Consider the following 230686-nt stretch of genomic DNA (forward strand, 5'->3'; position numbering starts at 1 on the left):
ATGGTAAACGGCCAGGAGCAAACCGCTTTGATGAAATTCACGAAAATGAAGATTATTCAATGATGAATGTAGCTACTTCTGGTGGTGGTAAAATTCGAGATTATAGAGAATTTTATGATACAACTAATGGTCATGTTCGAGGTGGACCACTTGATGACATTATAGAAGAATCAAAAATGATTCTTTCTGGAGAACTTGGAATTGATAAGGATGGAGCAGAATTTTCTAGTTTGTTTCCATTTATTTGTCGCTTGGATAACGACAATGAAGTTGATGATCCTGACATGTGGGAAAAAGCTTGTCCAACTATTAATTACAATGCAGATCTAAAACGGAAAATGTTTCAAGAATACTCTCAAATGCAACGTAATGCTGGTTTAAGACTTACGTTCATGACGAAACGAATGAACAGACCAATGGAAGACACACGCTTTGCTGTAGCTTCATATGATGATGTTCTTCATACGAAAGAAAAAGAATTTCCTGAAAAAATGGATGAAGTGATAGGAACAGTCGATTTTGCTGATAGACGAGATTTTGCCAGCGTTGGGTTGCTAGGAAAATATGATAAAGATGTGTATTTTACACAACATACTTTTATCCACGAATCAGCTCTTCGATTACAGAACATAAAACGAGAGATTATAGATATTTCTATAGATCAAGGTAAATCACAGATCGTTCATGGGAAAAATATAGAAGCTGATTATATCGTAGGTTGGTTTCTTGAAATGAGTAATAAATATTACATTAAAAAAATCTCTATGGATATGTACCGTGCAAAAATATTGAAGCCCGCTTTAGAAGAAGCAGGTTTTACTGTAGAAATTGTTCGAAGCGGATCTGTTACACATGGTATGTTAAAAGATCTGGTTGATGACCTTTTTATTAATCAACGTTTATATTTTGGTGATGATGCAATTATGCGTTGGTATTGCATGAATGTATATGAAGAGCATATTTCTAATGGGAATATACGCTATGAAAAAATAGAACCTGAAACTAGAAAAACGGATGGCTTTTTTTCATTCCTTCATGGTTTGAATTTTTTAGATGATATTTATGATTCTGCTCCTGTAACAGTCACAAATAGCTCAGTAGAAAATACAGGAACTGGATTTACTCCTCTAGTATTCTAACTTGAAAGGAGGTGAGAAAGTGGGGATTTTTCAAAAGGCGGTAGGATACTTCACAAAAAAAGCAACGGTTCCTTTAGAAGAATACTTTTGTAAATTGCAAGTTGATTTTGTGTATCGAAAATTTGCGATTGAAACTTGTATTGATTTGATTGCAAATGCGATGAGTAAAGCAGAATTCAAGTCATATGAAGATGGAAAAAATAAAAAGAATGATCTGTACTATAGGCTGAATGTAGCTCCTAATAAGAAAAATAATGCAACAGAATTTAGAAAAAAACTGATCAGGAGATTAATATTCTACAATGAAGTATTGATCGTTTCTCCATCTAATAATTCTAGCGAAATATTTATTGCGGATAGTTGGGATGTCACAGAATATGCATTGAAAGATGATGTGTTTTCTCAAGTGCAAATTAACAATATAGTCCTTGATAGAGAATTTCTAGAAAGTGATGTTATCTATATAAAATACGCAGATCAACAAATTAGGCAACTAGTTGATGCGTATTATCAAGCGTATGGGAAACTCATTTCTAGTGCTATGAATGTTTACAAGCGTTCTAACGCTCGTAGATACGTACTGAAAGGTAATTTATTCCGTTCGCAAGACAATACAACACAAGATCAAATCAATAAAATGATGACATCACAATTTAAGGCTTTTATGGAAGCCGATAATGCAGGTGCGGTATTTCAATTACAAAATGAGTACACATTAGAAGATTTCAGCGGAAACTTTCAAAGCAATTCAAGAGATATAAAAAACTTAATAGATGACATCTTTGAGATGACAGCAGCAGCGTTTCACGTTCCGAAAAACCTACTAAAGGGAGACATGAGTGGGTTATCGGATCAAGTGGACGCTTTTTTAATGTTCGAAATCATACCGATTGCTGAACTTATTCAGGATGCGTTTAACGCTAGTCTCTATGAAGCAGAAGAATACTTGTCAGGGAATTTTGTACGTGTGGATACAACTATGATCAAGATTACTAGCTTCAAAGATTTGGTTGATGCTATTGATGTCGGCATTAGAAATGGGGTATTTACAATCAACGAAGGAAGAGAACGCGTTGGAAATGATCGCTCTGATAAGGCGATGGCAGATGAAATATTTATAACTAAAAACAACCAACAAGTATCGAAAGGAGGTGAGGCGAATGACGACAATGAAAACATTTCTAGCAGTAAAGAATGAAGGCACAGTACCGCAAATTTTTATTCAGGGATTTATTGGTTCTAGTTGGTTCTTTGAAGGGAATACTGACAAGGGAATCAAAAATATTTTGGATAGTCTAGGTGATCAAGAAGAAATTGAAGTAGTAATTAATTCAAACGGCGGAGACGTATTTCAAGGGATTGCTATTGGGAACTTACTTAAGTCAAATAAAGCAAAAGTTAACGTTGTGATTAACGGCTTAGCCGCTAGTGCTGCTTCAATTATCGCAATGGCTGGCGATACTATAAAAATCTACAACAATGCACAATTGATGATTCACCGCGCTTCCACATACGGAGAAGGAAATGTCGATGATTTCCGCACGATTGCTGATCAATTGGAATCAATTGATAAATCGGTAAAGGCTTCATATAAAACAAGATTCAACGGCACAGATGAAGCATTGCAAGAACTTCTTGAAAAAGAATCGTTTATGGATGCAGAAACAGCTTTGAGTTACGGATTGGTCGATGAAATTATCGATGCAGAAAATAGCGCAGGTACTGAAACTAAGAAAGAACAAAGCGTTGAAGAAATTTTGAATGACGTTGAAGAAAAAAGAGCAGAAAAAATCGCTGCATTTACAGCAGCATTAAATAAAACATTTGGACAAGGAGATGCAAAATAATGACAGTTAAAAATTTAAAAGGTGTAACAGCTGCAAGCGACCAATTGATGAAAGCTTTTAAAGATGGTAACGAAGAATCTTTTAGCGCAGCTATGGTAAGTTTATCTAAGGAAATTCAGGATAAAATTTTAGAAGAAGCAACAGCAAAAAATCAAGATCAATTAGTATTAATGAACCGTGGTCAGCGTGTACTAACTACACAAGAAACAAAATTCTATAACGAAGTAGTGAATAACGAAGGTTTTGCAGGGGTTGAAGAATTAGTACCAGCTACTGTATTTGAACGCGTATTTGAAGATTTAGAACAATCTCATCCACTATTGCAAAAAATTACTTTTGTTAACACAACTGGTGTAACAGAATGGATCGTGTCACGTGGAGTCAATCCAGCATGGTGGGGTAAACTTTGCGAAGCTGTTAAAAAAGTTTTAGATAATGGCTTTGACGTAATTAACATGAAGCAGTTCAAGCTATCAGGTTATATTCCTGTATGTAAGGCAATGCTTGACTTAGGTCCAGTATGGTTAGATCGTTATGTCCGTACTGTTTTAGTAGAATCATTGAGAATTGCATTAGAACAAGCAATTGTTGATGGTACTGGTAAAGATATGCCAGTCGGAATGATGCGTGACATGAGCAAACAAACTAGTGGAGAATATGCTGAAAAAACAGCAGAACCTATTACAGCTTTAGATGCTGCAACTATGGGCGGTTTGATGGCACGACTATCAAAATTCAATATCGAAGGCGTAGATGATCCGATTTATCGTAATGTAAATCCTTCTGATGTGGTCCTAATTGTGAATCCAACAGATTACTGGTCTAAAGTTTTCCCAGCTAAAACCGTACTAACTGCTAATGGAGAATATGTACAAGTATTGCCAGTACCAGTTTCAGACTTGCAGTCAACAGCTGTGCCAGAAGGAAAAGCAGTTATTGGGGTAGCTTCAGATTACTTCATGGGTGTAGGATCTACGCTAAAAATCGAAGCTTCAGATGAATACCATTTTGTTGAAGACGAACGCATTTATCTAGCTAAACAATACGCAAATGGACAACCTAAACGTAACGATAGTTTCATTGTATTAGATATTAGCGCTTTGGGAACTACTACTACAACTACAAAACCAACAACCACAACAACTACAACACAAGCGTAGGTGATCAGAATGAAGTATATTCTTTGTCAGCCGGCAATCAATCGGTTTAAATGGGAGCTTGAAGTTTGTTTAACTAATCTGAAGAAACTAGGAATCAAAGATATCGTATTGCTTTTCAGCAGACACGATGATCAGATTCCTATTTTTTTTGAGAAGGAATATGGCGTTGAAGTTCATGTGTACGATGATCTGCGGGACGACAAAGAGTATATTCCTTCGATTAAACCATATTTATGGTGGAAATATTTAGAAGAAGATCATTCGCGTGAGGACGACCGATATTTCTATATCGATTCGGATGTCATTTTCAATAAAAGAATTAATTTGCGCAAATTGCCTTCTAAAGATGATGTTTGGTATTGTAGCGACTGCTGTAGTTATTTAAGTCTTGATTATATTAGAAGCTGTGAAAACGGAGAAAATATTCTAAAAGATATGGCAAACATTGTAAATGTTACAGTAGAATCTTTGGAAACTATAAACACTAATTCAGGAGGCGCACAGTGGGTTATTAACCGTCCTAAAGCGAATTATTGGAAAAAGGTTTATCTAGATTCTAATCGGCTATATCGCTACCTTAGAGGGCAAAAAACAAATTTACAGATTTGGACAGCCGAGATGTGGGCACAGCTTTGGAACATGATGTATTTCAATATTGGTCCTAAAGTTCACGAGGAATTAGACTTTTGTTTTGCTACCGATCCAATAGAAAAAGTTAAAGAAGTAAAAATCTTACACAATGCTGGAGTAACAACAAACGATGAAGATTTATTTTTCAAAGGGAGATACGTGACTTCTACGCCTTTTGATGAAGATTTATCATTTGTAAACAAGAAAAAATGCTCTTACGCATATGTTAAAGCAATTAAGGCGGTGGTTAGATGACGCCTGAACAAGTGACTGAAGAATTGCTAATAGCTGTGAAGGATAATATTTACGTTACCTGGAACGAAGAAGATGAGTCAATTAAAAAGATGATAGCTAAAAATGCCGTTTATCTTCAAAGTAAAGTGAGTACAACACTTTCTTTTTCTCCTGAAAGCTTAGAATACGGATTGCTAATCGAAAGATGTAGATACGACTGGAATCGTGCTTTAGATGAGTTTGAACAAAATTTCGCTAGTGAGTTATTAGGTTTCATTCAACATTATGCGCTACAAGAATATATTGCAGGTGATGGGAATGGCGAATAATCGTAGACTCGAAGAAACATTCAACGATGGTTGGTTAAAGATTTTGACGCAAACTACCAAAAGAAATGAACTAGGAAAAAAGATTGGTGTAGAAGATACAGAAATCACTTCTTTAAAATTTAGAAATCTTTCCATGAGAGATAGTGATATAACAGCTATGGATGCGATGGGATCGAAATTAACTAAGAAAGTAAAGACTCCATTTCATCCAATCGCCAAGAAATTTAATAAAGATCAATATTTTATCGTAATCGATAGTATGCGTTACAACGTTATCTATGCCGATTACGATAATTTTTATATCTATTTTTATCTTGAAAGTGTGGGTGAATATGGTGATTGATAATTCTAAAGAAAAAGAACGTTTAAATAAGCAAATTTCTGCTATCAAAACTTCCTTAGAAGAACATTTTGGCCTCAAACTCTTTCAAGACTCCGTAGGCGAGGATGAGCTACCTGATGATTTTAATTACTTCATTCTCGAAACAGGAGAAATAGAAATGATCACTGAACCAAAATATAGCGTGGGTCAAAATCTATATCTAACTTTCTATTCAGAAAATAGAGAAGATTTAACAGGAGATTCACTAGATATTATTTCATTGATTCAAAATCGTTCGATTCGTTTTCAGAGAATGGATCCCAATCATTTAAAACTAGAGAACCAAGATCGTTATATCGATCAATTGGTATTTACATTTAGACGATTATTGAAGAGTGATTGTCATGGCTAAAAATAGTTGGGAGCTAAAAATAAATGGACATGATGAACTTCTTGGGCGGATGGAACGCTATTCAAGCGAGAGTGAACGACTGATCAATGAAGCATTGAAATCGAAGGGTTCGGCTATTGCAGTGGATAGGATTACAGAAAAAATTCCTGTTTCTGAAGCAGATTTAAGAAGAGGACACCAACACGCAAAAAATAGTCGTCCACTTAAGACTCAATATATTAATTTGGGTTTCATCATTAGACCTACAAGAAAATTTGAGTATTTAAAATATCCTGATTTGGGGATAGGTACTTCTAAAAGAAATCAGCCAGACGAATTCATGAGAAGAGGATTAGGTCTTGCACTTGATCCAATTACAGAACTTCTGATTCGTCAATTCGATAAATTAAATAAATAGGAGGAACAACAATGGCTAAAACAACAACTGTAGTAACAACGTTCGATAACGTGAGTATCAAACGAATTGCTTTTAATTTTAAGAACGCAGAAAATGCAATCGCAACAGATTGTAACGGACAATTAGATGGCGAAACAGAAATGCAAACGGTGGTTAAAAAATGTGGAGCGACAGAAGTAAAATCAAAATCTAAACCAATCAATATGACGGTAACAATTACTGCACATGTACCGATGGAAGTTTATCGACGTTTCAATGGATTGAAACAAGATGAACGTATTAAACCAGGCATTTACTCTTACGGTCCTGATTCCGTAGGCGAAGATTTCTCACTTGCTGCAGAGATCGTGGATGACTTCGAAGAAAATAGCAAGTTAGTTGGTATGTTAGCATGCACTTCAAATACAGGATTAACATTCTCTATTGAAAATGGCGCGGATGAAGTAGCTGCGTTAGAACTAGAAACAAAAGTTATGCAAGATGAATTTGGTAAATTCTATCATGAAGCAATTGTTGCAGAACTTGAAGAAGACTTAACAGATCAATGGATGACAAATCTATCTGCTGATGTGATTAAAAAGAGTTCAACAACCACTACTACAACGACTCAAGCTTAAACATAAAACGGAGGTAGCAAAATGAACGAAGATTACTCAAAAATTGAACTAAACGATGGAACAATTTTGAATTTAGAACCTAAACTGAATATCAAGAAATTATTGATGATCAATAGAGATTTTAACACAGACGAGTTTGCAAAAATGACTGTGGGAAAAGGATCCATGGATATTTCTGTTATTCAAGGTGCAAAGGCTGTGTATATTGCTTACCGACAAGCGAACATGACTGATTATATTTCATTCGATGAATTTATCGATAAATGGGATTTTGATATGGCTACTGCCAGCTATATTTATCAATTGATGATGTTCAAACAAGCACGAGATGCCTATCAAAAAGAATTCGAAAAAGCAAATAAGGAAAAAAAGATTCAAAAGTAAAAATGCCAAAGCTCTTAGTTGAAACGTGGGTCGATGTCTATTCGATGTTGACCGACGTTTTTTCTATGCCTTCAGATTTGGTTTTAAGCGATATCTGTTTAGATGACATTTTGCAAATGGCTTACAACAAGAGTGCTTATGAAGGATGGAAAAACTATGCAATAAACCAATCCCAGAAAAACTAAAGAAAGGAGGTAAAAAATGGCTAAAAAGAGAACAGAAGCAGAAGTAACTTTCATAGCTAACGATGACGGATTGAAATCTACGTTAAAAGAAATCAGTGCTGAATTAACTAAAAATAGAGCAGAATTAAAACTAGAACAAGCTCAATTACAACAGACTGGTTCTGAATCAGACAAGTTAGGAAGTAAATTATCTTCTTTAGAAAAGCAGTATGAATTACAAAGTCAAAAAGTTGAAGTAACTAGTCAACGTTTAGCTAATGCCAAAAAATATTATGGAGAAAATTCCACCGAAGTTCAGAAACTTGAAAGAGAACTGATTAATCAACAAACAGCACAACAACGTTTGTCAAACGAAATTGATAAAACGAGTAATGCACTAGCTCAAGCAAAAGGCGAAATACAGACGTACGAGTCTACAATGCAACAGTTGGACAGTGAACAGAAAAATGTTCAAGCTAGTGCTTCTCTGATTGAATCCGAATACAAAAAATGGCAAGCAACTGCTGGTCAATCAGCTTCTGAATCCGAGAAATTAGCGAAAGCCCAAGAATATGTTTCTCAACAATCTGAAAATGCAGAGAAAACGATAGATATCCTGAGACGACAGTTAGAAGCTACACAGTCTGAGTTTGGCGCTACATCCACAGAAGCAATGCAGATGGAGGCGAAGCTTAATGATGCTGAACGTGAATTTGAAGAGTTAGGACAAGCTGCTAAAAATGTAGATACAACTAACTTGGACGATATCGGAAGCAAAATAGATATGAATAATCTAATGGAAGCTTCTGACGTTTTAAGCGACATTGGCGATAAGCTTACAGAATTAGGGAAACAAGCAGTGGACTCTGCTAATAGTGTAGGTAGTTCCCAGAGTAAAATACAAGCTAATTTTGGTTTGACTAAACAAGAGGCTGAAGAATTAACGAATGTAGCCAGAGACATTTATTATAAAGGTTTTGGAGAATCGTTAGATCAGTCCACAGATGCATTGATTTTGGTAAAGCGTAATTTAGGCGATTTAAATAATCAAGATTTACAAAATATCACGGAACAAGCTATGGTCCTAGAAAACACCATGGGCGCTGACATGGATGAAACGTTACGTGGTGTAAATGGATTAATGGTCAATTTCGGCTTGAGCGCTCAAGATGCAATGGATTTAATGGTTTCGGGTACTCAAAACGGTTTAGATAAAACGCACGAATTAGGCGACAATATGGCAGAATATAGCCAATTATGGAGTCAAATGGGATATTCAGCTGATGAAACGTTCGGAATGCTTCAAAATGGTTTAGATGCGGGTGCTTATAACCTTGATAAAGTCAATGACTTAGTTAAGGAAATGGGAATATCGTTAACAGATGGTCGATTTGAGCAAAACATGGATATGTTTAGTGAAAGTACTAGAAAAGCTTTTGAAGAGTGGAAAAATGGAGGAGGAACACAAAAAGACGTTATTAATTCCATGATTCAAGATTTTAGCAATATGGATGGTCAATACGACCAATTAAATAAAGCTTCTACAATTTGGTCTGCACTTGGCGAAGATAACGCGATGAAAGTTGTACAATCTTTGACTGATGTTAACCATACATTTGATGATGTTAGTGGATCTGCACAAAAAATGAATGAAGATTCTACTACTCCGTTACAAGAATTAAACGGAAAAATAGCTGAATTAAAGGATTCATTAGCTCCTATAGGCAACACAATCATAGATGCACTCGAACCAGTAATTGATTTTCTAGGAAAGATGGCTGATGCGTTTAATAATCTTCCACAACCAGTACAGGATTATGCCGTAGCGATTGGCGGATTGACTGCTGCATTTACTTTATTAATGCCAATAATAGTTGGCTTCATGGCTCTAGGTGGTCCTACTACATTAATAATAGGAGCAGTTATTACTGCTATTGCTGGAGTTATAGCAATTATAAAAAATTGGGGCGCAATTACTGACTGGTTTAAGGGAATATGGAGTAAATTCACTGATTGGTTGGGTGGTACTTGGGAAAGTATAAAAGAAGGTGCCTCATCAGTTTGGGATGGAGTTAAAGAAACCTGGTCTGGATTTGTAGATTGGGTTCAAGATATTTGGCAAGGAGTTTCTGATTGGTTTGGAGAGCTATGGAGCGGATTAGTTGAAGGAGCTTCCAACATCTGGCAAGGAGTCCAAGAAACTTGGCAAACATTCGTTGATTGGGTTTCAAATATTTGGAACGGAGTCAAAGAAGTATGGTCGATTATTTGGGCAGACATTGTAGGAATTGTTCAAATACCATGGACATTAATAACGTCATTGATTCAAGCTGGTATTAATATTATCGTGGGTATTTTTGATGTAGCTGGACAGTTATTAGGCGCAGCTTGGCAAGCTGTTTGGACACCTATTTCTGATTTCCTTAAAAATACTTGGGATACTATGACACAATGGATAAGTATCGCTTGGAATGGGATTGTAACTACATTCCATACTATATTTGATCCAGTAGTGGCATGGTGGAATGGTATATGGACAGCTATTAGTACTACGGCTTCAAATATTTGGAATTCAATTAGTGCAACAGCTTCTAGTATTTGGAACAGTATCAAGAATACAATCACTAGCTTGGTACAAGCAGCTGCTACAGTAATTCAAAATATTTGGTCAACTGTATCTAGTTGGTTAGGTGGAATTTGGAATTCAATCAGCTCTACAGCATCAAATATCTGGAATAGTGTGACTAGTAGTATAAGCAATGCTATAAACGCAGCTAAAAATGCCATCCAAAGTGTTTGGAATAGTATATCTTCGTGGATCAGCGGAATTTGGAACGGTATCAAAAATACTGCTTTGAATCTTTGGAATGGAATTACAAGCACTATTAGCTCTAAAGTAAACGATGGAAAAAATGCAATTTCAAGCGGTTGGTCCAATCTAACAGGTATTGTTTCCGACATATTCAATAATGTTAAAAGTACGATTGCTAACATTTGGGAAGGTATTAAAAAAACTGTTAGCGCTCCGATTGATTGGATTAGAGATAAAATCAGTGGCATCTTTGATAATTTGAATATTTCGATACCACATATTCCGTTACCACATTTTAAATTGAGTGGGGAATTCAATCCATTGAAGGGAAAAATCCCAACGTTGGGTGTTGATTGGTATGCGAAAGGTAGTGTGTTTAATTCTCCGAATATTATCGGTGTCGGTGAAGCAGGACCTGAAGCAGTCTTACCTTTGAAAAGATCTGTTCTGCAAGAAATTGGTGATCGTATCTTGAGTAGCACCTCAGTTTCATCTAGGGCACAGACGGTTCAACCTGTGAACAATTACGAATTCAATTTCACAATTGATGGTAACGCAGATGAGGTTACTATGAAGCAGACAACTCAACAAATCATTGATAGCATTACAAAAGTTCAAAATGATAATGCTTCGGCATGGCGTTAAACAGGAGAGTATTTCTCCTGTTTTTTTAGTATTAAAAAGGATGTGAAAAAATGACTGATTGTATACATTCTATAATCGATGGATTTCCTGATTATTTGCATAAATTGGCTTTAGCTGAAAGACCAACTATACCTTCTCCAAAAAGACAGAGAGTTGAAACTTCTGTTTTAGGAAGGTTAGGTGGCTTAGTACAAGATTACTCGTTCGAAGATATGTCGTTTACTTTGCACTATAACTATTTAGAGGATGTGGAAGACCATCAAGCGTTCAAGCAATCGTTTTATATCATGCGTCATTGGTTAAACTATGCAAAGAAATTAGAATTTTCTGATGATCCCAACGTCTATTACGTTATCCAGACTATCGATATTGGGGATGCAGAAAACGATATTGTTGAATGGGGAGAGTTCGATGTAAATATTACTGTGAAACCATTCGCAAGAGTTCAAGAAGATATGCCTATAACCGTAGATAAGCCACAGTCATTTAACTTGTTGAATAATAGTTTAGAAGAAAGTTTTCCAAAGATTATCATCACTCCTTCAGCTACTTCATGCCAATTCATCTTAAATGATTATGTGTTTAGTTTTGAAGGCTTAGTAGTGGGAACTGACATAGTCATTGATAGTGATTTGATGCTTTGCTACGAAGAGCAATCGGACGGAGATATTTTAGATCGGTCCAACAAAATGAAGACCATGCAATATCCGACATTGCAAGTGGATATTAATCATTTTAATTGTACTGGTTTGAGCAAAATACAAGTTTATCGTAATGGGTTAAGGTAGGTGAAATAGATGATCGATAATTTAATAACTATTTACGATAAAAACGACGCGAATAATTTAGCTGAACATTTATATGATACGCAAGGTTTAGGCGCTTTGTCAGACTGGTTAACAGCCACTGTTAGCAATAAACTAAACGGAGCCGAGATATTTCAGGGTACTTATCCAATAAGCGGAACTAATGCAGACTTGATTATAGAAGGACGTATTATTCAGTGCTATGTAGATGAAAATCGAGCAAAGCAACGTTTACGGATTTATTATGCAAAGACTTCTGTAATAGGAAATACGATAGAAGTAAAAGCTGAACCTATTTTCAATGATATAAGAAAATCGGTGTTGAATAAATATGACAGTGGAACAGAAAAGATCACTGCTACTCAGGCATGGCAAAACGCAAAAGCTTTAGCGAAACCAGCTATCCCTTCGCAGTTTTCTTTCTCGTCATTAGTAGATACGCTTGCTAATGTGAAGATAGAAAAGGCGAATTTTTTAGAATTCTTTGGTGGAAAAGAGGGATCTATTCTAGATCGATTCCATGGTGAATTTCTAAAAGATAATAATACATTACGTCATGAAACAAGGCTAGGCACGGATCATAAAATCAAAGCGATTTATACTAAAAACTTAACTGGTCTTGACTTAGAGATAGATGCTCAAAGCGTTTTAGTTGGAGTTTATCCACTCATTAGCAGTTCTTCAGAAGGAGAAGACGAGATCACTCTACCAGAAGAAGTCATTTTCACGGATTACGTGGAAGATTATCCTGCTGGATATGTTTCTTTTGTTGATTTTAAAGACAAAGCGACTGATGTAGCCTCATTAAGGGAAGCTGCTAAAGACTGGTTGAAAACAAACATAGATAAACAAAAACCACAAGTGAGTGGTTCGATTGAATTGGTACCATTGAGGCATCAAAGAGGTTATGAAAAATTTGTTGATCTAGAAAAAGTTTCGATGGGTGATGGAGTAGATGTGTATCATCCACAGTTAAAAGTGAATATGTCAGCAAGAATTGTGGAATATACGTTTAATGTTTTAACTAACTCATACGATAAATTAGTTGTAGGAAACGTCAAAACAAACTTCTTAGAAAATACAGAGAATAATATAAGTAATTTGATTAATGATGCCATTGATCAATTGAAAAATGGCGGCGAAATCAGCGATTTAATCAATGATATTGTAGATCATCAAACTGATATGATTACTGGTCAAAATGGTGGTTATGTTTTATTAGATCCTAAAGAAGCGCCTAGTCGTATTTTGATTATGGACACGCCAGATAAGAATACCGCACGGAATGTTTTGCAAATCAACAACGCTGGTATTGGTTTTTCTAAAACTGGTATTAACGGAACATATGAAACAGCATGGACGTTAGACGGCGTGTTTAACGCTAGTTTTATTACGTCTGGTGTATTAAAGGCTATTAATATTGAAGGGGTAACGATTAAAGGTTCTACAATTACAGGGGGTACAATAACCAGTCAAGGTACAGATTTTACTACAGAAATCAAAAATGGGGATATTTCTTGGAAAAGAAACAGTGATGGGGTTGTATATTTTAAACAAAAGCCAGAAAACTTTACCAGCGGAAGTACAACAACGTCAAATATCAGATTCCAATTATTAGATAAAGCACAAGGGTTTACCGTTAGTAAGGGTGATGCAAGATTTCCAGCGTATTTACTTAGTTTTAATGATGGTACATTTGGTGTTAATACGTCTACATCATTTGATTTGATGGCAGGTAGCAGAAATGATGGTACTGGTGTACCATCGAACATGGCAAATGTTAATGGTTACCATAGTATTGGGGTAGAGTTATCTCACAAGTATAATGGTAAGTTAACGATAGCTAACGTTCGATCTACTGGTTTTAGTGTTACTGGTGGTACTAAAAATGCCAGTGTCTCTACAGAACATTATGGTCAAAGACTATTAAATGCCTATGAAACACCAGAAAATTATTTTGCCGATTATGGGGAAGCTTTAGTAGGAAAAGATTGCATTGTTAATGTGCCAATTGACCCTATTTATGCAGAAACAGTTACGCTTTGTTTGTATCATGTATTCTTAACACCTAATAAATTATGTCAATTCGCGGTAACAGAAACTACACCAGAGTATTTTGTAATTGAAACTGATACACCTAATGTATTATTTTCTTGGAATTTAGTAGCACACAGAAAAGGTTTTGAGCATCAACGTCTAGAACTTGATGACCATGATTATAATGTGCACGAATATGACCAAAATGAATTTTAGCAAGGAGGTATATAAATGGCTAGCAGTTTATATAATTTGGCTTTAGATTTCAGCAAAGAATTAAACTACACCAAAGCTATTATGGCTCGTCAAGGTGATAAAGGGATTACGGTGACTGTTAAACCATTTTTAAATGGCTTGCAGATGGATACGAGTGGCGGAACATTTACTTTAAAAGGAACAACACCATCTAACCGTTATGTAGATAGTGTTGCAACTAGCGTAACTAGTGAAGAAGTCACATTTTCTCTTGATGGCACATTTATGAGTGAAGCAGGATATTATAAACACTGCTATGTAGAATATAGAAAAGACGATCAAATTTTAACGACGCAAGACATCATTTTTTTCTCACTAGGAGTGTCTGACATTTCGCAAGGCCAAGCCGATGAATACGTTTCGCAATTGGAAGAGTTGATTCGAAAGTATAACGAAACTTTTGATGCTTTTATGGCTGAAATTAAAGGTAGAGTGGATAGCTTAAATCAACAGATTAATGATTTAACTGGTCAAGCCAAAACACTACAAGACAAGTTAGATGCTCTGAAAGAAGAAATTTCTAAATTAGGTAACTTACAAGTGATGTACAGTAACAGCATCGATTTCGGTGACTATGATTATTCGGGGAATCCCAACTTATTTGTAAATAAATTGGAATCTAGCGATTTTATTAAGGGTAATCATGGGTCACTAACTGATGATAACGGAATATTACATTTTACGTCTGACGGTACAGGCGACATTAATATGTTAACAAGTGCTAATATGCCATCTGTTGGCAGTGGTAAAACATATACTCTAAGTGCAAAATTGCGATTTGATGAAGGAACTACAGGAGACATTAATAAATTAAGGTTGACATATCGTAAAACACCTGGGGGAAGTGTACTATTAGAAGCAAATAATACGAGCATGATAATAGATGACGTAGGAAAAGAAATAACAATCAAAGGTACGGCCAGTGTTGCATATGAAATCACAAATTTAGATCGTTTTTTCATTAGTGTTAGCTTTTCTCAAAACGGTAAAATAAATGGTGGATTTAAATTGTACGACATCAAAATCGAAGAAGGCTCAACAGCCACTCCGTATCAGCCAAACTTACTAGATGCGCCGTATTATTTGAGTAAGGTGGCTTTGGGTGAGGATATCGCAAACAAAGATGTTCAGTTTCCTATTACTACAACTGAATACTCTGTTTATTTAAAAGCCAATGTAGAAGACTACAAAGTTAACCAGAAATATGTGTTAACTATGAAAGCAACCAAGCCAGCAATTCAGCGATTTGTAGCATTTCTAAACGGCGGTACAATTAAAGCTGCTGATTTGTATCCAGTTGAAGGATTAACAGATACATGGCAAGGAGAGTTCACAGTAACACAGGCTAGCATAGACGCAGGCGCACTACGAACTCTAGCTGTATATCAGTTTCCAAGTGAAACAAAAGGTACTGTAAAAATAGACTGGCTCAAGATTGAAAAAGGAGACACCAGAACCCCTAATATTAGTGAGTATAAATACCGAGGAATCGGCACGCGAGATTCAAACAATCCAAAAGATTATGTATGGGATCTAGCACCAGAATATGTCGAAGATAACTTGGTCACAGATGTTAAAATTTCTGAAATCACAGGTAAAGCAAACAATTATACCGATAATTCAATAGCAGCTGTCAACACGAACGTTGTGAATATTGCCGATGATTTAGCTAAGCAAATTAACGTAAACGAAAATGCGGCTAGAAATTATACGGATACTAAGAAGATAGAAGCAGTCAATGAATCAAAGAAGTATACAGATGAAGTTTTCAGAAAGGAGATAGTGAATTTAACTGTAAAGAATGGAAATCTAGGCACAGCACGATTATATAGACAGGGAAACTGTGTTACGATTTACTTTTTTGATTTAAACGGAAGAAATAGTGGTGGGAATGATTCGGTTATTTTAACTGTTCCAGAAGGCTATCGGACACCAATTAGTTTTGAACAACTGGTTGGGTCGACTGACAGAAGTGCTTTTAACAATGCTCAACTTGGGTTTGGAGCGGATGGTAATATTTATTGGAGGCGTAACACATCATATGCTTCTTCATATACATTCGCAGTGACATATATCATATAAGAAATAGATAACCAGTGTGCTCAAATGAGTGCGCTAGTTATTTCCAGAAAGGAGGCTGTTTGATTGAAAGATGAAGCAATACAAGATGTAGTGGAGCGTTTAGTACGCATTGAAACAAAATTAGATAACTATGAATCATTACGAGAAAAAGCGGATTTTGCAAAAGATCGAGCAGATCAAGCGTATTCTGCGGCACTCAATAATGCAGAAGATATCAAAGAAATGAAAAACAATAATAAGTGGGCTTGGGGCTATATGATTGGGCTAGGCATCACGATTATTGCATATTTCTTAACAAAACTGTGAGGGAGGTGATTCAATGGAAAAAGCAATTAATGAAATTTTAGGAACAGGCATCATTATTAGTCCGATAGTAATTATTTTGGTTGAAGTAATGAAGAAGCCAAATCTTATCCCTTCAAAATGGCTGGCACCATCAGCATGTTTTGTGGGGATTTTGTTTGCAGTCGTTTTGTCTTTGACCTATCCAGATTTAGGATCATGGCAGCAATTGGCTATGTCTGGAATTGTTGCAGGAGCGATTGCAAGTGGTATCTATACGCAAACTAATTTAAAAAAATAGGAGGAGAAATATGAAAAAGAAAATTTTCGTAGGAGCTATCATAGCTCTTTTTTTATTGCCAATAAACGCCTTTGCTTACACGATCAACAATGAGTTTAATTTAGGTGCGAATGAAGGTAGTTCTCAAGTAGCGAATAATCAATACATCCTATTGCATGAAACAGCAAACGAAACTGCGACAGGACGAAATGAAGCGCAGTACATGAAACGTTCTTGGTACAATGCCTATACAGCGTATATTGTTGGCGACGGTGGAATTGTTTACCAAGTCGGACAACCTGGTTACGTGCAATACGGTGCTGGTTCATATGCTAATGCAAATAGTCCTGTGCAGATTGAGTTACAACACACACATGATAAAACAACGTTTGAGAAAAACTACAAGGCATACGTTGAATTGGCTAGAGATTCAGCAATGAAATATGGTATTCCATTAACATTGGACACGCCTTATAACCAACCAGGAATCAAATTGCATTTATGGGTAACACAAAATATTTGGGGCAATCATACAGATCCTTACGGTTATCTTTCTGAAATGGGTGTAAGTAAAGAAAAATTAGCCTATGATTTGGCTCATGGTTTTACGGATGATAATCCAACTACTTCGGAGGATAAACCAGTCATTGATCCAACTAGAGCAGGTGCTGCAAATCCTACGCTGACAGATGGAACAAATTACGCCCACATTGATCAGTTCGGAGAAATCGAAAACGCAAACTTGCATGTAGCTGGATGGCACATTGCTAACTATAAATACGAGTATATCTTCATTATGAATTACGATACTGGAAAAGAATTAGCTCGAGTAAGAGGTGATGGAATTTATAGACCAGATGTAAACCAAGCTTATAATACTTCTGGAAATGTTGGTTATCATGTATCTTTCAATATGCGTAATTTTCCTAATAAGAAAGTCTATGTAATGATGCGGGCAACGAATGATCCAGAAGGGAACACTAAAGGCGGAGCACAAGATTTTCATGATAAACGCTGGTATTTAAATATTCCGCAACGATAAAAAATGGCCCCTCGTTGAGGGGCAGTACATATAATTAGGCTACATCTGCAATTTTAGTTATTGTTATAAAGACGGCTAAGATGTAAAATTAACATATATTTATAACAAATGATCGGAGAAGCGGCTGTTGGAAGAATTACATTTATTTTTTGATGATTCAGGCGTCTTGCATAGGAATGCACCTAATAGATTTTTTGTCTACGCTGGATACGCATTCATTGGCAAGGATAATAAAGAAATTGCAAAAAGAAAATATAAAAAAGTGGTTCAACGAATCCAAACCAAACGAGGTAACAGAGAAGAATTAAAAGCTTGTTATTTAGATAAAAGTGAAAAATACGAATTATACAGGGTTTTAAAAAACGAACATAGTATGGGATTAACAGTTGATATCAAAAGGGTACAGTCAAATATTTTAGATCATAAAAAATCAATACACAGATATAAAGATTATGTATTAAAAAGACTGGTCAAAGAAAAAATTAAGTTGCTGATAAATAGAGGATTATTGAATCCAGAGGACGACTTAAAGCTATGTATCTGTGTGGATGAGCAAGCCACTGCAAGTAATGGCTATTATAATTTTGAGGAATCAGTATATGAAGAACTAAAAAATGGTGTTCATAATTTTAATTAGGGTGTATTTTATGAACCTATTTGGAAAGGTAAGTTAGAAATAAATGTGTCTTATTGCGATTCTAAACATAATTATTTGATACAAGCTAGTGATATATTGGCAAACAGATTATGGACATCGTTCAAGATTGATAACAGAGAAATGAGAAATATACCGGAACATTCTTGTATGAGGTTGCCTTAAAAAATAAGCTAAATTTTTTTAAGCATAACTATTGCATTTAGCAGATAGTTACTTTATGATTAATTTACAGGCGAATTAATTTCGCACTGCCGACACAAGGAATACGATAATAATTATTAAGCGTAATGTAAGTACGCCGTCCCTTGTGGGCCACCTCCAAAAGGTGGTTTTTTTATTTAATTTTAATCAGTATTGTATTTGTATTTTCGTTCTGCAATTAACTCTTCTAAATGCTTAAATATAGTTCTTTATATTAAATCGTGTTAGCCTTGTGTTACCATTACATTCGTGTTATACTAAACAAGTAATCTAATTTGAAACGTAATCTGAGCGATATATTCACACTATAAAAACTCCTTTTACAAAGTAATATTAATTGCAACAAAACACGTATTATATACGTATCAGGAGGAAATATATATGAATAACGGTACAGTAAAATGGTTTAACTCAGACAAAGGTTTTGGATTTATCACTGGAGAAGATGGAAATGACGTATTTGCACATTTCTCAGCGATCCAGGGAGAAGGCTTCAAGTCTTTAGATGAAGGCCAAGCAGTTACTTATGATATTGAAGAAGGTCAACGTGGCCCTCAAGCAGTAAATATTGTAAAATAATGTTGAACTTTAAACACCTCATTTGAGGTGTTTTTTTATTTTAAGCTAGATACCGTAATTATTGCTAGCAATTTAGAGTAGTTCGTTACTAATTAAGGAGCAAATAAAATTATTATAATATAAAAAATTAAGCAAATAATAGACTAAAAAATAACTATGTGAGATAATAAACATAGAAAAAAGCTTCAGATACCTCCTAACCCTAGAGTCTTTCCCCAAAAGATAAGTATCTGAAGCTTTTTCTTTTTATGACTTAGAAATAATAGCATAAAATAATATATTTTACAAAGAATAAGTACAACCTAGTTTTTTGCTATTAAATATGTAATAATAAAGATGCCACCGCAACGTAAAGAATGAAAAAAATAATTTATCTTTTCTCAGGTCCATTCTTTTTGTTTGCAGGAGTTGTGGTGGCATTCCGTACCTTTAGCTCAGTTGGTTAGAGCAGACGGCTCATAACCGTCCGGAGCTTTTCTTCATTGCCACTCAAATGAGTGGCTTTTTTATGTATCCTTTTATGGATTAATGAAAGGATGTTTCACATAGTTATACTTCTGTATATTTGAAAAGTTTTACTTTGACTTTTAAAATAGAAAGACATTTTGGTTAAATTGTGAGATAATAATAAAGAAGAGTTTAAAGCGTTCCCCAAAAACCACTCCCCCATAAGTGTGTTACGCTTTAAACTCTTTTATACTTGAAGCTATTAAAAAGCATACCATATAACTGTAAAAAATAGTGGGAAAAAGACTTATAATTGGAGTGATAGTTAATTAGTGACTTATTTTTGATTTTATAGCACTGATACTATAAAATATAGATATCATCATATTACACAATCTTAATACTAACTTAAAAAATATCTCCTTTCATAAGTATGGTGATAAAATCCGTTCCGGGCTACCTTTTTAGGTAGCCTACTTTAATCTTTGTATCTTTCTGGATCAACGAAAGTATACTTTATATAGTCATAACGCCGATGATCGCTTCGTGCGTCTGGCACGTCAGTCACGATATCAAACAAAAAGTATACATCCTTCTTCATTCTAGTTTTCGCAGCAGGAATTTTGAAATAGTTCTTATTAGAATAGTAGAGATTGATTAATAAGCTATCTTCGATTGCTAAAAAGAAAACTTCTGAATCCCATACTTTATAAAAATCTTTGATAAACCTATTCGTAGGATCGAATTTAAACCATAATTGTGTTTTTCCTTCCATCAACATAATGTTCACCTCAAAAAGAGTATACGAACAAACGTTCCTTTTGTAAAGGCGGAATATCATTGATAATATGGATGGAACATATATATTAAAAAGTGTTCTTTTTGAATGCTATTTTGAATGCCATTTTCATTCATTTAAAGAAAATCAGCGAAAATAAAAAATGCTCAAACCCTTATAAAATAAGGATTTAAGCATCTAGCGAAATCTGCTGAAATCTCACAATGGAGACGGCGGGAGTCGAACCCGCGTCCAAACACATCGCCACTTAAAAATCTACGTTCATAGTCAACTCATTTGAGGTTTCGCTTTACAGCTTGCCGAGTGACAGGCATTCTGTATCGCTAGTCTGATATTCTCTTTTTCAACTTACAGACGGAAAGTTGAAACGTATCCCACTAAAGTTAGGACCCTTACTCGAGCACATGGGCGATGCCGAGAGGATCTACGCTAACTGTTTTTAGGCAGCTAAAGCGTAAGAGTTGTTTTCGTTTTTAGCAGTTATATTTAACTGTAACGTTTTTACGTAGACGTAACCTACGAAACGCAATTCAAGCTCGACTGTGCCTGTCGAATCCGTAACGTCCCCGTTAGCTAACAAGGGTTACGTGTATTTTTCATACAAAATCAGTATAGCATATCTTGGGATAAATTCAATAAAAAAGCGGATGATACCCCATTATTTATATAAAAACTGTCCCTTTCTTAAGAAAAAATAAGTGATTTTTTAAGAAAGGGTCCAGTTTCGAAAAAATATACTTAAATCAGATCAAAATGCTTCAATGCGTGGACAATCCCGCCTTCTGTATTTTTCTTTGTGATGAAAGTAGAAAGCTCTTTTAATCCATCATAGGCATTGCCCATAGCGATTTTGTTGTCGCAAGCTTCCAACAAGGCAAAATCATTCGGACCATCGCCAAATCCAAAAGTAGGAACTTCTTCTAATTGAAGTTCTTTCTTCAGTCGTTTGACACCTGCGCCTTTTGAGATTCCTTTCTTCACTGTATCAATCGAGTAAGGACCATTCCGATAAAAAGTTAGCTCAGGAAAATGTTCATGATAGTATTCGTCACCCGATTGAGATAAGATAAGTAACATATTTACTGTATTGTCTTTAAAGCCTAGAGGATCTATTTCCGGCACATCTGAATGGATAAAGTCATAAGCATCGATCATTGTTTGGCTATGACCGGTACACCAGATTTTCTGGTCGTTATAGTAAGAAAGTTCATGCCCATTCAACTGTACATGATCATACATTTTTTGACATTCTTCTGAAGAAAATGTCTGAGAGTAGATTTCTTCACCGTTTACTCGAATGAAAGAACCGTTCATGGTGACTGCAGAAGTAATGCCCGCATCTTCCATGATCGAGTGGATTTCTGCTTCTGTACGTCCTGTGGCGATGACGGGAAGAACGTTGTTTTCTTTTAATGCGTTCATAGCTTTTGCCACTTCGGGTGTGATTTTTGACTTCGCATCTAGTAATGTTCCATCAAGATCAAAGAAAGTGATTGCACGATAATTTGACACAAATAAAACTCCTTTTTTATTGGAATAAGTTTATCTTAACAAAGAATGAACAAAAGACAAACCTTTCGTGAAGAATTCCTGAACATATTGGTTCAGTCAACAATATAGAGTATACTATAAGAAGAGAATTTAGGAGGGAAAGAATGATTTTTTTCAGTATTGGTATCTTATTCTTAATAATTGGCAGTCTTTTTCGGATTCTGCCCTCAAAAGGAAACCTGCCTTTTTATGGGTACCATTCGCCTCTTGCCGCAAAAACAGACGCTCATTGGCGACTAGCACAAAAGACAAGCGGGAACTGGTTTTTCCTTATGGGCTTACTGATGACATTGATCGGTTATTATTTAAAGACATCTGGACATACGAATTATTTTTTGATCGAGATGCTATTATTGGTATTTCCAATTATGCCCATTTTTATTATGACAGAAAAAAAATTACAGAGATATGACCTGGAAACTGGAGGGAACGATAATGAATATTTTAATGATTGAAGATAATCAATCTGTTTCTGAAATGATGCAGATGTTTTTCTTAAATGAAGGTTGGGAAGCAACCTTCAAATATGATGGAAAAGAAGGGCTCGACGCCTTTTTAGAAAACCCCCAACATTGGGACATGATCACATTGGACTTGAATTTGCCTACAATGGACGGCATGCTAGTAGGAAGAGAGATCCGCAAAGTTTCAAGCACAGTGCCGATTATCATGCTGACAGCTAGAGATTCTGAAAGTGATCAGGTGATTGGCTTAGAGATGGGGGCAGATGATTATGTGACGAAACCTTTCAGTCCGCTGACGCTTATTGCTCGAATGAAAGCTTTACATCGCCGTAGCGAGTTGGCAGAAGCAAGAGAAGAAGCAGCGGTTTCAGATGACCATTTTGATATTGAGACCAGTCATTTCAAGATGAATACGAAAACACGAGAAGCATATCTGGACAATCGGCCCATCGAAGGCTTGACGCCTAAAGAATTCGATCTATTGTTTACTTTAGCAAAAAAACCACGACAAGTATTTTCTCGGGAACAGTTGCTTGAACTAGTCTGGGATTACCAGTATTTTGGTGATGAACGGACAGTAGATGCCCATATCAAGAAATTGCGTCAAAAAATTGAAAAGGTCGGACCACAAGTTATCCAAACTGTTTGGGGAGTCGGCTACAAATTTGATGATTCTGGTGTTGCCTAATGCGTTATTTGTATCAGCAACTCTTAGCTTTTTGCGGAATGGTCGCGTTGATCTTATTGATCGTCGGAGTTTCTTTTACGCAACTGACAAAACAGACGATTGAAGAAAACAATTATCAGCAACTGTTTGGATATGCTGAATCAGTTGAAAAGACAACGCAAACCTATGCCGATACACTTCCGCAGTTTAGTCAAGATCAGGCATTTCAAAATGCATTGCTGCTGACGGAGCAAGTACTGACAGAACAAAATGTGAATTTTATATTCATCGACAAAAATGAACGTGTCATTTATCCGACCAATACAGCATTGCTGAACTTTACCTTAACAACGGATCAATGGAAAAATCTGAGGAGTGGGCGTCAAGAGAAATTCACATCGAATAAAAACATTTTAGGGCAAGCACAGGCGACCTCTTACGCACTTGTACCATTCAATTTGAATCATGAATTCTATGGAGCACTTGTAGTCAGTCAACCTGCGCGAAATATCGATAACAGTGTTCGTCCAATTACACTGAACCTGTTCAAAGGTTTCATTTTTTCCAGTATTGTGGCGGTCATTGCCAGTTATGCTTTTGCAGCATTCCAAGTCAAGCGGATCAATCGTTTAAGGAATGCGACGAAAGAAGTGACGAATGGCAATTTTGATGTACAGCTTCCCGTACATGATAAAGATGAATTTGATGAGTTAGCAGATGATTTCAATAAAATGACGAATTCACTGAAAGAATCTCAAGCAGAAATCGAAGAACAAGAAAATCGTCGAAGACAATTCATGGCAGATGCTTCCCATGAGATGAGAACACCTCTTACGACAATCAACGGTCTTCTGGAAGGGTTGGAATACAATGCAATCCCTGAGAATCAGCGAGAAAACGCGATTAAATTGATGAAGAATGAAACAGAGCGTCTGATCCGTTTAGTAAATGAAAATTTGGATTATGAAAAAATCCGTACGAATCAAATCAGTATGGTCATTAAAAAATTCAATGGTACAGAAACATTGAGGAATATTGTTGCCCAGTTAGAAGCTAAAGCAGAGGCAGCAGGGGATACGTTGACACTGAAAGCCGATGATGATATCGATGTTTATGCGGATTATGACCGTTTTGTCCAAATCATGGTCAATATTATTCAAAACGCGATACAATTTACCGAAAACGGCCAAATCATGGTCACCCTGGAAAAAGGCTATCTTGAAACGATCATCACGATCGAAGATACGGGAATTGGAATGTCTGAACAACAAATGAAAAGTATATGGGATCGCTATTATAAAGTAGATCCTTCAAGAAAAAATACAAAATATGGTGAATCAGGATTAGGTTTACCAATCGTGCAGCAGCTTGTTCGCCTGCATAAAGGAAAATTAGAAGTAGAAAGCGAACTAGGAAAAGGAACGAAATTCACTGTTCGTTTGCCTGACGTAGAAATCAAAGAAGAGTAAAAAAACAAGTGATATAAAAGATCATGAATCGATCTTCTATATCGCTTGTTTTCTTATAATAAAAGGACTGATTTAACCCGCAGGCTCTAAACGATCAATGTAAGGACTTTGGGCAATAGTAGCGTCATGCGTAAAGAGTAAAATACCTTGATTTTCTTCATGAGCTAAATAAGAAAGCAAATGGAGCAGTTCTTGGATCTCCAATATACTAAGTTCATCAAATGTATCTTCAATAACAATATTGTTTCGTTTGGAAAGCAACGCATGAAGCAATTGAAGCTTTACTTTATCAAAAGGCGTAAGCTCAGTCGCCGCACAATTAAGTAACGAAGAAGAGATATCAAGTTTTTCTTGATAGGCTAAACGATCTTGTTTGATTCCCTTTTCTGGTAAATCTAACAGCACATGGTCTTTGAGCTTTAGGTAAGGAAACATTGGCCAATCTTTTTGAACGATGGCGAAATTTTCCAGATTAGCAACTAGAACTTCTTTTTTTAAATGTTCCAATATCTTATCCTGTTTTTCGAGGGGACACAAGATAACGGTCAAATGGTCAGCGTTAATCAAATATTCAGGTTTCATTACGTTTAGACCTCCTGCTTTGCAAGTGATGGATAAAAAAAGTGAATGGCAATAGGCTGAGAATCAGACAGCACCCGCTAAGTCCAACAAGTGTTTGGGCAAAGCCTCTAAGAATATCTGTGAAAAACAGATCATTTTGAAAATCGATAGTAAAGAAAGTCTGCTGATCCATCGGAATCGTAAGTCCGCTTACTGAAGTCAAGATATCACGGATATCTGGCAGCTCAGCAGTCTTTAAGACAAGAAAATTGATCCTTTGAAGCAGTGTTTCATAAACCGACTGGAAGCTGACGATCCACAATAAAACCAAGATACAACAAAGAAAGAGAGGAAAGAACAGCTGCCAAAAAATAAAAAGGAACAGTTTGGCTTTAGAAAGACCAGTCAGGCGCCAATTCATCAATTCTTGCTGGTTTTGCCTGAGTGAATAGTAAAAGAAAAAGATAAAAAAGAAGGCAAATAGAAAAAATAAACTGAATATGCCTTTTAGATAAAATCGGCTAGCTAATTCTAAAGCCGGAAGAAGCTCCGTAGATGCAGAAGCACCAATAAATGAAAGCCGATCTTGGACTTGATTCGCTAAAGCCGATTGCAAATGGTAGAGAGTCAGGCATGCTATCAATAAAAAAGCAGAAAAGCTTGAAAATAAACAATAGAGTATTGTCTGCTTTTTGTAATAAATTAATCGAGCAGTAGCATAGCGGATCATTTTCATACTTTTCACCTCTATAAAAAGTATAAAAAATGAATATGAATAAAGTATGAAATTCCTTTAGTAAAATCACGAATTAAAACCAAAACCAGGAAACCTCTTGCTTTTTGCAAGAGGTTGTGAAAAAAGAGCTGCGACAAGATGTTTGTCGCAGCTCCTTTCAGATTTGTTTTATCATTCGGAAGAACCTGTGGTCGTTCCGTGAAGTTCTTGATACGTTTGTGTTTTATAAAGATCAACAGTTGATTGTCTGTTGTGTTGACTAAAGACACTAGTTGATTTGTCACCTAGAGATTTTTCAGCTTCTTTTAATTTCTCTAAGCCATTCTTGTAGTCATAATCACTGGTATCAATTGGATCTAATCCACTATTCGTATAGAAACGAAGAAGATCACCGTTATTGATTTGATCAGAAACAGCTAACTGTTTATCAACTTTTTCTTTGAGTGAATCAATTTCATTCTGTACTTCCTCAGTAGGTTCAGTAATGGCTTCACCAGTTTCGTTACTGTAGATGATACCACCGTAGTAAGTATATTTTGGAGTAACAAAATCGCCATCACGGAAAGAAACAAGCTGTTCATGATCTTTCGAGAATAGATCTTGTCCTAACTGAATATAATTTTTTGTATCTACACCTAGTAAATGGAGCAGTGTAGGCAAAGCATCAACTTGGCCGCCATAAGTGTGATTGATCCCGCCTTGTGTTTGTCCAGGAATATGGATCATATAAGGGACACGCTGCATTTGTGCATTGTCATAATTTGTCCAAGTAGAACTTGTTTTTCCAACTAATTCAGCTAGATTTTTATTTCTAGAATTCGAAACACCATAATGGTCACCGTAAAGAACGATAACTGAATTATCATACAAGCCGCTTTCTTTCAAATAGTTGAAGAATTCTTGTACGGCAGTGTCTAAATAATTGGCTGTCGCGAAGTAACCGTTAATCGTCTCATCGTTTGTATTGGCTAACGGGAATCCAGCTTCGTCATTGGTGAATTTCGAATAAGGATAATGGTTAGATACAGCAATGAATTTTGAATAAAATGGTTGTTGCAGACGTTCCAAGTATTCTACAGATTGTTGGAAAAATGGTTTATCATGCAAACCGTATTGGAACGAATTGTCATCATTAACGTCATAATAAGAAGAATCGAAGAAATAATCATATCCTAAATTCTTATAGGTCTCGTTTCGATTCCAGAATGTGCCGGCGTTCCCATGAAACACGGCACTCGTGTAGCCTTCTGTTTGACTTAAAATATCAGGTGCAGCTTGGAAAGTATTTTTTCCGCCTAATTGTGTGAACAAGGAGCCTTGATTCAAGCCAAACAATGAATTTTCCATCAGCGTTTCCGCATCACTTGTTTTTCCTGCTTTTACTTGATGGAAAAAGTTGTCAAAACTGAACGTGCTGTTGCTGTGATAAAGACTATTGATGAAAGGTGTAACTTCATGTTGGACACCATTCTCATCTGTCAATTTATAATCGATCAAGAATTGTTGGAAGCTTTCTAGATGGATATAAATCACATTTTTTCCTTTAGCAAGTCCAAACAAATCATCATTTGGTGCTGCGTAATGTTCTTTTACATAATTTTCTACTTCTTTCATATCATTGGGACTTGCTTCTGCCCGCACTTGGTTTGTCTGGTAAGTTTGAACGCCGTCGTAAACCATGAAAGCATTCAAGCCAAGATATTTAACCAAATAATCCCGAGAGAATGTACGAGTCAATAATTCTGGACGATCAGCTTCCGCCATAAAAAGATTTCCTGAGAAAATCATAACGGCTAATGTAGAAATCGCAAAAGCCATTCTTGCTCGAATCGGACGAGGGTCCAACTTGATTTTTTTGGCGATCAGTAGAACAGTCAAGATAATGAAATCGATCCAATAGATCACGTCATATGGGCGAAACAGTCGAATGGCACTTTCTCCCAGACCACTTGCTACTTTCCCAGCACCTAAAATCGTGTTGATCGTAATGAAGTCCGTGAATTCTCGATAATAAGTGACATTCGAAAAAACAAGCAATGTCAAAAGAAAATAAATGACCATCATCGTGATATAAGCAACTCTGGGGCGTCTGATATAAAGAGCAATTCCAAGTAATAACAGTGTAGTTGCAATAGGGTTGATAAACAAGATAAAGTATTGAATGCCACTTTCAATTCCAAGATGGAAATCGACCAAATAGGCAAAAATCGTTTTCAACCAAAGTAAAACGACTAGTAAAGAAAAAAATCCGAGCCTCTTATTCAAAAAGGCAGGTGTTTTTATATATTTCAAGATAATCTTCCTTTCTGCACTTCTTAATCACAGAAGTGTCATGAAACCATGTTACACAGCTCACTTATTCTCATTTATTTTACTAGTATGACAATATAGTGTCAATTGAAACCAGAACTTTGTGCTGTTTCATTAAGTTTTTCTTTAAGCTTGATGAAAAAGGAGCAGTAAGACAAGTCCTATGTTTTTTGTTATACTTGAGAAGAGAAAGCTAAAGCAGGTGAAGGAATGAAAGTACAAGTAAAAAAAAGAGCAAGCAGTCGATTAAAAAAAGGATACCCACTGATCCAAAAAGAAGACCTTGCACATCCCCAAAAAGAAACCACGCAATGGGTGGAATTAGTTGATCCGCAAAACCAATTTATCGCAAAAGGATATCTAGGAAAGCAGAATAAAGGGATCGGTTGGGTATTGAGCCAGCAGGATATCCCATTTGATCAATCATTTTTTGAAGAACTTTTTGTGAAGTCAAAAGAAAAAAGAACTTTCTTTTTTTCAGATGATTCTACTACCGCTTTTCGTATATTCAATGGAGAAGGAGACGGAATTGGCGGTCTGATTATTGATTATTATGCAGGTTATGCTGTTTTTTCTTGGTATAACGAGACGTTATATACACATCGTGAATTATTGATTCAAGCTTTTCGTGAAATCTATCCGGAAATCATTGGCGGATATGAGAAAATTCGTTTTGAATCAGTGAATCTGCCTGAGAGCCAGTTCATTTACGGAAAAGAGGCACCGGAGCCCTTGGTCGTAAAAGAAAACGGAGTAAAATTTGCCGTTTATTTGAATGAAGGATTGATGACTGGTATCTTTCTAGACCAAAAAGAAGTACGGGGATCATTAGCAGAAGGTTTCGCTTCTGGGAAAACAGTTTTGAATATGTTTAGTTATACCGGCGCCTTTTCTGTTGCTGCCGCAATGGGAGGGGCAATCGAAACGACAAGTGTCGATTTAGCAAAACGCAGTTTGAAAAAAACACAAGAACAGTTTGAAGTGAATGGCCTGGATGTCGATCAGCAAAAAATCATTGTTATGGACGTATTCGAGTATTTCAAATACGCAAAAAGAAAACAATTTTTATATGACATGATTGTATTGGATCCACCAAGTTTTGCCAGAAACAAGAAAAAAGTCTTTCGCGTAGCAAAAGATTATGGGGAACTGATCAAGGATAGTCTGGATATTTTAGCAGAAGATGGGATACTTATTGCGTCTACAAATGCTGCGAATGTCTCGATCGAACAATTCCAAACAATGATCGAAGAGGAATTCCATGCCAAGAATGTTTCTTTTGAACAAATTGCTTTATATCGTCTGCCAAAAGATTTCCAGACGACGGATACCTTTTTAGAAGGCAATTATCTGAAAGTGTTTGTTTATCAAATTAAAAATAACCATTAGAAGGAGCGATGCAGAGTGGTTCGGATAAAGGGATTGAATATAGGAAGCGGTAGACCAAAGATTTGTGCGCCTCTTATCGGAGCCGTCCGAGAGGAAGTATTACGTGAAGCAGTTCTTGCACGTGAAGCAGGGGCCGACTTAGTCGAATGGCGAGTCGATCATTATCGTAAGGTTTTTTCTTTTGATGAAGTTGCAGAAACATTGGTTCTTATCCATGAGATGCTTGATGGATTGCCGTTATTATTTACGTTCCGTACCTTAGCTGAAGGCGGAGAACAAGACATATCGATCCGTCAGTATCGCGATCTTTATGAACATGTGATACACACTGGATTAGTAGATATGGTCGATATCGAGTTGTTCAAAGTTGAAAGTTTAGGGAAAGGACTGATAGAGGAAATCAAATCTTTAGATATCCCTTTGATCATCAGTAGTCATGATTTTAAAGAAACACCAGCTGACCCTGTCTTGCTTTACCGGTTGAATGTCATGGAACATTTTGGCGCTGATATCGGAAAGTTGGCAGTGACTCCCAACAATGAACGAGATGTTTTGCGGTTGATGGAGTTGACTAGACGGGCAAATGCTTTTGTCTCCATGCCTATCATTACGATGTCTATGGGCGATCTGGGGAAAATTTCTCGTCTGGCTGGCGGAACGACAGGATCCGTCATGACGTTTGGTTCCTTAAGCAGTGATTCTGTTTCTGCTCCAGGACAATTACCGGTCAAAGCATTGAAGCAAATTATCCAATTATTAAATGAACCGTTGTAGAACAAGTTTGAGGTGATATTTTTTGGCAAAGAAAAAAATAGTAAAAACGAATGCGATCCGTATGGTCGAACAAAAAAAGATTCCCTATACAGAACACGAATATGAATGGGACGAAAACCACCTAAGTGCGTCCTCTGTCGCCGAACAGCTCCCAGAGAGCCAATCTCGTATATTTAAAACACTGGTTGCTGTGGGCAATGTGACGGGGCCTCTTGTTGCTGTGATACCAGGAGAAGCCGAATTGAATCTAAAAAAATTAGCAAAAGTTTCAGGGAATAAAAAAGTAGAAATGCTTCATTTGAAAGATTTGGAAGCAACGACCGGATACATACGTGGTGGCTGCTCGCCTATAGGAATGAAAAAACTATTTCCTACTTATTTAGATCAAATCGCAGAAAACTATGATCAAATCATTGTATCAGCTGGCAGAAGAGGGCTGCAGATGGAATTAGCTCCTCAAGATATCTGTGCATTAACGAGCGGACAATTTGCAGATATAAAACAATAAATCATACGTATAAAAGAAAGAAGGAGGCCGGGATGTTGTTTGCCCAGTCTCCTTCTTTCTTTTTTATACATTATGCTCTTTGCCCAGCATTCATTCCTGCTACATGTCCTGTAGCGAAAGCCGCTGTGATATTAAAGCCGCCAGTATAACCATTGACATCCAGTAATTCTCCGGCAAAATACAGACCATCAATGATTTTACTCTCCAACGTTTTAGGATGAATTTCCTTTAGAGAAACCCCTCCGCCAGTTACAAATGATTTCTCAATAGGAAAAGTCTTGTTGATTGATAGCTTAAACTCTTTGCATAATTGAACGAAATCTTGAATTTGTTTTTGAGAGGCTTGTTGTCCTGTTAGGCTGTCCATTTCAAGCCGCTCAAGAAAGAAAACCAACAATCGCTCAGGTAATAGACCGTGCCAAGCATTTACTAAGTTCTTTTTGGTGGCTTTACTTTTTTCTGTCAATAAATGAATAAGCTCTTGTTTGGTTTGTGTGGGGAAACAATCCAGAGAAAGCATCACTGGTTCTCCCATTTTCTCTAATTCTTTATTGACAAAACTTGAACAACGCAGTGCAGCCGGACCAGAAATACCGAAATGGGTGAAAAGCAAATCCATCGTATGTTCAGTCAATACACGGCCTTTTTTATTTAGAACACGTAAAGTGATGTCCTGTAAAGAAAGCCCTTGAAGTGTTTTCTCTTGAATATACGGTTCATCCGATATCAAGGGGGACTCTGTCGCATAAAGAGGCGTCACCGTGTGACCTACTCGCTTCACGATCTTGTACCCATCTCCAGTAGAACCAGTAGAGGGATAAGTCCGACCACCAGTCGTTAAGATAACGGCAGGAGCATGGAACTCTTCGAATTCCGTGCGTATACCGTAAATTTTATGTTCTTTGTGGATCAATTTCTCTACTCGAGTAGAGAATAGGATCGTCACATCTAGTTCTTTCAGACGATTAAGTAATGCTTCGATAATCGTTTTTGATTTATTTGTCACAGGAAACATCCGTCCATGATCCTCTTCTTTTAAATGTACGCCTTGTGATTCAAAGAAGTTCATGATATCGAAATTATTCCATTGCGCAAATGTACTATATAAAAACTTTCCATTTCCAGGAATATGTGCGATTAAATCATCAACAGGACGATTATTCGTGACGTTGCACCGACCACCACCTGTCATCAGTAGTTTTTTCCCTGCTTTTTTGTTTTTTTCAATCAAAAGTACGCGTGCGCCTTGTTCAGCTGCACTGATCGCTGCCATCATCCCGCTTGTTCCAGCGCCGACTACGATCACATCATACAGTTTTTCCATTCCCTCACCTCAAGGAAAGTGTAGCATATTTGAAGAAAGAAAACAGAAAAAAATGTTTTGAGCCAAAAGAGAAAATGAGCTAAAATGAGGGAAGATAAGCAAAGGAGCGTGGAACGATGACAAACGCAACAGAATATGTTCAAGCAATTCAAGAAAAGCTACATCAAAAGGATCAAGGACAAGAAGAATTTTTACAAGCAATCGATGAATTTATGCCCACAGTAATGTCTTTTTTGGACACTCATCCCGAATATATCGAAAAGAATATTTTAGAACTTTTAACAGAACCAGAAAGAATTATTCAATTTCGAGTACCTTGGCAAGATGATAAAGGAAACTGGCGAGTAAATAGAGGCTATCGTATCCAATACAATTCAGCTATCGGCCCTTATAAAGGTGGATTACGCTTCCATCCCAGTGTCAACCTAAGTATCTTAAAATTTTTGGCTTTTGAACAGATTTTTAAGAATAGTTTAACTGGTCTGCCAATCGGTGGAGGAAAAGGTGGGAGTGATTTCGATCCTAAAGGGAAATCTGATAATGAAATCATGCGTTTTTGTCAAAGTTTCATGTTGGAATTGTCAAAACATATCGGGCCATCGATTGATGTTCCTGCGGGAGATATCGGTGTAGGAGCTAGAGAAATCGGCTATTTGTTCGGCGAATATAAACGATTGAAAAAATATGATACTGGTGTGTTGACAGGTAAACCTCTAGATTTCTGGGGAAGCAAGATACGTACAGAAGCGACTGGATATGGATTAGTGTATTATGTCAAACATCTATTGAACGAAGAAAAAGATTCATTTAATCAAAAAATAGTTTTTGTTTCCGGAAGTGGGAATGTAGCCATTTATGCAATCGAAAAAGTGCAAGAGCTAGGCGGGAAAGTGATTACATGTTCAGATTCCAACGGGTACATCTATGATCCAGAAGGAATAGATGTGAAACTATTGAAAGAAGTCAAAGAAATCAATAGACAACGTTTGACGGAATACGCGAACCAACGTCCTTCTGCTGTTTATCATGCTGGAGAATCTGTTTGGACATTGAAAGAAAAGGCGGATATCGCTTTGCCATGTGCTACTCAAAACGAAATAGACGAAAGCTTGGCTGAAATCTTAGTAGAAAATGGGATCAAAATCGTAGCAGAAGGCGCTAATATGCCATGTACAGTAAAAGCTGTTTCTGTTCTTCATGAAGCAGACGTGTGGTATTGTCCAGGAAAAGCTGCTAATGCTGGAGGTGTGGCAGTATCTGCTTTAGAAATGAGTCAGAACGCCCAGCGATTGACTTGGGAAAGAGAACAAGTGGATGAGCAGCTGGATCAAATCATGGAAAAGATTTACCATACGTGTCGCCAAACAGCCGCTGAGTATGGCGATGAAAAGAACTTGCTTCTTGGAGCAAATGTTGCTGGATTTGAAAAAGTTGCCAAAGCAATGGCAGCAGAAGGTTTAGTTTAAAAAATGAAACTTTCTTGGAAATATTGTCAGCATTTTGTTTATTTGCTTGAAAAATAATAAAAAAAAACGTAAAGTATTACCTGTAGAGTAAACCTATAAGGAGGAGAACAAATGGCACACATTCATTTTGACTATTCAAAAGTAGCACCGTTTGTCAATGAACATGAGTTAGGGTACATGCAAAGCCAAGTAACAGCAGCCCACAACGAATTACGGGAAGGAACTGGTGCAGGAAGCGACTTCCGCGGCTGGATCGATTTACCAACGAACTATGACAAAGAAGAATTTGCACGTATCAAAGAAGCAGCTAAAAAAATCCAATCTGATTCTGAAGTATTAGTTGTTATCGGTATCGGTGGTTCTTATTTAGGCGCTCGTGCAGCGATCGACTTCTTGAATCACACATTCTTCAATCTATTAGATAGCGACACACGCAAAGCACCACAAATCTTCTTTGCCGGAAATTCAATCAGTTCAACATATATCGCTGATTTGATCGAAGTAATCGGTGATCGCGACTTTTCAGTAAACGTTATTTCAAAATCTGGAACAACTACTGAACCAGCGATTGCTTTCCGTGTATTCAAAGAGCTTCTTGTTAAGAAATACGGACAAGAAGAAGCAAACAAACGTATCTACGCTACAACAGATAAAGCAAAAGGTGCAGTTAAAGTAGAAGCAGATGCAGAAGGTTGGGAAACTTTCGTGATTCCTGATGACATCGGCGGACGTTTCTCTGTATTAACGGCTGTTGGTTTGTTACCAATCGCTGTTAGTGGAGCAGATATTGACGCATTGATGCAAGGAGCTGCTGATGCAAGCAAAGCTTATTCAAGCGACAAACTAGAAGAAAACGAAGCTTACCAATACGCAGCAATGCGCAACATTCTTTACCGTAAAGGCAAAGTAACTGAGTTGTTGATCAATTATGAACCAGGAATGCAATACTTCTCAGAATGGTGGAAACAATTGTATGGCGAATCTGAAGGAAAAGACCAAAAAGGCATCTACCCTTCAAGCGCAAACTTCTCAACTGATTTGCACTCTTTAGGACAATTCATCCAAGAAGGACGCCGCAATATTTTTGAAACAGTTGTGAAAGTTGAAAAACCTCGTAAATCAATCACGATTCCTGAACAAGCAGAAGACTTAGACGGTCTAGGCTACTTGCAAGGAAAAGAAGTGGACTTCGTAAATACAAAAGCATTTGAAGGAACATTGCTTGCTCATACAGACGGTGACGTACCTAACTTGCTAGTCAAAATTCCAGAAATGGATGCTTACACATTGGGTTACACAATGTACTTCTTTGAAATTGCTGTAGGTATTTCAGGTTACTTGAATGGAATCAACCCATTCGACCAACCAGGTGTAGAAGCTTACAAGAAAAACATGTTCGCACTTCTAGGCAAACCAGGCTTTGAAGACCTTGCTAAAGAATTGAACGAACGCCTTTAAAATAAGGGGTTTTCGCTAGATTTAAAAAATCAGTGATAGAAACATGTTCGCTTCTAAATAAAATTAGTGATAGTTTTAGTGATAGTGAACTTAAAAAAGCACTCAATTTGAGTGCTTTTTTATTTGCTCTTCTATATAGTTTTCTAGTTGATTCATTGATCTTTTTTTCACTTCGGGAGAAATATGGGCATAGACTTGTGTAGTAGAAACATCTTTATGACCTAAAAAATCTTTGATATCTTCTAAAGGTATTCCTGCTTGTCTCGTTCTAGCTGCAAAAGTATGTCTGCCATCATGCACAGTTATGTGGGGGAGATTAGCACGTTTTTCAATTCTGTGAGAAGCACCATTAACAGTTCGATCCCTTATTGGAATACCTTTATTTTTTCCGTAAGTGTTTATAAAAATAAATGCTTCGTGGTCATCTGTTTCAGGTAAAAAACCAAATTCTTTTATTACTTGATTTCTTAAAGTCAATAAGGCTTTCTTTACTCGTTTTGTCATAGGCAATGATCGTGTACCAGATGGGGTTTTTGTGTCATCTGTAATAATCAAACCTTTGTTAGGTCCTTTTTCAGCAGCCCAAGACGTTCACGATTAATATTAAGTGTATTCTGAGAAAAATCAATATCAGCCCATTGAAGCCCTAAAGCTTCTGATTTTCGCAATCCTTGATCAAATATAATAAGAAAAAAGGGATACCATATAAATGATTTTTCTTTTTTGGCAAATTCGAGAAATAGTTCAGATTGATCAAAAGTATAATATTTAACTTTCTTTTTATCAGATGGATTTCTTGGAAACTCAACAAAACTAGTAGGGTTATTCTTTATATATCCTAACTGAATAGCTTTTTTGAAAGCATTGCTAAGAGTGGCGTTAATACTTTTGGCTGTTGTTACTGAGAGACCTTCCTTAGTTCTCCCCAAACCCTTTTTAGTAAGTAACTGATTGATGAATCTTTGATGATCAGCTCTAGTATATTTATCTAGTTTATATTTTCCAATATATGGATTGATGTACATTTTTATATTTGCTCTGTGAACAATTCTTGTTCCTTCTTTAACATTCATTTTATAGTTATTAATCCAATCGTCCATAAACTTTTCTATAGTCAAATTTTTAGGGTTTTTTTGTGTATATTCTTCCGAAGCTATTTCGCCTTCGACAATTTTTGCGAATCTTTCTGCTTCTTCATGACTTTTAAACCCTTTTTTATGAATCTTTTTCTGTAGCTTAGTACCAGGATCAATTCCATTTGATATATAGACTTCATAACGATATTCTTTTGATTTTTTTAAATAGTACTTTTTAATGGAAGCCATTAAAACCAATCCTTTCGTATTTCATTCCTAATAATAAGAATATTTTAGGGGAGGTATGTTATTTGAACGAATATTTAGAAAATCGTCGTATTAGCAGAGTTTTTATACGAACTTATGTTCTTTTACGTTTAAAAAGAAAAGCCCGAAGGCCAGTCTTTATTGTAAATTTAAGTTAATATCATATGTGTGATACGAGTTTTCATCATCATAATTATCAGTTTCATAGCTAGAATCAATCTTCAATCGAAGAGATTTGATTGAAGATGCATCAGGAAGTTTTGATAAAGGATAGATGCCCCAACCATCTTTTTTTGTTCCTTTCATGAAGTCACCATCCCATGAATCATAATTAAAGACTCCGCCATCATCAACTTGCTCACCATAGTCAGTTACAATTGTGGCTTGATTAGGGTATATAGATACATCTTGTTGTGTATTATCTATGTTGTAATGCACGGCTACAAAACCATTGTATTGATTATCTGAATAGTCTTTGATATCAGTAGTTTTCACAACTGAGACCCGATCGATATTTAGGTTAACACCCGCCCAAGAATTATCATTAAAATTGGTTGAATAATCTTGTTTACCTTGTACTTCTATGGATTCTCCATCAGGTACATTATCAGCTATTTTTCCGAAATCTGAATCATTTGATAGAAGATTAGTCTTTTTTTCCACAGAGCTACTGAATTCAAGAGAAACCATTGTAGAGCTCGCAGTGGTTGTTTCTTTAGGCGTATCAGAATTTGAATTACTATTTCCACATGCTCCTAGTACGATACTAGAGAACAGAATTAATCCTACCCCAACTATTTTTTTCATTTCTTCCTCCAACAAATAAAAATATATTTACTCCCACTTAACGGCAGGTAGTGATAGTCGCCAATTAAATTAAAAATCTATACGAATTTTTAGGAAGTCCATATAAATTTGTTAAATCTTCAATTTTTCTAGGATATTGATCATTATCTTCTTTATAAAGAGAAACAATAAGATTGGCGGCAAAGCAGTTTGCCTCACTCTCTGATTTACTTCTGGAGGATCGGGTAGAGACATAATAACTAGATAAACCTTGATGAAAAACTGCGTGACCTAGTTCGTGAGCGCAAATATAGAACCGTTCCTCAGAATACTTTAGTTCGTGATTTAGAAGAATAATCGAACGTCCTAACAATTCTTGAAATTGTCCCTTTGGGTTATTCAAAAAAGGAACATACCTAATTTGAATATCCATTTTTTCGCAAATTGTAAAGGGATTGGCCGAATTATATTTTTGTTTCAGTTTGCCAACTAGACTAATTACGTCCATCTCCATAGAAAATCACTTCTCTTTACTTTTGTCTTCTTTTCTAAATTCCCAAAATAGACCAGTTAAAACATCTTTTACTCTTTGTTTCTCTTCATCAGTTAACGTTTCGCCACCATAAGCCATATTAACATTGGAATCGAGCATTTTATCTAATTCAACTAAATCATTTTCATCAGCCCATTCAGGAGTTTGATTTCTTCCGAGTAAGTAATCAGTAGTAACATTAAAAACTTCTGCTAATTTCTGGAGTTCTTCTGTAGAAACTTTTCTAGTGCCATTTTCAATTTTATTCATTGCTGATTTTTCTAATCCAATTTTTCTGCCCAACTCTGCTTGGTTCCAGTCACGTTTTTCTCGTAAATCTATTATTCTATTCACTAGATCTTTTGACATTAGACTACTCCTTTCGTTGCTTTTTTCACAACTATTTTACCATAGTTGCGAAAAAAGATATAAAAAGATGCGAAAAAAGATACTTTTTCTGTTGACGTATCTAAAATCGCAATGTGTTATATGTATATAAGGTTGCTAAAAAAGAAACTTTGGAGGTGCTAATATGTATCAAGTAAATCTTGAACTAATAAAAGAGCGACGCAAAACAAAAGGTTACTCTTTAAAAAAAATGTCTGATCTTATGGGTTTTAATGATAAGGCAAAATATTATAGAAGAGAAACTGGCGAATATAATTTTAAACCAGAAGAACTGCCTTATTTAGCAAAGCTATTGGATATCCCATTAGCAAAAATTTTTACCCATAAAGTATCTAAAATCGAAACTAGTGATAAAGAAAGGAGAAACACCAAATGACACGACAAGAAAAAATAAACATCGTACTTGATGCAAGACCTAGACTAGTTCACATCATTAAGTGTGCTACAGATGATCAACTTAATCGTTTAGTTGAAGAAGTTCAAAAAGAGCTTGAACGTGAATTAGACGAAGTAGCTTTCGTTTGATTCTTTAAATTAATAGTATAAAAAAATTGCTCGTATTGATATACGGGCGAATAAGAAATTGAGGTGTTTAAACTGTTAAAACAATCAGCTGTCATTCGAGAATCATTAATTAAAGTGATAAATAAGAGTGGCAAAACGAAGAAAGAAATAGCAAAGCAAGTTAATGTATCTCAACAGTCATTGAGTGACTGGACAACGCCACATAAGACTAAGCCTGTGACGTTAGAAAATGCTCAAGTGTTAACAGATCATTTCAGAGATTCTAATTTTACTATGCAAGTGATCCATGAATTTTTTGGACTATTCAAATCTATTGATAGTGATGTTTATAGAAGAGATCCTTCTTCACTAGATAAGCTTCAAATAATTGAATCCGATGAGCGAAAGCAGAAGAAACAATATGTCGAAAAAATTCTTCTCAAAAACGTTGAGTATTTAACCGTTGATGATCGTCAACAAATAATTTCATACGCTTATGAGTACTTAGATGAAATCATGGTGGAGGTAACTCTAATTAGTACTTTGTGTGAAATATTAGGTATCGATATTCGGAAACTAAGTGAAGAGCGATTATCATATTGGATTAATCAAGGATACATGAAAGGAGAGTTAAAATGAAAGTTTCACAAATGGAAAAAGTGGTTCCTTTAGCTCCAAAAAAGAAGCCAAAAGAAAGAGTATGGAAGAAAGCTAAAGATATTGCTGAATATTTCGGTGTCTCAGTAGCTACTATTTCCAAATGGACTAATTCAAATAATGATCCATTACCTTCCCGAAGAGTTAGAGGTGTTTTGCAATACGATTTTGAATTAGTTAAAGAATGGGAAGAACGCAATACTAATTAGAGAGGAGAGTGAAGTAATGAGAACGGTATTTAAAATGACTGTCAAAAGCGCTTTGCTTATGAGCCTAGTAGCAATCGTACTGGCAAGTATTAATCCAGCATATGCACTTATTTATTGGGGAACCTTAGTAGCGGTTACTGCTGTAAGAGAAAGTTTCAAAATGCCAACACAAAAAAGACCGACCAGCGACGGCAATCGCTAATCGGTAACATAACAAAATAACTTAACTGTATTTTAGCACGAAAGGAAGTCTAAAACAATGGATAGGCTACAATTAACTAGACAGAAAAATTAAGGTGTGTAGACTAGAAGAAAACATACCAGGAGGAATTTTTATGTCTAAGAGAACACGAAGAACTTTTTCACAAGAATTCAAGCAACAAATCGTCAATCTTTACTTAGCTGGAAAGCCACGTGTAGAAATCATTCGAGAATATGAACTAACGGCTTCAGCATTTGACAAATGGGTAAAGCAATCTAAAACGAGTGGTTCATTCAAAGAAAAAGATAATCTTACGCCTGAACAAAAAGAATTGTTAGAACTACGTAAAAGAAACCAGCAATTAGAAATGGAAAATGATATTTTAAAGCAAGCAGCGCTGATATTCGGACGAAGAGACAAGTAATCGATGCGAATAAGCATCTTTACCCTATATCAGCGATGTGCAGAATATTAGGTCTATCACGTCAGTCCTATTATTATCAATCAAAACCAAAGAAAGACGAATCAGAACTTGAAGAAGCAGTCGCTGAAGAATTTATCCGCAGCCGAAAGGCCTATGGCTCAAGAAAAATAAAAAAAGCCTTATCAAAACGAGGCATTCAGATCAGCCGACGAAAAATTAGTAGAATCATGAAAAATAGAGGATTAAAATCGAGCTATACTGTTGCTTATTTTAAAGTACATCATTCTACTTGCAATGAAGCCAAAACGACAAACGTATTGAATCGTAAATTCTTAAGAGACAACCCATTAGAAGCGATCGTAACAGACTTGACTTATGTACGAGTCGGGAAAAAATGGAATTATGTCTGTTTCATTTTGGATCTGTTCAATCGAGAAATTCTCGGCTATTCTTGTGGAGAACATAAAGATGCCGTTCTAGTAAAAAAAGCATTTAGCCGTATCAAACAACCTCTGACAGAGGTTGAGATTTTTCATACTGATCGTGGAAAAGAGTTTGATAACCAAGTTATTGATGAATTATTAACAACTTTTGACATCAATCGATCATTGAGTCATAAAGGCTGTCCTTTTGATAATGCCGTAGCTGAATCAACTTATAAGTCGTTGAAAGTAGAATTTGTCTATCAATACACATTTGAAACCTTACAACAATTGGATTTGGAGTTATTTGACTATGTCAATTGGTGGAACCACCTTCGGTTGCACGGTACACTTGGCTACGAGACACCGGTTGGTTACCGTAACCAGAGATTGGCGCAGCGAATCCTTGATAATGAGCTCGGATGTGCTATCGCTAGCGAGGCAGTCTAACTTTAACTGTTAGCTCCTGCCGAAGATCGTCACATCCGAGGAGGCTCATTGTCAAGGACAATCGGAATAGCATACGGAAAGAAGTTCTGCACCTTATAAAATTTGTCAAAAAAACTGTTGCCATTCCAAAGTATATATTCTACAGAAGTAAACAAATAGCTTATATTTTAGGATGTACACAAATTGACAAGTATAATAAAACTTTGATAAAATACAAATGTTTTTTTATTTTTATGTGTGATTAGTTAGAACTTACTTAAATCCTATTATAATATTTTTGTTAATGATTTTAATAAAATGATTGGAGAGAAAATGATGGATCAAAAAGCGTTTATCGAATCTATTGATTCTACAATCGATAGATTAAAAAAAGAAATTCGATTTTATAATAGAGTAATTGGTATCGGAAATATTATAAAAATAGTCTTATCAGCTAGTATCCCAATATTAATTGATCAGGCTTCCGAACACAGGTCTTTACTATTGATTGTTTCAATTGCTTCAGCAATAATTACAATTATACAAAGTGGGATGTCTGCATTTAACTATCAAGATAAAGTACAGACTTCGACAGAGTTATTAATGAAAATTGAAAAAGAAAAGTTGTTATATATAACGAAAACATCCCCATATAATAAAACAGATGAAGAAAATTTCCATTTAATCGTTACAACCCTTCAAACTGAATTAATTGATATTATCTCTGATTTTAATCAAGTTAATAACTAAAAATTTATTTAATTAGAAAGTAGTGCAGATAATACTAATTGTACAATTAAGAAAAGAGATAAGACTTTACATTCCTAAAAAAATGTAAAGTCTTATCTCTTTTCTTAATGCTATAAATTCATAATAACATTATGGACAATAAATTTAAAATTTATTCAGACTGTAGACAAACTCCTAAATTTAGAGTGTTGTTTGCAGTCTGACGACTCAAAAATGAGTCGTATAAATCAATTATAGTAATAAGTCATTGATTTCTTTAAATTCTTTATCAAGTTCTTTTTCATCATATTTTTCATATTTATCAGCTTCATGAAGAACTTTTTTAATTTCATGAATAGCCTTTCGTTCAACTAACCATTTTTTTAGGTTATGTTTTTTTTCTGGATTTTTAGATAACGTATCAAGTTCGTCTAACTCTTTATCCAGTTTATTGACAACAGAAACAATTTTGTTTACAACTTTTTCTTCTTTGTTTTCTAAATTTGACATTTATCTTCACGTCCTTTTTATTTGATAATTTAAGTATAGAACTTTGATATAGTTTATACAAATAGAAACGCTTCTTCGTGTATTCTGTGATTTTCTTTTGAAATGAGGAAAACTTTGGAGTAAAATGAACGTGGACAGAACAATATTTAGGAGGAATAAACTATGTGTACGTCTATTACTTATGTAACAAGTGATCATTATTTTGGAAGGAATTTTGATTATGAAATATCTTACAATGAAGTAGTCACTGTTACTCCAAGAAATTATAAGTTGAATTTTCGAAAGGTAAATGATTTGGATACTCATTATGCAATGATTGGTATTGCCGCTGGTATAGCTGACTACCCTCTTTATTACGATGCGACAAATGAAAAAGGATTGAGTATGGCTGGGCTAAATTTTTCTGGGTATGCTGATTATAAAGAAATACAAGAAGGGAAAGACAATGTATCTCCTTTTGAATTTATTCCTTGGATTTTAGGACAATGCTCAACAGTAGGAGAAGCTAAAAAATTGTTAAAAAATATCAATTTAGCAAATATAAATTATAGTGATGAACTTCCTTTATCCCCTTTACATTGGCTATTAGCTGATAAAGAAAAATCAATTGTCATTGAAAGTATGAAAGATGGACTTCATATATATGATAACCCTGTGGGCGTTCTTACCAATAATCCTTCATTTGACTATCAATTATTTAATTTAAACAATTATCGTGTCTTATCGAGTGAAACTCCTAAAAATAATTTTTCAAATCAAATAAGTTTGAATGCCTATAGCCGCGGTATGGGAGGGATAGGCTTGCCTGGAGATTTATCCTCAGTATCTCGTTTTGTTAAAGCGACTTTTACGAAGCTGAATTCTGTATCTGGAGATTCAGAGTCAGAAAGTATTAGTCAATTTTTCCATATCTTAGGTTCAGTAGAACAACAAAAAGGTTTGTGTGATGTTGGTGATGGAAAATATGAATATACAATTTATTCTTCTTGTTGCAATGTTGACAAAGGAATCTATTATTATCGAACATATGAAGATAGTCAAATTACTGCAATTGATATGAATAAAGAAGACTTAGATAGTCATAAGTTAATTAGTTATCCAATTATAGAAAAACAACAAATTAAATATATAAATTAGTTAATGTGTTGTGATTGATTATTTAATATAGATATAATACAAAAAGGCAAAGATATTTTCAAAACATTTTTTCTTGATGTGATATCCTTGTCTTTTTTGTAATGTTTTTAACTTATTGCTTTTGCAAAATTTATTTACCTGTTTTCTGGATCAACGATAGTGTATATTATGCTATCCTTGTTTGGATTTTAGGACGTTTAAAGAGGCACTTTTTTACATAACTTAATCCATAGACATAGACCTTTTAAGCATGCTGTGAGATAATAATAAAGAAGAGTTTAAAGCGCACCCCAAACCACTTCCCCATAAGTGTATTACGCTTTAAACTCTTTTATATTTGAATTCACTAAGAAGCATACCATATATTTGAATTTACTAAGAAGCATACCATATATTTGAATTCACTAAGAAGCATACCATATTTTTGAAAAAAAGTGAGAAAAAAGGCTTATAATTAGGATTTAGAGTAATTAATTAGATGTTTATTTTATAGGACTGATACTATAGATTACAAATAGTATCGTATTTCGCAATCTTAAATTATCTTCTTACTATAAATAAGATAATAAAATTTGTATTTGTCCTTTTTAGGTAACTTATTTTAATCTATATACCTTTCTGGATCAACGAAAGTATACTTTATATAGTCATAACGCCGATGATCGCTCCGTGCGTCTGGCACGTCAGTCACGATATCAAACAAAAAATATACATATTTCTTCATTCTAGTTTTCGCAGCAGGAATTTTAAAGTAGTTCTTATTAGAATAGTAGAGATTGATTAATAAGCTATCTTCGATTGCTAAAAAGAAAACTTCTGAATCCCATACTTTGTGAAAGTCTTTAATGAATTTGTTCGAAGGATCAAATTTAAACCATAATTGTGTTTTTCCTTCCATTAACATATAAAGTTCACCTCAAAAAGATTATACGAACAAACGTTCTTATTGTAAACCCTAAAATAGATTTTCCTGAATATGTATTGACAATATCTAAACGATAATATGCATTTCTTCTTATAAAAAGACCCCAGCAATTAAATTTGGTTGAGGTCTTTTTTCGTTCTTCTATTAATTTTTCTAACTCCTGTTTCAATATACATATAAAAAAGTAAAAATAATAGAAAAACTAGTGATAGCTTTGGTGATAGTGATATTAAAAATCAGAAAAGATAGAAAAAACAAGAGATAGATAAAATGCTGATATTTCGGCGTTTTCTAACGGTATAAAAGAGAAAAAAAGTAATAAATGTATACATGATACAAGAAAAACATGTTCGCACTTCTAGGCAAACCAGGCTTTGAAGACCTTGCGAAAGAATTGAACGAACGCCTGTAAGATAAGGGTTTTTCGCTAGATTTAAAAAATCAGTGATAGAAACATGTTGGCTTTGAAATAAAAGCTGGTACCCATTTAGGTACTTAACACATATTAACACCGTTTATTCGGAAAAAGGGGGTTGTGACAAGAATTTTGTCACAGCCCCTTGTTTGTATGGGAATCGATTCATTGCCTTGTTTTTTAGTTAAGGACTGGAAGAACAGGAAAGTGACTTCGAAGACCAATTCTATTTTTTTGTTTTCTAAAATCAACAAACAAAAAAGCACTCAAATCGAGTGCTTTTTTGCGATATTTTCTTAATCTTAAGATAGCCCTAATTTGTCTTTTATAGATGAAGGTACTTTATCGCTAGTGATTACTTTTTTCTCTATAATTCGCTTTTCGCTTGCTTTCAACTGCAAGATTGTTCCTTCGGGATAGGCAGAACCATTAGCAGAGTCGCCAGAAGTGATGACATCAAAATCCAATTGTCTTTTTTCACCGTTTTCAGCGTACGCATCTACGTTATATTTAAACCCTTTTCCAATTACTTCTCCATTATCTGCTTTAATATCAGTTTCTGCAGGCATCGGTGCTTTGATTACTGCATAATAATCTTTTCCTACATAAGTAGACTGATAGTAGTCCCAGCCTTTCCATCCTATAAAAGCAATCAATATGATAACGATCAACCCTAAAATTTTTTTCATGAAAGATCTCCTTTTTTATTTTTATTATATTAAATATTATACAGATAATAACGGAATATTATCATCGAAACAGCTAACAAAATTGTCATAAAAAACGAGATGGTTGATATTAGAACTTGTATTTTTGTTTAGGTCTAGAGATAAAGAGATACAATTTCCAAATATATGTAATGAATACAAAAAGACGTCTGTCGCGGATCACCGTTACAAACGTCTTTTATTGATTTTCCGAGATCTCATCAGTCGCCATTTGGAATGGGTCACTCCTTATCTAGATTCATTTAATGCTCGGACTGCTTGTTCAATTGTAATACCAAACGCAACGTTATTTTCGTTTTGTGCATCAATCGCCATAAAACGGTTAGAAGTTGTATCAAAGGCTACGCGGTATTGCATATTTGTTTTTGTAAACGTCATAAAATTCATCTCCTTTGTAATGTAATTCAGTTCTTGAAAGTTTCCTTTAAAATTTCGAACCTATAACAAGTTTAGCATCGTCCGTTTTTTCATGCAATTAAAAAGCATTTATCACTTTTCTTGTTTACTTTTTCTTAAATCAATTAGCTGTTTTCTTTCAAGCCAATAAGTAGTCCAACCATCAACGTTACAAAGACTATTGCTTGGATATAGATCATATGCTCACCCCCTGTAAATAATTTAGCAGGATAATGAAAAGAACACACGAACAACATAGGAATATAAACAAACGTTTTTGTCACAACATCTAGAATTATGATAAGAAAATAGTTATCTAAAAAGTAAAAAATAAATCAAATAAAAAATAAAAAAGCAAAATAAAACGTTTTCAAATGGAGGGAGATTTGTTATTATAAAATAAAGAAAAACAAAGAAAAGAGGGAATGAAATGGTAAAAGCGGAAGTAGGAAGAACTTATATATGCAAACCGATCGGCGTATCTCACGAACTAATCGGCTGTATTGAACGTACATATAACAACACGGCTGTCGTGTATGTTGAAAGTTATGACCAACGAGACCATCCAATCATCCATGAAAGCAAGTACCGCATGCTCGTAAAATTCTGTGATATTAGTGCACCTGCTGAATTGGTTTCTTAAACAGTATTTTTGAGAATTCGCAAGAACTCCCTTATAATATAAATAAAGACAGAAGGGAGCGAGAAGATATGCCAAAAAGAAAAAGTTCAGGGAAAATGGGAATTATTCTTGCAGTGATCTCTGCAATTCCTGCTATTTTATCTATTGTTCGTGCGATGAAGGAATCAAGAGAAAGTTAAGGACACGTTATGAATGTCAAACAAAAAACGCATATACCTGCGGTAACAGGTTATGCGTTTTTTGTTGTATAAAGGCTTATTTCATCAACTATTTTTGATTAGCCAACACCCAAAACAAAATTTAGTAGCTTGTCTGAATAAGTGATTTCTTCATCTGTTTGTTTCACACTTTCATTTAGTAGTCCCATCTCATCGGTTATGATACCATCCACACCATAAAACATCATGCGACTCATAGCATCTGAATCGTTGATTGTCCATACATATACTTTTTTTCCATCTTGATGGGCAGAATTAATGAAGTTACGATTGATCGTACTATACTCCATTGTCAAAAAATCAGCAGGCGTTACGGGTGGTCCAACGATATTGAAAGGCAAGATATAGCCCACATAAAAGTTTGGTTCTGCTTCTTTTAAATCAGAAACAGTTTGATACGTCAAACTTTGCAAAATATGATGATTCTCTAAGATCGCTTTGCGGTATTTCTGAACAAATCGTTCGACCAGGTCATCCGAATCTTTTTTAGAGGTCTTGATCTCAATAAGTAATTTTTGGTTCAATTCATGCGCTTTTTCTAAATAAGAATCAAAAGAACACACAGGGGCTTGGAACCCATTTTCAGTAACCGTAAGATTTGTCAATTCTTTCAATGTCAAATCCTGTGGTGTTTGATTTACCCCTGTTAAGTGGCGAAGATTTGCATCATGCATCACTACGAAACGGCCATCTTTTGTTTCCTGTACATCCATCTCTATATAATCAGGACGATAGTCTCTGCTTGTTTTTTCAAGTGCTTCTAAAGTATTTTGCGCCCCATTTTGCGTACTTACACCTCTGTGAGATACAGTCACTGGGTTTGTCTGAACTGCCGAAGTCAGATAATCCATATTGTAAAGACAAACGCCAATACCGAAAAAAACTGCAAAAAGGGTCAAACCAGTGTTTTTCAGCGCAGATAAACGCACGTTGGGTGTTTGAGGCGTAAACCACTTGGGAATCTCTGGTAAGAAACCTTCGTCATCCATGAAATCAACGATGATATAAAAAATTCCTACAGTAGACATCACGATATTGAATAATAAAATTCCTTGTAAAAGCGTCATCGCAAATACAGCGCTGATCAATGCGTAATTCGGGAAAAATTCTTCAACAACACTTTGTGCCAAGATAACAACGATATATCCCAAAGAAGAAAGAAGTAAAATCGTACCGCCAATCACGATAAATTGCCCCATGATGGCAAAAAGACGTGATTTGGTCAGCAACCAGCTTTCTCGGATGGATGCTCGAAAAGGTCGATCTCGTAAAATCATTTCAGGTAAAGCGAAAATCAAACGAATCCCAATATAGCCAAGAAAAATGTAAACGAGTAAAAAGGAACTGACGACGATCCAGCGGTTAGCAAAAATAAAATCCATGATAAAAGCAGGAATTTTTATTTTTGACAGTAAATCAGAATTGAAACTTAACCCGCTGATCGGTAGAATCAATAAAAAATAAGCAAGAAAAAACAAAAAAGTAATAGGTCTCACTTTTTTCAGTTGAAGTATCGTCAAGTGCAAGAGCTGCTTTAAAGAAACCGGTTCTTTCTTTTTAATAAAAAAGACGCTCATCAAAAGAAATGCAAATTCGAAATAAACCAATAGTAAAATCGTCAGTAAAACGGCGATTAACGACAGCAGAACTCCAGGATGCTGAGAGAAAATCAAAGGAATATTGTCATAAGACAAATAGTCAATTGCTCCTCGGTGCAAAATAAAACGAGTCGTACTGCTCAATAAGGGTAAACAAATAAATAAAATAAAGCCATGCATCAGCAAGACATCACGGAAATAAGCTTGTGTCCCTTTCAAAAAATCCCACGCGTTGCCTAAGCTACGTTTCAAATAATACATCCTATCACCTACTTTCACATTGTAGCGCAAATCCAATGAAAAAGGAAAGGGCGCAATGTATCTTGCAGACCCTTTCCCAGAATTAACATTGGTAATCAATCAATAACTGATTTTGCAAAATAAATATTAACCAAGCAGACCACTTAGATATTGTCCTCCATAAATCAAAGCCATACTGTATAAGAAAATCGATAGTGGTTTAGCAATCAAAATAATCAGTGTATATCGTTTCACTGAAATGTTTGTCAATCCAGCCATCAAACATAACGCATCATCCGGAGCAACCGGAAGAAAAATAGCTAGAGCAAACAGCTTTTCAAAGCGGTTTTGATTGTCTAACCAGCCAATATATTTGTTATAGGTCTTATCGCTGATCATGGAAAGAATGAATGGTTTTCCGTAACGTCGTCCTAGAAGAAAGATAATAATCGAACCAATACAGATTCCAACATAGTTGTAAATAAAGCCAGCATAAGGACCAAATATCAGGACGCCCGCTGCAGTGCTGATTCCTCCAGGAATAATTGGAATAACCACTTGCAAGATTTGGATGAAGATAAAAATGACCGGACCTAGAATGATCGAATCACCTACTAATCCTCTTAAAGCATTCAAATCTTTGAAAACACCTAAATTAATAAAATAAATCGTCAGCGCGATTGATAGACCTAATCCGATAATGGAAATGAAATTTATCAGTTTTCGAGAGGCAGCAATATTCATTATTCATCAACTCCTTAGAGGTTCTTTGATATCTATACTTTACTAGAAAAGCAACTGTCTGCGCCACTTTTTAAGATGACAGAAAACAAACAATTTTGTAAGTTCATCATACGTTCATTATAAGTATAAAAGAATAATCTCAAAAAAACATCCAACTAAAGACTTATTTAATATCTTGTTTTTTCAAAAATCGCGAATTGTAAAATTAAGTTAGAAAAATAAAAAGGCATTTATGGTACACTCAAATTGTATTTCCGACGAAAGAAAACAAAGGAGTGTAACCATAAATGACCTACAAACATCTTACCATAGACGAACTGACAATGATAGAATCATATTATCTTCAACATAATAAGCCGGTTGAAATCGCTAACCGAATGGGACGTGCTATACAAACTATTTATAATGTAGTCAATAAGTTCAAGCAAGGCAAGACTGCTCTTGATTATTGGCACCAGTATAAAGAAAATAAGAAAAAATGTGGGAGAAAAGTCATTCAATTACCTGCTCATGAAGTAGATTACATTAAAGAGAAAGTCACTCTTGGTTGGACGCCTGACGTCATTATCGGGCGAAAAGAAAGGCCTGTTTCATGCGGTATGAGAACACTTTATCGTTTATTTTCTAAAGGAATATTTGATATTGACACACTACCGATGAAAGGTAAAAGAAAACCCAATGGCCATCAGGAAAAACGGGGAAAACAACAGTATCAGCGCTCAATCCATGATCGACCTGATAATTATCCTGATTTCAATTCTGAGTTTGGTCACCTTGAAGGTGATACGATCGTTGGCATTCATCATAAAAGTGCCGTCATTACTTTAGTTGAAAGATTATCTAAAGTCATTATCACGATTAAACCCAACGGCCGTAAGGCATTAGATATTGAAACTGCCCTTAATCAATGGTTTTCTCGCTTCCCTAAAAACTTCTTTAAATCTATTACGTTTGACTGTGGAAAAGAATTTTCTAACTGGAAAGCCATTAGTAACCAACATGATATTGATATATATTTTGCGGACCCTGGAACACCTTCTCAACGCCCATTAAACGAGAATTCTAACGGGATTCTGCGTCGTAATGGACTGCCGAAATCAATGGATTTTAGAGAAGTGAATCAGACATTTATTTCCAGTGTCAGCAATCAACGTAATCATATTCCAAGAAAATCATTGAATTACAGAACACCAATCGAAATATTTTTGAGCTATGTACAAGAAGCATTTTATTCTAGCTTAATTTGACAAATCATAAATAGAAAAAAGATAGAAAACGTTAACAATTATGCTTGGAAAGCATACTGATGGAATAAACTAAGCATTGGACAGGTTAAAAAATGGGGCTTAAAATAAAATGCGAAGAAACAATAGATAATGATGTAATTAAGAACAATGTTCGAATCACCTAGCAATCACGAACGGAGGAAATAAAAAAATGGCAGAAAAACAAACCGCAGGAAGAGATCAATTGGGGGAGTTTGCACCAAAATTTGCAGAATTGAATGACGATGTTTTATTTGGACAAGTATGGTCAAGAAAAGAATTATCTCCTCATCAGCGTAGTATCATCACCCTATCTGCTTTGATCTCAGGAGGGAATTTTGAACAATTGCCAGCTCATCTGAAAATTGGCAAGCAAAATGGCATTACTAGTGAAGAAATAGCAGAAATCATTACCCATTTAGCTTTTTATGTAGGGTGGCCAAAAGCTTGGTCGGCTTTTAGTTTAGCAAAAGAAATCTATCTAGAAGAAAATAGAGAAGATAAGAAAGAGGCGTAAATGATGACAAAACACGAAGAAATACAAAAAGGCGTGATTTTTCCAGCAGGTAAAAAAAACGAAGCATACGCTCAAGTATTTACCGGACAAAGCTATCTGAATATGTTAGTAAACGATCCCGAAGTTTCTGTTGGTGTAGGGAATGTAACTTTTGAACCAGGCTGTCGCAATCACTGGCATGTCCATACAGACGGCTATCAAATCTTACTTGTGACCGGAGGAGAAGGCTGGTATCAGGAAGAAGGAAAGCCAGCAAGACGATTAATGGCTGGAGATGTCGTCGTAACGCACAAAGGGATCAAACATTGGCATGGTGCGACAAAAGACAGTTGGTTTGAACATTTGGCGATCACTGCTGGTAATTCAGAGTTTTTAGAACCTGTAACAGATGAACTATACAAAGGATTGGAAAATCAATAATATCAAGCTTAGAACAGCTCCTAAAAGTAGATTTTTAATCGAACTTTCAGGAGCTGTTTTAGGTGGATGAAGCTGTTTTGTAAAATAGGTTAATAATAGGGGCGAGGAGAAGCACGCCGGAAAATCTTGATATTGATAATCGGCTGGGCATACATGATTTCCACATCGTCAATCAAACTACCTAGCAGATGATAATCTTCCCAATCATGTCGAGGATTACCTAATAGCTCCTGATAGTAGATTTCCATGCTAGGGTCTCGAGGATGGTTCAGCAAATCAGCAAGTACATCTAGATCTTCTGGCTGAGTTTCTGTTGTGCCCTGTATTTCTATGAAAAGTCCCTCCTCAGCAAATTCTACGCCAATACGTATTTCAGTTATTTCGTGGGAATATAGATAAGTAAGAAGCTCATCGATGATTCTTTTTGATAATTCTTTTTCCAAGTGTCTTTTTTTCCTTTCTGACAGCGGTAAAGTTATCTAGTATCGGTACAAGGATGCCTGCAACGAATCCAGTTGAAAAACCACTGTTATATAAATTGAGTCCTTCGTGCAAAGTGCTGACGTTATGGACAAGAGCAATATGTAACATACCAGCTATTACACCGTAAAAACTGCCGTAAAAACCGCTTATGGGCGCGAGGCCTGTCCCAAACACAGCGGCAACGAGCATGCCGGTGCTGGTGATTTCATGAAATGTCCCAAACAAAGAAGCAAGAAAGATTCCGACTAGTATCGGAAAACTGTTTTTCAAATGACAACCAAAAGCACTGAAACCAACTGCAGATAAAATAGCACCGATGACAGGTCCATTTAACTTACCACCAACCAGCAAAACATAAGAAGAAAGCATTAGACCAACTAGCCCCATGTTGATCAAAGTAACACCGATACCAGAATTAGCAATGAAATCAGTTGTCAGTTTTCCAGAGGAATCGAAAATCTCTCGAATACCCGAAAGTCGAAAGGAATTATAATAGAAACCAAAACCGACTGTCAGCAAAAAAAAGCCGAAAATGATCCAGACGAGAGGGGAATGGTATTCATTGGAAACCAATGTATTCTCGACAATCGAGTAGCTGAACAATCGCAAAACAGCAGTAAAAGCCATGGCAATCAAGCCTGAGGTAAATCCAATATTATAAAGCGTGAACCCGCGATGGAAAACTAAAGTTTGAGCAGCCAATGGCGGAAGAAGAAGACCAATTGCTATACCGGCCAAATTGCCCAGCAGAACACCTACTAGCAAAGGAAAGCGCATACCGAAAGTAATGTAACTAACGACCGGCGACAATGCGCTGCCGAACAGTCCTATCATAATATACTGAGAAAAAGGTTTATTGACAAATACAGCATACAGGTATACACCTAAAATGATCGAGATCGAATTATAAAGGTTTTTGCCAAAAAAAGAAAAACCGGTAACTGTTAAAATCGAAGCGAATAAGGGGCCATTTAAAATCACCTTTTGCCGGTAAGCCAAAAGCACAGAAAGTAAGGTCAAGATCCCAACGTTTATAAATGCGCTTCCAAAACCACCCAAAGCAAAATAATCTGTCAGAAGATTGCTTGGCGAGGTAAGAATAGTCAGTAGTCCACTCCAATTAGCGGCAGGTGTACCAGAAACTAAGCCAATAAAAAGAAAAAAAGTACCTGTAAAACTAAGATAAAAATATTTTCTTTTCTGTGAAACGATTCTTTTTTGAGGATGAATATAAATAACGTCAGTTTCGTTTTCCATTACACACCTTCTTTTTCGTTTTCTTTAACTATAACTTGAAATGAAAGATTTGGTCAACTATCATTTAGGTTAAAACTAAAAATGTAAGGGAACCCAGTGAATTTAACCAAATTTTTTTAATTTTGCAAAAAAAGTTAAAGAAGACTGAGAAAAAAATTTAAAATATAACGTTTTGAGTAAAATGTTTGCAAAAAATACTAAAAATAGGGTACAATAAAACAACATATACTGCAGTAAAGAAGTGGGGGAGTTTTAATGAGAAGAAAAGTCTATACCAAGGATCAAATTCTAAAAGCTGCTTATGATGTTGTTGCAAAGGAAGGGTTTAAAGGATTTACTGCGAGAAACATTGCGAAAAAGATGGGGATTTCGACTCAGCCAATTTATCTGGAATTCAAAAACATGGAAGATTTGAAAAATACGTTATTGGATTCAATCTTTGAACAACTAAAAGAAGATGTTTTCCCTATTGAGCGCACGGGTGATAAAATCATTGATCTCGGTTTGAACTATATCTACTTTGCAAAGAAACATCATAGTCTTTACATGGCATTGTACATTGATGAACATGGGGACGGAAAGAAAATGCATGATTTTTCTTACAACTATTTCCGTGAAATAGTCAAAGAAGATGAAAGATACAATCAATTATCGGATGATTATATCGATGCCTTGCATACTGGTACATTGGTAGCGGTGACTGGCTTAGCATCATTGATGTCATCAAACATCATGCATCCAACAGAAGAACAAATCATCGCACTGATCAAACGGACAATTGACTCGATTTTAGCATTAGATAATCCTGAAACAATCAGATAGTGTTCTATCATTATGAATTTGACCGGTAAGTCCGTTGGCTGTAAACTGTCAATGGACTTTTTTTGTAAAAAAACGGTTTCTGTTATTTATCTGTTAGAAATAGGCTTGACATTTCGTGGAAAAAGTTTAAAAATAGTACTTACGGAAGGTTGGCAGAGTGGTAATGCACCGGACTCGAAATCCGGCGAGCCGCAGTAATGTGGTGCACGGGTTCAAATCCCGTACCTTCCTTATATATCAACGATTAGACACGATTTCGATCGTGTCTTTTTTGTTGTATGTTTAGCCCAAAATATTTTTTGATTTCCTCTGAGTACGATCTTTCATACATGCTAGGAAATAAATCTCCTTGGACTTTTCTTTTGATATAAAAATACCAGATGTAAGATAAAAGTGTAAAAACGATTTGGTTTAGGGGGAAAGCGATGTGCATCGCGATCACTTATGCAACGAAAGACCATTCTTTTGGAAGGAACTTTGATTATGAGATTTCTTATAATGAAGTAGTTACTATCATTCCAAGAAATCATAATTTCAATTCAACTATGTCGATGAGCGAATGAAGAGCTCTCTTTGGCTGCATATTTTCTTATATAGTCATAATTAGACACGATCTTTCGGTCGTGTCTTTTTGTCTGGAGGCTATTTTTTGAACAGCATCCACTAATATTTTTTTAACACGAAGAGAATAAGATAGCCTCAAAAAAGAAAACATGGTAAATTAGATATCGGGACTTTATTTTCTGTAAAAACAGAAACTTTCATCTTTTGTTTTCACGTGACGAAACTGTAAGAGAGAAAATATTCGTCCGCTATTTATTCTATGTTAAGATGCATATGGATGAAATAAACAGTAATTTTATATTAGGATGTGAAAGTTAAATGTGCGGTATTGTAGGTTTTGTTAACGACAAGGACAACAAAAAAACAATTATTAATACAATGATGGATCGAATCGTTCACCGTGGACCTAATAGTTCAGGGGAATATATCGATAAACACGTTGCTTTAGGATTCAGAAGATTAAGTATTATTGACTTAGAGGGCGGTACTCAGCCTATTTACAATGAAGATCGGACAAAGATCATTATTTTTAATGGCGAAATCTATAATTATCAGCCTTTGAGAGAAGAATTGATTGCAGCTGGTCACGTTTTTCAAACACATGCAGATACAGAAGTCCTTTTGCATGGTTACGAAGAATGGGGAACAGAATTATTGCAAAAAATCCGCGGAATGTTTGCTTTTGCTATTTGGGATAATGAAAAAAATGAGTTATTCGGTGCGAGAGACCATTTTGGGATCAAACCATACTATTATGCAGAAATGAACGGAACATTTATGTTTGGTTCAGAAATCAAAAGTTTTTTGCCTCATCCTGATTTTAATAAAGAATTGAATAAAGAAGCATTGAAACCTTATATGACTTTCCAATATTCTCCATTGAACGGTGAAACCTTCTTCAAAGGTGTCTATCGTTTGCCTGAAGGCCATTATTATACGTATAAAGACGGAAAACTGGACATTCAACAATATTGGGATGCAGATTTTGAAACAAAAGAAACGCATTCCCGACAAGAATGGATCGAAAAAATCGACGAAACTGTTCAAGCTTCTATTGAAGCACACACAATCAGCGATGTAGAAGTTGGTTCTTTCTTATCCAGCGGGGTCGATTCCAGTTATGTAACCTCTGTATTGAAACCAGATCATTCTTTCTCAATCGGGTTTGATGATAAAACCTATAATGAAGCGATTGAAGCCAGAAAACTAACAGAATTATTGGACTTAGACAATACGGCAGCAGTGATCGACGGAGACATGTCTTTTAAAGCATTCCCATTGATTCAGTATCACTTAGATGAACCAGACTCAAATCCTTCTTGCGTGCCGTTGTACTTTTTAGCAAATCTCGCTTCACAAAGTGTACGGGTGGTTCAATCAGGAGAAGGGGCAGATGAACTATTTGCGGGATACCAAACGTATGGATTCCACACGAATTCAAAATTTATCCGTGTGATTGCGCAAGGACTGAAAAAATTGCCAAAAGGGACACGCTATAATCTAGGACGTAAAATCGGAAAAATGAAAAATTTCCATGGACGTATCCATTTATATGAATCACTTGCGCCAGCAAAAGAATATTTTATCGGGCATGCTCGAGTGTTCGAAGAATCAGAAGCATCAGAAGTGTTGACGCCAAAATATCAAACAGCGCCGTCTGTGAATGAGATCATGACTGTTCATTACGAGAAAACAGAAGGAATCAAAGATGAAGTCAATAAGATGCAATACGTCGATCTTCATCAATGGATGCCAAAAGATATTTTGTTGAAGGCAGATAAACTTTCTATGGCTAGTTCTCTAGAAGTCCGAGTACCTTTACTGGATATCGAAGTCATGAAATTGGCTCAACAAATACCAAGTAAGTTCTTGTTGAATCAAAACAACACAAAAGATATTTTCAGACAAGCTGCGAACAAACATCTTCCAGAAGAGTGGTCGAATCGGGTGAAATTAGGATTCCCTGTGCCAATCAAAGCTTGGTTGAAAGAAGAACACGGCTACGAACAAGTCAAAGCATTATTCGAAGCAGATTTTGCAAAAGAATTTTTTGATCAAGAAAAAATCATGAAGTTGCTAGATGACCATCACGAAGGACGTAAAGAAGAACAACGTAAAATCTGGACGATCTTCAGTTTCTTGACATGGTATAAAGTTTACTTTGTCGATGAAACGATTCCGCAAGCAGAAGCAATCGACTATGTGACTGTTTGATAAAAAAGAAACAACAATATGAGAAGAAGCATAGAAACATGTGAGATGATCTCCTTGTCTCTATGCTTCTTTTTAAGCGCTTAGTAACTGATTTCTTTTTCTTTTGTCCCATCTTTTTTATAGATGATCAAAGTTGATTGTTTGTTTTGAGCTACTTGCTTTCCTTTTTCGATTGCTTCTTTTTTTGTATCAAAATGGTTGCTTGCCTTTTTTGCCCCTTTAGATTTCACGATCCATTGTTCTTCCTCATATTCTACGATCACATCTGAATCAAGCAGTTTTCCGGCACGAGGATTCGTATCGTGTTCATCCGTCTTGCTTGGATTTTTTTCTTTTTCGAAGGTTCGTTTTTCTGATTCACTAGCATCTTCATCCCATTTTTTTGCTTGATCAATGGCAATTGGGATCGCACGGCTATCAGGGTACCCTTCATCCAACAGTGCATTTGCGATGTCGATTGCTTTTTTTCTTGTCAGTTTATCTAAGTTTTTCATTGATGCAGGAAAGTCCTTCATGTTCCATGGCATATTAATATCCCCCTTTATTAAAAAACATAATCTATATAAACAAGTGTAAGGGTATTTATACAAAAAGAAAAAGATTTTGTTTGAGAAGTAAAACCGTTGTATTTATCGTCAAGTAGTTTTACTTAACAAAATCGTGAAAAACACTAGCAATCTAGAAAAAATCATGGTAAGATAATCAAGTCTGAGAGTCATCTTAGAGGATTCTTGTAAAAATGGGAGGGAAAAACATGCGCGTAAACATCACTTTAGAGTGTACTTCTTGTAAAGAACGTAACTACCTAACAAGCAAAAACAAACGTAACAATCCTGATCGTTTGGAAAAACAAAAATATTGCCCACGCGAACGCAAAGTTACTTTGCACCGTGAAACAAAATAATGTTTTTAAAGTTCTCAATTCCTTGCTGGTCAAAGAATTGAGACTTTTTTTATCTCAAACCATCTAAAATCATAAGGAGCGGATGATATGTTTATTTCAATGTGGGCACAAGATAGAAATGGTCTGATCGGCAAAAATGGATTGCTACCGTGGCGATTGCCAAATGACATGCGTTTTTTTCGTGAACATACAATGGATCGAATCTTAGTGATGGGAAGAAAGACCTATGAAGGAATGGGCGATCTCTCACTTCCTTATCGCCATATCATCGTGTTGACAACGCAACCGAACTTTCGCACGAAAGAAAATGCAGAAGTGATGCATTCAATCGATGAACTTTTGGCGTATAGTCAAACAATCTCAGAAGATATCTATGTTTCGGGTGGCAGTCGGATTTTTCAAGAACTTCTTCCTTACACCGGTCGAATCTGGCGGACATTGATTGATAGCACGTTTGAAGGAGATACGTATATTGGGGATATCGATTTTTCAGAGTTCACTCTTATAGAGGAATACGAGGGAATAACGGATCAGGAAAATTTATATGCCCATCGTTTTCAAAAATGGGAAAGAGTAAAAAATAGGGTTGTTTCAAAAGAAGAATAATATCTGGTATTCAGTTTTTAATAATAAAAAAGCATCTCACGAATGAACGTGAAGATGCTTTTTTAGTTAAAATCAGTTTAGCTTTTCTTTGATATCATTGACTATTTCCTGACTGGCAATAGGTCCGTTATATAGCCAGCTAGATTCAGGGCCGAATTGCAGTACGTGATCGTCCTTCACTGCTTTGAGATTTTTCCAGCTTGGTTCATTGAACATAGCGGCATCTTTATCACTGTTTACAAGAATGATGTAATCAGCATCTAATTCAGCTAGTTTTTCCGAAGAAACAGCAGACCAGTCAGAAGTGGCTTCTTTGGACACTTCTTCTACTAAATCAGGCACACCAAATTTTAGATCGTCATATACGATTCTACCGCTTGACCGATTTTTGCTGACCATGAAGGCGGAGTTATTGGTCACCCATAACACTGCAGCTGTCTTGTTCTCAATTTTATCTGCTAATTCTTCGCGAGTGCTCTTGACGGATTTTTGATAATCGGAAATGACTTTTTCTGCTTCTTTTTCTTTTGCTAAAGCCTTGCCGACATCTTTTAGTTGTTCTTCCCATGTGACGTCTGTTCCGTTTTTTACGACATAAGTTGGCGCGATTTTACTATAATGCTCGTATTTCCCACCTTCGACAGTAGCGGAAGAAGAAATCAACAGCAAGTCAGGTTCGAAGCTTAATACTTTCTCATAAGGAAGATCATAAGAAATAGTTGGAACATCTTTCAAATCATCTTGCAGATAATCTTGGATAGAACCACTGCCCACTGTCCATTGGGCGATAGGTTTTTCTCCTAGGGAAATCAGATAGTCTTCTAAGTAACTGCCGATGATCCGTTTAGGTGCGTTTGGAATGTCGACTTTATGTCCAAGCGTATCTGTGACTGTATGCGTGCTGGTGGATGAAGTCGTCGAATTGGTAGGTGTAGCTGTTTCTTTATCTGAAGAGGGGGAGCAAGCGCTCAATACTCCAGCCAACAGCAATATGCTAGATAATGTGAATACTTTTGTTTTTAAGTTCATTTCTTTCCTCCTGACATAATTGAGAATCTTTCTCATTGGTTATTATTCCTGATATTTCGAATGCTGTCAACCGCTTCATTTAGCTATAGATATGAAAGTAGCGCTTGACGAAATAGTGAAACAGCGTCATAATTGAGAATGATTTTCAGCGAAAGGATGGGTGAAATGACGAGACTAAGGGCAGCTGATATTGCAGCCGGCTACGAAAATAAAAAAATTATTGAAAACATGTCTGTTACGATTCCTGAAGGGAAAATCACGAGCTTGATTGGACCAAACGGAAGTGGAAAATCTACTTTATTGAAAAGCTTTACCCGCATAATACCTGTGAAATCAGGAAAGATCATTGTCAATGATTCTGATATATCTACATACAGTTCAAAAGAACTTGCAAAAAAAATTGCTTTATTAGCACAAACTAGTGAACATCCTATAGGTATGACAGTAGAAGAAGTAGTATCTTACGGACGATATCCCTATCAAAAACTGTTTAGCGGTATGGATGTACAAGATCATGAAGCAATCGAGTGGGCTTTGGATGCAACAGGTTTGTCTGGATATCGCACGCGAGATATCGCAACGTTGTCTGGTGGACAAACCCAGCGTGTCTGGATCGCTATGGCACTTGCTCAGGAAACCGATATCTTGATCTTAGACGAGCCGACGACGTTTTTAGATCCGTCACACCAATTAGAGATCCTACAGTTATTGACTCAAATCAATCAAATAAAACAAACAACGATCTTGATGTCGATCCATGACATTAATCTTGCTTCACGTTTTTCTGATTATTTACTAGGAATGAAAAACGGTGAATTGATCACGGAAGGTACACCTGAAGAAGTGATCACAAAAGAGTGTATGAAAAAAATATTTGAGATTGATGCAACGATCGTCACACTACCAAAAACGAATAAACCAGTTTTTCTGACGTATGATCTGTTGCCAAAAGAGCAGGAGGATCAACTATGAAGGCTAGGAAAAAAAACAAACTCTTGCTTTTGATCTGTTTTGTTCTTTTGATCATTTTTTTTATTGCTCTTTCAAATGGCGCAGCGAGTGTGGGAAAAATAGCCTTTTGGCAGGCGTTGGTTGATTTTGATGGATCAAAACAAAGTCATCAAATCATAAGAAACATTCGTTTGCCTCGGGTTGCAGGGGCATTTCTCGTAGGGAGTTGTTTTGCATTGAGCGGTGCATTGATGCAAGGAGTGACAAGAAATCCTTTAGCAGATTCAGGTTTACTAGGAATCAACGCTGGTGCTTCGTTGGCAATGGCTCTTAGTTTTGCTTTTTGGCCCAAAGCTTCTGGCTTTTCTGTGTTTCTGGTGTCATTGGCAGGTTCTTTTGCTGTGACTTTACTCGTATTTGGCTTTTTGCAGTTTTCGAAAATGGGCATGAATCCTTTACAGCTGATTTTAGCTGGCGTAGCTATTAGTTCTTTTTTTACTGCAATCAGTCAAGCACTTACCCAATTTTTTAATCTACAGCAGGATCTTGCTTTTTGGTTTGTAGGTGGAGCTGCCAATATCACATGGAAACAATTAACAGTGTTGTTCCCTGTATATGTGCTTGCTGTCTTGGTTTCTTTTTCATTAGGAAAAGCGATATCCTTGATTAGTTTGAGTGAAACCCATGCATTAGCTCTTGGAGGTCATCCTAAACGAACACGGTTGATTGTTTTCTGTCTAGTTGCAGTGTTAGCAGCCATTGCCGTTTCGTTAGTCGGACCTGTTTCATTTATTGGGCTGTTGGTTCCGCCGATTGTTCGCGGAATGGTTGGGACAGACTATCGTTATGTCCTACCTGTCTCTTTTTTAGTTGGAGGCGGACTGGTCATGTTGGCGGATTTTGCAGCAAGGATGATCAATCCACCTTTTGAAACACCTTTTGGATTAGTCATCGCATTGATTGGCGTTCCGTTTTTACTGATACAAGTAAGGAGGGAACAACGGTGAAAAGAATATATTGGACGTTGTATTTCTTGCTTTTTCTACTTATCGTCTTGTCTGTAGGTAGTTTGATGATTGGCACGCCTTTTATTTATCTTGATCAGCTTTTTGACACGTTCATAGGGAAAGGCTCCTCTTCTTTGGCGCTGATTGTTGGAGAGTTTCGTGTTCCTCGATTACTGATCAGTTTATTAGCAGGTGCTTGTCTTGGTGTCTCTGGTTATGTCTTGCAAGGAGTGACGAGAAATGAATTGGCAGATTCTAGCATATTGGGGATCAATGCGGGAGCTGGATTTCTAGTGATGCTTTATTTAGGTTTCTTTTCACAATATTCTCTGCCGTTTCTGTTGCTAGTCGTAGCCTTTATAGGTGGTATTCTCGCTGCTTGCTGTGTCTATCTTGCGGCCTATGATCGAAATGGATTTTTAGGGATGAATCGTATTTTATTGTCTGGTATTGCCGTTAATGCGGGTCTTTCTGCATTAACGTTGTTGTGCACCATCCAATTGTCAAAGGAAAATTATGGATTTGTCAATGCATGGTTGGCGGGATCGATTTGGGGTGCGAGCTGGTCCTATGTTTGGGCGCTTCTTCCATGGGCGATTATCTTGATTCCGCTAGGAGGATTTTATGCGCAGCGGATTGGCTTGCTATCATTTGGTCAAGAACGCGCGCAAGGATTAGGGCTAAATGTGGCTAAAAGTCAAAAAATCCTTTTGTTGTTAGCTGTTGCTTTAGCAAGCGGTAGCGTAGCGGTGACAGGGAGTTTATCCTTTGTAGGACTACTGGCTCCTCATGCTGCGAAGCTAGTCGTACGTAAAGAAAATCACTGGACCTTTATTCTAAGCAGTTTGTTTGGTTCCGTTTTTGTACTTAGTGCAGATATTGTTGCACGAGTGATTCTGCCAAGTGGGGAAATACCGACAGGGATTTTGATTGCCTTTTTTGGTGCGCCATATTTTCTGTATGTATTGTTTATCAGACAAAAACACGTGCTGAGCGGTTGAAGTTCATTAAAAGGCAAGAAGGCCGATCATTGTTAGGTCTTCTTTTTCTTTTATTTATACATTTATTTGAAAGTTCGATTGCTATTTTTCTTTTTTTCCTATACCATTTTATGAGAGAAGGAAGGGTGATTTTTTGGAGCAAATGAAAGAAAAATTACGCCGACAAGGAATCGAAAAGCTGAAAAATCTGGCCAAAAGCGGTAAGAAAAAGGACAAAGAACAGCGAATCTATGAACAGCTATTCGCAAGCGAGTACTGGAAGTCGGCACAAGTGATAGGGACGACTTTGTCAAATGAATTTGAGCTGGATACACAGCGGATTATCCAACGGGCGAAAAAAGAACAAAAGAAGATAGTTGTTCCTAAAACTTTACCAAAACGTCAGATGGCGTTTTATGAAATGGATGAACACACCGTTTTTGAACGTTCGAGTTTTGGCGTTCTCGAGCCACAATCAGAGAAGCTTTATTTGCCGGAAATGATCGACCTCCTCATTGTACCAGGGATTATCTACAATAGAGCCGGTTATCGAATTGGTTTTGGCGGTGGTTATTACGACCGGTATTTAAAAAATTTCCATCGAAAAACATGCAGCCTCGTTTTTCGAGAACAATTGAATGAACAATGGCAACCGGAAAGTTTTGATCAGAAGATCCAACAATTATTTATTGACTAAAATGAAATGGGAGGTTTTCATGAATTATCAACAGCAAATAAAAATGCGTGCATGGTTGAGGCGACCGTTATGGACCTATGCTTTTTTGGGGATACAGACAATAGTCTTCATTATAATGGAGTTGTTTCCGCGTCTTGAAATTCCTTATTATACTGGAATGTATGGTCCTTATCTTGTTCACTTCAATGAATGGTGGCGCTTAGTGACACCAATCTTCATCCATTTTGGAGTGATGCATTTCGTCATGAACTCACTGATATTGTATTTTATGGGGCAACAAATCGAGGCAATATACGGTCACTGGCGTTTTTTCCTGATCTATATGTTCAGCGGGATAATGGGAAATACAGCAAGTTTTGCTTTCAACGAAGCGAATGTTTTGTCTGGTGGTGCAAGCACTTCGATATTCGGATTGTTTGGTGCGTTGTTTATTTTAGGATTTCATTTTAAATATAATACGGCGATCCAACAACTAGTCAGACATTTTCTTTTATTTATTGCGATGACATTTGTTTTTGGTCTTCTTGACACCTCTGTAGATGTTTGGGGACATCTCGGCGGACTGGTGGGCGGTTTAGTATTAGGGAACATTTTAGGGCTACCGAAACAGCAGACAAGCTATTCGATACACCAGAAGATTCTTTCTACACTAGTTTTTGTATTTCTTTTTGTAATATGTATTTTACTGGGTTTAAAAAAATATGGTTTACTTGTATAATATGAAGGAAGTGCTTAAAGATGGAGAGCTTATATGATGTACAGCAGCTGTTCAAAAAATTTGGCATCTTTATCTATGTGGGTGCACGCATCTATGATATTGAATTGATGACTATTGAATTGCGGAATCTGTATGATAGCCGTTTGATCGATCATGATACATACATGACAGCGTGGCGCATATTAAAAAGAGAGCACCGAATTGAAGAAAGCCGAAAGAAAGGAAATTTGTAATGGACAAGAAAATTATTGGGATTGATTTAGGTGGAACAACAGCAAAATTTGCAATTTTAACACCAGAAGGAGAGATTCAACAAAAATGGAGCATCGATACCAATATTTTGGATGATGGCAAACATATCGTTCCTGAAATCATCGAATCAATCAACCATCGATTGAATTTATATAATATGAAAGCCGAAGACTTTATTGGAATCGGTATGGGTACTCCAGGAAGCGTGGACAGTGACGCTGGAACAGTTATTGGTGCATATAACTTGAACTGGACAGAAGTACAATTTGTGAAAAAACTGATTGAAGCAGGGACAGGAATCAAATTCGCTATCGATAATGATGCGAATGTGGCTGCTTTAGGTGAACGATGGAAAGGTGCTGGAGAAAACGATCCAGACGTTGTATTCGTTACTCTAGGAACAGGTGTTGGCGGTGGTATCGTTGCTGGCGGGAATTTGATCCATGGCGTGAGCGGAGCAGGCGGAGAGATCGGCCATATCACTGTGGATCCTGAAGGGTTCGAATGTACTTGCGGTAAACGCGGATGTTTAGAAACTGTATCTAGCGCTACTGGTGTGGTACGTCTAGGACGTTACCTGGCAGAAGAATACGCAGGAGATTCAAAACTGAAAGCAATGTTAGATAACGGTGAAGAAGTAACAAGTAAAGATATCTTTGAAATGGCTCAAGAAGACGATCCGTTTGCATTGATGGTTGTTGATCGCGTATGCTTCTATTTAGGCTTAGCTTGCGCAAACTTGGGGAATACATTGAATCCGTCAAGTATTGTGTTAGGCGGCGGAGTATCGGCGGCAGGAGAATTTTTACGCAGCCGTGTAGAGAAATATTTTAAAGAATTCACTTTCCCGCAAGTAAGAGAATCAACAAAAATCAAATTAGCAGAGCTTGGAAATGAAGCTGGTGTCATTGGCGCTGCCTCATTAGCCTTGAAATTTGCTTAAAAAAACGGAGGCATTACATGGTTTTATGGGTAATTAATATCATTTTGCTATTGATTGTGCTTGCAATCATCTTTTGGGAAGTCTATCTACGAGTAATGGCCAAGCGTTCAGCAACGACTTTGACAGAAGAAGAGTTTCGAGAAGGAATGAGAAAAGCACAAGTAATCGATGTTCGCGAAAAAGATGTGTTTGATGCAGGGCATATCTTAGGTGCAAGAAACATCCCTTACACTGTTTTGAAAGATTCACTAGGATCGATTCGAAAAGACCAACCTGTCTATATCTACGATCAAAAGAAAAGCTTGAGTATCCGTACGGCAAATAAATTACGTAAAGCAGGTTATAAAGAGATTTATTTGCTTAAGGGTGGTTATGACGGCTGGTCTGGAAAAATCAAAAGCAAAAAAGTATAAAGCATATATTTTTATGACAGCTTTGGAAAAACTAGATCAATAATCAGGTATTGACTAAGAAAAAATGAACGACGCGAGGGATAGTTGTGTCGTTCATTTTTTATTTTGTGCTATTATCTACATATAAAATATAAAAGAAAAAAGGCAGAAAGAAGGAAACAACTATGATCAAATTAAAGCGTGTTTACCTTGATGCTGAAGAAGAGGATGGCTTTCGGATACTCGTGGATAGGCTCTGGCCACGAGGGATTTCAAAAGAAAAAGCACACTTAGATCTATGGTTGAAAGAAATTGCGCCTAGTAATGAAGCACGCAAAGCTTTTGACCACGTACCAGAACGTTTTGCTTTATTTGCAAAGAAATATCAGCAAGAATTGTCTTTTGAAGAAGAAAAGACGCGAGCTGTTTCCGAACTCATCCAACTTATGAAAGAACATCCAGTCATTACTTTCGTTTATGGTGCAAAAAACGAGCACCAGAACCATGCCGTTGTGTTAAAAGAATTTATCGAAAAGGAGGTGTACAAATGAAAATAGGGATCATTGGTGCCGGACCTAGAGGATTAAGTGTAGCAGAAAGGATTCTGTATAATAATCAGGGCAGACATTCTCTTGAACTTATTCTTTTTGATCCAGAAGGTCCAGGCGGTCGAGTTTGGCGGTTGAATCAGCCGCCAGAATTATTAATGAACTCTGTTTCTCAACAAGTGACGCTTTTTACAGACGAGACGTTGTCCAGTGGGGGAACGGTAATGCCGGGACCTAATTTGTTTCAATGGAGTAAAGGACCTGCTACAGATTATATCGAACAGACGGTAACCAAAAATAAGCAACTATTTATAGAAGAAATTAACCGTCTAGAAAAAGATCAGCAATCTACTCGTTGCCTATACGGGCTTTATCAACGCTGGTTTTTCTCAAAGTTGCAAGAAGAATTTCCAGCTTCTACTCAGCTTGTCTATTCTTTAGTGAAAAAGGTCAGCAAAGAAAAAGACGGTTTCCTATTACAGACAGATCACCAAAGCTATCCTGTCGATCAGCTCATTTTAGCGAGTGGTCATTGGGAAAATGATCAGACAGAGGAGGAAAGAGCCTGGGTAGACTATGCAAAGAAAAATGATTTACTGTATCAGCTTCCTTCTAATCCTGCAGATGTCGATCTTTCAAAGATACCGCCAAAAGAAAATGTCTTTCTAAGAGGGCTTGGTTTAAGCTTTTTCGATTATGTCGGATTGTTTACGGTATCAAGAGGAGGGCACTTCGAAAACAAAAAGGGAAAACTGGTCTATCATCCATCTGACAAGGAACCGATTGTATACAGCGGGTCAAGAAGAGGTCTGCCTTACTATCCTCGAGGGAGAAATCAAAAGCAAGGCGGAGCAATGGCATGGCCACGGCTACTTACAAAAGAGAACCTTGAGCAATGGCATCGATCGGGACTTTTGACTGGCGAAACATTTTTTGACTATCTGAAAAAAGACGCTGAGTTGTTTTATTACAAGAAAATCATCGAAGAACATCACTTGCCGATTTCAAGGAAAACTTTTGAGCATGATTTTCTTTCCCTCTCTTCAGAAGAGTGTCTTGGAAAGTATCCAGCATTACTTCCTTACAAATGGTCTTGGTCGTGGCTAGAAACTCCTCTTACCTATCAGGATGAGTCCTTTGCAGAAGCTAGCCGAGCATTTATTGAAGGGCAGATAAAAGAAGCGGAAAAAGGCAATTGCACAGGGGCATTGACTTCGACATTTGATGCATTGAAAGACTGGCGTGATCCAATCCGGCAGGCTATTGAATGGCACGTTTTTTCTGCTAAGGAATACAAAGAAATACTGTGGGGGTGGTTTACTCATCTAAACAGCTTTTTAACGATTGGTCCGCCAGTTATTCGGACGAAAGAGTTAGCAGCACTGATAGATGCAGGTATTTTTCATTTGATCGAACCGCCACTTGATATTCAGCAAAAGCAAAACCGTTATGTTATTTCTCTACAAGATAAAGAAATCAGCAGTCGCTATTTGATCGAAGCTCGTTTGCCACAAACAAGCTTTTCTCATTCAAGTAATCCTGTCATAAAAAATTTGAAGGAAAATAAACTTGTTCGCCCTTTTTCGTTTTCAGATAATACAGGAAGTTATCATTCAGAAGCTATAGATGTTGAGAGAGGTACGAATCGCGTGATTGATGCTTCCGGGAAAATCCAGTCTGGCTTTTATTGCTATGGAATACCAGTTGAAGGTGTGGATTGGTTAACTGCAGCAGCAGCTAGACCTTATACAGATCCATGGAATTTGAGACAAGCAGATAAAATAGCACAACTTATATTGACTGACAAATAAAAATACGCATGATGACTTATCTGTTCTTTCACAAGTCTTCATGCGTATTTTTTAAATAATTATTAACGAGAAACGCGTTTGCGCATTGCTTTTTTACGATTTTCTTCGATCATTGCTTCTTTTTCGTCAATCGGATCGATCACTGTTTTTTTCACAGAAGCGACCAAACCAGCAACGGCAGCGGCTGTTGCCAAGCTACCTACTAATATTCCAGATACAAATTTTTTCATTGAATCCACCTCATTTATTATTTGTTATATCTATTATGGAACAAAAGAGAAAAAAAGGCTAGTTTTACGTTTGTTTGTAAACCTTTGCAAAAAATCCTTGAAAATGTTTACTAAATGTTTTATTATAAATTTACCAGATAAATTTACGAAATTTTACTTTCTTCTTTTCTACCATAAAGTAGACTTCGTTTTTTAAATTATATAGAATCAACAAACACAATTTCACTAATCAAAGGAGTGTTTTTTATGACAATTTTAGTACTAGGCGGAGCCGGCTATATCGGTTCGCACGCTGTAGACCAGCTAGTTCAAAAGGGGTATCAAGTCGCTGTGGTAGATAATTTACTCACAGGTCACAAACAAGCAGTACATCCAGATGCTCATTTTTATGAAGGAGATATTCGGGATAAAGAATTTCTACGTTCCGTATTTGAAAAGGAACCGATTGAAGGAGTAATCCATTTTGCTGCAAGCTCTTTAGTAGGAGAATCTGTCGAAAAACCATTGATGTATTTCAACAACAACGTATACGGTATGCAAATCTTACTTGAAGTCATGCACGAGTTCAACGTCAATAAAATCGTATTCTCTTCTACTGCAGCAACTTATGGAGAGCCGAAAGAGTCTCCAATCACGGAAAATACACCAACTAATCCTAAAAATCCGTATGGTGAAAGCAAATTGATGATGGAAAAAATGATGAAGTGGTGTGATCAAGCGTATGGCATGCGCTATGTCGCTTTGCGCTACTTCAATGTAGCCGGAGCAAAAGCAGATGCATCTATCGGAGAAGATCATACACCAGAAACGCATCTTGTCCCAATCATTTTACAAGTAGCTCTTGGTCAAAGAAAAGCATTGGCTGTTTATGGAGACGATTACGATACACCAGACGGAACATGTATTAGAGATTATGTTCAAGTAGAAGACTTGATTGCCGCACATATTTTAGCTTTGGAATACTTGAAAGAAGGAAACGAAAGCAACTTCTTCAATTTAGGCAGTAATAAAGGGTATTCGGTCAAGGAAATGTTAGAAGCAGCGAGAGAAGTGACAGGGAAAGAAATCCCGGCAGAAATAGCACCAAGAAGAGCTGGAGATCCTAGCCGATTAGTCGCTTCAAGTGAAAAAGCGAGAGAGATTCTGGGCTGGAAACCTGAATACACAGATATCAAAGAAATTATCAAAACAGCATGGGATTGGCATGTCAGCCATCCAAATGGTTATGAAGAATAGGGGAATGAGATATGTCAATCAGTCAAACGATTTGTGATTTTGCCACACTTGCGATCGAAGCTGGCGGATGGATGGAAATGGACCGCTTATATTTACAGAATCGTCTTTTAGGGATGGTAGGAGAAGACGCTCTAGAAAGCGTCGAAGTAAGACCAGTTAAGGAAGAATCAGTAGACTTATTGGATCAGCTTGTCGCTAAGGCAAGAGAAAATGGTGTTCTTTCAGAATTACCAGCAGAACAAGAGATTTTTGAAGCACAATTGATGGATTTTCTTACACCGCCGCCTTCCGTTGTCAATGCATTCTTTGCACAGCATTATTCGAAAAGTCCAGAGGAAGCAACTGATTATTTCTTTGATTTAAGTAAGAAAAATGATTACATCAAAACAAGAGCCATCGCTAAAAATATCAAATTTCCAGCAGAGTCAGCATATGGTGAATTGGAAATCACGATCAATTTATCTAAACCAGAAAAAGATCCAAAACAAATTGCGGCAGAACGCGAGGCAGCCAAAGTAGATTATCCTACATGCATGTTGTGTATGGAAAATGAAGGATATAGAGGACGCTTGAATTATCCAGCCCGCACCAATCATCGAATCATTCGAATGAATCTAGATGGTGAAAGCTGGGGATTCCAATATTCTCCTTATGCTTATTACAATGAGCATTCGATCATTTTATCAGAGCAGCACCGTCCAATGAAAATTTCAAAGGAAACATTTGTTAGACTGCTTCGGATTACTGAAGTCTTGCCTCATTACTTTGTTGGTTCAAATGCTGACTTGCCGATTGTTGGAGGATCGATTCTTTCTCATGATCATTATCAGGCAGGACGTCATGAATTTCCTATGGCAAAAGCACCGATAGAAAAACTCATCAAATTAGCAGATTATCCGCAAGTCATCGCAGGAGTTGTGAAATGGCCGATGTCTGTGATCCGTTTGCAATCAACAGATAAAGAGTTGCTGATTGAAGCAGCTAATTCAGTGTTGGAAAAGTGGAAAGGATATTCGGATGAAACTGTAGAAATCCGGGCTTTTTCAGCAGATGGTACACCACACCACACGATTACGCCAATTGCACGAAGAAGGGACAATTACTTTGAGCTGGATCTTGTCCTTCGAGACAATAATGTTTCAGATGAGCATCCTGATGGTATTTTTCATCCGCATAAAGATGTCCAACATATCAAGAAAGAGAACATTGGATTGATCGAAGTAATGGGACTTGCTGTTTTACCACCTCGTTTGAAACCGGAACTAGCAGAAGTAGAGCGGTTCTTATTGGGAGAAGAAAACCAGATGGCTGAATATCATCGTCCATGGGCAGAACAGTTGAAAAAAGAGCATCCTGATTTGACGAAAGACGCGGTCACTGATGTTGTACAAAAAGCTGTAGGCCAGGTTTTTGCTCGTGTCTTGGAAGATGCTGGGGTGTTCAAGCGAGATGAAAAAGGACAAGCAGCGTTGGAGCGGTTTACTGCGATTTTATAAACGGAAAAAAGGAGGAGAGACAAATGGCAACAATTAAAGACATTGCTCAGTTGGCAGGAGTTTCTCCTGCTACTGTTTCAAGAGTGCTCAACTACGATCCTGAACTTTCCGTCGGCTTAGCCACAAAGCAAAAAATTTTTGAAGCAGCGGAACGCTTGAATTATACGAAGCACCGCAAAAGTGCAGCAAATGCTAAGCAAACCCTTCGTCTGATCCAATGGTACGATGATACAGAAGAACTTGAAGATCTTTATTATTTGTCTATTCGTTTAGGAATCGAAAAAAAGGCAGAAGAAGCAAACGTTACTTTGTTGAAAGAAACGTGGGATTCCATTAGTGAGCTTCCAGCAGATGGAACGATCGCATTAGGGAAATTCGATGAAGCTCAGCTGTTGGATTTGAAACAATCCCAACAAGCCTTGCTTCTGGTAGATTCTGATGGCACTTCTCAAGGAATCGATTCTATAGTTGTCGATTTTAAGTCGAGTGTTCAAAAAGTCATTGAGCACTTTGTTTCCCAGAATGCACAACATATCGCGATGCTTGCTGGAACAGAATATACAAAGAAAAACCATCAGCGACTAAGGGATCCTAGAATCATGGCATTCCAACAAGTTTTAGCAGAAAAAGGCTACGACGAAGGTTCAATTATCGAAGCAAATTTTTCTGTCGAGTCAGGCTATCAAGCGGTTAAAAAATATTTAAAAACAAACGAGCAGATTCCTGACGCACTTTTTGCGGCTAATGATGCCTTAGCGATTGGCGCGCTGAAAGCGATTCAAGAAACAGGTTTAGCGGTGCCAGAAGATATTTCCGTGATGGGTTTCAACGATGTCAGTGTAGCGAAATATGTGACACCCTCTCTTTCTACTGTGAAAGTTTATACGGAATGGATGGGAGAGCTAGCAGTGGAGACGATCCTTCAACTAAGTAATTCCAAAGCACCAGTTTCAAGAAAAATCATTGTGGAAACAGAGTTGATTGTTCGAGAGTCGACGAAATAAAAAAAGAAAAAGTTGTGGTAAAGTGTCGTGATACCGCAACTTTTTTTGTGTATGTAAGGAAGAAACTAGATTTGCCGGTCAGCAGATAATCATGTATCATTGTACTAGTTTTGCCTTTGATATTTTCATCATTGGAATAAAAAAGTATGCTACAATGGAAGGCGAGAATGTTATAGCAGAAAGGATCAAATATATGATTACATTAGGAATAGATACTGCAAATCAAACTTTGGCGATCGGTGTGGTGGAAGATAAACAAATTCTTGGGCAAATACAGACAAATATCAAACGCAACCACAGTGTGACGCTGATGCCTGCCATTGACCAATTGTTTGCAGATCTTCAAATGAGTCCCCAAGACATTGACCAAATCGCGGTTTCTGATGGTCCTGGTTCTTATACAGGACTTCGTATAGGTGTAACGACAGCAAAAACGATTGCTTATACACTAGATAAAGATCTAATAGGAGTATCTAGCCTGAAAGCCATCGCGGCTAATTGTGTCGGGGTGAATAAAATGATTGTGCCCATGTTTGATGCTCGAAGAAAAAATGTCTATGCTGGGGCATACCGCTGGAAAGAAAATAGATTAGAAACTGTACTTGAAGATGTACATATTGCTGCTTCTGATTTGTTTGCACAACTACAAGAGCTGAATGAAGCTATTTATTTCGTTGGGAGTGATTGTCATAAATTCATCTCTGAAATAAAAGAAATGCTACCTGATGCGATGATTAATACAGTTCCAGCATGGGATATCCCAAGTGGTGTGACTGTGGCTCAATTAGGTGCGTTGGATGAACCAGTTGCAGATAAACAAGCTTTTCTCCCTCGTTATTTAAAACGAGTAGAAGCTGAAGAGAAATGGTTAGAGACGCACACACCTGGAGACGAAAGCTATGTTGAAAAAATTTAAAGCATATGCTAGAAGCCTTTTTCAAGATAAAATGATCTATGCAGAAAAAACAATCGAACAAATCGATCGTCGCTATATACTAAGAGAATTGACTACAGAAGATATCAAAGAGCTGTTGGATGTCGAACGAGAAGTCTATAATGGCGAATTGCCATGGACCAAAAGTGCCTTTATGTCAGAATTGAAGTCACCACTTCCTCATCTATATTTAGGGATCTTTGATAATGGAAGAATGATCGGGTTTGTCGGTTCAAGGGCGTTCGGTTTAGATTGTCATATCACGAATATTGCTGTTCGACCGGCATATCAGCGTAAACGAATCGGTTCGCTGCTTATTGACGAAATCGAGAACTTTGCTATAATGAATCGCTGTGAGACGATGTCATTGGAAGTACGCATGAGTAATCAGGATGCGCAAAGACTTTATCGGAAATTAGGGTTTCAAGCAACGACGATCAAAAAAAGATATTACACTGAAACAAAAGAAGATGCGTTAGATATGATAAAAATTTTAGAAAATGAGTGAGATTAGTTGATTTGCAGAAAAAAAGATTTTGATGAAGCATATTTGGCAGAATGCGTATGGGCAATTAGCGAAAATGCTTATCCATATGGCTCACCTTGGACGAAGATGCAGTTTTTGACAGATATCCAACAGCCCCACACAGATTATCTTCTTTTAGTTGAAGATAATCAGATCTGTGGTTTTGTCGGGTATTCGAAAGTAATGGATGAAGTCGAAATCACGAATATCGCTGTTGCAGTTTCAGAACAAGGAAAAGGCTATGCACGGCATTTGCTACATCTGCTGATTGCGGAACAAATAAAAGATTCGCTGCATGTTTTTTTAGAAGTACGTCTGTCTAATGAAGCAGCAAGAAAACTTTATGAATCAGAAAAGTTCCGTATATTAGGTAAACGGAAATCATATTATCGCAATCCGACAGAAGATGCGATCATTATGAGCAGAAAGTTAAAAACGGAGACGATGAAATGAATGAAGAATTGATTCTGGCAATTGAATCAAGTTGTGATGAAACGAGTGTAGCGGTCGTTAGAAATGGAACAGAGATCTTATCTAACATCGTTGCTTCCCAAATAAACAGTCATAAACGTTTTGGCGGAGTGGTGCCTGAAGTAGCTAGCCGCCATCATGTAGAACAAATAACCTTATGCTTGGAAGATGCACTGGTAGAAGCTGGTGTATCGGCAGAAGATTTATCGGCAGTCGCTGTCACTTATGGGCCTGGACTCGTCGGCTCTTTGTTGATTGGTATTTCTGCTGCTAAGGCTTTTGCTTGGGCACACCAATTGCCGCTGATTCCTGTGAACCATATGGCAGGTCATATTTATGCCGCACGTCTGGTCAAACCATTCCAGTTTCCATTGATGGCACTTCTTGTTAGCGGAGGACATACAGAATTAGTCTATATGCAAGAAGATGGATCATATGAAATCATTGGGGAGACAAGAGACGATGCAGCAGGAGAAGCTTATGACAAAGTTGGAAGAGTCTTAGGTCTTTCTTATCCAAGCGGAAAAGAAATCGATCAGCTAGCTCATCAAGGAAAAGATAATTATCATTTTCCACGAGCGATGATCCATGAAGATAATTATGATTTCAGTTTCAGTGGATTAAAAAGTGCATTTATCAATTTGGTGCATAATGCACAACAGCGTGGAGAAGATCTAGACAAAAATGATTTAGCAGCTAGCTTTCAAGCAAGTGTGATCGATGTATTGATTACTAAAACACTTCGAGCTTGTCAAAATTATCCAGTCAAGCAACTGGTTGTAGCTGGAGGTGTGGCGGCCAATCAAGGGTTGCGTGAAGGATTGCAAGCTGCTCTGTCAGCTAAACTCCCTGAAGTAGAATTAGTGATTCCGCCTCTGAGACTTTGTGGAGATAATGCTGCAATGATTGGAGCAGCAGCACATGTGGAAATGCAAAAAAGAAATTTTGCCAGCTATCAGTTGAATGCTGATCCAAGCTTGGTTTTATCTGAATAAATGAAAGAGAGTGTGAAAAAGCTGCCCTGCATCAAGTTATAAGAACAGCAAAGAAAAAAACAGCTTCACATGTTTTTGATTTGGTTGAACTTATTACCGTAGATGCAAGCTTTTGAACACTATTTATTGTAATAAGGGTTGTGACAGATTTTTGTCACAACCCTATTTTTGGCCTATTTTTAATTGGTTGTGTTATTTAAAATTACGAGACAGCTTGTTTTAAAAACGTTTTATGCTGATATCTGTAATAAAAAATAGTTATTATATAAATTGTGTTCGTTTTTTTCCTGTGCTATGATTAATTCAATAAATCATAGGATTTATTCGTGTACATAGAAAGTCTGAATACAAAATGAAAAAAGAAAGTAGAGAGAATATGAAGAAAAAGAAAATAGCTGCCTCTCCGGTTCCTTTAGTTGCACTAGCTGATCAATCGATTACTGCCGAGAAATATCGAACGATCCGGTCCAATATCCAGTTTGCAGCGATTGATCGGGAATTGAATACATTGGTCATCACTTCTTCCGGCCCAGATGAAGGGAAATCTATTACTGCCGCTAATCTAGCAGTAGTTTTTGCAAATAGTGGAAAACAGGTCTTACTTGTAGATGCCGATTTGAGGAAACCAACTGTAGCATTGTCTTTTCAATTGCCGCATAATGAAGGATTGAGTAATTTACTTAGTGAGCGTGAACGGATAGCGGACGATTACATAACTGAAACACATATAGAAAATCTTTGGATCTTGCCCAGTGGTCCAAAGCCGCCCAACCCTTCGGAAGTTTTAGGGACGAAAAGAATGGAAGAGATAATAGAAGAACTGATACTTGACTTTGATCTGGTCATCTTTGATATGCCTCCGGTAGCGACTGTAACGGATGCTCAAATCCTTGCAGCAAAAACGGATGGAACGCTACTTGTTGTCAGAGAAAGAAAGACAAAGAAACAAGAGTTGTTAAAAGCGAAAGAACTGTTGCAGATTGCAAAAGCAAATATATTAGGTGTAGTTTACAATGGAACAAAAAAAGAGAGTGATCTCACTTATTATTACCAATCATTTGAATAGACGAAACAAAAAGAAACAGCGCCCCCGATAAATATCAGGATCGCTGTTTCTTTTTGTCGCGTTATTCTCTCAAAGCTGGAGTAGTAGCGGTCTTACAGAAAGTAAAATGCTTTTTGTGATAATCTAACAGTCCTGAATCACGTAGTTGTTTGATTACTTGTCCAGCAGTTTCACGTGTCGTACCGCTATTCACTGCTAATTCTTTTAAGGTAATTGGATAAGGAATGGTGATATGGCCGTCTTCTGTTGGTACGCCAAGTTCTTCTTTCAAAATGAATAGATTTTGTTTCACTCGATCAAAAGCACTGGAGGTTAATCCAATTTGGATACGTAACTCATGTATTTCGACTACTTTAGAAATTTTTTGGATCATATAGATCAGTTGTTCAGGATTTTTTCGTGCTAATTTTTCATAGTAGGAAACAGGAAGATAGAAAGTTTCGATATCAGTCATCGCTTGAGCTGTATAAGTGTAGGTCTCTTCTCCAAACATTCCTGACATAGGAAAAAGGTTATTGGTAGTCACGTAATCATAATAATAATAGGTGGCACTTTCATCGTAACGTTCTAAACGAACAAGTCCTTTGGTCAAGATATATAACCGTTGTCTAGGATCTCCATCATCAAAAAGGATTTGTCCTTTCTTATAGGAACGAAGAACAGTATGTTCCTTGATCTGTTGGAACTCTTCATCCGAGAAATGTTCAAAATCAGGTTGATATCTGAGTTTTGAAAAGTGAAAATCGATTTTATTAACACGCATTAAAAAGTCCTCTCCTTATTGTTCACTATAGTTATTGTTACTTTTTTTAAAGAATTTGTAAAGTTTTAACACATCTGGATTAAACATAAGTTTTAATACTTTACAAATAAAATTTGTTATTATGTAAAAAATATACATCTACATTGAATAATTTATTTTGAAGATAAGTATTTGTGTATAAAAAACAATAATAATACATATAGCAAACGCTAACAATGTTAGTATAGTTTATTTTTTTGATTTATTCAAAAAAAATTTTTAGATGAATAAATATTTTTTTGGAAGTGTATACAGAATAAAAAATGAATAAATTACGCTTAAAATTAGAAAAACGTTTAATTATTTAATTATCGAATATTAATGTGAGGGATGTCTCATTTTGAATGAGACAAAATTATGAAAGTGATTACAAAAGGAGGCTATCCTATACATGTAATCAAAAAGAAGGAGGCAACATAACATGGATAAACCTATTCACGTTTTCTCTGAAATAGGGAAATTAAAGACAGTTTTACTGAAACGGCCTGGACAAGAAGTGGAAAATTTGACACCAGATATTATGGATCGTCTGTTGTTCGATGATATTCCATATCTTCCGATTGCTCAAGAAGAGCATGACAACTTTGCAAAGACCTTGCAAAACGAAGGCGTCGAAACTCTTTACTTGGAAAAATTAGCAGCAGAAGCGATTGACGCAGGCAACGTCAAAGAACAATTCTTGAATAAAATGTTGGATGAATCTCATATCGCATCGAATGCAGTAAGAGATGGTCTTCATGAGTTCCTTCTATCAATGGAAACACAAGAAATGGTAGATAAAATCATGGCTGGGGTTCGTACAAAAGATATCGAAGTACGTTCTAGCAGCCTATATGATCTTTCAGCAGACGACGACTATCCATTTTACATGGACCCAATGCCAAACTTGTACTTTACACGCGACCCTTCCGCATCAATGGGAAATGGAATGACCGTCAATAAGATGACTTTTGAAGCACGTCGTCGTGAATCGATGTTTACAGAATATATTTTGAAACATCATCCAAGATTTGCCAATAAAGGGATCGAAGTATGGTTGGATCGTGAAAATCCTGATCATATCGAAGGTGGAGATGAATTAATCTTAAGCGACAAAGTAGTAGCAGTTGGGATTTCTCAACGAACAAATGCAAAAGCTTTAGAAAAACTAGCACGCCATCTATTCGCAAAAAATTCAGGATTTGAAAAAGTATTAGCAATCAAAATCCCGAACAACCGTGCAATGATGCATCTGGACACCGTATTCACAATGGTAGATCATGACAAATTCACTATCCATCCAGCAATCCAAAGTAAAGACGGTAAGATGGATGTCTTTACGATCGAACCAGATGGTGATGATATCAAGATCACTCATTCAGATAACTTACACGAAACGATGAAAGCTGCTCTTGGATTAGATGATCTTGTATTGATTCCAACTGGTAATGGGGATGAGATCGTTGCCCCTAGAGAACAATGGAATGACGGATCCAATACATTGGCAATCGCTCCAGGTGTCGTAGTCACTTACAATCGGAATTACGTATCGAACGAATTGCTTCGTAGCTATGGTATCAAAGTGTTGGAAATCAATTCTAGTGAATTGTCACGAGGTCGTGGCGGTCCACGTTGTATGAGCCAACCACTTGTCCGTGAAGACTTGAAGTAGTTTATAACCTGACGACAGTCTTACTGTCAGCTGTCGTCAGGATTTCCTCTTTAATCTTAAATAAAAACAATCTAAAGGAGAATGTTTAATATGAAAGAATCAGTATTCCAAGGAAGAAGTTTATTAGCAGAAAAAGATTTTACAAAAGAAGAGTTACAATATTTGATCGATTTTTCAGAACACTTGAAAGACTTGAAAAAACGTGGGATCCCACATCACTATCTAGAAGGAAAAAATATCGCACTTTTATTTGAAAAAACATCTACACGTACTCGTTCTGCATTTACCACTGCAGCAATCGATCTAGGCGCACATCCTGAATACCTAGGTGCAAATGACATCCAATTAGGTAAAAAAGAATCAACAGAAGATACAGCTAAAGTGTTAGGTCGTATGTTTGACGGAATCGAATTCCGTGGTTTCAGTCAAAAAATGGTAGAGGAACTAGCAGAATTCTCTGGCGTTCCAGTTTGGAATGGCTTGACTGACGAATGGCATCCAACACAAATGATCGCTGACTTTTTAACTATCCAAGAAAACTTTGGAACTGTAGAAGGTATCACTGTTGCATACTGTGGAGATGGTCGAAACAATATGGCTAACTCTTTATTAGTAACAGGTGCAATTTTGGGAGCAAACATGCGTATCGTTGCACCAAAAGAATTACAACCTGAAGAAGAAATCGTCAAAATGGCAGAAGGTTTTGCTGAAAAATCAGGGGCACAATTGATGATTACCGACGATGTTGATAAAGGTGTAGACGGAGCAGACGTGCTTTATTCTGATGTATGGGTATCAATGGGTGAAGAAGATAAATTTGAAGAACGGATCAAATTGTTGAAACCTTACCAAATCAATATGGAAATGGTAGAAAAAACACACAATACAGATCGTTTGATCTTCTTGCACTGCTTACCAGCTTTCCATGATACAAACACTGTTTACGGTGAACAAATGAAAGAACGCTTTGGCATCACTGAAATGGAAGTAACAGATGAAGTCTTCCGCAGCAAATATGCTCGTCAATTTGACCAAGCAGAAAATCGTATGCATTCAATCAAAGCGATCATGGCAGCAACATTAGGTAACTTGTTTATCCCTCGCGTTTAAGCATAACCACATTCATCTCACGAAAAAACGAGTCAGCATTGAGGGAAAATCACAAAACGCTGGCTCGTTTTGTTATCTAGAAAATTCAGGAGAACTGAAGAAAGGACGAATGAAATGGCCAAACGAAAAGTAGTTGTCGCTTTAGGAGGCAATGCCATCTTGTCTACGGATGCAAGTGCAAAAGCCCAACAAGAAGCGTTAATGGAAACAGCAAAGTATTTAGTGAAATTTATCGAACAAGGAGATGAACTAATCATCTCTCACGGAAATGGTCCGCAAGTCGGCAACCTATTGATTCAGCAGCAAGCTGCTGATTCTGAGAAAACACCAGCAATGCCTTTAGATACATGTGTCGCAATGACGGAAGGGTCAATCGGCTACTGGCTCCAAAACGCGATGGGTGAAGTACTGAAGGAAAAAGGGATCGATAAAGATGTAGTTTCTTTAGTCACTCAAGTCATTGTGGATGAAAACGATCCTTCCTTCAAAAATCCAAGTAAACCAGTCGGCCCATTCTACACGGAAGAAGAAGCGAAAGAACAAATGAATGCTGATTCTACTGTGACATTCAAAGAAGACGCTGGACGTGGATGGAGAAAAGTAGTCGCTTCCCCTAAACCAATCTCGATCAAAGAAGCACGTGTCATCGAAACGCTAGTCGAACAAGGAGTTATCACGGTGTCTGTCGGCGGTGGCGGGATTCCTGTTGTAGAAACAGCGACCGGATTAGAAGGGCGAGAAGCCGTGATCGATAAAGACTTTGCTTCAGAAAAATTAGCCGAAATCATCGATGCGGATTTGCTGATCGTTTTGACAGGTGTAGACAATGTGTATGTCAATTACCAAAAACCGGATCAAAAGAAACTAGAAACTGTTACTGTTTCAGAAATGAAACAATACATTGATGAAAAACAGTTCGCTCCAGGAAGCATGCTTCCGAAAGTAGAAGCAGCCATTGCATTTGTTGAAGCAAAACCGAACGCTAAGGCAATCATCACTTCTTTAGAAAATATCGAAAATCTTTTAGCTTCTGAAGAAGGAACGATTATCGTAGCTGATTAATTTGTTAAGTCTTTCGTATTTACGAAATGATTTATAACTATCCAGGTGGTATTTCTTCTCCTTTAGGCCATCTGGATTGTTTTTTTTATTAGAAACGACTAGCCTTTCGTTTTTTTTTCTGATATAATTCAAGAAAGTTTAATAAGATTAAGATTTGTTGAACAAGAGAGTACTTGTATCATTCTTGGCTAGCGAATTCGGAAGTGGTGGAAGCCGAATGAAGGAGATACAACGAAGCGCACTTGGAGAATTCTGTTTTAAACAGACGGTCGTCTACCGATATCAGATGGAGCTGGTCCTTTTTTTAGGACAATTGGAGTGGTACCGCGGGAAATCTCGTCTCTAATGATGGCATACTAAGTATGTCGTCATTAGAGATTTTTTTTGTTGAACAAATAAGAGAGTATTTTAGGAGGAATAAAGATGAATAATAAAGATCTTGTCGCAAAAGCCGTCTATGACATTGTCAAAGACGATTTGACACTTGAACAAGTCGAACAATTACTAGAAAATCCAAAATCAGCCGAACACGGGGATGTGGCATTTCCAGCCTTTTCATTAGCAAAAGTTTACCGAAAAGCGCCACAGCAAATCGCTGCAGATTTAGCAGAAAAAATCGACTCTGCCAACTTTGAAAAAATCGAAGTGGTTGGACCTTACTTGAACTTTTTCATGAATAAAGAACTTATCAGCAAAAAAGTTTTGCAAACAGTAGTGAAAGAAAAAGAACATTATGGGGACAGCAATATCGGGAATCAAGGAACCGTACCGATCGATATGTCTTCTCCAAATATTGCAAAACCAATCTCAATGGGACATTTACGTTCGACAGTTATCGGTAATTCGATTGGCTTCATTATGGAAAAAATCGGATACCAGCCAATCCGCATCAATCATTTAGGTGACTGGGGCACGCAATTCGGAAAACTGATTGTTGCTTACAAAAAATGGGGTTCAGAAGAAGCGGTCAAAGCAGAGCCAATCAATGAACTGCTTCGTTTGTATGTCCAATTCCATGAAGTAGCTGAAACAGAACCGGAATTAAATGAAGAAGCTCGTGCTTGGTTCAAACGTCTAGAAGAAGGCGATGAAGAAGCTATCCAATTGTGGCAATGGTTCCGTGATGAATCGATGAAAGAATTCAACAAAATCTATGATCTACTGGAAGTACAGTTTGATTCATTGAACGGTGAAGCTTTCTATAATGACAAAATGGATGAAATCGTCGAACTTTTAGAAGAAAAACATTTGCTGAACGAAGATAAAGGTGCGGAGATCGTTGACCTTTCTGCTTACGACTTGAATCCAGCATTAATCAAGAAATCAGATGGCGCGACACTATACATCACACGTGACTTAGCTGCCGCATTGTATCGTAAACGTACCTATGACTTCAAACAATCTCTATATGTAGTAGGGAATGAACAAAGTTATCATTTCAAACAATTGAAAGCTGTCTTGAAGGAAATGGGCTTTGACTGGTCTGACGACATGCACCATATCCCATTTGGTTTGATCACACAAGGTGGTAAAAAATTATCAACTCGTAAAGGAAAAATCGTCTTACTAGAAGAAGTATTGAATGAAGCAATCCAATCTGCTAAAGAGCAGATCAGCGAGAAAAACCCTGATTTAGAAAACAAAGATGTTGTAGCTAAACAAGTAGGGGTTGGGGCAGTCATCTTCCATGATTTGAAAAACGATCGTCTCAATACATTTGACTTCAACTTAGAAGAAGTGGTTCGTTTTGAAGGAGAAACTGGACCTTATGTGCAATATACACATGCTCGTGCAGTCAGTCTGTTGGAAAAAGCAGGATTCGTCCCTTCAGAAACAGCAGACTATGCGTTGAATGACGATATCAGCTGGGAAGTAGTCAAATTGGTTCAAAAATATCCTGAAACAGTCTTATCCGCTGGGGAAAAATATGAACCTTCAGTGATTGCGAAACATGCAATCAAATTAGCACAGGCATTCAACAAATACTATGCTCATACGAAGATTTTAGCTGACGATGAACAAAAAGAAGCACGCTTAGCTTTAGTGTATGCAGTGACTGTATTATTGAAAGAAGATCTTCGTTTGCTAGGACTTCATGCACCAGATAAGATGTAAGAAAAAAGAATGTGAAATCAGTGTTCAGCTCCGAGTCACAAGGAACAATTTCAAAAAACAGCTTCTCATGTTTGTTGGATATTGTGACTTGTGACCGAGGAGTTGGCAGGAGAACACCGTTTATTCGCAATAAGGGCTGTGACAATATTTTTGTCACAGCTCTTATTTTGTATAAAAGTCATTCTGGATTCTTGTCAGCGCACAAAATGTACTCTGTTAACTCCTTCAAGTTATTTACGCAAAGATCAGCACCAGCTTGTTGGAATCTAAGTGCAACAGACTGTTTTAAGCGATCTTTTTCCTCCATCTCTATTTGTTGGTATGCATCATATGAAAGTCCCATCAGCGAACTACCTTCAATCACACCTACTGTAAACACCCCAGCATTTTTCCCTTCTTGGATATCTGAGACCGTATCTCCGACTTTGATTACTTCATCAACTGACTTGTTTTTGAAATATTGTATGTTTTTATGAATCATATAAGGAAATGGTCGTCCATATCCTTCGACGTCTTCAGAAGTTGCCATGAAGTCTGGTGAATACCCTTCTTTTTTTGCGGTTTCTGCTACGATTGCCATCATAGGAGCAGTAAATCCAGTCGTGGAACCAATATTGATCCCAGCGCTTCTCAACTGTTCGATCGTTTCCAATGTGTCGGGTTTCAAGGTAGAATGTTGGACCAAATCTTTAAACAGATAATGTTCAAATTGCTGATACAATTCCTCCACCTCTTTTTCCTGAGGTAGTTGTCCATGAATCGCTATCCATTGTTCTTTGACAGAAGGGAGGGAAAGAAGCTGTTGGATATGATCCCATTTTAATTTTCCCATCGGTTCGCGGATCTCTTTGTCAGTCAGTTGGATCCCTTTTTCTAGAAAAGCATTTCTAAAAGCGTGGACAGGAGCCATACAGCCAAAGTCCACAGTTGTTCCTGCCCAATCAAAAATTACAGTTTTAATCATTAATGTTCTCCTTATAGTCTTTGATAATTGCTGTCAGTTCTAAAATGTCTTCTGGATAAATCTCGCCAATATTACCGATACGAAAACATTCATGATCGCTGATTTTCCCAGGATAGATCACAAATCCGTTTTGTTTTAAATGCTGATAGAAATGATTGAAATCAAATCGCCAGTCTTTAGGGTAAAGAAAAGAGGTAATGAATGGCCCCTGATACTCTTGGATGAAAGGCTGGAACCCCATCTCTGTCATTTTTTGTCGTAGCACATGATTATTGGCGAGATAACGTGAATATCGAGTTTCGATCCCTCCTTCTAGCTCTAGTTCCTTCAATGCCTGTTGAAAAGCCAAAACCGTATGAGTAGGGGAAGTGAAACGCCATTTGCCATTCTCGTTTTCCATCACGCGGTACTGGTCATACAGATCAAGTGACAAACTTCGACTCGCATTTTTTCGCTTTTCTAGTTCCACTTTATTAGCAAGTACAAAAGAAAAACCTGGAACACCTTGAATACATTTATTTGAGCTAGAAATCAAAAAATCGATCCCTAGTTCCGCTACATGAATCGGTATCCCACCAAAGCTAGACATCGCATCTACTATAAACAAAAGATCTCTTTCCTGTGTGACAGCAGCAATTTCTTCCAAATCATTTAAAATACCGGAAGTAGTCTCGCTATGGACCATTGCAAGTGCGGAGATAGACGGATTCTCTTCAATCAACTGTGTAATCATATGTGCTTGGGGAATTTGGTGTTCAGGTACTTCATAAACTGCATAGTTTAGTTGCAGACATTTGCACATGGCAACCATTCGTTGACCGTATGCGCCATTTGAACAAATCAGCAAAGTATCTTCTGGTCTGATCACAGAACTTAAAACAGATTCTATCCCAAAGGAGCCGCTGCCTTGCATCAAGACCGTTGTGTATAGTTCTTCCGGTACTTGAGCAAGCTCCAGCAATTTTTTTCTTATTCATTGTGTCATCTCTTTGTATTCTTGATCCCAGGTACAATGATCGGTCAGCATCGCTTTTTTCACTGTTTCAGAAGTCGTTAATGGTCCAGGCGTTAATAATTTATACATGCGATTTCCTTTCATTTCTTTTTTATTGACATACACAAAGAGCAAGAATCTGCTCTTGCTAACATCCAATATAAATGAAGAGTATTGTGATTTAATCAAAGTTATGAAAAGTTTAAATAAAAACTGATGTATTTTTGTAAAGAGTGTAAAGGTTTATTTAACAAGGAAAATATTGAAAATAAAAAAACACGCATTCCTTATTAGGAACACGTGTTCTGATTAAAAAAGTGATACTTCAGTCGGATGGTGAAGAAATTCTTCTACTCGTTTTGCATCCTCCTCATTTTCTGAGATGATCATGATCGTATCAAATCCAGCAATCGTACTGACGATAGGAGGAGGCTTGATCTCATCTAAAACAGATGCAAATAAATGAGCATTGTCTGGCAAGGTATTAACGATTGTCAAAAAGTGGACTCGTTCGACTTTCAACACAATGTCTTCAATCATTTGAATCAGCCGATCCTCTTCTTCAGTCTTAGTATCAGGAGTACCTTTTTCGCGAAACAACACAAAGCGGGAAATACCGTTTTCATCAGGTGCTTTCACGATTTTCAGATCACGTATATCTCGAGAAATCGTTGCTTGCGTTGCGGTAACGCCATAATGCCCAAGTTTGTTTAATAGTTCTTCTTGCGTACGGATCGGGAATTCTTCAATGACTTGTTTAATCAGCAAATGTCTTTGAGCTTTGCGCATTTTCTTTCTCCTTTACGAAAGATTTCACATGTATCATAACAAAAAAAAGAAGGATTGCCCAATAATATTCGTCTTTTATATCTAAAATTATTTTATGGGAAAAAGAGAATAAAGAAACAAAGAGAAATCTACTGTTTTTCTTGAATTCTTTTTGTCTTTCAGGTAAACTATTGAATGTTGAGCAGAAAAGTACATTTGCTCTTGCGATATGGATCTTTTGTCTGTATAATAGCTGAGGGTGCTTTATGCATCAGCAAATCCACATTCTTATTGGATTGTCGGTAGGTGCTTGAAAAAGTTTGCCGGCAAGGTAGAAGATAAGAAGAGGGAAAATAAAACCAAATCGGAGGAAACAAACATGGCAGTAATTTCTATGAAACAATTACTAGAAGCCGGCGTACACTTTGGTCACCAAACTCGTCGCTGGAACCCAAAAATGAAGAAATATATCTTCACAGAAAGAAACGGAATCTACATCATTGACTTACAAAAAACAGTTAAATTAGTAGATGCAGCTTATGATTACATGAAGAGCGTTGCTGAAGAAGGCGGCGTAGCATTATTCGTAGGTACAAAAAAACAAGCACAAGAAGCAATCAAAGAAGAAGCAACTCGTGCAGGACAATACTTCGTTAACCATCGTTGGTTAGGCGGAACATTGACAAACTGGGATACTATCCAAAAACGTATCAGCCGTTTGAAACAAATCAATGCAATGGAAGAAGATGGAACTTTTGAAGTTCTACCTAAAAAAGAAGTTGCTGGTTTGAACAAAGAACGCGAACGTCTTGAAAAATTCTTAGGCGGTATCGCTGATATGCCAAGAATCCCAGATGTAATGTACATCGTTGACCCACGTAAAGAACGTATTGCTGTTCAAGAAGCACACAAATTAAATATCCCAATCGTAGCTATGGTTGATACAAACTGCGATCCAGATGAAATCGACGTAGTAATCCCTTCAAACGACGACGCAATTCGTGCCGTTAAATTGATTACTTCAAAAATGGCTGATGCTTTCATCGAAGGAAACCAAGGTGAAGATCAAGTAGTTGAAGAAGATTTCACAGAAGAAAACACAGCAACATCAATCGAAGAAATCGTAGATGTTGTTGAAGGCGACAATTCTTCAGCAGAATAATTTTGAATGATGGAGCTGTTTCAAAGGCTGGGCGACAAGCCTCACTCTCCTTTGAAGCAGCTTTTTTTAAAAAGAACACCACAGGAGGAGTTAAACATGGCAGACGTTACAGCTAAAATGGTAAAAGAACTACGCGAAATGACTGGCGTAGGAATGATGGATGCGAAAAAAGCATTAGTTGAAGTAGAAGGCGATATGGAAAAAGCAGTTGATCTTTTACGTGAAAAAGGAATGGCAAAGGCTGCAAAGAAAAATGACCGCATTGCCGCTGAAGGATTAGCTTCAGTTGCTGTGAAAGGTAACACTGCAGCAATCGTTGAAGTAAACTCAGAAACAGACTTTGTATCTAAAAATGAAATGTTCCAAGACTTAGTAAAAGAAATCGCAGAACTTGTTGCTGAAAACAAACCAGCAGACATGGAAGCTGCAATGAAAATCAAAACAGATAAAGGAACGATTGAATCTGACTTGATCGAAGCAACTCAAGTTATCGGAGAAAAAATCAGCTTCCGTCGCTTTGAAGTTGTAGAAAAAGACGACAATGCTGCATTTGGCGGATACTTGCATATGGGTGGACGTATTGCTGTATTGACTGTTCTAGACGGAACAACAGATGAAACAGTTGCAAGAGACGTAGCTATGCACGTAGCAGCTATCAATCCTCGCTATGTAAACGAATCACAAATTCCAGAAGCTGAATTAGAACATGAAAAAACTGTTCTTACAGAACAAGCATTGAATGAAGGCAAACCAGCGAATATCGTTGAAAAAATGGTAGAAGGACGCTTGAAGAAATTCAAAGCAGAAATCGCTTTGGTTGACCAACCATTCGTTAAAGATCCTGATATGACTGTTGAAAAATACGTTGCTTCAAAAGGCGCAACTGTTAAAACATTCGTACGTTTCGAAGTTGGCGAAGGTATCGAAAAACGCGAAGATAACTTTGTAGAAGAAGTTATGAGCCAAGTGAAAAAATAATTCTGTTGAATGACAGACGGGAACGCACGCTTTGTGCGCTCCCTTTTTTTAAGCAAAACAAGAAAAACCAGGCTTAGCGTGTCGAAATCATCTAAGTATGGTAAAATGGCAATAGAAAATATTGGAGGAATGAACATGGTCACACCGAAATATCAGCGTGTAGTCTTAAAATTGAGTGGAGAAGCTTTAGCTGGGGATGCAGGATTTGGAATCAAACCACCAGTAATCAAAGAAATCATCCAAGAAATCAAAGAAGTTCACGAACTGGGCGTTGAAATGGCAATCGTTGTGGGCGGCGGAAATATCTGGCGCGGACAAATCGGAGCACAAATGGGCATGGAACGCGCTCAAGCTGATTACATGGGTATGTTAGCTACAGTTATGAATGCCTTAGCTTTACAGGATACGTTGGAAAACGTGGGTGTACCGACACGCGTGCAAACTTCGATTGAAATGCGTCAAATCGCAGAGCCCTACATTCGCCGTAAAGCAGAACGTCATTTAGAAAAAGGACGGATTGTTATTTTTGCAGGCGGTACCGGCAACCCGTACTTCTCGACAGATACAACGGCAGCATTACGCGCAGCAGAAATCGGCGCAGATGTTATCCTGATGGCTAAAAACAATGTAGACGGTGTTTATTCTGCTGATCCGAAAGTAGATGCAAATGCAGTGAAATTTGAAGAACTGACTCATCTGGAAGTGATTGCTAAAGGATTACAAGTCATGGATTCAACTGCAAGTTCACTAAGCATGGACAATGACATTCCATTGCTTGTCTTCAATTTAAATGAACACGGAAATATTCGCCGGGCAATCTTAGGCGAAAATATCGGAACGACTGTAAGGGGGAAATAAAAATGGCAGATGCAATTATGACAGAAGCAAAAGAAAAAATGAAAAAAGCAGCACAAAATCTTCAACGTGAACTTGGGCAAATCCGCGCAGGCCGCGCGAATGCTAGCCTTTTGGATCGAATCACTGTGAATTATTACGGTGCACCAACTCCATTGAACCAAATGGCGTCAATCCAAATCCCAGAAGCACGTGTTTTAATGATCACGCCTTTTGACAAGAGCATTCTTCAAGATGTTGAAAAAGCTATTATGGCAAGTGATATCGGAATCAGTCCTACCAATGATGGAAATGTTATTCGTTTGGTTATCCCGCAACTGACAGAAGAACGCAGAAAAGAATTAGCTAAAGATGTGAAAAAAGAAGCAGAAAATGCAAAAATCGCGATTCGTAACATCCGTCGTGATGCGATCGACGAATATAAAAAACAACAAAAAAATGGTGACATTACCGAAGATGATTTGCGCGGACTAGAAAAAGACGTACAAACATTGACAGATAACAGCATTAAAGAAGTAGATAAGATCGCTGCTGATAAAGAAAAAGAATTATTGGAAGTTTAATAAAACCATAAAAACAGAGGGGCGGATCATTCCGCTTCCTCTGTTTTTATTTATGTTTCTTTTATTTAAAGATTAAAAAAAGAAAAAATTATTCAGTTTTTAAATAAAAAAACAATGATTTCATAGGAAAAACGTTTAGATATTGCTATAATACTTAAGATAGTGGGAATCTTTTAAGTATAGGAGGAAAAAGAATGTTACGTTTTTTTCCGCAAAAAAACAAATATATTCAAGAAAAAAGCGAATTTCAATTTAATGCCGATGGACCAATTCCTCAACACGTTGCCATCATCATGGACGGCAATGGTCGTTGGGCGCAAAACCGGCGTTTGCCAAGAGTCGCTGGTCATAAAGAAGGTATGGAAACAGTAAAGAAAGTTACAAAGAAAGCATCAAGGCTTGGAGTGAAAGTATTGACGCTTTATGCTTTTTCGACTGAAAACTGGAAGCGACCAAAAGATGAAGTAAGTTTTCTCATGCAACTACCTGTCGACTTTTTTGATACGTTCGTACCAGAATTGATCAAAGAAAACGTCAAAGTCCATGTCATGGGGTATGAGAACGTGTTACCAGAACATACGCAAGACGCTGTAAAACGTGCAATTGAGCAAACAAAAGACAATACCGGAATGGTGTTAAACTTTGCTTTGAATTACGGAAGCAGAGCAGAAATCGTGACTGCAGTCCAAAAAATTGCTGAAGAAGTAGCAAAGGGAGAAATACAGGCAGAAGAAATCGATGATGAATTGATTGCCAACCATCTAATGACAGGTTTCTTGCCCAAAGAATTACAAGATCCTGAGTTGATGATCCGTACAAGCGGAGAAGAGCGGATCAGTAATTTTCTGTTATGGCAGATTGCATATAGCGAATTGTATTTTACAAAAGCACTTTGGCCTGATTTTGACGGTGCGCATCTTGAAGAAGCAATTGCCTCTTATCAAAATCGAGATCGTCGATTCGGCGGTGTAAAAAAAACAGAAAATGAGAAAGGGGATCAGTCATGAAACAACGCGTAATCACAGCAGCCGTGGCGCTTGTCTTGTTTATTCCGATTATATGGATCGGGGGCATAGCGGTTGAGCTTACCGCAGCAGTCTTAGCTGTGGTAGGAGTTTATGAGCTTTTCCGGATGAAAGGATTGACTCTCCTAAGTTTTGAAGGAGTTTTATCCGCTATTGGTGCAGTGCTCCTTGTCTTGCCAAAAGAAAGATGGTTCTTCTTTCTTCCAGAGAACGTCAGTACATTTATGCTATTTTATCTTATCGTTATGATCCTTTTAGGGACGTCAGTTATTTCTAAAAATACGTATACGATTGATGAAGCAGGTTTCCCAGTACTTGTCAGTTTGTATGTAGGAATAGGCTTCCAGAATTTCGTCAATGCACGAACAGAAAGTTTAGCTGTTTTGATTTTTGGTCTGTTTATTGTTTGGGCAACTGATATTGGTGCTTATATGGTTGGCCGTCGTTATGGACAACACAAGTTAAGTCCGGATATTTCACCGAACAAAACGATTGAAGGCGCGTTAGGCGGGATCGGAAGTGCTGTTGTAGTCGCATTTCTTTATCTATTGTTGTATCCAGCAAAAGAACTATTCAATCATGGTATGTTTGTCATGCTTCTGATGACGATTATTTTTTCGGCAGTCGGACAATTTGGCGATTTGGTCGAATCAGCAATCAAACGCCATTATGATGTGAAAGACTCAGGAAATATCTTACCGGGCCACGGAGGAATCTTAGACCGTTTCGATAGCTTGCTGTTTGTATTCCCTATCATGCATTTATTTGGCATTATTTAGTAAGTATACCTGCGTTTCTTTGTGATTTTCATAAAAGACGCAGGTTTTTGTTTCTCATTTTATTGATACTATTGGTGTCTTAGGTATACTATGGTAAAATTATAGTGTTTTAACGTTGTTTAAAAAAACACACAAAAAACAAGTAAAGGAGAAAAAAGCTATGAAAACGATACTAACATTTATCATTGTTTTTGGTATATTAGTGATTGTTCATGAGTTTGGTCATTTCTTCTTTGCGAAACGATCAGGAATCCTCGTTCGCGAATTTGCTATCGGTATGGGTCCGAAAATTTATGGGCATCAAGCAAAAGACGGGACAACATATACGCTTCGCCTATTACCTATTGGCGGTTATGTTCGAATGGCAGGCAATGGGGATGATGAAACAGAAATGGCACCAGGTATGCCTCTTTCTCTTTTACTAAATTCTGACGGCATCGTAGAGAAGATAAATTTAAGTAAGAAAATCCAATTGACAAATGCTATCCCGATGGAATTGAGCCGTTATGATTTAGAAGATGAGCTGACTATCACTGGTTATGTGAATGGGGATGAAACAGAAGTAGTGACCTATCCTGTCGATCACGATGCGACGATTATTGAAACCGACGGAACAGAAATCAGAATTGCACCAAAAGATGTACAGTTCCAATCGGCTAAACTGTGGCAGCGTATGCTGACCAATTTTGCCGGTCCGATGAATAACTTTATCTTGGCAATCGTGTTATTCATTATTCTTGCATTCATGCAAGGCGGTGTTCAAGTGACAAATACTAATCGTGTAGGAGAGATTATCCCTAATGGTGCTGCGGCAGAAGCAGGCTTAAAAGAAAATGATAAGGTAGTTAGTGTGGACGGTAAAGAAATCCACTCTTGGAACGATTTGACAACAGTCATCACGAAAAATCCAGGTAAAACATTAGATTTTGAGATCGAACGAGAAGGTAAGATGCAATCTGTCGACGTGACACCGAAATCTGTAGAGTCAAATGGCGAAAAAGTTGGCCAACTTGGCATACAAGCCCCAATGAATACAGGTTTTATGGATAAGATCATCGGCGGAACACGTCAAGCTTTTAGCGGTTCATTAGAAATTTTCAAAGCCTTAGGTTCACTGTTTACAGGTTTTAGTTTAGATAAATTAGGCGGGCCTGTTATGATGTACCAATTGTCTTCAGAAGCAGCAAACCAAGGTGTAACAACTGTTATTGGTTTGATGGCGCTTCTTTCAATGAACCTGGGAATCGTCAATCTGCTTCCAATCCCTGCCTTAGATGGTGGGAAATTAGTGTTGAATATTTTTGAAGGGATTCGTGGGAAACCATTAAGTCAAGAAAAAGAAGGAATATTGACATTAGCTGGCTTTGGATTTTTAATGTTGTTGATGGTGCTAGTTACATGGAACGATATTCAACGATTCTTTTTCTAGAAAAAGTTGACAAATAGGGTATAATAACAAACGATAACTATTTTGAGGAAATAAAGGAGTATATAGAATGAGACAATCAAAAATGTTGATTCCAACATTACGTGAAGTTCCAAATGATGCAGAAGTATTAAGTCATCAAATCTTGCTAAGAGCTGGATATATCCGTCAAGTATCAGCGGGTATCTATTCTTATCTGCCATTAGCAAATCGTGTGTTAGAAAAGCTGAAACGTATCATGCGGGAAGAATTTGAAAAAATCGGTGCGGTAGAGATGCTGATGCCTGCCATCTTACCAGCAGAACTTTGGGAAGAGTCAGGACGTTATGAAACATATGGCCCAAACTTGTATCGTTTCAAGGACCGTAATGATCGAAAAATGATTCTTGGACCAACTCACGAAGAAACTTTCACTGATTTGATGCGTAATGAAATCAATTCGTATAAGAAATTACCTTTGAATCTTTATCAAATCCAACCTAAGTATCGTGACGAAAAACGTCCTCGCTTTGGTTTGCTTCGCGGACGTGAGTTTATCATGAAAGATGCGTATTCTTTCCATGCAACAGAAGAAAGTTTAGACGAAACATATAAAGATTATGAAAAAGCCTATACCGAAGTCTTCAAGCGTTGCGGTTTGGAATTTCGTTCGATCATCGGAGACGGTGGCGCAATGGGCGGAAAAGACTCAAAGGAATTCATGGCGATCTCAGAGATTGGGGAGGATACGATCTGTTATTCGACTGAAAGTGATTATGCTGCAAACTTGGAGATGGCTACAAGCTACTATGTATCAAAAAAATCGCATGAAACACAGCTTGAATTAGAGAAAGTAGCTACACCTAACGTAAAATCAATTGATGAAGTAGCAGATTTCTTTTCTGTTGAACCTCAAAAAATTATCAAGTCTGTATTGTTCATTGCGGATGAACAACCTGTCCTTGTTTTGGTACGCGGAGACCATGAAGTCAATGACGTAAAACTGAAAAACTATCTATCTGCTGACTTTTTAGAAGAAGCGACGGAAGAAGAAGCACAAAAATATCTAGGTGCTGAGTTTGGTTCTGTCGGACCAATCGGTGTTTCAGATGACGTAAAAGTATATGCAGACCGTTATGTCCAAGATTTAGCGAATGCCATTACTGGAGCGAACGAAACAGGATTCCACTATAAAAATGTGAATCCAGAACGCGATTTCACTGTGCTTTCTTATGAAGATCTTCGTTTTGTACAAGAAGGCGATCCTTCACCAGACAACAACGGTGTTCTTGCCTTTACACGAGGAATCGAAATCGGACATATCTTCAAAATTGGCACTCGTTACAGTGAATCTATGGGAGCAACCGTTCTAGACGAAAACGGACGGGAAAAATTTGTGATTATGGGCTGTTATGGTATCGGTGTGAGCCGTTTATTATCAGCAATCGTAGAACAACATTCAGATGAACAAGGAATCAATTGGCCAAAAGGAATTGCGCCATTTGATCTGCATATCGTCCAAATGAATCTAAAAGACGAATACCAAACAAACTTGACGAATGAACTAGAAGAAGCGATGACAAAAGCTGGCTATGAAGTACTGGTTGATGATAGAAATGAACGCGCAGGAGTGAAATTCGCGGATTCTGATTTGATTGGCTGTCCAATCAGAATTACTGTCGGTAAAAAAGCAGTGGATGGAATCGTAGAAGTGAAAATCAAGAAAACTGGCGAAATGGTTGAAGTACGTAAAGAAGAATTGGCGAATACTTTACCAATCCTCTTGAACCAAGGCGAATAATAAGCGTTAAAACACAGAAAAGTAAAATAGCTGAATCAGCTGTTTTTGACAACCTGATGTTTCGCTTTTAAAATTGGAACTGTGATGTGAATCACAGTTCCAATTTTTTAATGTAAAACTCAGAAAAAACGAGTATACTAAAAGGTACTGAAAAAGAAGAGGATACGATGTAATCAATTGCATAGTTTCTCATCAGAAAGGGCGTATATCTTTGTCAGAAAAACGAGATTTATTTGAAAAACTGTTGGAACAAATCCAACTAGAGGAAGCAGAAAAAAATCATCCACTGCTTACTGCTGGTGAAATGGATAGTGTAGTGGTCCATCGTAAATCGCGTTTATGGGAATTTACGCTGCATTTTTCTAAAATTTTGCCTATTATGCTGTATCGGTCATTGGCTCAGCATCTGACTTTCGCTTTTAAAGAGATTGCACAAGTCAAATTGAACATCTTAGCAGATGACCAGACATTCGATGAACAGCTCTTGCAAGATTACTGGGCCCAAGCTTTGGAAAATCAGCAATGCGATACACCACTAGCACAGCAAGTATTGAAAACGCAAGTACCTGTGATAAAAGATCGTAAAGTCATCTTGCCAATCGACAGTACAGGGGCTATTTCATATTTGAAACAGCAATACTTACCGTTAGTAGAAGAGTTGTTCGTCAGTTACGGATTCCCGAAATTTCGTATCGAACCAGAAGTGGATGAGCAGCAAGCGGAACGTGTATTGAAACTTTTTGAAGAACGTAAACAAGAACAGGCAGAAGCCTTTATGAAGCAAGCAGCTGAAAGTCTAGTTGTTCATGAGCAAAAGAAAAAAGAAAGAAAAGAACAGTCACCAGCTCTTGAAGGACCCATCCAGCTAGGACGAAATATTCCAGCAGATGAGCCCACAACACCAATGATCAATATCGTCGAAGAAGAACGGCGAGTCACTCTTGAAGGGTATGTGTTCGATAAAGAAGTCAGAGAACTACGCTCAAAACGCAAGATCTTGACTTTGAAAATCACAGATTATACTTCATCATTTATCGTCAAAAAATTCTCAAATGGCGAAAAAGATGAACAGATATTTGATGCGATCAGTGTCGGCAGTTGGCTAAAGGTACGTGGAAGTATCCAAGAAGATACGTTTGTCCGTGATTTGGTCATGAATGCCCAAGATATCGTTGAAGTCAAACATACCCCTCGTAAAGATTATGCTCCTGAAGGGGAAAAACGGGTAGAACTTCATGTTCACAGCAATATGAGTACGATGGATGCAACGAATAGCATTTCTGATCTGGTGGCACAAGCAGGAAAATGGGGACACCGTGCCATCGCCATTACAGACCATGGTGGCGCACAAGCCTTTCCAGAAGCTCATAGTGCCGGGAAAAAAGCAGGCGTGAAAATCTTATACGGTGTGGAAGCGAATGTCGTAGATGATGGTGTACCTATTGCTTATAATGATGCGCATGAAGCATTGAACGAAGCCACATATGTCGTATTTGACGTGGAAACGACAGGATTGTCTGCGGTATACGATACCATCATCGAGCTCGCTGCAGTCAAAATGTACAAAGGAAATGTGATCGAAAGCTTTGATGAATTTATCGATCCAGGACATCCTTTATCCCGAACAACGGTGGATTTGACAGGTATTACGGATGAAATGGTTCGAGGATCGAAGTCAGAAGAAGAAGTCTTGCGGATGTTCCTTGAATTTTCAAAAGGTACAATTCTAGTAGCCCACAACGCGGCTTTTGATATGGGATTCTTGAATACTAGCTACGCAAGATATGGCATTCCTGAAGCAGCCAATCCAGTTATTGATACCTTAGAATTAGCCAGATATCTATATCCGCAATTCAAACGTTTCGGATTAGGTGTGTTATCCAAAAAATTTGGTGTCAGCTTGGAACAGCATCACCGAGCAATCTATGATGCTGAAGCAACAGGTCATTTAGCTTGGATCTTTGTGAAAGAGGCAATGGACAATCATCACATGCTTTATCATGATCAGCTAAATGAGCATATCGGAGAAGGAGATTCTTACAAACGAGCCCGACCTTTCCATGTAACGATTTTAGCAAAGAATCAGGCAGGACTGAAAGATTTGTTCAAACTGATTTCAATGTCGAATGTCGAATACTTCGAACGTGTCCCGCGAATACCACGCTCCCAATTGAAAAAGATGCGGGAAAATCTATTGATCGGCTCAGCTTGTGATAAGGGAGAAATCTTCGAAGCCATGATGCAAAAAGGGGTAGAAGAGGCAAGAAACCGAGCAAAATTCTACGATTATATTGAAGTTATGCCAAAAGCGGTCTATGCACCTTTGATCGAGCAAGAATTGGTAAAAAATGAACATGATTTGGAAGAAATTATCCAAAACTTAGTAGAAATCGGAAAAAGTTTGGATAAAATCGTTGTTGCAACAGGTAACGTTCATTATCTCAACGAAGAAGATGCCATTTACCGAAAAATTTTGATCAATTCTATGGGCGGAGCGAATCCGTTGAATCGTCATAGTTTGCCAGATGTCCATTTCCGAACAACCGATGAGATGCTCACCGCTTTTCACTTTTTGGGGGAAGAAACAGCAAAAGAGATCGTAGTGGATAATACGAATAAAATCGCAGATATCTGCGAAGAAGTGATTCCAGTCAAAGATGAGCTTTATACACCGAAGATTCCAGGTTCAGAAGATGAGATATCAGAATTGAGTTACACAAAAGCAAAACAAATGTACGGAGATCCGTTACCTGAAATTATCCAAAAACGATTAGAAAAAGAGTTGAATTCTATTAATGGTAATGGCTTCTCGGTTATTTATCTGATCGCCCAAAAACTTGTGCATAAAAGTAATGAAGATGGCTATCTAGTAGGTTCACGTGGCTCTGTTGGCTCTAGCTTTGTTGCAACGATGACTGGGATCACTGAAGTGAATCCTTTAGCTCCCCATTATTACTGTCCAGAGTGCCAATATTCCGAGTTCTTTGAAGATGGCACGTACGGTTCTGGATTTGATATGCCAGAAAAACAATGTCCAAAATGTGGTGCACGCTTAAATAAAGATGGTCATGATATCCCATTTGAGACATTTTTAGGATTCCATGGAGACAAAGTGCCCGATATTGATTTGAATTTCTCAGGTGATTATCAAGCAGAAGCACATAACTATACGAAAGTATTGTTTGGTGAAGACTATGTTTACCGTGCCGGAACGATTGGTACAGTCGCCGATAAAACAGCATATGGGTATGTAAAAGGTTATGAAAGGGACAATAATCTGCAGTTTCGAAGTGCAGAAGTCGACAGATTGGCAAAGGGTGCAACAGGAGTCAAACGGACAACTGGTCAGCATCCTGGGGGGATTATCGTTATTCCAGATTATATGGATGTCTACGATTTTACGCCGATCCAATATCCAGCAGACGATCAAAATTCGGAATGGAAAACGACCCATTTTGATTTCCACTCAATTCACGATAATGTATTGAAATTGGATATTCTAGGACACGATGACCCAACTGTTATACGGATGCTTCAAGATTTATCAGGGATTGATCCACAAACGATTCCCACAGATGACCCGGAAGTGATGCGAATATTTGCTGGCCCTGAAGTACTAGGGGTAACCCAGGAACAGATTTATTCTAAAACAGGAACATTAGGTATTCCAGAATTCGGCACTCGTTTTGTTCGAGGAATGCTAGAAGAAACACATCCTACAACTTTTGCAGAACTACTTCAAATATCCGGACTATCTCATGGTACAGATGTATGGTTAGGAAATGCCGAAGAATTGATTCGACGTGGGGATGCGACATTGGCGGAAGTAATCGGCTGTCGTGATGATATCATGGTTTATTTGATTCATGCTGGGTTAGACAGCGGGATGGCATTTAAGATCATGGAAACTGTTCGTAAAGGGCAATGGAACAAGATTCCTGATGAATTGAGAGAAACCTATCTATCCGCGATGAAAGAAAATAATGTGCCTGATTGGTATATCGATTCTTGTTCAAAGATCAAGTATATGTTTCCGAAAGCCCATGCTGCAGCTTATGTATTGATGGCTCTTCGTGTTGCTTATTTCAAAGTATATTTCCCTATTTTGTATTACTGTGCATACTTTTCTGTACGTGCGGATGATTTTGATCTAGTCTCCATGTGCAAAGGAAAAGATGCTGTGAAACAAGCAATGAAAGAAATCACGGACAAAGGGCTAGATGCTTCCGTAAAAGAAAAAAATCAGCTGACCGTGCTAGAATTAGCCAATGAAATGTTAGAGCGAGGATTCAAATTTGGGATGATCGATCTGTACAAATCGGATGCAGTTAATTTTGTTATCGAAGGAGATACGTTGATTGCGCCATTTAGAGCTGTCCCTAGTTTGGGAACCAATGTAGCAAAACAAATCGTTGAGGCAAGAAAAGATGGTCCATTTTTATCTAAAGAAGATCTTGCTACTCGCGGGAAAGTTTCAAAAACATTGATCGAATATATGAACGATAATGGTGTATTGAAGGATTTACCAGACGAAAACCAATTATCGTTATTCGATATGTTATAAGCATCTGTTATCTTGTCTGCTTGTAATTTTAAGCAGAGTATGGTATATTTTTTATAGGTAATGATACTAACTGTGAGTGAGCGGATTTTTCGCTCACTCTTTTTAATGGAATTACGCACTTAATTTTTAAGGAGGCGAAACTTTTGAGTAGCGTCGTTGAAACAGTCACGGAAATGGTGACACCGATTTTAGATGAACAACATTTTGAACTTGTCGAAGTCGAATTTGTAAAAGAAGGAAAAAGCTGGTTCTTACGAGTATTTATTGACAAAGAAGGCGGAATCGATATCGAAGAATGTGCCTTTGTCAGTGAGAAACTGAGCGAAAAACTTGATGCAGCAGATCCAGATCCGATTCCTCAAGCTTATTTCCTGGAGGTATCCTCCCCTGGAGCAGAGCGGCCATTGAAAAAAGAAAGCGACTATGAAAAGGCACTTGGCGATTATGTCCATGTCTCCTTATACCAACCAGTAGATGGCGAAAAACAATACGAAGGATTTCTTCAATCATTTGATGCTGAACAGCTTACATTGAAAATACGCATAAAAACACGAGAAAAAGAATTGACTTTTGACCGAAAAAATATTGCAAAAGCTCGCTTAGCTATCCAATTTTAATCACGGAGAGGAATCAGAAAAAATGAGTAAAGAAATGTTAAATGCGTTAGACGCTTTAGAAGCTGAAAAAGGGATCTCAAAAGAAATCGTGATCGATGCTTTAGAAGCAGCATTGGTTTCTGCATACAAACGCCACTATGGCCAAGCACAAAATGTCGAAGTGGAATTTGATCAGAAAAAAGGAAAGATCCATGTCTATGCAGTAAAAGAAGTAACGGAAGAAGTGATGGATTCACAGTTGGAAGTCTCATTGAAAGATGCACTTTTGATTAATCCAGCATATGAGATCGGTGATACGATCCGTTTTGAAGTCACACCAAAAGATTTTGGGCGGATCGCTGCACAAACAGCTAAACAAGTTATCTTGCAGCGTGTACGTGAAGCAGAAAGAACGATCATTTATAACGAATTCAGTGCTTATGAAAAAGACATCATGCAAGGAATCGTTGAACGTCAGGATAAACGTTATATTTATGTCAACCTTGGCAAAATAGAAGCAGTTCTTTCTAAACAAGATCAAATGCCAAACGAATTTTACCAACCTCACGATCGTATCAAAGTCTATGTTTCTCGAGTAGAAAATACGTCTAAAGGTCCGCAAGTATTTGTTAGCCGCAGCCATCCGGATCTATTGCGTCGCTTATTTGAGCAAGAAGTCCCAGAAGTTTATGATGGAATCGTTGAAATCGTCAGCATTGCTCGTGAAGCCGGCGATCGATCAAAAGTAGCTGTCCGTTCAAACGATCAGAACATTGACGCAGTCGGTACATGTGTTGGACCAAAAGGACAACGTGTCCAAGCAATCGTCAATGAATTAAAAGGCGAAAACATGGATATCGTTGAATGGAATGAAGATCCAGCTGTATTCATTGCAAATGCATTGAATCCTGCACAAGTCATGGATGTGATTTTTGATGAAACCAATCCTAAAGCCTGCACAGTGGTCGTTCCAGACTATCAATTATCGTTAGCAATCGGTAAACGTGGACAAAACGCACGTTTAGCTGCTAAATTGACTAACCATAAAATCGATATCAAATCAGAATCTGATATGGCGGAATTTTATGAAAAACAAGAACAACAAAACGAAACAGAAGAATTGCATGACGAAGCAATCGTTCAGTCAGATTTGACAGACGATGAGTATGAAACAATTGCGTTCAATAATGAAACGGTCGAAGAAAAGCCAGAAGCTTAACTTTAGTAAGGAGGCAAAGAGATGAAACAAAGGAAAATTCCTTTACGCAAATCCGTGGTTTCAGGTGAAATGAAACCTAAAAAAGAGATGGTCCGAATCACCCGTTCAAAAGAAGGGGAAGTATCGATCGATCCAACTGGAAAAATGCCTGGACGAGGAGCGTATGTCTCACTTGAGCCGGAAGAAGTACAACAAGCTTGGGATAAAAAAATTCTCGATCGAGTACTCGAAACAACTTTAACAGATGAGTTTTATCAAGAACTACTTGACTATGTCACTCACCAAAAAGCACGTAAAGAGTTATTTGGAAAATGAACACAGTCAATCGGCAAAAAGCCATGAATCTCATGGGTCTGGCGATGCGCGCGGGAAAACTGATCACGGGCGAAGAACTGACCGTTGCTGAAATCCGCAAACAAAAAGCAAAATTGGTGTTTGTGGCAACAGATGCAAGTGAGAATACAAGAAAAAAGATAAAAGATAAGAGTTCATACTATGAAGTTCCTTGCTTTGAGCTATTTTCTGAAGCAGAAATCACGCAGATGATCGGAAAACCTCGCAAGGTATTCGGAATAATGGATGCCGGATTTGCGAAGAAGACCAAGGAGCTAATTGAAGGTTAGGAAGGTGATTGCATGGGCAATAAAAGAATCTATGAATTAGCAAAAGAACTCAAAAAATCTAGTAAAGATGTCGTGGAAAAAGCACAACAACTTGGCATCGATGTGAAAAACCATATGGGTGCGATTACTAGCAGTGATGAGAAGAAATTGCAACAAGCGTTCAAAAACCCAAGCACGAAACAACAAGCTGCACAACAAGCAAGCAGAAAACCAGCCAATCAACAGCCGAACGATCAACGTAAAAAAGAAGCAACAAATAATCAACAAAAAAATAAAAATAACCGCAGTTATCAAGATCGCGGTCAAGGGAGCGGTCAAGTGAATCAAGGAAAAAAACCAACAACAAACCAAAATAATACGGGGAACACTAGCAGTCAAAATCGTCCAGGAACGAGCCAAGGCGGCAATCAAAACCGTACCAACAACAAACCAAACAATAACAATCGCGGCAAATTTAATAATAACAACCGTAATCGTTATAATAAAAAGGGTAAAAAAGGCAAACAGCAACAATCAACTAAACCAGCTGTACCACCACGCAAATTCCGTGAATTGCCAGATGTATTAGAGTATACTGAAGGCATGAACGTAGCAGACATCGCGAAAAAAATTCATCGTGAGCCAGCAGAAATCATTAAAAAATTATTTATGCTTGGCGTCATGGTCAATCAAAACCAAGCACTGGATAAAGATACGATTGAACTGTTAGCCACGGACTATGGTATGGAACCACAAGAAAAAGTCCAAGTTGATATTGCAGATATCGATAAATTCTTCGAGTCAGAAGAAGTTGATCCAGACAAATTAGTCTCACGTCCGCCAGTAGTAACGATTATGGGACACGTAGACCACGGGAAAACAACCTTATTGGATACATTGCGCCATTCACGTGTAACAAGCGGCGAAGCCGGCGGAATCACACAGCATATCGGTGCCTATCAGATTGATATTGATGGCAAACCAATCACTTTCTTGGATACACCAGGACATGCGGCCTTTACAAGTATGCGTGCACGTGGAGCAAGTATCACAGATATCACGATTTTAGTTGTCGCTGCGGATGACGGTGTCATGCCGCAAACCGTTGAAGCAATCAACCATGCCAAAGCAGCAGGCGTTCCAATTATCGTCGCTGTAAACAAAATTGATAAACCAGGTGCAAACCCTCAACATGTTATGCAAGAATTAAGTGAGTATGAGTTAATTCCTGAAGCATGGGGTGGCGAAACGATCTTTGTTGAGATCTCAGCGAAATTCGGCCAAAACATCGAAGAATTGCTGGAAATGATCCTGTTAGTCGCAGAAGTAGAAGATTTAAAAGCAGATCCAACACAACGCGCAATCGGAACAGTGATTGAAGCACGTCTTGATAAAGGTAAAGGTCCTGTGTCAACCTTACTTGTCCAAGGAGGAACACTTCATGTGGGTGACCCAATCGTTGTCGGTAATACTTACGGACGTGTCCGTGTAATGACAAACGATCTTGGCCGTCGCGATAAAGAAGCAGGACCTGCAACGCCAGTAGAAATCACTGGCTTGAATGATGTACCTCAAGCAGGTGACCGTTTCGTAGTCTTCGAAGACGAAAAGACAGCACGTGCAGCGGGTGAAGAACGCGCAAAACGTGCATTATTGGAAAACCGTGCTGCAAGCAGCCGTGTAACCTTGGACAACTTGTTTGAAAGCTTGAAAGAAGGCGAGTTGAAAGAAGTTAACGTCATTATCAAAGCCGACGTTCAAGGTTCAGCAGAAGCATTAGCTGCCTCGCTGAAAAAAATCGAAGTTGAAGGCGTACGTGTGAAAATCGTCCATTCAGCGGTAGGTGCAATCAATGAAAGTGACGTAACACTTGCAGCAGCAAGTAATGCGATCATCATTGGATTTAACGTCCGTCCTACACCTCAAGCAAAAGCGCAAGCAGAAGCTGAAGAAGTAGATATTCGTTTACACCGTATCATTTACAAAGCTATTGATGAAATCGAAACAGCGATGAAAGGAATGCTAGATCCTGAATTTGAAGAAAAAATCACTGGTCAAATGATTGTACGTGAAACATTCAAAGTATCCAAAGTCGGCACGATCGCTGGTGCGTATGTAACAGAAGGCTATATCCGCAGAGACAGCGGTGTCCGTGTGATCCGTGACGGTATCGTTATCTACGAAGGCCAATTGGCAAGTTTGAAACGTTTCAAAGATGACGTAAAAGAAGTCAAAATGGGCTATGAATGCGGTGCTATGATTGAAAAATTCAATGACATCAAAGTAGATGACGTAATTGAAGGATTTATCATGGAAGAAGTCAAAAATGACTAAAAACTGATAAAAGGAGGCCAATCATTATGGCTAACTATCGTGACCGCCGAGTCGGTCAAGAAATCTTAAAAGAAGTCAATGCGATTCTACGTAAAAAAGTAAGAGATCCTCGTGTGCAAGATGTAACGATCACTGATGTACACGTAACAGGCGATCTTCAACAAGCAACAATCTATTACAGCATCCTTTCTGATTTAGCATCTGAAAAGAAAAAAGCACAAGAAGGATTGGATAAAGCATCAGGATTGATTCGTCGAGAGCTAGGGCACAATCTAAGTATTTACAAAACACCTGAGTTGTCCTTTGAATTAGATGAATCAGTTGTCTATGGCAACCATATCGATGAATTGCTTCGTGACTTGAACAAAGACTAATCAAAAAATCCTGCAAATCCTGTGAAATCAGGGGTTGCGGGATTTTTTTGTTTTCATTAAGACGTATTACTTAAGAGTTCCATGACTTTAGTCTTGCGGCGTGTCAGTTAACTAAAAAAGAGAAAAAGAAAAGTAAAAAATTCGACTTTCTTTTTTCTATAGTATATAAATTTTTGCATATAGATAAAGATCAAGATACCGATGACGGAAGCTAGATTGTAATCCATTGTAGTGACAGTCAGGTTATATAGCCAAGTAACTAGAAGATCAGTGGAACCTGCACCATAAAAGTTTGAATTTGTCGGTCTGCCGCCAGTTAAAAGAAAAATCACGTTGAAGTTATTGACAAGATATAAAATCTAAACAAATGAACAGAAGTGCTTATTAGGTTTCAATTAGGAGTATCTGCGCTAGAATAAGAGTAATAATGAAAAGGAGTGTTACGTATGGATTATTCTAGTAAAGAATACTTTGATAAAATGACGGCTTGGTGGCGTGCTGCCAATTATCTTTCTGTCGGGCAAATTTATCTTAAAGATAATCCCTTACTGAGACGTACATTGAAACCAGAAGATGTCAAAAAACATCCAATCGGTCATTGGGGAACGATTCCTGGCCAAAATTTTATTTATGTCCATTTGAACCGAATCATCAATAAATATGATTTGAACATGTTTTATATCGAAGGGCCAGGACACGGCGGACAAGTCATGGTATCGAATGCTTATTTAGATGGAAGTTACACAGAAATCTATCCAGAAGTAACGGAAGATGAGACAGGAATGCAAAAATTATTCAAGCGATTTTCATTTCCTGGAGGCATTGCTTCTCATGCAGCACCAGAAACACCAGGTTCTATCCATGAAGGGGGAGAGCTTGGATACTCTCTTTCACATGGAGTCGGAGCTGTATTAGACAATCCTGAAGTAATCTCTGCTGTCGTGATTGGTGACGGTGAAGCAGAAACCGGTCCTTTAGCTGGAAGCTGGTTCTCAAATGTCTTTATCAATCCGGCGATAGATGGAGCTGTTTTACCAATCCTTCATTTAAATGGTGCTAAAATAGCTAACCCAACGATCTTGGCACGTAAATCAGATGGAGAATTAGCAAATTACTTTAACGGACTTGGCTGGGAACCTTTCTTTATTGAAGGAAATGATCCAGAAAAATTAAATCCTGTTATGGCTGAAAAAATGGATCAAGCAATCGAGAAAATCAAATCCATCCAAAAAGAAGCTCGCCTGAAGACAGCGACAGATGTCGTGATGCCAAAATGGCCAGTATTGATCGTACGCACACCAAAAGGATGGACCGGTCCAGAAGAATGGGACGGGGAGCCAATTGAAGGAACCTTCCGAGCACACCAAGTACCGATTCCTGTAGATCAAGAACATATGGATCATGCAGATGCTTTACTCCGTTGGTTGAAATCCTATGAACCAGAAAAATTATTTGATGCACAAGGACGTATTTTAGAAGAAATCAGAGAAATCGCGCCCACTGGTGACCAAAGAATGGCAAAAAATCCTATCACCAATGGCGGGATCGATCCAAAACCGCTTATTATGCCAGATTGGAAAAAATATACTTTGCAATTTGAACAACCGGGCTCCGTTAAAGCAGAAGATATGACTGAACTTGGTAAATTCGTTCGCGAGATCATTGAGAAAAATCCAGAAAATTTCCGTATATTTGGTCCAGATGAAACAAAATCGAACCGATTGAATCAAGTTTTCAAAACGACAAATCGCCAATGGATGGAAAAAATCGAACCAGAAAATGATGAATGGCTTTCGTCATCTGGTCGCGTCATCGACAGTCAATTATCGGAACACCAAGATGAAGGGTTCTTAGAAGGGTACGTTCTGACTGGACGGCATGGTTTTTTTGCAAGTTACGAATCATTTTTGCGAGTGGTTGACTCTATGCTGACTCAGCACTTCAAATGGATGCGGAAATCACGTGACCTTTCTTGGCGAAATAATTATCCTTCGCTGAATCTCATTGCAAGCTCAACAGTCTTCCAGCAAGATCACAATGGATATAGCCACCAAGATCCAGGAATATTGACACATTTGGCAGAAAAAAAGGCGGAGTTCATCCGTGAATATCTGCCTGCGGATGCAAATACGTTGCTCGCAGTCATGGACAAAGCATTCCGCTCGTCAGAAAAAATTAATTTGATCATCTCTTCCAAACATCCGCGTGCTCAATTTTACTCAGCAGAAGAAGCAGCCGTCTTAGTGAATGAAGGCTTGAAAATCATTGATTGGGCTTCGACAGCAAAAGAGGAGGAACCTGAATTGGTCATTGCTGCTGCAGGAACGGAATCTAACTTAGAAGCATTAGCAGCTGTGACTTTGCTGCTGGAAGAATTCCCAAAACTAAAAATCCGGTTCATCAATGTCGTAGATTTATTGAAATTACGTCATCCGAGTCAAGATCCGCGTGGATTGAGCGATGAAGAATTTGACAAATATTTTACAAAAGACAAACCGATCTTATTTGCTTTCCACGGTTATGAAACTTTGATCCGCACGATTTTCTTTGATCGTCATAACCATCATTTAATGATTCATGGCTACAAAGAAAACGGAGATATCACGACACCGTTTGACATGCGTGTGGTAAATGAACTTGACCGTTATCATTTGGCAAAAGATGCAGCTTTGAAAATCAAAGGAAGTCAAGCAGAAGATTTTGCAAAAAAAATGGATCAGAAATTACAAGAACATCAAAACTATATTCGTGAAAATGGTATTGATCTGCCAGAAGTATTGGATTGGAAATGGAAAAATCTTGACCAATAAAATGATAAAATCGACCCTGAAAAACAGATTTTTTTACATTGATCAAGAAACTGAAAAAATAAATAAAAAAAAACGGAAAAAAGACTGGAAGAATGACCAGTCTTTTTTTTCGTTTTTGGGAAGTGAGAACCAATCTATTTACCTGTAAGCCACCCATAAATCCAATCAAATGGTGCAAAGAAAAAATCTTCCATTCTATTCCCTCCTTTAAAAAAGCATAACATGATTTCTATTTACATGAGCATGAATTTTGTTACGTTTTTATTGCCGAAAAATAAAAACCGTTCATTATGATGTCAAATTCGTCAGTAATAGATGCAATGTGTTATAATAATTCAGTTAAATCAAAAATGAAATGGAGAAAAGACATGGACGGGTTATTACCTTTATGGAAAGAACGCGGAATGACAAGTCATGATTGCGTATTCAAATTAAGAAAAATCTTACATACGAAAAAAATCGGACATGGGGGTACGCTTGACCCGGATGTAGACGGTGTATTGCCTATTTGTATTGGAAAAGCCACAAAAGTTATCGAATATTTGACAGATTCTGGGAAAATTTATGTGGGCGAGATGACTCTAGGTTTCAGTACAACGACGGAAGATCGATCCGGAGAACGAGTAGAAACAAAACCAGTGGATATGTCTTTATCTGAAGAAAAAATAGATGAAGTGATGGCTTCATTTATTGGTGAAATCACCCAGATACCGCCCATGTACTCAGCGGTAAAAGTAAACGGTAAACGGTTATATGAATATGCACGGAATAATGAACCAGTGGATCGGCCTGTTAGAAAGGCTCAAATTTACCGTTTTATCCGAACAAGTGAACTGACAAGAGACGAAGTGGCAGGAACCATTTCTTGGCGTTTCGAAGTAGAATGCGGGAAAGGAACCTATGTCCGTACATTAGCTGTGGATACAGGCAAGAAACTTGGTTACCCTGCACACATGTCTGATCTCACTCGAACAGCAAGTGCCGGTATGGCCCAAAAAGAAGCGTTAACATTAGAAGAAGTAGCTCAAGCTGTAGAAAACGGTACGATCGATGAGTATTTGCTGCCAATTGAAAAAGGAGTGGAACGGTTCAAACGAGTAGATATTACTGATGAGGTATGGCAGAAAGTAAAAAACGGTATGAGACTTGATTATACTGTATTTGCGCTCCCAGAAATGCCTTCAGAGGAAATTGCCTTGTTTTATAAAGACAAAGTCGTAAGTATATATCAGCCAAACCCGAAAGAAAAAAATAAACTAAAACCTAGTAAAGTATTGAGAAATGAGGAATGACGAATGAATATCATCAAGATCAGACATCCTTACCAACCAGAACAAATTCCAGAAGACGATGTCGTTTTAGTACTGGGATTTTTTGACGGCGTGCATATTGGACACCAGAAAGTCATAAAGACAGGTATGGAAATTGCGCAAAAAGAAGGATTGAAATTAGCATTGATGACTTTCAATCAACATCCATCGATTGTTTTTAAGAAGATCGATCCTAGCAGTGTGAAGTATTTGACTAGCCTGAAGCAAAAAGAAGAAAAAATGGCAGATTTGGGTATCGATTATTTATATGAAGTCGATTTTACTTCTTCTTTTGCTAATTTAGCGCCACAAGAGTTTGTTGATCAATATATCGTAGGATTACATGCGAAATATGCTGTTTCCGGTTTTGATTACACCTATGGACCGAAAGACATTGCGGATGTCACTCATTTTCCTGAATATGCTAAGGGAAGATTCAAAATCGTCACAGTCTCTAAAGAAGAAGAACAAGGCGAAAAAATCAGCTCTACACGTATTCGAGGATTGCTAGACAGCGGTCAAGTAAAAGAAGCGGCAAAACTATTAGGTTGCATATACGAGGTAGAGGGGGTAGTTGTTCATGGCGATGCACGAGGCAGATTATTAGGATTCCCTACAGCAAATGTCAAAGTAAAGAGCACAGTCCATTTACCTAAAGAAGGTGTTTATGTATCGGAAATAAAAATTGGGGAAACTTGGTATCCAGCCATGGGTTCCATTGGACATAATGATACATTTGGTGAAGGACGGGAGCTGACTGTAGAATTGTATATTTTGGACTTTAATCAAGATATCTATGGCGAGCATGTCAAAGTACGTTGGAATCAATTTTTAAGAGATCAAGTGAAATTTTCAAGTGTAGAGGAATTGATTGAACAACTCAAGGATGATGAACAAGCAACAGCTGAATATTTTTCTCAGCAATAAAATAATGTCCGTGAGAGCTAATCTTTATGCATAACTAGCAATTACAACGAAATGGTTGATAAATAAGCGTATGAAAGGCTGTGACAAAAGTCTTGTCACAGCCCTTTTTCCGAATAAATGGTGTTCCAGAAGTAGCTTCTTCGGAAATAAGCCGAAATTTCACAAAAATTTTGAGAAGCAATTTTCGTCCATTCCTTCTTATTTCTTGAAGCTGAACACTTCTGTCACAAACTCTTTCTTTATAGAAATAGAAGGATGCTACCAACCAATGAAAACGATTACTGGAGCGTATCATTTGCTTTAGACTATATATATTGGTGTACACTCACTTTAAGGCGGAAATAAAAGTTATCCGTAATAACAGGTTTAGGTATAAAAAGGAGTGGGTACTATGTATAAGGAATTAGAAAACAAAGTCGCAGTAGTAACTGGCGGCTCAAAAGGGATTGGAACAGCGATTGCTCAACGATTCGGGAAAGAAAAAATGAATGTAGTCGTCAACTATAATTCGGATAAAGAAGGGGCAGAAAAAGCAGTCAAAGCAATCGAAGAGGCAGGCGGAAAAGCAGTCTCTGTACAAGCAGATGTCAGTTCTGAAGAAGGAATACAGCGTTTACTTGATACGGCTTTAGAAAATTTTGGGACACTAGACATTTGGGTTAATAATGCTGGGATGGAAAATCAGCATCCGACCCATGAACTTAGCCTTGAAGATTGGGAAAGAGTATTAAAAGTAAATTTGACTGGCGTTTTTATCGGAACGAAAGCAGCTTTGAATTATTTTACAGAGAATGATAAAAAAGGAAATATCATCAATATGTCTTCTGTTCATGAACAAATCCCATGGCCAACATTTGCTCATTACGCTGCTTCAAAAGGCGGGGTAAAATTATTTACCGAAACGGTAGCAATGGAGTACGCACCTAAGGGAATCAGAATCAATAGTATAGGACCTGGCGCTATCCGTACACCTATTAATGCGGCAAAATTTGATGATCCTGAACAAAAAGAACTCTTGGAAAGTATGATCCCGCTAGGACGCGTAGGTGAACCAAAAGAAATAGCAGCGGCAGCTGCATGGTTGGCTTCAGACGAATCCAGTTATGTTACAGGTATTACACTATTTGCAGATGGTGGGATGACTTTATATCCTTCGTTCCAAGGTGGAAAAGGATAAGGGTGAATAAAAATGGGTTTATTGATTGCATTGATCCCGGCAGTTGGGTGGGGGATCCAGCCACTGATTTTGAAAAAGATTGGCGGCAGACCAACAAATGAGATATTAGGAACTGGTATTGGAGCGGTGCTTGTTGGCTTACTCGTTCAATTATTCGCTTCTCCAGCTGGCATTTCAGTGACTACATTTTTGATTAGTTTACTTTCTGGTGCATTTTGGGTTATTGGACAAACAGGACAGTATACATCTTTCAACTTGATTGGTGTTTCTAAAACGATGCCTATCTCGACTGCATTACAGTTAGTCGGAACCTCGTTGATTGGTGTCTTTGCTTTTGGAGAATGGTCTGGAAGTATGGGGAAAATCATTGGTGCAGCAGCGATCATTCTTCTTGTATTTGGCTCTGCTTTAACGGCAATCAGTGATGATCCTGGAAAAAAAGGCGGTATCACAAAAGGAATTAGTCTATTAGCATCAACAAGTATTGGTTATTGGGTTTACAGTGCATTGCCCAAACTAGTTGATGCAAGTGGACTTTCCATTTTCTTTCCGCAAATGATCGGTGTCTTTTTAGGGGCAGTTATTTATGTGATTTTCCGAAAACCAACTGCATTTTCTGAAGACAAAAGTTGGAAAGCAACAATAGTTGGAGCCATCTTCAGTGTGTCAGCGTTGGCTTATATTTTTTCAGCGAATGAAAATGGGGTTGCTACTGCATATATCATTACACAACTAAACGTAGTTATCTCTACATTAGGCGGTATGTACATCCTGCATGAAAATAAGACACCAAAAGAAAAAAAATTAACGATTATCGGCTTGTTGCTGATCGTAGTAGGAAGTATGGTCACGGTCTTTATTTGAGGATAAAGAGAGCAAAAGATTACTTATAAAAAGAGGCCGGGACAGAAGCGTTTAACTCCAAGAAATAAGAAGGAATTCACGAAAATTGCTTTTCAAATTTTTGTGAATTTCAGCTTATTTCCGAAGGAGTTGCTTCTGCTTCCGCCATTTATACGTGTTTAGAGCGTGAGACAAAAGTGTTATTTACTTTTGTCCACGCTCTTTTTAATCGTCTAAGAAACAAGTGAAATATCTGTCTGCATCAATAATTTTCCATTGATCCATTGACTAAAGTTCGTTACATAATTAAAATTACCACCTATAAGTATCTCCGCATGATTATCTTTATAAAGATCGTATTGTAAAAGACGGTCTTTTTTATTTGCGTAAACATCGTTATGGTACTGAACTAATTGTTCTCGGAATTGATTGATCGCTGTAAAATCACGATACTGAAGGTTGAAACGCATCGTGATTGGTGTATCTAGCATGAATCGTTGCATGTCTTTTGCTGCTTCATCTGCTTGATCTCCGTAAAGAAATTCAAAGAGATTACGTTCAGAAAATTTCCATTGTCCGCCGACCTTTGTTCCTTTTAGTTTTCCTTCATGAAGATAATTTCTGATAGAACGTGTAGTAACACCTAATTGTTCGGCTAATTCATTTACTGAGTAAAAATCTTTCAATGTTCACCCTCCTATGTGAATGATTCTATTGGTTTGGTTGTTAGTTGCTTTATCACGAGATGTAGAAAGAACGATCTCACTTAAAGTCATTGCAAAAAACGAATCAGAAAATTCTAACTTTTCTTTCTCTAAAGAAATTCATTCTCTTCTAAAGTGATATTATATTTAAATATACCTGAAAATAATGGATAGTATTATGAAAGATTGCTGATATTTTCTCGTATTTTTTCCTTATTCAAAAGATTTGCAGGAAAATTGCTGAAAAAATTTTACTAAGTTGAAAATTCAAGGTCATTCGTATCAGTGATTTTTTTCAGCACAAGAAAGACTCCTTATAAAAACAACAGATACTTTGCCAATTAAGTGTTTAACCAGTGAGGATAAAAAGGATAGAACAAAGCCTGTACAAGGTAATGGATAGATTCTTCGCCAGTACAGTTTTTGTTTGTATAAAGCTTTATCGCCAAAATTTATTATGATCTTTCTTGTCTTCAATATTAAATGAAATAAAATGGTCAATCAGTTCCCAATTGATTGCACTTTTCCAAGGAACTTTGATGACATTATCCGTATATATGTAACCAATTTCTTGGATAGTCTTTTCAAGGGCACGAATCGCTGCTTTTTCTGGTGCGATGGAAAAATGATTTTTAGCAAAACTGAATGCAATAATAAAGGTACCATGATCAGTAAAGATAGGCTGGTTCCATTTTACAGTTGTGTCCAGCTGGGGATATGTCTTCGCTATCTTAGAGAAAAGGTCATTGATCTTTTGTTGATTTTCTTTTTCTTTTATTTGATCAATAATCAATCGGAATTTTTCCATTCTAAAACGCCTCCATTAAGTGGTTTGATTTATTTTACCAGAAAAACAATGGTTATGTATAAAAATAAATTAGAAAACAAGCGATATTGTATCCGGTATATTTTGATGATAAGATGGCTCAAAGACCAAAATAGAAAAGAGGCATAAAAATGATTGACTTGGCAAAGAAATTCTCACACGCAAATATTTATTTTGAGTTGTATCATCATCGAGCTATTTATACAAATGAAGATGCTTTGGTGGTGAAGAAAGAGCAAGGATTTACAGGCACAGAGACCAAAAGCTTATTCTTAAAAGATAAAAAAGATAATAACTATGTATATCTGACTTTTACTACAAAACAAACGGATTTCAAAGCATTAGGAAAGATCATCGGTAAAAGGCTTTCTATTGTTTCATCAGAACATATGGAAGAACAGACGGGACAAAAACAGGGCGCTGTTTCTCCATTTGGTTACGAAGAACAGATACCGATTATTATTGACGAAGAACTATTGTCAAAAGAAAAACTTGTTTTTGCACCAGGAAGGCCAGATCAAACGATGGTCATCAAAACGATTGACTTAAACAAAATCATCCAGCTACTTAAAATACCGATGTTTTTAATGCCAGCAAATGAAAATAACAACAATCAAACAAAATAGTGCATACTAGGAGCTGTAGCAATATGATAAGATATCCGTTATTAGGTAAAAATACGACGATTGGGGTTATTGCACCATCATCGGGCGTAGCAGAAGAACACCACCTGTTACTAGAAATGGCTTTAAAGAGTATGGAAGAAAAATCTTTTCATGTCGTTACTGGAAAGACGCTGTGGACGCAAGATAAAGAAAAATCAGCTCCAGCAAGAGAAAGAGCAGATGAATTCAATCAAATGATGAAAGATGAGAATATCCAAATGATCTTTCCGCCTTGGGGAGGAGAATTATTGATTGAGATCCTCGATTCTGTCGATTTCGATGCACTACAGCCAAAATGGATAGTAGGTTATTCAGATATTAGTACGTTGCTACTCGCCATCACATTAAAAACAGGGATAGCCACTGCACATGGGACCAACCTTATTGATTTAAGAGGAAATTATTCAGATAAAACGACAGCGATGTGGAAAAGTGTGCTAGAAACAGGCAAAGGAGAATCAATCTTACAGCGTTCTTCTGAAAAATATCAAAAAGAATGGCATCATGAGCAACCGTCACCTTCAGTTTTTCATCTTACTGAACCAACAAATTGGCAAACAGTCAGCGGAGAGGCAGTAAGGATAAAAGGCCGATTATTAGGTGGTTGTATAGATACGATCAGACATTTAATTGGTACACCTTATGGAGATGTCCAAACGTTTAAAAGAACGTATAATGATGGAAAGCCAATCTTGTGGTTTCTAGAAAACTGTGAGCTATCCTCCGTTGATTTAAGAAGATCACTTGTTCAGATGAAACTAGCAGGATGGTTTGAGGACAGCTCTGGTATCATGTTTGGCAGAAGTGCAGCAGAGGATTTGCTAGATTATCGAATGAAGGATGTATATGAAGATCTTTCAAAAGAATTGAACATACCAATCTTGTATGATATTGATTGCGGTCATGTGCCGCCACAACTAACATTGATCAACGGTGCCTACGCAGAAGTATCGGTAAAAGATGGAAAAGAGACTATTTTGCAAACGTTTATTTAATAAAATTTTTTCCTGCCTTGGAGTCTATCAAAGACCAATAAATTTAAATAGAAAAGAAAGTGAAAGAAGCTGACAGTATTTTGTCAGCTTCTTTTTGTATAACATATTAGAAAGTTTAATTATCTATAACTGTCACATCGATTAACTGTTTCACGTCATTTGGGTTGCCTGTAGGAATAGCAACCACAGATGCATGATCAATGATTTCTTGAGTTGTTTTTTTTATGAATGCTGGATCAGAGGCTTGATCTGCAGGTATTTGCCAATGTGAAGGAACTGGATAACTAGTGATCGTTCCGTCGTGGTTACTAGAATACACTAAAATTCCCTGGTAGCCGTATTTTCCAGTAAGCATAACTACGTCTTTTGGATAACCTACGCTCCCTGCATCATAGGGATCGATAGGTGTTCCTGCCGGATAATGAATAACATGTAGTTCAAAATCGCCTGATGCATCTTTAAAAGTATTACCCTTGACAGCCAACCAAACGCGTGCGTACTCAATTTGCAGATCAGAATATCCTGCTAACGGATCTACTGACTGAGAAGACTGTGAGAAGGATGTGTCTGCTGTAGAAGAAAGACTCGTGTCAACTGTACCACTAGATATAGAAGAAGGGTTGGACTCTGAAAGCTTGCTGGTGGTTGAAGATGTATTCGATTCAGAAGAAGCTGATTTCTGTGTACTTGATTTTTCAGCTGAACTAGTTTGTCTGATGGAACTTTTGACTGCGGTCGCAGATGACTCACTAGTTTCTTTACTAGCAGATGTACATCCTACAAGGAATAAGGAGATCGACGCTAAAATAAACCCTAACTTTTTCATATAAAACACCTCGTCACTTTAATTAATACTAGTATAGCATAATTCTAAATTTCTCTGGTTAAAGGAGAAGCAGAGAAAAAATTTCTATACATTGATTAAATCTATCTTTTATTTATGTATTTAGGGAAATTTCCCATTATATGCTACCTAAGAACTATTATTGAAATCAAGTTTCTTAAAGTGTAATAGCTATTGTAACCGATTTCTTTTATGCTTATACTAAATCTGCGACAAAAGATGTGTATGGAAGGAGTTGACTTATTATGATAATGGAAAAGATTCAACGCTTTGGCGGAGCTATGTTTACACCGGTTTTGCTCTTTTCTTTTTCGGGGATCATGGTGGCTTTATGTATCATCTTTAAAAATCCAATGTTAGTGGGGAGTATTGCTACAGAAGGAACAGCATGGTATTCGATCTGGTCAGTGGTTGAAAGTGGTGCTTGGACCGTATTCAATCAAATGGAGTTGTTGTTTGTTATTGGATTACCTATCGGATTAGCTAAAAAAGCAAGTGCTAGAGCAGTAATGGAAGCATTTGTAGTCTATATTACTTGTAATTATTTCATTTCTACCATGTTAGGCTTTTATAGCGGATTTTTTGGTGTTGATTTTTCTGCCGATCCGGGCGGCGCAAGTGGACTGAAAATGATTGCGGGTATCAAAACATTGGATACAGGAATTATAGGGGCAATCTTGATTTCAGCTGTTGTAGTGTATCTGCATAATCGATTCTTTGATAAAAAGCTGCCGGATTTTTTAGGAATCTACCAAGGGTCATCATTTGTTGTGATTATTAGTTTTTTCATCATGTTACCTATTGCATTTTTGATCTGCCTTATCTGGCCTAAGATCCAGTCGGCAATCAGTTCATTGCAAGGTTTCTTAGCGGGTGCTGGTATATTTGGTGTCTGGCTTTACACTTTTTTAGAACGTATTTTGATTCCAACCGGCTTACACCATTTTATCTACGCACCGTTTGCGTTTGGGCCAGCAGTAGTAGAAGAAGGGATTGCGAGATACTGGATGACACATCTTCAGGAGTTTGCTCGCAGCGAACAGCCACTTAAGCATCTCTTTCCAGAAGGCGGTTTTGCTTTGCACGGGAATTCAAAGATATTCGCTTCTCCAGGTATTGCCGCAGCATTTTATTTCACTGCAAGACCTGAGAATAGGAAAAAGGTGCTGACGATCCTGATTCCAGCAACTTTGACAGCTGTTTTGGCGGGTATCACTGAGCCATTAGAATTTACGTTTCTATTTATATCTCCACCGTTGTTTGCTATTCATTCACTTTTGGCTGCTACAATGGCGGCAATAATGTATGGTTTTGGTGTGGTAGGGGATATTGGTGGTGGATTTATTGATTTGTTTGTGAAAGTCTGGATTCCATTATTTCAAAACCATAAAGGAATGATCTTTACCCAACTAGTGATTGGTCTAGCTTTTACAGGAATCTATTTTATTGTGTTTCGATACCTGATTATCAAATTTGATATTGCCACTACGGGGAGAGAAGAGAATACCGACGCTGTTAAATTATATACTAAAAAAGATTACAAAGAAAAAGAGAGGAAAACTTCAAAAACAGAAATTGAAAATGTATATGAGAATCAAGCTGCTATTTATTTAGAAGGTTTTGGAGGGGCCGGAAATATTGAAAAAGTCACAAATTGTGCTACACACTTGAGAATAACTGTAAAAAATGAAATGTTGGTTTTAGAAGATACGATTTTTAAAGAAGGTGGAGCACACGGTGTAGTGAGAAACGGCAATGCTTTTCAAGTAATAGTTGGTTTGGACGTGCCACAAGTACGTGAACAATTTGAACGTTTATTAGAAATAGAACAATAGTTTCACAAAAATCTTAACAGACAAACAGAAAGGGGAATGTTAATATGAAAAAATTTTCAATCACGATTGCCGGCGGAGGGAGTACATTTACTCCTGGAATTGTTTTGATGCTTTTGAAACATCTGGATAGATTTCCTATCCGGCAAATCAAATTTTATGACAATCTGGAGGAAAGACAAACACGTATTGCTTCTGCGTGTGAGATTTTATTGAAGGAAAGAGCACCAGATATTTTATTTACAGCCACTACTGATCCAGAAACAGCATTCACTGATGTTGATTTTGTTATGGCACATATTCGTGTTGGCTTATATGCGATGCGGGAAAAAGATGAAAAAATTCCGTTGAAGTATGGGGTAGTTGGTCAGGAAACTTGTGGACCTGGCGGAATTGCTTATGGGATGCGTTCAATTGGCGGTGTTTTAGAGTTGATAGATTATATGGAAAAATATTCACCAAATGCGTGGATGCTCAATTACTCTAATCCAGCGGCGATCGTGGCAGAAGCGACTCGAAAATTACGTCCTAAAGCAAAAATCATGAATATATGTGATATGCCGGTGGGAATTGAAGAGCGTATGGCTCAAGCTATCGGTTTAGCTTCACGCAAAGAAATGGTCGTACGCTACTATGGCTTGAATCATTTTGGATGGTGGACGGATATCCGAGATACAGAAGGAAATGATTTGATGCCTAAAATTCAAGAATATGTTAGTCAGTTTGGTTACGCTCTACCATCGGAATCTCAAGAATCACAACAAACTGATGCAAGTTGGAAACATACATTTATGAAAGCAAAAGAAGTATATGACATTGACCCAACTACTCTTCCTAACACTTATTTGAAATATTACTTTTATCCGCAAGATGAAGTAGCGCACACCAATCCAGAGTTCACGCGTGCAAATGAAGTGATGGTTGGACGTGAAAAACAAGTATTTAATGAATGTGATCGTATCACTAGTAGTGGTTCAGCAGAAAATACGATACTAGAAATCGATGAACATGCTAGCTATATCGTTGATTTAGCACGAGCAATTGCCTATAACACTCATGAAAGGATGTTGCTGATCGTACCTAATAACGGAGCTATCGAGAATTTTGATGAGTCGGCGATGGTAGAAATACCCTGTATAGTTGGCAGCAATGGACCAGAACCGTTGATACAAGGAAAGATTCCACGCTTCCAAAAGGGATTGATGGAACAACAAGTAGCAGTTGAAAAATTAGTAGTCGAAGCTTGGGAAGAAAGGTCTTATCAGAAATTATGGCAAGCACTGACATTATCAAAGATTGTTCCAAACGCAAAAGTTGCAAAAAATTTACTAGATGATTTGGTGAGTGTAAACCAAGAATACTGGCCTGAATTGAAATAGCAGTATTCCAAATACATCGTGGTTCTCCTCTATTAAAAAATAGTTTCATGTTATTGCATATACTAATAATAGAGGAGGGATAGTATGGAACTAGAAAAATTGATTCATCAACATGCAGAAAAATTAAGCGAACTAGACCGAGGAATCTTGAACTTTATTTTATCGGATCCTAGCTTGATACAAAATTTGAAAATAACTGACTTAGCGGAGAGACTTTATGTCTCAAAATCTTCCATTATGAGAACAACTAAGAAATTGGGGTTTTCTGGTTATTCTGAGTTCAAATATTTTTTACGACATGTAACAAATAAAGAAAATGGGCTTAGAACAAAAGAAGATATTTTTGAAAAACAACTGGAAGATATCCAGCAGACGCTTCATTACATGAAGGCTGTCAACTTAAAGCCAATCCTTCAATGCTTAGACCGAAGTAAGATGATCTATTGCTATGCAACGGGATTTTCACAAAAGAAAGTAATTGATGAGTTTTATAAAATGATGCTAGGTATTGGAAAGAGAGTAATGGTGTTGCCAAATAAGACGGAGTTTGATATGGCCATGCCACTGATAACATTAGAAGATATGGCCATTATTGTTTCTTTGAGCGGTGAAACACATGAGGTCAAAGAAAATCTGACTGCCTTTGAATTACAGAAAATTCCAGTTTTGACCATTACTGCAGCTGGAGATAATTATTTCACACGCCATAGTACTTATCATTTAAATTATTATTGTAATTGCTTTATCCTTGGAAAAGAAAATAAGCCATTTCAATCATTGATCAGCTTGAGCTGCTTAGCGGATTATTTAGTTCGTGCTTATGGTGTATATACGCTGAGAGAGGAGAGCTAGATGAGAAGAGACAGGATAGAAGGACTCTGGAAACACATTTTACTTGGTTATTGGATAGCCGCAGCTTTCCTTTTTTATTTCTATGCTATATTAATGACTATCAGAATGAATGGAGTGATACATGAAGCTTTTTTCCATAATCCATATGTCGCTCTTGGTTCCTTATTTCCTTTTTTAATGTTATTTCAAGCAAGTATTCTTTATTTTTTAGAAAAAAGAACAATTGACATCAGCTTGTTAAGAATATACCTACAATTTACTGTTGTCCAACAAGTTATAACAGGAAATTTAATAGGAGCTCTTTTAGCTTTTCTCTATGTAAGAAGTTTAAAAAGATGTGGGAAGAAGTCCACTATATACAGCAAAGTACTAGTTTTATCTAGCACGATTTTTATAGGAACCATTAGTCTACTAGCTATATTTTTGCTTTTACGAATGAGTTAAAAAATTGATTCTCAGTTTTTTTATACAAATAGAAAAATAGAAGAAAAAGTTTAACACGATATATAAATTTGTAAATTAATGGAATCTTCTATAGTGAACATAAATAGAGTGTATCTTCTTTGACAAATACCATAAAAAAGTGTGACAAGCAATCATTGTTAGATTGCTTGTCACAACATTGATAAGAGTATCCAATTGAAGAGAATGATTAGGAGAAAGAATCTCCGTACTTTTCATAGTAATCATAGTATCCAAGTTTGTATAGACGAATCGTTTTTTGTCTTATTTCTTCTGTTTCAAAATGGACTGCTTGAAGAATCAAATCTGTGGATTCTATAGGAGCTGTTCCATTCGCGGTAATCAAGTTATGATCTTTTACAGCTTGTTGTTCTATAAAATCTTCTTTATTTTGATAATTTTCCGATTCTAACCAAGGAAATTGCATATTTCCGGTGTGTTTGTAACCTTGCAATAATCCGCTCTGTGCTAAATAATCAACTGCCCCACAAATCGCAGCTACTGGTACGCCTGTTTTTAAAAATTTATCGATTATTAAATATAAATGGTGATTTTCTATGTCCCATGAATTGCCACCAATCATAATAAAGAGATCAATTTTTTCAGGTATTTGTTCGATTAAATAATCGATTTTTGTTTTTAGTCCTCCCATGGAAGTGACCTCTGATTGGATAGAAGCAGTTTTATTTTGCCATCCCTCATTTTGGTTTAGTGTGTTAGTAATATAAGCCCCTTCCCAATCGGCATATTCCTCTAATAGAAACGTAACCGCAGTTTTCATTTTCAAGCTCTCCTTTATTATCTATGACAAGGACAACAGTTTTAATATACAGACATTCATTAAATTTGGATAGCGACAGAGTAAACAACAATTCTTAAGTTTTAGACAGAGTACATTGGCAGCCAACTTTATTTACTGGCATTATAACATTTTGCCTACGTGGATGACAAAGAACCAGCTGTCTCAACGTTACTGTCTATGAAAGAATCTTAGATTGAGTCAGAAAGTCTACTATGGTTTCTATTTTGCGAATCTATTCGAATTAAGAATAATACTGTCGGAAAGTTTCTTTGATTGATGGAAAATTGAGTACCAAAAAGAGAAAAAATAACTGGTCTACTAAGTAGAGGTTCTGACTAGCTTCTCTATTTATTTGAATACAATCTAAAAAGAAACTGGAAGGTAAAAAGTATTTATAAAAACGAAACAATAAAACGTGTCAAACACTCAGCATGAGATATATAACCATGTAACCAGTTCATTAAGAAAATAGTGGAAGCCACAGAAAATAAAGTTTCTGCGTACATTCATATCCCGTTTTGCGAGCGTATCTGCTATTACTGTGACTTTAATTTATAAAAATCACTGAAGAATTGAATTGGCTAATATTTATAGTCTAAATTGTTGTATAATAAAGAAATAAGATGATGATATTAATTAGTATCCAACGGAAAATTTAGATGATTAACAAAGCTATTTCGAGAAATTATTGGAGGAAGTAGTATTGGATGATAAAGCCTACGCTAAAGAACATAAAAAGGAATTTTTTAAAGATGTAATTCAAGATAAAATCGCTCGACTAGATCAAAAAGAAGCTATATTTATGGCAGGTACGCCTGGTGCTGGGAAAACTGAGGTAGCAACTAGTCTACTGGAATTATCAGAAGATATCTGTAGAATAGATGCTGATGTTTTCCGAGCAAAATTTCCAGGATATAATGGTCGTAATTCCTCTGATTTTCAACGCGGGGCATCTTGGTTAGTGGATTATTCCTTAGACACGATATTGAAAAACGGCTATTCATTTTTATTAGATGGAACATTCGCTATTGGTCGGGCAAAACAAAATATTGAGAGATGCCTTTCTCGAGATTATGATGTGACAATCTATTTTATCTTCCAAGATCCTCTCGTTGCTTGGAATTACACAAAAATACGAGAAAAAGTAGAAGGACGATTTGTACCAAAGGATCGTTTTATCAATGCTTACTTTAAGTCTCGAGAGAATGTTCGCGAAGTACTAAAACACTACGGAGAATCTGTATCTGTACATGTGATTTTAAAAGACTATAAGAATGAAATAGCCACAATAGTTCCAGATATTTCAGATATAGATCTTATTTTGCCAGAATCATTTACAAGAGCAGATTTGGAGGGGAAATTATATGACTGATAAACAAAAAGCGGAAGCGATTATGAAAAAATATAACCGTAGTTATGGTGATCTCAATAAAAAAGCAACTAGAAAAGAATTTATGACCGTTCTACAGTATGTAGCAAACGAGTCAAATAGAAAACAGCGGAAATTAACAGGGTTAGATAAATAACTATCAAGATTTTAAATCACAGCTAAAGATTAGTTGTGATTTTTTTATTTATACACTTTCAAGTTAACTAACTTATGATAAAATAATAAACATAAGCTGGTTTAAAACATCAAGTGTTTTTCATTGAAAAGGCTATAAATTTTAAAAGCTGAAGAATCACTGTATAGCATGTATCTTTTAGTTATTTGCTATCTAAAGGAGTAAATATTGTGAACGAAGAAAACAAGTTTATAAAGAAAAATGGGATTTTTTATACAGATACGAAACTGGCTGAAAAACTTGTTAAATTACTTAAAATAAATTATACAGAAGAATTTACTTTAATTGAACCAGCAGTAGGTGAAGGACATATATTGTCTTTAGTGATAAAAAATTTTTTCCAAAAGAATAAAAATAAATCTGAAAATGAAAAGATTCAATTTTTAGAAAAAAATATAGCAGCATTTGACATCCGAAAAGATACTATAAAAAAGTGCATTGAAAAATTAGATGAGCTTTCAAAAAAATATAATATTAGTAGAAAAATAAATTGGAATATAAGACAACTTGATGCTCTAGACATAATCAAAATGAAAGAGAAATTTAGTACTTATGACTATGTGATTAGTAATCCACCCTACGTATCTAGGCATAATACGTGAGAGTTACAAGCTATCATTTTTATTGAAAAAAATGCAGTAACTCTCGCCCACTTTAATAGTAATAATTTTTAAATAATCTATACGCTTCATCAGATGTACATCCTCTAGTAAATCCCAAGTACTGGAGGATTCTTTTTTTTAGTGCTGCCTTTCTCAGGAAAAAGTAGTTGGCTACTTCGTCAAAATTTCTAAATTTTTTTAACGCATAAGGAAGTGCTCGAACATTCGCCATGAGGATGCTGACACTTACATTTGCACGAAGTTCTTTTTCACAGTTTTCTAGCAAGTAAATTTTTCTAAATTTCATATCAAAAAATGCATGAGATTCTTCAAGGGTATATCCCTATAAAGTGGAATATCTCATGCATTTTTATATTGCGCGAATTGTAAAATTAAGTTAGAAAAATAAAAAGGCATTTATGGTACACTCAAATTGTATTTCCGACGAAAGAAAACAAAGGAGTGTAACCATAAATGACCTACAAACATCTTACCATAGACGAACTGACAATGATAGAATCATATTATCTTCAACATAATAAGCCGGTTGAAATCGCTAACCGAATGGGACGTGCTATACAAACTATTTATAGTGTAGTCAATAAGTTCAACCAAGGCAAGACTGCTCTTGATTATTGGCACCAGTATAAAGAAAATAAGAAAAAATGTGGGAGAAAAGTCATTCAATTACCTGCTCATGAAGTAGATTACATTAAAGAGAAAGTCACTCTTGGTTGGACGCCTGACGTCATTATCGGGCGAAAAGAAAGGCCTGTTTCATGCGGTATGAGAACACTTTATCGTTTATTTTCTAAAGGAATATTTGATATTGACACACTACCGATGAAAGGTAAAAGAAAACCCAATGGCCATCAGGAAAAACGGGGAAAACAACAGTATCAGCGCTCAATCCATGATCGACCTGATAATTATCCTGATTTCAATTCTGAGTTTGGTCACCTTGAAGGTGATACGATCGTTGGCATTCATCATAAAAGTGCCGTCATTACTTTAGTTGAAAGGTTATCTAAAGTCATTATCACGATTAAACCCAACGGCCGTAAGGCATTAGATATTGAAACTGCCCTTAATCAATGGTTTTCTCGCTTCCCTAAAAACTTCTTTAAATCTATTACGTTTGACTGTGGAAAAGAATTTTCTAACTGGAAAGCCATTAGTAACCAACATGATATTGATATATATTTTGCGGACCCTGGAACACCTTCTCAACGCCCATTAAACGAGAATTCTAACGGGATTCTGCGTCGTAATGGACTGCCGAAATCAATGGATTTTAGAGAAGTGAATCAGACATTTATTTCCAGTGTCAGCAATCAACGTAATCATATTCCAAGAAAATCATTGAATTACAGAACACCAATCGAAATATTTTTGAGCTATGTACAAGAAGCATTTTATTCTAGCTTAATTTGACAAATCATAAATATAAAAATAGTAACGATTATGAGTCTAAAACAACTTTTTAAGATGCTATAAAATATTAAACTTGTTATCAATTTATAGTTATTTTGTCTTTATAAGGCAAATTTAAATTTTAGAGGATTCATAATGAAAAAGAAATATCTGGACTTAAAAATGTGGATTAGTGTAATAGCAGTAACTTTTGTTTTGTCCGTAGTAGCAACAAGTGGGAGTATGATTATTTCAGCGAATGAGTTGATTCTGGATGAAACTCAGAATAGTAAAAGCAATTTTAGTTCTGAAGACTTGTCAGTTTATTACTCGGAAGAAAAAAAGAATTCCGAACTAGCACTTGAAAAAATCAAGGAAGAATATGGAGATGTTCAACCTAAATTTAACGAAAACGGAGAAATATTATTAACACCTGAAGATGAATTAAGGATGGAACAAGCAATCAATCAGTATTTAGCAATGATTGGATTCAATCCAAGAATGCGAGGCGTAGGGAAAAACTGGTGGAACTCAACTGGTTTTGTTGCTGGTGTCATTGATGCAGGATTAATCGTTTTGGGTCTAGGTTTAGCAAATTCAAGTGTGAATACGGTAAAAGCAATTATTAGAAAAAACAAGCGAAATATTGCTCGAGTAACTGAAAATGTAATTGTTGCACAAATTGGAATTACCACTGTAAGAGGAAAAGCGCTCGCAGCTGTAGAAATTGCCTTAGCTTTAGCTGGTACTTCGGCTGGAGGTCTAATCGCAGAAGGTCTTGATCGAGTAGATGGAAGAAATGATAATTATCTTTGGGCATAGCGCTAGACAAGATTAAAATTCAAGTAGATGAGGAGCTATAAGTGACAATAGGAGAAAATTTGAATTTTTTAGGTAGAATATTGCTAGGAGTATTGAGTGTGTGCTGCTTTATCATTGGCACACGATTTCTCTTGAAAGTAAAAACAATTGTTCGTTTCAATTTAGGAAAAGAAATGTCAAAAACAGACTATATAAAGGTAGAAACATGTTTAATAAAATATAAGCTATTTGTAATTTGGGGCTTTGTGTTTCTTGCGATATGTTTAATTTTGGTGCGTTTTTAAAAAAAATACCCTTCTCTAAAAGTTCATTTGTAAGGTCGGCAGTTTCAAAATAAAGTTCTTCAGAAATCACATTCAATCCAATAATTCTCCTGGATTTTTTTATTGGTTAAAAAAATGGAAAAATCTCAAAATAAGCTAAGTAAATCATACAAAATTGACATCTTGCCCCTTTTGTATTACAATGTGATACAAAAGGGAGGCGATAATATGGCTATGATTACGGTTCGTGTGAGTGATGCCGAAAAAGAATGGCTTTCTTATATGGCGGAATTTTATGGGATTACTTTATCTGAGCTTCTAAAAACCTATTCGATGGAACAACTAGAAGATGAATACGATCGTCAAACGGCTGAAATTGCCCATAAACATTGGGTAGAAAGTGGAAAAACAACAGTATCCATGGAAGAAATCCTTCGTGAATTTGGAGGGTTGGAATGACCTACCGTTTAGAATTCACGCCTGAAATTCAGAAACAACTTCGTAAAATGGACAAGCATCAAGCGACGCTGATCGTTCGATGGCTATATCAACATATTGATGGTATTGACGATCCGAGAAAATTCGGAAAAGGATTGACCGCTAATCGTTCAGGACAATGGCGTTATCGAATTGGCAAATATCGTGTGTTGGTAGAGATAGAAGATAATCAAATAGTTGTTATCGCTATTCAAGTGGGACACCGAAAAAATGTCTATGATTAAGAGACTATTTATTTTTATAAAAAAATAATAAGAAGAATCTAGTTAAAACTTTTGAAGTGAGAGGTTTAACTAGATTTTTTTATGGACAAAATATGGATAAAATTGTTTAGGAGGAATCATGAACGTAAAAAAATCATCCAAGAAGTCGATTCTTGGATTTTTTAGTGGATTTGTTTGCCAAATACGTTTAGTATGCGTATATGAGAGGTTGTAAGCAAAGCGTTGTGACCTGAGCACTTAAGGAGGAATCTGTGAAAATAGCTTTTCATATTTTTGCAGATTTTGAGTTAATGCCGAAGGTTAGCTTTGGGAACACCGTTTATCGAGAGGTTGTGAAAGCCACATGTAGCTCCGATGACAATAAGCAAGCATTTTTGGAACTAGACTTCTTAGATTATAAACATGCGGCTTATTTCAAGGAGCTGGTGCTTGCACACCGTTTAAAGAAGGTCGAAAATCGGTACGACTTTTCGACGTAAGGAGAAAGAAGTTCAATGATAGAAACAATAAATCCCGCAGAAAACAAGGTTTCTGCGTACATTCATATCCCATTTTGCGAGCATATCTGCTATTACTGTGACTTTAATAAAGTTTTTTTAGAAGGGCAACCGGTAGATGAGTATGTGGAAATGCTGCTGAATGAAATGAGATTAATGCTGGAAAGTCACCCGACAGCGAATTTGGAAACACTTTATGTAGGGGGCGGAACACCGACCTCTTTATCTGCTAAACAACTTGATCGATTGTTATCAGGAGCTAGAGAGATCTTGCCTTTCCAGGATGGTAAGGAGTTTACTGTAGAAGCGAATCCTGGCGATTTGACCCGTGAAAAGCTTCAAGTGATGAAAAACTATGGCGTCAATCGTTTATCCATGGGAGTTCAGACATTTGACAATCGCTTACTGAAAAAAATTGGACGTAAACACACCGCAGAAGATGTGTATCAAACGATGAAATTTTTAAAAGCAGAAAATTTTACCAATGTAAGCATCGATTTGATTTATGCATTACCGGGACAAACACTTGAAGGGTATCGGGATACTTTGGAAAAAGCTTTGGCTTTGGATCTGCCTCACTATTCTTTGTACTCATTGATCCTAGAAAACAAAACAATGTTCATGAACTGGGTACGACAAGGAAGACTCGAACTGCCTGATCAGGAAACGGAAACTAAAATGTTTGAAGAGACCATTGAAGCAATGGAAAAGCATGGACGTCACCAATATGAAATAAGTAACTTTGGGCTTTCCGGACACGAGTCGCAGCATAACTTGATGTATTGGAACAATGACCATTATTTTGGGTTTGGAGCAGGAGCTAGCGGTTATCTTGGAAATATTCGTTATCGCAACAAAGGACCGATCCAACACTATTTACGTCCATTACGAGTCAATGAACGCCCAGTATTGGAAGAAGAAAAATTGACACGAAAAAATCAAATAGAAGAAGAAATGTTCTTGGGGCTAAGAAAAAAAACTGGGATTGCTAAAAAACACTTCTATGATCGCTATCAACAAACGATTGAATCGGTGTATGGAGATGTGTTGATGAAGTTAGAGGAAGAAGGGTTACTTGTTAATGAAGAAGAACGTATTTATTTGACACCTAGAGGGACTTTTTTGGGAAACAATGTGTTTGAGCGTTTTTTGTTTGAAAAATAGTTTAAAGAATATTTGTTTTTTATCGGAATTTAAATAAAAAAAGTTCAAAAATACAATAAAGAACTATTGAAACGTTGATATAATTGGATTTATAGCAATTGCTCATAATTAGCACTCTGGAAGATAGAGTGCTAAAAAATGAAGTCTTTCTCTTGACAGGAGAAGGGCTTCTTGCTATATTTATAAGTGGATTAGCACTTAGAATATATGAGTGCTAATGAGAGGTGAGGAAGATGTTAACAAAGCGACAAAACGACATTTTACGTCTGATCATCCAACACTATACGAGTAGTGGCGTGCCCGTTGGTTCCAAAACATTGATGTCTGAGGGAGTCAAGGCCAGTTCAGCAACGATTCGCAATGATATGAAGGCATTAGAAGATGAAGGGTTGCTGTTGAAGACTCACTCTTCTTCTGGGCGGATTCCATCTGCTTTAGGCTATCGTTATTATGTGGATCATTTGTTAAAACCTGCTCGCGTAGCAGAAGATGACCTGCTGCTGATACGTCAGTCTTTAGGTAGAGAATTTCATGAGATCAATGAGATCATTAAGCAATCTGCTGAGATCTTATCTGAGCTGACAAGTTATACGACTTTTTCGTTGGGACCTGAAATAAAAGACCGCCGACTAACAGGCTTTCGTATCGTACCCTTGAATAATCGACAGATCATTGCGATTGTCGTGACAGATATGGGAAATGTAGAAAGCCAAGTGTTCACTCTTCCCGAATACATGGGAAGTCAGGAACTAGAAAAAATGGTGCAAATTGTAAACGACCGTCTAGTCGGGGATCCTCTGATGACGGTATACCATAAACTACGTACAGAGATTCCGATGATTCTTCATAAATATTTCCAGACCACAGAAGGGATGTCCCAGTTGTTTGACACCGTTCTTGGTCATGTGTTTGAAGAAAAAGTTTATGTCAGTGGACAAATGAATCTCTTGGATTATGAGCCCCGTCAAGATCTTGATCAGTTTAAATCGATGTTTTCTTTTATGAAAGACTCCGATGGACTTACACAAATGATCACTCCGATGGATAGTAATATTCGTATCAAAATCGGTGCTGAATTAGGTAATGATTTATTGCAGAATATGAGCATGATTCAAGCAAGTTACGAGATAGATGGTCATGGAAGAGGTACAATAGCCTTGTTGGGGCCGACTAGTATGCCTTATTCTCGGATGTTTGGTCTAGTGGATGTTTATCGAAGAGAACTAGCAGCTAAGCTTGCTGATTACTATCGATCACTTGACTTGTCAAACTCGTAATGTGAATAACGAAGCTATTTGCAGCTGATCGTTCTCTCTTTCTTAGTAAGAGCAATCAAACAGCTGACTGAATAATGAAAGGAAGACTGTATCGTGAAAGAAAATCAAGAAGAACTAGATAAAGAAATGACAGATGCTCAGCCAGAACCGGAAATCGATGTCGAAGCTGCAGAAGATTCAGGCATTTCAGAAGTTGAAGCGGAAGAATTCGAATCAGCAAAATTAAAAGCTGAATTAGAAGAAATGGAAGATAAATATTTGCGGGCTCGTGCGGAAATCGCAAATATGGCAAATCGAGGAAAAAATGAACGTGAGCAATTACAAAAATACCGTTCACAAGATTTAGCCAAAAAATTGCTTCCATCAATTGACAATCTGGAACGTGCATTAGCCACAGAAGTGTCAGATGATCAAGGAGCAAGCTTGAAAAAAGGCGTGGAAATGGTCTTGGAAAGTTTACGTAACGCACTGGAAGAAGAAGGAATCGAGAAAATCCCTGCTAAAGGAGAATCCTTTGATCCTAATCTTCATCAAGCAGTACAAACTGTTCCAGCGACTGAAGATACACCAGCCGATACGATTGTAGAAGTACTACAAGAAGGCTATAAATTACATGATCGCGTGTTAAGACCAACTATGGTCATTGTTGCACAATAATTGTGCGGATATAAAACTTACACTTTCAATTAAAGAAGGAGACGTTAATTATGAGTAAAATTATCGGTATTGACTTAGGTACGACTAACTCTGCAGTAGCAGTACTAGAAGGAAACGAAGCAAAAATCATCGCTAACCCAGAAGGAAACCGTACAACACCTTCTGTTGTATCATTCAAAAATGGAGAAATCCAAGTAGGGGAAGTGGCAAAACGTCAAGCTGTAACAAACCCAAATACGATTTCATCAATCAAACGCCATATCGGTGAAGCTGGTTACAAAGTAGATGTAGAAGGCAAATCATACACACCTCAAGAAATCTCAGCAATGATTCTTCAATATATTAAAGGATTTGCAGAAGATTACTTAGGTGAAAAAGTCGAAAAAGCAGTTATTACTGTACCAGCTTACTTTAACGATGCACAACGTCAAGCAACAAAAGATGCTGGTAAAATCGCTGGTTTAGAAGTAGAACGTATCGTCAATGAACCAACTGCAGCTGCTCTTGCTTATGGTTTGGATAAAACAGATCGTGACGAAAAAATCTTAGTATTCGACCTTGGTGGTGGTACTTTTGACGTATCAATCCTTGAATTAGGAGACGGTGTCTTTGATGTATTGTCAACAGCTGGTGACAACCATCTAGGTGGGGATGACTTTGATAACAAAATCATCGACTACATGGTAGCAGAATTCAAAAAAGAAAACAGCATTGACTTATCTCAAGACAAAATGGCGTTACAACGCTTGAAAGATGCCGCTGAAAAAGCGAAAAAAGATTTATCTGGCGTATCAAGCACACAAATCAGTTTGCCATTTATCACAGCCGGTGAATCTGGACCATTGCACTTGGAAATGACATTGACACGTGCAAAATTTGATGAATTAACAGCTGACTTAGTAGAACGTACGAAAGTACCAGTACGTCAAGCACTAAAAGATGCAGGTTTATCACAATCAGAAATCGACGAAGTTATTTTGGTCGGTGGATCTACTCGTATCCCTGCAGTTGTAGAAGCAGTACGTAAAGAAACAGGAAAAGAACCAAACAAATCAGTTAACCCTGATGAAGTAGTTGCGATGGGTGCTGCTATACAAGGCGGCGTGATCACTGGTGATGTAAAAGATGTTGTTTTACTTGACGTTACGCCATTGTCATTAGGTATCGAAACAATGGGCGGTGTATTCACTAAATTGATTGACCGCAATACAACGATCCCAACAAGTAAATCACAAGTGTTCTCAACTGCAGCAGATAATCAACCAGCAGTAGACATCCATGTATTACAAGGTGAACGCCCAATGGCTGCTGACAACAAAACACTAGGAAGATTCCAATTGACAGATATTCCAGCAGCTCCTCGTGGTATCCCACAAATCGAAGTAACATTCGATATTGATAAAAACGGGATTGTAAATGTATCTGCGAAAGATTTAGGTACACAAAAAGAACAAAAAATCACGATTAAATCTTCTTCAGGTCTAACAGACGAAGAAATCGAACGTATGGTAAAAGATGCAGAAGCAAACGCTGAAGCAGATAAAGCTCGTAAAGAGGAAGTTGACCTACGTAATGATGTAGACGCATTGCTATTCTCTGTGGACAAAACATTGAAAGAATTAGAAGGCAAAGTAGACGAAGAAGAAGTGAAAAAAGCAGAAACAGCTCGCGATGAATTGAAAGCCGCTGTTGAAGCAAACAACATTGAAGAAATGAAAACTAAACGCGATGCATTGAACGAAATCGTTCAAAACTTGACTGTTAAACTATATGAACAAGCGGCACAACAACAAGCTCAAGAAAACCCAGAAGCAGCTCAAGGCGGAGCAGATGATGTCGTTGATGCTGATTTTGAAGAAGTCGATGGCGACGATAAATAATCAGTTCACTGAATTTCGAGAGAAGGCCAAAGTTGCTACTTTGGCTTTTTCTTTTGAAAAATAGTTTGAAGTATCGGTTTTTGTTTCAAACAAAATATGATATGATAACAAGCGACGTGAAAATGATGAGAACCAATAGGAGGAAAGCCTATGGCAACAAAACGTGATTATTATGAAGTCTTAGGGCTCTCAAAAGGAGCATCAGAAGATGAAATAAAGAAAGCTTATCGTAAGCTTTCAAAAAAATACCATCCTGATATCAATAAAGAACCTGATGCAGAAGAAAAATTTAAAGAAGTATCAGAAGCTTATGAAATTTTAAGTGATCCGCAAAAACGCGCTGCATATGACCAATACGGGCATGCAGGTACAGATCCAAATTACGGTGCTGGTGGAGCTGGTGGCGGATTTGGTGGATTCGGCGGCTTCTCTGGCGGCGGCTTCGGTGGTTTTGAAGATATCTTCGACTCGTTCTTTGGAGGGGGAGGTCGTTCAGTCGATCCCAATGCGCCTCGTCAAGGTGCTGATTTGCAATATACGATCGACTTATCTTTTGAAGAAGCAATTTTTGGCGTAGAGAAAGAAATCAAGTACAATCGGGAAGAAATCTGTCATACTTGTGGCGGAAATGGGGCAAAACCAGGTACGCAACCAACTACTTGTCATAAATGCCATGGTGCAGGTACGATCAATGTAGAACGACAAACACCGCTTGGACGAGTGATGAGCCGTCAAACTTGTGATGTTTGTCATGGTACAGGAAAAGAAATCAAAGAACCTTGTCCAACCTGTCATGGCTCAGGTCATGAGAAGAAAGCTCACTCAGTCAAAGTGAATGTACCAGCTGGGGTAGAAGAAGGACAACAAATGCGTTTAGCTGGTCAAGGAGAAGCCGGAGAAAACGGCGGACCATTTGGTGATTTGTATGTGGTCTTCCGTGTAGAAGAAAGTGATATCTTTGACCGTGAAGGCTCTGAAATCTACTATGAATTGCCTTTAAGTTTTGTACAAGCAGCTTTGGGGGATGAAGTCCAAGTACCAACTGTCCATGGAGATGTGAAACTGAAGATTCCTGCTGGTACACAGACAGGTACGAACTTCCGTTTACGTGGAAAAGGCGCTCCAAAGTTACGTGGTGGTGCAACAGGCGACCAACATGTCAAAGTAAAACTGATCACGCCGAAAAATCTAAATGAACAACAAAGAGAAGCGTTACGTGCATTCGCTGAAGCTGGCGGCATCAAAGTAGAAGAACAACAAGAAGATGGTTTCTTCGATAAATTCAAAGATGCTTTTGGTGGGAAAAAGCGGAAGTAGCTTTTCTAGTAAAAAACACAAGTGTCAAAAAGACTTACCAAAATTTTCTATTTCTAGAAAAAATGGTAAGTCTTTTATTTTTTTATGTATTAACACTTAGTAATGCTAGTTTTCAATAGCGTTTATTAGGGGAAAAAGGAATCTAAGAAATGAAATAAGGGGATGGCTATCACTTTCTATATTGATAAAAAGTTGATAATGAGCCATTACTATATTTTGGTAAAATATAAATAAATAAAAAACTCGATTGATTGAATTAGTTCATTTTGATTGAAGAAATTAAAAAAGTATATGGTTGGAGTACATGGTAATGGTGGTTCTACATGGTACTAATCTATTCAGGAGTTTGTCTATGAAACTTATCGATTTTTCTAAACGATTTGGGCAAAAAATCTTATTTGATCATCTGTCATTCACATTTGATCAAAATAAAATCTATTATCTTTATGGGGATAATGGCATTGGCAAAACGACTTTATTTCGCTGCATTGTCGGTATTGATAGCTACTCGGGAACGATTGAAAAAACAGGTAGTTGTTTTTGTGTTTTTGACTCTACCCCTTTTTACTTGAATCTAACTGGATTAGATAATCTGATTTTACTGACAAAAAATCGGCAAATAAAAGAACTAATCTCTAAACAAAAAATCGATTTTTTACCCCTTTCATTTTTATCGTATGTGAAAGTTAAGAACTATTCTCTGGGAGAAAAAAAGATGCTTTCGCTGCTATTGCTATTGTTGCTTGCGCCGCGAGTTGTTTTATTAGATGAAGTGTTGAATGGATTAGATCAAAAGAATCGGAAAGTGCTGCTTTATTGCTTGGTTCAGCTGAAAAAAGAAGCTACAGTCATCTTAAGTGGTCATGAAGAATATTACTTGGAAATGGCTGATGAGTTATTAAATGTAAAAAACGGAAAAATAGAACCTATCACGTCCGAGGATTTACGCAGCTTTTTTATTTCAACAAAAAGGAGGTAAAAATGCTTTTTGAATTTTATTATCAAAGACGTTCGAAAATATTTTACCTTTTTCTTTCAATAATATTGTTGCTTTCTACTTTGATGTTCGTTTCTCAAGTAATGCTCATTCAAAGTCATCTTCGTCATTTCCAATATTATGTAGAGGAAGCCTTGGCAAGGGGTGAAACGATCCAAGAAATACTTGAACAACCTTTTTCTATCAGTATGAACCAAAATACTGAAATAGTTGACAATCCGTTGAAATATCATTACGTTGCTTATCATTCCAGTTTTGCTGCTTTAAATGTCCAAAACGGGGTCAACCAATTATTGTCTTCTTCGTTTTTTGTTCTCTTTCCTTTTTTTTCGGGGGTATACGGGATAGTAATAGCAAATGCAGATATCAAATACTATACAATGAAAATCAGGCGCTGTTTGGATTCTCAATGGCAAATCAATCGTCATAAGATAGGAGCGGGGTTTCTTAGTTTGATTATTTTTATACTTGCTTCCCTCATTTTATTTTTGATGTTGCAGTCTTTTTCAAGATTTTTTGTTCAGGCTGACAAATCGACACAAATCGATGAAGCGTTAATTAGGCAAATATCTTATCTTGAGAAAGCGCCGCTTCAATTGAGTGTCCTATTGGGGTTTGCATTTCTTTCCTTTTTAGTTTGTTATTATTTTACAACAGTCGTAAAGAATTCTTTCGTCAGCCTATGTCTCTTAGGAAGTTATTTTCTTTTTTTGCCACCACTAGGAAAATATGATCTCAAGAATATTTTGTTATATCTATATCCTAAAATATTTAACACAAACGCTTCAACTTTTAGGATCAATTCGGGGACGCGGGTTGAGTTTGGTATAGAATATATTGTGATTATCGGTATAGGCATCATTATTTATATATGGACGATGGAAAAATTACAACGAATGTGGAGCAGTCCTACTGAGAAATAAGTAGAAACCAGACGGACAACCTTATGTTCATCTGGTTTTTTGTAATCGTCATATTTGTATCAACAAAAAAGCTAGCTTTAGAATAAGATAATCATCATAGTTTCTAGGGTTATAACCAGTGAGAGAATGGAGTTTATTCAGTCGATATTGCAAGGTGTTTTTATGAATAAATAATTCTTCTGCACATTTTTTGATACTTCCGTTATTTTTACTGAAGCATGTCAAAGTTTTCTTGAATAAATGTACTTCTTCTTCTGTCAAGCTTTTCAAAATACGGTTTACATATAATGATCGTTGACCTGATGGGATTGCTGGTAAAAGGATCCCGAGGTCTAAATCTTCAAAAAAGCGGATCTCGTTCACAGATTGATGGAAAGTTATCCATTCACAAGCATGCTGGGCATGAAGGAAAGATTGCGGTGTCTCCTGCTCTGTATAACAAAGCGACCCAATTCCGAAGTTCAGTTGTAACTGATACGATTTGTCAAAATTTGTCTGGACTTTGTCAAGTAACGATATCAATAAGGCTCTGGAAATGCGATTGACTAGGATAATGATTTGTTGCCTATGTACAGTGAACAAAGCCTGACTGTAGTAAGAAAAGACCCTTTCAAGTAACTCTAATAAAGGGGTGATCTGCTCTTGATACAATTCCTGATTGTCAGGAAGTTGCCCCACAACTACATAATATGGAGAAGAAAAATCAAGCTCGATCAAGTGAGGAGAGTCAAAATGACTGAAAGGAAACAATAGCGATTCGATCGTCAGACGATGTCTCTCCCTTAATTGAAAAGTAAAATCTTTCAGATATGCCTCTTTTATGAGTATTTCTGTCATTTTTTTTAAAATTTCAGCATACTTTTTCACTTCCTTTCCACCGGTCAGTCCAATTATACCGATGATATGTTGTTCAAAATACACCGGGGCGTTGATTCCACGCTTCGTTCCTTTGAATTGGCCGTCTTCGCTGATAAAAACTTCTTTTTTCGTATCCAAAACGATTTTTGCCCCTTCATGGAGGGTCCTGATCCGTTCCTCATCGGTGCTTGCAATGATTATGCCCTCTGTATCGATAAAGTTGATTTCTTGTTTTAGTACATCTTTGAGATTTTTGACAATATTCCGTGCTAATTGTTTAGAGATGTTCATCTAGTTCTCCTTGTAAGAAAATACAGTAAAACAGCAAAAGGTAACGTTTACATAAAAATATAAAGGAAATTCAATAATAAATCAACAAGACTTCTAATATAACATTTATTTTTAAAAAAAATGATTATTATCCTGTAGAAATCATCGATAATTGTGATGGATAACGAATAATCTTATCAAAAGATGAATTATTTCTGTTACCTGTACCATACCCTAAATCATTGTGAAAATATATACTTTTTATTATGAAAACGTTCTTATAATTATTGCGATATTGATTTGTAGCATGAATATTGAAGAAACGATTGTGAAAAAAATCACTTTTATGTTGTGATGAACATCCCTAGGAGGAGAATGCATGGATATTGAAAAAGTCAAAGGGATTATCGTCCCAATTGTTACACCGGTAAATCAAGAGAATCAGATAAAAACTGCACCATTAGAACGAATGGTTGAACATGTGATTCAAGGAGGCGTCAATGGTATTTTAGCATTTGGAAGTAACGGAGAGTTTTTTGCGATTGATAAAGAGGAACAAAAGAAAGGTCTCCAAACAATCGTTAAATCAGCCAATAAACGTGTACCAGTTTATATGGGTATTGGATCGATCACGACGAAGGAAGGAGTGTTGATGGCAAAAACAGCAGAGGAAAACGGTGCTGATGGTTTATCGATCTTGCCACCGATGTTCATTTCTCCTACAGATGACGAATTGTATCAACACATAATCACGATTGCAAAGGCTGTGCCTCATCTACCTGTTTTGCTATATAACAATCCTGGAAAAGTTGGATATAGTCTAAGTGTTTCTTTGGTCGTTCGTCTTTCCCAGTATCCGAATATTGTTGGAATTAAGGATAGTAGTGGGAATGTACATTTGACAGCAGAATATATTCGACGTACTGAGAATGAGGAGTTCAAAGTAATGGCTGGAAGAGACACCTTGATTTTAGGATCTCTTGTCTATGGGGCGGTCGGCGCAGTTGCATCTACAGCGAATGTTGTCCCTGAATTAGTCGTCTCTATTTATGAACATTATTGCACTGGCGACTTGTCTTCCGCGCGAAACGCGCAATTTGAATTGACAGAATTTAGGAATATGTTTGACCGTGCATCATTTCCAATAGCTACAAAAGATGCTTGTAATTTGATTGGACTAGATGTTGGAGCAAGTATTTTACCGAACACGACGTCTTCCGATCAATTAAAGAAAGAAATGTCTGAAGTACTTGAAAAAATCATAAATAAACGAGATATGGAGGAATAAGAAATGAAAATCGGATTTGTAGGACTAGGAATCATGGGTAAACCAATGGCAAAAAATCTAATAAAAGATGGTTATGAGGTTATCTGTTATGATTTCAATCAATCGAATATGGATGAAGTTGCAGCAGCTGGAGCTTCAACAGCAAAAAATAGTCAGGAGTTAGCAAATCAATCAGATATCGTAATTACTATGTTACCGAATTCTCCGAATGTGGAAGCCGCATTGTTTTCAGAAGAAGGGATAGCCGCTGGAATCAGTGAAGGCAAGATCGTAATCGATATGAGTTCGATTAATCCTGTTTCTAGTCAGCGATTTGCAGAAAAGCTTGCAGGACTTGGAGTAGAGTTCTTAGATGCGCCGGTATCTGGAGGAGAACCAAAAGCAATTGACGGAACAATCGCTGTTATGGTCGGTGGGAAAAAGAAAGTTTTTGATCAATGCTATGAGTTGCTCCTATCAATGGCAAGTTCAGTCACTTATATAGGTGAGGTAGGTGCGGGAAACATTGCTAAACTAGCTAATCAAATAATCGTCGCAATCAATATCGCCGCTGTCGGTGAAGCTTTATCCTTTGCTACTAAAGCAGGTGCTGATCCCGAGTTGGTCTATCAAGGGATTCGTGGTGGATTAGCAGGGAGTACGGTTATGGATGCTAAATCACCGATGATTTTGAACCGAGATTTTGATCCAGGATTCAGAATAGAGTTGCACATCAAAGATCTACAGAATGCGTTAGATACCTCACATATGATAAATGCCGGAATTCCTTTGACAGCTCAATTGATGGAAATCATGCAAGTACTAAAAAATGACGGTTTGGAGAAAAAAGATCATTCAGCTATTGCGTGTTACTACGAAAAAATAAATAACTTGACAATCGAAAGTAAAGATACAGTTTGATTTTCGTAAAGAGAGAGGAACTAGTGTATGAGAACGATTGATACGATACCCAAAATAATGAAAATGGCTGTCTATCCAGTAGCAGGTTATGACAGTATGACTCTGACTCTCAGTGGAGCCCACGCCCCTTACTTTACAAGGAATATCGTTGTTTTAGAAGATGAGACTGGTCAAAGAGGAGTGGGAGAGATTCATGGCGGAGAAGATATTACAAAGATGCTAGAAAGTTATATTCCTTTGGTAGAAGGTCAGAAAATTGCTGATTACCGACAAGTGATTACAACTATTCGTAAAAAAGGTTGGTTGGCAAAAGGAAATGATGGACAGGGTCTGCAAGGTTTAGATTTGAAAAATATGAAATTTGTTGTTCAAGCAGAAGCAGCAGTTGAATGCGCTATGCTTGATCTATTAGGAAAGCATCTAAATATGCCGATGTGTACATTGCTTGGAGATGGAAGACAGCGAGCCGAAGTTGAAGTCCTTGGCTATCTATTTTATATCGCAGATTGCGAGAAGACTGATTTGCCATATTTAGTGGAATCTTCATGTAAAGATAAATGGGACGAACTTCGTCGAAAAGAAACATTGACACCTGAAGAAATTGTTGCTCAAGCAAAAGCGGTGAAAGAAAGATATGGGTTCAATAATTTCAAGTTGAAAGGCGGAGTTTTTTCGGGGGAAGCAGAGATGAAAGCGATAGAAGCACTGCACGACGCTTTCCCCGATGCACGAATCAATATCGATCCAAATGGTGCATGGTCTTTAGAAGAAGCAATTGATCTGTGTAAAGACAAATTATCAATGATTTCCTATGTCGAAGATCCATGTGGTCCTGAACAAGGATTTTCTAGTCGTGAGATCATGTCAGAATTCAAGACAGCTACAAGGCATCAAGTGGCAACGAACATGATTGCGACGAATTGGCGACAATTCTATCATGCCTTAGAAACAAAAGCTGTAGATATCGTGTTGGCTGATCCTCATTTTTGGACGTTGAATGGAAGTATTCGTATGGCTCAAATATTAGATGATTTCGGATTGACTTGGGGATCGCATTCTAATAATCATTTTGATATTTCCTTAGCTGTATTTGCGCAATGTGCAGCAGCGGCTCCTGGAAAAATCACTCCTATTGATACACACTGGATTTGGCAAGATGGACAGGCGTTATGCAAAGATCCTTTAGTTATTCGTGATGGAAAAATCAAAGTGACAGATAAGCCTGGATTAGGCATCGAAATAGATATGGAAAAACTTGAATCAGCGCATCACCTATATCAAAAAATTGAAAAGAAATATAGGGATCGTGATGACTCGTTAGCAATGCAATATTTAATTAAAGGTTGGATGTTTGATTCAAGTAGACCTTGTTTGGTGCGCTAAACATGTAATAAAAGATAATTGATGAAACTAGCTGACTTTTCTCCTATTCTTGCCAGCTGGATCAATTATGAAAAAATGGTTGAAGGAGATTACGGCATGAGTTATTTAGCAATTTTAGGCTTCGCAATGATGGGAGTCATCACTTTTCTGCTAATGAAAGATAAACTGAATATTTTGGTTTGTTTTGCGATTTTGCCCCTTGTTTTTTCATTTCTAAGCGGTGCTGATTTATCCAAGACAACAGAACATATTATATCTGGACTAGATCTCACTAGAAGTATCTTTTTAATGATTATGTTCTCGTTACCGTATTTTGCATTAATGACAGATGCTGGATTATTTGAGATTTTGATCTATAAAGTGCTGAAGAAAATGAAGATTGGTGGACCAATCCTGTGTAGTTTTACTGTACCGTTGGCTATCCTTGCAACATTAGACGGGAGTGTCATGTCTACTTATTTGATTGTTATCCCATTACTATTACCGTTGTTTAAAAAATTAAAGATTGATCCGATGATTCTGGTTTTTTTGACTTCACTTGGTACGATGCATGTCTTTTTAAAACTAATTCCTTTGATGATATTGATGACGATTTTGACCATGATATTCGCTTATTTTTTAGGAAAGAAAAGCCAAAAAAGAAATGGATTTATTAAAAAGAATATAGAAGCAGGTACATTAGTGGGAGAAGAACCAGAGCTTTCCGAAATGTCAAGACCTAAACTTTTTTGGTTCAATCTCTGCTTGACAATAGCTGTGGTCACGCTACTTATCGTTACTTCTTTTCCAGAATTTTATATTTTTGCCGTTGGTTTAATCCTTGCACTAGTGATCAATTATCCAGATCGCAAGATGCAAAACAAGCTGGTCAGCAAATATGCTGCGGCTACCTATCCCATAGCACCGATCGTCTTTATGTCAGGAGTCGTAGTTGGTGTATTGGAAGGAACGGGGATGATGGAACAAATGGTCATGACTTTAGTTGAGATCGTGCCTTCTTCTATGGGACCCTATCTTCATATCATTATCGCACTGTTGAATACACCTTTGATGTTCATTTTCACTAATGATACTTGGTATTTTGCCTTAGTTCCCATTATAACAGCAGTAGGAGAACAATATGGAGTTGCTGCAGATATTATCGTGTTAGCGTTATTTTTCAATGTTGGTGCATTTGCTTCTATCGTGGCACAGCCTCAAATCATCATGGCCTGCGACCTTGGAGGAGAAACAATTAGAGAGTATATTCGCTTTTCTTTCTTCAAATTGTGGGGAATCAGCATCGTTTGGACGTTGGTAGGATTTGCTATAGGAATTTTTTAATAAGCTAGGCAATTAGAAATTAAAACAAAAAGGAGAAAAAAGATGATTCCGAAAATAATTGATACAAAAGTTATACCAATCGCAGGTTATGACAGTATGCTACTGAATCTAAGCGGTGCTCATGGCCCCTATTTTACGAGAAATCTATTTTTGATGACAGCAGACAATGGAGAAATCGGTGTAGGAGAAGTGCCGGGAGGGAAAAATATCCAAAAGGTTTTAGAAGACGCAAAGCAACTGCTTATTGGTAAAACAATCGGTGAATATAAAAATGTGTTGAAGAAAGTCCATCATAATTTCAATCATTTGGATAGTAGTGGTCGAGGATTGCAGACTTATGATTTGCGCACAACGATTCACGCAGTAACAGCTATTGAATCAGCTTTTCTTGATCTATTAGGCAAGTTCTTTCAAGTTCCAGTTGCTGCGCTTTTAGGAAATGGACAGCAAAGAGATGAGATAGACGTTCTAGGATATCTGTTTTATATTGCAGATTCTAGACAAACGACGTTGCCTTATTTGCTAGGTGACGATGAGTCTGATGAATGGGGTCGACTGAGAAGAGAAGAAGCATTGACTTCTGATTCGATCGTCTCTTTAGCGAAAGCTGCACATGAAAGATACGGTTTTAAGGATTTCAAATTAAAAGGAGGCGTCTTAGAAGGTGAGGAAGAGATAAAGACGATCTGTGCTTTGAAAAAAGCTTTTCCAAACTCTAGGATCACGCTAGATCCAAATGGCGCATGGTCTTTGCAAGAAGCAATTGATTTATGCAAGGGAATGAATGGTATCTTATCTTATGCGGAAGATCCTTGTGGGGCTGAGAATGGATTATCGGGAAGAGAAGCATTAGCGGAATTCAGAAAAGCAACTGGATTACCAACAGCCACAAATATGGTAGCTACAGACTGGCGACAAATGCAACATTCTGTAGCTTTGCAAAGCGTATCTATCCCATTAGCAGATCCCCATTTCTGGACAATGGATGGTTCGGTCAGAGTAGCGCAAATGTGTCATGATTTTGGATTGACTTGGGGCTCTCATTCCAATAATCACTTTGATATCTCACTTGCGATGTTTACGCATGTAGCAGCGGCGGCACCTGGTGAGATCACAGCCATCGACACTCATTGGATCTGGCAAGATGGACAGGAATTATCAAAAAGACCATTCGTTATTAGAGATGGGAAAATCAAGTTGACAGAAGAAATCATTGGTTTAGGTGTAGAACTAGATATGGAGAAAGTAGAAAAGGCACATCAGCTCTATTTAGACAACGAATTAGATTCAAGAGATGATGCAGTAGGAATGCAATTCTTAATTCCAGGATGGACGTTTGATCACAAAAAGCCATGTTTAGTACGTCCATAGCTTAAAGTAGTCATGTTGATTATGGTAGAAAAAGCAGGTGTAGCATGAAGAAAAAAATCATCATTGCGTCAGACTCCTATAAAGGAAGTGCTTCGACTTTTGAAGTAGAAGCATCTATTGAAGAAGGAATCAAACGAGTGGAGAAACAAGCAGATGTACTCAAGATCCCGATTGCAGATGGTGGAGAAGGTACTGTTGATGCAATCATTGAGGGGTGCGGTGGAGAATATCGATACATCACAGTGACTGGACCGTATCAGCAAATGGTTCAAGCAAAATTTGGGTTGATTGATACCGAGCGTGCCGTGATCGAAATGGCTCAAGCTTCCGGTTTGATGCTTGTTGGAACCAATCAGATGAATCCGATGGAAGCAACATCTTATGGAACAGGCGAGCTCATCAATGAAGTACTAGCCCATGGTGTAAAAGAAATTTATATCGGTATTGGTGGAAGTGCAACGAACGACGGCGGAGTGGGTATGGCCCAAGCTTTGGGAGTGTCTTTTAAAGATGCCGATGGAAAAGAGATAGCGCTTGGCGCGAAAGAAATCGCAATGATTGATTCCATTGATATATCTAATATTAATCCAAGGTTGAAAGAGACTGTTTTTTACATTTTATCTGATGTTTCCAACCCTCTATGTGGGCAAAACGGCGCTTCTTTTATTTATGGGAAACAAAAAGGAGCTTCTGGAGCGCAAGTGTTAAAATTAGATGAAGCACTCTGTCATTATGGTCAAAAGATCCAAGAAACGTTAGGGATAACCGTTCTAGAAATGGAAGGTGCAGGTGCGGCAGGTGGTTTAGGAGCAGGTCTGTTGGCGTTCTGCGATGCAGAAATGTGTCAAGGAATCTCGAAAATCCTTGAACTTTTAAAGCTTGAAGAATACATGAAAAAGGCAGATGTTGTCATTACAGGTGAAGGGAGAATGGACGGTCAATCTTTGAATGGAAAAGCACCAGTTGGGATTGCTATTCTAGCCAAAAAATATGATATTCCTGTTATAGCTATCGTCGGTAGTGCCTCGGCTAATCTTTCGACCATTTATGAAACTGGTATCGACTATGTACTTGATATCATCAATGAACCGATGGAACTTTCTTATGCGATGGAACAGGTAGAGCGATTGCTTGTTTGTGCAGGAGAACAAGCGATGCGACTGATACAGTTAGGTGAGAAAATAAGAAGATAAAAACACACGGTCCCTTCATGGCGACCGTGCATTTTTGGTTTTTATTAAATATTTAATACTTTATTCAAGAAATCTTTTGTCCGTTCATTTTGCGGATTTTCAAAGATTTGTTGAGGCGTTCCATCTTCTAAAAAGTTACCGTCGTCAATGAACATGACGCGATTGGCTACTTCTTTAGCGAACCCCATTTCGTGCGTAACGATAACCATCGTCATACCTTGTTCTGCCAATTTTTTCATGACGTTCAAGACATCACCGACCATTTCAGGGTCGAGTGCAGAAGTAGGCTCATCAAAAAGCATGATGTCAGGATTCATCGCTAGAGCACGAGCGATAGCTACACGCTGTTTTTGTCCACCGGAAAGCATTTCAGGATACATATCTTTTTTATCTTCTAGACCAACTGTCTGTAGCAATTTGATTGCTTTTTTCTCTGCTTCTTCTCTGGATTCTTTCTTCAGATCCATCGGTGCTAAAATGATGTTTTCCAAAATAGAAAGATGAGGGAATAGGTTAAAGTGCTGGAATACCATTCCGATATGTTGTCTCACCAAGTTGATATCTGTGCTTTTATCCATCAAGTGGGCGCCGTCAATAATGATCTCACCGTCAGAAGGTTCTTCTAAACGATTCAAGCAACGTAAGAATGTACTTTTTCCTGAACCTGAAGGGCCGATGATACAGACGACATCTCCTTCGTTGATGGATACGTTGATGTCGTTTAATACTGTGTTATCGCCGTATTTTTTGACTAGATGCTCAACTAAGATTTTTTCTGCCATCTTACTTCACCTTCTTTTCTAAAACTTTCGCTAATTTTGTCAATGCTGTAATCAAAATCAAGTACATGATCGCGATGATCAAATAAACATACGTACTTTGTGTCGTACGTGCAACGATGATTTTACCAGTTTGTAGCAATTCGACTACACCAATTGCGGAAATGATCGTTGTATCTTTCAATGAGATAACGAACTGATTCACGAATGATGGAATCATGATGCGTATCGCTTGTGGTAAAATGATTTTTTGCATCGTCCGATTATAAGAAAGACCCAAACTTCTAGAAGCTTCCATTTGTCCGACAGGAACGGCATTGATTCCGCCTCGAACAATCTCTGCGATATAAGCACTTGCGTTAAGAGTCAAGGTGATAACACCAGCGATGAAGTCGGGGATCGTAAATCCAACGATACCAGGCAATCCAAAGAAAATAAAGAATGCAAGAACCATCATCGGAATCCCACGGATGATATCGACATAAATGCTAGCAACCGTGCGAAGCGCGCGTATTGGTGCTACACTGAATAATCCAAAAATCACACCGATTACTATAGCCAAAGCGAAGGAGATCAAAGTCAAGAGAATCGTTCGCCAAAGTCCTTTTAACAATGCTTGATAGTTGTTTTGGATAAGTCCAAGAAATGTCGATTCATCAGCTGCGGAAGAATCACTAGAAGATTCTGAACCATCTGCTACATATTCTTTGATGATCTTATCGTACTCGCCTGTTCTTTTTAATTCTTTCAATCCTTCATTGAACATATTAAGAAGTTCAGGGTTTTGCCCTTTTTTGACGGCAAATGCATACTTTCCGCCAGATTCTTTTTCAATTGGTGTTTCCAATTCTTGTCCTTGTTTGATCGCATAACCAATTACTGGATAATCATCCATCATGGCATCAATTGCGCCAACTTTCAACCCGTCATACAATTGATCTGCAGCATCAAAATATTTGATAGAATAGCCGTATTCAGATTCATGATCGCTTAAAAATTCTGCACTTTCGGTTCCAACTTTTGCTCCGACTGTTTTTCCTTTCAAATCTTCATAAGACTTGATCGAAGTGTCGCCTTTTTTGACAGCTAATTGAATTCCGCTGTCAAAGTAAGAATCAGAAAAATCGTAGCTTTTCTTTCTTTCGTCCGTTACCGTCATTCCGGCAATCATCCCGTCTGCTTGTCCTGATTCTAAAGCTTGCAAAGCAGCGGAGAATCCACGATAGTCCATTCGGATGTTGAATCCTTGCAGTTTGGCGATGCTTTCCATCAATTTTACATCGATGCCCTCGTACTCGCCGTTTGCGTTTTGAAATTCAAATGGAGCAAAAGCAGAGTCGCTAGCAATTACGTATACGTCTTTTTTGGGCTCTATTTTTTGCATTGTCTCGCTTGTGCTTGACTCTGCCGTTGTAGTGTTGTCAGCTTGTGCAACATGACCAAACGCAAGTGTCACAAGTCCTGTCATTAAGAAAACAAATGAGTGAAATAAATGCTTTCTTTTCATAATCAACCTCCTAAATTTCCAATATTTTATTATTATAGGCGAAAAGTGCTGAATCAGACAAGACTGTAGGCTCGAAAAAATGAAAAAAATGCGAGTTTCTAACATTATATGTTATAAAACATAACATGGAGAATGAGAGAAAAAAGTGGCGAAAGTATGTTCGGTGTGGTATAATTTTTTAGTAAGGAATGCCTTTGCTTTCCTTTTCTTTTTATTGGTCGTAAAATGAAAAGGAATGAATGAAAAGGAGGACAAAGAATGATTGAAAGAGATACCTCCCGACGCTTTGAGCTTGTCTCGAAATACCAACCGGCTGGTGATCAGCCTGAAGCGATTAACCAATTAGTGGATGGCGTAGTCGGCGGGAAAAAAGCACAAATTTTATTAGGTGCGACTGGAACAGGGAAAACATATACGATTTCCAATCTTATTGAGAAAGTGAATAAACCAACACTGATTATTGCCCATAACAAAACATTGGCTGGTCAGCTGTACGGGGAATTCAAGGAATTTTTCCCTAACAATGCTGTTGAATATTTTGTTTCTTATTATGATTATTATCAGCCTGAAGCTTATGTGCCTTCAAGCGATACGTATATCGAAAAAGATTCAAGTGTAAATGATGAGATCGATAAATTACGACATTCGGCTACTAGTTCATTATTAGAAAGAAATGATGTGATCGTCATTGCATCCGTTTCATGTATTTTTGGATTAGGTTCGCCTTTTGAGTATCAAAAACAAGTCGTTTCGATTCGACAAGGAGCAGAATTAGATCGCAACCAGTTGATTCGTGACTTAGTCAGTATCCAGTTCGAAAGAAATGATATAGATTTTCAGCGCGGTCGTTTTCGAGTGCGTGGTGATGTCGTGGAGATTTTCCCGGCTTCAAGAGATGAACGTGCCTTAAGAGTGGAGTTTTTTGGAGATGAAGTCGAACGTATCCGAGAAGTCAATGCGCTGACAGGTGAAGTTTTAGGAGAAACGGAACATGTAGCAATCTTCCCGGCAACTCACTTTGTGACGAATGACGAACATATGGAGCATGCCGTAGCGAATATCAAAGCAGAATTAGAGCAGCGTTTAGCTGTTTTACGAAATGAAAACAAACTTCTAGAAGCTCAACGTTTAGAACAGCGAACCAATTATGATATTGAAATGATGTTAGAAATGGGCTACACTTCAGGAATCGAAAATTATTCTCGGCATATGGACGGACGTAAAGAAGGCGAACCGCCTTATACGCTATTGGATTTCTTTCCTGAAGATTTTTTGATCGTGGCTGACGAATCGCACGTGACCATGCCTCAAATCAGAGGAATGTATAATGGCGACCGAGCGAGAAAACAGATGCTAGTAGATTACGGTTTCCGTTTGCCATCTGCTTTAGACAATCGACCGCTTCGTCTAGAAGAATTTGAAAAACATGTCAATCAGATCATTTATGTCTCTGCGACACCAGGACCATATGAATATGAACAAACTGATACCGTTATCCAACAAATCATCCGTCCGACAGGGCTGCTTGATCCAGTAATCGAAGTCCGTCCAATCATGGGACAAATCGATGATCTAGTAGGCGAAATAAATGAACGGGTCGAAAAAGATCAACGGGTATTTGTAACGACACTGACGAAAAAAATGGCAGAAGACCTCACAGATTATTTCAAAGAATTAGGAATCAAAGTCAAATATCTGCATAGTGATATCAAAACGTTGGAACGAACAGAGATCATTCGAGATCTACGATTAGGCGAATTTGATGTGTTAGTCGGAATCAATTTGCTTCGTGAGGGATTAGATGTACCTGAAGTTTCTCTTGTTGCTATCTTGGATGCAGATAAAGAAGGCTTTTTACGTAGCGAACGTTCCTTAGTCCAAACGATTGGGCGAGCTGCTCGTAATGAAGAAGGGAAAGTAATCATGTACGCAGACAAGGTGACGGATTCTATGCGTTTAGCGATGGATGAAACGTCAAGACGTCGTACGATTCAGCAGAAGTACAATGAAGAACATGGGATCGTTCCAAAAACGATCATTAAAGAAATCCGAGATTTGATTTCTATTACGAAAGAATCGGAAGATGATACAAAAGAAGCGGTACAAGTGTCGTATGAAGAAATGACGAAGGAAGAAAAAGACACGTTATTGATGAAATTAGAAAAAGAAATGAAAGATGCGGCAAAAGCTTTGGATTTTGAAACAGCCGCTAATGTACGAGATATGATTTTAGAATTAAAAGCTTCGAAGTAGGAGGACAACATGGCTAACGATAAAATTACGATTCATGGTGCACGTGCCCATAACTTGAAAAATATAGATGTCACGATTCCACGAGACAAATTCGTGGTCGTTACAGGTTTGTCCGGTTCTGGAAAGAGTTCCTTAGCATTTGATACACTGTATGCAGAAGGACAGCGGAGATACGTAGAAAGTCTTTCTGCGTATGCCCGCCAGTTTTTAGGTCAAATGGATAAACCAGATGTAGACAGCATCGACGGATTGAGTCCGGCGATTTCTATTGATCAGAAAACAACAAGTAAAAACCCTCGTTCGACAGTAGGTACTGTGACGGAAATCAATGACTATTTACGCTTGTTGTTTGCTCGTGTAGGACATCCGATTTGTCCCAACGATCATATCGAGATTACCAGTCAATCAGTAGATCAAATGGCCGATCAAGTAATGGCTTTACCTGAGCGCACAAAGATTCAAGTAATGGCACCAATCGTGGTAAAGAAAAAAGGTCAACACAAAAAAATATTCGAACGAATCCAAAAAGAGGGATACGTCCGCGTTCGAGTCGATGGCGAAATCTATGATTTAAGTGAAGTACCTGAGCTGGAGAAAAACAAAAAACACGATATCGCAATCGTCATCGACCGGATCATTGTGAAAGAAGGAATTCGTTCTCGTCTATTTGATTCTTTAGAGGCAGCCTTGCGACTGGCAGACGGCTATGCTTTGGTTGACGTGATTGGCGAAGAAGAAATGTTGTTTAGCGAACACTATGCTTGTCCTTATTGCGGATTTACTGTTGGTGAACTAGAACCAAGACTTTTCTCCTTCAATGCGCCTTTTGGAGCTTGTCCAGACTGTGACGGTTTAGGCGTCAAATTAGAAGTCGATCAAGATTTAGTCATTCCAGATAGAACGAAGACGCTTAGTCAAGGTGCAATCGTTCCATGGAATCCAATCAGCTCTCAATATTATCCTCAAATGTTAGCGCAGGCTTGCGAAAGTTTCGGTATCGATTTGGATACACCATTCGAAGAATTACCGGAAGAACATCAGGAAATCATCTTAAATGGAACAGATGAACTTTTCCATTTCCATTATGAAAATGATTTTGGTGGCGTTCGCGATGTAGAAACAACTTTCGAAGGAGTATTGAAAAATATCGAACGTCGTTATCATGATACGAACAGTGATTTCACGCGTGAGCAAATGCGTCTTTATATGACCGAATTGACTTGTCAGACGTGTAAAGGTTATCGTTTGAATCCTCAAGCATTATCTGTTCAAATCAATGGAACGAATATTGGGCAAACAAATGAATTGTCTATCCAAAAAGCAGTAGACTTCTTCTCAAACCTTACATTATCTGAACAAGAAAAAGTGATTGCCAAACCGATTTTAAAAGAAGTAAATGACAGACTTTCATTCTTAGAAAATGTCGGATTAGACTATCTAACCTTGAGTCGTGCTTCGGGAACGTTATCTGGAGGAGAAGCACAGCGAATCAGATTGGCTACGCAAATTGGATCGAATCTTTCTGGAGTTCTGTATATTTTAGATGAACCATCGATCGGATTACATCAACGCGATAATGATCGACTGATTGGCTCATTGAAGAAAATGCGTGATCTTGGCAATACACTCGTTGTGGTCGAACATGATGAAGATACGATGTGGGCAGCAGATTATCTGATTGACGTCGGACCTGGAGCAGGGGAACAAGGCGGACAAATCGTTGCTGCAGGTACTCCTGAAGAAGTAGCTAATGACGAAAATTCTTTGACAGGGAAATATCTTTCAGGGAAAAAATCGATCCCGGTGCCAAAAGAACGCCGTAAAGGTAATGGTAAAGCAATCAAGATTACTGGTGCTTCAGAAAACAATCTGAAAAATATCAGTGTCGAATTTCCTTTAGGAGAATTTGTAGCAGTAACAGGTGTGTCTGGTTCTGGAAAGAGTACATTGGTCAATAGTATCTTAAAGAAATCATTAGCGCAGAAATTAAATAAGAATTCTGCCAAGCCAGGTAAATTCAAGACAATTTCCGGCTACGAAAGTATCGAAAAGATCATCGACATCGATCAAAGCCCAATCGGACGGACGCCGAGAAGTAATCCAGCGACTTATACGAGTGTCTTTGATGATATCCGTGGGTTATTTGCTCAAACAAACGAGGCAAAAATGCGGGGATATAAGAAAGGTCGTTTTAGTTTCAACGTAAAAGGCGGTCGTTGTGAAGCGTGTCGCGGGGATGGGATTATTAAGATCGAAATGCACTTTTTGCCTGATGTCTATGTTCCTTGTGAAGTATGTCATGGCAAACGATATAACTCTGAAACATTAGAAGTGCATTACAAAGGAAAAAGCATTGCAGATGTTTTGGAAATGACGGTAGAAGATGCTGTAGAATTCTTCAAGCATATTCCAAAGATTCATCGCAAACTGCAAACGATCGTTGATGTTGGCTTAGGGTATGTGACGATGGGACAACCAGCAACGACATTGTCCGGTGGCGAGGCGCAACGGATGAAACTTGCCAGTGAATTACACAAAATCTCTAATGGAAAGAATTTCTATATATTAGATGAACCAACGACTGGTCTTCATAGCGACGATATCGCCCGTTTGCTGCAAGTGTTACAAAGGTTAGTAGACGCTGGTAATACAGTTTTAGTGATCGAACACAATCTAGATGTAATCAAAACAGCCGATCATATCATTGATTTAGGACCAGAAGGCGGAGAAGGCGGAGGAACGATCCTTGCGACTGGAACTCCAGAAGAAATCATTGATGTAAAAGAAAGCTATACAGGTCACTATTTGAAAAAAATAATGGTATAAAGAAGATAGATCGCTGAGATAGTTAAAAAAACATAAAAAAATGAATTTGTGCTTGTTTTCTTAATACTAGTGTTCTAGAATCATTACATGGTAGTTCTTTCTACACTGATTGGTATAGATAAAAACTTCCTATAAGTTCAATCCGTTCAAAAAAGAATTGAGCAATCGGAGGAGTTTCCTTTGATTGCTTTTTTCTTTATGGTATGATATTCCTTGTGTAGTTAGAAAAGAAAAACAAGAGATTATGAGTAAGTGAGAGATAATGATGAACAGTATTGAAAATGAAGAATTTATCCCTATATTATTAGGAAGCGACATGAACGTTTATGGTATGGCACGTTCTTTTAACGAAGCATACGGCAAAGTCTGCCAAGCATATGCTTCTGATCAATTAGCCCCTACCCGCTACAGTAAAATCGTCAATGTAGAAGTCATTCCAGGATTTGATAAAGACCCTGTATTTATCGAGACGATGCTTCGTTTGGCAAAAGAAAGATATTCTGATAAGAGTAAAAAATATCTTTTGATCGCTTGTGGTGATGGGTATGCAGAATTGATCTCTCAACATAAGCAAGAGCTGTCAGAATATTTTATCTGTCCGTATATTGATTATTCTTTATTTGAAAGACTGATCAATAAAGTAAGCTTTTATGAAGTTTGTGAAGAATATGATCTTCCGTATCCTAAAACATTGATCGTCAGAGAAGAAATGTTAGTAAATGGACGCTTAGAACAGGAATTGCCTTTTGAATTCCCGGTTGCTTTGAAACCCGCAAACAGTGTGGAGTACCTTTCTGTTCAATTTGAAGGAAGAAAAAAAGCGTTTATTCTAGAAACGAGAGAAGAGTTTGATTTGATTTTAGGTCGGATCTATGAAGCCGGTTATACTAGTGAAATGATCGTACAAGATTTTATCCCGGGTGATGATAGTAATATGCGTGTGCTAAATGCGTATGTAGATGAAGATCATCAAGTTCGGATGATGTGTCTTGGTCATCCACTTTTAGAAGATCCTACACCAGCATCGATTGGAAATTACGTTGTGATCATGCCAGATTATAACGAAAAAATCTATCAAACCATTAAAGCATTTTTGGAAAAAATCGAATATACCGGCTTTGCCAATTTCGATATGAAGTATGATCCTAGAGATGGAGAATATAAATTATTTGAAATCAATTTGAGACAAGGACGTAGCAGTTTCTTTGTGACATTGAACGGCTTGAATCTGGCTCGTTTCGTCACAGAAGATCGAGTGTTCAACAAACCCTTTGTTGAAACGACCTATGGAACGAATCAATCAGATAAAGCAAGATTATGGATGGGTGTGCCCAAAAAAATCTTTTTAGAATATGCTCGGGAAAATGAAGACAAAAAACTAGCTGAGCAAATGATCAAAGAAAATCGTTACGGCACTACTGTATTTTATGAAAAAGATCGGTCAATCAAGCGCTGGATGTTGATGAAATATATGTTCCATAACTATATTCCAAGATTCAAAAAGTATTTTCATGTGAAAGAAGGCTAGTTCATGGAGAATTTTTTCAGTATTTTAGGCGGAATGGGCACGATGGCGACAGAAAGTTTTGTTCGCTTGATCAACCACCGAACGAAAGCTACAAAAGATCAAGAATATTTGAATTATGTCTTATTCAATCATGCAACAGTTCCTGATCGTACAGCTTATATTTTAGATCGATCAGAAGAAAATCCAGTGCCGTTTCTGCTGGACGATATTGAGAAACAAAATTTATTGCGACCAAACTTCATTGTGTTGACTTGTAACACAGCACATTACTTTTTTGAAGAATTACAAGCGGCAACGGATATTCCTATTCTGCATATGCCAAGAGAAGCAGCAAATGAACTTGTCCGTCAGCATACGACAGGGAGAGTAGCGATTCTAGGAACAGAAGGAAGTATGAAAGCTGGAATCTATGAACGCGAAGTCAAAAATCTTGGATTCGAAACAGTGATTCCTGATACTGCGCTTCAAGAAAAAATCAATTATTTGATCTATCATGAAATCAAAGAGTCAGATCACTTGAATCAAGAACTCTACTATGAGATTTTGGAGGAAGCGGTAGAGCGATTAAACTGTGAAAAAGTTATTCTAGGTTGCACGGAATTATCTTTGATGCATGAATTTGCTGAAGATAATCATTACCCAGTGATCGATGCTCAATCTATTTTAGCGGATCGGACGATCGAACGTGCATTAGCTGAAAGAAACGAAGCATTAGATACAGTATCTGAAAAGTAGAAAAATCTTGGATTTGGGGCAAATATCCTAAAAGATATTTGGTCCAAATCTTTTTGTAAAAGAGAAAGAAAGCTGGTAATGATACGCCCGGAATGATATAATTTTATTATGTACAATGTGAGAGGGGTTCGTAAATATGACAGATAATTTGCAATTAGTCATCATAACAGGTATGAGCGGTGCAGGAAAAACAGTAGCTATCCAAAGTTTTGAGGATATGGGCTATTTTTGTATCGATAATATGCCACCTCGATTGATTCCAAAATTCTGGGAATTAATCAAAGAATCAGGTAAAGTCACAAAAATGGCTTTAGGAGTAGATTTACGTTCTCGTTCCTTCTTTGAAGAAATTCAAAACATGCTGATTGAAATCGAAAATACGAACTTCATCGACACTTCTATCTTGTTTTTAGATGCTTCGGACGAAGAACTAGTTGCTCGTTACAAAGAAACAAGACGAGCGCATCCGATGGCAATGGACGGTTTGATCACTGAAGGAATCCGTAAAGAGCGGGCAATATTAGACGACTTGAAAGCACAAGCTTCCGTGATCATTGACACCACGACATTGACACCACGACAATTACGCGAAAAAATCAACGAGTCTTTCAAGTCAAAGGGAGACCAAGGATTTCGAATCGAATTTGTATCATTTGGCTTTAAATATGGGTTGCCGATTGACTCTGATATCGTGATGGATGTACGTTTTTTGCCAAATCCTCATTATATTCCAGAACTAAGACCACTAACTGGTAAAGACCAACCAGTCTATGATTATGTGATGTCCTTTGATGAAACACAATCTTTCTATCATAAATTTTTGGATCTTCTGGAAACCGTATTGCCTGGATATATCAAAGAAGGAAAAAGCAGCTTGACAGTTGCAATCGGCTGTACAGGCGGCCAACACCGTTCTGTGGCGTTGACTGAACGTTTGGCAAATGCTTTAGGAAAAACATATAAAGTCAATGTGACACATCGGGACAAGGATAAAAGGAAAGAGACGGTGAACCGGTCGTGAAAATGAAAACCTACCGGATAAGAAAACCAAAGATCGTAGTGGTCGGCGGTGGCACGGGTCTGCCGGTTATCCTAAAAAGTTTACGAAATCAGGGAGCAGATATCACGGCGGTAGTAACTGTTGCGGATGATGGTGGAAGCAGCGGCGCAATCAGAGAATCGATCGCTATGGCTCCTCCTGGTGACTTGAGAAATGTCTTAGTAGCGTTATCAGATATGCCGCAATTCTATGAAGATATTTTCCAATATCGTTTTAAAAAAGAAGATCAGTTCTTAGCCAATCATACGATCGGTAACCTGATTATTGCTGCAGTTTCCGAAATGCGAGGAAGCACATATGAAGCGATTCAATTATTAGCGAAAATGATGCATGTAGATGGACACGTCTATCCTTCTTCAGAAACGCCTTTGACCTTGCATGCCGTCTTTAAAGACGGAACGACTGCAGTAGGAGAATCTAAAATCGCGATTGATCGCAAAACGATCGATCATGTCTATGTTTGCAACACGAATGATAAAAGTGAAGCTAAAGCGGCACGAAAAGTCGTTTCAGCAATTATGGATGCCGACATGGTCGTTTTGGGTCCCGGCAGTTTATTCACTAGCATCCTTCCCAATTTAGTGATACCAGAAATTGGCGAAGCTATGATTAATACAACTGCTGAAACCGTGTATATCTGTAATATCATGACCCAAAAAGGGGAAACTGAACACTTCACCGATGCCGATCATATACGTGTCTTACACAAGCATTTGAAGCAGCCTTTTATCGACACGGTACTAGTCAATACGGAAAAAGTACCAGAAGATTATATGGACCCGGAAATCTATGATGAGTACTTAGTACAAGTCGCACATGATTTCCATGGATTGAGAAATGAAGGCTGTCGAGTGATTTCTACCGACTTTTTAGAATTGAAAGACGGTGGTGTCTTCCATGATGGAGACAAAGTGGTAGAAGAATTATTCCGATTAGTTTTCGGTTCAAAATATTAAGCAATTTATTGTTGGAGAAAGGAGGAGAATAGGATGTCATTTGCTGCAGATGTGAAGAAAGAACTAACTGGTTTGGAAGTTCATCGAGAACATGCGAAAGCAGAATTAGCTGCTTTGTTGCGAATGAACGGCTCTTTAGGTATTGTGAACCAGCAGTTTATTTTGAACGTCCAAACAGAAAATGCTGCAATTGCCAGACGTATCTATTCTCTTTTGAAAGATCATTATCAGGTACGAAGTGAGCTACTCGTTCGTAAAAAAATGAAATTAAAAAAGAACAATGTCTATATCGTCCGCTTGAAGCAAGGCACAAAAGATGTGTTGATGGATCTTGATATTATGGATGGTATGATGTTCAATGGACACGTTTCGGACGAGATTATGGGGAATTCGCAAAAAATGCGTTCGTATTTACGTGGGGCTTTTATGGCCTCGGGTTCAGTCAATAATCCAGAAACAAGCCGTTACCATTTAGAGATATTTTCCATTTATGAACAGCACAACCAAGACATTTGCGATATGTTGAATTATTACGGACTGCATGCTCGAACGCTTGAACGACGCAATGGCTATATTTCCTATTTAAAAGGCGCAGAAAAGATTGCTGATTTCTTGACACTGATTGGTGCAACTAATTCGATGCTTCGATTTGAAGACGTGCGGATCGTACGGGATATGAGAAATTCGGTCAATCGCCTAGTTAATTGTGAGACAGCAAATTTGAATAAGACGATTGATGCGGCTTCTAAACAAATTGAAAACATCGAATTGATCGAAGCAAAGGTCGGTCTGCATGCCCTTCCTGAAAAACTTCAGGAAATTGCTGAACTCCGGCTTCAGCATCCAGAAGTCAGTTTGAAAGAGTTAGGGGAAATGATTCCCTCAGGTACGATATCCAAATCGGGAATCAATCACCGTATACGCAAAATCAATGAATTTGCGGAAAAACTACGTGAAGAAGCAGTGTAATCCAATGTAAAAACTGATACATGAAGCAGAGGTGCGGATGTATCAGTTTTTTTTATTTAACAAAATATCACTTGCTTTTCTTTTCTTCTTCTGTCAAACTATAAATCCCTATTACTGCCCGTTGTTCGCCATAGATTTGTTTAAAAATCGATTTTAAAGGAGAAACAAGGATGACAGAGTATATTGAATTGATTCATGCACGAGAAAACAACTTGAAAAACATTGATTTGCGTATCCCAAAAAATAAAATTACCATCTTTACTGGCGTATCAGGGTCTGGCAAATCTTCTATTGTTTTTGATACGATTGCACAGGAGGCGGGCAGACAACTGAATGAGACTTGTAATAGTTTTGCACGTAATTTTTTGCCTAAATATAGCAGACCTGATATTGATGAGATCAAGCATTTATCCACGGCTGTTTTGATCAATCAGAAGAAACTGGGAGGAAATGCTCGATCCACTTTAGGTACTGCAACGGATATTCAGGCACTTTTTCGAATTTTATTTTCACGCTTTGCTGAACCGCCATTAGGTTATGCCAACGCGTATTCATTTAATGATCCTCAAGGTATGTGCCCTGTCTGCCAAGGAATTGGAAAAACGATAACATTGAATATCGATGCCGCTGTAGATGCGACACGCTCACTAAATGAAGGAGCAATCTTGCTTCCCAATTTCACGGTAGGGACTTGGTATTGGAAAATGTATGCAGAGACTGGTTTATTCGACCCAAACAAACCAATCTCCGAATACACATCAGAAGAATACGATCGATTATTGTATGGAAAAGCAGAGAGAATCAATATACCAAGTGCGGGAGATATGAATGTGACTTATGAAGGGATTGTCACTCGATTCATGCGAACCAATGTCCATACTGAAAAAGAAACAACGAAAAAAACAGCAAAGGTTCTGGAGACGTATACCAAAATGGACACTTGTCCAGAATGCCAAGGAAAACGTTTCTCACACGAAGTCCTAAACTCTAAAATAAACGGTTATAATATATACGATTTGACCGCAAAAGAATTATCTTCACTATTACAAATACTAGAAACGTTAGATAACAAAGAGCGTCATCCGTTGATTGCCAGTATCAAAAAACGTATCCAAGATTTGATTGATATTGGATTAGGCTATATGACATTGACACGCGAGACTTCAAGTTTATCTGGAGGGGAATCACAGCGAGTAAAAATGGTGAAGCAATTAGCTAGCAGTTTGACTAATATGATGTATATTTTTGATGAGCCAAGTACAGGATTGCATCCTAGAGATGTCCATCTACTTAATGATTTATTAAAAAAAATCCGAGATGAAGGGAATACAGTTCTGGTAGTCGAACATGATCCTGATGTCATCAAGGTGGCCGATCATATCGTGGATGTAGGACCTTATGCTGGAAGTCACGGCGGTGAGATCATGTATACTGGGGATTATGATGGATTACTGGATTCTGGTACGTTAACGGGAAACTATTTGCGACATCAATTACCAATCAAAAAAGAAGTACGGACATTTTCAGAAACCTTTATTAGCCGCCAGAGCTCTTTGCATAATTTAAAAAATATTCGCTTAGAAATCCCTAAAGGTGTTTTTACCGTTGTTTCTGGGGTAGCTGGTTCTGGCAAGAGTACATTGGTCAATCAAGTATTTTTAAAAGACTTTCCAGAAAGCCTACTTATTGATCAAAATCCAATCCATACGAACAAACGGTCAAATCCAGCCACATTCAGTGGGATCATGAATAACATTCGGAAAGCTTTTGGTAAAGAAAATCAAGTTGATGCTGGATATTTCAGCTACAATTCTAAAGGGGCTTGTCCAGAATGCAAAGGAATGGGTGTAATCGAGCTTAATCTATCCTTTATGGACAATCAGAGGTAGTTTGTTCAAATTGCCATGGGAAACGTTATGATCCAGCTGTTTTGGATTATCGTTATCGTGGAAAAAATATCGTAGAAGTCATGGATATGACCATAGAAGAAGCACTTGAATTTTTTGATGAGAAAGAGATCCAGCGAAAGCTTGAGAATCTAGAAGAAGTTGGTATTGGTTATCTGACTCTTGGACAGCCGATGGACACCTTATCTGGCGGAGAAGCACAAAGGCTGAAATTAGCTAATGAATTGAAAACAAATGGACAAATATACATTCTAGATGAGCCGACAACAGGACTGCATATGTCAGATGTCGAAAATGTGATTCGAATTATCAATAACTTAGTGGATAAAGGGAACACGGTCATTGTTATTGAACACAATCTAGATGTGATCCGAAGTGCTGATTGGATCATTGATCTTGGACCAGAAGGTGGATCTGGTGGTGGAAGTATCCTTTATGAAGGGATTCCAGGAGGATTAAAGAATGCACAAACGATCACTGGAAACTATATCTGATTGAATACTGTTTAGTGGAGAGGTTGTGACAGAAGCTACTTCTGGAACACCGTTTATTCGGAAAAAACATACTAGGAAAGGGCTGTGACAAGACTTTTGTCACAGCCCCCTTGTTGTTTTATTTTGCTTGGATCAATTCTTTTAGTTTTTCTTTTGAAATAGATTCATCAAAGATTTCTTTACCCAAGATGACGGTTGGAACAAATCGAATATGTGCTTGCTCAGCTTCGTTGATGATAGCTTGGCTCAGCTGTTCGTTTTTTTGTTCTGCCAGCCCTAATTTATCTGCTGCAAAATCCGCTACTCCTTGGAGCGAAAGATGTTTCCACTCGTCTTGAGTATCGAATATTTGTTTGATCTCTTTGATTGCTTGTTGTCCATCGCTGATCGTGATATACCGGTGCATCACGTTTCCTCGCTGCAAGCTTTCTTTTTCTTTATCGAATAATTTGATCACTCTCTGTAATTGACCGCTTTGGACGGCTTCTTCCAATAGCTCATGAGATTCTTCAAACCATTGTCGGCAATATGGGCAAGCTAAGTTGATGAATTCGATCATTTTTTTAGGAGCATCTGATGAACCATAAGTAATACCTTTTTCTGTAGTTGTTTTTGTTGCATCAATCACTGATATATCCATGTAAAAACACCTCTTTCGGTTATAGTTTACACATGTCTGACAAAAAAAGGCAACGATTTAGATTGTTTTTCTAAAAAAATGATTGAAATAGACGTATGTGAAATATTTTTCTAAATAAAAGAAAAAATGGAATATTTTACGTTATAATGGAACAGATAATAAGAGAGAATATGAACAAGGATGATGAATCATGCGAAAAATGAAAACAATGGACGGCAATACGGCAGCCGCGTATATTTCTTATGCTTTTACCGAGATTGCTGCAATATATCCGATAACGCCCAGTTCGACCATGGCTGAATTAGTCGATCAATGGTCAGCAGCAGGAAAAGAAAATGTATTTGGTCAACCAGTAAAAGTAGTGGAAATGCAATCCGAAGCAGGAGCAGCTGGCGTGGTTCACGGTTCACTGAAAACTGGTGCGCTGACAACTACATATACCGCCTCACAAGGGTTGCTTTTGATGATACCGAATATGTATAAAATTGCTGGGGAACTACTGCCAAGTGTTTTTCACGTTGCTAGTCGGGCAGTGACGACGAATGCTTTAAATATATTTGGAGATCATGGAGACGTGATGGCTGCAAGACAAACAGGGTTTGCGATGCTAGCTGAAAGCAGTGTGCAAGAAGTGATGGATTTGGCACCTGTTGCCCATCTTGCTTCCATTGAAGGCGAATTGCCTTTTTTGAATTTCTTTGATGGGTTCCGTACGAGTCACGAAATTCAAAAAATCGAAGTTTTGGAATATGAAGAATTAGCTCCTTTGGTCAATCAGGAGAAGTTAGCTTCTTTTCGTAAACGTGGGATGAATCCCAATCATCCGACAGTTAGTGGCACGAACCAGAATCCAGATATTCATTTTCAACAACGGGAAACAATCAATACGTATTATGATAAGTTACCTGCAATCGTACAAAAATATATGAAAGAGATCAATCGATTACGAGGTACTTCTTATGATTTGGTGACTTATTACGGAGCAGCTGATGCAGAAGAGGTCATTGTTTCGATGGGATCAGTTGCACAGACGATTGAGCAAACAGTTGATTATTTGAATGCAAACGGACGGAAAACAGGTTTTTTGAATATCCATCTTTATCGACCTTTTCCAGTGGAAACATTTGTGCAAAAGTTACCTCATACAGTAAAAGCAATCGCTGTTCTTGATCGAAGTAAAGAGCCAGGAGCAGGGGGAGAACCCCTTTTATTAGACGTTCAAAGTGCGTTATATGATTCTGAATTTCGCCCGGCTATTATTGGTGGTCGCTACGGATTAGGTTCGAAAGATGTGACACCCGATCAAATCTCGGCAGTTTTTGATGAATTGCAAAAAGATCCAAGTATACGCAAAAAACGGTTCACCATAGGGATCGTGGATGATGTGACTTATCAATCTTTGGAAACAAAAGAAAGTCTAGATTTAACAGAACCGCAAACATTCCAGGCAAAGTTTTGGGGATTTGGATCTGACGGAACAGTTGGTGCAAATAAATCAGCCATCAAGATTATCGGGGATCACACAGACAAATATGCTCAAGGCTATTTTTATTATGATTCGAAAAAATCTGGCGGTCTAACTGTCTCTCATCTGCGTTTTGGAGATACGCCGATACGTTCAGCGTATCTTGTCGAGCATGCGGACCTTGTTGCTTGTCACACACCAGCTTACCTGCATAGCTATGACTTAGTCAAAGGATTGAAGCCAGGTGGAATCTTTTTACTGAATACTCTTTGGAGTGACGAACAATTAGAAACGCATCTGCCCATAAAATTAAAACGTTACTTGGCTGAAAATAACATTCGGTTCTATACGATCAATGCCATGAGATTGGCCCAAGAAGTTGGCTTGGGACGACGGATCAATACGGCAATGGAAACAGCATTTTTTAAATTAGCTGACATCATTCCATTTGATGAAGTGATTCCGTTGCTAAAAGAAGAAGCACTAAAAAGCTACGGGCATAAATCAATGGCTATCGTAGAAAAAAATATACAGGCAATCGATCGGACAATCGAACTGCTTCATGAAGTTGTGATTCCAGAAAATTGGAAAACATTGGAGATGCCTGAAAAAATCAATAAAAGGAACAAGGGGTATGTACAAGAAATCCTTGAGCCAGTAAATGCGCAGGAAGGGAATCATCTCTCTGTTGGTACGCTTGTAGCAAATGGAATGACAACTGGCGAAATGCCTTTAGGAACGGCTTCTGTTGAAAAGCGAGGTGTCGCTTTAGAAGTACCTGAGTGGATTAGTGATCGCTGTACGATGTGTAATGAATGTGCCTTTGTGTGTCCACATGCTGCCATCCGTCCATTTTTGGCAGATGAAGAGGAAATGGAAGAAGCGCCAGAAGGATTTATCGTGAGAGAAATGAGAGGCGTAGACGGCGTAAAATACCGTATCCAAGTTTCAGTGGAAGACTGTACAGGTTGTGGTCTGTGTGTAGAGGCTTGTCCCGCAAAAGGCAAAGCTTTAGTGATGAAACCTTATGAAGAACAGAAAGAACAAGCTATGAATTGGGCTTTTGCGATGACGCTAAGACAAAAAGAAAATCCAGTGAAAGGGAAAAATACGGTTTTATCGACACAATTCAACCAACCACTTCTTGAATTCTCAGGCGCTTGCTCAGGCTGTGGCGAAACACCTTATGTAAAATTATTGACACAAATGTTCGGCGATCGAATGATGATTGCGAATGCGACAGGCTGTTCTTCTATTTGGGGCGGTGCCTCTCCAGCTTCGCCTTATACGACAAACAAATGTGGTCAAGGGCCTGCATGGTCAAATTCTTTATTGGAAGATAATGCTGAATTTGGTTATGGTATGCTTCTGGCGGCAAAGACTCGTCGTGAGGCTTTGGCAAATTCAATCAAAGAAGTATTGCCAAAAGTGTCAGAAGAACTGCGAGAATTGATGGAAGACTGGTTGGAACATCTCTTTGAGAGTGAAGGAACGCAACAAAGAGCAGCAAAACTGCAAGCAGCGATCGAAAATGAACGATCAATTGTCCCTGAACTGGAAGATATATACAAGAGAAGAGATCTATTCGTAAAAAACAGCCAATGGATGATTGGCGGAGACGGATGGGCTTACGACATTGGTTTTGGCGGGATCGATCATGTACTTGCCAGCGGAGCAGACGTAAATATCCTTGTTTTGGATAACGAAGTCTATTCCAATACTGGCGGTCAAACCTCAAAAGCAACACCAGCTTCGGCAATCGCTAAATTTTCAGCTAGTGGAAAATATGCTTCAAAGAAAGACTTAGGGATGATGGCGATGACATATGGGAATGTCTATGTAGCACAAATCGCTTCAGGGGCCAATCAAATGCAGACAATCAAAGCATTTGAAGAAGCAGAAAAGTATTCTGGCCCTTCTTTGATTATTGCCTATACACCTTGTATCACACATGGCTTGCTTGGTGGAATGAAAGAATCGCTTAAAGAAGCAAAAGAAGCTGTTTCTTCTGGTTACTGGTCATTATATCGATATAACCCTACAATGGTCGAAAAAAACAAGAAACCAATGACTTTGGACTACAAAAAACCTGATTTCTCTACTATGCCTGATTTCATGAGGAAACAAGTTCGCTTTTCTTCACTAGAGAACGCAAATCCAAATCTTGCAAAAGCTTTATTTGAAAAGACTGTCCAAGATGCTAAAAAACGTTTTTACAACTATGCTGCACTGTCAGGAGAATTAGAAAAAATCAAGAAAAGACTTGAACCAGAAGAGTCCATTGATGTAGTCGTTAAGACGAGAAAAGAAAAAACGACGGATCTTGAAGCGGAAGAAAGAAGAGCTGCCCGAAGAGCCGCTCGAGCAGAACGACGTAAAAAAATGGAACACGTTACAGAAGAAAAAAGTGAAAAATAACAGAAAAAATGTAATGAATAATTCTCTGAGGTTTAAAAATTTTTATTCTAGAGAAAAATAAAACGCATACTTGTAATTTTCTTGAAAATTATGTATTTTTCTCAAGAAAAAAACGAGTAGATCAGCCTCTAAAATTAAAACATATGATATACTAGAGAGGAAATCTCAAAAGAGAAGAGAGGCTTTTTATGTCATTTCAAATCGGGGAACTTTTTAATTTGGACTATTGGCAGCAAATGTTTTCCGGTGACTTGTTCTCTCTGAATTTTTTGGTGAACATACTTGATATTCTGGTTGTCTGGTATCTTGTATACAAACTGATCCAACTGCTGCGAGGCACAAAAGCGATTCAGCTTCTGAAAGGTGTAGCTATTTTTATTGTTATCCGAATCGTAGCAGAAATCATTGGTCTGCACACCTTGTCTTGGCTGATGAACCAAGTCATCACGTACGGGGTGATAGCTGCTATCGTGATTTTTCAGCCGGAAATCCGGAGAGGACTGGAACATCTTGGACGCAGTTCGCTTTTCAAACAATCAAAAAGCGAACAGCAGGAAGATGAGAAGATGATCTTGTCTTTTGACAAAGCCATCCAATATATGTCCAAGCGAAAAATCGGTGCGCTGATCACTATCGAACGTCATACTGGATTAGATGAGTATATTGAGACAGGGATTGCTTTAGATGCAGATATCACTGGGGAGCTGCTGATCAATATCTTTATTCCTAATACACCGCTGCATGATGGTGCAGTTATTGTAAAAGAAGGAAAGATCGCAGTAGCAAGTGCCTATCTTCCTCTATCAGAAAGTATGTTGATCCCTAAAGAATTCGGGACTCGACACCGGGCAGCTGTCGGTATAAGCGAAGTCAGCGACGCGATCACCATCGTTGTCTCTGAAGAAACCGGGGACGTCAGCATCACGTTAGATAATGAACTGATGGCTGGCTTATCCCAGCAAGAATATTTGGCAATCTTGCGTAGAGAATTAATTGCTGAAGAGAAAACAAAAAATAAGAAAAACGTGATTCAATCTTTCCTAGACGGTATGACTAAGGGAGGGGATCGCAAATGATCTCAAAAGAGAAACGGACAAGCATTCTTTACAGTTTTATTGCATTGCTGTTCAGTATTGCACTGTACTTCAATGCAAATGGACAGTCCGTTCAAAACACGCTTTCTGGAAATGAAGCGTATAATCAAACAGTCACTGGTGTGCCAATCAAAATTTCTTATGATTCGCAACGCTATTATATCCATGGATATGAAAACACAGTGACGGTCAAACTTTCCAGTGCAAACCGAGTCCAGTTGAATGCAGAAGCAAACGAAGATACACGGATGTTTCGCATCACTGCAGATATCACTAAGCTTGGCGAAGGAACACATGAAGTTCCGCTGAAAATTCAGAACTTGAGCAGTGCTGTCACAGCAAAGATGGAACCATCAACTATTACAGTAACGGTTGAGAAAAAGGTGACAAAAGATTTCGATGTGGAAACATTGATTCCTTCAACGATCACACCATCTGGATATGAGCTGGATGATACTTCCGTTAGTCCTAAAAAAGTCTCTATCACTACAGGTGATAAAACGTTGGCCGAAATCAAACGAGTAGTAGCTGATGTAGATGCTTCGATGGTCACGGATGATGGAATCAATAGTGAAGTGCCGATACAAGCGCTGAACGCAGCAGGAGAAATATTAAGTATCATTTCCGATCCAGTGCAAGTAACTGTGAAAGCTGATGCAATCAAACCAAGCAAAACGGTACGACTTTATGGGACGCAACAAGGAACACCGGCTGCTGGGGTTAAAAGCTATGATTTCAGTTTTTCAGACCTGGAAGCAGAAGTAAGCGGATCTAGCGATTTGCTTGCGTCAATCGGCGACAGTATCGTTGTACCAATCAATGTCTCAGGAATCAGTCATCGAACAACTCGTAAAATCGAAATACCAGTAGAAGAAGGACTAAGTATCAAACCTAAATCAGTCAGTGTGGAGATTACACCCGTAATGCAAACGTCAAGCAGCAGCTCCGCTTCGACGAGCAGTCGGACACAAGAAGATACAAATATAAGTACAAGCACCACATCTGCTGATTCAGTAACGGTACCTTCAACAACAACGTCCATCTCTTCTAGTTCGGAATCTGCAAAAAGCAGTTCATTCACGAGTACAGAAGAAACGTCGCAAACAAGCGAATCAACACAAATGAGCAGAACAAATTCCTCGGAAAATTAAGTTAAAGGAGTAATTTTACAACTATGGGTAAATATTTTGGAACAGACGGCGTCCGCGGTGAAGCCAACAAGGAGCTTACGCCAGAACTTGCATTTAAGCTGGGACGATGCGGAGGTTATGTCCTAAGCCAGCATGAAGAAGAAGGAAAACGCCCACGCGTACTAGTGGGGCGGGATACAAGAATCTCAGGTCAAATGTTAGAAGAAGCGCTGATTTCAGGACTTTTATCGGTGGGTATCGAAGTGTTCCAACTAGGTGTGATTTCTACGCCGGGTGTTGCTTATCTGACACGGTTACAAAAAGCAAGTGCAGGAGTGATGATCTCTGCTTCTCACAATCCAGCGCAGGATAATGGAATCAAATTTTTTGGTGCAGACGGTTTTAAATTAGTAGATGATCAAGAACTAGAAATCGAAGCATTGTTGGATGCAGAAGTAGATGAATTGCCTCGTCCATCAGCTGACGGTTTGGGAACTGTAGAAGAATTTCCAGAAGGTTTATTGAAATATTCTCAATTCCTTGTTCAAACGATCAATGGCGATCTTTCCGGTTTGACGATTTGTGTCGATGCAGCAAACGGAGCAACTTCAACAAGTGTCAATCGTTTGTTCGCTGATCTTGAAACAGATTTCTATACAATGGGCACAAATCCAGATGGTTTAAACATCAATGATGGGGTAGGTTCTACGCATCCAGAACGTTTAGCTGAGATGGTCGTTGAAAAAGGAGCGGACGCTGGTCTAGCTTTCGATGGCGATGGCGATCGCATCATCGCGGTAGATGAACTTGGGAATATCGTCGATGGTGATAAAATCATGTTTATCTGTGCTAAATACTTAGCAGAAAAAAATCGCTTGAAAAAAGACACCATCGTTACAACTGTGATGAGCAACTTAGGCTTCCACAAAGCGGTAGAAGGAATCGGTCTGAAAGATGTCGTTACACAAGTCGGTGATCGTTATGTTGTAGAAGAAATGCGCAAAAACGATTATAATTTTGGTGGCGAGCAGTCTGGACACATGATTTTCTTAGATTTCAACACAACTGGTGATGGGATGCTTTCAGGAATTCAGTTGTTGAATATTATGAAACAGACGGGTAAAAAATTATCTGAGCTTGCAGCAGAGGTAACGATTTATCCGCAAAAATTAGTGAATATCCGTGTAAGTGATAAAAATGGTGCGATGGATGTTCCAGCAATTAAAAAAGTGATCGAAGAAGCAGAAGCTGAAATGGGGTCAGAAGGTAGAATCTTAGTTCGCCCTTCCGGCACAGAACCATTACTTCGTGTGATGGCAGAAGCGCCTACCGATGAGAAAGTCAATTACTATGTCGATAAAATCGCAGCAGTAGTCAAAGAAGAAATCGGTCTAGATTAAGAACCTAAGGTAGAAGAGAAAAAGCAAAGACTAGTGACGGTTATTCGTCGCTGGTCTTTGCTTTTTCTTTTATTTAAAAACATATTGTGTAAGAAATATTATACCAATGTAAGAGATGAAAAAACTCAACATCACTAGTAAAATAGCACGTTTGCGTGCTTTATCTGCTTTTAATCCTATTTTTTTGTGGATATGATCAAGAATAATATAACTAGGAATTTGAGCCAATAGATAGACGTAATAATAGTTTTGCCCGTCCGCAATAAGGAAGTACAAAACAAGAGAAGCAACTATACTATCAAAAAAGAGAATAGACCAGCGTAAGAGCGTTAATTTTGATACCATCGAAAATCATAGGTAGAACTCCAGCGTGCTTCAGTCAAGGTTATTCTACCAGTCCCTCTATTGCCGTTAGCATCTTCATAACTATCATTTTTGTAAACATCAGGCTTGATAGTGGTAGTATCTAATTCAGAAGCAAGGGAGACGATTGCAGTAGAAGTCAGGACGAGTGAGGAAACAACAATTGTAGTGACAAAAATAATAAGCATTTTTCTTATCATAGGACAACCTCCATTTTGTTTTTGTTATAATATAAGTATAATAGTTTCTTTGTTACCCTTATATTTTATAATCATCGAATTGTTTTTGGTAGATTTGTTGCATAAGCTCACAAAAATTTTGGAGGGAGAAAAAATTGAGGTTTGGCGAAATGTATCGATTTATAAGGAAAGGGAAAGGAATGACTCAAAAAGAAGTTTGTAATGATTTTTTAGATAGGACAACTCTTTCGCGGATTGAAAAAAATGAGACGGAGCCAAGGTTTGAAAATGCTTGTTATTTATTAGAGAGGATAGATGTATCTTTAGATGAATTTAGATATTTGGCAAATATAGAGAATAGAGATAATAGAGATAATCGTACAAGGCTTATTGAGGATTTTTATTCTATTATTTCAAATACAGAAAGTGCACAGATAAGAAAGTTGTATAGACGATGTTTAAAATTTACATCTACTTGTTCAGATAAAAAAATAGAAGAAATCCTGTTGATTTTACGCTTGTATTTATCTGCTGATCCTATAGACTTTGATAAAACAGAATTCAAAGGGTTGGTGACTCCGATTTGGCAGCGGCTTTCAAAAATAGAGGTGTGGACATTAAGAGATATTCAAATATTTGCGATCATTTCATTTCATCTAGAAATCAGCACGTTAGAAATAATGTATCCTATTCTATTAGCTACGCTTGATAGATATAATCGATTGGATGTTGTCGATACAGTAAGGCTGACACTTTTGATGAATATCTCTCAAATATATATACAAAAAAATCTTGTAGAAGATGGCCGATACATGTTGAATCTAGCAAAAGATATGGCGAAACAAGCAAAACGAGCTGATTTTCTAGGCATGATCTTCGTAAGATTGGGGTACTGCCAAAACGATACAAAATTAATGCAAAAAGGGTTTGATTTACTTGAAGTAATTGAAGAAACGGAATTAAAAGCCAAATTATTAAAGGAACTCCAATATTATAGACAGAGAAAGTGAACGATTTATTTAAACGAGGTTTTAAAAAGTAAACGGGAAATGAAATAAAGTAAAAATACCGAACACTAAAAATCAAATTTTTTGGTGTTCGGTACATACTATGCTTTTATTTTTTTACAAAAGAGTGCAAAAATCAAATGATTTCCCGTACAGAAACGTTACTCAACTGTCACTGATTTCGCCAGATTGCGTGGCTTGTCAACGTCAAACCCTCGTAACAGTGTGGCGTAATAGGCAAGTAATTGAGTCGGCACGACTGTAGCAAGAGTAGACAGATAAGGGTGGACTGCTGGCAGTACTAGTTGGTCATTTTCCTTTTCTAATCCTTCTGAGACGATAACTAATGTTTTAGCACCACGGCTTTCGACTTCTTTCAGATTACCTCGAGTATGCGCGCCAGTCACTTCTTCACTGATGATTCCGATCACGGGTGTTCCTTCTTCAATCAAAGCAATTGTTCCGTGTTTCAATTCACCAGCAGCAAAACCTTCAGCCTGGATATAACTGATTTCTTTCAATTTCAAAGCGGCTTCAAGAGAAACGTTGTAGTCTGCCCCGCGTCCGATATAAAAAGCATTTCTTGTGTCACTGAGGTATTCTGCAGCTAGCTCCTCTAAATAATCTTTCTGGGCAATGACCGATTCCATCGCATTTGCGACTAAACTCAATTCATGAGTGATATCGAACGAAAGAGAAGTTTCTAATTCTTTTTTGTCACCGATAGCTTTGGCTAATAAAGTCAGTACTGCTATTTGTGCAGTATAAGCTTTCGTTGATGCTACTGCAATCTCAGGTCCGGCATGCAACAATAGGGTGAAGGATGCTTCTCGCGAAAGAGTAGAGCCAGCAACATTTGTAATCGTAAGTGAAGGATAGTCAAGACGGTTGATTTTTACCAGCACTTGCCGACTGTCCGCTGTTTCGCCACTTTGACTCAAGAAAATAAAGAATGGTTTTTGTGAAAGAAGAGGTGTGTTATAGCCGAATTCACTGGCTAAATGAACCTCGACAGGAATCTGTGTCAATTCTTCCAAAGTCTGTTTACCAGCTAATCCCGCATGGTAACTAGTTCCGCAAGCAACGATGTAGATTCGATCGCTGTCAGATAATGTATCGATCAGTTTTGGATCAAGAGGGACCCGATTGTCTTCTGTTACGTATTTTTGAGCAATACGGCGCATGATAATAGGCTGTTCGTCGATTTCTTTCAGCATATAAAAAGGATAGGTGCCTTTCTCGATATCTGAAGCATCTACTTGCGCTTCAAATGAAGAACGTTCCATAATGTCGCCCGCAAAATTTTGGATAATAATTTTGTCTGATGTAACGGTAACCATCTCTTCATCTTCGACCTCGACGAATTTCTTCGTATGAGCAAGCATAGCCATTGCATCGCTAGCAATTACATTGAATCCATCACCAAGTCCGACTAACAATGGGCTTTTGTTTTTCGCTACATAAATCACATCAGGTGTTGTACGATCAATCAAAGCGAAAGCATAAGAACCTTTGATGACGCGCAAAGATTTTAAAAATGCCTCTTTTGCCGTCATATCCTTCGCAAAAGTTTCAATCAGATGAGCGATAATCTCAGTATCTGTCTCACCGATAAAGTGATCATCTGTTAAATAAGCATTTTTAAGTTCTTCGAAGTTTTCGATCACGCCATTATGGACAAGCACGAAACGCCCACTTTGTGAAGTATGTGGATGGGCATTTTCCTCAGATGGTTGTCCGTGGGTTGCCCAACGTGTATGGCCTATGCCTATATTTCCTGTAGTATCAGAAGTTATTCTATCTTTTAAATTTTGGATTCTGCCTTGTGCTTTGACTAAATGATCTGTCGTGCCATCTGAGACAAAGATGCCAGCTGAATCATAACCGCGGTATTCCAATTTTTCTAGCCCGCCAATCAATCCTGGTGTTACATTTTTTAATCCAATCATTCCAACAATTCCGCACATAAAAAACATCCTACTTTCTATAATGAATTCGTATGAATGCTTCCAGCTGCAGGAAAATCCTTTTGTTTTATCTTTGCAGATACTTTTTGTGGATCTTCTGTAGAGTGCAGTCCCTAGGGTCATCCGCCGAATCTTTCGATAAACCCTCTCCTCGTCATCTGTTTACACAGACCAGGCGCTATCCTAAAAGGTATAACTATCCTCCTTTTTTGTTTTTTATCTGGAAACATTTAAAATCATACCCTTTTGCGAATGTTTTTGTCAACAAAAAAAGAATAAAAATAAATTGGTATATATCAAATTGCCTTTTGGGTGTGCGTTTTGTATCAAAAAATAATCGGTTTTTGTCTATCATCTTTTTCAGGAGTTCGGTACAATGGAAAGTAATAGGATGAAGGAGGAGAAAAATGGATTCAAAAATTGAAATCATGACACTTGGAATGTTAAAAAAACAATTGTCCGAATTTGAAGCATCAGCTGGTGTATCAGATGATACAAAAATATTTTTAGATACTGGTTGGGATAGCATCCAGGAAATCGCACCTGATGCCTTGGAAGTTGTCCAAGCGCGAGAGTTTACGGTAGAAGATGAATGGACAAAAGAATCATTTTCTGGGTATGCGCGTGAAGAAAAAGCAGAGCGGTTCGACGCTTCCGAGAAGTCAGAAACTGTAATCGTCATAAAAAACTTGTATTAGAAAGGAGAAAGAATGAATAAAAAACGTTGGGCAGCAGTTCTGATTGCTGCGGGATTATTTGTGGTTTCGTTAGTTTCGGCGAGTTTGACTAACCCTCAGGAAAACAATCAAGTCGAAGGGTTGAACAGTTGGTTATACGGGGATGAAGAGTTAGTACCAAATGTGTTGGAAGAGGGAGACAGTACGCAAAAAATCGTAAAACTGACAGTAGATGGAACGATTGCTGCAGGAGGATCTTCTGGCTTATTTGCTTCTGAAGGTTATAACCATGAAAATTTCATGGAACAACTGAAAGCTGTGGAAGAAGATCCAACAGTTAAAGGAATCTTTTTAGAAGTAAACTCTCCTGGTGGCGGTGTCTATGAAAGTGCGGAAATCGCTAAGAAATTAGATACGATCCGTAAAGAACATGATATCCCGATGTATGTCAGTATGAAAAACATGGCAGCTAGCGGTGGTTACTATATTTCTGCTCAAGCAGATAAAATCTTTGCAACCGAAGAAACAGTGACCGGTTCAATTGGTGTGATCATGTCAGGATTGAATTATTCAGGGCTTTTAGAAAAACTGGGTGTGGAAGACACAACAGTGAAAAGTGGCGCGTTGAAAGATATGGGATCAGGAACACGCCCAAAGACAAAAGAAGAGGAAGCAGTGCTTCAAGCGTATATTGATAGTGCGTATCAACGATTTGTAAGAATCGTTAGCGAGGGACGGAATAAATCTGAAGAAGCAGTCAAAAAAATAGCAGATGGAAGGATTTATGATGGTGTCCAAGCAAAAGAAGTAGGTTTAGTTGATGAATTGGGATTCCCTGAAGACGCCTTACAAGCTATGCGAAAGGAACAAAAGCTTGAAGATGCTGAATTAGTAGAATATTCCTCCCCATCATCTGGATTTGCCAGCACATGGTTAGGGAGCAAACTGGCAGAGTTCCAAGGATTGAAATCTTCTGAAACTAGTCAGATCTTATCAATACTTGAGAATCTCGGAACTGCAGAATCACCAAAAGCAATGTATTATTACGGAGGTGAGTAAGCATGACGGAACTTCCAAACGAAAATAAGGAACAAGGAAGAGAGAGGCAACAGCAGCCTGCTGTGGGACCTGATCCAAGCTTTTCCCAAAAAGTGCTGAGCTCTTTTGAAAGAGAACCGATGACATCAGAAGAAATCAAAAAGAAACAACGGAAATGGAAAAAGTATACTGACACAAAAAATGAACCACCAAAAGCAAATGATTTTCCTCATTATTTCTATGCAGGCTTTTTGATCCGAATGTTTGCCTTCTTGATCGATCTTTTGTGTATCGGAGCTATTACACGTTTAACACTTGGTATTGCCAAAAATCTAGGTTGGCTGAATTTTTCAGATTCGTATTTGAGTCTCTATGGATTCACGGCATTACTCATTTATTTAGCGTATTTTGTTTTATTGACGAAACTCAATCATGGCCAAACGATTGGGAAAATGATCTTCGGTATTCGAGTCATCAGCTTTGATGAAGAAGAACTTAGCTGGTCAACTGTTTTAGTTAGAGAAGGTGCTTGCCGGTTCATTTTAAAGTTTCCTTTGCTGATGTTAGGGTATCTTCCAGCAATCTTTAATCAGAAAAAGCAGCATCTGGGAGATTTTTTCACTAATACAAGTGTCGTTACGATTAATCTGATCAAAGCATTCAACCAAGAAGTTAACAGCTGATGATCCATAAAAAACAGTAGTTTGAAGCATCTTATAAAAGTCAGATCAAAAATCTAGCTTTTAGAGGATGCTTCGATTATTTTTAATTGTCATGCTTTTTTTGTTTTGCTACTATTGAACATGAGCTGAACATAAGCAAGAGGAGGACACTGCGTGAAGCCGATTGATTTTCCAGAAAAATATGAGAATTTAATGCGAGTGGCCCAACAAGCACTAGCAAACCAGCAATATCAGCAGGCAAAAGAACTATTTCAACGTGCTTACGAGTTGAAAGAAAGCTTTGAGGCTAATAGCCTGCTTGTTTTTTGTCTTTATGAGTTAGACGAGAAAAAAGAAGCGTTGAAACAAGCACTCTTACATGAAAAACAGTATCTTCAAAACGAGGAGTTTGCTGAATTTTATTTTGACTTGTTAATCAGTGCACAAGATTTTTTATATGCTAGAAAATTGATAGCAAGTACAGATTTTTATGAATCTTTTGAGCAGCGTATCATTGAAAAAATCCAATTTGCAGAAGAGTTATCCGGCCAAATGGAGAGGCAAAAAGTCAAGGCGCTCCATAAAAAATCGGAGGAACTTCCTTCATTGGAACCAGCACGTCAGCTGTCGTCTATTGAGGAGATCGAACAGCTTCCTTACCATGAGTTTATCCAAACAGCGAGTAAACTGATTGTATTACCAGAGGTCCATATTTTAGCGAGGGCAAAATTGCTGGAGAAGCTTAGGCAATTGAATGAATGCAACCCTGTTTTCTATTTGACGATTGAAGAAAAACTAGTCAAAGTTTATACCCAAAGATTTGCCTAAGCCACAGCAACAGTCAAGTTATCAACAATTGTGTGTGTTATCAGACCATTATGGGAATGAAGATGCGCTACTTAGTTCGGTGCTGAAAGAAGAATTTACGTTGCAATCTGCAATCGTTTATCCTGTCTATGATACATACATTGAAGACCCGAGGCGTTGGTTTCAACTGACTGTAGAGGCATGTACAGGAAAAATGATGTATGATGGTACGGAAGATGAAAAACAAAATTTTTTTAAAAAACGAGAGAAAATTTTGGAGCAAATGATCTTCTTCCATTAGATTTTATCAGTGAAAAAGATAAAAATGTTATGAAAAACAATGATTCTACCCATTCAATATGTTTACAATTTGAAAGGGTTAGTGTACTATTTAAAGGTATGCATGAAACGTTTTTGATGTATAAAATGAATTTCTAAACTCGGAGGGAATTAAATGACTGCAACATTTGAAAAAAAAGGCACGAATGATGGTGTTTTAAAATTTACGATTGCGCAAGACGAAATCCAAAAAGGATTAACAACTGCGTTTAATAAAGTGAAAAAAAGCTTGAACGTACCTGGATTCCGTAAAGGAAAAGTTTCTCGTCAAGTATTCAACCGTATGTACGGTGAAGAAGCTTTATATGAAGATGCATTGAATGCTGTATTACCAGAAGCTTATGAAGCTGCTGTCAAAGAAGCTGGCATCGATCCTGTTTCTCAACCAAAAATCGATGTTGAAAGCATGGAAAAAGGTCAAGACTGGGTAATCACTGCTGAAGTAACAGTGAAACCAGAAGTAAAATTAGGACAATATAAAGATCTAGTTGTTGAAAAACAAGATCGTGAAGTAACAGATGCTGACGTGGATGCACGTATCAAACGTGAACAAGAAGCACAAGCTGAATTAGTTATCAAAGAAGATGCTGCAGCTGAAAATGGCGATACAGTAGTAATCGACTTCGAAGGCTTTGTAGATGGCGAAGCGTTTGATGGCGGAAAAGGCGAAAATTACTCACTTGAATTAGGTTCAGGTTCATTCATTCCAGGATTTGAAGATCAATTAGTTGGTCATAAATCAGGTGAAAGTCTAGATGTAAATGTAACTTTCCCAGAAGATTATCAAGCAGAAGATCTTGCTGGAAAAGAAGCAGTCTTCAAAGTGACAATCCATGAAGTAAAAGCAAAAGAAGTGCCTGAATTAGATGACGAATTCGCAAAAGATGTGGATGACGAAGTATCAACATTAGACGAATTGAAAGAAAAATATCGCAAAGAATTAGTAGAAACTAAAGAAAAAGCAGCAGACGATGCAAAAGATGAAGCAGCAATCCGTATGGCTGTTGAAAACGCAGAAATCGTTGAATTGCCACACGTGATGGTTCATGATGAAGTACATCGTTCAATGGACGAATTCTTGAACAACATGCAACGTCAAGGTATCTCTCCTGAAATGTACTATCAATTAACTGGTTCTACAGAAGAAGACTTGCATAAACAATTCGAAGGTGAAGCAGAAATGCGCACAAGAACAAATCTTGTGATCGAAGCAATTGCAGCTGCTGAAAATCTTCAAGCAACAGAAGAAGAAATCAATGCAGAAATCCAAGAATTATCAGAAACATACAACATGCCAATCGAACAAATCAAACGCGTGTTGACAGAAGATATGTTGGAACATGATGTGACAATGAAAAAAGCAATCGAATTGATCACGGGTACAGCGACAGAAGCAAAAGAATAGAAATTAAGTAATACAGGTCATGAAATAAGGGACTGTGACATGTTTGTTGTCACAGTCCCTTATTTTTTGTTAAGCGTGAAAATATACAAAGATATAGGTCAATCGATCCTTTGTTAAACACTTTTTCTTTTTACTAAACTATGTTATGATAATAAAAGACTGTAAAGTCTCTGATAGTTTCTTGCATACTTTTTGCAAGTTAAGGGGTGAAGACCATGTATGACAATCCAAGTAGCAATGAGACCGTACGCTGTTCTTTTTGTGGGAAAACCCAAGAAGAAGTGAAAAAAATCGTAGCTGGTCCAGGGGTCTACATCTGTAATGAATGTATCGACCTATGTAAAGAAATCATTGATGAAGAATTTTATGAAGAAGCTGTACGCGAATTCACTGAAGTCCCTAAACCACTAGAAATTCTTGAAGTATTGAATAACTACGTGATTGGACAAGATCGCGCAAAACGCTCGTTAGCTGTTGCTGTATACAATCACTACAAACGTGTCAATCAGCAAGCACAAGAGAACACAGATGATGTTGAACTACAAAAAAGCAATATCTGCTTGATCGGACCTACAGGGTCAGGGAAAACATTTTTGGCACAAACATTAGCAAAAACGTTGAATGTACCTTTTGCAATCGCAGATGCGACAAGTTTGACAGAAGCTGGTTATGTGGGTGAAGATGTAGAAAACATTTTACTTAAATTGCTCCAGTCTGCTGATTACAATGTGGAACGTGCAGAAAAAGGGATCATCTATATTGATGAGATCGATAAAATCGCGCGTAAAAGCGAAAATGTATCCATCACTCGTGATGTTTCCGGTGAGGGTGTCCAACAAGCCTTGCTGAAGATTCTAGAAGGAACTGTTGCAAGTGTTCCGCCTCAGGGAGGACGTAAACATCCACATCAAGAATTTATCCAGATCGATACGACGAATATCTTGTTCATCGTAGGTGGGGCGTTTGATGGTATCGAAACAATCGTGAAAAACCGTATGGGCGAAAAAACGATTGGATTTGGTACACAAAACCAAAAACTTTCTGAAGACGAAAGCGTCATGCAACATATCATCCCTGAAGATTTGCTGAAATTCGGATTGATTCCTGAGTTTATCGGACGATTACCTGTTATGGCAGCTTTAGAGAAATTGACAACAGATGATCTGGTGCGGATCTTGACTGAGCCAAAAAATGCGTTAGTCAAACAATATCAAAAGCTTCTTTCTCTAGATGATACTGAACTTGAATTCGAACCTGAAGCGTTGAGAGCTATTGCGAAAAAAGCAATCGAACGCAACACTGGTGCTCGAGGTCTTCGTTCTATCATCGAAGAAATCATGATGGATGTGATGTTTGATATCCCTTCAAATGAAAACATCGAAAAAGTGATTATTACCAAAGAAGCAGCTGAATTGTCTGGTGAGCCAACAGTGATCTATAAAGATTCAGAGAAAAAAGCGGGTTGATGAGAAGAGGCTGCCGTAAAAGTCATTTTGGCTTTTACGACAGCCGCTTGCTTTATTCATCACCTTTTTAAGGAGAGAGACCATGAAAGTCCATCAAGCTGAAATCATCATAAGTGCAGTGGCACCAAAACAATATCCAGAGACACAATTGCCGGAAATAGCTCTGGCAGGGAGATCAAATGTAGGGAAATCTTCTTTTATCAACACATTGATTGATCGAAAGAATTTAGCGCGTACTTCCGGTAAGCCTGGAAAGACCCAGACCTTGAACTTTTATTTGATTGAGAATGCGTTGCATTTTGTCGATGTTCCAGGATACGGGTATGCAAAAGTATCCAAAACTGAACGAGCAAAATGGGGAAAGATGATCGAGACATATTTAACGACCAGAGAACAACTACGTGCGGTCGTTTCTTTAGTAGATCTACGCCATAAGCCTTCTCAAGAAGATATCCAGATGTATCAATTTTTGAAGTATTATGATATCCCTGTGATCGTTGTTGCTACTAAGGCAGATAAGATTCCTCGCGGTAAATGGAACAAGCATGAAAGCGAGATCAAAAAAGCATTGGATTTTGATCATAATGACACATTTATTCTTTTTTCTTCCGTTACAAAACAAGGAAAAGAAGAAGCATGGGCAGCAATCGAACAAGCAATCGAATCATAAAAAGAATAAAAAAGACTTACCAGTCAAACTCTTCCATAAAAGTTTGGCTGGTAAGTCTTTTTTTTGCAGAACTTATCTTACTTTTGTTTCTTGTCTTTTTTCTTTTCTTTTTGTGGTTGCGGTTTTAGAAACCGATCGATTTCTTCTTTTGGCGCAACTGTTTTTTCCGGATCGACAGCAAATGATTCGAAAAGTTTATCTAAATTGTCTGTACGTTCAAATTTCAATCCCATCGCGAACACCTCTTTGTTCCTTTTTTACTTAGTTTACCATGTAATACCTAAAATTGGTTTCCAAGACAAAAAGTTTTAGTTTTTCTTTATCATTCGTTATAATTAAATTATAAAAAGATTTGAAAGAGGTGAGAAAATGATTGGTGAAGATAAATTATTAATGACTATCCAGCTCACAGACTTAGATGATGAAGAAAAAAAACAGGAAATAAGCGATTGGGCTGTTTTGACACGTCTGTTGATCCAGCCAACATTTATCCGCTCTTTCACTCAACAAGAGGACCCGTATAATCTTAGGAAACTTCAAGAAAAAATAATGCTCGCATCGGTAAGAGACGAAAGCTGGTTAGTTGTAGGGAATGACGAGAACGAGTGTAGTTTTCGTTTGGAAGGCAATCAATTGTTGATAAAAAATGTATTGTCTATCTCTGTTTTCAAAGAAAACCAGTTTTTGATTCGAGATTTCATTCAGAAAAAAATGATTGCCCATGGTGTGTTTGCTTATATGAGAGCGTATAGCGAGTTTATCTATCACAATACAAAAGAGATCACCCAGCGGCTGCTGTTTGAGACGATGGATGAAATCGAGCGTTTACCTAAAATGAAACAGAAAAATGGCGACGTAGTAGTGGATTGCAATCAATTTCCAGGCTACGATCTTTTTTATCAAGGCTTATGTTTTACCTCATGCTGGGAAATGTATTACAGTCACTATTACCATCAGATTATCCCAAAACCGATTTTTCTCGATACACAACAAGTAGAAAAAGTGAAAGAATTAGATAATGAAGTCATATATATCCAGCTTTATCGAGACCCATTCAATTGGCAAAAAACAAACACTCAGCTATTCCAATCCTATTTTAGAGACCAGCTTGGGTTTGACCACCTTGCTTGGGATAACGGCGTGGGATTGTTGAAACCACCATTTGTTGAATACATTTATACTGATCATACGATTCAATCTGTCCAGTATCAAAATGCGCAAATGCAACCTGTTCCCAAAAAAAATGCCTCGTTCTTTGTAACGAAAAGTTATGATATTCAAGGAGGAAATTATAAAGAAAGACGTGTCCGCGGAACACTGAATGCTCAGGCGTATTTTCCTTGGGTTGACGAGAATCGCGCGCGAATGATGTGCTATAAGATCATCGATCCGACTGTTGCTTTGGACAATGGAATCGAAGCGTATTGTTATTACATCAGGGAATATCTAGAAGTAGAGGTAACAGATGAGAAATATCAAGATTATCTTTTATCATTAAGAATCTATGTTCCTTCTGAAGCACTTCCGGATTTACCGTTAAAGGAAATCAAACACAGACTCTCTGATATTGCCTTCAAACGAATAAAGAAAAAACGGCGTAGTGTCCAATTTGATGTCAAGAAAGGCGAGAAGCATCTGCGTGTGCAGTTTTTAGATTATCGCGAATTAGAACAATTGATTACTTTACAAAAAATATGAGGTGAAGAAAATGGATAAACAACTTTATTATCGAATCATGGTTTCAGCATCATTATTATCCGTCTGTCTTTTTTTTGTTCCTAATTTTCCTATTCGATCAGTCATCGGTTTCTTGGTTATGTTTGGTGGGATGGGACTTTATTATTACCTTCTTCATAAGGAAAGAAAATCTGCTACTGTTTATATGAAAAAAACAAGAAGCGAAAATAACAAACGATAAAACAGTTTGATAATAGTCAAGTAAAGTAGGAAACCAGTCAAAAAAAGACTGGTTTTTTATTTTTTGACTGATTTATAATTTTTATGAACGTTTTTGACTGATTTGTATTGCGAGTCTAAAAAAAATATGCTATTATTTGTATTGAGGTGATCGTGAAAATGCTTACAGAGGAACGCAGACAAAAAATCCTAGACTTGCTTGAACAGCAGAAAATCGTGAAATCACAAGATCTTGTAAATCTTTTGAATGCTTCAGAATCAACGATAAGGCGTGATTTGCAAGAGTTGGAGAATGGTGGGTTTCTAGAAAGAGTCCATGGCGGCGCTAAGAAAGAGCAATTATTGAATTTTGAGCAGAATATGAGTGAAAAATCACTCAAAAACGTTCATGAAAAACAGCAGATCGCCAAATTGGCAGCTGAAACCATTAATGACGAAGATGTCATCTATTTAGACGCTGGCTCGACTACTTTAGAAATGATTCCTTTTTTACAAGGAAAACAAATCACAGTGGTGACAAATTCCGTTCAACATGCGGCAAATTTAGTCGATTTGGAGCTTGCTACGATCATTTTAGGTGGAACGATCAAGCTGTCAACCAATGCTGTTTTAGGATCTAATGCGATAGAACAACTAAAACATTTTCATTTCAATAAAGCGTTTATGGGAATGAACGGTGCACACATCGAACAAGGATTCGCGACTCCGGATCCAGAAGAAGCAGCAGTTAAACGTTTAGCCATGAAAAATTCAGAAGAGACCTTTGTATTGATTGATCATACTAAATTCAGCCAGTTGTCTTTCACCTCTGTTGCACCTTTGGAAGCAGCCACGATCATAACCGAGCGTTGTCCATTAGAATTCATCAATGAATTCCGTGAAAAGACAACAATTAAGGAGGCAATACAATGATTTACACAGTAACACTTAATCCATCAATTGATTATATTGTACGCGTAGATGGGTTAAAACTAGGTGATTTGAACCGGATGAAAGAAGACTTCAAATTGCCTGGAGGAAAAGGGATCAATGTTTCCCGTATTTTGAAACGGATCGATTCTCAATCTACAGCACTAGGGTTTTTAGGAGGATTCACTGGCGAATTTATTTCGAAGTGGCTTGAAAAAGAACAAATCAAATCTTTGTTCACACACGTGCAAGAAGATACAAGAATCAATATCAAACTAAAATCAGATACTGAAACTGAAATTAACGGTTTAGGTCCAGCTATTTCAGATGAAGAAATCAATGAATTGAAGCAAGCGCTAGGGAAAGTAGAACAAGGAGATATCGTCGTATTGTCAGGAAGCGCGCCAGCCAGCCTACGAAAAGGATTTTATCAAGAACTGATTGATATCATTCGAGAAAAAGGTGCAGATTTCGTAATCGATACAACAGGTGATGATCTAAAGAATGCACTTGTTAAGAAACCGTTGTTGATCAAACCAAACAATCACGAATTAGCTGAGCTTTACAATACAACCTTCCAATCTGTAGAAGAAATCATTCCGTATGGGAAAAAATTACTAGCTGAAGGGGCACAGAATGTGCTGATCTCAATGGCTGGAGATGGCGCTTTGCTCTTTACAGAACAAGGAACTTATAAAACGAATGTATTGGTTCGCCCGTTGAAAAATTCAGTAGGTGCAGGGGATTCAATGATCGCCGGTTTTATTGGTGCTTACAGTCGGACAAAAGATCCGATCGAAGCCTTTAAATGGGGAGTTGCTTGTGGAAGCGCAACGGCTTTTTCTGATGACTTGGCAGATCGCGAACTGATTGATGAGTTATTGCCAGAAGTTGAAATCACAAAAATTGATTAGTTTCAAGGAGGATAATCATGAATATCAAGGATTTAATGGTCAAAGAAGCAATGATCATGGATTTGCAAGCGACTGATAAAAAAGGCGCGATCGATGAAATGGTCCAAAAAATGTTTGATGCCGGCCGGATTTCCGATATCGACACATATAAAGAAGGAATTCTAGCTCGTGAAGCACAAACCTCTACAGGTCTTGGTGACGGAATCGCCATGCCTCACGCGAAAAATAGTGCAGTCAAAGAAGCAACAGTTTTATTTGCAAAAAGCCAAAAAGGAGTAGATTATGAAGCATTAGACGGACAGCCAACTTATCTGTTTTTCATGATCGCAGCTCCAGAGGGCGCGAACGACACACACTTGCAAGCATTAGCAGCACTATCTCGATTGCTGATTGATGCAGATTTTGTAGCGAAATTAAAAGAAGCAAGTACACCAGAAGAAGTCCAAGACTTGTTCCAAACAGCTGAAGAGCAAAAAGAAGCAGAAGAAAAAGCAGAACAAGATACACAAGCTGCAGAAGCTTCTGCTCATCCAGAAAGAAAATTCGTTGTTGCCGTTACAGCTTGCCCAACAGGAATCGCTCATACTTACATGGCAGAAGATGCTTTGAAGAAAAAAGCGAAAGAAATGGGAGTGGAGATCAAAGTCGAAACGAACGGTTCAGAAGGAATCAAAAACCGATTGACTGCTGAAGACATCGCTCGTGCAGAAGGCGTGATCGTTGCAGCAGACAAAAAAGTAGAGATGAACCGTTTTGACGGAAAAGAATTGATCAATCGTCCAGTCAGTGATGGTATCCGTAAACCAGAAGAGTTGATCAATCTAGCCCTTAGTGGTACTGCACCAGTATTCCATGGTGACGGAAAAGAAAATAGTTCAGAAGAAGGAAACGCGGATGGTACTGTCGGACAAAGAATCTATAAAGATTTGATGAATGGCGTATCACACATGTTACCATTCGTTATTGGTGGAGGAATCGCTATTGCTCTTTCTTTCATGATTGACCAATTTATTGGCGTGCCGCATGACCAGTTATCGAATCTGGGGAACTACAATCAAGCTGCTAGCTGGTTCAACCAAATCGGACAAGCTGCATTTGGGTTCATGTTACCGGTATTAGCTGGATTTATTGCTTCAAGTATCGGCGACCGCCCTGGTTTGATTGTTGGATTTGCTGCTGGTGCATTAGCTAATACAGGTGGCGCAGGATTCTTAGGCGCACTGATTGGTGGATTCTTGGCTGGTTATGTCATCGTATTTTTACGTAAATTATTCAAGAACTTACCAAAATCATTGGATGGAATCAAAACGATCCTCTTTTATCCAGTGTTTGGCTTACTGATTACTGGTTTCCTGATGTTGCTAGTCAATGTCCCTATGAAAGCAATCAATGATGCATTGAACGGTTTCTTGACAAGTATGAGTGGTTCGAATGCTGCTTTACTTGGTGCATTATTAGCTGGAATGATGGCGGCAGATTTAGGCGGTCCAATCAACAAAGCCGCTTATGTATTTGGTACAGCAACTTTAGCTACGACTGTTGCCACTGGCGGAAGTGTTGTGATGGCTTCTGTTATGGCTGGAGGAATGGTCCCTCCATTGGCGATTTTCGTTGCTACACGTTTATTCAAAAATAAATTCAGCAAAACAGATCAAGATGCTGGTTTGACGAACATCGTGATGGGACTTTCGTTTGTCACGGAAGGATCGATTCCATTTGCAGCAGCTGACCCGATTCGTGCCATTCCAAGTTTTATTATTGGTTCTGCTTTAACTGGCGGATTAGTCGGTGCTTTCGGAATCAAATTACTGGCTCCTCATGGCGGAATTTTTGTTGTATTCTTACTGAGTCACCCAATCATGTATTTGGTGTTTATTGCTATCGGAGCAGTCGTCTCTGGTGTGATTTATGGTTTATTGAGAAAAGCTCCTGCAGTAGCAGAAGCATAGAAATAAAAAGAAGAGACTGGGGAAATCCAGCCTCTTCTTTTTTTGTAGAGTAAAAGTAGTATAGATGAATAGTTGTTGTGCCATAAAATAGTTCTTCCCGGTACGTTAAAATGATTGCTTCAAATTTGTGATCGAAGATTTAGCCTCGATTTCTTGCTTGATTCTTGGTAAGTTTGCTTCATCAGTCAAGATTACCAAAATATCTCCTACATTCATGATCGTATCGCCGTGAGTCAAGATTTCCTGATTTCCTCTGCGTATAGAGATTAGCAGCATATTTTTAGGCCAATTGAAGTCCCGTACCATTAATCCGTCTAAAGAACTCTCTGCCGTTACTGGAAAATCAAAAGTTGTCCTTGCGCCTTTAAGAGCGGCGGTCTGATTGTTTCCAAGTAAACGTTCCAACAATGATTCGTAGATCGGATTCCCTCCGAGAAGATCATTGACGATATAAGCAACAAGAGCAGCCAACCCTAAAGGCATCAGATGATTGAGAGAGCCAACCATTTCTGTCACTAAAATAATTGCTGTCAGCGGTGCTTTCCCAATTGCTGTGAAATAACCAGCCATGGCAATCACGACGAAATCCTTGATGTAGATTGGATCCATCCCGAAATCAACCATGATGTTTCCATAAAAGCTACCGATTAAAGCCCCCAATGTCAATATCGGAAGGAAAATCCCTCCTGGAAGACCACCACCATAAGAAATCATGGAAAAAACGAATCGAAGAACAAACAAACCGATAATCATAATGATTGGCAATGAAGCATGTCCAAAAGCTAAAACGATTTGATTGCCTCCGCCTAGCGTACTAGGCCATAAATAACCAATCGGCAAAATCAGCAAGAAAGGAACGAATCCATGAAAATAAGCTGGTAAAGGCAATCGGTTGTAAAATTTTGGCAATGCTAGCAGGACCTTTTGATAAATAAAACCTAAGACGCCTAGAAGTACGCCTAATACCACCAAAGAACCATAATATTTCAACGGCAAAGAAGGAAGATCCCCTAGATATAAAACTGGTCTTAAGCCAAAAAAATAAAGAGAGACAAAGTTAGCTGTGATGGCCGAAGCAAAAGATGTCAGCCAAACAAGAGGAGAGAAGGAGTGATGGATTTCTTCTAAAACAAAGAGTAATCCTGCGATAGGAGCATTGAATGCTGCTGCAAGTCCGCTACTTGCTCCGCTAGAAATCAAAATCTTTTCTTCTGAAGATGGACTCCGAAACAATTGTCCAGCTCCTTGTCCGATAGCTGCACCAAGCTGTATAGAAGGGCCTTCTCGACCTAGAAAAAGTCCTGCGCCAACTGAAAGTACACCACCAATGAACTTTTTCCATAAAACAGAGAACCAGTTCATTGATAATTCCCCTCGAAGCTGTCCTTCTACTTGTGGAATCCCGCTTCCTTTGATATCCGGTTCATTTTTGACCAGATAACCCACAAAAAATGCTGCAAGGATGCAGCAAGTAGCCATGCCAACTAAGTAAATCGGCTGTTCCCGACTTATTTCATAGATGCTTCGAACAAAATCGCCTAACTTTTCGATCGATAAACGAAACAGGCTAACCACGATTCCTGTCAGTAGTCCAACGAATATTCCTTTTAGAATAAAATATATCTGAGTTTTATCTAATTTCTTGATTTTTCCTTTTTTTTCCATTCAAACGCCTCGCTTTCTTTTAATTTAGCGCGAAATCAACGAATTGACAAGAAGAAATCCATAAAAAGAAACAAATGATTTTGAATTAGCTAGTTTAATGAAAGCCAAGAAAATGCTATAATTAACAAGATTGATAAAAGAAAGGATGTTGTTAATGTCATCCAAAGCTGAATTATTAAACGGGATGAACCCCCGTCAGAAAGAAGCTGTTCTTCACACTGACGGACCATTATTGCTGATGGCAGGTGCGGGAAGTGGAAAGACGAGAGTGTTGACGCATCGCATTGCCTATTTGATTGAGGAAAAAGAAGTCAATCCTTGGAACATCCTAGCGATTACTTTTACCAATAAAGCTGCAAAAGAAATGAAAGAACGTGTCAATGCGATTCTCGCATCTGGGGGCGAAGATGTCTGGGTATCGACTTTTCACTCAATGTGTGTGCGTATTTTAAGAAGAGATGTTGATTTTATCGGGTATAACCGGAACTTTACGATCATCGACTCTTCTGAACAGCTGACCTTGATGAAACGGATACTGAAGGAACTGAACATTGACCCGAAAAAATATGATCCTCGCAGCATATTAGGAACAATCTCCCAAGCAAAAAATAGCTTGCAGACCCCTCAAGATTTTGCAAAAATGCAAGGCAGTTATTACGAAGAGATTGTGGCAAAATGTTACGCTGCTTATCAAAAAGAGCTTCAATACAATCAATGTATGGACTTTGACGACCTGATCATGAATACGATCCGGTTATTTGAAGAACATCCTGATTCACTCACATATTATCAAAACAAATTCCATTATATTCATGTAGATGAGTATCAAGATACAAACCACGCACAGTATACGTTGGTCAATTTATTGGCAGGTAGATTTAGAAATCTATGCGTAGTGGGAGATGCAGATCAAAGTATCTACGGCTGGCGCGGTGCAGATATGCAGAACATCTTGGATTTCGAAAAAGATTATCCAGATGCTGCAGTGATTTTGCTGGAACAAAACTATCGCTCCACGAAAAACATTCTTAGCGCGGCAAACCAAGTCATTGAAAACAATAGCAATCGAAAACCAAAAAACTTGTGGACAGAAAACAAAGAAGGAAACAAGATCACTTACTATCGTGCAGATAATGAACGAGACGAAACCCGTTTTATCGTAGACCGGATGCAAGAAGAGATTCGAAGCAATCATCGGAATTACGGCGACTTTGCCATTTTGTACCGGACGAACGCACAATCTCGTGTGATGGAAGAAACCTTGTTGAAAGCAAATATTCCTTATAAAATGGTTGGAGGGCACAAATTCTACGATCGGAAAGAAATCAAAGATATTTTAGCGTATTTAAATGTGCTGGCAAATCCTCAAGACTCAATCAGTTTTGAGCGTATCGTTAATTCGCCCAAACGAGGCATCGGACCAGGATCTATCGAAAAACTACGCAGTTTTGCTTCTCTCCATGAATGGCCACTGCTTGAAGCAGCCCAAAATGTGGAACTGGCAAATATCGGTGGAAAAGCAGGCCAGCAATTAGGTTCATTTGGAGAGATGATTCAAGAAGTCACGCAGATGATCCCATACTTGACAGTGACAGAATTGACGAAAGAGGTTTTGGATCGTAGCGGATACCTGGAAGATTTAAAAATCCAAAATACATTAGAAGCACAAGCGCGTATCGAAAACCTGGAGGAATTTTTAACGGTCACACAAGAATTCGATAAGCAGTTCGAACAGCAAAATGAAGAAGATGCTGATGCACCAGAAGAAAAACTAACGGTCTTCTTGAACGATCTGGCACTTGTTTCTGACATTGACAATTTAGAAGAAGACGCTTCGCAAGTGACATTGATGACGTTGCATGCAGCCAAAGGATTAGAATTCCCAGTTGTATTCCTGATTGGTCTAGAAGAAGGTGTTTTTCCTTTATCTCGAGCATTGATGGAAGAAAGCGAACTGGAAGAAGAACGTCGTCTCGCTTATGTAGGAATCACGCGAGCAGAAGAAGCGTTGTATTTAACCAATGCTTTCTCCAGAACATTATATGGACGGACGCAATATAACCGTCCTTCTCGTTTTGTAGAAGAAATCGATCAAGAATTGCTAGAAATCGAGGGCATGCGTCCTACGCCTAAAAAAACACCTGTATTCGCAAAAAAAACAGCATATAGCTATAAACAGCCAGAGACAGCGGTTGTTTCCTCTAAAAGTGCCACTGGAGGGGAAAAGACCAGCTGGAAACCTGGAGATAAAGTCAAACACAAAAAATGGGGCCTAGGAACAGTCGTCCGAGTAAGTGGGACGTCGAAGGATCTAGAACTAGATGTGGCTTTCCCAAGTCAAGGAGTAAAACGTCTTTTGGCTGCCTTTGCGCCAATTGAAAAAGCTTAGTAGTGGAGGGTAAATGATGGAACATGAAATGACGATTGACGAAGCTGCTAAACGAGCAGAAGAACTTCGTACAAGATTGAACCAATGGTCTCGTGAATACTACGTAGAAGATAAACCAACAGTGGAAGACTATGTTTATGATAAAGAATACGCAGAATTAGTAGCAATCGAAGAACAATATCCTGATTTGATCACGTCTGATTCTCCCACTCAACGAGTAGGCGGAAAAGTATTAGAAGGTTTTGAAAAAGTCACTCATGATATTCCGCTTTACAGTTTGAACGACGTTTTCAGCAAAGAAGAACTGATAGCTTTTGATCAACGTGTACAAAAAGCAGTGGGACGTGTAGTCGACTATTGCTGCGAACTAAAAATAGATGGTCTTTCCGTCTCTTTGCGTTATGAAGATGGGAACTTCGTTAGAGGAGCGACTCGTGGGGATGGGACTGTAGGAGAAAACATCACTGAAAACCTAAAGACTGTCCGATCAGTCCCAATCAAATTAAAAGAACCGATGAACATCGAAGTAAGAGGCGAATGTTTCATGCCAAAACGGTCATTTGTTCAATTGAATCAAGACAGAGAAGCAGAGGGAAAAGATATCTTTGCGAATCCTCGGAATGCCGCAGCCGGTTCCTTGCGTCAGTTAGATTCTAAAATCACAGCGAAAAGAAATCTGGATACTTTTTTATACACAGTAGCTGATTTCGGTCCTATGGAAGCAAAAACACAGTATGATGCATTAGAAGAGCTAGAAAAAATAGGATTCCACACGAATCGGGAAAAACGTCTATGTCATTCGATTGATGAAGTATGGGCATACATTGAGGAATATCATGATAAACGTGTAGATTTGCCCTATGAGATTGATGGAATCGTCATCAAAGTGAATGAGTTCTCGTTGCAAGATCAACTTGGCTTTACTGTCAAAGCACCACGATGGGCAACAGCTTATAAGTTTCCCCCAGAAGAAGTTGAAACACTGATCGAAAACATCGAATGGACAGTCGGACGAACGGGGGTAGTGACACCAACGGCAATCATGACGCCTGTCCGAGTAGCAGGAACGACAGTAAGCCGTGCCAGTCTGCATAATGGGGATTATATCAAGTTGAAGGATATCCGCTTAAAAGATACAGTTCTGATTTATAAAGCGGGAGATATCATTCCAGAAGTTTCGCAAGTCGTGATGGATAAACGACCTAAAGACAGCGAAGAATACCAATTACCTACACATTGCCCAGTTTGTGGAAGTGAACTTGTCCATTTGGATGAAGAAGTAGCGCTACGGTGCATCAATCCTAAATGCCCTGCTCAAATGAAAGAAGGCTTGAACCACTTTGTCTCAAGAAATGCGATGAATATCGACGGATTGGGCCCACGTGTGCTTGAACAGATGTATGACAAAAAACTAGTCGCAGATGTTGCTGATCTTTATAAATTGACAGAAGAAGAGTTATTGACGTTGGACAAAATAAAAGAAAAATCAGCAAATAATATTTTGACAGCAATTGACAACAGCAAAGATAATTCGGTCGAGCGGTTGATTTTCGGGTTAGGAATCCGACATGTCGGAGCGAAAGCAGCAAAAATTTTAGCAGAACATTTCGGTGATCTAGAGACATTGAGTAGAAGCGACTATGAGTCGATTATTGCGCTTGATACGATCGGTGATATCATTGCCGACAGTGTAGTCACTTATTTTAGTAACGAAGAAGTCCATGAATTGATGAATGAATTAAAACAAGCAGGCGTCAATTTCGAATACAAAGGGCTTCGAAGTACCCAATTGCAAGAAGTCGAGTCGCCTTTTAAAGAAAAAACAGTAGTCCTTACTGGTAAACTAACACGATTGACTCGTGAAGAAGCAAAAGAGACGATCGAAAATCTTGGCGGGAAAGTGACTGGTAGCGTATCGAAAAAAACAGATATCGTGGTAGCAGGAGAAGATGCTGGCAGCAAGCTAACCAAAGCACAAGAATTAGGAATCGAAGTTTGGACAGAAGATCAAATGGCAGAAGCATTGGCTAAAAGCCACTCAGCAAAAGAATAAATATTGAGTTTTTTCAGACAAATTTCAATAAATAATTTCAGACAGAGCACTCTTATGTTAAAATAGAGAGCAAAGTTTTTAACTCGTTTAGAAAGAAGGGGTAGTATGGCGATTAGTGAAGAACAAGTGAAACACGTTGCCAAATTAGCAAAACTTGCGTTCGCAGATGAAGAACTTGCAAGTTTTACCGACCAATTAGGTAAAATCATCGATATGGTGGAAATGCTGGAAGAAGTAGATACGGAAGGTGTTCCATTTACGTCGAATGTTGTCGAAACAGTAAACGTGATGCGACAAGATCGGGCGCAAGCTGGATGGAACCGTGATGAATTATTGAAAAATGTGCCGGAAACAGAAGACGGCTTTATCAAAGTACCCGCAATCATCGATAATGGGGAGGCTGGCGCATAATGACAAAAATACACAATCGTTCTCTAGAAGAACTGCATCGTATGCTTGTATCGAAAGAAATCACTGTACAAGATTTGACAAAAGCAACATTTGAACGAATCAAAGAAACAGAACCTGAGATCGAAGCATTCATCACATTGAATGAAGAAAAAGCATTGGAACAGGCAAAAGCTTTAGATGAAAAAGGTATTGATGAAAGCAACATCCTTGCTGGAATTCCGATTGGGATCAAGGATAATATCGTAACAAAAGATATCTTGACAACCGCTGCATCTAAGATTCTTTACAATTTTGAACCAATTTATGATGCAACGGTCATGGATAAAATCTATCAAGCAGATATGATCCCTGTTGGAAAACTAAACATGGATGAATTTGCTATGGGCGGAAGTACAGAAACTTCTTATTTCAAGAAAACAAAAAATGCTTGGGACCAAACAAAAGTACCTGGGGGCTCTTCCGGTGGTTCTGCAGCAGCAGTAGCAGCTGGACAAATCCCAGTTTCCTTAGGTAGTGATACGGGGGGAAGTATCCGCCAGCCAGCAGCTTTCAACGGCATTGTAGGAATGAAACCTACTTATGGCCGTGTCTCACGTTTTGGCTTGATTGCCTTTGCTTCATCTCTTGACCAAATCGGACCAATGACCCGTACGGTGAAAGATAACGCATTAGCATTGACAGCTATCAGTGGTTATGACGAAAAAGACGGTACTTCTTCAGGCGTTTCAGTTCCTGACTTTGCAGAGGGACTGACCGGTGACATCAAAGGAATGAAGATTGCTTTACCTAAAGAATACTTAGGCGAAGGTGTGGCCTCTGGCGTAAAAGAAGCTGTATTGAAAGCAGCAGAAACATTCCGTTCATTAGGTGCTGTTGTGGAAGAAGTCAGCTTACCTCATTCAAAATACGGTGTGGCTGTTTATTATATCATTGCCTCATCAGAAGCAAGTTCCAACTTGCAGCGTTTCGATGGTATCCGCTATGGTTATCGCTCTGAAAACGTGAAATCATTGGATGATGTATATGTCAACTCACGTTCAGAAGGATTCGGTGAAGAAGTAAAACGCCGTATCATGTTAGGTACATTCTCATTAAGTGCGGGCTATTATGACGCTTACTTCAAAAAAGCAGGACAAGTCCGTACATTGATCAAACGAGATTTTGAAAAAGTCTTTGCAGATTATGACTTGATCATCGGACCATCTTCACCAACAGTGGCATTCGGAATCGGTGAGAACATCAACGATCCAATCACGATGTACATGAGTGACATCTTAACGATCCCTGTCAACTTGGCTGGACTTCCAGGTATGTCTGTACCGGCAGGATTGTCAGAAGGATTACCAGTTGGATTGCAGATCATCGGTAATTATTTTGATGAAAAAACGATGTATCAAGCGGCATATGCGTTTGAACAAGCAACAGAATTCCACACACAACAACCAGCTATTTTAGGAGGGAAAGACGAATGAATTTTGAAACAGTCATTGGACTAGAAGTCCACGTCGAGTTGAAAACCAACTCAAAAATTTTCTCTCCAGCGCCAGCTCATTTTGGTGCAGAACCAAACAGCAATACAAACGTGATCGACTGGGGTTATCCAGGCGTGCTACCAGTAATGAATAAAGCTGCGCTGGAATTCGGGATGAAAGCCGCTTTGGCATTAAACTGCGAAATCTCTAAAGATACTCATTTTGACCGGAAAAATTACTTTTACCCAGATAATCCGAAAGCATATCAAATTTCCCAATTTGATCAACCAATCGGTCATGACGGATGGATCGAAATCGAAGTAGAAGGCAAGAAGAAAAAAATCCGGATCGAACGGGTCCATTTAGAAGAAGATGCTGGGAAAAACATGCATGGTATCGGCGGCTATTCTTACGTTGATTTGAACCGACAAGGCACGCCTTTGATCGAAATCGTTTCTGAAGCTGATATGCGTTCACCAGAAGAAGCATACGCTTATCTAGAAGCATTGCGTTCAATCATCCAATTTACAGAAGTCAGCGATGTGAAAATGGAAGAAGGTTCTATGCGTTGTGATGCGAATATTTCTCTCCGCCCTTATGGACAAGAAGAATTCGGTACGAAAGCAGAATTGAAAAACTTGAACTCTTTATCTTTCGTGAAAAAAGGTTTAGCTTTTGAAGAAAAACGTCAAGCAAAAGTTCTTCTTTCAGGAGGAGAAATCCAACAAGAAACACGCCGTTTTGACGAAACAACGAATAAAACAGTTTTGATGCGTGTGAAAGAGGGTTCTAGTGATTATCGTTATTTCCCAGAGCCTGATATTCCGAAATTCGTGATCGATGACGAATGGATTCAAAAAGTAAAAGCTAGTTTACCTGAGATGCCAGCTTCTCGTCGCGAACGCTATATCCGTGAATTTGGTCTTCCAGAGTATGACGCAATGGTATTGACACTTACAAAAGAAATGTCTGATTTCTTTGAAGCTGTTTTGGAAAATGGTGCAGATGCCAAGCAAACATCTAACTGGTTGATGGGTGAAGTTTCTGCTTACTTAAACAGTGAGAAACTGGAATTAGCTGAGACAAAATTGACACCTGAGAACTTAGCAGGAATGATTCGTTTGATCGCCGATGGAACGATCAGCTCAAAAATCGCCAAAAAAGTCTTCCGTGAATTGATCACAAATGGCGGAGAAGCGCAAGAAGTTGTTGAGAAAAATGGTTGGGTACAATTATCTGATCCTAGCAAACTTCTTCCAATCATTAATGAAATCTTGGATAACAATCAACAATCTGTCGATGATTACAAAAATGGAAAAGATCGTGCGGTTGGCTTCCTAGTCGGTCAAATCATGAAAGCAACTAAAGGGCAAGCAAATCCTGGTGTCGTGAACAAGCTGCTTAAAGATGAATTAGCGAAACGCTAGAGGCTGAAAATGAAAAAAGCACGCGTAATTTATAACCCTACCTCGGGAAAAGAATTATTGAAAAAAAATTTGGCGGATATCCTGCAGGCATTAGAAGAAGCAGGATTTGAAGCTAGCGCCTATGCCACTACACCAGAACCTGATTCAGCCAAGAATGAAGCACGCAGAGTTGCAGAACTAGGTTTTGATCTAGTAGTGGCAGCTGGGGGCGACGGAACGATCAACGAAGTGGTCAATGGGATCGCTCCGCTTGAACACCGTCCTAAAATGGCCATTATCCCAGCCGGTACGACGAACGACTATGCTCGAGCATTAAAAATTCCTAGAGATAATATTAAAGCAGCAGCAGAAGTAATAAAAAAACACCAAACAGTAAAAATGGACATCGGTCTTTCTGATAGCAGTTACTTCATCAATATCGCTGCAGGCGGCTATTTGACAGAATTGACTTATGAAGTTCCATCAGAACTAAAGAGTATTTTTGGTTATCTTGCCTACCTTGCGAAAGGAGCAGAGATGCTACCTCGAGTAAAGCCAATCAAAATGCGCTTGAAGTATGATGAAGGGGAATATATCGGAAATGCTTCGATGTTTTTCCTAGGGCTGACGAACTCTGTTGGAGGATTCGAACAGATCGCGCCAGATGCCAAATTGGATGATGGCAAGTTTTCTTTGATCATTGTAAAGACAGCAAATATCTTTGAGATCTTGCATATTGCGGCACTCATGCTGAATGGCGGTCGACATGTCGATGATCCAAGAGTAATCTATACCAAAACAAGCAGTTTGTTCGTCGAAACAGAAGATGATATCAATCGACCAGTAATGATCAACTTAGATGGTGAATATGGCGGGGAAGCACCGATGCATTTCCAAAATCTTCATCAGCACATTGAGTTCTTTGCCAATACCGATCAGATTCCTGATGAAGCAATCACAGGCACAGATGAAGAAGAATTAGAGGTTGTCAGCAAAGAATTCGTAAAAGAAGTCGAACGTTTAACGGATGAAGATATCGACGGTGACGGAAAAATAGCAGACGAAACACCTAATCAAAAGAATTAATCAAAAGCCGGTGCTGAACGTAGTAAGGTCAGTGCCGGTTTTAGTTGTGTAATTAACTGATTTATAGTAGAGTTCAGTAGGATTGAAAAATAGGCTTAAAGGAGCAAAATATGACAGAACAGCAAATAGTAAAGAAAAACGAACGATATACAGTCGAAATCGTCGACTTGAGTTATGAAGGAATGGGGGTAGCAAAAATCGATGGTTATCCATTATTTATCGAAAATGCACTTCCTGGAGAAGAAGTAGAAATACTAGTAGTGAAAGCGGGCAATAAGTTTGGATATGGGAAAGTCGAAACATTTATTACACAATCTCCTGATCGCCAGCCTGTAGAAAACAATGCACTACTTCGCACAGGTATCGCACCTTTAGCCCATTTGAAGTATGAACAACAGCTTGTTTTCAAACAAAAACAAGTAGAGCATGTAATGGCGAAGATTGCTAAGATGTCAGAAATTCCTGTACTTCCAACTGTCGGAATGGCAGAACCATTCGGCTACCGTAATAAAGCACAGATCCCTGTTCGCCGTATCGATGGACAGTTAGCCACCGGTTTTTACAAAAAGAATAGCCATGATCTAGTCCCTATCGAAGATTTTTATATCCAAGATCCTGTCATCGATCAAGCAATCAAAGTAGTCAGAGATATCTTGCAACGGTTCCAAGTACGAGGATATAATGAAGAAAAAAATGAAGGACAGCTTCGTCACATCATTATACGTCGTGGTCATTATTCCCATGAAATGATGGTCGTTTTAGTTACTCGTAAAGAAAAATTCTTTAAATCCAAGGAAATTGCTGAAGCCATTCATGAAGAATTGCCAGAAGTGGTTTCGGTCATCCAAAATATCAATGAAGAAAAAACAAATGTGATTTTAGGAGACAAAGAAAAAGTTTTATATGACAGAGACTATATCGAAGATCAGCTATTAGGAAAAACCTATCGAATCTCAGCAAAGTCATTTTATCAAGTAAATACTCAACAAGCAGAGTATCTGTACCAAACAGCCATCAAGTTTGCTGAGTTAGATAAAAAAGACATTGTGATTGACGCTTATTCAGGAATAGGTACGATTGGCTTGTCTTTAGCAGACAAAGTGGATAAGGTGTATGGGATGGAAGTTATTCCAGAAGCAATTGAAGATGCACAATTCAATGCTTTAAATAATAAAATCGAAAATGTTTATTATGAAGTCGGAAAAGCAGAAAAAGTCATGAAAAAATGGCAAGAAAAAGGAATCAAACCATCTGTGATCGTAGTTGACCCTCCACGAAAAGGATTAGATCATCATTTTATTGAATCAGCAATCGAAATGTCACCAGAACGAATCGTCTATATCTCATGTAATCCGGCAACTTTTGCAAGAGATGCTAAGTTATTTGCAGAAGCAGGTTATGCCGTGAAGAAAGTTCAGCCTGTAGATCTTTTCCCACAAACCCATCATATCGAATTAGTCGCTTCATTCGTTAAAGGAGAATAAAAATGGACCAAAAAGAAAAAATGAAAGAATTGATCAAAAAGAAACAAGGTGGAGGTCGATCCAAACAAATGGAAACACCTAAAAATGATCGTAAAAACATGAGAAAAGGCCCTAAGATCTTTAATAATTAATATGGTTAAAAAAGGATGTGGAACGATCATCTTGATGATCGTTCCACATCCTTTCACTATTTAAATCCTCCTATACTTCGTTTCATGTTCTTGACAATAATATAACCTAAAAAAGACAAAGAAAGAGTGAACAAAATGCCGCTTTACTCCACGTTTTTTGGTAATTCAAACGGCTGTTCATGAAAAAGTCGTTGAAAATGAGGGGTGAAAAAAGTCATGATGACAAAAGAAACAAGAAACGTAGCTGCATTTAGAAAAGCTACGTTAAAAAAACTCATGAAAGCCATCAGAATTGCTTCCGCCTTTTATACGTGTTTAGAGCGTGAGACAAAAGTGTTCTTTACTTTTGTCCCAAGCTCTTTTGGCTATGCTACCTGAAATTGACTATTATAAAGGCTAGCATAAAGCGTTGGTGCTTGGAGTAATTCAGAATGCGTTCCTTTTTCGACGATATCGCCGTTTTTCATTACAAGGATCATATCTGCATTTTCAATCGTTGACAAACGGTGGGCAATGACAAAACTTGTCCTGTCTTTTGTCACAGCCTCCATTGCTTGCTGGATCAATGCTTCTGTTCGTGTATCTACACTAGAAGTTGCTTCATCTAAAATAACGACAGGGGGATTTGCCAGAATGACCCGTGCAATTGTTAATAATTGTTGCTGCCCTTGAGATAACGTACCATTTTCGCTAGAGATGATTGTATCATATCCCTCTGGCAGTGTTCGAATAAAGTGATCACATTGCGCGATTTCAGCCGCTTCGATAATTTGTTCTCTCGTGGCATCCATTTTCCCATAGGCAATATTATCGGCCACTGTTCCTTCAAACAGCCAGGTATTTTGTAAGACCATCCCAAAAGAACGGCGTAGTTCTCCACGCGAAAGCTTAGTAATATCGCAGCCGTCAAATTCGATCTTTCCTTTATTCAGTTCATAAAAACGCATCAGCAGATTAACTAAAGTCGTTTTTCCTGCACCAGTTGGGCCAACAATCGCCACAGTTTGTTTTGGTTTTACTGAAAAATCAACTTGATTCATCAATATTTTATCTGATGTGTAACCAAATTGTACATTTTTGAAAGCTATTTTTCCTTTCGGTTCTTCCAAAAGTTTTGCTTCTGGTAGGTCCGGAATTTCATCTGTTTCATCTAATATTTCAAAGATCCTTTCGATTGCAGCCATTGCGGATTGGATCGAGTTGATCACATAAGAAGCAGTGGAAATTGGTTCAGAGATCTGATTGATGTACTGAAGGTAAGCTTGTAAGAAGCCAATCGTCACACCGCCAGAAAGAACGAGTATAGCACCGAATACCGCACTTATGATGAAGGCAAGTTGATTGATGAAACGGATTGCCGGATAGATGGCAAAGTTCATAAATTGAGCACGTTTAAAAGCATTGTATTGTTTTTTGTTTACTTCATGTATAGAAGCCTCTGCACGAGCTTGCTGATTGAATGTTTTGACTACTAGATTACCAGCTAAGATTTCTTCCATCCGATTATTCAAGACACCTAGTTCATATTGGTTTTGTTCAGAAATCTGTTTGTTTTTATTCGCAATTTTAGTTGTAACAATTGAACTTCCGACGATCAGCAATAAGACGAGCAAAGTAAGCTTGCTTTCGATATAAAACAGCATTAGACCAGCAGCAGCTATTGTTACGACAGAAGTGAAAAATTGATTGATACCTGTCAATAACACTTGAGAAAGCTGATTGAGTCCGGTAGTCGTCCGACTGATGATGTCGCCGACTTGATGATTATCAAAAAACGACATCGGCAATGTTTTGAATTTTTTTGAGATTTCTTTTCGTACCCTCAATGTGATCTTTTCGCTTAATGCTGCCATTGTACGTTCTTGGATAAATGAAGCAACACTGCTTAGGACTGAACAGCCGATCAGCAATAAGACAGGGAACAGCAATGCCTGTTTGATATCACTGAAAGTAAGCTGTCCAATACCTGTTTTTCTTATTTGCGACAACAAATCATCAATCCCAATTCCCATGATCAGGGGCATGGCTACAACTAATAGGTTGCCCAATAAACTGCATAGAAACAATCCGTAAAAATATTTATGTTCAGGTTTGATCATTTTCCAAAAACGTATCAAAGCGTGTGTGTTCAACGTTTTTTTCTTTTCCATCGAATCCCTTCTTTCTATATTCCTTGTGATTTGGCAAACTCTTGATATGTTTGACAATTAGACAATAGTTCTTCATGAGTACCTTGTCCTACGATTTTTCCTTCATCTAAAACAATGATGTTATCTGCTTGTTGGATCGTACTGAGCCGTTGAGCAACAATCACGAGAGTTTTCTCCGACATGTGTTTATGGAGTGCTGCCCTTAATGCTGCGTCTGTCTTATAATCTAAAGCGGAAAAACTATCATCGAATACATAGATTTCTGCTGGTTTGATCAATGCTCGAGCAATGCATATCCGCTGTTTCTGTCCGCCAGAGTAATTAGAACCACCTTGAGCAACAAAGCTATCTAATCCATCAGGAAGAGTGTCCACTAGTTCTTCTAATTGGGCGACCTTGATCGCTTTAGCCAATTCTTCTGGTGAAGCATGTTCATTTCCCATCTGCAAGTTGCTTAAGATCGTACCGCTGAATAAGAAGGCTTTTTGAGGGACATAACTGATGTGGGAGCGGATCTGTTCCTGCTTCATTTGAGTAAGAGGAATACCACCAAGGGTCACTTTTCCTACCGTAGGATCACTTAGTCTCAAGAGAAGTTTTGCTAAACTACTTTTTCCAGATCCGGTCCCACCAACGATCGCTGTTGTTTTTCCTTTAGGTATTGTAAAATCAATATCTTCTAGAACTGGATCAGAAGTTTCAGTATATTTGAATGTGACATGTTCAAAAGCAGCTGCATTTGTCTGATCAAAGGATGGTTTAGCAACTGTTTGGATCGTCTCTTCTTTAATTTCGATCTCTGCTTCGAGTATTTCTTCTATCCGTCGTAAAGAGGCGAATGATTTAGGGATAATGACCAGTACCATGGCTGCAATCATCAAATAAGCAAGTGTCAGCATAGAGTATTCCACTACCGCGGTCACGACCCCGATCTGTAACGTTCCGTCTGCCACAAGATTTCCGCCAAACCACAAAATAGAAGCATAAACGATTCCCATGAGTAAAAAAGCAATTGGAGTGACCCAAGCAAAGATTCGGTTCACTTTGATCATTTGACTAGCATAATCTGCAAAGGTCTGATTCGTTCGCTTTTCTTCATATGATTGATTATCAAAGGCACGGATCATATTGATCCCCGTAAAGAATTCTCTCAATGTGATGGTGATCCGATCCATTTTTGGTTGGATACTCAAAGATAAAGGCGTTCCTCGTTTCATCAGTCGGTAAACGATCCATACGTAAAAAACAACAGAGAATAATGTAACCCATGTAAGCAATAGAGAATAACGAAACATCATGAGGATGGTGAAAAAGCAAATAACTGGTGCTGGTAAAATCATTTGGCAAAATAAAACAATCATTTGCTGGACATTATCGACATCATTCGTCATTCTTGTCAAAAGAGATCCAGAACTGAAACGGCTGATATCCTTCATTGACAGTTGTTGGAATTTACGGAAATATTTCTCCCGTGTCTGGAAACCAAACCGAGCGGATGCCAATGCTGAAAAGTAACTAGAGGCAACTGCAGCGATTGTTCCTAGAAATGCTACAAGTAGCATTTCAACGCCGATTTTCTTGATAACAGAGGCTTCGCCACTTGCTATACCTGTGTCGATCAGTTTGGCTACTAATTTTGGTACACCTAATGTACCGGCGATTTGTAAACAGATCATCACAAAGGTAAGGAGAGCGAGTCCTTTGTTTTGCTGTAAGAATTTTTTTAAGATAGTCATATTATTCCTCCTTTTTCCTGATACTTTTCGATTCTATACCTTCAAGTAGCTTGAAGGTCAATAGAAAAAAGAATAAACTGGAAAAGAGGTGAGAAAAAATGAAAAAAATGTACACGATCGGCCAAGTATCGGAACTGTTTGATTTGCCAAAATCAACGATTCGCTATTGGGATGAACAGGGACTGATCCAGTCAAGCAGACAGGAAGAGAATGATTACCGCTTGTTTGATATCGACGATATCTTTATGCTTTATGATATTGTTTTTTATAGAAAATTAGATATACCGATCAAGCAGATGAAGAATTTATATGGTAAAACGCTGACGGAGTTATATGAGACACTTGATGAAACAGAAAAAAGAATCCATAAAGAACTATTGATAATGAAACAAAAACAGAAAGAGATAAGGGCGCGAAAAAAACAGTTGAAATTGATGATCGATACAAACGAGGAAGAATTTCCTATAGAAGAGATCCCTTTTGACTGTATGATCTCAACGGAATTTGAGGATATTGTGGAAATAAAACAATTTCTACCGAACTATTCGAGTTTTGGAATGATGAGTATGCCAGCTTCCAGTTCGCAAACGATGTACGGCTTTTTTATCGACCCCAGTGACATACATTTATTTTCCCAAGATGTGATTTGGAAGAAAAAAGATACGACTATTTATCGCCGGTTTTTATTGAAATCTGAGATGAACCATGCGGAACGTAATAATATCTTAGAAGTCAGAGAAACAATGCATGAAAAAGGGTGGGAAACAGGAGAAGTGATCGGACAATATCTATTGACCAATACGGACGAAAACAATATCAGAATTGAATATTATCATGCATGGATGGAAATGAAAAAATAGGAAAGAAATATTTAGGATAAGTGGATTGAATGGATGAAAATGAAATGAGAGAGAAATCGCTCGATTTTTTTTATTGAAAAAAGATTGACAAAATGAAACGAAAGTGGGATATTAATTAGCAAATAATGAAGCGTTGAAGAGAAGAGTAGCTGATCGGAAATAAGTACAGAGACCTTGGTAGGTGAGAGCAAGGATTGTTTGGTCAGTGAAGATGAGCTCTGAGTTTTTTTGATTGTTCACGCAATCTAAACGGTAAAGCGACCGATAACTCGCCGGGTATACAATCTGTACCGATGAGGCATTATTTGTGAGAATAATGCAAATAAGGGTGGTAACACGAAGTATTCGTCCCTTTTGTCGTTCAACGGCAAAAGAGGCGGGTACTTTTTCTTTTTTTGAAAAACTTCTTACGCTTTGTTAAAACATGATTATTGGAGGAGATTTTTTATGACAATTCGAACAACATCACCATTTCGCTATGACATCGTTGGGAGCTTTTTACGTCCTGAAAAATTGAAAGAGGCAAGGACTCGTTTTACTGATGGGGAAATCACACAAGAAGAACTTCGAAAAGTAGAAGATGAAACAATCATCGAATTGATAAAAAAACAAGAAGGAGCTGGTTTGAAAGCTGTTACTGATGGAGAGTTCCGTCGCAGCTGGTGGCACTTGGACTTCTTTTATGGGTTGAATGGCGTGGAATTTTATGTGCCTGAACATGGCTATTTCTTTCATGGAGAAGAGACACGTCCTGGTACAGTGATTGTGACGGGGAAAATTTCTGGTACGAACCACCCTTTCGTCGAACATTTTAAATTCACTCAGGCACATACAAGTCAAGGCATCGAAGTGAAACAGACAATTCCTGCTCCAGCTCAAATTTTAGTGGAACTACTTCGTCCGGATATATTACCCCATGTTCGAAAAGTCTATGAAGACAATCAAACATTGATCAAAGATATCATCGCAGCTTATCGTCAAGTGATCGACGACTTATATGAAGCAGGTGCGCGGACGATCCAGCTAGATGATTGTACATGGGGAGTATTAGTTGCACCACTTCCTAAAGGGTTTGCGATGGATGAGGGAAAAGATGAAAAAGAAGTTCGTCGGGAACTAGCAAATCTTTATTTAACGATCAACAATGCAGTCTTAGCTGACCAGCCGGATGATTTAACACTCAATACACATGTCTGTCGCGGGAATTACCATTCTACTTGGGCAGCATCGGGGGGCTATGACGACGTAGCAGATCCATTATTTACTCAAGAAAATGTCCGTGCCTATTATTTAGAATACGATAGTGAACGTGCTGGGAGTTTTGCACCTTTAGCGAAAGTTTCCGAAGATAAATTAGTTGTATTAGGCTTGATCACAACGAAAAGTGGTGAACTGGAAGAGCGCCAGCAAGTGATTGACCGGATCTACGAAGCGACACGATATCTGCCTTTGGATCGTTTGTGCTTAAGTCCTCAATGCGGATTTGCTTCAACAGAAGAAGGAAATATTTTGTCTGAAGAAGAACAATGGGAAAAGATTGCTTTTGTCAAAAGCATTGCAGAAGAAGTTTGGGGGAACAATTAAATCATGCAGGAGAGCTTGCTAGGAAAGAACACTATGGTATAATCAGAATGCTTAATATTAATTTCTGAGGGAGACTTATGAAAAAGAAAATTCTTAAATTTATCGGGTGGTTCTTCGGAATCATTCTTGGGATCGCGTTTGCAATCTTTCTTGCCTTCCAGCTTTCCCCCAGACCCGGAGCATTCTTGATCAACCATATGTTTTCAAATACTGTTCAAATCACCGATCAGAAAACGTTCAATCAAGCAGAAAAAAACGTGGCGAAAAAAACAGATATGACGTACGAGTCCAACTATAAAGAGAATACGTATGATATCTACTATCCAAAAAACAGCAAGGGACCTGTTCCTGTTCTGTTTTGGGTACATGGTGGAGGGTTCGTCGGCGGAGATAAATCAGGTGTCAAGGAATTTGCGACAAAATTAGTATCAGATGCCAACATCGCAGTGGTTGCGATGAATTATGAATTAGCGCCTGATTCAGAATACCCTAATCAAGTTCTTCAAGTGAATGAGCTGGTCAAAGATTTATTAGCTGAAGGCGACGACAAACTGCTAGACATGGAACAACTATTTTTTGGCGGCGATAGTGCAGGTGCACAAATCGCTTTGCAATATGCAGCTCTACAAACAAATGAAGCGTATGCCAAACAGATGAAAATCAAACAGGTACTTCCAAAAGATAGTTTGAAAGGAACCATTTCTTATTGTGGACCCGTTGATTTAAAGCTAACAGCACAGCAACATTCGGATGATCGATTTATGAAGTTCTTCGTCAAAACCGTTGCATGGTCGTTGATTGGAACAAAAGATTGGAAAACGAGCGAGCAACTGAAAGAAGCTAGTGTGGCTGACCATGTTTCTAAGGAATTTCCGCCAACGTATATAACTGACGGAAATGCTTACTCCTTCCAAGAGCAAGGTCAAGCATTAGAAAATCGGTTGACAGAATTAAAGGTACCCGTGCAATCCTTGTTTTATACAGATACAAAAAAAGAGATTACCCATGAATACCAATTTGATTACACGCTAAAAGAATCGCAAAATTGTTACCAGCAGACATTGGATTTTGTGAATAAGTATAAGTAAGAGGTTGTGAAAAAGCCGTTTAGTTTTGAGTATGAAGAAACGAAGCGGCTTTTTACAACCTCTCTTTTAATACCTTTTTGTTCTTGGGATAAAACTTTCCCGAACAATCAATCGTGCAGGATAAGTCAAAATGATTGGTTCGTCCCGTATTCCGTCAATTCGCTCCAATGCCATTCGAACAGCTGCTTGCCCAATTGATTTCGCATTGATTTGGACACTGGTCAAGCCAGGGGAGAGGTTTGCGATTGTCTCGATATTATCAAAGCTTGCTACAACAATCTCTTCTCCAATTTGGATATTTTTTTGTTTCAATGCCCGATAGACACCGATTGCCATTGGATCGCTCCCGACAAGAATGGCAGTAGGAAGAGGGGATTCATTTTCTAATAGATCAGTCGCAAGTCCCTCACCTTGTTTTTCTGTCCAGCCACCTAGACGATAAGACATATATTTTTCTAAGTGATGATCGATCATAAAATGCTGATAGGCACGCATTCTCTTTTCGTTTATAGAAATCTGCTTCCCACCCAGTTCATCCATATCGACTTTATACCCCCCGATATAGGCTATTCTTTTATGGCCATTTTCTAAGAACAATTCCAGTACGGTTTTAGTCATCCGTTCAAGATCTGCATAAACCATATCGACCTCTTGCTGGATGTCAGGGTTATCCACGACGACTATTTGCATGTTTTGTTTTAATAAGGCGGTAATCGATTCTTTCGTAACGGTCCCAACAACGATCACCGCACCTAACTGATCTAGATCTTCCCATTGTTTAGGATTATCAGATAGATTATAGATTCGATTCATCCCTAAATGCAGACGTCGAGCTTCTTCTTCCATCCCTACTCGCAAATGTTTGTAATAGATATCATGTTCTTCGCTCGCTTTGCCGATCGTAGAGATCACACCAATCGAAGGCATTCTCTTTTTGATATATTTTCGAGTACTGATATCATAATCCAACGCAGCTGCTGCCTCTACTATTCGTTGCCGAGTAGCCTGAGCCACATGGATCGTCTGATCGTTATTCAACACGCGGGAAACTGTAGCAGGAGAGACATTTGCCTTTCGTGCGACATCTCTAATTCCAACCATTTTTACACACTCCTCAAAAAAACAAAAAATTTCTATTGACAAAATTGTTTAGTAAACAGTATACAGGAATTATAAAAAAAGTAAACGGTTTCCGTTTTGGTGGGAGTGAGATGATGGATATTACGCATAAAAAAACAGAAAAAAATTTCATCTTATTTGATGAAAAGAGCCGAGTATTCCATTTACGAAATACATTTCTTTCTTATCTGATAAAGATAGAAGAGAGCAATGTATTGGCGCATATTTATTTTGGCAAACCAGTCAAGCAGTACAAAGACAATAAAAATTATCCCCGAAGAGATCGTGGATTTTCAGGAAATATTCCCTTAAATCCTGACCGGTCTCTGTCGAAAGATACACTACCACAAGAATACTCTTCTCATGGCAGCATGGACTTTCGAACGCCCGCATCGATCATTCAGCGCAAGAATGGGTCAGACTTACTGGATCTGAGATATGATAGTCATTATATTACAGATGGGAAGCCAGACATCGAAGGCTTGCCTCAAACTTATGTGCTAGACAAGTCAGAGGCACAAACGTTGGTGATTTCACTTAAGGATAGAGAAACAATCAAACTAGAAAAAGCAGCTAGTTTCCAGTTAGATTTTGCCCATACTAGGCGATTTGATGAAGTCATTGCTTTGCCAGGAGCACATGTCAATGAAAGACAGATCTCACGGCAATCTCTTTTATCTGGAACAAAAGTATTTGAAAGCCGTCGAGGAACGAGCAGTCACCATATGAATAACTTTATTGCTTTAGTTCATCATCATACGACAGAAAATACTGGAGAAGCGATTGGACTTCAATTTGTTTATTCCGGCAACCATTCTTTCGAACTTGAAAAAGATCAGATCAATCAATTGAGAGTCGTCGGTGGGATCAACAGCCATTGTTTTTCGTGGGAATTGAATGCAAATCAGTCTTTTCAAACACCTGAAATGATCCTTTCTTACTCAAGTCAGGGATTGAACAAAATGAGTCAGATCCACCATGAGTTGCTACGTGAAAGAATCGCAAGAGGTCGTCATCAATTTGCTGAACGGCCGATTCTTGTCAATAACTGGGAAGCCACTTACTTTGACTTCAATAGTGAAAAAATCAAGGCGATCATTGATGAAGCAAAGGAGCTAGGCATCGAAATGTTCGTATTAGATGATGGCTGGTTTGGAAAAAGAGATGCGGACAATTCTTCATTAGGAGACTGGTTCGAGTATAAAGGCAAGTTGACAAATGGATTACGTGAAATAGCAGATTATGCTCATAGCAAAGGATTGAAATTTGGTTTATGGTTTGAACCAGAAATGATCTCCATTGATTCTGAACTGTATCGAACACATCCTGATTTTCTTATGCAGGTGCCAGGTAGAATGCCTTCTGCTTCCAGATCACAACATGTACTGGATTTTACAAGGTTAGATGTTCGGCAGACGATTGAGAAACAAATGAGAAAGATTTTAGACACGATTCCTCTTGACTACATCAAATGGGATATGAATCGTTCGCTTTCAGATATCTATTCGATTACCCTTGACCCACTTAGACAAGGAGAAGTAGCGCATCGTTATATGCTTGGGCTTTATGAACTACTCGAACATTTGACAGCTGATTATCCGGAAATCTTATGGGAAGGCTGTTCTGGTGGAGGTGGGCGGTTTGATGCTGGTTTTATTTATTATATGCTGCAGTCATGGACAAGTGATAACACGGATGCAGTGGAGCGTATGAAAATCCAATATGGAACAAGTCTTGCTTATCCGATTTCGTCCATCACGGCTCATGTATCAGCTGTACCAAATCATCAGACTGGCAGATCTACTTCGTTGAAAACAAGAGGAGAAACAGCTATGAGCGCTGTTTTTGGTTATGAACTGGATTTGACAAAGCTGTCTCCTGAAGAAAAAAAGCAAGTCAAAGAACAAATTATATCCTATCAAACGATTCGTCCCGTGATCCAGTACGGCCATTATTATCGTTTGGCGAGTCCTTTTGAAGAAAATATTGTCGCATGGATGTTTGTGTCTCCTAAACAAGATGAAGCTATTGTGTTTTTAGGGAGGATACTAGCTTCAGCTCAACCAGCGTTCCATGAAGTATATCTGTTGGGGTTAGATGATGAGGCACTTTATCAGGAACAGACCTCGAAGCGGCTATTTTCGGGGGCCGAATTGATGACAGTCGGACTTTACTTCCCTGATTTTCAAGGTGATTTCCAAACAGAGCTGCTTCATTTCAAAAAGTTATGAGAGAGAAGGAAAAAAGTATGAAAGCAAATATAAAATGGTTAGATGATCCACAAGTTTTTAGAGTGAACCAATCAAATGCGCATAGTGATCATGTTTGCTATGCAACAAGGGAAGAAGTAGAAACCACATCATCCCTTAAACAGTCTTTAAATGGAACATGGCGTTTTTGTTATTCGCCAAATCCTTCGGTACGTCCAAAAACATTTTATAAAAAAGATTTTGATGCCTGTTCTTTTGATGAAATCACTGTTCCTAGTCATATTGAATTAGCAAATTATGACAAGATCCATTACATCAATACGATGTATCCGTGGGAGGGACATGTATTTCGCCGTCCCCCTTTCACGACAAGCCCTGAGAAAGAGGCGGAAGGGATATTTTCAGCTGCTAAAGACAATCCGGTGGGGTCCTATTTGACGACTTTTCGATTAGAAGAAGGTCTAAAGGGAAAACAAATCTCGATACATTTTGCTGGTGTAGAACAAGCAATGTTCCTTTGGTTGAATGGTCATTTTATCGGCTATGCCGAAGATTCGTTCACTCCGTCTGAATTTGACTTAACACCTTATTTGGAAGAAGAAAATATTCTAGCTGTGGAGGTTTACAAAAGAAGTACAGCTGCATTCTTGGAAGATCAGGACTTTTTCCGATTTTTTGGGATCTTCAGAGAGGTCTTCTTAGTTGCTCGAGGACAAAACCATTTAGAAGATCTTTGGATCAAACCTCGCTTAGATGACAAATGTCAAAATGGTAAACTTGAAGTAGATTTGTCTTTTGAGCAAGTAGCCAAAAACAGTCAGCTGAATGTAGCGATACTAGATCCTGAGGGGAAGGAAATCTATCAACAGCAATATCCGTTAAAAGAACAAATGACGATTCGGATCGATGGATTTGAAAACGTGGCATTGTGGGGGCATTTTCAGCCCAATTTATATAAGCTTGAATTGGAGACGATAGACGAAGAAAAAAGAGTAACGGAGTATATTAACTATTCCTTCGGTTTTCGTAAAATCGAAATCAAAGATAAAATCATATACTTCAATGGAAAACGGATGATCATCAACGGGGTAAATCGACATGAGTGGCATCCACGAAAAGGACGCGCCATCACTATAGAAGATATGGAAAAAGATTTGGCTATCATAAAAAATGCAAAGATCAACGGCGTACGGACATCTCATTACCCCAACCAGATCACTTGGTATTATTTATGCGACCAAGCAGGTATCCACGTGATGGCGGAAACGAACCTCGAATCCCATGGCTCATGGCAAAAAATGGGTGCATTTGAGCCTTCTTACAATGTGCCAGGTGCAGTACCTCAGTGGCAATCTGCTGTTCTTGATCGGGCAAAAACGAATTTCGAAACATTAAAGAACCATCCAAGCATTCTTTTTTGGTCTCTTGGAAATGAATCCTATGCGGAAGAAAACATTCGACAAATGAACGATTACTTCAAAAAAGTAGACCCGGATCGACTTGTTCATTATGAAGGGAATTTTCCAAATCCAGCATTCGAAGATTCGATTTCAGATGTAAAAAGCTGCATGTATGCGCCACCAGAAGAGATCGTTGACTACCTTGAAAATAAAGCGGAAAAACCGTTCATCTTATGTGAATACATGCATGACATGGGGAATTCGTTAGGTGGAATGGATTCTTACATGACGTTGCTTGATCGTTATGAAATGTACCAAGGAGGCTATATATGGGATTTTAAAGATCAGGCGATCCAAGTGACTGATCCAATCACTGGTAGAGAAGTGATGCGCTATGGCGGTGACTTTGACGATAAACCAAGTGACTATGAATTCTCAGGGAATGGAATCGTTTTTGCAGATGGACAAGAAAAACCCGCCATGCAGGAGGTAAGATATTATTATGAAAAATACAGTAAATAAAAGTCATATGGAGACAGAAAAAGTTGCAATCGTCTTCGGCGACTGTACATTAGGTGTCAAATCGGGGAATACGCATTATATTTTTTCTTATACAAGAGGCGGACTAGAATCGCTCAATAAAAACGGAAAAGAATGGCTATACCGGGAAACACTTCCAGTTTTTTGGCGGGCAACGACCGATAATGACAGAGGTAGCGGATTTGGATTTAAATCTGGTATGTGGTTAGGAGCCGGATTGTATCCAAAAGTCAAAGAAATAGAAGTACTGGTGGACAATAAAAAGATCGATTTGCCGATTGCCCCAGTAAATAATCAATATTCAAGTAATGAATACGCTGGAACAGTTGAAATCATTTTTACACTGGAAATCAACACAGTACCAAAAACACAAGTGACAATTTCCTACCAAATCGCTGGAGAGGGTAAAATGCTTGTTAAAATGCATTATGTTGGACAAAAAGGGTTGCCGGAATTACCAGCATTGGGTATAAGGTTCATTATGCCAACAAAAGCAAAATTCTTTGAGTATGAGGGTTTATCAGGGGAAACATATCCGGATCGGCTGGCTGGTGGTATCGAAGGTATTTATAAAGTGGAAGGACTCCCTATCCCTCCATATCTTGTTCCCCAAGAATGCGGTATGCATATGGAAACGAAATGGCTAGAACTGACAAGAAATCAAACATTGGATAATACGGACAAAGATCAAGAAGACTTTTCGTTGCGATTTGAACAGCAGGATACGCCATTTGCTTTTTCCGCTTTACCATTCAAAGCAGAAGAACTGGAACAGGCGACACATATAGAAGAACTACCGCCAGAAAGACGAACGGTTCTTACGATTTTTGCAAAAGTAAGAGGAGTCGGGGGTATCAATAGCTGGGGAGCGGATGTTGAGTCACCTTATCGCATCAGCGGCGAAGAGGACCATGAAATCAGCTTTATTATCCAGTAGCGATCTTTAGATTATTATTTGAAAAACAGAGTTTACAAGACAAAGCTGCTTTATTCTATACGTCATGAACAAGATACGTCATGAACAAGCGAGCAAAAAAGTTCTCAGAATCTTTTGTTCATGACTGTTTTCTTCAATGAAACCAATTGTTGTTTTTCTGAAAAATAAAGTTAACTATCAGAAAATTAAAAAAAGTTTCACAAAAATGATTGACAGTCGATTTTTTTATGTCTATACTAGGTACAATTCTTACATCAGTTTGGAGCGATTTTTTATGAAATCTAGAAAACTTACAAAACTGAATACGTATTACTTTAGCTATTTTAGATAGGTTTGTATTCATGACTTCGTGGGTACAAACAAACCAAGTTTGTATCTATGATGGCTAAAGATTTTTAAACACGACTTACAGCCACGTAGAGAAATTCATCTATAGTGGCTATTTTATATTTTTGCAGCGCTTTTTAAGGCTCGTTGAAGATGTTCACTGTAGAGGCAATTTCCTACAGGGACATCTTTTTTTGTTGATTATCCGGTTCATAAGTAGGAAAGAAGGAGCGAAAATGAGAACAATAGGACACGGTCGTTTAGTAGGAATTTATGTAAAACCAACTTGAAAAAGTAGAGAAAATCAGCCAAGATAGATAAGTAAACAAAAGAAAGCGGGAAAAACAATGATAGTAATTATGAAAAAAGAAGCAACGGAAGAACAAGTAAAAAAAGTCGTCGATCATATCGAAAAAGAAGGATTCAAAGTCTCAATCGATCAAGGAACAGAACGAGTAGTGATTGGACTAAAAGGTGATACGCGAAGTTTACAAGAAGGAGCATTTACACGCTACGAAGGAGTAGAAAATGCTGTGCGTATTTTGAACACATACAAATTGACTTCTCGAGAATTCCATCCTGGCAATACAGTCGTGGATGTAGACGGAGTAAAAATCGGTGACGGCAGTTTTGTGACGATGGCTGGTCCTTGTTCTATCGAAGGATTAGACCAAATCAGAGAATGTGCGCGGATGGCTAAAGCCGGGGGCGCAAAAATTCTGCGAGGTGGTGCCTTCAAACCACGTACTTCTCCATATGCTTTCCAAGGTTTAGAAGAAGAAGGATTGAAATACATCCGTCAAGCGGCTGATGAATTTGGAATGAAAGTGATTACTGAAGTGATGGATGAAGGACATATCGACATGGTGGCTGAGTACAGCGATATCCTACAGATTGGCGCACGTAATATGCAAAATTTCAAACTGCTATCTGCTGTCGGCAAAACAGGTAAACCTGTTGGATTGAAACGTGGGATTTCTGGTACGATCAATGAATGGCTTAATGCTGCAGAATACATTGCAGTCGAAGACAAATCTCCTGTCATTTTTATCGAACGTGGGATTCGGACTTACGAGACAGCTACACGTAATACGTTTGATTTAAGTGCTGTCCCATTGATGAAAAAATTAACTCATTTCCCTGTGATCGTTGATCCAAGTCATGGTACAGGTATTTGGGATCTTGTACCACCAATGGCCCGTGCGGGTGTGGCAAGCGGAGCAGATGGCATGATCGTAGAGATTCATCCTGATCCTGCAAATGCTTGGTCAGACGGTCCCCAATCGTTGAATGAAAAGACTTACTCACGCATGATGAAAGAAGTGGCGATCATGAAAGAAGCAATGGAAAAGATCCAAACACTCGATTAATGCCAGCTTTTTAAAAGAAAGAAGTGAAACGAATGCTTACTATACATGTTGATAACCAGAAATACGATATTCATATTGAAGAAGGTGCACTAGAACAGGCTGGATCATGGCTTCAAACGATTTGGAAGCCTCAAAAAGTAGCTGTAATCACTGATACCAACGTTGCTCCACTGTATGCGGAAAAAATCATGTTCCAATTGAGACAAGCTGATTTTGAACCAGTCCTTTCAATCGTACCGGCGGGTGAGACCAGTAAATCTTTGGAACAAGCAGCTGAGTTATACGATTTTTTGGCAGATAATGATTTTACCCGCAGCGATGGAATACTTGCACTTGGTGGAGGAATGGTGGGTGATCTAGCCGCATTCGTGGCCTCAACGTTCATGCGTGGGATCCATTTCGTTCAACTTCCGACTACGCTACTTGCACAAGTAGATTCTAGTATCGGTGGGAAGACAGCAGTCAATACAAACAAAGCGAAGAACCTTGTCGGAACATTTAGCCAGCCAGCTGGCGCATTGATTGATCCTGAGGTTCTAAAGACTTTGCCGGTACGTCGTTTACGAGAAGGGATCGCTGAAATCATCAAATCAGCAGCTATAGCAGATGCAATGCTTTGGCAACAGCTGAATGAGCTGAAAGACGAAAAAGATCTTTTAGAGCATGCTGTTCCAATCATCACTGCTACGTTGAAAATCAAGCGAAAAGTAGTGGAAGAAGATGTCTTTGACCAAGGAAATCGACTTATTTTAAATTTTGGCCATACAATTGGCCATGCAATTGAAAATACAGCAGGATATGGGGTAGTCAGTCATGGAGAAGGAGTAGCTATTGGAATGGTAGCCATCACTTCTCATGCAGAAAAAATCGGCTTGTCTCCAACTGGATCGACAGCTGCATTAGAAAGGATACTCCAAAAATTCCACCTGCCGATTACTTACGATCTAAGTCATTCAGAGGAATTATTCCACGCGATAACCCATGATAAGAAAGCAAGAGGAAGCCAATTGAATATCATCTTGCTAGAAAAGATTGGGCAAGCAAAAATCGTATCTGTTCCTACAGAGACATTCAAAGATTACTTAGGAGGACTGTAAGATGCGTTATATGACTGCGGGAGAATCCCATGGACCAGAATTAACAGCGATTATTGAAGGACTACCAGCAGGGTTACCTCTATCAGAAGAAGAAATCAATTACGAACTCGCTCGCAGACAAACTGGTTACGGCAGAGGAGGAAGGATGAAGATCGAAAAAGACCGTGTTCGGATCACGTCTGGCATCCGTCACGGCAAAACAATTGGTTCACCTGTCACTTTAGTGGTAGAAAATAAAGATTGGAAAAATTGGACAACTGTCATGTCTGTAGCAGAAGTACCTGAAAAAGACCGATCACTGCGGCGAGTTGCACGTCCGCGTCCAGGACACGCGGATTTGGTAGGCGGTATGAAATACCATCATCGAGATCTTCGGAATGTGCTTGAACGGTCCTCTGCAAGAGAGACGACCATGCGTGTAGCAATCGGCGCAATTGCCAAGAAAATTCTGGAAGAACTTGACATCATCGTAGCCGGACACGTGATTTGTCTTGGTGGAATCCAAGCAGAAATACCTGGAAATATCTCCATTCAAGAAATCAAAGAAATTTCTGAAGCATCAGAAGTACGGGTTGTTGATTCAGCAGTCGAGCAAAGAATAAAAGAACTGATCGATCAGACAAAGAAAAATGGAGACACGATCGGAGGAATTGTAGAAGTGCTCGTTGGAGGCGTTCCAGCTGGATTAGGAAGCTATGTACAATGGGACACGAAGCTAGATGCCAAAATCGCGCAAGCTGTGGTTAGTATCAATGCCTTTAAAGGAGTTGAATTTGGGGTCGGATTCACTGCTGGATCATTACCAGGATCAGAAGTGATGGATGAGATCTTATGGGAAGAAGAACGAGGCTACTTCCGACGTAGCAATAATCTAGGCGGCTTCGAAGGCGGAATGACCAATGGCGAACCACTTATTATCCGCGGGGTCATGAAACCCATCCCTACATTGTACAAGCCACTTCAAAGTGTTGATATCGATACAAAAGAACCTTACAAAGCAAGTGTAGAACGTTCGGATAGTACAGCAGTTCCTGCAGCTAGTGTCGTTGCGGAAAATGTTGTAGCCACTGTTGTAGCGACAGAGCTATTGTCAAAATTCCCAAGTGATTCGCTTGTTGAGTTGAAAGCTGCAGTGAAGGAGTACCGTGACTACTTGAAACATTACTAAAAAGGGGGCAAATAAGATGGCACAACATGTTTTTATCGTGGGGCTTGGACTGATTGGTGCTTCTATGGCACTTTGTATTCGTCAGACCAATCCAGAACTGATAGTAGTTGGTTGGGATAGTCAGTCAAAAACCCGTGAGCAAGCAGTAGAACAGCAGATCGTTGATTACGTTGCAAATGATTTTGAAACAGGTGCAGAACAAGCAGACGTTATCTTATTAGCCGTTCCCGTCCGTACAACCTTAGCTTATCTTGATGTCCTTGAAAGAATCAACTTGTCTGATCACGTCATCATTACGGATGTCAGCAGTACGAAGCAGCAAGTCGTGACATCCGCTGAGCAGAAAAATCTTCGGTTTGTCGGTGGACATCCAATGGCTGGTTCTCACAAATCAGGTATACAGGCAGCAGATGCTAAACTATTTGAAAATGCCTATTACATCTTTACACCTTTGGAAAAGACGAAAAAAGATGTTGAAAAACTGCAAGAACTATTTTGCGGAACCAAAGCAAAATATGTGACTCTTACAGCAGGAGAACATGACCGTATAACAGGAATGCTAAGTCATTTTCCACATATTCTGGCAGCTGGTTTAGTCAATCAGGCAGAACAATTCAATCAAGAATATCCGCGAGCCAAACAACTAGCAGCAGGAGGCTTTCGAGATATCACTAGGATCGCTTCCTCGGATCCTGTCATGTGGACAGATATTTTGTTGAGCAATAAGCAGATATTATTGGAACGATTGGCAGATTGGCAGCAAGAAATGACACAAATAGCAGAATGGATCATGACTGAGAACCAATCGGAAATCTTTTCTTTTTTCAATCGGGCAAAAGAAAGTCGAGACCAGTTGCCTATCCATAAGCAAGGCGCAATCCCTGCCTTTTTTGATTTATTTATCGATGTGCCAGATGAGCCTGGCGTTATTGCAGAAGTAACTGGACTGATCGGAAAAGCGGGAGTTTCTTTGATTAATTTGAAGATCCAAGAGACGCGAGAAGATATTTTAGGGATACTGCAAATCAGTTTCAAAAATCAACAGGATTTGTTACAAGCAAAAAGAACCATTATGTCTAATACCAGTTATCATTGCTGGATCAAATAGGAGGCTGGATAAATGCGATTATTACAACAAATACATGGATTAAGAGGGACTGTTAGGATACCAGCAGATAAATCGATTTCTCATCGCAGCATCATGTTTGGAGCAATTGCTGAGGGAACGACGACTATACAAAATTTTTTGCGCGCAGAAGATTGTCTGAGTACTTTACATGCCTTCCAACAATTAGGCGTCGAAATCGAAGAAGAGGAAGAGGTGATCAAGATTCATGGTCGCGGTAGCCACTCCTTTGTCCCACCAACTGAACCCATCGACATGGGAAACTCCGGTACGACGAGTCGTTTATTGATGGGTATTTTGGCTGGTCAGCCTTTTACAACGACTCTGTTCGGTGACGCTTCGTTGTCTAAACGTCCAATGGGGCGAGTAATGGAGCCTTTACGCGAGATGGGTGCTGACTTGCAAGGAAATGAAAATGACCAGTGTTTACCAATCACTGTGACAGGAACCCGCTCTTTATCACCTATCCGATACAATATGCCTGTAGCTAGTGCACAGGTCAAATCTGCTTTGCTGTTTGCGGCACTACAAGCAGAAGGTACATCCGTAATCGTTGAGAAAGAACGTTCCCGTAACCATACGGAAGAAATGATTCGTCAATTTGGTGGAAGGATCACAGTGGAAGATAAAACAATCATGGTGACAGGACCGCAAAAATTAACCGGTCAGCAGATCACTGTTCCAGGTGATATTTCATCAGCTGCTTTCTTTCTAGCAGCAGGACTTCTTGTTCCGGAAAGCCAGCTGTTGTTAAAAAATGTCGGGGTCAATCCAACAAGGACAGGTATCTTAGATGTGTTGGAGGAGATGGGCGCAGCGATTACCCAGACGAATCACAATAAACAGAACCAATCGGCTGATTTAAGTGTCAAGACGAGTCATTTGAAGAAAGCGACGATTGGTGGAGAAATCATTCCGCGTCTGATTGATGAACTGCCAATTCTAGCTTTAGTGGCTACTCAAGCAGAAGGAATCACGATCATTAAAGACGCAGAAGAATTAAAAGTAAAAGAAACCAACAGAATTGATGCGGTGGCAGAAGAATTGCAAAAAATGGGAGCAAAGATAAAAGCAACAGCAGATGGTTTGATCATCCATGGACCAACACCTCTGCATGGCGCAAAAGTTTCTAGCAGAGGCGATCATCGAATCGGGATGATGCTGCAAGTTGCTGCTTTGATAGCTGATGGACCTTGCGAACTAGAAGGAGCCGAAGCCGTTTCAATCTCTTATCCGGCATTTTTCGATGATTTAGCAGAACTTGTGTCAGGAGGAGAAGCTCATGGCTAGCATTTTGCTGATTGGTTTCATGGGCGCTGGAAAAACAACGATCGGTAAAGGGTTAGCTCAACGTTTACAAAAAGAGTATGTAGATTTAGATACAAAGATTGAGGAACATATCCAATTGTCGATTGCCGAATATTTTCACTATTACGGTGAAAACAGCTTTCGAAAAGTGGAGTCAAAGGTTTTAAGAAAGCTGTCAAATGAAGATAAAATTATCGCGACTGGTGGAGGAATCGTCCAATGTGCTGCCAATCGGCAATTTTTACAAACACAGCCAATTGTTCTTTACTTAGAGGCAGAAGCAGATTGTCTAATCGATCGTATCCAACAAGATAAAACGTCTATTCGACCGTTAGCTCTTGGAAAAACAAGAGAAGAAATAAAAGCCTTATTGGCACAACGACTTTCCTGGTATGAAGAGAGCGCGACACTTCGAATCAACACGACCAATGAAACACCAGAAAAGATCATCGATACCATTATAGAGAGGATCAAAAGCATATGAATGTCAGCTATCTAGGGCCAGAAAGTTCGTTCACTTATCAGGCGGCTTGCCAGCTATTTCCTACAGAACAATTGACTGCGTATGCTTCGATTCCTGCTTGTTTGCGCGCTTTGTTTCGCAAACAGGTGGATCTGGCTGTCGTTCCTGTAGAGAATTCATTGGAAGGATCTGTTCATCACACAATCGATCTTCTTTCCAAACATCCAGAAGTCGAAGTTAAAAGTGAAATCGTTCTTCCTATCAAGCAGCAGCTTTTAGGCAATGCAGCAACAAAGATTACAAAAATCCTTTCTCATCCCCAAGCACTAGCACAATCACAACAGTTTTTAGAAACGCATTATCCTAATGTTCCTTTAGTAGCAACAGAATCAACAACTGCTGCAGCAATGTATGTAGCAGAACATCCGAAAGAAGACGCAGCAGCGATTGCTTCATTAGAAACAGCACAGCATGTTGGATTGGAGATCTTAGCTGTGAATATCCAAGATAATGAGTTGAACCAGACACGTTTTTGGATCGTCGGTGACCGAAAGATGACCAGCCAGCAGCCAGTTCCAGTAAAGATGAGTGTCATCTTGACACTGCCTGCTAATCGGCCAGGGATGCTTCATAAAATGCTGGCAGCTTTTGGCTGGCGGGAGATCAACTTAAGTAAGATTGAATCCCGACCATTGAAAACTAGCTTGGGAGAATATTTTTTCGTAATCGATTTGTTATTGGACCGCCCAATGGCATTAGTAGAGAATGCGCTCCAAGAAATCAAGATGCTCGGAGGAAAAAGTCAAATATTGGGCTGTTATCCAGTATTGACAGTAGAATAGACGCGTAGATGAAAGTCAAGAATACTGATTTATTTAACTTAAAATAAATCAATCAGCGCTTGGCTATTCTTATTCTGATTGATTTTTAGGAAGAAGCGGGAGACAAATCGTTACAGTCGTTCCTGTCCCAATCACTGATTGGATCGTTATGCCATATGCATCTCCATACATTAGGCGTATCCGCTCATCTACATGACTGATGCCGATTCCTGAGAAATGATCATTTTTTTGTTTGGTATTTTCAGTATCGAAGCCATCGCCGTTATCAATCACTTCGAATAAAAGAAGCTGATTTTTTGTTTTGCCGTACACCGTGATGAATCCTTGCGTTTTATTGTGAAAAGCATGAAGATAGGCGTTTTCGATAATTGGTTGAAGGATCATATTCGGCATAGATAATGTCTGCAGTTCATCAGGAATCATTATTTTAGCCGAGATTCTTTCGCCATATCGCATACTCAAAAGATCAATGTAACTTTGTACGCTTTTGATTTCTTCCTTGACTGGAATCACTTCTTCTTTTTTTCCAATCGTACTTCTTAGTAAAGTAATGAAACTGTCGATTCCCTGAACTGCTTCATCTGTTTTTTTCTGCCAAATCAAAAATTTCAAGCTAGTCAGCGTATTATAAATGAAATGGGGCTGTATCTGTGCTTGCATAGTTTGGATTTCAAGCGAACGTTTCTTCTTTTCGTCTTGGATGGTCTGTTCATAATGATGCTGCGCATTACTTAGCAATTGATTGATCGTATTCCCTAGCAATTGGACTTCATGGCTTCCTTGTACAGGAACAGTAGCTTTTAAGCCATCTTCCTCTAGCCAGTTTAGCGAATCAATCAAGCGGTAGATCGATTTTGTGTGTCGATCCAAATACATAAATGCCAATGAGCCAGCAAAAGCAAGTGTCACGATATTATACAAAATAATGGGGAAAATCACGCCCATTTGGTTAGACAAAGAATGAAGATCGACTTGACTGAGTAATGTACAATCCTGGCGGTACAGGGGAAGACGGGTCAACTGCTGTCCATTTGAAATCGTTGTTTCGCCTACTGTTAGTTTTTTGAAAATCATTGATCGGCTCCCAATTCTATTTTCTTCATTTGATGCGATGATTGTCTGTTCTTCGTTCATGAAGGAGATCTTCGATATCTCAGGATTCACTACAGATTGAAAAAGATTCGCTAGTTGCTGAGATGAGATCGATAAAACAGCATATCCGTAAATGTGATTCAATGTGTTTTTCAGTTTTTTGACAAAGAAGACGCTGGGTGCTTTCTTATCGCGAAGAGTCAATCCGTATTGTACAAAAAGCATTTGTGTATCAGCAGCACGTTCATTCACTCTCTGGGCAATCGCAGATTGAAAAAAAGAATCGGCAGATACGGCAGTGAGCATGTCGTTTCCGACAAAAGTTCTTCCGTTTTCTCCAAAGATCAACACATCGTAATCGATCATTGGATGGATTTTTGAAAGAGAGTCATTCATTTTTTGGATCGTTCTTAGCTGCTGAAGCTGTTCCATATGTTGGACTGGACCATTGGAAAAATAGCTTTCGACAGCTGGGTTGGAATCAAAAGCGGCTAATGTATTCTCGATTGCATCATTCAAGCCTTCAAATTCAGATTGGATCTTTTTTAGTACCACATCATTCGATTGATTGAACAGCTGGATATAGGCATCCCTTGATCGATGATAAATAAACAAAGAGATGACGATGGCCTGCAGAAAAAGACCGATGAACAAAATGAACAGAAGTTTGGTAAAGAGTTCATGCTCTTTGATTTTTTTTCTCATTTTACAAAAGTTCCTTTACGGTATTGAGAAGGTGTCATTCCTGTCTCTTCTTTAAAAACTCTGGAGAAATAACCCAGTTCGGTATAGCCGACTTTCTCACAGATTTCCGTCAAAGTAAGCCGTGTTTCCGTTAAAAAGAGCTTGGCTTTACTAATACGGACTTTTTTTAGATATTTTGAAAAGTTGATGCCAAATTTTTCAGTAAAGATAGCTGAAAGATAGCTATATGAAAAATGATATTTTTCGGATAGAAGTTGTAAATTGATTTCTTTCTCATAATTTTCCTGGACGAACTCGTAGATCAAAGTCAAGATATCGAAATTGTCTTTTATTGCATTTGCAGAAAAGTGGGTGAGTTTCTCAAGTGTTTCTTTGACAAGAATAGAAAAATCTTCCAAGTACTCAGCATCGGCTAATAAAGAAGGAAGGGCGATCTTGAGCAAAGAAAGTTCTTCATTCCCAACATATTCGTCATCCAAAGCATTGAGTAATGCATAGAAACGATTGATTGCCTCATGTTTCAAATAAGCTGGATCAATAGGCTGTTCCAATATTTTCGTGAAGAAACCCTCAAGTTCTTTGACAGCTAAAGCGTAGTCTTTATGAACGATTTTTGTTAAATAGCTACTTGCTTGCTGCTCGTGGTTGGTTGATAACGGAAGAAGTTCATGCTGATAAGCAAGGTTCTTTCCCTTATGATAGAAACGTTGTCCTTTGGTACAATTTCTGATTTCTTGGAATATTTCATTGATATCTTGGATTGCAAAAGAGTCAGAAACAACAAAAAAATCACCTGGAAAAATTTCTTGACGAAACTTTTGAACAAACTTCCTAAGCGTATCTTTGGAATCAGTATTGATCACATAGCCGGATTCTTCCGAAAAGGTAGAAAAGGGATAAATAGTAAATGAATCGTCGCTATCCATCAACGAATGGATGATCGACTGTTTTTGTTTAGAGCCTTGTTTTGAACTGAATGGCCGATTTTCGGTATATACCAGAAAAAACAAGGTGTGTTCAAAAAGAAGAGGGTCAAGCAATGGACGAGTTTGTCCAGCAATCTGCTGTGAAAGATTCTCGCAGATCTGCTCATAACGATCGGTGATTGGGCTTTGGTTGGGCTTTTTTTTGATTTTTTGTGAAACGGCAATTAAGGAATTTAGAAAAAAATCAGGACTCAATCGAGGCTTTAAAAGATAATCAGCGACGCCATATTTGAAAGAATCTTTAACCATATCAAATTCATCATAGCTAGAGAGGATAAGAATCTGTGTTTCAGGTTGTTGCTGTTTTAATAGCCGCGATAATTCGATCCCATTTAGTTCAGGCATCATTACATCTGTGACCACGATATCGATTGCATGTGCCAAAGAAAAGTCAAGCGCTTTCAACGGGCTGGAAAAAGTTCCTATTAATTGAAACCCGTGCTCAGACCAATTGATCAACTGTTTCATTCCGTCTAAAATCGTCTGTTCATCATCGATAAGAATTACGCGTATTGGCATTTTTTTACCCGCCTTAAGAATAGTCTTGTAATTTAAAAATACTTATTTCTAGGAGAAAATGCAAGGATATTTTTATTTTAAAGAAACTCCACCCTTTCGATCTTTGGTCTAGATGCTAAGATTATTCCTTTTGTCATAGTTGATTTGTATTTTTTTATTATTTTAGGAGAAATTTTTGAAGTATCTGAATAATAAAGAAACCGTTTTCAAATTTTGGTATGATGAATGTAGCAAACGTAAACAACTAAGGATGGAAAAGGAGCGGATAAAAATGAACATCAGAAAGTTAATTGCTGGAGTCGTTTGTTTAGCGGCAGCATCAGGTTTCTTAACAGGATGCGGAAGTGCTAGTAGCACAGCAGACAACGAAGAAAAAGTCACTGTTTGGGCGTGGGATGAGACATTCAATATCAAAGCAGTGAATGAAGCAAAAAAAATTTATGAGAACGAAGAAACAGAGATAGAAGTTGTTACGATGTCTCAGGATGATATCGTTCAGAAACTGAACACCGCTTTAGCAAGCGGGAATACAGAAGGATTGCCCAATATCGTCTTGATTGAAGATTATAGGATACAAGGCTATTTGACTTCTTATCCAGATGCATTCGCTGATTTGTCTGCTATTGTAAAGGAAGATCATTTTGCACCGTATAAATTTGCGGTAAACAAAGTAGGAGAAAAAATATACGGTGTTCCTTTCGATTCGGGCGTAACAGCAAACTTCTATCGTACGGATCTGATGGCTGAAGCAGGATATACAGAAGAGGACATGGAGAATCTGAGGTGGGACGAGTATATTCAAGTGGCGCGAGATGTCAAAGAAAAGACGGGAAAGAAAATCGCTGAAGTCAATCCTTCTGATCTTGGTCGAGTAAGAATGATGATGCAACAAGCGGGAGAATGGTATACGTCCAAAGACGGGGAGACGGTCACGATCCAAGACAATGCATCTTTAAAGTATGGTCTTGAATTATTTGCCACTCTTTTGAAAGAAGACCTAGTCGAACAAACCTCTGACTGGAATGCTGGAGTAACTGCGATACAATCAGGAGCAGTAGCTTCTAGCCCAACTGGCGCTTGGTATTCTTCAACGATCCAAGGAGCAGAAGACCAATCTGGAAAATGGAAGATTGCGCCAATACCTGCACTGCCAGAAAGTTTACAAAAAGCGCAAGCTTCTAACCTTGGCGGCGCTGGCTGGTATGTGCTCAAAGGAGTAGCTGGAGAAGAATCAGCGAAAGATTTCCTCGAAGCAACGTTTGCATCGAATGAAGAACTGATGGGCACTCTTGCGAAAGAAATCGGACTGGTGTCTACGATGCTTAGTGCAAATGAACAAGAAGCTTATCAAGAAGCTTCAGAATTTTACAGTGGCCAAAAGGTCTTTGATGATTTTTCCAAATGGACATCAGAAATTCCAGAAGTGAATTACGGACATGAGACCTATGCAATTGAAGCAGTCGTAGCCGAAGCTCTTCATCGAATCATCAATGGAGAAGAGACAGACAAGGTACTAGCAGATACACAAAAACAAGTAGAAGCACAGTTGGCTAATTGATTGGTGATAAAAAAGCAAATTTCTTTGCTTTTTCATCAGACAACCGAAAAGACAAAAAAGATGGCGGCTGCCTTACAGACGTTGTCTTTCTTGTCTTTTCAATTAAATAATCAATGATAGAATTGGAGGGAAAAGAATGAAGCAGAAAGATTTATTCAAAAACGGGCATGCTTTTTTAATCTTGCCAGTCATTTTGATATCGATCATGGTTTTTATTCCGATGGTTTTGGCTTTGATCACGTCTTTTCAAAGTGGTCCCCCTGTCAATATGAGATTTAACGGATTAGGTAATTATCAGCGGATGCTGACAGATGCTACTTTTAAAAAAGCTTTTTTCAATACGTTCCTATATTTACTAGTTTAAGTACCAATCATGCTGTTTCTAGCGCTTTTTATTTCCAACCTCTTAAATGATAAAAAGCTGAAATATAAAGGGTTGTTTCGAACAGCTATTTTTCTTCCGTGTATCACTTCGATGGTCAGTTATTCTCTGATCATGAAAAGTCTATTTTCTCAATCTGGCCTTGTAAACAACTTGTTGTTGGGCATTGGTATGATTGATACACCGATTGGCTGGCTGACTCATCCAATTTGGGCGAAAGTTCTGATCATTCTTTCGATCACTTGGCGTTGGACTGGATACAATATGATTTTTTTCCTTTCAGGCATGCAAAATATTGATTCGGAGATTTATGAAGCAGCATCTATTGACGGTGCTTCTAAATGGCAGCAGTTTATCAAAGTGACGATCCCGAATTTAAAACCGATCATTTTGTTTACTTCCATTACTTCGACGATCGGGACATTGCAGCTTTTTGATGAAGTACAAAATATTACTGGCGGGGGTCCAGCAAATGCAACGACCACCTTGTCTCAATACATCTATAATTTGAGTTATAAATTCACGCCTAATTTTGGATATGCGGCAGCAGTTTCCTTTGTTATTGTTGCCTTTATTGTGATATTGTCGATAATCCAAACGAAAGTAGGAGGAGAGAGTCGATGAAAAGCATGGTAGAAAAAGAAACGATCGAACATCCCAACGTCAAAAAACAAGCCTTAGGACTTCGTTCGGCAATTGGGTCAGCATTAAAGTATACAGCATTAAGCATCCTATCATTTATTTCCATTTTCCCTTTTGTCTGGATGATTCTGGGAATGACGAATACACCCGTGGATATCACATCGGGAAAAATAAAGATTGGCAGTAACTTGATCATCAATTTTCAAAATTTGTTTTCCAATGAACTGAATTTTACTCGTTCCCTTTGGAATTCAGCAATGATCGCTTTAGTGACCACTGTGTTTGCATTGCTGATTTCCTCAATGGAAGGATATGGGTTTGAGATTTATCAAAGCAAGCGAAAAGACTTGATTTTCAATATTCTACTGCTATCGATGATGGTTCCTTTTGCGGCGTTGATGATTCCTTTGTATCGAATGTTTTCACAATTGAACGGAACGATTTTGGGAATCAATAGTTTCTTAGTTGTAATCTTACCATCTGTCAGCACTGCTTTTTTGATCTTCTTCTTCCGACAAAATGTTAAATCCTTTCCAAAAGATCTAGTAGAAGCCGCTCGATTAGACGGTCTAAAAGAACTAAGTATTTTTTTTAGAGTATATATGCCGACGGCTAAAAATACCTATGCAGCGGCAGCAATCATCACATTCATGAGCAGTTGGAACAATTATTTATGGCCCTTAGTGGCTTTGCAATCTCCTGATAAACGGACGGTTCCGCTTGTTTTATCTGCTATGGGTGCTTCCTATACGCCAGATTATGGAATGATCATGGCTGGATTAGTCATTGCTACTTTACCAACTGCCATCGTATTTTTTGTTTTGCAAAAGCAATTCGTTCAAGGAATGATCGGCTCTGTAAAATAAAAAACAACAGCAAGTGCGTCCCTACAAAGTCATCTTTTCCAAGTAAAAAGATACTTTTGGGACGTGTGTTATTTTATGTTGAGAAAAATTAAAAGATAACGTTTTAAGTTTATACTCGAAAACTCTTTCATTTTAAGGTAAACTTAAAGAGTAAAGGAGGAGGATACATGCTAAAAAATTTTAAAGAAGTGATTGCTGCCATATTGCCGATGACCGTCCTGATTGTCATTTTAACGTTTGTTTTTGCGCCGTTAGAAGGAGAAGACCTCGCTTCATTCTTGGTAGGTGCGGCTATCATGATGATCGGAATGACGCTCTTTTTGTTTGGGGCAGACTATTCCATGATGGAAGTCGGAGATCTAGTAGGGAAATATATGATCAAAAAGAAAAGTTTGGCTGTTTTGGTCAGTTTGGGGTTTGCTATCGGGATCGTGATCACGATTGCCGAACCTTCCGTGCAAGTTTTGGGACAACAAGTATATGATATATCTGACGGAGAGATTGGCAGAGTGTTGCTGATTGGGATCGTCAGCGTCGGCACTGGAGTATTTCTAGCCTTTGCGCTGCTTCGGGTCGTATTCAAGCTATCCTATTATCAATTGATGGCTATAGGCTACATAGGCGTTTTGATCGCCTCGTTGTTCACCAGTTCCGAATTCATGCCGATTGCTTTTGATTCGGGGGGAGTGACTACTGGTCCAGTAACTGTCCCATTTATCTTGGCCCTTGCCGGAGGGATGACTAGTATGATCAAACAAAAGAAAAATGAAAATGACAGCTTTGGAATGGTTGGTATTGCTTCATTAGGACCAATTCTTGCCGTAATGATTTTGGGGGTGATCTTCCAATGAATTTCTGGCAGCAAGTGATAGATGGTATCGAGATCGTTACTATGGAAGTTATTTTAGCAGTGGCACCTATCGTGATTCTATTTGTTTTGATGAATATCATTAGTTTTCGTATGCGCAAGAAGCGTTTCTTTGACATTATGAAAGGCTTCATGATAACGACTATTGGGTTGATCCTTTTCCTGCACGGAGTCAATATGGCTTACGTTCCGGTAGGACAGCATTTAGGTAGTACGATCGCTGGATTGCCCTATAATTATATATTGGTTCCACTTGGCTTTTTGATGGGGTTCCTAGTAGGGTTTGCTGAGCCGGCGATTCATGTAATGGTCAAACAGGTTGAAGAATTGAGTGAAGGGAGGATCCGGTCGAAAGTCATGCTGATGGTAATTTCGATTGGGATTGGCGCAGCAGTAGGATTGTCTATGTGGCGTTTGCTCGTCGGATTCTCTCTTTATTATTTCTTGATTCCAGGATATGGGCTAGCATTTATTTTAGGACGAAAAGTGGACAAGATCTTTTTAGCAATGGCTTTTGACAACGGTGGAGTAGCAACGGGTCCGATGTGTTCGACATTTATTTTATCAATGAGCGTGGCGATCGCTGCACAAATTGAGGGAAGAGATCCGATCATTGATGGGTTTGGTGTGGTTGCAATGATTGCATTGACACCAATATTATCCACTTTAGTACTAGGATATATTTATAAACGAAAAGATGAAAAAGACAGAATCGAAAAAGAAAGATTGCAAAAATTGGGGGGAAGCAAATGAAAGATCTTGTAGCATTGAATCTTCACATGATTGTGACGATCGTGGACGGAGGAACAGGTGAAGATGTCATCGACTTTTCAAAAGAAGCAGGTGCAGCTGGCGGTACAATCTTGCATGGTCGTGGTTCTGGTGTACATGATTCAGGGAAATTTTTAGGTTTGGACATCTCGCCAGAAAAAGATGTTGTTTTGACATTAGTACCAGATAGTTTGACGAATCAAGTGATGGATGCGATTGGTCAAGGCATCAACATCGATGTTCCAGGTAACGGGATTTGTTTTAGTATTGATGTAGATAAAGTAATTGGTATCACTAAGATTCATCAGTATCGGGAAATTATCGGGATGCAGGAACTTTTGGATGAAACTAACGATAGAGAAAATCCTGAATCATAGACAAGCATTTGAAGAAAAAATAAACCTAAATAAGAAGGCGGATGAACGTTATTTCCGCTTTTTTGTTTAGGTTTTTTTCGTGAATACTTATGAAATAGTAAATTTTTATGAAATTCTTCTCTAAGCATCAGACATTCTTTTCAAAATATGCTATTTTAAAAATGATGAAAAAAGGGGGAGAAAAATGAATTTTTTAGTTGTTTTAAAAGATACTCTGATTGAGCGGTCTACATTTCTATATGTTCAATTGCAGGAAAATAAAACATTGCTGCATTTTTCACCAGAGTTCCATCTAGAGGGACTAACATTAGGAGAAATTTATCAAGCAGAAGGACTATCGGCTGTTTTGCACTTTTTTGAGGCAGAATTGGAATTACCGGTAAAAGATTATATCGAGCTTTCTCTCGAATCTTGGGATCGAGCAGTCGTTGAGCTATTCCCAGAAGGTTTGATGATCGATACGAATGATGGGAAGATTCATTTGACTGCAGCAGAACTACAGAAACAAATGCGTTATCAAATAGATGATGAAAATTCTTTTTCTATTTTTAGACGTCAGCAAAAGATTCTAAAAAGCTTTTTAAAAGTAATCAGTAAAAAACGGAATTTGATCAAAACGACTCAACTGTTGAAAAAATACCCAAATCTGCTTCATACGTCCATTCAATTCCCTCAATTGATTACGATGATCCATCGATTTATACGTATGCAACAGCTACCATCTAAGAAGCTGTTTTTGCCATTGACGGACACATTCCGTGTAGTCAACAGAGAAGATAAAAAGAAAGTGATTGTGATCGACTTTACCAGAAATCGGAATGTCCTTCATCAAGTCGCAATGGAAAAGGCCAATTAAGGCTTTTTCTTTTTTGTTTTTTTTGTCATAATGAATGATAGATGATGGAGGAGATAATAGGATGCAAACATGGTTAGAAAGACTGATACGGTTTCAGCAGAACTATCAAAAACTTATGCAGGGAAGATATGCAAAATTTGATCAATTGAATCGGGTTCTATTGATTATCGCACTTTTTTTTAGTTTACTAAGTCGGTGGTTGCCATTTAGAATCGGGCAATTGTTGTTCATCGTCTTTTTCGGATGGATGCTATTTCGTTTTCTATCAAAAAAAATCTATCCTAGACTAAATGAAAATCAACGTTATTTGGAATATTTTGATAAAGTCAAAGAAAAATATCATCAGATGAGAAACAAAAAGCAAGCTAAAACGGAACGAAAAAGCTATACTTTTTTTGAGTGCCCGAATTGTCATCAAAAGCAGCGTGCGCCTAGAGGAAAAGGACGAATACGCGTGACATGCAAAACATGTGGCATAAAATTCGAAACGAATGTTTAAGGGAGAAAAAAATGAAATTAGTATTATTGCGTCATGGCGAAAGCGAGGCAAATTTTGAAAATTACTGGACAGGGTGGCTAGATGTCGCCTTAACAGAAAAAGGAAAAGAACAAGCAGCAGTAGCCGGTCAAAAAATGTATGAAGCCGGTCTTCAATTCGATGCGGTTTACACCTCTGTTTTAAAACGCGCGATTCTTACCGGTCAAGTCGCACTAGAAGAAATGGGGCAGTTGTGGCTTCCTATAGTAAAAACATGGCGTCTGAATGAACGGCACTATGGGGATCTTGTTGGTAAAAACAAGGATCAGATGAAAGAAATATACGGAAAAGATCAAGTAAAGAAATGGCGCAGAGGATATACAGAAGTTCCGCCGTTAACCGCAGAAAACCGATTTGACCGCAGATATGATCATTTGGATCCACATTTGATTCCGCACGGAGAAAGTCTAGAAATGACAGTGAATCGGATCATTCCTTTGTGGCAAGATCAACTAGCACCAAAACTGAAAGATCGGAAAGATTTACTAGTTGTGGGTCATGGGAATAGCATCCGAGCACTGACAAAATATTTAGAAAATGTTCCTGAGGATCAAATGGATACAATTGATATCCCGAACGCACAACCAATCCAATATACATTAACAGACGATTTGACGATTCTAGAGAAAACAATACTTTAATCAACGTATTTATCTATAATGAAAGATAGAAAAAAGAAGCAAAGGAATGGAACAAAAAACGTGAGAAATTATATATGGGACTTTGATGGGACATTGTTTGATACGTATCCCGCAATGGTAGATGGTGCTCAGCAAGCTCTAAAAGATTTTGGTATCAATATGGACAAAAAAGAGATCTACTTCAAAATGAAAAAATATTCCACCAGTTATTTGATCAATGAATCAAATTTGGACGCCAATGAGTTTAATGAATGGTTTCATCGGTATGAGAAAAAAAGCAAGGAAGCTTCCCGTCCATTTCCAGAAACGAAACAAGTACTTGAAAGGCTAAAAATCAATGGAGGACGTCACTTCATCTTGACCCACCGTTTGACAGAATCGACATGGGAACTGCTGAAAGAGTATCAATTAGCCCATCTGATTGAGGAAGTAGTAGGGATTGATCAGGATTTTCCTCGTAAACCGGATCCAGCATCTTTAAAGTATTTGATTGAGACTTTTCATTTAGAAAGAACAGACACGATGATGATCGGCGATCGCCGTTTAGATATTGAAGCAGGGAAAAACGCAGGAGTCGTTACTTGTCTTTACGATATCGATCATTTTCTGGGAGAGATTCCTGCAGATTATGTGGTAGGAAATTTGAATGAAATCCTATCCTTGCAGAGTAACGTAAAAAAATAGTATCCCCTTACAAAGGAGATATGTTATAATTTTTATAAAGGAGTGATAAAATTATATGGAAATCAGAAGACAAAAAGAAGTAGTAGAAGCATTTCATTATGATATGAGATTACCGAACCAAGAAGTAGAAACAGATTTGAAAGTGGGCTTCTCGCCTTTGAAAGAAACGATCGAAAACTATCCGAAAGAACATAGCATCGTAGGAGCACGCTTAGAGTTCCGTTTAGTGTTTGATACATATGTTTTATCTGGAAGTGTGAGTCAGATCAATCATATCCTCAATCGGAAAATTGAAGGTCAAAATGATGTCACACAAGAAGAAGTGGACGAACTAGTAGCACCTTTATTCGATATCGTACGCCGGATGTCTTATGAGGTGACAGAGATCGCCTTGGATCAGCCTGGGGTAAAATTGAATTTTCAATCAGAAAAACAAGAATAGACAGTAAAAACATGCCTGTGATAGTTTTAATCTATCACAGGCATGTTTTTTTATTACTAATTTTAAGCAAAAAGAATGTCATTTCGATGAAAATCGTCTAAAATATAAAAGTCACTGAAAAAAATTTTTCAGGAGGATGGTTGAAGAATCATTCTCGGGAACCTTTACTTCCTTCGATGGACTTGTCATTAATAATATGAGGAGGAGAAAAATGACAACACTCATCACAGTTTTAGTGGTTCTAGTTTTTGCGGCATTATTATATGTGTTCTATCGTATGCAAAAGCGCCATACAAAATTTTCAACACGCGTCTTTACAGCATTAGGAGTTGGTATCGTCTTTGGCGGTCTGCTTCAATTGATCTTTGGGGTAGAAGACAAAGTCGTTACTCAATCAATAGAATGGATCGGGATCGTAGGACAAGGGTATGTATCATTCTTGCAAATGCTAGTTATGCCTCTAGTGTTCATTTCGATCATTGGTGCATTCACAAAAATGAAAGTTTCTGAAAAGCTGGGGAAAATCAGTGCAACTGTACTGACTTCTTTACTTGGTACAACAGCTATTGCAGCATTGATCGGAATCGGTTCAACGATGCTGTTCGGTCTTCAAGGAGCTAAATTCACACAAGGAGCAGCAGAAACAGCACGGATCTCTGAATTGGCGACACGTCAGGAAACGGTTGAAAACTTATCGATTCCGCAGCAGATTTTATCCTTTATCCCTAAAAACGTATTTGCTGATTTAGCAGGTAGCCGTGCAACTAGTACGATTGGAGTCGTTATTTTTGCAGCCTTTGTCGGTATCGCTTATCTAGGGGTGAAAAGAAAAGCGCCAAAAGAAGCAGCATTCTTTTCAGATCTAGTCGACAGTCTGTATAAAATCATTATGCGGATTGTGACGCTTGTTCTGCGTTTGACACCATATGGGGTATTTGCTTTGATGACAAACGTTTTGGCAACAAGTGATTTTGCAGCTATCGTCAATTTAGGTAAATTTGTCGTTGCATCTTACGTAGCATTGCTGGCTGTTTTAATTGTCCACTCACTGATTTTGATTGGTGCCAAAGTCAATCCAATCAACTATTTCAAAAAAGCTTTTCCAGTATTGAGCTTTGCGTTTACTTCACGTTCAAGTGCCGGAGCCTTGCCATTGAACATCGAGACTCAGACAAAAGCTTTAGGAGTAGACGATGCAACAGCTAACTTCTCAGCAAGTTTTGGTTTATCTATTGGACAAAACGGCTGTGCTGGTGTTTATCCAGCTATGTTGGCAACGATCGTCGCACCAGCGGCTGGAGTGAATGTCTTTAGTTTGGAATTTATTTTGATGCTTGTGGCGATTGTAACAATCAGCTCTTTTGGTGTAGCCGGAGTCGGCGGTGGTGCAACATTTGCTTCACTGATCGTTTTAGGGGCAATGAACTTGCCAGTAGCAATCGTTGGGTTAGTTATCTCTGTTGAACCATTAATCGATATGGCACGCACAGCAGTAAACGTCAGCGGTAGCATGGTAGCTGGTATCGTGACAAGTGCACGCATCAAAGATTTAGATCGCGATGTCATCAATGATGATTCAAAAGTGATCGATGTGAATGCATAGTTAAAAACATACTAAGATTAGAGGGGAACATCATTGATAAATGAGGTTCTCCTCTCTTAGTATGTTTTTTTATTCATTCCATATAAGTACAAAATATTTATTCCGAAAAGTGAAAGTCGGAATAACAAAAACAACCAACTTAATTTATTATTAAAGAGAAGCGTATTTAAGTAGGATGAATCTGTTGAGAGCTTTCGTAGATTTTCCCATTTTCCTATGGTAAACTGACAAAGTTGGGGATGTTAGAACAGATCGTTTAGGAGGAAACAGATGTTTACAAATGAAATAAAAATCATGCTGTATGTGGACGATGTAGAAAAAAATGCAGCGTTTTGGAGAGCAATTGGCTTTGCGGAAAAAGATCGTCAAGAAATGGATGGGACGCTTGTAATTGAAGTAGGGATTGAGGACAGTCAAACCTCATTCGTGTTATATGATCGAGCGTTTGTTGAGTCCCATTCACCTGGTACAGCTACTAGTGCCCCATCTTTGATGTTTTACAGCAAAGATATCTTTGGATTATATAAAAAAATGCAGACGCAATCAGTCACATTAGGTGATATGGTACAGCTTGGAGAAGAATATGTCTTCAACTTTGCTGATCCTGATGGCAATTACTTTGCGGTTACAGGTAAATAATAGAAACAAAGACTTTGTTTTTCTGTGCAAAACAGGAAAGCGAAGTTTTTTTAATTCAAATAATAATATTATGTAAACAAAAAAACCACATGCGTAATTATACACAAGCAAATAAATCGTCAAATGCGAACGCCTTCTTTATACTGTTTAGGAACGAAAAGAAGGAAGGAAGAAATACATGGATTATCAAGTACTGCTTTATTACAATTATACAAAAATAGAAGAACCAGAGGAATTTGCCAAAAATCATTTAGCCTTTTGCAAATCTTTGGATCTTAAAGGTCGTATTCTAGTAGCTGAAGAAGGAATAAATGGTACTGTGTCTGGAACCGTTGAAAACACGACTGCCTATATGGAAGCAATGAAAGCTGATCCTCGATTTGCTGATACGATGTTCAAGATTGATCCAAGCGAAGGACATGCCTTTAAGAAGATGTTTGTAAGATACCGTCCAGAGCTTGTAAGTTTAAAGCTAGAAGAGGACATTGATCCAAACCAAGTGACAGGTGCTTATCTTTCACCGCAAGAATTTAAAGAAGCTATTTTAGACGAACAGACAGTGGTGATTGATGCACGGAATGATTATGAATATGACTTGGGGCATTTTCGAGGGGCCGTACGCCCAGATATACGCAGTTTTCGAGAGCTTCCAGACTGGATTCGCGAGCACAAAGAAGAATTTATGGAAAAACGGGTAGTGACCTACTGTACTGGTGGTATTCGTTGCGAGAAGTTTTCTGGTTGGCTTGTCCGTGAAGGATTCAAAGATGTCGGACAGCTGCATGGCGGTATTGCTACTTATGGTAAGGATCCTGAAGTCCAAGGAGAATTATGGGACGGCAAGATGTATGTGTTTGATGAACGAATCGCTGTCGATATCAACCAAGTAGATAAACAAATCGTCGGTCGCGACTGGTTTGACGGAACACCATGTGAACGATATATCAATTGTAGCAATCCTGAGTGCAATCGCCAGATTCTTGCTTCCATTGAAAATGAAGAAAAACATTTAGGAGCATGTAGCGTAGAGTGTGCGAAACATCCACGCAACCGCT

The 230686-nt window shown here is 38.1% G+C and carries 211 protein-coding genes, 1 tRNA gene, 1 other RNA gene, 9 pseudogenes and 2 other annotated features (2 of these 224 cut by a window edge); of the genes and pseudogenes, 177 read left to right on the forward strand and 45 right to left on the reverse strand.

The window, feature by feature from the left end; all coding sequences use genetic code 11:
• From QK255_RS04775 to QK255_RS04870, 21 genes and pseudogenes are all read left to right on the forward strand, one after another.
• Positions 1 to 1139, forward strand: partial view of a terminase TerL endonuclease subunit gene (locus QK255_RS04775; RefSeq protein WP_123838942.1) — the 3' portion only. 556 nt of this gene lie to the left of the window's left edge; the window shows 1139 of its 1695 coding nt (coding positions 557-1695); its start codon lies beyond the left edge, outside the window; it ends in the stop codon at positions 1137 to 1139.
• Positions 1140 to 1158: 19 nt separating this feature from the next.
• A complete protein-coding gene (locus tag QK255_RS04780) occupies positions 1159 to 2337 on the forward strand; it encodes a phage portal protein (RefSeq protein ID WP_002342088.1) in 1179 nt (392 codons plus the stop codon).
• Positions 2300 to 2986, forward strand: coding sequence for a head maturation protease, ClpP-related (locus QK255_RS04785; protein WP_061605169.1), 687 nt, complete (start codon positions 2300 to 2302; stop codon positions 2984 to 2986). The genes QK255_RS04780 and QK255_RS04785 overlap by 38 nt, the downstream gene beginning before the upstream one ends.
• Positions 2986 to 4146: a phage major capsid protein gene (locus tag QK255_RS04790; protein ID WP_002318250.1), complete on the forward strand. Its 1161-nt coding sequence runs from the start codon at positions 2986 to 2988 to the stop codon at positions 4144 to 4146. The genes QK255_RS04785 and QK255_RS04790 overlap by 1 nt, the downstream gene beginning before the upstream one ends.
• A 9-nt stretch (positions 4147 to 4155) precedes the next feature.
• Positions 4156 to 5031 carry a hypothetical protein gene (locus QK255_RS04795; protein WP_123838945.1) on the forward strand — a complete coding sequence of 292 codons (876 nt, stop codon included), beginning with the start codon at positions 4156 to 4158 and terminating at the stop codon, positions 5029 to 5031.
• Positions 5028 to 5339 (forward strand): hypothetical protein, encoded by a 312-nt coding sequence (locus QK255_RS04800; protein WP_002334513.1) that lies wholly within the window; start codon positions 5028 to 5030, stop codon positions 5337 to 5339. The genes QK255_RS04795 and QK255_RS04800 overlap by 4 nt, the downstream gene beginning before the upstream one ends.
• Positions 5329 to 5682 carry a phage head closure protein gene (locus QK255_RS04805; protein WP_002286522.1) on the forward strand — a complete coding sequence of 118 codons (354 nt, stop codon included), beginning with the start codon at positions 5329 to 5331 and terminating at the stop codon, positions 5680 to 5682. The genes QK255_RS04800 and QK255_RS04805 overlap by 11 nt, the downstream gene beginning before the upstream one ends.
• Complete coding sequence (locus tag QK255_RS04810) at positions 5672 to 6073, forward strand: hypothetical protein (protein ID WP_002296598.1); 402 nt, start codon at positions 5672 to 5674, stop codon at positions 6071 to 6073. Before QK255_RS04805 ends, QK255_RS04810 begins: the two co-directional genes overlap by 11 nt.
• The gene (locus QK255_RS04815; protein WP_283341603.1) at positions 6066 to 6470 is read left to right on the forward strand and encodes a hypothetical protein; all 405 of its coding nucleotides are present in this window, start codon (positions 6066 to 6068) and stop codon (positions 6468 to 6470) included. Before QK255_RS04810 ends, QK255_RS04815 begins: the two co-directional genes overlap by 8 nt.
• A gap of 11 nt (positions 6471 to 6481) precedes the next feature.
• The gene (locus QK255_RS04820) at positions 6482 to 7087 is read left to right on the forward strand and encodes a hypothetical protein (protein WP_002318244.1); all 606 of its coding nucleotides are present in this window, start codon (positions 6482 to 6484) and stop codon (positions 7085 to 7087) included.
• Positions 7088 to 7108: 21 nt separating this feature from the next.
• Complete coding sequence (locus QK255_RS04825) at positions 7109 to 7471, forward strand: hypothetical protein (protein WP_283341604.1); 363 nt, start codon at positions 7109 to 7111, stop codon at positions 7469 to 7471.
• A 2-nt stretch (positions 7472 to 7473) separates the two neighbouring features.
• Complete coding sequence (locus QK255_RS13320; RefSeq protein WP_002305377.1) at positions 7474 to 7656, forward strand: hypothetical protein; 183 nt, start codon at positions 7474 to 7476, stop codon at positions 7654 to 7656.
• A gap of 16 nt (positions 7657 to 7672) precedes the next feature.
• Positions 7673 to 11092: a phage tail tape measure protein gene (locus tag QK255_RS04830; protein WP_283341605.1), complete on the forward strand. Its 3420-nt coding sequence runs from the start codon at positions 7673 to 7675 to the stop codon at positions 11090 to 11092.
• Positions 11093 to 11142: 50 nt separating this feature from the next.
• On the forward strand, positions 11143 to 11880 hold the full coding sequence (locus QK255_RS04835; RefSeq protein ID WP_283341606.1) for a phage tail protein: 738 nt from the start codon (positions 11143 to 11145) through the stop codon (positions 11878 to 11880).
• Between the two features lie 9 nt (positions 11881 to 11889).
• The gene (locus tag QK255_RS04840) at positions 11890 to 14151 is read left to right on the forward strand and encodes a phage tail spike protein (RefSeq protein ID WP_283341607.1); all 2262 of its coding nucleotides are present in this window, start codon (positions 11890 to 11892) and stop codon (positions 14149 to 14151) included.
• A 15-nt stretch (positions 14152 to 14166) separates the two neighbouring features.
• The gene (locus QK255_RS04845) at positions 14167 to 16272 is read left to right on the forward strand and encodes a coiled-coil domain-containing protein (protein ID WP_283341608.1); all 2106 of its coding nucleotides are present in this window, start codon (positions 14167 to 14169) and stop codon (positions 16270 to 16272) included.
• A gap of 63 nt (positions 16273 to 16335) precedes the next feature.
• Entirely contained in the window at positions 16336 to 16578 is a 243-nt protein-coding gene (locus QK255_RS04850) for a hemolysin XhlA family protein (RefSeq protein ID WP_002342098.1), read from the forward strand.
• Positions 16579 to 16591: 13 nt separating this feature from the next.
• Entirely contained in the window at positions 16592 to 16855 is a 264-nt protein-coding gene (locus QK255_RS04855) for a holin (RefSeq protein WP_111994845.1), read from the forward strand.
• A gap of 10 nt (positions 16856 to 16865) precedes the next feature.
• Positions 16866 to 17876, forward strand: coding sequence for a peptidoglycan recognition protein family protein (locus QK255_RS04860; protein WP_283341609.1), 1011 nt, complete (start codon positions 16866 to 16868; stop codon positions 17874 to 17876).
• Between the two features lie 127 nt (positions 17877 to 18003).
• Positions 18004 to 18696, forward strand: a pseudogene (locus tag QK255_RS04865) (DUF3800 domain-containing protein).
• A 420-nt stretch (positions 18697 to 19116) separates the two neighbouring features.
• Positions 19117 to 19314, forward strand: coding sequence for a cold-shock protein (locus QK255_RS04870; protein WP_002293041.1), 198 nt, complete (start codon positions 19117 to 19119; stop codon positions 19312 to 19314).
• A 925-nt stretch (positions 19315 to 20239) separates the two neighbouring features.
• On the opposite strand, the gene QK255_RS04875 is transcribed toward QK255_RS04870, so the two are convergent.
• From QK255_RS04875 to QK255_RS04885, 3 genes are all read right to left on the reverse strand, one after another.
• Entirely contained in the window at positions 20240 to 20542 is a 303-nt protein-coding gene (locus tag QK255_RS04875) for a DUF5960 family protein (RefSeq protein ID WP_172892691.1), read from the reverse strand.
• Positions 20543 to 20761: 219 nt separating this feature from the next.
• Positions 20762 to 21128: a transfer-messenger RNA gene (gene ssrA, locus QK255_RS04880) on the reverse strand.
• Positions 21129 to 21298: 170 nt separating this feature from the next.
• Entirely contained in the window at positions 21299 to 22072 is a 774-nt protein-coding gene (locus QK255_RS04885; RefSeq protein WP_002290402.1) for a Cof-type HAD-IIB family hydrolase, read from the reverse strand.
• Positions 22073 to 22215: 143 nt separating this feature from the next.
• On the opposite strand from QK255_RS04885, the gene QK255_RS04890 reads away from it, so the two are divergent.
• The 3 genes from QK255_RS04890 to QK255_RS04900 are packed head-to-tail and all read left to right on the forward strand — an operon-like array spanning position 22216 to position 24711.
• A complete protein-coding gene (locus QK255_RS04890; RefSeq protein ID WP_002290403.1) occupies positions 22216 to 22566 on the forward strand; it encodes an SdpI family protein in 351 nt (116 codons plus the stop codon).
• A complete protein-coding gene (locus QK255_RS04895) occupies positions 22547 to 23263 on the forward strand; it encodes a winged helix-turn-helix domain-containing protein (RefSeq protein WP_002290404.1) in 717 nt (238 codons plus the stop codon). Before QK255_RS04890 ends, QK255_RS04895 begins: the two co-directional genes overlap by 20 nt.
• A complete protein-coding gene (locus QK255_RS04900) occupies positions 23263 to 24711 on the forward strand; it encodes an ATP-binding protein (protein ID WP_002290405.1) in 1449 nt (482 codons plus the stop codon). Before QK255_RS04895 ends, QK255_RS04900 begins: the two co-directional genes overlap by 1 nt.
• Before the next feature lie 72 nt (positions 24712 to 24783).
• Here QK255_RS04900 and QK255_RS04905 read toward each other — a convergent pair whose 3' ends face one another.
• The 3 genes from QK255_RS04905 to QK255_RS04915 all read right to left on the reverse strand — a co-directional run bounded on the left by QK255_RS04905 (position 24784) and on the right by QK255_RS04915 (position 28300).
• Positions 24784 to 25293 carry a hypothetical protein gene (locus tag QK255_RS04905; protein ID WP_002329381.1) on the reverse strand — a complete coding sequence of 170 codons (510 nt, stop codon included), beginning with the start codon at positions 25291 to 25293 and terminating at the stop codon, positions 24784 to 24786.
• Entirely contained in the window at positions 25283 to 26008 is a 726-nt protein-coding gene (locus tag QK255_RS04910) for an FtsX-like permease family protein (protein WP_002290407.1), read from the reverse strand. The genes QK255_RS04905 and QK255_RS04910 overlap by 11 nt, the downstream gene beginning before the upstream one ends.
• A gap of 171 nt (positions 26009 to 26179) precedes the next feature.
• A complete protein-coding gene (locus tag QK255_RS04915) occupies positions 26180 to 28300 on the reverse strand; it encodes an LTA synthase family protein (RefSeq protein WP_002290408.1) in 2121 nt (706 codons plus the stop codon).
• A 228-nt stretch (positions 28301 to 28528) separates the two neighbouring features.
• Between QK255_RS04915 and QK255_RS04920 the strand changes: the two genes are divergently transcribed.
• The 3 genes from QK255_RS04920 to ybaK are packed head-to-tail and all read left to right on the forward strand — an operon-like array spanning position 28529 to position 30989.
• On the forward strand, positions 28529 to 29707 hold the full coding sequence (locus tag QK255_RS04920; RefSeq protein ID WP_002290409.1) for a class I SAM-dependent rRNA methyltransferase: 1179 nt from the start codon (positions 28529 to 28531) through the stop codon (positions 29705 to 29707).
• A 15-nt stretch (positions 29708 to 29722) separates the two neighbouring features.
• Entirely contained in the window at positions 29723 to 30481 is a 759-nt protein-coding gene (aroD, locus tag QK255_RS04925; protein WP_002290410.1) for a type I 3-dehydroquinate dehydratase, read from the forward strand.
• Between the two features lie 22 nt (positions 30482 to 30503).
• Positions 30504 to 30989: a Cys-tRNA(Pro) deacylase gene (ybaK, locus tag QK255_RS04930; RefSeq protein WP_002290411.1), complete on the forward strand. Its 486-nt coding sequence runs from the start codon at positions 30504 to 30506 to the stop codon at positions 30987 to 30989.
• A gap of 70 nt (positions 30990 to 31059) precedes the next feature.
• On the opposite strand, the gene QK255_RS04935 is transcribed toward ybaK, so the two are convergent.
• Positions 31060 to 32313, reverse strand: coding sequence for a BaiN/RdsA family NAD(P)/FAD-dependent oxidoreductase (locus tag QK255_RS04935; RefSeq protein WP_002329379.1), 1254 nt, complete (start codon positions 32311 to 32313; stop codon positions 31060 to 31062).
• 116 nt (positions 32314 to 32429) lie between these two features.
• Here QK255_RS04935 and gdhA point away from each other — a divergent pair, with 116 nt between their 5' ends.
• Positions 32430 to 33779, forward strand: a complete 1350-nt coding sequence (gene gdhA / locus QK255_RS04940; protein ID WP_002290414.1) for an NADP-specific glutamate dehydrogenase — start codon at positions 32430 to 32432, stop codon at positions 33777 to 33779.
• 111 nt (positions 33780 to 33890) lie between these two features.
• A complete protein-coding gene (locus QK255_RS04945; RefSeq protein WP_002290415.1) occupies positions 33891 to 35237 on the forward strand; it encodes a glucose-6-phosphate isomerase in 1347 nt (448 codons plus the stop codon).
• 102 nt (positions 35238 to 35339) lie between these two features.
• Here the strand turns inward: QK255_RS04945 and QK255_RS13325 are convergent.
• The 4 genes and pseudogenes from QK255_RS13325 to QK255_RS04970 all read right to left on the reverse strand — a co-directional run bounded on the left by QK255_RS13325 (position 35340) and on the right by QK255_RS04970 (position 38267).
• Positions 35340 to 36562: pseudogene (locus QK255_RS13325) on the reverse strand (tyrosine-type recombinase/integrase).
• A 156-nt stretch (positions 36563 to 36718) separates the two neighbouring features.
• Positions 36719 to 37387, reverse strand: a complete 669-nt coding sequence (locus QK255_RS04960; protein WP_002329377.1) for a hypothetical protein — start codon at positions 37385 to 37387, stop codon at positions 36719 to 36721.
• Between the two features lie 64 nt (positions 37388 to 37451).
• A complete protein-coding gene (locus QK255_RS04965; protein WP_002290420.1) occupies positions 37452 to 37880 on the reverse strand; it encodes an ImmA/IrrE family metallo-endopeptidase in 429 nt (142 codons plus the stop codon).
• A 6-nt stretch (positions 37881 to 37886) separates the two neighbouring features.
• Positions 37887 to 38267: a helix-turn-helix transcriptional regulator gene (locus QK255_RS04970; RefSeq protein ID WP_002290421.1), complete on the reverse strand. Its 381-nt coding sequence runs from the start codon at positions 38265 to 38267 to the stop codon at positions 37887 to 37889.
• A 163-nt stretch (positions 38268 to 38430) separates the two neighbouring features.
• On the opposite strand from QK255_RS04970, the gene QK255_RS04975 reads away from it, so the two are divergent.
• The 7 genes from QK255_RS04975 (at position 38431) to QK255_RS05005 (ending at position 41903) form a co-directional block, all read left to right on the forward strand.
• A complete protein-coding gene (locus QK255_RS04975; protein ID WP_002290423.1) occupies positions 38431 to 38682 on the forward strand; it encodes a helix-turn-helix domain-containing protein in 252 nt (83 codons plus the stop codon).
• A complete protein-coding gene (locus QK255_RS04980) occupies positions 38679 to 38831 on the forward strand; it encodes a hypothetical protein (RefSeq protein WP_002290425.1) in 153 nt (50 codons plus the stop codon). The genes QK255_RS04975 and QK255_RS04980 overlap by 4 nt, the downstream gene beginning before the upstream one ends.
• Before the next feature lie 63 nt (positions 38832 to 38894).
• Positions 38895 to 39449: a hypothetical protein gene (locus QK255_RS04985; protein ID WP_002290426.1), complete on the forward strand. Its 555-nt coding sequence runs from the start codon at positions 38895 to 38897 to the stop codon at positions 39447 to 39449.
• Complete coding sequence (locus tag QK255_RS04990) at positions 39446 to 39676, forward strand: helix-turn-helix domain-containing protein (RefSeq protein WP_002290430.1); 231 nt, start codon at positions 39446 to 39448, stop codon at positions 39674 to 39676. The genes QK255_RS04985 and QK255_RS04990 overlap by 4 nt, the downstream gene beginning before the upstream one ends.
• A gap of 16 nt (positions 39677 to 39692) precedes the next feature.
• Positions 39693 to 39878, forward strand: coding sequence for a hypothetical protein (locus QK255_RS04995; RefSeq protein ID WP_002290431.1), 186 nt, complete (start codon positions 39693 to 39695; stop codon positions 39876 to 39878).
• 133 nt (positions 39879 to 40011) lie between these two features.
• Positions 40012 to 41174 (forward strand): IS3 family transposase gene (locus tag QK255_RS05000; RefSeq protein ID WP_283341610.1). Its coding sequence is split into 2 segments (ribosomal slippage): positions 40012 to 40288 and positions 40288 to 41174, totalling 1164 coding nucleotides; the frame shifts between segments, so codons are not numbered across the junction.
• A 297-nt stretch (positions 41175 to 41471) separates the two neighbouring features.
• The gene (locus QK255_RS05005) at positions 41472 to 41903 is read left to right on the forward strand and encodes a DUF4231 domain-containing protein (RefSeq protein WP_002308843.1); all 432 of its coding nucleotides are present in this window, start codon (positions 41472 to 41474) and stop codon (positions 41901 to 41903) included.
• A 231-nt stretch (positions 41904 to 42134) separates the two neighbouring features.
• Here QK255_RS05005 and QK255_RS05010 read toward each other — a convergent pair whose 3' ends face one another.
• A complete protein-coding gene (locus tag QK255_RS05010; protein ID WP_002329375.1) occupies positions 42135 to 42392 on the reverse strand; it encodes a hypothetical protein in 258 nt (85 codons plus the stop codon).
• A gap of 162 nt (positions 42393 to 42554) precedes the next feature.
• On the opposite strand from QK255_RS05010, the gene bsh reads away from it, so the two are divergent.
• A complete protein-coding gene (bsh, locus tag QK255_RS05015; RefSeq protein ID WP_002287105.1) occupies positions 42555 to 43529 on the forward strand; it encodes a choloylglycine hydrolase in 975 nt (324 codons plus the stop codon).
• A gap of 601 nt (positions 43530 to 44130) precedes the next feature.
• On the opposite strand, the gene QK255_RS05020 is transcribed toward bsh, so the two are convergent.
• From QK255_RS05020 to QK255_RS05030, 3 genes are all read right to left on the reverse strand, one after another.
• Entirely contained in the window at positions 44131 to 44433 is a 303-nt protein-coding gene (locus tag QK255_RS05020; RefSeq protein WP_002329374.1) for a DUF5960 family protein, read from the reverse strand.
• 738 nt (positions 44434 to 45171) lie between these two features.
• Positions 45172 to 45558 (reverse strand): YxeA family protein, encoded by a 387-nt coding sequence (locus tag QK255_RS05025; protein WP_002329373.1) that lies wholly within the window; start codon positions 45556 to 45558, stop codon positions 45172 to 45174.
• A 267-nt stretch (positions 45559 to 45825) separates the two neighbouring features.
• Positions 45826 to 45975, reverse strand: a complete 150-nt coding sequence (locus QK255_RS05030) for a hypothetical protein (RefSeq protein WP_002293931.1) — start codon at positions 45973 to 45975, stop codon at positions 45826 to 45828.
• Positions 45976 to 46423: 448 nt separating this feature from the next.
• Between QK255_RS05030 and QK255_RS05035 the strand changes: the two genes are divergently transcribed.
• On the forward strand, positions 46424 to 46636 hold the full coding sequence (locus QK255_RS05035) for a hypothetical protein (protein WP_002329372.1): 213 nt from the start codon (positions 46424 to 46426) through the stop codon (positions 46634 to 46636).
• 277 nt (positions 46637 to 46913) lie between these two features.
• Here the strand turns inward: QK255_RS05035 and QK255_RS05040 are convergent, their stop codons facing one another.
• Both QK255_RS05040 and QK255_RS05045 read right to left on the reverse strand, forming a co-directional pair.
• Positions 46914 to 48713 carry a glycerophosphoryl diester phosphodiesterase membrane domain-containing protein gene (locus QK255_RS05040; protein WP_002329370.1) on the reverse strand — a complete coding sequence of 600 codons (1800 nt, stop codon included), beginning with the start codon at positions 48711 to 48713 and terminating at the stop codon, positions 46914 to 46916.
• A gap of 126 nt (positions 48714 to 48839) precedes the next feature.
• Entirely contained in the window at positions 48840 to 49436 is a 597-nt protein-coding gene (locus QK255_RS05045; protein WP_002329369.1) for a TVP38/TMEM64 family protein, read from the reverse strand.
• Between the two features lie 287 nt (positions 49437 to 49723).
• On the opposite strand from QK255_RS05045, the gene QK255_RS05050 reads away from it, so the two are divergent.
• From QK255_RS05050 to QK255_RS05060, 3 genes are all read left to right on the forward strand, one after another.
• Positions 49724 to 50683, forward strand: a complete 960-nt coding sequence (locus QK255_RS05050) for an IS30-like element IS6770 family transposase (protein WP_002293280.1) — start codon at positions 49724 to 49726, stop codon at positions 50681 to 50683.
• A 190-nt stretch (positions 50684 to 50873) separates the two neighbouring features.
• Positions 50874 to 51218: a carboxymuconolactone decarboxylase family protein gene (locus QK255_RS05055; protein ID WP_002329368.1), complete on the forward strand. Its 345-nt coding sequence runs from the start codon at positions 50874 to 50876 to the stop codon at positions 51216 to 51218.
• Positions 51219 to 51638 (forward strand): cupin domain-containing protein, encoded by a 420-nt coding sequence (locus QK255_RS05060; protein WP_002329367.1) that lies wholly within the window; start codon positions 51219 to 51221, stop codon positions 51636 to 51638. It abuts the gene before it with no gap.
• Between the two features lie 89 nt (positions 51639 to 51727).
• Here QK255_RS05060 and QK255_RS05065 read toward each other — a convergent pair whose 3' ends face one another.
• Together QK255_RS05065 and QK255_RS05070 are read right to left on the reverse strand one after the other, a co-directional pair.
• Entirely contained in the window at positions 51728 to 52081 is a 354-nt protein-coding gene (locus QK255_RS05065) for a hypothetical protein (RefSeq protein WP_002335822.1), read from the reverse strand.
• The gene (locus tag QK255_RS05070) at positions 52047 to 53378 is read right to left on the reverse strand and encodes a DUF1576 domain-containing protein (RefSeq protein WP_002342104.1); all 1332 of its coding nucleotides are present in this window, start codon (positions 53376 to 53378) and stop codon (positions 52047 to 52049) included. Before QK255_RS05070 ends, QK255_RS05065 begins: the two co-directional genes overlap by 35 nt.
• 255 nt (positions 53379 to 53633) lie before the next feature.
• Between QK255_RS05070 and QK255_RS05075 the strand changes: the two genes are divergently transcribed.
• From QK255_RS05075 to asnB, 4 genes and pseudogenes are all read left to right on the forward strand, one after another.
• Positions 53634 to 54200, forward strand: a complete 567-nt coding sequence (locus QK255_RS05075) for a TetR/AcrR family transcriptional regulator (RefSeq protein WP_002329364.1) — start codon at positions 53634 to 53636, stop codon at positions 54198 to 54200.
• A 143-nt stretch (positions 54201 to 54343) separates the two neighbouring features.
• Positions 54344 to 54431 (forward strand) — tRNA-Ser (locus QK255_RS05080).
• A gap of 194 nt (positions 54432 to 54625) precedes the next feature.
• Positions 54626 to 54739: pseudogene (locus QK255_RS05085) on the forward strand (linear amide C-N hydrolase); the annotation flags it as partial.
• Positions 54740 to 55082: 343 nt separating this feature from the next.
• Positions 55083 to 56978, forward strand: coding sequence for an asparagine synthase (glutamine-hydrolyzing) (gene asnB, locus QK255_RS05090; RefSeq protein ID WP_002335776.1), 1896 nt, complete (start codon positions 55083 to 55085; stop codon positions 56976 to 56978).
• Between the two features lie 80 nt (positions 56979 to 57058).
• On the opposite strand, the gene QK255_RS05095 is transcribed toward asnB, so the two are convergent.
• Positions 57059 to 57505 carry a DUF2188 domain-containing protein gene (locus QK255_RS05095; protein ID WP_002329361.1) on the reverse strand — a complete coding sequence of 149 codons (447 nt, stop codon included), beginning with the start codon at positions 57503 to 57505 and terminating at the stop codon, positions 57059 to 57061.
• 212 nt (positions 57506 to 57717) lie between these two features.
• Between QK255_RS05095 and rpmG the strand changes: the two genes are divergently transcribed.
• Positions 57718 to 57882, forward strand: coding sequence for a 50S ribosomal protein L33 (rpmG, locus tag QK255_RS05100; RefSeq protein WP_002320810.1), 165 nt, complete (start codon positions 57718 to 57720; stop codon positions 57880 to 57882).
• Between the two features lie 87 nt (positions 57883 to 57969).
• Complete coding sequence (locus QK255_RS05105) at positions 57970 to 58488, forward strand: dihydrofolate reductase (protein WP_002329360.1); 519 nt, start codon at positions 57970 to 57972, stop codon at positions 58486 to 58488.
• Positions 58489 to 58560: 72 nt separating this feature from the next.
• Here the strand turns inward: QK255_RS05105 and QK255_RS05110 are convergent, their stop codons facing one another.
• Positions 58561 to 59517 (reverse strand): ABC transporter substrate-binding protein, encoded by a 957-nt coding sequence (locus tag QK255_RS05110; protein ID WP_002342153.1) that lies wholly within the window; start codon positions 59515 to 59517, stop codon positions 58561 to 58563.
• A 165-nt stretch (positions 59518 to 59682) separates the two neighbouring features.
• Here QK255_RS05110 and QK255_RS05115 point away from each other — a divergent pair, with 165 nt between their 5' ends.
• The 10 genes from QK255_RS05115 (at position 59683) to QK255_RS05160 (ending at position 67816) form a co-directional block, all read left to right on the forward strand.
• Complete coding sequence (locus tag QK255_RS05115; RefSeq protein WP_002329358.1) at positions 59683 to 60489, forward strand: ABC transporter ATP-binding protein; 807 nt, start codon at positions 59683 to 59685, stop codon at positions 60487 to 60489.
• Positions 60486 to 61475 (forward strand): FecCD family ABC transporter permease, encoded by a 990-nt coding sequence (locus QK255_RS05120; protein ID WP_002329357.1) that lies wholly within the window; start codon positions 60486 to 60488, stop codon positions 61473 to 61475. Before QK255_RS05115 ends, QK255_RS05120 begins: the two co-directional genes overlap by 4 nt.
• Positions 61472 to 62476: a FecCD family ABC transporter permease gene (locus QK255_RS05125; RefSeq protein WP_002329356.1), complete on the forward strand. Its 1005-nt coding sequence runs from the start codon at positions 61472 to 61474 to the stop codon at positions 62474 to 62476. The genes QK255_RS05120 and QK255_RS05125 overlap by 4 nt, the downstream gene beginning before the upstream one ends.
• Positions 62477 to 62618: 142 nt before the next feature.
• On the forward strand, positions 62619 to 63152 hold the full coding sequence (locus tag QK255_RS05130; protein ID WP_002329355.1) for a 5-formyltetrahydrofolate cyclo-ligase: 534 nt from the start codon (positions 62619 to 62621) through the stop codon (positions 63150 to 63152).
• 19 nt (positions 63153 to 63171) lie between these two features.
• Positions 63172 to 63870, forward strand: a complete 699-nt coding sequence (locus tag QK255_RS05135) for a rhomboid family intramembrane serine protease (RefSeq protein ID WP_002314793.1) — start codon at positions 63172 to 63174, stop codon at positions 63868 to 63870.
• 20 nt (positions 63871 to 63890) lie between these two features.
• Entirely contained in the window at positions 63891 to 64103 is a 213-nt protein-coding gene (locus QK255_RS05140; protein WP_002293902.1) for a YqgQ family protein, read from the forward strand.
• Positions 64103 to 65065, forward strand: coding sequence for an ROK family glucokinase (locus tag QK255_RS05145; RefSeq protein WP_002308870.1), 963 nt, complete (start codon positions 64103 to 64105; stop codon positions 65063 to 65065). The genes QK255_RS05140 and QK255_RS05145 overlap by 1 nt, the downstream gene beginning before the upstream one ends.
• Positions 65066 to 65082: 17 nt before the next feature.
• Entirely contained in the window at positions 65083 to 65478 is a 396-nt protein-coding gene (locus tag QK255_RS05150) for a rhodanese-like domain-containing protein (RefSeq protein WP_002308872.1), read from the forward strand.
• A gap of 164 nt (positions 65479 to 65642) precedes the next feature.
• Positions 65643 to 66008, forward strand: a complete 366-nt coding sequence (locus QK255_RS05155) for a DUF488 domain-containing protein (protein WP_002314794.1) — start codon at positions 65643 to 65645, stop codon at positions 66006 to 66008.
• Complete coding sequence (locus QK255_RS05160; RefSeq protein WP_283341611.1) at positions 66005 to 67816, forward strand: FAD/NAD(P)-binding protein; 1812 nt, start codon at positions 66005 to 66007, stop codon at positions 67814 to 67816. Before QK255_RS05155 ends, QK255_RS05160 begins: the two co-directional genes overlap by 4 nt.
• 62 nt (positions 67817 to 67878) lie before the next feature.
• Here the strand turns inward: QK255_RS05160 and QK255_RS05165 are convergent, their stop codons facing one another.
• On the reverse strand, positions 67879 to 68046 hold the full coding sequence (locus tag QK255_RS05165; RefSeq protein ID WP_002288457.1) for a DUF3042 family protein: 168 nt from the start codon (positions 68044 to 68046) through the stop codon (positions 67879 to 67881).
• A gap of 246 nt (positions 68047 to 68292) precedes the next feature.
• Between QK255_RS05165 and galE the strand changes: the two genes are divergently transcribed.
• The 8 genes from galE to QK255_RS05205 all read left to right on the forward strand — a co-directional run bounded on the left by galE (position 68293) and on the right by QK255_RS05205 (position 75774).
• Positions 68293 to 69282: a UDP-glucose 4-epimerase GalE gene (gene galE / locus QK255_RS05170; RefSeq protein ID WP_002329353.1), complete on the forward strand. Its 990-nt coding sequence runs from the start codon at positions 68293 to 68295 to the stop codon at positions 69280 to 69282.
• Positions 69283 to 69293: 11 nt separating this feature from the next.
• Positions 69294 to 70778 carry a UDP-glucose--hexose-1-phosphate uridylyltransferase gene (gene galT / locus QK255_RS05175; protein WP_002342154.1) on the forward strand — a complete coding sequence of 495 codons (1485 nt, stop codon included), beginning with the start codon at positions 69294 to 69296 and terminating at the stop codon, positions 70776 to 70778.
• A gap of 23 nt (positions 70779 to 70801) precedes the next feature.
• Positions 70802 to 71782 (forward strand): LacI family DNA-binding transcriptional regulator, encoded by a 981-nt coding sequence (locus tag QK255_RS05180; RefSeq protein ID WP_002342155.1) that lies wholly within the window; start codon positions 70802 to 70804, stop codon positions 71780 to 71782.
• Positions 71783 to 71975: 193 nt separating this feature from the next.
• Positions 71976 to 72698: a tRNA (adenosine(37)-N6)-threonylcarbamoyltransferase complex dimerization subunit type 1 TsaB gene (gene tsaB / locus QK255_RS05185; RefSeq protein WP_033583154.1), complete on the forward strand. Its 723-nt coding sequence runs from the start codon at positions 71976 to 71978 to the stop codon at positions 72696 to 72698.
• Positions 72682 to 73224: a ribosomal protein S18-alanine N-acetyltransferase gene (gene rimI, locus QK255_RS05190; RefSeq protein WP_002329349.1), complete on the forward strand. Its 543-nt coding sequence runs from the start codon at positions 72682 to 72684 to the stop codon at positions 73222 to 73224. The genes tsaB and rimI (QK255_RS05190) overlap by 17 nt, the downstream gene beginning before the upstream one ends.
• 6 nt (positions 73225 to 73230) lie before the next feature.
• The gene (rimI, locus tag QK255_RS05195) at positions 73231 to 73695 is read left to right on the forward strand and encodes a ribosomal protein S18-alanine N-acetyltransferase (RefSeq protein WP_002308883.1); all 465 of its coding nucleotides are present in this window, start codon (positions 73231 to 73233) and stop codon (positions 73693 to 73695) included.
• Positions 73692 to 74708, forward strand: a complete 1017-nt coding sequence (gene tsaD, locus QK255_RS05200) for a tRNA (adenosine(37)-N6)-threonylcarbamoyltransferase complex transferase subunit TsaD (RefSeq protein ID WP_002308884.1) — start codon at positions 73692 to 73694, stop codon at positions 74706 to 74708. Before rimI (QK255_RS05195) ends, tsaD begins: the two co-directional genes overlap by 4 nt.
• Positions 74709 to 75084: 376 nt before the next feature.
• Positions 75085 to 75774, forward strand: a complete 690-nt coding sequence (locus QK255_RS05205; RefSeq protein ID WP_002329348.1) for a CpsD/CapB family tyrosine-protein kinase — start codon at positions 75085 to 75087, stop codon at positions 75772 to 75774.
• A 61-nt stretch (positions 75775 to 75835) separates the two neighbouring features.
• Here QK255_RS05205 and QK255_RS05210 read toward each other — a convergent pair whose 3' ends face one another.
• Positions 75836 to 76537 (reverse strand): Crp/Fnr family transcriptional regulator, encoded by a 702-nt coding sequence (locus QK255_RS05210; protein WP_002329347.1) that lies wholly within the window; start codon positions 76535 to 76537, stop codon positions 75836 to 75838.
• A gap of 460 nt (positions 76538 to 76997) precedes the next feature.
• Here QK255_RS05210 and arcA point away from each other — a divergent pair, with 460 nt between their 5' ends.
• The 4 genes from arcA to argS all read left to right on the forward strand — a co-directional run bounded on the left by arcA (position 76998) and on the right by argS (position 82514).
• Complete coding sequence (arcA, locus tag QK255_RS05215; protein WP_002308888.1) at positions 76998 to 78227, forward strand: arginine deiminase; 1230 nt, start codon at positions 76998 to 77000, stop codon at positions 78225 to 78227.
• Between the two features lie 90 nt (positions 78228 to 78317).
• Complete coding sequence (gene argF / locus QK255_RS05220; protein WP_002288437.1) at positions 78318 to 79337, forward strand: ornithine carbamoyltransferase; 1020 nt, start codon at positions 78318 to 78320, stop codon at positions 79335 to 79337.
• A 114-nt stretch (positions 79338 to 79451) separates the two neighbouring features.
• Positions 79452 to 80399, forward strand: coding sequence for a carbamate kinase (gene arcC, locus QK255_RS05225; protein WP_002313642.1), 948 nt, complete (start codon positions 79452 to 79454; stop codon positions 80397 to 80399).
• Positions 80400 to 80547: 148 nt separating this feature from the next.
• Positions 80548 to 80746: a binding site (T-box leader), on the forward strand.
• 76 nt (positions 80747 to 80822) lie between these two features.
• Complete coding sequence (gene argS / locus QK255_RS05230; protein ID WP_002335772.1) at positions 80823 to 82514, forward strand: arginine--tRNA ligase; 1692 nt, start codon at positions 80823 to 80825, stop codon at positions 82512 to 82514.
• A 178-nt stretch (positions 82515 to 82692) separates the two neighbouring features.
• Here argS and phnX read toward each other — a convergent pair whose 3' ends face one another.
• The 3 genes and pseudogenes from phnX to QK255_RS05245 form a co-directional block, all read right to left on the reverse strand.
• The gene (gene phnX, locus QK255_RS05235; protein WP_002342156.1) at positions 82693 to 83478 is read right to left on the reverse strand and encodes a phosphonoacetaldehyde hydrolase; all 786 of its coding nucleotides are present in this window, start codon (positions 83476 to 83478) and stop codon (positions 82693 to 82695) included.
• Positions 83471 to 84562: pseudogene (gene phnW / locus QK255_RS05240) on the reverse strand (2-aminoethylphosphonate--pyruvate transaminase). Before phnW ends, phnX begins: the two are co-directional and overlap by 8 nt.
• Before the next feature lie 219 nt (positions 84563 to 84781).
• Positions 84782 to 85261, reverse strand: coding sequence for an arginine repressor (locus QK255_RS05245; RefSeq protein WP_002316352.1), 480 nt, complete (start codon positions 85259 to 85261; stop codon positions 84782 to 84784).
• 358 nt (positions 85262 to 85619) lie between these two features.
• On the opposite strand from QK255_RS05245, the gene rpsB reads away from it, so the two are divergent.
• The 15 genes from rpsB (at position 85620) to rbfA (ending at position 103497) form a co-directional block, all read left to right on the forward strand.
• A complete protein-coding gene (gene rpsB / locus QK255_RS05250; RefSeq protein WP_002293880.1) occupies positions 85620 to 86402 on the forward strand; it encodes a 30S ribosomal protein S2 in 783 nt (260 codons plus the stop codon).
• Between the two features lie 96 nt (positions 86403 to 86498).
• Positions 86499 to 87380: a translation elongation factor Ts gene (gene tsf / locus QK255_RS05255; protein ID WP_002293878.1), complete on the forward strand. Its 882-nt coding sequence runs from the start codon at positions 86499 to 86501 to the stop codon at positions 87378 to 87380.
• Positions 87381 to 87515: 135 nt separating this feature from the next.
• Entirely contained in the window at positions 87516 to 88238 is a 723-nt protein-coding gene (gene pyrH, locus QK255_RS05260; RefSeq protein ID WP_002293877.1) for a UMP kinase, read from the forward strand.
• Between the two features lie 2 nt (positions 88239 to 88240).
• Positions 88241 to 88798, forward strand: coding sequence for a ribosome recycling factor (gene frr / locus QK255_RS05265; protein WP_002293875.1), 558 nt, complete (start codon positions 88241 to 88243; stop codon positions 88796 to 88798).
• A 194-nt stretch (positions 88799 to 88992) separates the two neighbouring features.
• Positions 88993 to 89805 (forward strand): undecaprenyl pyrophosphate synthase, encoded by an 813-nt coding sequence (gene uppS / locus QK255_RS05270; protein WP_002342158.1) that lies wholly within the window; start codon positions 88993 to 88995, stop codon positions 89803 to 89805.
• The gene (locus tag QK255_RS05275; protein ID WP_002308898.1) at positions 89802 to 90602 is read left to right on the forward strand and encodes a phosphatidate cytidylyltransferase; all 801 of its coding nucleotides are present in this window, start codon (positions 89802 to 89804) and stop codon (positions 90600 to 90602) included. The genes uppS and QK255_RS05275 overlap by 4 nt, the downstream gene beginning before the upstream one ends.
• Positions 90603 to 90762: 160 nt before the next feature.
• Entirely contained in the window at positions 90763 to 92031 is a 1269-nt protein-coding gene (gene rseP, locus QK255_RS05280; RefSeq protein ID WP_002338823.1) for an RIP metalloprotease RseP, read from the forward strand.
• Between the two features lie 67 nt (positions 92032 to 92098).
• Positions 92099 to 93808, forward strand: coding sequence for a proline--tRNA ligase (locus tag QK255_RS05285; RefSeq protein WP_002314809.1), 1710 nt, complete (start codon positions 92099 to 92101; stop codon positions 93806 to 93808).
• A gap of 211 nt (positions 93809 to 94019) precedes the next feature.
• Positions 94020 to 98372, forward strand: a complete 4353-nt coding sequence (locus QK255_RS05290) for a PolC-type DNA polymerase III (protein WP_002342159.1) — start codon at positions 94020 to 94022, stop codon at positions 98370 to 98372.
• Positions 98373 to 98515: 143 nt separating this feature from the next.
• A complete protein-coding gene (rimP, locus tag QK255_RS05295; protein WP_002308902.1) occupies positions 98516 to 98989 on the forward strand; it encodes a ribosome maturation factor RimP in 474 nt (157 codons plus the stop codon).
• 22 nt (positions 98990 to 99011) lie between these two features.
• Positions 99012 to 100187 (forward strand): transcription termination factor NusA, encoded by a 1176-nt coding sequence (nusA, locus tag QK255_RS05300; RefSeq protein WP_002329343.1) that lies wholly within the window; start codon positions 99012 to 99014, stop codon positions 100185 to 100187.
• A 21-nt stretch (positions 100188 to 100208) separates the two neighbouring features.
• Positions 100209 to 100502, forward strand: coding sequence for an RNase P modulator RnpM (gene rnpM, locus QK255_RS05305; protein ID WP_002288501.1), 294 nt, complete (start codon positions 100209 to 100211; stop codon positions 100500 to 100502).
• Positions 100499 to 100810, forward strand: coding sequence for a YlxQ-related RNA-binding protein (locus QK255_RS05310; protein WP_002342160.1), 312 nt, complete (start codon positions 100499 to 100501; stop codon positions 100808 to 100810). Before rnpM ends, QK255_RS05310 begins: the two co-directional genes overlap by 4 nt.
• Before the next feature lie 12 nt (positions 100811 to 100822).
• Positions 100823 to 103123 carry a translation initiation factor IF-2 gene (infB, locus tag QK255_RS05315; protein WP_002329342.1) on the forward strand — a complete coding sequence of 767 codons (2301 nt, stop codon included), beginning with the start codon at positions 100823 to 100825 and terminating at the stop codon, positions 103121 to 103123.
• Positions 103124 to 103149: 26 nt separating this feature from the next.
• On the forward strand, positions 103150 to 103497 hold the full coding sequence (rbfA, locus tag QK255_RS05320) for a 30S ribosome-binding factor RbfA (protein WP_002308906.1): 348 nt from the start codon (positions 103150 to 103152) through the stop codon (positions 103495 to 103497).
• Between the two features lie 107 nt (positions 103498 to 103604).
• On the opposite strand, the gene QK255_RS13420 is transcribed toward rbfA, so the two are convergent.
• Positions 103605 to 103829 carry a hypothetical protein gene (locus QK255_RS13420; protein WP_002390590.1) on the reverse strand — a complete coding sequence of 75 codons (225 nt, stop codon included), beginning with the start codon at positions 103827 to 103829 and terminating at the stop codon, positions 103605 to 103607.
• Positions 103830 to 103943: 114 nt separating this feature from the next.
• On the opposite strand from QK255_RS13420, the gene QK255_RS05325 reads away from it, so the two are divergent.
• From QK255_RS05325 to QK255_RS05345, 5 genes are all read left to right on the forward strand, one after another.
• Positions 103944 to 106307: a phosphoketolase family protein gene (locus QK255_RS05325; protein ID WP_002342161.1), complete on the forward strand. Its 2364-nt coding sequence runs from the start codon at positions 103944 to 103946 to the stop codon at positions 106305 to 106307.
• A 368-nt stretch (positions 106308 to 106675) separates the two neighbouring features.
• Entirely contained in the window at positions 106676 to 107599 is a 924-nt protein-coding gene (truB, locus tag QK255_RS05330) for a tRNA pseudouridine(55) synthase TruB (RefSeq protein WP_002308909.1), read from the forward strand.
• Between the two features lie 3 nt (positions 107600 to 107602).
• Positions 107603 to 108544 carry a riboflavin biosynthesis protein RibF gene (gene ribF, locus QK255_RS05335; protein ID WP_002342162.1) on the forward strand — a complete coding sequence of 314 codons (942 nt, stop codon included), beginning with the start codon at positions 107603 to 107605 and terminating at the stop codon, positions 108542 to 108544.
• A gap of 391 nt (positions 108545 to 108935) precedes the next feature.
• Positions 108936 to 109721 (forward strand): glucose-1-dehydrogenase, encoded by a 786-nt coding sequence (locus tag QK255_RS05340; RefSeq protein WP_002308914.1) that lies wholly within the window; start codon positions 108936 to 108938, stop codon positions 109719 to 109721.
• Positions 109722 to 109733: 12 nt separating this feature from the next.
• Complete coding sequence (locus QK255_RS05345; RefSeq protein ID WP_002288523.1) at positions 109734 to 110585, forward strand: GRP family sugar transporter; 852 nt, start codon at positions 109734 to 109736, stop codon at positions 110583 to 110585.
• A 212-nt stretch (positions 110586 to 110797) separates the two neighbouring features.
• Here QK255_RS05345 and QK255_RS05350 read toward each other — a convergent pair whose 3' ends face one another.
• Positions 110798 to 111250: a helix-turn-helix domain-containing protein gene (locus QK255_RS05350; RefSeq protein ID WP_002316342.1), complete on the reverse strand. Its 453-nt coding sequence runs from the start codon at positions 111248 to 111250 to the stop codon at positions 110798 to 110800.
• A gap of 457 nt (positions 111251 to 111707) precedes the next feature.
• The gene (locus tag QK255_RS05355) at positions 111708 to 112076 is read right to left on the reverse strand and encodes an iron chaperone (protein WP_002308916.1); all 369 of its coding nucleotides are present in this window, start codon (positions 112074 to 112076) and stop codon (positions 111708 to 111710) included.
• 149 nt (positions 112077 to 112225) lie between these two features.
• Between QK255_RS05355 and QK255_RS05360 the strand changes: the two genes are divergently transcribed.
• Together QK255_RS05360 and QK255_RS05365 are read left to right on the forward strand one after the other, a co-directional pair.
• Entirely contained in the window at positions 112226 to 112720 is a 495-nt protein-coding gene (locus QK255_RS05360) for a YbaK/EbsC family protein (protein WP_002316340.1), read from the forward strand.
• 23 nt (positions 112721 to 112743) lie between these two features.
• Positions 112744 to 113754, forward strand: a complete 1011-nt coding sequence (locus QK255_RS05365; protein WP_002308918.1) for a S66 family peptidase — start codon at positions 112744 to 112746, stop codon at positions 113752 to 113754.
• Between the two features lie 115 nt (positions 113755 to 113869).
• Here QK255_RS05365 and QK255_RS05370 read toward each other — a convergent pair whose 3' ends face one another.
• Entirely contained in the window at positions 113870 to 114580 is a 711-nt protein-coding gene (locus QK255_RS05370; RefSeq protein WP_002308919.1) for a YdeJ family lipoprotein, read from the reverse strand.
• 263 nt (positions 114581 to 114843) lie between these two features.
• On the opposite strand from QK255_RS05370, the gene QK255_RS05375 reads away from it, so the two are divergent.
• The 4 genes from QK255_RS05375 to QK255_RS05390 all read left to right on the forward strand — a co-directional run bounded on the left by QK255_RS05375 (position 114844) and on the right by QK255_RS05390 (position 119105).
• Complete coding sequence (locus QK255_RS05375; protein ID WP_002342163.1) at positions 114844 to 116433, forward strand: alpha-glucoside-specific PTS transporter subunit IIBC; 1590 nt, start codon at positions 114844 to 114846, stop codon at positions 116431 to 116433.
• Positions 116434 to 116477: 44 nt separating this feature from the next.
• The gene (locus QK255_RS05380; protein WP_283341612.1) at positions 116478 to 117809 is read left to right on the forward strand and encodes a 6-phospho-alpha-glucosidase; all 1332 of its coding nucleotides are present in this window, start codon (positions 116478 to 116480) and stop codon (positions 117807 to 117809) included.
• 84 nt (positions 117810 to 117893) lie between these two features.
• On the forward strand, positions 117894 to 118661 hold the full coding sequence (locus tag QK255_RS05385; protein WP_002334775.1) for a MurR/RpiR family transcriptional regulator: 768 nt from the start codon (positions 117894 to 117896) through the stop codon (positions 118659 to 118661).
• A complete protein-coding gene (locus QK255_RS05390; RefSeq protein ID WP_002345979.1) occupies positions 118662 to 119105 on the forward strand; it encodes a hypothetical protein in 444 nt (147 codons plus the stop codon).
• A gap of 170 nt (positions 119106 to 119275) precedes the next feature.
• On the opposite strand, the pseudogene QK255_RS05395 reads toward QK255_RS05390, so the two are convergent.
• A pseudogene (locus tag QK255_RS05395) lies at positions 119276 to 119904 on the reverse strand (type 1 glutamine amidotransferase family protein).
• A gap of 724 nt (positions 119905 to 120628) precedes the next feature.
• Here QK255_RS05395 and QK255_RS05400 point away from each other — a divergent pair.
• From QK255_RS05400 to QK255_RS05470, 15 genes are all read left to right on the forward strand, one after another.
• Complete coding sequence (locus tag QK255_RS05400) at positions 120629 to 121297, forward strand: zeta toxin family protein (RefSeq protein WP_002342166.1); 669 nt, start codon at positions 120629 to 120631, stop codon at positions 121295 to 121297.
• Positions 121290 to 121451: a hypothetical protein gene (locus QK255_RS05405; RefSeq protein WP_002342167.1), complete on the forward strand. Its 162-nt coding sequence runs from the start codon at positions 121290 to 121292 to the stop codon at positions 121449 to 121451. Before QK255_RS05400 ends, QK255_RS05405 begins: the two co-directional genes overlap by 8 nt.
• 209 nt (positions 121452 to 121660) lie before the next feature.
• Complete coding sequence (locus QK255_RS05410; protein ID WP_002342168.1) at positions 121661 to 122092, forward strand: N-6 DNA methylase; 432 nt, start codon at positions 121661 to 121663, stop codon at positions 122090 to 122092.
• 474 nt (positions 122093 to 122566) lie between these two features.
• Complete coding sequence (locus QK255_RS05415) at positions 122567 to 123526, forward strand: IS30-like element IS6770 family transposase (protein ID WP_002362389.1); 960 nt, start codon at positions 122567 to 122569, stop codon at positions 123524 to 123526.
• 135 nt (positions 123527 to 123661) lie between these two features.
• Positions 123662 to 124327, forward strand: a complete 666-nt coding sequence (locus tag QK255_RS05420; protein WP_002292140.1) for a hypothetical protein — start codon at positions 123662 to 123664, stop codon at positions 124325 to 124327.
• 491 nt (positions 124328 to 124818) lie between these two features.
• Complete coding sequence (gene relB, locus QK255_RS05425; protein ID WP_002292139.1) at positions 124819 to 125049, forward strand: type II toxin-antitoxin system RelB family antitoxin; 231 nt, start codon at positions 124819 to 124821, stop codon at positions 125047 to 125049.
• Positions 125046 to 125312: a type II toxin-antitoxin system RelE family toxin gene (locus QK255_RS05430; RefSeq protein ID WP_002292138.1), complete on the forward strand. Its 267-nt coding sequence runs from the start codon at positions 125046 to 125048 to the stop codon at positions 125310 to 125312. The genes relB and QK255_RS05430 overlap by 4 nt, the downstream gene beginning before the upstream one ends.
• Positions 125313 to 125563: 251 nt before the next feature.
• A complete protein-coding gene (locus tag QK255_RS05435; RefSeq protein ID WP_002313668.1) occupies positions 125564 to 125791 on the forward strand; it encodes a hypothetical protein in 228 nt (75 codons plus the stop codon).
• 15 nt (positions 125792 to 125806) lie between these two features.
• Entirely contained in the window at positions 125807 to 126973 is a 1167-nt protein-coding gene (gene hemW / locus QK255_RS05440; RefSeq protein WP_002292137.1) for a radical SAM family heme chaperone HemW, read from the forward strand.
• Between the two features lie 233 nt (positions 126974 to 127206).
• Entirely contained in the window at positions 127207 to 128250 is a 1044-nt protein-coding gene (gene hrcA / locus QK255_RS05445) for a heat-inducible transcriptional repressor HrcA (protein WP_002292136.1), read from the forward strand.
• A gap of 93 nt (positions 128251 to 128343) precedes the next feature.
• Positions 128344 to 128907 carry a nucleotide exchange factor GrpE gene (gene grpE, locus QK255_RS05450; protein WP_002292135.1) on the forward strand — a complete coding sequence of 188 codons (564 nt, stop codon included), beginning with the start codon at positions 128344 to 128346 and terminating at the stop codon, positions 128905 to 128907.
• 50 nt (positions 128908 to 128957) lie between these two features.
• Positions 128958 to 130787, forward strand: coding sequence for a molecular chaperone DnaK (dnaK, locus tag QK255_RS05455; protein WP_002292134.1), 1830 nt, complete (start codon positions 128958 to 128960; stop codon positions 130785 to 130787).
• Positions 130788 to 130937: 150 nt separating this feature from the next.
• Entirely contained in the window at positions 130938 to 132104 is a 1167-nt protein-coding gene (gene dnaJ / locus QK255_RS05460) for a molecular chaperone DnaJ (RefSeq protein ID WP_002292130.1), read from the forward strand.
• Between the two features lie 352 nt (positions 132105 to 132456).
• A complete protein-coding gene (locus QK255_RS05465; protein WP_002292127.1) occupies positions 132457 to 133083 on the forward strand; it encodes an ATP-binding cassette domain-containing protein in 627 nt (208 codons plus the stop codon).
• 2 nt (positions 133084 to 133085) lie between these two features.
• Complete coding sequence (locus tag QK255_RS05470) at positions 133086 to 134024, forward strand: hypothetical protein (RefSeq protein ID WP_002292126.1); 939 nt, start codon at positions 133086 to 133088, stop codon at positions 134022 to 134024.
• Between the two features lie 48 nt (positions 134025 to 134072).
• Here QK255_RS05470 and QK255_RS05475 read toward each other — a convergent pair whose 3' ends face one another.
• On the reverse strand, positions 134073 to 135173 hold the full coding sequence (locus QK255_RS05475) for a CdaR family transcriptional regulator (RefSeq protein WP_002313672.1): 1101 nt from the start codon (positions 135171 to 135173) through the stop codon (positions 134073 to 134075).
• Positions 135174 to 135531: 358 nt separating this feature from the next.
• Here QK255_RS05475 and QK255_RS05480 point away from each other — a divergent pair, with 358 nt between their 5' ends.
• The 6 genes from QK255_RS05480 to QK255_RS05505 all read left to right on the forward strand — a co-directional run bounded on the left by QK255_RS05480 (position 135532) and on the right by QK255_RS05505 (position 142610).
• Complete coding sequence (locus tag QK255_RS05480; RefSeq protein WP_002292121.1) at positions 135532 to 136440, forward strand: dihydrodipicolinate synthase family protein; 909 nt, start codon at positions 135532 to 135534, stop codon at positions 136438 to 136440.
• 3 nt (positions 136441 to 136443) lie between these two features.
• Complete coding sequence (gene garR / locus QK255_RS05485; RefSeq protein WP_002308995.1) at positions 136444 to 137340, forward strand: 2-hydroxy-3-oxopropionate reductase; 897 nt, start codon at positions 136444 to 136446, stop codon at positions 137338 to 137340.
• A 27-nt stretch (positions 137341 to 137367) separates the two neighbouring features.
• The gene (locus tag QK255_RS05490; RefSeq protein ID WP_002292118.1) at positions 137368 to 138723 is read left to right on the forward strand and encodes an enolase C-terminal domain-like protein; all 1356 of its coding nucleotides are present in this window, start codon (positions 137368 to 137370) and stop codon (positions 138721 to 138723) included.
• A 96-nt stretch (positions 138724 to 138819) separates the two neighbouring features.
• Entirely contained in the window at positions 138820 to 140046 is a 1227-nt protein-coding gene (locus QK255_RS05495; RefSeq protein ID WP_002342174.1) for an SLC13 family permease, read from the forward strand.
• 42 nt (positions 140047 to 140088) lie between these two features.
• Positions 140089 to 141417, forward strand: a complete 1329-nt coding sequence (locus QK255_RS05500; protein ID WP_002292115.1) for an enolase C-terminal domain-like protein — start codon at positions 140089 to 140091, stop codon at positions 141415 to 141417.
• 44 nt (positions 141418 to 141461) lie between these two features.
• Positions 141462 to 142610, forward strand: coding sequence for a glycerate kinase (locus QK255_RS05505; protein WP_002292114.1), 1149 nt, complete (start codon positions 141462 to 141464; stop codon positions 142608 to 142610).
• Positions 142611 to 142654: 44 nt separating this feature from the next.
• On the opposite strand, the gene QK255_RS05510 is transcribed toward QK255_RS05505, so the two are convergent.
• Both QK255_RS05510 and QK255_RS05515 read right to left on the reverse strand, forming a co-directional pair.
• On the reverse strand, positions 142655 to 143392 hold the full coding sequence (locus tag QK255_RS05510; RefSeq protein ID WP_002292113.1) for an amino acid ABC transporter ATP-binding protein: 738 nt from the start codon (positions 143390 to 143392) through the stop codon (positions 142655 to 142657).
• Between the two features lies 1 nt (position 143393).
• Positions 143394 to 144896: an amino acid ABC transporter substrate-binding protein/permease gene (locus tag QK255_RS05515; protein WP_002292110.1), complete on the reverse strand. Its 1503-nt coding sequence runs from the start codon at positions 144894 to 144896 to the stop codon at positions 143394 to 143396.
• 258 nt (positions 144897 to 145154) lie between these two features.
• On the opposite strand from QK255_RS05515, the gene uvrB reads away from it, so the two are divergent.
• The 8 genes and pseudogenes from uvrB to QK255_RS05555 all read left to right on the forward strand — a co-directional run bounded on the left by uvrB (position 145155) and on the right by QK255_RS05555 (position 157624).
• Positions 145155 to 147149 carry an excinuclease ABC subunit UvrB gene (gene uvrB, locus QK255_RS05520; RefSeq protein ID WP_002292109.1) on the forward strand — a complete coding sequence of 665 codons (1995 nt, stop codon included), beginning with the start codon at positions 145155 to 145157 and terminating at the stop codon, positions 147147 to 147149.
• A gap of 9 nt (positions 147150 to 147158) precedes the next feature.
• A complete protein-coding gene (uvrA, locus tag QK255_RS05525) occupies positions 147159 to 149975 on the forward strand; it encodes an excinuclease ABC subunit UvrA (RefSeq protein ID WP_002313677.1) in 2817 nt (938 codons plus the stop codon).
• 262 nt (positions 149976 to 150237) lie between these two features.
• Positions 150238 to 151503, forward strand: coding sequence for a D-aspartate ligase (locus QK255_RS05530; RefSeq protein ID WP_002320122.1), 1266 nt, complete (start codon positions 150238 to 150240; stop codon positions 151501 to 151503).
• Positions 151504 to 151506: 3 nt separating this feature from the next.
• Entirely contained in the window at positions 151507 to 152238 is a 732-nt protein-coding gene (locus QK255_RS05535; RefSeq protein ID WP_002292103.1) for an aspartate racemase, read from the forward strand.
• A 136-nt stretch (positions 152239 to 152374) separates the two neighbouring features.
• The gene (gene rapZ, locus QK255_RS05540; RefSeq protein ID WP_002292102.1) at positions 152375 to 153259 is read left to right on the forward strand and encodes an RNase adapter RapZ; all 885 of its coding nucleotides are present in this window, start codon (positions 152375 to 152377) and stop codon (positions 153257 to 153259) included.
• The gene (locus QK255_RS05545) at positions 153256 to 154254 is read left to right on the forward strand and encodes a gluconeogenesis factor YvcK family protein (RefSeq protein WP_002316327.1); all 999 of its coding nucleotides are present in this window, start codon (positions 153256 to 153258) and stop codon (positions 154252 to 154254) included. Before rapZ ends, QK255_RS05545 begins: the two co-directional genes overlap by 4 nt.
• Positions 154255 to 154287: 33 nt before the next feature.
• Complete coding sequence (gene whiA / locus QK255_RS05550) at positions 154288 to 155223, forward strand: DNA-binding protein WhiA (RefSeq protein ID WP_002292098.1); 936 nt, start codon at positions 154288 to 154290, stop codon at positions 155221 to 155223.
• A 170-nt stretch (positions 155224 to 155393) separates the two neighbouring features.
• Positions 155394 to 157624 (forward strand): annotated as a pseudogene (locus tag QK255_RS05555) (ATP-binding cassette domain-containing protein).
• A 118-nt stretch (positions 157625 to 157742) separates the two neighbouring features.
• On the opposite strand, the gene QK255_RS05560 reads toward QK255_RS05555, so the two are convergent.
• Entirely contained in the window at positions 157743 to 158264 is a 522-nt protein-coding gene (locus QK255_RS05560) for a DsbA family protein (protein WP_002292093.1), read from the reverse strand.
• 190 nt (positions 158265 to 158454) lie between these two features.
• Here QK255_RS05560 and nifJ point away from each other — a divergent pair, with 190 nt between their 5' ends.
• From nifJ to glmM, 4 genes are all read left to right on the forward strand, one after another.
• A complete protein-coding gene (gene nifJ, locus QK255_RS05565; protein WP_002292091.1) occupies positions 158455 to 162147 on the forward strand; it encodes a pyruvate:ferredoxin (flavodoxin) oxidoreductase in 3693 nt (1230 codons plus the stop codon).
• Positions 162148 to 162335: 188 nt separating this feature from the next.
• Positions 162336 to 163223 carry a diadenylate cyclase CdaA gene (gene cdaA, locus QK255_RS05570; RefSeq protein WP_002287821.1) on the forward strand — a complete coding sequence of 296 codons (888 nt, stop codon included), beginning with the start codon at positions 162336 to 162338 and terminating at the stop codon, positions 163221 to 163223.
• The gene (locus tag QK255_RS05575; RefSeq protein ID WP_002292089.1) at positions 163220 to 164392 is read left to right on the forward strand and encodes a CdaR family protein; all 1173 of its coding nucleotides are present in this window, start codon (positions 163220 to 163222) and stop codon (positions 164390 to 164392) included. Before cdaA ends, QK255_RS05575 begins: the two co-directional genes overlap by 4 nt.
• A 23-nt stretch (positions 164393 to 164415) precedes the next feature.
• Entirely contained in the window at positions 164416 to 165771 is a 1356-nt protein-coding gene (gene glmM / locus QK255_RS05580) for a phosphoglucosamine mutase (RefSeq protein WP_002292085.1), read from the forward strand.
• Between the two features lie 329 nt (positions 165772 to 166100).
• Here the strand turns inward: glmM and QK255_RS05585 are convergent, their stop codons facing one another.
• Positions 166101 to 166334, reverse strand: a complete 234-nt coding sequence (locus QK255_RS05585) for a hypothetical protein (RefSeq protein WP_002292083.1) — start codon at positions 166332 to 166334, stop codon at positions 166101 to 166103.
• Between the two features lie 179 nt (positions 166335 to 166513).
• Here QK255_RS05585 and QK255_RS05590 point away from each other — a divergent pair, with 179 nt between their 5' ends.
• Positions 166514 to 167323: an Rgg/GadR/MutR family transcriptional regulator gene (locus QK255_RS05590; RefSeq protein WP_283341613.1), complete on the forward strand. Its 810-nt coding sequence runs from the start codon at positions 166514 to 166516 to the stop codon at positions 167321 to 167323.
• Positions 167324 to 167481: 158 nt separating this feature from the next.
• Here QK255_RS05590 and glmS read toward each other — a convergent pair whose 3' ends face one another.
• Positions 167482 to 169287: a glutamine--fructose-6-phosphate transaminase (isomerizing) gene (glmS, locus tag QK255_RS05595; RefSeq protein WP_002292076.1), complete on the reverse strand. Its 1806-nt coding sequence runs from the start codon at positions 169285 to 169287 to the stop codon at positions 167482 to 167484.
• A 407-nt stretch (positions 169288 to 169694) separates the two neighbouring features.
• Between glmS and QK255_RS05600 the strand changes: the two genes are divergently transcribed.
• The 7 genes and pseudogenes from QK255_RS05600 (at position 169695) to yihA (ending at position 176351) form a co-directional block, all read left to right on the forward strand.
• Positions 169695 to 169985, forward strand: coding sequence for a hypothetical protein (locus tag QK255_RS05600; RefSeq protein ID WP_002292074.1), 291 nt, complete (start codon positions 169695 to 169697; stop codon positions 169983 to 169985).
• A gap of 12 nt (positions 169986 to 169997) precedes the next feature.
• Positions 169998 to 171023 (forward strand): signal peptide peptidase SppA, encoded by a 1026-nt coding sequence (sppA, locus tag QK255_RS05605; protein WP_002292073.1) that lies wholly within the window; start codon positions 169998 to 170000, stop codon positions 171021 to 171023.
• Between the two features lie 2 nt (positions 171024 to 171025).
• A complete protein-coding gene (locus QK255_RS05610) occupies positions 171026 to 171685 on the forward strand; it encodes an RDD family protein (RefSeq protein ID WP_002292072.1) in 660 nt (219 codons plus the stop codon).
• A gap of 153 nt (positions 171686 to 171838) precedes the next feature.
• Positions 171839 to 172772 (forward strand): annotated as a pseudogene (locus tag QK255_RS05615) (hypothetical protein).
• 153 nt (positions 172773 to 172925) lie between these two features.
• Positions 172926 to 174215, forward strand: coding sequence for a trigger factor (tig, locus tag QK255_RS05620; RefSeq protein WP_002292069.1), 1290 nt, complete (start codon positions 172926 to 172928; stop codon positions 174213 to 174215).
• Positions 174216 to 174430: 215 nt separating this feature from the next.
• The gene (clpX, locus tag QK255_RS05625; RefSeq protein ID WP_002292068.1) at positions 174431 to 175681 is read left to right on the forward strand and encodes an ATP-dependent Clp protease ATP-binding subunit ClpX; all 1251 of its coding nucleotides are present in this window, start codon (positions 174431 to 174433) and stop codon (positions 175679 to 175681) included.
• 82 nt (positions 175682 to 175763) lie between these two features.
• Complete coding sequence (gene yihA / locus QK255_RS05630) at positions 175764 to 176351, forward strand: ribosome biogenesis GTP-binding protein YihA/YsxC (protein WP_002292067.1); 588 nt, start codon at positions 175764 to 175766, stop codon at positions 176349 to 176351.
• 77 nt (positions 176352 to 176428) lie between these two features.
• Here yihA and QK255_RS05635 read toward each other — a convergent pair whose 3' ends face one another.
• Positions 176429 to 176584, reverse strand: a complete 156-nt coding sequence (locus QK255_RS05635; protein ID WP_002292066.1) for an SPJ_0845 family protein — start codon at positions 176582 to 176584, stop codon at positions 176429 to 176431.
• A gap of 136 nt (positions 176585 to 176720) precedes the next feature.
• On the opposite strand from QK255_RS05635, the gene QK255_RS05640 reads away from it, so the two are divergent.
• From QK255_RS05640 to QK255_RS05660, 5 genes are all read left to right on the forward strand, one after another.
• On the forward strand, positions 176721 to 178049 hold the full coding sequence (locus tag QK255_RS05640) for a hypothetical protein (protein WP_002292065.1): 1329 nt from the start codon (positions 176721 to 176723) through the stop codon (positions 178047 to 178049).
• Between the two features lie 10 nt (positions 178050 to 178059).
• A complete protein-coding gene (locus QK255_RS05645) occupies positions 178060 to 178269 on the forward strand; it encodes a hypothetical protein (RefSeq protein ID WP_002292064.1) in 210 nt (69 codons plus the stop codon).
• 158 nt (positions 178270 to 178427) lie between these two features.
• Positions 178428 to 179180, forward strand: a complete 753-nt coding sequence (locus tag QK255_RS05650; RefSeq protein ID WP_002292063.1) for a DeoR/GlpR family DNA-binding transcription regulator — start codon at positions 178428 to 178430, stop codon at positions 179178 to 179180.
• Complete coding sequence (pfkB, locus tag QK255_RS05655; RefSeq protein ID WP_002292062.1) at positions 179177 to 180091, forward strand: 1-phosphofructokinase; 915 nt, start codon at positions 179177 to 179179, stop codon at positions 180089 to 180091. Before QK255_RS05650 ends, pfkB begins: the two co-directional genes overlap by 4 nt.
• Positions 180092 to 180108: 17 nt before the next feature.
• Positions 180109 to 182040: a PTS fructose transporter subunit IIABC gene (locus tag QK255_RS05660; protein ID WP_002292058.1), complete on the forward strand. Its 1932-nt coding sequence runs from the start codon at positions 180109 to 180111 to the stop codon at positions 182038 to 182040.
• A gap of 105 nt (positions 182041 to 182145) precedes the next feature.
• On the opposite strand, the gene QK255_RS05665 is transcribed toward QK255_RS05660, so the two are convergent.
• Positions 182146 to 183705 (reverse strand): ClC family H(+)/Cl(-) exchange transporter, encoded by a 1560-nt coding sequence (locus QK255_RS05665; protein ID WP_002292056.1) that lies wholly within the window; start codon positions 183703 to 183705, stop codon positions 182146 to 182148.
• Positions 183706 to 183859: 154 nt separating this feature from the next.
• Between QK255_RS05665 and pcrA the strand changes: the two genes are divergently transcribed.
• The 9 genes from pcrA to QK255_RS05710 all read left to right on the forward strand — a co-directional run bounded on the left by pcrA (position 183860) and on the right by QK255_RS05710 (position 194515).
• Entirely contained in the window at positions 183860 to 186094 is a 2235-nt protein-coding gene (pcrA, locus tag QK255_RS05670) for a DNA helicase PcrA (RefSeq protein ID WP_002292055.1), read from the forward strand.
• 16 nt (positions 186095 to 186110) lie between these two features.
• The gene (gene ligA, locus QK255_RS05675; RefSeq protein WP_002342179.1) at positions 186111 to 188147 is read left to right on the forward strand and encodes an NAD-dependent DNA ligase LigA; all 2037 of its coding nucleotides are present in this window, start codon (positions 186111 to 186113) and stop codon (positions 188145 to 188147) included.
• Positions 188148 to 188252: 105 nt separating this feature from the next.
• Positions 188253 to 188558: an Asp-tRNA(Asn)/Glu-tRNA(Gln) amidotransferase subunit GatC gene (gatC, locus tag QK255_RS05680; RefSeq protein ID WP_002288477.1), complete on the forward strand. Its 306-nt coding sequence runs from the start codon at positions 188253 to 188255 to the stop codon at positions 188556 to 188558.
• Entirely contained in the window at positions 188558 to 190030 is a 1473-nt protein-coding gene (gene gatA, locus QK255_RS05685) for an Asp-tRNA(Asn)/Glu-tRNA(Gln) amidotransferase subunit GatA (protein WP_002292053.1), read from the forward strand. Before gatC ends, gatA begins: the two co-directional genes overlap by 1 nt.
• Positions 190027 to 191457 carry an Asp-tRNA(Asn)/Glu-tRNA(Gln) amidotransferase subunit GatB gene (gene gatB, locus QK255_RS05690; protein ID WP_002292052.1) on the forward strand — a complete coding sequence of 477 codons (1431 nt, stop codon included), beginning with the start codon at positions 190027 to 190029 and terminating at the stop codon, positions 191455 to 191457. Before gatA ends, gatB begins: the two co-directional genes overlap by 4 nt.
• A 9-nt stretch (positions 191458 to 191466) precedes the next feature.
• Complete coding sequence (locus QK255_RS05695) at positions 191467 to 192522, forward strand: diacylglycerol kinase (RefSeq protein WP_002292050.1); 1056 nt, start codon at positions 191467 to 191469, stop codon at positions 192520 to 192522.
• Between the two features lie 110 nt (positions 192523 to 192632).
• Positions 192633 to 194006 (forward strand): 23S rRNA (uracil(1939)-C(5))-methyltransferase RlmD, encoded by a 1374-nt coding sequence (rlmD, locus tag QK255_RS05700; protein WP_002292048.1) that lies wholly within the window; start codon positions 192633 to 192635, stop codon positions 194004 to 194006.
• A 2-nt stretch (positions 194007 to 194008) separates the two neighbouring features.
• On the forward strand, positions 194009 to 194137 hold the full coding sequence (locus QK255_RS05705; RefSeq protein WP_002292046.1) for a hypothetical protein: 129 nt from the start codon (positions 194009 to 194011) through the stop codon (positions 194135 to 194137).
• A gap of 216 nt (positions 194138 to 194353) precedes the next feature.
• Positions 194354 to 194515: a hypothetical protein gene (locus QK255_RS05710; RefSeq protein WP_157749064.1), complete on the forward strand. Its 162-nt coding sequence runs from the start codon at positions 194354 to 194356 to the stop codon at positions 194513 to 194515.
• On the opposite strand, the gene QK255_RS05715 is transcribed toward QK255_RS05710, so the two are convergent.
• Positions 194503 to 196287 (reverse strand): ABC transporter ATP-binding protein, encoded by a 1785-nt coding sequence (locus tag QK255_RS05715; RefSeq protein WP_002292042.1) that lies wholly within the window; start codon positions 196285 to 196287, stop codon positions 194503 to 194505. The two genes, QK255_RS05710 and QK255_RS05715, sit on opposite strands and share 13 nt — an antisense overlap.
• A 14-nt stretch (positions 196288 to 196301) precedes the next feature.
• Positions 196302 to 198023 carry an ABC transporter ATP-binding protein gene (locus tag QK255_RS05720; RefSeq protein ID WP_002292040.1) on the reverse strand — a complete coding sequence of 574 codons (1722 nt, stop codon included), beginning with the start codon at positions 198021 to 198023 and terminating at the stop codon, positions 196302 to 196304.
• Between the two features lie 98 nt (positions 198024 to 198121).
• On the opposite strand from QK255_RS05720, the gene QK255_RS05725 reads away from it, so the two are divergent.
• The 3 genes from QK255_RS05725 to QK255_RS05735 all read left to right on the forward strand — a co-directional run bounded on the left by QK255_RS05725 (position 198122) and on the right by QK255_RS05735 (position 201555).
• Positions 198122 to 198883, forward strand: a complete 762-nt coding sequence (locus QK255_RS05725; protein WP_002292038.1) for a MerR family transcriptional regulator — start codon at positions 198122 to 198124, stop codon at positions 198881 to 198883.
• 124 nt (positions 198884 to 199007) lie between these two features.
• Positions 199008 to 199239, forward strand: a binding site (T-box leader).
• A gap of 91 nt (positions 199240 to 199330) precedes the next feature.
• Positions 199331 to 200467 carry a 5-methyltetrahydropteroyltriglutamate--homocysteine S-methyltransferase gene (locus QK255_RS05730; protein WP_002292037.1) on the forward strand — a complete coding sequence of 379 codons (1137 nt, stop codon included), beginning with the start codon at positions 199331 to 199333 and terminating at the stop codon, positions 200465 to 200467.
• Positions 200468 to 200544: 77 nt separating this feature from the next.
• On the forward strand, positions 200545 to 201555 hold the full coding sequence (locus QK255_RS05735) for an alpha/beta hydrolase (RefSeq protein WP_002334737.1): 1011 nt from the start codon (positions 200545 to 200547) through the stop codon (positions 201553 to 201555).
• A 66-nt stretch (positions 201556 to 201621) separates the two neighbouring features.
• On the opposite strand, the gene QK255_RS05740 is transcribed toward QK255_RS05735, so the two are convergent.
• A complete protein-coding gene (locus QK255_RS05740; protein ID WP_002314861.1) occupies positions 201622 to 202656 on the reverse strand; it encodes a LacI family DNA-binding transcriptional regulator in 1035 nt (344 codons plus the stop codon).
• A 113-nt stretch (positions 202657 to 202769) separates the two neighbouring features.
• Here QK255_RS05740 and QK255_RS05745 point away from each other — a divergent pair, with 113 nt between their 5' ends.
• From QK255_RS05745 to pheA, 10 genes are all read left to right on the forward strand, one after another.
• Positions 202770 to 204905 carry an alpha-galactosidase gene (locus tag QK255_RS05745; RefSeq protein ID WP_283341618.1) on the forward strand — a complete coding sequence of 712 codons (2136 nt, stop codon included), beginning with the start codon at positions 202770 to 202772 and terminating at the stop codon, positions 204903 to 204905.
• 17 nt (positions 204906 to 204922) lie between these two features.
• Positions 204923 to 206806, forward strand: a complete 1884-nt coding sequence (locus QK255_RS05750) for a glycoside hydrolase family 2 TIM barrel-domain containing protein (protein ID WP_002342180.1) — start codon at positions 204923 to 204925, stop codon at positions 206804 to 206806.
• Complete coding sequence (locus QK255_RS05755; protein ID WP_002306525.1) at positions 206787 to 207761, forward strand: beta-galactosidase small subunit; 975 nt, start codon at positions 206787 to 206789, stop codon at positions 207759 to 207761. The genes QK255_RS05750 and QK255_RS05755 overlap by 20 nt, the downstream gene beginning before the upstream one ends.
• Positions 207762 to 208435: 674 nt before the next feature.
• A complete protein-coding gene (gene aroF / locus QK255_RS05760; protein ID WP_002292027.1) occupies positions 208436 to 209458 on the forward strand; it encodes a 3-deoxy-7-phosphoheptulonate synthase in 1023 nt (340 codons plus the stop codon).
• Positions 209459 to 209490: 32 nt separating this feature from the next.
• On the forward strand, positions 209491 to 210555 hold the full coding sequence (gene aroB, locus QK255_RS05765; RefSeq protein WP_002292026.1) for a 3-dehydroquinate synthase: 1065 nt from the start codon (positions 209491 to 209493) through the stop codon (positions 210553 to 210555).
• A 1-nt stretch (position 210556) separates the two neighbouring features.
• Entirely contained in the window at positions 210557 to 211723 is a 1167-nt protein-coding gene (gene aroC / locus QK255_RS05770; protein ID WP_002292025.1) for a chorismate synthase, read from the forward strand.
• 16 nt (positions 211724 to 211739) lie between these two features.
• Positions 211740 to 212831 (forward strand): prephenate dehydrogenase, encoded by a 1092-nt coding sequence (locus QK255_RS05775; protein WP_002292024.1) that lies wholly within the window; start codon positions 211740 to 211742, stop codon positions 212829 to 212831.
• A gap of 12 nt (positions 212832 to 212843) precedes the next feature.
• Complete coding sequence (gene aroA / locus QK255_RS05780) at positions 212844 to 214139, forward strand: 3-phosphoshikimate 1-carboxyvinyltransferase (protein ID WP_002292023.1); 1296 nt, start codon at positions 212844 to 212846, stop codon at positions 214137 to 214139.
• Complete coding sequence (locus tag QK255_RS05785; protein WP_002292022.1) at positions 214132 to 214641, forward strand: shikimate kinase; 510 nt, start codon at positions 214132 to 214134, stop codon at positions 214639 to 214641. Before aroA ends, QK255_RS05785 begins: the two co-directional genes overlap by 8 nt.
• The gene (pheA, locus tag QK255_RS05790; protein ID WP_002292021.1) at positions 214638 to 215462 is read left to right on the forward strand and encodes a prephenate dehydratase; all 825 of its coding nucleotides are present in this window, start codon (positions 214638 to 214640) and stop codon (positions 215460 to 215462) included. The genes QK255_RS05785 and pheA overlap by 4 nt, the downstream gene beginning before the upstream one ends.
• Before the next feature lie 69 nt (positions 215463 to 215531).
• On the opposite strand, the gene QK255_RS05795 is transcribed toward pheA, so the two are convergent.
• The 3 genes and pseudogenes from QK255_RS05795 to QK255_RS05805 form a co-directional block, all read right to left on the reverse strand.
• Positions 215532 to 217259, reverse strand: coding sequence for a cache domain-containing sensor histidine kinase (locus QK255_RS05795; protein ID WP_002292019.1), 1728 nt, complete (start codon positions 217257 to 217259; stop codon positions 215532 to 215534).
• Positions 217256 to 218185: a helix-turn-helix domain-containing protein gene (locus QK255_RS05800; protein WP_283341619.1), complete on the reverse strand. Its 930-nt coding sequence runs from the start codon at positions 218183 to 218185 to the stop codon at positions 217256 to 217258. Before QK255_RS05800 ends, QK255_RS05795 begins: the two co-directional genes overlap by 4 nt.
• Positions 218186 to 218503: 318 nt before the next feature.
• A pseudogene (locus QK255_RS05805) lies at positions 218504 to 218764 on the reverse strand (response regulator); the annotation flags it as partial.
• A 271-nt stretch (positions 218765 to 219035) separates the two neighbouring features.
• Here QK255_RS05805 and QK255_RS05810 point away from each other — a divergent pair.
• The 14 genes and pseudogenes from QK255_RS05810 to trhO all read left to right on the forward strand — a co-directional run.
• The gene (locus tag QK255_RS05810) at positions 219036 to 220322 is read left to right on the forward strand and encodes an ABC transporter substrate-binding protein (protein ID WP_002306538.1); all 1287 of its coding nucleotides are present in this window, start codon (positions 219036 to 219038) and stop codon (positions 220320 to 220322) included.
• 136 nt (positions 220323 to 220458) lie between these two features.
• Positions 220459 to 221328 (forward strand): annotated as a pseudogene (locus tag QK255_RS05815) (carbohydrate ABC transporter permease).
• Complete coding sequence (locus tag QK255_RS05820; protein WP_002292010.1) at positions 221325 to 222212, forward strand: carbohydrate ABC transporter permease; 888 nt, start codon at positions 221325 to 221327, stop codon at positions 222210 to 222212. The pseudogene QK255_RS05815 and the gene QK255_RS05820 overlap by 4 nt, the downstream one beginning before the upstream one ends.
• 167 nt (positions 222213 to 222379) lie before the next feature.
• On the forward strand, positions 222380 to 223063 hold the full coding sequence (locus QK255_RS05825; protein WP_283341614.1) for a DUF1538 domain-containing protein: 684 nt from the start codon (positions 222380 to 222382) through the stop codon (positions 223061 to 223063).
• Positions 223060 to 223833: a DUF1538 domain-containing protein gene (locus QK255_RS05830; protein ID WP_002292007.1), complete on the forward strand. Its 774-nt coding sequence runs from the start codon at positions 223060 to 223062 to the stop codon at positions 223831 to 223833. Before QK255_RS05825 ends, QK255_RS05830 begins: the two co-directional genes overlap by 4 nt.
• Positions 223830 to 224228, forward strand: coding sequence for a P-II family nitrogen regulator (locus QK255_RS05835; protein WP_002292005.1), 399 nt, complete (start codon positions 223830 to 223832; stop codon positions 224226 to 224228). The genes QK255_RS05830 and QK255_RS05835 overlap by 4 nt, the downstream gene beginning before the upstream one ends.
• Before the next feature lie 184 nt (positions 224229 to 224412).
• Positions 224413 to 225084 carry an LCP family glycopolymer transferase gene (locus QK255_RS05840; protein ID WP_002292003.1) on the forward strand — a complete coding sequence of 224 codons (672 nt, stop codon included), beginning with the start codon at positions 224413 to 224415 and terminating at the stop codon, positions 225082 to 225084.
• 61 nt (positions 225085 to 225145) lie between these two features.
• A complete protein-coding gene (locus QK255_RS05845) occupies positions 225146 to 225583 on the forward strand; it encodes a hypothetical protein (RefSeq protein ID WP_002292001.1) in 438 nt (145 codons plus the stop codon).
• 11 nt (positions 225584 to 225594) lie between these two features.
• On the forward strand, positions 225595 to 226263 hold the full coding sequence (locus QK255_RS05850) for a 2,3-bisphosphoglycerate-dependent phosphoglycerate mutase (protein ID WP_002291999.1): 669 nt from the start codon (positions 225595 to 225597) through the stop codon (positions 226261 to 226263).
• A 60-nt stretch (positions 226264 to 226323) separates the two neighbouring features.
• Positions 226324 to 226947, forward strand: a complete 624-nt coding sequence (locus tag QK255_RS05855) for an HAD-IA family hydrolase (protein WP_002306550.1) — start codon at positions 226324 to 226326, stop codon at positions 226945 to 226947.
• A 55-nt stretch (positions 226948 to 227002) separates the two neighbouring features.
• On the forward strand, positions 227003 to 227389 hold the full coding sequence (locus QK255_RS05860) for a DUF1149 family protein (RefSeq protein ID WP_002291995.1): 387 nt from the start codon (positions 227003 to 227005) through the stop codon (positions 227387 to 227389).
• Positions 227390 to 227600: 211 nt separating this feature from the next.
• Complete coding sequence (locus tag QK255_RS05865) at positions 227601 to 228992, forward strand: L-cystine transporter (RefSeq protein ID WP_002291993.1); 1392 nt, start codon at positions 227601 to 227603, stop codon at positions 228990 to 228992.
• A 270-nt stretch (positions 228993 to 229262) separates the two neighbouring features.
• Positions 229263 to 229631, forward strand: a complete 369-nt coding sequence (locus QK255_RS05870) for a VOC family protein (RefSeq protein ID WP_002291991.1) — start codon at positions 229263 to 229265, stop codon at positions 229629 to 229631.
• Positions 229632 to 229809: 178 nt separating this feature from the next.
• Positions 229810 to 230686: the 5' portion of an oxygen-dependent tRNA uridine(34) hydroxylase TrhO gene (gene trhO / locus QK255_RS05875; protein WP_002291988.1), read on the forward strand. 65 nt of this gene lie beyond the right edge of the window; only the first 877 of its 942 coding nucleotides appear in the window; the start codon lies at positions 229810 to 229812; its stop codon lies beyond the right edge, outside the window.

Source organism: Enterococcus sp. ZQ21, assembly GCF_030053755.1.
GTDB classification, from domain to species: domain Bacteria; phylum Bacillota; class Bacilli; order Lactobacillales; family Enterococcaceae; genus Enterococcus_B; species Enterococcus_B lactis.

What these genes read in the sequence shown, in the direction of transcription:
- QK255_RS04790 (WP_002318250.1), top strand. Translation starts at nt 2,986, where the DNA reads ATGACAGTTAAAAATTTAAAAGGTGTAACAGCTGCAAGCGACCAATTG.
- QK255_RS05120 (WP_002329357.1), top strand. Translation starts at nt 60,486, where the DNA reads ATGAAGGCTAGGAAAAAAAACAAACTCTTGCTTTTGATCTGTTTTGTT.
- QK255_RS05695 (WP_002292050.1), top strand. Translation starts at nt 191,467, where the DNA reads ATGAAAAAAGCACGCGTAATTTATAACCCTACCTCGGGAAAAGAATTA.
- tsf (WP_002293878.1), top strand. Translation starts at nt 86,499, where the DNA reads ATGGCAGACGTTACAGCTAAAATGGTAAAAGAACTACGCGAAATGACT.
- QK255_RS05110 (WP_002342153.1), bottom strand. Translation starts at nt 59,517, where the DNA reads ATGAACTTAAAAACAAAAGTATTCACATTATCTAGCATATTGCTGTTG.
- rapZ (WP_002292102.1), top strand. Translation starts at nt 152,375, where the DNA reads ATGACAGATAATTTGCAATTAGTCATCATAACAGGTATGAGCGGTGCA.
- QK255_RS05865 (WP_002291993.1), top strand. Translation starts at nt 227,601, where the DNA reads ATGACAACACTCATCACAGTTTTAGTGGTTCTAGTTTTTGCGGCATTA.
- whiA (WP_002292098.1), top strand. Translation starts at nt 154,288, where the DNA reads ATGTCATTTGCTGCAGATGTGAAGAAAGAACTAACTGGTTTGGAAGTT.
- QK255_RS04895 (WP_002290404.1), top strand. Translation starts at nt 22,547, where the DNA reads ATGAATATTTTAATGATTGAAGATAATCAATCTGTTTCTGAAATGATG.
- aroF (WP_002292027.1), top strand. Translation starts at nt 208,436, where the DNA reads ATGATAGTAATTATGAAAAAAGAAGCAACGGAAGAACAAGTAAAAAAA.
- QK255_RS05285 (WP_002314809.1), top strand. Translation starts at nt 92,099, where the DNA reads ATGAGACAATCAAAAATGTTGATTCCAACATTACGTGAAGTTCCAAAT.
- QK255_RS05140 (WP_002293902.1), top strand. Translation starts at nt 63,891, where the DNA reads ATGGAGAGCTTATATGATGTACAGCAGCTGTTCAAAAAATTTGGCATC.
- yihA (WP_002292067.1), top strand. Translation starts at nt 175,764, where the DNA reads ATGAAAGTCCATCAAGCTGAAATCATCATAAGTGCAGTGGCACCAAAA.
- QK255_RS05325 (WP_002342161.1), top strand. Translation starts at nt 103,944, where the DNA reads ATGGATTATTCTAGTAAAGAATACTTTGATAAAATGACGGCTTGGTGG.
- QK255_RS05745 (WP_283341618.1), top strand. Translation starts at nt 202,770, where the DNA reads ATGGATATTACGCATAAAAAAACAGAAAAAAATTTCATCTTATTTGAT.
- QK255_RS05650 (WP_002292063.1), top strand. Translation starts at nt 178,428, where the DNA reads ATGCTTACAGAGGAACGCAGACAAAAAATCCTAGACTTGCTTGAACAG.
- QK255_RS05640 (WP_002292065.1), top strand. Translation starts at nt 176,721, where the DNA reads ATGATTGGTGAAGATAAATTATTAATGACTATCCAGCTCACAGACTTA.
- QK255_RS05405 (WP_002342167.1), top strand. Translation starts at nt 121,290, where the DNA reads ATGACTGATAAACAAAAAGCGGAAGCGATTATGAAAAAATATAACCGT.
- dnaJ (WP_002292130.1), top strand. Translation starts at nt 130,938, where the DNA reads ATGGCAACAAAACGTGATTATTATGAAGTCTTAGGGCTCTCAAAAGGA.
- QK255_RS05785 (WP_002292022.1), top strand. Translation starts at nt 214,132, where the DNA reads ATGGCTAGCATTTTGCTGATTGGTTTCATGGGCGCTGGAAAAACAACG.
- QK255_RS05040 (WP_002329370.1), bottom strand. Translation starts at nt 48,713, where the DNA reads ATGTATTATTTGAAACGTAGCTTAGGCAACGCGTGGGATTTTTTGAAA.
- rimI (WP_002329349.1), top strand. Translation starts at nt 72,682, where the DNA reads ATGTTGAAAAAATTTAAAGCATATGCTAGAAGCCTTTTTCAAGATAAA.
- QK255_RS05165 (WP_002288457.1), bottom strand. Translation starts at nt 68,046, where the DNA reads ATGAAAAAATTTGTATCTGGAATATTAGTAGGTAGCTTGGCAACAGCC.
- QK255_RS04875 (WP_172892691.1), bottom strand. Translation starts at nt 20,542, where the DNA reads ATGTTGATGGAAGGAAAAACACAATTATGGTTTAAATTCGATCCTACG.
- QK255_RS05380 (WP_283341612.1), top strand. Translation starts at nt 116,478, where the DNA reads ATGAAAAAATTTTCAATCACGATTGCCGGCGGAGGGAGTACATTTACT.
- QK255_RS04995 (WP_002290431.1), top strand. Translation starts at nt 39,693, where the DNA reads ATGAGAACGGTATTTAAAATGACTGTCAAAAGCGCTTTGCTTATGAGC.
- QK255_RS05750 (WP_002342180.1), top strand. Translation starts at nt 204,923, where the DNA reads ATGAAAGCAAATATAAAATGGTTAGATGATCCACAAGTTTTTAGAGTG.
- hrcA (WP_002292136.1), top strand. Translation starts at nt 127,207, where the DNA reads ATGTTAACAAAGCGACAAAACGACATTTTACGTCTGATCATCCAACAC.
- arcC (WP_002313642.1), top strand. Translation starts at nt 79,452, where the DNA reads ATGGCCAAACGAAAAGTAGTTGTCGCTTTAGGAGGCAATGCCATCTTG.
- QK255_RS05375 (WP_002342163.1), top strand. Translation starts at nt 114,844, where the DNA reads ATGATAATGGAAAAGATTCAACGCTTTGGCGGAGCTATGTTTACACCG.
- QK255_RS05035 (WP_002329372.1), top strand. Translation starts at nt 46,424, where the DNA reads ATGGTAAAAGCGGAAGTAGGAAGAACTTATATATGCAAACCGATCGGC.
- arcA (WP_002308888.1), top strand. Translation starts at nt 76,998, where the DNA reads ATGGATAAACCTATTCACGTTTTCTCTGAAATAGGGAAATTAAAGACA.
- QK255_RS05365 (WP_002308918.1), top strand. Translation starts at nt 112,744, where the DNA reads ATGATAAGATATCCGTTATTAGGTAAAAATACGACGATTGGGGTTATT.
- QK255_RS05360 (WP_002316340.1), top strand. Translation starts at nt 112,226, where the DNA reads ATGATTGACTTGGCAAAGAAATTCTCACACGCAAATATTTATTTTGAG.
- rpsB (WP_002293880.1), top strand. Translation starts at nt 85,620, where the DNA reads ATGGCAGTAATTTCTATGAAACAATTACTAGAAGCCGGCGTACACTTT.
- aroA (WP_002292023.1), top strand. Translation starts at nt 212,844, where the DNA reads ATGCGATTATTACAACAAATACATGGATTAAGAGGGACTGTTAGGATA.
- QK255_RS05645 (WP_002292064.1), top strand. Translation starts at nt 178,060, where the DNA reads ATGGATAAACAACTTTATTATCGAATCATGGTTTCAGCATCATTATTA.
- QK255_RS05600 (WP_002292074.1), top strand. Translation starts at nt 169,695, where the DNA reads ATGGATTCAAAAATTGAAATCATGACACTTGGAATGTTAAAAAAACAA.
- QK255_RS05740 (WP_002314861.1), bottom strand. Translation starts at nt 202,656, where the DNA reads ATGGTTGGAATTAGAGATGTCGCACGAAAGGCAAATGTCTCTCCTGCT.
- argF (WP_002288437.1), top strand. Translation starts at nt 78,318, where the DNA reads ATGAAAGAATCAGTATTCCAAGGAAGAAGTTTATTAGCAGAAAAAGAT.
- uvrB (WP_002292109.1), top strand. Translation starts at nt 145,155, where the DNA reads ATGATTGAAAGAGATACCTCCCGACGCTTTGAGCTTGTCTCGAAATAC.
- QK255_RS05705 (WP_002292046.1), top strand. Translation starts at nt 194,009, where the DNA reads ATGGACCAAAAAGAAAAAATGAAAGAATTGATCAAAAAGAAACAAGGT.
- relB (WP_002292139.1), top strand. Translation starts at nt 124,819, where the DNA reads ATGGCTATGATTACGGTTCGTGTGAGTGATGCCGAAAAAGAATGGCTT.
- QK255_RS04845 (WP_283341608.1), top strand. Translation starts at nt 14,167, where the DNA reads ATGGCTAGCAGTTTATATAATTTGGCTTTAGATTTCAGCAAAGAATTA.
- QK255_RS04860 (WP_283341609.1), top strand. Translation starts at nt 16,866, where the DNA reads ATGAAAAAGAAAATTTTCGTAGGAGCTATCATAGCTCTTTTTTTATTG.
- QK255_RS04900 (WP_002290405.1), top strand. Translation starts at nt 23,263, where the DNA reads ATGCGTTATTTGTATCAGCAACTCTTAGCTTTTTGCGGAATGGTCGCG.
- QK255_RS05390 (WP_002345979.1), top strand. Translation starts at nt 118,662, where the DNA reads ATGAGAAGAGACAGGATAGAAGGACTCTGGAAACACATTTTACTTGGT.
- QK255_RS05585 (WP_002292083.1), bottom strand. Translation starts at nt 166,334, where the DNA reads ATGATAAGAAAAATGCTTATTATTTTTGTCACTACAATTGTTGTTTCC.
- QK255_RS05845 (WP_002292001.1), top strand. Translation starts at nt 225,146, where the DNA reads ATGCAAACATGGTTAGAAAGACTGATACGGTTTCAGCAGAACTATCAA.
- QK255_RS05050 (WP_002293280.1), top strand. Translation starts at nt 49,724, where the DNA reads ATGACCTACAAACATCTTACCATAGACGAACTGACAATGATAGAATCA.
- QK255_RS04990 (WP_002290430.1), top strand. Translation starts at nt 39,446, where the DNA reads ATGAAAGTTTCACAAATGGAAAAAGTGGTTCCTTTAGCTCCAAAAAAG.
- QK255_RS05005 (WP_002308843.1), top strand. Translation starts at nt 41,472, where the DNA reads ATGATTGGAGAGAAAATGATGGATCAAAAAGCGTTTATCGAATCTATT.
- QK255_RS04945 (WP_002290415.1), top strand. Translation starts at nt 33,891, where the DNA reads ATGGCACACATTCATTTTGACTATTCAAAAGTAGCACCGTTTGTCAAT.
- QK255_RS04965 (WP_002290420.1), bottom strand. Translation starts at nt 37,880, where the DNA reads ATGGAGATGGACGTAATTAGTCTAGTTGGCAAACTGAAACAAAAATAT.
- dnaK (WP_002292134.1), top strand. Translation starts at nt 128,958, where the DNA reads ATGAGTAAAATTATCGGTATTGACTTAGGTACGACTAACTCTGCAGTA.
- QK255_RS05340 (WP_002308914.1), top strand. Translation starts at nt 108,936, where the DNA reads ATGTATAAGGAATTAGAAAACAAAGTCGCAGTAGTAACTGGCGGCTCA.
- QK255_RS04970 (WP_002290421.1), bottom strand. Translation starts at nt 38,267, where the DNA reads ATGTCAAAAGATCTAGTGAATAGAATAATAGATTTACGAGAAAAACGT.
- QK255_RS05415 (WP_002362389.1), top strand. Translation starts at nt 122,567, where the DNA reads ATGACCTACAAACATCTTACCATAGACGAACTGACAATGATAGAATCA.
- QK255_RS04905 (WP_002329381.1), bottom strand. Translation starts at nt 25,293, where the DNA reads ATGAAACCTGAATATTTGATTAACGCTGACCATTTGACCGTTATCTTG.
- QK255_RS05660 (WP_002292058.1), top strand. Translation starts at nt 180,109, where the DNA reads ATGAATATCAAGGATTTAATGGTCAAAGAAGCAATGATCATGGATTTG.
- QK255_RS04960 (WP_002329377.1), bottom strand. Translation starts at nt 37,387, where the DNA reads ATGAAAAAAATAGTTGGGGTAGGATTAATTCTGTTCTCTAGTATCGTA.
- QK255_RS05725 (WP_002292038.1), top strand. Translation starts at nt 198,122, where the DNA reads ATGAAAAAAATGTACACGATCGGCCAAGTATCGGAACTGTTTGATTTG.
- QK255_RS04815 (WP_283341603.1), top strand. Translation starts at nt 6,066, where the DNA reads ATGGCTAAAAATAGTTGGGAGCTAAAAATAAATGGACATGATGAACTT.
- phnX (WP_002342156.1), bottom strand. Translation starts at nt 83,478, where the DNA reads ATGATTAAAACTGTAATTTTTGATTGGGCAGGAACAACTGTGGACTTT.
- infB (WP_002329342.1), top strand. Translation starts at nt 100,823, where the DNA reads ATGGGCAATAAAAGAATCTATGAATTAGCAAAAGAACTCAAAAAATCT.
- QK255_RS04800 (WP_002334513.1), top strand. Translation starts at nt 5,028, where the DNA reads ATGACGCCTGAACAAGTGACTGAAGAATTGCTAATAGCTGTGAAGGAT.
- glmM (WP_002292085.1), top strand. Translation starts at nt 164,416, where the DNA reads ATGGGTAAATATTTTGGAACAGACGGCGTCCGCGGTGAAGCCAACAAG.
- nusA (WP_002329343.1), top strand. Translation starts at nt 99,012, where the DNA reads ATGAGTAAAGAAATGTTAAATGCGTTAGACGCTTTAGAAGCTGAAAAA.
- galT (WP_002342154.1), top strand. Translation starts at nt 69,294, where the DNA reads ATGTCAATCAGTCAAACGATTTGTGATTTTGCCACACTTGCGATCGAA.
- QK255_RS05830 (WP_002292007.1), top strand. Translation starts at nt 223,060, where the DNA reads ATGAATTTCTGGCAGCAAGTGATAGATGGTATCGAGATCGTTACTATG.
- QK255_RS05560 (WP_002292093.1), bottom strand. Translation starts at nt 158,264, where the DNA reads ATGGATATATCAGTGATTGATGCAACAAAAACAACTACAGAAAAAGGT.
- glmS (WP_002292076.1), bottom strand. Translation starts at nt 169,287, where the DNA reads ATGTGCGGAATTGTTGGAATGATTGGATTAAAAAATGTAACACCAGGA.
- QK255_RS04980 (WP_002290425.1), top strand. Translation starts at nt 38,679, where the DNA reads ATGACACGACAAGAAAAAATAAACATCGTACTTGATGCAAGACCTAGA.
- rbfA (WP_002308906.1), top strand. Translation starts at nt 103,150, where the DNA reads ATGGCTAACTATCGTGACCGCCGAGTCGGTCAAGAAATCTTAAAAGAA.
- tsaB (WP_033583154.1), top strand. Translation starts at nt 71,976, where the DNA reads ATGATTACATTAGGAATAGATACTGCAAATCAAACTTTGGCGATCGGT.
- sppA (WP_002292073.1), top strand. Translation starts at nt 169,998, where the DNA reads ATGAATAAAAAACGTTGGGCAGCAGTTCTGATTGCTGCGGGATTATTT.
- QK255_RS05590 (WP_283341613.1), top strand. Translation starts at nt 166,514, where the DNA reads ATGACTCAAAAAGAAGTTTGTAATGATTTTTTAGATAGGACAACTCTT.
- QK255_RS05155 (WP_002314794.1), top strand. Translation starts at nt 65,643, where the DNA reads ATGATCAAATTAAAGCGTGTTTACCTTGATGCTGAAGAAGAGGATGGC.
- QK255_RS05010 (WP_002329375.1), bottom strand. Translation starts at nt 42,392, where the DNA reads ATGTCAAATTTAGAAAACAAAGAAGAAAAAGTTGTAAACAAAATTGTT.
- QK255_RS05045 (WP_002329369.1), bottom strand. Translation starts at nt 49,436, where the DNA reads ATGAATATTGCTGCCTCTCGAAAACTGATAAATTTCATTTCCATTATC.
- ligA (WP_002342179.1), top strand. Translation starts at nt 186,111, where the DNA reads ATGGAACATGAAATGACGATTGACGAAGCTGCTAAACGAGCAGAAGAA.
- QK255_RS05510 (WP_002292113.1), bottom strand. Translation starts at nt 143,392, where the DNA reads ATGGCAGAAAAAATCTTAGTTGAGCATCTAGTCAAAAAATACGGCGAT.
- QK255_RS04795 (WP_123838945.1), top strand. Translation starts at nt 4,156, where the DNA reads ATGAAGTATATTCTTTGTCAGCCGGCAATCAATCGGTTTAAATGGGAG.
- QK255_RS04855 (WP_111994845.1), top strand. Translation starts at nt 16,592, where the DNA reads ATGGAAAAAGCAATTAATGAAATTTTAGGAACAGGCATCATTATTAGT.
- QK255_RS05500 (WP_002292115.1), top strand. Translation starts at nt 140,089, where the DNA reads ATGATTCCGAAAATAATTGATACAAAAGTTATACCAATCGCAGGTTAT.
- rpmG (WP_002320810.1), top strand. Translation starts at nt 57,718, where the DNA reads ATGGGAGGGAAAAACATGCGCGTAAACATCACTTTAGAGTGTACTTCT.
- QK255_RS05370 (WP_002308919.1), bottom strand. Translation starts at nt 114,580, where the DNA reads ATGAAAAAGTTAGGGTTTATTTTAGCGTCGATCTCCTTATTCCTTGTA.
- QK255_RS05430 (WP_002292138.1), top strand. Translation starts at nt 125,046, where the DNA reads ATGACCTACCGTTTAGAATTCACGCCTGAAATTCAGAAACAACTTCGT.
- QK255_RS05025 (WP_002329373.1), bottom strand. Translation starts at nt 45,558, where the DNA reads ATGAAAAAAATTTTAGGGTTGATCGTTATCATATTGATTGCTTTTATA.
- QK255_RS05385 (WP_002334775.1), top strand. Translation starts at nt 117,894, where the DNA reads ATGGAACTAGAAAAATTGATTCATCAACATGCAGAAAAATTAAGCGAA.
- QK255_RS04805 (WP_002286522.1), top strand. Translation starts at nt 5,329, where the DNA reads ATGGCGAATAATCGTAGACTCGAAGAAACATTCAACGATGGTTGGTTA.
- QK255_RS05825 (WP_283341614.1), top strand. Translation starts at nt 222,380, where the DNA reads ATGCTAAAAAATTTTAAAGAAGTGATTGCTGCCATATTGCCGATGACC.
- nifJ (WP_002292091.1), top strand. Translation starts at nt 158,455, where the DNA reads ATGCGAAAAATGAAAACAATGGACGGCAATACGGCAGCCGCGTATATT.
- rnpM (WP_002288501.1), top strand. Translation starts at nt 100,209, where the DNA reads ATGAAACAAAGGAAAATTCCTTTACGCAAATCCGTGGTTTCAGGTGAA.
- QK255_RS05070 (WP_002342104.1), bottom strand. Translation starts at nt 53,378, where the DNA reads ATGGAAAACGAAACTGACGTTATTTATATTCATCCTCAAAAAAGAATC.
- QK255_RS05665 (WP_002292056.1), bottom strand. Translation starts at nt 183,705, where the DNA reads ATGGAAAAAAAAGGAAAAATCAAGAAATTAGATAAAACTCAGATATAT.
- QK255_RS05860 (WP_002291995.1), top strand. Translation starts at nt 227,003, where the DNA reads ATGGAAATCAGAAGACAAAAAGAAGTAGTAGAAGCATTTCATTATGAT.
- tig (WP_002292069.1), top strand. Translation starts at nt 172,926, where the DNA reads ATGACTGCAACATTTGAAAAAAAAGGCACGAATGATGGTGTTTTAAAA.
- QK255_RS05795 (WP_002292019.1), bottom strand. Translation starts at nt 217,259, where the DNA reads ATGAGAAAAAAAATCAAAGAGCATGAACTCTTTACCAAACTTCTGTTC.
- QK255_RS05755 (WP_002306525.1), top strand. Translation starts at nt 206,787, where the DNA reads ATGAAAAATACAGTAAATAAAAGTCATATGGAGACAGAAAAAGTTGCA.
- QK255_RS05495 (WP_002342174.1), top strand. Translation starts at nt 138,820, where the DNA reads ATGAGTTATTTAGCAATTTTAGGCTTCGCAATGATGGGAGTCATCACT.
- QK255_RS04830 (WP_283341605.1), top strand. Translation starts at nt 7,673, where the DNA reads ATGGCTAAAAAGAGAACAGAAGCAGAAGTAACTTTCATAGCTAACGAT.
- QK255_RS05465 (WP_002292127.1), top strand. Translation starts at nt 132,457, where the DNA reads ATGAAACTTATCGATTTTTCTAAACGATTTGGGCAAAAAATCTTATTT.
- QK255_RS05530 (WP_002320122.1), top strand. Translation starts at nt 150,238, where the DNA reads ATGATGAACAGTATTGAAAATGAAGAATTTATCCCTATATTATTAGGA.
- QK255_RS04810 (WP_002296598.1), top strand. Translation starts at nt 5,672, where the DNA reads ATGGTGATTGATAATTCTAAAGAAAAAGAACGTTTAAATAAGCAAATT.
- garR (WP_002308995.1), top strand. Translation starts at nt 136,444, where the DNA reads ATGAAAATCGGATTTGTAGGACTAGGAATCATGGGTAAACCAATGGCA.
- QK255_RS04935 (WP_002329379.1), bottom strand. Translation starts at nt 32,313, where the DNA reads ATGGAAAAACTGTATGATGTGATCGTAGTCGGCGCTGGAACAAGCGGG.
- QK255_RS05505 (WP_002292114.1), top strand. Translation starts at nt 141,462, where the DNA reads ATGAAGAAAAAAATCATCATTGCGTCAGACTCCTATAAAGGAAGTGCT.
- QK255_RS04825 (WP_283341604.1), top strand. Translation starts at nt 7,109, where the DNA reads ATGAACGAAGATTACTCAAAAATTGAACTAAACGATGGAACAATTTTG.
- QK255_RS05180 (WP_002342155.1), top strand. Translation starts at nt 70,802, where the DNA reads ATGGCAACAATTAAAGACATTGCTCAGTTGGCAGGAGTTTCTCCTGCT.
- aroB (WP_002292026.1), top strand. Translation starts at nt 209,491, where the DNA reads ATGCTTACTATACATGTTGATAACCAGAAATACGATATTCATATTGAA.
- QK255_RS05160 (WP_283341611.1), top strand. Translation starts at nt 66,005, where the DNA reads ATGAAAATAGGGATCATTGGTGCCGGACCTAGAGGATTAAGTGTAGCA.
- pcrA (WP_002292055.1), top strand. Translation starts at nt 183,860, where the DNA reads ATGTCATCCAAAGCTGAATTATTAAACGGGATGAACCCCCGTCAGAAA.
- gatA (WP_002292053.1), top strand. Translation starts at nt 188,558, where the DNA reads ATGACAAAAATACACAATCGTTCTCTAGAAGAACTGCATCGTATGCTT.
- QK255_RS05840 (WP_002292003.1), top strand. Translation starts at nt 224,413, where the DNA reads ATGAATTTTTTAGTTGTTTTAAAAGATACTCTGATTGAGCGGTCTACA.
- QK255_RS05820 (WP_002292010.1), top strand. Translation starts at nt 221,325, where the DNA reads ATGAAAAGCATGGTAGAAAAAGAAACGATCGAACATCCCAACGTCAAA.
- QK255_RS05735 (WP_002334737.1), top strand. Translation starts at nt 200,545, where the DNA reads ATGAAAAAGAAAATTCTTAAATTTATCGGGTGGTTCTTCGGAATCATT.
- gatC (WP_002288477.1), top strand. Translation starts at nt 188,253, where the DNA reads ATGGCGATTAGTGAAGAACAAGTGAAACACGTTGCCAAATTAGCAAAA.
- tsaD (WP_002308884.1), top strand. Translation starts at nt 73,692, where the DNA reads ATGAATGAAGAATTGATTCTGGCAATTGAATCAAGTTGTGATGAAACG.
- QK255_RS05345 (WP_002288523.1), top strand. Translation starts at nt 109,734, where the DNA reads ATGGGTTTATTGATTGCATTGATCCCGGCAGTTGGGTGGGGGATCCAG.
- QK255_RS05720 (WP_002292040.1), bottom strand. Translation starts at nt 198,023, where the DNA reads ATGACTATCTTAAAAAAATTCTTACAGCAAAACAAAGGACTCGCTCTC.
- QK255_RS05245 (WP_002316352.1), bottom strand. Translation starts at nt 85,261, where the DNA reads ATGCGCAAAGCTCAAAGACATTTGCTGATTAAACAAGTCATTGAAGAA.
- QK255_RS05800 (WP_283341619.1), bottom strand. Translation starts at nt 218,185, where the DNA reads ATGGATAGCGACGATTCATTTACTATTTATCCCTTTTCTACCTTTTCG.
- QK255_RS05730 (WP_002292037.1), top strand. Translation starts at nt 199,331, where the DNA reads ATGACAATTCGAACAACATCACCATTTCGCTATGACATCGTTGGGAGC.
- QK255_RS04975 (WP_002290423.1), top strand. Translation starts at nt 38,431, where the DNA reads ATGTATCAAGTAAATCTTGAACTAATAAAAGAGCGACGCAAAACAAAA.
- QK255_RS05850 (WP_002291999.1), top strand. Translation starts at nt 225,595, where the DNA reads ATGAAATTAGTATTATTGCGTCATGGCGAAAGCGAGGCAAATTTTGAA.
- QK255_RS04910 (WP_002290407.1), bottom strand. Translation starts at nt 26,008, where the DNA reads ATGAAAATGATCCGCTATGCTACTGCTCGATTAATTTATTACAAAAAG.
- pfkB (WP_002292062.1), top strand. Translation starts at nt 179,177, where the DNA reads ATGATTTACACAGTAACACTTAATCCATCAATTGATTATATTGTACGC.
- QK255_RS05145 (WP_002308870.1), top strand. Translation starts at nt 64,103, where the DNA reads ATGGACAAGAAAATTATTGGGATTGATTTAGGTGGAACAACAGCAAAA.
- frr (WP_002293875.1), top strand. Translation starts at nt 88,241, where the DNA reads ATGGCAGATGCAATTATGACAGAAGCAAAAGAAAAAATGAAAAAAGCA.
- QK255_RS05205 (WP_002329348.1), top strand. Translation starts at nt 75,085, where the DNA reads ATGAAGAAAAAGAAAATAGCTGCCTCTCCGGTTCCTTTAGTTGCACTA.
- QK255_RS05475 (WP_002313672.1), bottom strand. Translation starts at nt 135,173, where the DNA reads ATGAACATCTCTAAACAATTAGCACGGAATATTGTCAAAAATCTCAAA.
- QK255_RS05095 (WP_002329361.1), bottom strand. Translation starts at nt 57,505, where the DNA reads ATGCCATGGAACATGAAGGACTTTCCTGCATCAATGAAAAACTTAGAT.
- clpX (WP_002292068.1), top strand. Translation starts at nt 174,431, where the DNA reads ATGTATGACAATCCAAGTAGCAATGAGACCGTACGCTGTTCTTTTTGT.
- QK255_RS04870 (WP_002293041.1), top strand. Translation starts at nt 19,117, where the DNA reads ATGAATAACGGTACAGTAAAATGGTTTAACTCAGACAAAGGTTTTGGA.
- QK255_RS05060 (WP_002329367.1), top strand. Translation starts at nt 51,219, where the DNA reads ATGATGACAAAACACGAAGAAATACAAAAAGGCGTGATTTTTCCAGCA.
- gatB (WP_002292052.1), top strand. Translation starts at nt 190,027, where the DNA reads ATGAATTTTGAAACAGTCATTGGACTAGAAGTCCACGTCGAGTTGAAA.
- QK255_RS13320 (WP_002305377.1), top strand. Translation starts at nt 7,474, where the DNA reads ATGCCAAAGCTCTTAGTTGAAACGTGGGTCGATGTCTATTCGATGTTG.
- QK255_RS05310 (WP_002342160.1), top strand. Translation starts at nt 100,499, where the DNA reads ATGAACACAGTCAATCGGCAAAAAGCCATGAATCTCATGGGTCTGGCG.
- QK255_RS04785 (WP_061605169.1), top strand. Translation starts at nt 2,300, where the DNA reads ATGACGACAATGAAAACATTTCTAGCAGTAAAGAATGAAGGCACAGTA.
- QK255_RS05420 (WP_002292140.1), top strand. Translation starts at nt 123,662, where the DNA reads ATGAAAAAGAAATATCTGGACTTAAAAATGTGGATTAGTGTAATAGCA.
- QK255_RS05055 (WP_002329368.1), top strand. Translation starts at nt 50,874, where the DNA reads ATGGCAGAAAAACAAACCGCAGGAAGAGATCAATTGGGGGAGTTTGCA.
- pheA (WP_002292021.1), top strand. Translation starts at nt 214,638, where the DNA reads ATGAATGTCAGCTATCTAGGGCCAGAAAGTTCGTTCACTTATCAGGCG.
- QK255_RS05130 (WP_002329355.1), top strand. Translation starts at nt 62,619, where the DNA reads ATGAAAGAAAAATTACGCCGACAAGGAATCGAAAAGCTGAAAAATCTG.
- rlmD (WP_002292048.1), top strand. Translation starts at nt 192,633, where the DNA reads ATGACAGAACAGCAAATAGTAAAGAAAAACGAACGATATACAGTCGAA.
- QK255_RS05810 (WP_002306538.1), top strand. Translation starts at nt 219,036, where the DNA reads ATGAACATCAGAAAGTTAATTGCTGGAGTCGTTTGTTTAGCGGCAGCA.
- QK255_RS05870 (WP_002291991.1), top strand. Translation starts at nt 229,263, where the DNA reads ATGTTTACAAATGAAATAAAAATCATGCTGTATGTGGACGATGTAGAA.
- QK255_RS05535 (WP_002292103.1), top strand. Translation starts at nt 151,507, where the DNA reads ATGGAGAATTTTTTCAGTATTTTAGGCGGAATGGGCACGATGGCGACA.
- hemW (WP_002292137.1), top strand. Translation starts at nt 125,807, where the DNA reads ATGATAGAAACAATAAATCCCGCAGAAAACAAGGTTTCTGCGTACATT.
- QK255_RS04820 (WP_002318244.1), top strand. Translation starts at nt 6,482, where the DNA reads ATGGCTAAAACAACAACTGTAGTAACAACGTTCGATAACGTGAGTATC.
- QK255_RS05355 (WP_002308916.1), bottom strand. Translation starts at nt 112,076, where the DNA reads ATGGAAAAATTCCGATTGATTATTGATCAAATAAAAGAAAAAGAAAAT.
- QK255_RS05775 (WP_002292024.1), top strand. Translation starts at nt 211,740, where the DNA reads ATGGCACAACATGTTTTTATCGTGGGGCTTGGACTGATTGGTGCTTCT.
- uppS (WP_002342158.1), top strand. Translation starts at nt 88,993, where the DNA reads ATGTTACGTTTTTTTCCGCAAAAAAACAAATATATTCAAGAAAAAAGC.
- QK255_RS04890 (WP_002290403.1), top strand. Translation starts at nt 22,216, where the DNA reads ATGATTTTTTTCAGTATTGGTATCTTATTCTTAATAATTGGCAGTCTT.
- QK255_RS05575 (WP_002292089.1), top strand. Translation starts at nt 163,220, where the DNA reads ATGATCTCAAAAGAGAAACGGACAAGCATTCTTTACAGTTTTATTGCA.
- cdaA (WP_002287821.1), top strand. Translation starts at nt 162,336, where the DNA reads ATGTCATTTCAAATCGGGGAACTTTTTAATTTGGACTATTGGCAGCAA.
- QK255_RS05020 (WP_002329374.1), bottom strand. Translation starts at nt 44,433, where the DNA reads ATGTTAATGGAAGGAAAAACACAATTATGGTTTAAATTTGATCCTTCG.
- QK255_RS05835 (WP_002292005.1), top strand. Translation starts at nt 223,830, where the DNA reads ATGAAAGATCTTGTAGCATTGAATCTTCACATGATTGTGACGATCGTG.
- QK255_RS05715 (WP_002292042.1), bottom strand. Translation starts at nt 196,287, where the DNA reads ATGGAAAAGAAAAAAACGTTGAACACACACGCTTTGATACGTTTTTGG.
- QK255_RS05075 (WP_002329364.1), top strand. Translation starts at nt 53,634, where the DNA reads ATGAGAAGAAAAGTCTATACCAAGGATCAAATTCTAAAAGCTGCTTAT.
- pyrH (WP_002293877.1), top strand. Translation starts at nt 87,516, where the DNA reads ATGGTCACACCGAAATATCAGCGTGTAGTCTTAAAATTGAGTGGAGAA.
- argS (WP_002335772.1), top strand. Translation starts at nt 80,823, where the DNA reads ATGAATAATAAAGATCTTGTCGCAAAAGCCGTCTATGACATTGTCAAA.
- QK255_RS05115 (WP_002329358.1), top strand. Translation starts at nt 59,683, where the DNA reads ATGACGAGACTAAGGGCAGCTGATATTGCAGCCGGCTACGAAAATAAA.
- QK255_RS05515 (WP_002292110.1), bottom strand. Translation starts at nt 144,896, where the DNA reads ATGAAAAGAAAGCATTTATTTCACTCATTTGTTTTCTTAATGACAGGA.
- QK255_RS05470 (WP_002292126.1), top strand. Translation starts at nt 133,086, where the DNA reads ATGCTTTTTGAATTTTATTATCAAAGACGTTCGAAAATATTTTACCTT.
- aroC (WP_002292025.1), top strand. Translation starts at nt 210,557, where the DNA reads ATGCGTTATATGACTGCGGGAGAATCCCATGGACCAGAATTAACAGCG.
- uvrA (WP_002313677.1), top strand. Translation starts at nt 147,159, where the DNA reads ATGGCTAACGATAAAATTACGATTCATGGTGCACGTGCCCATAACTTG.
- QK255_RS05030 (WP_002293931.1), bottom strand. Translation starts at nt 45,975, where the DNA reads ATGACGTTTACAAAAACAAATATGCAATACCGCGTAGCCTTTGATACA.
- galE (WP_002329353.1), top strand. Translation starts at nt 68,293, where the DNA reads ATGACAATTTTAGTACTAGGCGGAGCCGGCTATATCGGTTCGCACGCT.
- bsh (WP_002287105.1), top strand. Translation starts at nt 42,555, where the DNA reads ATGTGTACGTCTATTACTTATGTAACAAGTGATCATTATTTTGGAAGG.
- QK255_RS04920 (WP_002290409.1), top strand. Translation starts at nt 28,529, where the DNA reads ATGAAAGTACAAGTAAAAAAAAGAGCAAGCAGTCGATTAAAAAAAGGA.
- QK255_RS05610 (WP_002292072.1), top strand. Translation starts at nt 171,026, where the DNA reads ATGACGGAACTTCCAAACGAAAATAAGGAACAAGGAAGAGAGAGGCAA.
- QK255_RS05490 (WP_002292118.1), top strand. Translation starts at nt 137,368, where the DNA reads ATGAGAACGATTGATACGATACCCAAAATAATGAAAATGGCTGTCTAT.
- QK255_RS05635 (WP_002292066.1), bottom strand. Translation starts at nt 176,584, where the DNA reads ATGGGATTGAAATTTGAACGTACAGACAATTTAGATAAACTTTTCGAA.
- gdhA (WP_002290414.1), top strand. Translation starts at nt 32,430, where the DNA reads ATGACAAACGCAACAGAATATGTTCAAGCAATTCAAGAAAAGCTACAT.
- QK255_RS05710 (WP_157749064.1), top strand. Translation starts at nt 194,354, where the DNA reads ATGATGACAAAAGAAACAAGAAACGTAGCTGCATTTAGAAAAGCTACG.
- rseP (WP_002338823.1), top strand. Translation starts at nt 90,763, where the DNA reads ATGAAAACGATACTAACATTTATCATTGTTTTTGGTATATTAGTGATT.
- QK255_RS05105 (WP_002329360.1), top strand. Translation starts at nt 57,970, where the DNA reads ATGTTTATTTCAATGTGGGCACAAGATAGAAATGGTCTGATCGGCAAA.
- QK255_RS05135 (WP_002314793.1), top strand. Translation starts at nt 63,172, where the DNA reads ATGAATTATCAACAGCAAATAAAAATGCGTGCATGGTTGAGGCGACCG.
- asnB (WP_002335776.1), top strand. Translation starts at nt 55,083, where the DNA reads ATGTGCGGTATTGTAGGTTTTGTTAACGACAAGGACAACAAAAAAACA.
- truB (WP_002308909.1), top strand. Translation starts at nt 106,676, where the DNA reads ATGGACGGGTTATTACCTTTATGGAAAGAACGCGGAATGACAAGTCAT.
- QK255_RS05480 (WP_002292121.1), top strand. Translation starts at nt 135,532, where the DNA reads ATGGATATTGAAAAAGTCAAAGGGATTATCGTCCCAATTGTTACACCG.
- ribF (WP_002342162.1), top strand. Translation starts at nt 107,603, where the DNA reads ATGAATATCATCAAGATCAGACATCCTTACCAACCAGAACAAATTCCA.
- QK255_RS04835 (WP_283341606.1), top strand. Translation starts at nt 11,143, where the DNA reads ATGACTGATTGTATACATTCTATAATCGATGGATTTCCTGATTATTTG.
- QK255_RS05210 (WP_002329347.1), bottom strand. Translation starts at nt 76,537, where the DNA reads ATGCGTGTTAATAAAATCGATTTTCACTTTTCAAAACTCAGATATCAA.
- QK255_RS05150 (WP_002308872.1), top strand. Translation starts at nt 65,083, where the DNA reads ATGGTTTTATGGGTAATTAATATCATTTTGCTATTGATTGTGCTTGCA.
- QK255_RS04840 (WP_283341607.1), top strand. Translation starts at nt 11,890, where the DNA reads ATGATCGATAATTTAATAACTATTTACGATAAAAACGACGCGAATAAT.
- QK255_RS05275 (WP_002308898.1), top strand. Translation starts at nt 89,802, where the DNA reads ATGAAACAACGCGTAATCACAGCAGCCGTGGCGCTTGTCTTGTTTATT.